Annotated in this window: 215 protein-coding genes, 2 pseudogenes and 2 riboswitches (1 of these 219 cut by a window edge); of the genes and pseudogenes, 52 read left to right on the top strand and 165 right to left on the bottom strand. The window is 48.7% G+C overall.

Features of this window, described 5'->3' with window-relative positions:
* A protein-coding gene (locus ASF12_RS22265) for an RtcB family protein (protein WP_056039685.1) crosses the window boundary here: on the bottom strand, positions 1 to 700 show its beginning. 719 nt of this gene lie to the left of the window's left edge; the window shows 700 of its 1,419 coding nt (coding positions 1–700); it begins with the start codon at positions 698 to 700; its stop codon lies beyond the left edge, outside the window.
* A gap of 58 nt (positions 701 to 758) precedes the next feature.
* Positions 759 to 1,550 carry a nucleotidyltransferase domain-containing protein gene (locus ASF12_RS22260; RefSeq protein ID WP_056039683.1) on the bottom strand — a complete coding sequence of 264 codons (792 nt, stop codon included), beginning with the start codon at positions 1,548 to 1,550 and terminating at the stop codon, positions 759 to 761.
* Positions 1,551 to 1,945: 395 nt separating this feature from the next.
* Here ASF12_RS22260 and cysK point away from each other — a divergent pair, with 395 nt between their 5' ends.
* Positions 1,946 to 2,884, top strand: a complete 939-nt coding sequence (gene cysK / locus ASF12_RS22255) for a cysteine synthase A (protein ID WP_056039682.1) — start codon at positions 1,946 to 1,948, stop codon at positions 2,882 to 2,884.
* A gap of 18 nt (positions 2,885 to 2,902) precedes the next feature.
* On the opposite strand, the gene ASF12_RS22250 is transcribed toward cysK, so the two are convergent.
* The 3 genes from ASF12_RS22250 to ASF12_RS22240 all read right to left on the bottom strand — a co-directional run bounded on the left by ASF12_RS22250 (position 2,903) and on the right by ASF12_RS22240 (position 6,085).
* Positions 2,903 to 4,021, bottom strand: a complete 1,119-nt coding sequence (locus ASF12_RS22250) for a slipin family protein (protein ID WP_056039679.1) — start codon at positions 4,019 to 4,021, stop codon at positions 2,903 to 2,905.
* 23 nt (positions 4,022 to 4,044) lie between these two features.
* Entirely contained in the window at positions 4,045 to 4,275 is a 231-nt protein-coding gene (locus tag ASF12_RS22245) for a hypothetical protein (protein WP_155973376.1), read from the bottom strand.
* Positions 4,276 to 4,630: 355 nt separating this feature from the next.
* Entirely contained in the window at positions 4,631 to 6,085 is a 1,455-nt protein-coding gene (locus ASF12_RS22240) for an RtcB family protein (RefSeq protein ID WP_235533249.1), read from the bottom strand.
* 221 nt (positions 6,086 to 6,306) lie between these two features.
* Between ASF12_RS22240 and ASF12_RS22235 the strand changes: the two genes are divergently transcribed.
* From ASF12_RS22235 to ASF12_RS22225, 3 genes are all read left to right on the top strand, one after another.
* Positions 6,307 to 7,626: a WYL domain-containing protein gene (locus tag ASF12_RS22235; RefSeq protein WP_056039673.1), complete on the top strand. Its 1,320-nt coding sequence runs from the start codon at positions 6,307 to 6,309 to the stop codon at positions 7,624 to 7,626.
* The gene (locus ASF12_RS22230) at positions 7,613 to 8,422 is read left to right on the top strand and encodes a WYL domain-containing protein (protein WP_056039671.1); all 810 of its coding nucleotides are present in this window, start codon (positions 7,613 to 7,615) and stop codon (positions 8,420 to 8,422) included. Before ASF12_RS22235 ends, ASF12_RS22230 begins: the two co-directional genes overlap by 14 nt.
* 144 nt (positions 8,423 to 8,566) lie before the next feature.
* Entirely contained in the window at positions 8,567 to 8,959 is a 393-nt protein-coding gene (locus tag ASF12_RS22225; protein ID WP_056039670.1) for a DUF4190 domain-containing protein, read from the top strand.
* Positions 8,960 to 9,057: 98 nt separating this feature from the next.
* Here ASF12_RS22225 and ASF12_RS35860 read toward each other — a convergent pair whose 3' ends face one another.
* The 4 genes from ASF12_RS35860 to ASF12_RS22205 form a co-directional block, all read right to left on the bottom strand.
* Complete coding sequence (locus ASF12_RS35860) at positions 9,058 to 9,984, bottom strand: HNH endonuclease (RefSeq protein WP_235533248.1); 927 nt, start codon at positions 9,982 to 9,984, stop codon at positions 9,058 to 9,060.
* Between the two features lie 97 nt (positions 9,985 to 10,081).
* Positions 10,082 to 11,038, bottom strand: coding sequence for a 3'-5' exoribonuclease YhaM family protein (locus tag ASF12_RS22215; RefSeq protein WP_056039667.1), 957 nt, complete (start codon positions 11,036 to 11,038; stop codon positions 10,082 to 10,084).
* Positions 11,038 to 11,598 (bottom strand): HD domain-containing protein, encoded by a 561-nt coding sequence (locus ASF12_RS22210; protein ID WP_056039663.1) that lies wholly within the window; start codon positions 11,596 to 11,598, stop codon positions 11,038 to 11,040. Before ASF12_RS22210 ends, ASF12_RS22215 begins: the two co-directional genes overlap by 1 nt.
* Before the next feature lie 287 nt (positions 11,599 to 11,885).
* The gene (locus ASF12_RS22205) at positions 11,886 to 12,596 is read right to left on the bottom strand and encodes an S-layer homology domain-containing protein (RefSeq protein ID WP_056039660.1); all 711 of its coding nucleotides are present in this window, start codon (positions 12,594 to 12,596) and stop codon (positions 11,886 to 11,888) included.
* A 561-nt stretch (positions 12,597 to 13,157) separates the two neighbouring features.
* Between ASF12_RS22205 and ASF12_RS22200 the strand changes: the two genes are divergently transcribed.
* The 3 genes from ASF12_RS22200 to ASF12_RS22190 all read left to right on the top strand — a co-directional run bounded on the left by ASF12_RS22200 (position 13,158) and on the right by ASF12_RS22190 (position 18,072).
* Complete coding sequence (locus tag ASF12_RS22200) at positions 13,158 to 16,034, top strand: 2-oxoglutarate dehydrogenase E1 component (RefSeq protein WP_056039658.1); 2,877 nt, start codon at positions 13,158 to 13,160, stop codon at positions 16,032 to 16,034.
* A gap of 5 nt (positions 16,035 to 16,039) precedes the next feature.
* Positions 16,040 to 17,293, top strand: a complete 1,254-nt coding sequence (odhB, locus tag ASF12_RS22195; protein WP_081418964.1) for a 2-oxoglutarate dehydrogenase complex dihydrolipoyllysine-residue succinyltransferase — start codon at positions 16,040 to 16,042, stop codon at positions 17,291 to 17,293.
* 305 nt (positions 17,294 to 17,598) lie between these two features.
* On the top strand, positions 17,599 to 18,072 hold the full coding sequence (locus ASF12_RS22190; protein ID WP_056039652.1) for a C40 family peptidase: 474 nt from the start codon (positions 17,599 to 17,601) through the stop codon (positions 18,070 to 18,072).
* 105 nt (positions 18,073 to 18,177) lie between these two features.
* Here the strand turns inward: ASF12_RS22190 and ASF12_RS22185 are convergent, their stop codons facing one another.
* From ASF12_RS22185 to ASF12_RS22160, 6 genes are all read right to left on the bottom strand, one after another.
* Positions 18,178 to 19,086 (bottom strand): ArsR/SmtB family transcription factor, encoded by a 909-nt coding sequence (locus tag ASF12_RS22185; protein ID WP_056039651.1) that lies wholly within the window; start codon positions 19,084 to 19,086, stop codon positions 18,178 to 18,180.
* Positions 19,087 to 19,196: 110 nt separating this feature from the next.
* Positions 19,197 to 20,705, bottom strand: coding sequence for an arabinosylfuranosidase ArfA (gene arfA / locus ASF12_RS22180; protein WP_056039649.1), 1,509 nt, complete (start codon positions 20,703 to 20,705; stop codon positions 19,197 to 19,199).
* 219 nt (positions 20,706 to 20,924) lie between these two features.
* Entirely contained in the window at positions 20,925 to 22,187 is a 1,263-nt protein-coding gene (locus ASF12_RS22175; protein WP_056039647.1) for an ATP-binding protein, read from the bottom strand.
* Between the two features lie 205 nt (positions 22,188 to 22,392).
* Positions 22,393 to 23,304 carry an ornithine carbamoyltransferase gene (locus ASF12_RS22170; protein ID WP_056039643.1) on the bottom strand — a complete coding sequence of 304 codons (912 nt, stop codon included), beginning with the start codon at positions 23,302 to 23,304 and terminating at the stop codon, positions 22,393 to 22,395.
* Positions 23,305 to 23,434: 130 nt separating this feature from the next.
* Positions 23,435 to 24,613: an oxalate decarboxylase family bicupin gene (locus ASF12_RS22165; RefSeq protein WP_056039640.1), complete on the bottom strand. Its 1,179-nt coding sequence runs from the start codon at positions 24,611 to 24,613 to the stop codon at positions 23,435 to 23,437.
* 151 nt (positions 24,614 to 24,764) lie between these two features.
* On the bottom strand, positions 24,765 to 25,361 hold the full coding sequence (locus tag ASF12_RS22160) for a Uma2 family endonuclease (protein ID WP_056039637.1): 597 nt from the start codon (positions 25,359 to 25,361) through the stop codon (positions 24,765 to 24,767).
* Positions 25,362 to 25,508: 147 nt separating this feature from the next.
* Between ASF12_RS22160 and ASF12_RS22155 the strand changes: the two genes are divergently transcribed.
* Both ASF12_RS22155 and ASF12_RS22150 read left to right on the top strand, forming a co-directional pair.
* Positions 25,509 to 26,945 carry a SpoVR family protein gene (locus ASF12_RS22155; RefSeq protein ID WP_056039635.1) on the top strand — a complete coding sequence of 479 codons (1,437 nt, stop codon included), beginning with the start codon at positions 25,509 to 25,511 and terminating at the stop codon, positions 26,943 to 26,945.
* A gap of 660 nt (positions 26,946 to 27,605) precedes the next feature.
* Positions 27,606 to 28,004 carry a RidA family protein gene (locus ASF12_RS22150; protein ID WP_056039632.1) on the top strand — a complete coding sequence of 133 codons (399 nt, stop codon included), beginning with the start codon at positions 27,606 to 27,608 and terminating at the stop codon, positions 28,002 to 28,004.
* Between the two features lie 57 nt (positions 28,005 to 28,061).
* Here ASF12_RS22150 and ASF12_RS22145 read toward each other — a convergent pair whose 3' ends face one another.
* Positions 28,062 to 28,478: a hypothetical protein gene (locus ASF12_RS22145; protein WP_235533247.1), complete on the bottom strand. Its 417-nt coding sequence runs from the start codon at positions 28,476 to 28,478 to the stop codon at positions 28,062 to 28,064.
* Between the two features lie 279 nt (positions 28,479 to 28,757).
* Between ASF12_RS22145 and ASF12_RS22140 the strand changes: the two genes are divergently transcribed.
* Both ASF12_RS22140 and ASF12_RS22135 read left to right on the top strand, forming a co-directional pair.
* Complete coding sequence (locus ASF12_RS22140; protein ID WP_056039628.1) at positions 28,758 to 29,471, top strand: AAA family ATPase; 714 nt, start codon at positions 28,758 to 28,760, stop codon at positions 29,469 to 29,471.
* Positions 29,472 to 29,628: 157 nt separating this feature from the next.
* Positions 29,629 to 31,275, top strand: a complete 1,647-nt coding sequence (locus tag ASF12_RS22135) for a hypothetical protein (protein ID WP_056039627.1) — start codon at positions 29,629 to 29,631, stop codon at positions 31,273 to 31,275.
* Between the two features lie 150 nt (positions 31,276 to 31,425).
* Here the strand turns inward: ASF12_RS22135 and ASF12_RS22130 are convergent, their stop codons facing one another.
* From ASF12_RS22130 to ASF12_RS22110, 5 genes are all read right to left on the bottom strand, one after another.
* Positions 31,426 to 32,316 (bottom strand): transglutaminase family protein, encoded by an 891-nt coding sequence (locus tag ASF12_RS22130; RefSeq protein ID WP_056039626.1) that lies wholly within the window; start codon positions 32,314 to 32,316, stop codon positions 31,426 to 31,428.
* Complete coding sequence (locus ASF12_RS22125; RefSeq protein ID WP_056039625.1) at positions 32,313 to 33,317, bottom strand: alpha-E domain-containing protein; 1,005 nt, start codon at positions 33,315 to 33,317, stop codon at positions 32,313 to 32,315. The genes ASF12_RS22130 and ASF12_RS22125 overlap by 4 nt, the downstream gene beginning before the upstream one ends.
* A gap of 97 nt (positions 33,318 to 33,414) precedes the next feature.
* A complete protein-coding gene (locus tag ASF12_RS22120) occupies positions 33,415 to 34,872 on the bottom strand; it encodes a circularly permuted type 2 ATP-grasp protein (RefSeq protein ID WP_056039623.1) in 1,458 nt (485 codons plus the stop codon).
* Positions 34,873 to 35,121: 249 nt separating this feature from the next.
* Positions 35,122 to 36,132, bottom strand: a complete 1,011-nt coding sequence (locus tag ASF12_RS22115; protein WP_056039620.1) for a globin-coupled sensor protein — start codon at positions 36,130 to 36,132, stop codon at positions 35,122 to 35,124.
* Between the two features lie 270 nt (positions 36,133 to 36,402).
* The gene (locus ASF12_RS22110; RefSeq protein ID WP_056039617.1) at positions 36,403 to 38,298 is read right to left on the bottom strand and encodes a PrkA family serine protein kinase; all 1,896 of its coding nucleotides are present in this window, start codon (positions 38,296 to 38,298) and stop codon (positions 36,403 to 36,405) included.
* Positions 38,299 to 38,567: 269 nt separating this feature from the next.
* On the opposite strand from ASF12_RS22110, the gene ASF12_RS22105 reads away from it, so the two are divergent.
* Positions 38,568 to 39,392, top strand: a complete 825-nt coding sequence (locus ASF12_RS22105) for a DUF2161 domain-containing phosphodiesterase (protein ID WP_056039614.1) — start codon at positions 38,568 to 38,570, stop codon at positions 39,390 to 39,392.
* An 84-nt stretch (positions 39,393 to 39,476) separates the two neighbouring features.
* Here ASF12_RS22105 and ASF12_RS22100 read toward each other — a convergent pair whose 3' ends face one another.
* The 3 genes from ASF12_RS22100 to trmL form a co-directional block, all read right to left on the bottom strand.
* The gene (locus ASF12_RS22100; protein ID WP_056039611.1) at positions 39,477 to 40,676 is read right to left on the bottom strand and encodes an aminotransferase-like domain-containing protein; all 1,200 of its coding nucleotides are present in this window, start codon (positions 40,674 to 40,676) and stop codon (positions 39,477 to 39,479) included.
* Positions 40,677 to 41,020: 344 nt separating this feature from the next.
* Positions 41,021 to 41,269, bottom strand: a complete 249-nt coding sequence (locus ASF12_RS22095; protein WP_046228684.1) for an AbrB/MazE/SpoVT family DNA-binding domain-containing protein — start codon at positions 41,267 to 41,269, stop codon at positions 41,021 to 41,023.
* Between the two features lie 214 nt (positions 41,270 to 41,483).
* Positions 41,484 to 41,948: a tRNA (uridine(34)/cytosine(34)/5-carboxymethylaminomethyluridine(34)-2'-O)-methyltransferase TrmL gene (gene trmL, locus ASF12_RS22090; protein ID WP_056039608.1), complete on the bottom strand. Its 465-nt coding sequence runs from the start codon at positions 41,946 to 41,948 to the stop codon at positions 41,484 to 41,486.
* Positions 41,949 to 42,125: 177 nt separating this feature from the next.
* On the opposite strand from trmL, the gene ASF12_RS22085 reads away from it, so the two are divergent.
* Complete coding sequence (locus ASF12_RS22085) at positions 42,126 to 42,845, top strand: response regulator transcription factor (protein ID WP_046228682.1); 720 nt, start codon at positions 42,126 to 42,128, stop codon at positions 42,843 to 42,845.
* Positions 42,846 to 42,926: 81 nt separating this feature from the next.
* On the opposite strand, the gene serC is transcribed toward ASF12_RS22085, so the two are convergent.
* From serC to liaF, 11 genes are all read right to left on the bottom strand, one after another.
* Positions 42,927 to 44,012, bottom strand: coding sequence for a 3-phosphoserine/phosphohydroxythreonine transaminase (gene serC / locus ASF12_RS22080; RefSeq protein WP_056039606.1), 1,086 nt, complete (start codon positions 44,010 to 44,012; stop codon positions 42,927 to 42,929).
* Between the two features lie 275 nt (positions 44,013 to 44,287).
* Positions 44,288 to 45,712, bottom strand: a complete 1,425-nt coding sequence (gene glnA, locus ASF12_RS22075; protein WP_056039603.1) for a type I glutamate--ammonia ligase — start codon at positions 45,710 to 45,712, stop codon at positions 44,288 to 44,290.
* A gap of 246 nt (positions 45,713 to 45,958) precedes the next feature.
* Complete coding sequence (aroF, locus tag ASF12_RS22070) at positions 45,959 to 47,020, bottom strand: 3-deoxy-7-phosphoheptulonate synthase (RefSeq protein ID WP_056039600.1); 1,062 nt, start codon at positions 47,018 to 47,020, stop codon at positions 45,959 to 45,961.
* Between the two features lie 206 nt (positions 47,021 to 47,226).
* Complete coding sequence (locus ASF12_RS22065; protein WP_056039596.1) at positions 47,227 to 48,204, bottom strand: 4-hydroxy-3-methylbut-2-enyl diphosphate reductase; 978 nt, start codon at positions 48,202 to 48,204, stop codon at positions 47,227 to 47,229.
* A 31-nt stretch (positions 48,205 to 48,235) separates the two neighbouring features.
* Complete coding sequence (locus ASF12_RS22060) at positions 48,236 to 49,744, bottom strand: sensor histidine kinase (RefSeq protein WP_056039593.1); 1,509 nt, start codon at positions 49,742 to 49,744, stop codon at positions 48,236 to 48,238.
* A gap of 6 nt (positions 49,745 to 49,750) precedes the next feature.
* A complete protein-coding gene (locus ASF12_RS22055; protein WP_056039590.1) occupies positions 49,751 to 50,440 on the bottom strand; it encodes a response regulator transcription factor in 690 nt (229 codons plus the stop codon).
* Between the two features lie 113 nt (positions 50,441 to 50,553).
* Positions 50,554 to 52,179, bottom strand: coding sequence for a S1C family serine protease (locus tag ASF12_RS22050; protein ID WP_056039587.1), 1,626 nt, complete (start codon positions 52,177 to 52,179; stop codon positions 50,554 to 50,556).
* A 201-nt stretch (positions 52,180 to 52,380) separates the two neighbouring features.
* Entirely contained in the window at positions 52,381 to 52,791 is a 411-nt protein-coding gene (locus ASF12_RS22045; RefSeq protein WP_056039584.1) for a YugN family protein, read from the bottom strand.
* 121 nt (positions 52,792 to 52,912) lie between these two features.
* Positions 52,913 to 53,578: a response regulator gene (locus tag ASF12_RS22040; protein ID WP_056039581.1), complete on the bottom strand. Its 666-nt coding sequence runs from the start codon at positions 53,576 to 53,578 to the stop codon at positions 52,913 to 52,915.
* Positions 53,575 to 54,609: a sensor histidine kinase gene (locus ASF12_RS22035; protein ID WP_056039579.1), complete on the bottom strand. Its 1,035-nt coding sequence runs from the start codon at positions 54,607 to 54,609 to the stop codon at positions 53,575 to 53,577. Before ASF12_RS22035 ends, ASF12_RS22040 begins: the two co-directional genes overlap by 4 nt.
* A gap of 6 nt (positions 54,610 to 54,615) precedes the next feature.
* The gene (gene liaF / locus ASF12_RS22030) at positions 54,616 to 55,710 is read right to left on the bottom strand and encodes a cell wall-active antibiotics response protein LiaF (protein WP_056039576.1); all 1,095 of its coding nucleotides are present in this window, start codon (positions 55,708 to 55,710) and stop codon (positions 54,616 to 54,618) included.
* Between the two features lie 267 nt (positions 55,711 to 55,977).
* On the opposite strand from liaF, the gene ASF12_RS22025 reads away from it, so the two are divergent.
* On the top strand, positions 55,978 to 57,276 hold the full coding sequence (locus ASF12_RS22025) for an ammonium transporter (protein WP_056039574.1): 1,299 nt from the start codon (positions 55,978 to 55,980) through the stop codon (positions 57,274 to 57,276).
* Between the two features lie 104 nt (positions 57,277 to 57,380).
* On the opposite strand, the gene ASF12_RS22020 is transcribed toward ASF12_RS22025, so the two are convergent.
* The 12 genes from ASF12_RS22020 to ASF12_RS21975 all read right to left on the bottom strand — a co-directional run bounded on the left by ASF12_RS22020 (position 57,381) and on the right by ASF12_RS21975 (position 71,161).
* Positions 57,381 to 57,758, bottom strand: a complete 378-nt coding sequence (locus ASF12_RS22020; protein WP_056039570.1) for a hypothetical protein — start codon at positions 57,756 to 57,758, stop codon at positions 57,381 to 57,383.
* A gap of 168 nt (positions 57,759 to 57,926) precedes the next feature.
* Positions 57,927 to 58,058 (bottom strand): hypothetical protein, encoded by a 132-nt coding sequence (locus tag ASF12_RS36200; RefSeq protein ID WP_268795458.1) that lies wholly within the window; start codon positions 58,056 to 58,058, stop codon positions 57,927 to 57,929.
* Between the two features lie 65 nt (positions 58,059 to 58,123).
* On the bottom strand, positions 58,124 to 58,759 hold the full coding sequence (locus ASF12_RS36360; RefSeq protein WP_056039567.1) for a 3D domain-containing protein: 636 nt from the start codon (positions 58,757 to 58,759) through the stop codon (positions 58,124 to 58,126).
* A 75-nt stretch (positions 58,760 to 58,834) separates the two neighbouring features.
* Positions 58,835 to 60,772, bottom strand: a complete 1,938-nt coding sequence (gene thrS / locus ASF12_RS22010; protein WP_056039563.1) for a threonine--tRNA ligase — start codon at positions 60,770 to 60,772, stop codon at positions 58,835 to 58,837.
* Between the two features lie 447 nt (positions 60,773 to 61,219).
* Positions 61,220 to 61,423: a hypothetical protein gene (locus tag ASF12_RS22005; protein WP_056039559.1), complete on the bottom strand. Its 204-nt coding sequence runs from the start codon at positions 61,421 to 61,423 to the stop codon at positions 61,220 to 61,222.
* Positions 61,424 to 61,448: 25 nt separating this feature from the next.
* The gene (locus tag ASF12_RS22000) at positions 61,449 to 64,700 is read right to left on the bottom strand and encodes an efflux RND transporter permease subunit (RefSeq protein ID WP_056039554.1); all 3,252 of its coding nucleotides are present in this window, start codon (positions 64,698 to 64,700) and stop codon (positions 61,449 to 61,451) included.
* Between the two features lie 83 nt (positions 64,701 to 64,783).
* Positions 64,784 to 66,160, bottom strand: a complete 1,377-nt coding sequence (locus ASF12_RS21995; RefSeq protein WP_056039552.1) for a HAMP domain-containing sensor histidine kinase — start codon at positions 66,158 to 66,160, stop codon at positions 64,784 to 64,786.
* Positions 66,153 to 66,836: a response regulator transcription factor gene (locus ASF12_RS21990; RefSeq protein WP_056039549.1), complete on the bottom strand. Its 684-nt coding sequence runs from the start codon at positions 66,834 to 66,836 to the stop codon at positions 66,153 to 66,155. Before ASF12_RS21990 ends, ASF12_RS21995 begins: the two co-directional genes overlap by 8 nt.
* Before the next feature lie 163 nt (positions 66,837 to 66,999).
* Entirely contained in the window at positions 67,000 to 67,941 is a 942-nt protein-coding gene (locus ASF12_RS21985) for a putative sporulation protein YtxC (RefSeq protein WP_063892634.1), read from the bottom strand.
* Between the two features lie 105 nt (positions 67,942 to 68,046).
* Complete coding sequence (locus ASF12_RS21980) at positions 68,047 to 69,036, bottom strand: DMT family transporter (protein WP_056039542.1); 990 nt, start codon at positions 69,034 to 69,036, stop codon at positions 68,047 to 68,049.
* A gap of 132 nt (positions 69,037 to 69,168) precedes the next feature.
* Positions 69,169 to 69,317: riboswitch (FMN riboswitch) on the bottom strand.
* A gap of 116 nt (positions 69,318 to 69,433) precedes the next feature.
* Positions 69,434 to 69,607 (bottom strand): hypothetical protein, encoded by a 174-nt coding sequence (locus tag ASF12_RS34675; protein WP_155973374.1) that lies wholly within the window; start codon positions 69,605 to 69,607, stop codon positions 69,434 to 69,436.
* A gap of 54 nt (positions 69,608 to 69,661) precedes the next feature.
* Positions 69,662 to 71,161: an MFS transporter gene (locus ASF12_RS21975; protein ID WP_056039539.1), complete on the bottom strand. Its 1,500-nt coding sequence runs from the start codon at positions 71,159 to 71,161 to the stop codon at positions 69,662 to 69,664.
* A 138-nt stretch (positions 71,162 to 71,299) separates the two neighbouring features.
* On the opposite strand from ASF12_RS21975, the gene ASF12_RS21970 reads away from it, so the two are divergent.
* On the top strand, positions 71,300 to 72,124 hold the full coding sequence (locus ASF12_RS21970) for a MerR family transcriptional regulator (RefSeq protein WP_056039534.1): 825 nt from the start codon (positions 71,300 to 71,302) through the stop codon (positions 72,122 to 72,124).
* A 128-nt stretch (positions 72,125 to 72,252) separates the two neighbouring features.
* Here ASF12_RS21970 and mqnC read toward each other — a convergent pair whose 3' ends face one another.
* The 4 genes from mqnC to metA all read right to left on the bottom strand — a co-directional run bounded on the left by mqnC (position 72,253) and on the right by metA (position 76,868).
* Positions 72,253 to 73,389, bottom strand: a complete 1,137-nt coding sequence (gene mqnC, locus ASF12_RS21965; protein ID WP_056039530.1) for a cyclic dehypoxanthinyl futalosine synthase — start codon at positions 73,387 to 73,389, stop codon at positions 72,253 to 72,255.
* A 194-nt stretch (positions 73,390 to 73,583) separates the two neighbouring features.
* Complete coding sequence (locus tag ASF12_RS21960) at positions 73,584 to 74,756, bottom strand: trans-sulfuration enzyme family protein (protein WP_056039526.1); 1,173 nt, start codon at positions 74,754 to 74,756, stop codon at positions 73,584 to 73,586.
* Positions 74,757 to 74,760: 4 nt separating this feature from the next.
* Positions 74,761 to 75,924, bottom strand: coding sequence for a PLP-dependent transferase (locus ASF12_RS21955; protein WP_056039525.1), 1,164 nt, complete (start codon positions 75,922 to 75,924; stop codon positions 74,761 to 74,763).
* Between the two features lie 26 nt (positions 75,925 to 75,950).
* Positions 75,951 to 76,868 (bottom strand): homoserine O-acetyltransferase MetA, encoded by a 918-nt coding sequence (metA, locus tag ASF12_RS21950; RefSeq protein WP_056039522.1) that lies wholly within the window; start codon positions 76,866 to 76,868, stop codon positions 75,951 to 75,953.
* Between the two features lie 101 nt (positions 76,869 to 76,969).
* Positions 76,970 to 77,076: riboswitch (SAM riboswitch) on the bottom strand.
* Between the two features lie 387 nt (positions 77,077 to 77,463).
* Here metA and corA point away from each other — a divergent pair.
* The gene (corA, locus tag ASF12_RS21940) at positions 77,464 to 78,399 is read left to right on the top strand and encodes a magnesium/cobalt transporter CorA (protein ID WP_056039516.1); all 936 of its coding nucleotides are present in this window, start codon (positions 77,464 to 77,466) and stop codon (positions 78,397 to 78,399) included.
* A gap of 493 nt (positions 78,400 to 78,892) precedes the next feature.
* Here corA and ASF12_RS21935 read toward each other — a convergent pair whose 3' ends face one another.
* Positions 78,893 to 80,146, bottom strand: coding sequence for an MFS transporter (locus ASF12_RS21935; RefSeq protein ID WP_235533246.1), 1,254 nt, complete (start codon positions 80,144 to 80,146; stop codon positions 78,893 to 78,895).
* A gap of 252 nt (positions 80,147 to 80,398) precedes the next feature.
* On the opposite strand from ASF12_RS21935, the gene ASF12_RS21930 reads away from it, so the two are divergent.
* The 3 genes from ASF12_RS21930 to ASF12_RS21920 all read left to right on the top strand — a co-directional run bounded on the left by ASF12_RS21930 (position 80,399) and on the right by ASF12_RS21920 (position 83,275).
* Entirely contained in the window at positions 80,399 to 81,301 is a 903-nt protein-coding gene (locus ASF12_RS21930) for a LysR family transcriptional regulator (protein ID WP_056039515.1), read from the top strand.
* A 37-nt stretch (positions 81,302 to 81,338) separates the two neighbouring features.
* Positions 81,339 to 82,148 carry a histidinol-phosphatase gene (locus tag ASF12_RS21925; protein WP_056039514.1) on the top strand — a complete coding sequence of 270 codons (810 nt, stop codon included), beginning with the start codon at positions 81,339 to 81,341 and terminating at the stop codon, positions 82,146 to 82,148.
* A gap of 272 nt (positions 82,149 to 82,420) precedes the next feature.
* Complete coding sequence (locus tag ASF12_RS21920) at positions 82,421 to 83,275, top strand: EamA family transporter (protein WP_056039510.1); 855 nt, start codon at positions 82,421 to 82,423, stop codon at positions 83,273 to 83,275.
* 142 nt (positions 83,276 to 83,417) lie between these two features.
* Here the strand turns inward: ASF12_RS21920 and ASF12_RS21915 are convergent, their stop codons facing one another.
* Complete coding sequence (locus ASF12_RS21915) at positions 83,418 to 83,816, bottom strand: DoxX family protein (RefSeq protein ID WP_056039508.1); 399 nt, start codon at positions 83,814 to 83,816, stop codon at positions 83,418 to 83,420.
* A gap of 201 nt (positions 83,817 to 84,017) precedes the next feature.
* Here ASF12_RS21915 and ASF12_RS21910 point away from each other — a divergent pair, with 201 nt between their 5' ends.
* On the top strand, positions 84,018 to 84,326 hold the full coding sequence (locus ASF12_RS21910; RefSeq protein ID WP_056040108.1) for a winged helix-turn-helix transcriptional regulator: 309 nt from the start codon (positions 84,018 to 84,020) through the stop codon (positions 84,324 to 84,326).
* Positions 84,327 to 84,623: 297 nt separating this feature from the next.
* On the opposite strand, the gene sdhB is transcribed toward ASF12_RS21910, so the two are convergent.
* Genes sdhB through ASF12_RS21895 form a run of 3 tightly spaced genes read right to left on the bottom strand, consistent with a single transcriptional unit; the run spans position 84,624 to position 87,844 of the window.
* Positions 84,624 to 85,388 (bottom strand): succinate dehydrogenase iron-sulfur subunit, encoded by a 765-nt coding sequence (gene sdhB, locus ASF12_RS21905; RefSeq protein ID WP_056039506.1) that lies wholly within the window; start codon positions 85,386 to 85,388, stop codon positions 84,624 to 84,626.
* Between the two features lie 2 nt (positions 85,389 to 85,390).
* Positions 85,391 to 87,148 carry a succinate dehydrogenase flavoprotein subunit gene (gene sdhA / locus ASF12_RS21900; RefSeq protein ID WP_056039503.1) on the bottom strand — a complete coding sequence of 586 codons (1,758 nt, stop codon included), beginning with the start codon at positions 87,146 to 87,148 and terminating at the stop codon, positions 85,391 to 85,393.
* A 24-nt stretch (positions 87,149 to 87,172) separates the two neighbouring features.
* Entirely contained in the window at positions 87,173 to 87,844 is a 672-nt protein-coding gene (locus ASF12_RS21895) for a succinate dehydrogenase cytochrome b558 subunit (RefSeq protein WP_056039501.1), read from the bottom strand.
* 216 nt (positions 87,845 to 88,060) lie between these two features.
* Between ASF12_RS21895 and ASF12_RS21890 the strand changes: the two genes are divergently transcribed.
* The gene (locus tag ASF12_RS21890; RefSeq protein WP_056039498.1) at positions 88,061 to 88,951 is read left to right on the top strand and encodes a LysR family transcriptional regulator; all 891 of its coding nucleotides are present in this window, start codon (positions 88,061 to 88,063) and stop codon (positions 88,949 to 88,951) included.
* Positions 88,952 to 89,016: 65 nt separating this feature from the next.
* On the opposite strand, the gene ASF12_RS21885 is transcribed toward ASF12_RS21890, so the two are convergent.
* Together ASF12_RS21885 and ASF12_RS21880 are read right to left on the bottom strand one after the other, a co-directional pair.
* Complete coding sequence (locus ASF12_RS21885; protein WP_056039495.1) at positions 89,017 to 89,679, bottom strand: potassium channel family protein; 663 nt, start codon at positions 89,677 to 89,679, stop codon at positions 89,017 to 89,019.
* Between the two features lie 18 nt (positions 89,680 to 89,697).
* Positions 89,698 to 91,041, bottom strand: coding sequence for a TrkH family potassium uptake protein (locus ASF12_RS21880; protein ID WP_056039493.1), 1,344 nt, complete (start codon positions 91,039 to 91,041; stop codon positions 89,698 to 89,700).
* Between the two features lie 341 nt (positions 91,042 to 91,382).
* Here ASF12_RS21880 and ASF12_RS21875 point away from each other — a divergent pair, with 341 nt between their 5' ends.
* On the top strand, positions 91,383 to 93,005 hold the full coding sequence (locus ASF12_RS21875; RefSeq protein ID WP_056039490.1) for a CPBP family intramembrane glutamic endopeptidase: 1,623 nt from the start codon (positions 91,383 to 91,385) through the stop codon (positions 93,003 to 93,005).
* 90 nt (positions 93,006 to 93,095) lie between these two features.
* On the opposite strand, the gene uvrC is transcribed toward ASF12_RS21875, so the two are convergent.
* Positions 93,096 to 95,129, bottom strand: coding sequence for an excinuclease ABC subunit UvrC (gene uvrC, locus ASF12_RS21870; protein ID WP_056039487.1), 2,034 nt, complete (start codon positions 95,127 to 95,129; stop codon positions 93,096 to 93,098).
* Positions 95,130 to 95,298: 169 nt separating this feature from the next.
* Here uvrC and ASF12_RS34670 point away from each other — a divergent pair, with 169 nt between their 5' ends.
* A complete protein-coding gene (locus ASF12_RS34670) occupies positions 95,299 to 95,445 on the top strand; it encodes a YqzM family protein (RefSeq protein WP_099516602.1) in 147 nt (48 codons plus the stop codon).
* A gap of 283 nt (positions 95,446 to 95,728) precedes the next feature.
* On the opposite strand, the gene ASF12_RS21865 is transcribed toward ASF12_RS34670, so the two are convergent.
* The 12 genes from ASF12_RS21865 to ASF12_RS21810 all read right to left on the bottom strand — a co-directional run bounded on the left by ASF12_RS21865 (position 95,729) and on the right by ASF12_RS21810 (position 108,774).
* Positions 95,729 to 95,974, bottom strand: a complete 246-nt coding sequence (locus ASF12_RS21865) for a YezD family protein (RefSeq protein ID WP_056039485.1) — start codon at positions 95,972 to 95,974, stop codon at positions 95,729 to 95,731.
* 40 nt (positions 95,975 to 96,014) lie between these two features.
* Complete coding sequence (gene cysW / locus ASF12_RS21860) at positions 96,015 to 96,896, bottom strand: sulfate ABC transporter permease subunit CysW (protein WP_056039482.1); 882 nt, start codon at positions 96,894 to 96,896, stop codon at positions 96,015 to 96,017.
* 5 nt (positions 96,897 to 96,901) lie between these two features.
* Positions 96,902 to 97,768 (bottom strand): sulfate ABC transporter permease subunit CysT, encoded by an 867-nt coding sequence (gene cysT, locus ASF12_RS21855; RefSeq protein WP_056039478.1) that lies wholly within the window; start codon positions 97,766 to 97,768, stop codon positions 96,902 to 96,904.
* 43 nt (positions 97,769 to 97,811) lie between these two features.
* Complete coding sequence (locus tag ASF12_RS21850) at positions 97,812 to 98,906, bottom strand: sulfate ABC transporter substrate-binding protein (protein WP_056039475.1); 1,095 nt, start codon at positions 98,904 to 98,906, stop codon at positions 97,812 to 97,814.
* 401 nt (positions 98,907 to 99,307) lie between these two features.
* On the bottom strand, positions 99,308 to 100,237 hold the full coding sequence (locus ASF12_RS21845) for an ABC transporter ATP-binding protein (RefSeq protein WP_056039472.1): 930 nt from the start codon (positions 100,235 to 100,237) through the stop codon (positions 99,308 to 99,310).
* Positions 100,238 to 101,305, bottom strand: a complete 1,068-nt coding sequence (locus ASF12_RS21840) for an ABC transporter ATP-binding protein (protein WP_056039469.1) — start codon at positions 101,303 to 101,305, stop codon at positions 100,238 to 100,240.
* A gap of 16 nt (positions 101,306 to 101,321) precedes the next feature.
* Positions 101,322 to 102,239, bottom strand: a complete 918-nt coding sequence (locus tag ASF12_RS21835) for an ABC transporter permease (RefSeq protein WP_056039466.1) — start codon at positions 102,237 to 102,239, stop codon at positions 101,322 to 101,324.
* A 2-nt stretch (positions 102,240 to 102,241) separates the two neighbouring features.
* The gene (locus tag ASF12_RS21830; RefSeq protein ID WP_046228634.1) at positions 102,242 to 103,177 is read right to left on the bottom strand and encodes an ABC transporter permease; all 936 of its coding nucleotides are present in this window, start codon (positions 103,175 to 103,177) and stop codon (positions 102,242 to 102,244) included.
* 178 nt (positions 103,178 to 103,355) lie between these two features.
* Positions 103,356 to 105,026 carry a peptide ABC transporter substrate-binding protein gene (locus ASF12_RS21825; protein WP_056039463.1) on the bottom strand — a complete coding sequence of 557 codons (1,671 nt, stop codon included), beginning with the start codon at positions 105,024 to 105,026 and terminating at the stop codon, positions 103,356 to 103,358.
* Between the two features lie 630 nt (positions 105,027 to 105,656).
* Entirely contained in the window at positions 105,657 to 106,613 is a 957-nt protein-coding gene (dnaI, locus tag ASF12_RS21820) for a primosomal protein DnaI (protein WP_056039460.1), read from the bottom strand.
* A gap of 19 nt (positions 106,614 to 106,632) precedes the next feature.
* Entirely contained in the window at positions 106,633 to 108,141 is a 1,509-nt protein-coding gene (locus tag ASF12_RS21815; protein WP_056039456.1) for a hypothetical protein, read from the bottom strand.
* A gap of 345 nt (positions 108,142 to 108,486) precedes the next feature.
* Entirely contained in the window at positions 108,487 to 108,774 is a 288-nt protein-coding gene (locus ASF12_RS21810; protein ID WP_056039452.1) for a YuiB family protein, read from the bottom strand.
* Between the two features lie 162 nt (positions 108,775 to 108,936).
* On the opposite strand from ASF12_RS21810, the gene hemQ reads away from it, so the two are divergent.
* Complete coding sequence (gene hemQ, locus ASF12_RS21805; RefSeq protein WP_056039448.1) at positions 108,937 to 109,683, top strand: hydrogen peroxide-dependent heme synthase; 747 nt, start codon at positions 108,937 to 108,939, stop codon at positions 109,681 to 109,683.
* 98 nt (positions 109,684 to 109,781) lie between these two features.
* Here the strand turns inward: hemQ and ASF12_RS21800 are convergent, their stop codons facing one another.
* Positions 109,782 to 110,048: a hypothetical protein gene (locus ASF12_RS21800; protein ID WP_056039445.1), complete on the bottom strand. Its 267-nt coding sequence runs from the start codon at positions 110,046 to 110,048 to the stop codon at positions 109,782 to 109,784.
* A complete protein-coding gene (locus ASF12_RS21795) occupies positions 110,048 to 111,241 on the bottom strand; it encodes an NAD(P)/FAD-dependent oxidoreductase (protein WP_056039442.1) in 1,194 nt (397 codons plus the stop codon). The genes ASF12_RS21800 and ASF12_RS21795 overlap by 1 nt, the downstream gene beginning before the upstream one ends.
* Before the next feature lie 294 nt (positions 111,242 to 111,535).
* Here ASF12_RS21795 and ASF12_RS21790 point away from each other — a divergent pair, with 294 nt between their 5' ends.
* Both ASF12_RS21790 and ASF12_RS34665 read left to right on the top strand, forming a co-directional pair.
* A complete protein-coding gene (locus ASF12_RS21790) occupies positions 111,536 to 112,537 on the top strand; it encodes an NAD(P)/FAD-dependent oxidoreductase (RefSeq protein ID WP_056039440.1) in 1,002 nt (333 codons plus the stop codon).
* 116 nt (positions 112,538 to 112,653) lie between these two features.
* A complete protein-coding gene (locus ASF12_RS34665) occupies positions 112,654 to 112,893 on the top strand; it encodes a hypothetical protein (protein ID WP_150131491.1) in 240 nt (79 codons plus the stop codon).
* A gap of 4 nt (positions 112,894 to 112,897) precedes the next feature.
* Here ASF12_RS34665 and sda read toward each other — a convergent pair whose 3' ends face one another.
* The 3 genes from sda to ASF12_RS21775 form a co-directional block, all read right to left on the bottom strand.
* On the bottom strand, positions 112,898 to 113,041 hold the full coding sequence (sda, locus tag ASF12_RS21785; protein WP_056039437.1) for a sporulation histidine kinase inhibitor Sda: 144 nt from the start codon (positions 113,039 to 113,041) through the stop codon (positions 112,898 to 112,900).
* 314 nt (positions 113,042 to 113,355) lie between these two features.
* On the bottom strand, positions 113,356 to 114,030 hold the full coding sequence (locus tag ASF12_RS21780; protein WP_056039434.1) for a YheC/YheD family protein: 675 nt from the start codon (positions 114,028 to 114,030) through the stop codon (positions 113,356 to 113,358).
* A gap of 126 nt (positions 114,031 to 114,156) precedes the next feature.
* On the bottom strand, positions 114,157 to 116,064 hold the full coding sequence (locus ASF12_RS21775; protein WP_235533245.1) for a beta-L-arabinofuranosidase domain-containing protein: 1,908 nt from the start codon (positions 116,062 to 116,064) through the stop codon (positions 114,157 to 114,159).
* 139 nt (positions 116,065 to 116,203) lie between these two features.
* Here ASF12_RS21775 and ASF12_RS21770 point away from each other — a divergent pair, with 139 nt between their 5' ends.
* Entirely contained in the window at positions 116,204 to 117,073 is an 870-nt protein-coding gene (locus ASF12_RS21770) for an AraC family transcriptional regulator (RefSeq protein ID WP_056039431.1), read from the top strand.
* 214 nt (positions 117,074 to 117,287) lie between these two features.
* Here ASF12_RS21770 and ASF12_RS21765 read toward each other — a convergent pair whose 3' ends face one another.
* The 3 genes from ASF12_RS21765 to ASF12_RS21755 form a co-directional block, all read right to left on the bottom strand.
* Positions 117,288 to 118,313 carry a dienelactone hydrolase family protein gene (locus tag ASF12_RS21765; RefSeq protein WP_056039429.1) on the bottom strand — a complete coding sequence of 342 codons (1,026 nt, stop codon included), beginning with the start codon at positions 118,311 to 118,313 and terminating at the stop codon, positions 117,288 to 117,290.
* 254 nt (positions 118,314 to 118,567) lie between these two features.
* Positions 118,568 to 120,733, bottom strand: a complete 2,166-nt coding sequence (locus ASF12_RS21760) for a DNA topoisomerase III (protein WP_056039427.1) — start codon at positions 120,731 to 120,733, stop codon at positions 118,568 to 118,570.
* A gap of 97 nt (positions 120,734 to 120,830) precedes the next feature.
* Complete coding sequence (locus ASF12_RS21755; RefSeq protein WP_056040103.1) at positions 120,831 to 121,151, bottom strand: YnfA family protein; 321 nt, start codon at positions 121,149 to 121,151, stop codon at positions 120,831 to 120,833.
* A gap of 153 nt (positions 121,152 to 121,304) precedes the next feature.
* Here ASF12_RS21755 and ASF12_RS21750 point away from each other — a divergent pair, with 153 nt between their 5' ends.
* Positions 121,305 to 122,456 (top strand): metallophosphoesterase, encoded by a 1,152-nt coding sequence (locus ASF12_RS21750; RefSeq protein WP_327204935.1) that lies wholly within the window; start codon positions 121,305 to 121,307, stop codon positions 122,454 to 122,456.
* Between the two features lie 183 nt (positions 122,457 to 122,639).
* Here ASF12_RS21750 and ASF12_RS21745 read toward each other — a convergent pair whose 3' ends face one another.
* From ASF12_RS21745 to ASF12_RS21730, 4 genes are all read right to left on the bottom strand, one after another.
* Positions 122,640 to 123,188, bottom strand: a complete 549-nt coding sequence (locus ASF12_RS21745) for a hypothetical protein (RefSeq protein WP_056039425.1) — start codon at positions 123,186 to 123,188, stop codon at positions 122,640 to 122,642.
* Positions 123,189 to 123,213: 25 nt separating this feature from the next.
* Entirely contained in the window at positions 123,214 to 124,032 is an 819-nt protein-coding gene (locus ASF12_RS21740; RefSeq protein WP_056039422.1) for a substrate-binding periplasmic protein, read from the bottom strand.
* Between the two features lie 37 nt (positions 124,033 to 124,069).
* Positions 124,070 to 124,933, bottom strand: coding sequence for an SDR family oxidoreductase (locus ASF12_RS21735; RefSeq protein ID WP_235533244.1), 864 nt, complete (start codon positions 124,931 to 124,933; stop codon positions 124,070 to 124,072).
* Positions 124,934 to 125,187: 254 nt separating this feature from the next.
* On the bottom strand, positions 125,188 to 125,991 hold the full coding sequence (locus ASF12_RS21730; RefSeq protein ID WP_056039418.1) for an alpha/beta hydrolase: 804 nt from the start codon (positions 125,989 to 125,991) through the stop codon (positions 125,188 to 125,190).
* A 226-nt stretch (positions 125,992 to 126,217) separates the two neighbouring features.
* Between ASF12_RS21730 and ASF12_RS21725 the strand changes: the two genes are divergently transcribed.
* Entirely contained in the window at positions 126,218 to 127,414 is a 1,197-nt protein-coding gene (locus tag ASF12_RS21725; RefSeq protein WP_056039415.1) for a copper amine oxidase N-terminal domain-containing protein, read from the top strand.
* 125 nt (positions 127,415 to 127,539) lie between these two features.
* Here the strand turns inward: ASF12_RS21725 and ASF12_RS21720 are convergent, their stop codons facing one another.
* The 7 genes from ASF12_RS21720 to ASF12_RS21690 form a co-directional block, all read right to left on the bottom strand.
* Entirely contained in the window at positions 127,540 to 129,012 is a 1,473-nt protein-coding gene (locus tag ASF12_RS21720; protein ID WP_056039412.1) for a gluconokinase, read from the bottom strand.
* 111 nt (positions 129,013 to 129,123) lie between these two features.
* A complete protein-coding gene (locus ASF12_RS21715) occupies positions 129,124 to 129,888 on the bottom strand; it encodes an ABC transporter permease (RefSeq protein WP_056039409.1) in 765 nt (254 codons plus the stop codon).
* Positions 129,889 to 129,926: 38 nt separating this feature from the next.
* Entirely contained in the window at positions 129,927 to 130,697 is a 771-nt protein-coding gene (locus ASF12_RS21710) for an ABC transporter ATP-binding protein (protein ID WP_056039406.1), read from the bottom strand.
* A complete protein-coding gene (locus tag ASF12_RS21705; protein ID WP_056039403.1) occupies positions 130,694 to 132,043 on the bottom strand; it encodes an LLM class flavin-dependent oxidoreductase in 1,350 nt (449 codons plus the stop codon). Before ASF12_RS21705 ends, ASF12_RS21710 begins: the two co-directional genes overlap by 4 nt.
* A gap of 6 nt (positions 132,044 to 132,049) precedes the next feature.
* Positions 132,050 to 133,393: an LLM class flavin-dependent oxidoreductase gene (locus ASF12_RS21700; protein WP_056040097.1), complete on the bottom strand. Its 1,344-nt coding sequence runs from the start codon at positions 133,391 to 133,393 to the stop codon at positions 132,050 to 132,052.
* Positions 133,394 to 133,416: 23 nt separating this feature from the next.
* Positions 133,417 to 134,526 (bottom strand): aliphatic sulfonate ABC transporter substrate-binding protein, encoded by a 1,110-nt coding sequence (locus ASF12_RS21695; RefSeq protein ID WP_056039399.1) that lies wholly within the window; start codon positions 134,524 to 134,526, stop codon positions 133,417 to 133,419.
* A 102-nt stretch (positions 134,527 to 134,628) separates the two neighbouring features.
* Positions 134,629 to 135,849 carry an aminotransferase-like domain-containing protein gene (locus ASF12_RS21690; protein ID WP_056039396.1) on the bottom strand — a complete coding sequence of 407 codons (1,221 nt, stop codon included), beginning with the start codon at positions 135,847 to 135,849 and terminating at the stop codon, positions 134,629 to 134,631.
* Positions 135,850 to 136,069: 220 nt separating this feature from the next.
* Between ASF12_RS21690 and ASF12_RS21685 the strand changes: the two genes are divergently transcribed.
* Entirely contained in the window at positions 136,070 to 136,960 is an 891-nt protein-coding gene (locus tag ASF12_RS21685) for a LysR family transcriptional regulator (protein WP_056039393.1), read from the top strand.
* A gap of 134 nt (positions 136,961 to 137,094) precedes the next feature.
* Here the strand turns inward: ASF12_RS21685 and fabF are convergent, their stop codons facing one another.
* Positions 137,095 to 138,339 carry a beta-ketoacyl-ACP synthase II gene (fabF, locus tag ASF12_RS21680; protein WP_056040094.1) on the bottom strand — a complete coding sequence of 415 codons (1,245 nt, stop codon included), beginning with the start codon at positions 138,337 to 138,339 and terminating at the stop codon, positions 137,095 to 137,097.
* Between the two features lie 149 nt (positions 138,340 to 138,488).
* On the opposite strand from fabF, the gene ASF12_RS21675 reads away from it, so the two are divergent.
* On the top strand, positions 138,489 to 139,340 hold the full coding sequence (locus ASF12_RS21675) for a helix-turn-helix transcriptional regulator (protein WP_056039390.1): 852 nt from the start codon (positions 138,489 to 138,491) through the stop codon (positions 139,338 to 139,340).
* A 44-nt stretch (positions 139,341 to 139,384) separates the two neighbouring features.
* Positions 139,385 to 140,452: an outer membrane protein assembly factor BamB family protein gene (locus tag ASF12_RS21670; protein ID WP_056039387.1), complete on the top strand. Its 1,068-nt coding sequence runs from the start codon at positions 139,385 to 139,387 to the stop codon at positions 140,450 to 140,452.
* A gap of 57 nt (positions 140,453 to 140,509) precedes the next feature.
* On the opposite strand, the gene ASF12_RS21665 is transcribed toward ASF12_RS21670, so the two are convergent.
* The 36 genes and pseudogenes from ASF12_RS21665 to ASF12_RS36195 form a co-directional block, all read right to left on the bottom strand.
* Positions 140,510 to 140,998: a hypothetical protein gene (locus ASF12_RS21665; protein ID WP_056039382.1), complete on the bottom strand. Its 489-nt coding sequence runs from the start codon at positions 140,996 to 140,998 to the stop codon at positions 140,510 to 140,512.
* Between the two features lie 579 nt (positions 140,999 to 141,577).
* Positions 141,578 to 142,009 carry an immunity 22 family protein gene (locus ASF12_RS21660; protein WP_235533243.1) on the bottom strand — a complete coding sequence of 144 codons (432 nt, stop codon included), beginning with the start codon at positions 142,007 to 142,009 and terminating at the stop codon, positions 141,578 to 141,580.
* Between the two features lie 44 nt (positions 142,010 to 142,053).
* Positions 142,054 to 143,202 carry a suppressor of fused domain protein gene (locus ASF12_RS21655; RefSeq protein WP_056039380.1) on the bottom strand — a complete coding sequence of 383 codons (1,149 nt, stop codon included), beginning with the start codon at positions 143,200 to 143,202 and terminating at the stop codon, positions 142,054 to 142,056.
* Between the two features lie 75 nt (positions 143,203 to 143,277).
* Positions 143,278 to 143,724, bottom strand: a complete 447-nt coding sequence (locus ASF12_RS21650; protein ID WP_056039377.1) for an SUKH-3 domain-containing protein — start codon at positions 143,722 to 143,724, stop codon at positions 143,278 to 143,280.
* Positions 143,725 to 143,775: 51 nt separating this feature from the next.
* On the bottom strand, positions 143,776 to 144,243 hold the full coding sequence (locus tag ASF12_RS21645) for a hypothetical protein (RefSeq protein ID WP_056039373.1): 468 nt from the start codon (positions 144,241 to 144,243) through the stop codon (positions 143,776 to 143,778).
* A gap of 69 nt (positions 144,244 to 144,312) precedes the next feature.
* Positions 144,313 to 144,780, bottom strand: a pseudogene (locus tag ASF12_RS21640) (DUF6985 domain-containing protein).
* Between the two features lie 13 nt (positions 144,781 to 144,793).
* Positions 144,794 to 145,063, bottom strand: a complete 270-nt coding sequence (locus ASF12_RS21635) for a hypothetical protein (protein ID WP_056039371.1) — start codon at positions 145,061 to 145,063, stop codon at positions 144,794 to 144,796.
* Positions 145,064 to 145,324: 261 nt separating this feature from the next.
* The gene (locus tag ASF12_RS21630) at positions 145,325 to 145,969 is read right to left on the bottom strand and encodes a hypothetical protein (protein ID WP_235533242.1); all 645 of its coding nucleotides are present in this window, start codon (positions 145,967 to 145,969) and stop codon (positions 145,325 to 145,327) included.
* A gap of 202 nt (positions 145,970 to 146,171) precedes the next feature.
* Positions 146,172 to 146,585, bottom strand: a complete 414-nt coding sequence (locus tag ASF12_RS21625) for a hypothetical protein (RefSeq protein ID WP_056039367.1) — start codon at positions 146,583 to 146,585, stop codon at positions 146,172 to 146,174.
* Between the two features lie 148 nt (positions 146,586 to 146,733).
* The gene (locus tag ASF12_RS21620) at positions 146,734 to 147,138 is read right to left on the bottom strand and encodes a hypothetical protein (RefSeq protein ID WP_056039363.1); all 405 of its coding nucleotides are present in this window, start codon (positions 147,136 to 147,138) and stop codon (positions 146,734 to 146,736) included.
* A 119-nt stretch (positions 147,139 to 147,257) separates the two neighbouring features.
* The gene (locus ASF12_RS21615) at positions 147,258 to 147,857 is read right to left on the bottom strand and encodes a hypothetical protein (protein ID WP_056039360.1); all 600 of its coding nucleotides are present in this window, start codon (positions 147,855 to 147,857) and stop codon (positions 147,258 to 147,260) included.
* 382 nt (positions 147,858 to 148,239) lie between these two features.
* Complete coding sequence (locus ASF12_RS21610; protein WP_056039357.1) at positions 148,240 to 148,605, bottom strand: hypothetical protein; 366 nt, start codon at positions 148,603 to 148,605, stop codon at positions 148,240 to 148,242.
* Positions 148,606 to 148,756: 151 nt separating this feature from the next.
* Positions 148,757 to 149,059, bottom strand: a complete 303-nt coding sequence (locus ASF12_RS21605; RefSeq protein ID WP_056039351.1) for a hypothetical protein — start codon at positions 149,057 to 149,059, stop codon at positions 148,757 to 148,759.
* Between the two features lie 540 nt (positions 149,060 to 149,599).
* Complete coding sequence (locus ASF12_RS21600) at positions 149,600 to 150,124, bottom strand: hypothetical protein (protein ID WP_056039348.1); 525 nt, start codon at positions 150,122 to 150,124, stop codon at positions 149,600 to 149,602.
* Between the two features lie 23 nt (positions 150,125 to 150,147).
* Positions 150,148 to 152,976 (bottom strand): hypothetical protein, encoded by a 2,829-nt coding sequence (locus ASF12_RS36355; protein ID WP_155973372.1) that lies wholly within the window; start codon positions 152,974 to 152,976, stop codon positions 150,148 to 150,150.
* Between the two features lie 130 nt (positions 152,977 to 153,106).
* Positions 153,107 to 153,382 carry a DUF4176 domain-containing protein gene (locus ASF12_RS21590; protein WP_155973370.1) on the bottom strand — a complete coding sequence of 92 codons (276 nt, stop codon included), beginning with the start codon at positions 153,380 to 153,382 and terminating at the stop codon, positions 153,107 to 153,109.
* 14 nt (positions 153,383 to 153,396) lie between these two features.
* A complete protein-coding gene (locus ASF12_RS21585; protein ID WP_155973368.1) occupies positions 153,397 to 153,777 on the bottom strand; it encodes a hypothetical protein in 381 nt (126 codons plus the stop codon).
* 543 nt (positions 153,778 to 154,320) lie between these two features.
* Positions 154,321 to 154,743 (bottom strand): annotated as a pseudogene (locus ASF12_RS35850) (DUF4280 domain-containing protein); the annotation flags it as partial.
* A 15-nt stretch (positions 154,744 to 154,758) separates the two neighbouring features.
* Positions 154,759 to 155,289 (bottom strand): hypothetical protein, encoded by a 531-nt coding sequence (locus ASF12_RS21575; RefSeq protein WP_056039333.1) that lies wholly within the window; start codon positions 155,287 to 155,289, stop codon positions 154,759 to 154,761.
* Positions 155,286 to 156,434: a pentapeptide repeat-containing protein gene (locus ASF12_RS21570; protein WP_056039329.1), complete on the bottom strand. Its 1,149-nt coding sequence runs from the start codon at positions 156,432 to 156,434 to the stop codon at positions 155,286 to 155,288. Before ASF12_RS21570 ends, ASF12_RS21575 begins: the two co-directional genes overlap by 4 nt.
* 33 nt (positions 156,435 to 156,467) lie before the next feature.
* Entirely contained in the window at positions 156,468 to 157,892 is a 1,425-nt protein-coding gene (locus ASF12_RS21565) for a contractile injection system protein, VgrG/Pvc8 family (RefSeq protein ID WP_056039326.1), read from the bottom strand.
* A 13-nt stretch (positions 157,893 to 157,905) separates the two neighbouring features.
* Positions 157,906 to 158,535 (bottom strand): hypothetical protein, encoded by a 630-nt coding sequence (locus ASF12_RS21560; protein ID WP_056039324.1) that lies wholly within the window; start codon positions 158,533 to 158,535, stop codon positions 157,906 to 157,908.
* A 45-nt stretch (positions 158,536 to 158,580) separates the two neighbouring features.
* On the bottom strand, positions 158,581 to 159,138 hold the full coding sequence (locus ASF12_RS21555; RefSeq protein WP_056039320.1) for a hypothetical protein: 558 nt from the start codon (positions 159,136 to 159,138) through the stop codon (positions 158,581 to 158,583).
* 138 nt (positions 159,139 to 159,276) lie between these two features.
* Entirely contained in the window at positions 159,277 to 159,843 is a 567-nt protein-coding gene (locus tag ASF12_RS21550) for an RDD family protein (RefSeq protein WP_056039318.1), read from the bottom strand.
* Positions 159,844 to 159,886: 43 nt separating this feature from the next.
* Positions 159,887 to 160,777, bottom strand: a complete 891-nt coding sequence (locus ASF12_RS21545) for a hypothetical protein (protein WP_056039315.1) — start codon at positions 160,775 to 160,777, stop codon at positions 159,887 to 159,889.
* 154 nt (positions 160,778 to 160,931) lie between these two features.
* Entirely contained in the window at positions 160,932 to 163,688 is a 2,757-nt protein-coding gene (locus ASF12_RS21540) for a hypothetical protein (protein ID WP_056040091.1), read from the bottom strand.
* Between the two features lie 801 nt (positions 163,689 to 164,489).
* Positions 164,490 to 165,185: a hypothetical protein gene (locus ASF12_RS21535; protein WP_056039312.1), complete on the bottom strand. Its 696-nt coding sequence runs from the start codon at positions 165,183 to 165,185 to the stop codon at positions 164,490 to 164,492.
* Positions 165,176 to 166,468 carry a hypothetical protein gene (locus ASF12_RS21530; RefSeq protein WP_056039310.1) on the bottom strand — a complete coding sequence of 431 codons (1,293 nt, stop codon included), beginning with the start codon at positions 166,466 to 166,468 and terminating at the stop codon, positions 165,176 to 165,178. Before ASF12_RS21530 ends, ASF12_RS21535 begins: the two co-directional genes overlap by 10 nt.
* A gap of 54 nt (positions 166,469 to 166,522) precedes the next feature.
* Complete coding sequence (locus ASF12_RS21525) at positions 166,523 to 168,406, bottom strand: PP2C family protein-serine/threonine phosphatase (protein WP_063892624.1); 1,884 nt, start codon at positions 168,404 to 168,406, stop codon at positions 166,523 to 166,525.
* 33 nt (positions 168,407 to 168,439) lie between these two features.
* Positions 168,440 to 169,300, bottom strand: coding sequence for a protein phosphatase 2C domain-containing protein (locus tag ASF12_RS21520; protein ID WP_155973392.1), 861 nt, complete (start codon positions 169,298 to 169,300; stop codon positions 168,440 to 168,442).
* A gap of 13 nt (positions 169,301 to 169,313) precedes the next feature.
* Positions 169,314 to 169,841 (bottom strand): FHA domain-containing protein, encoded by a 528-nt coding sequence (locus ASF12_RS21515; protein WP_046228588.1) that lies wholly within the window; start codon positions 169,839 to 169,841, stop codon positions 169,314 to 169,316.
* A gap of 113 nt (positions 169,842 to 169,954) precedes the next feature.
* Complete coding sequence (locus tag ASF12_RS21510) at positions 169,955 to 170,527, bottom strand: FHA domain-containing protein (protein WP_056039307.1); 573 nt, start codon at positions 170,525 to 170,527, stop codon at positions 169,955 to 169,957.
* Positions 170,528 to 170,566: 39 nt separating this feature from the next.
* Positions 170,567 to 171,034, bottom strand: coding sequence for a J domain-containing protein (locus ASF12_RS21505; protein ID WP_056039305.1), 468 nt, complete (start codon positions 171,032 to 171,034; stop codon positions 170,567 to 170,569).
* A 135-nt stretch (positions 171,035 to 171,169) separates the two neighbouring features.
* A complete protein-coding gene (locus ASF12_RS21500; protein ID WP_056039302.1) occupies positions 171,170 to 171,595 on the bottom strand; it encodes a hypothetical protein in 426 nt (141 codons plus the stop codon).
* Positions 171,596 to 171,726: 131 nt separating this feature from the next.
* Entirely contained in the window at positions 171,727 to 173,895 is a 2,169-nt protein-coding gene (locus ASF12_RS21495; RefSeq protein ID WP_056039300.1) for a hypothetical protein, read from the bottom strand.
* Positions 173,882 to 174,004 (bottom strand): hypothetical protein, encoded by a 123-nt coding sequence (locus ASF12_RS36195; protein ID WP_268795457.1) that lies wholly within the window; start codon positions 174,002 to 174,004, stop codon positions 173,882 to 173,884. Before ASF12_RS36195 ends, ASF12_RS21495 begins: the two co-directional genes overlap by 14 nt.
* 358 nt (positions 174,005 to 174,362) lie before the next feature.
* Here ASF12_RS36195 and ASF12_RS21490 point away from each other — a divergent pair, with 358 nt between their 5' ends.
* Positions 174,363 to 176,405: a vWA domain-containing protein gene (locus tag ASF12_RS21490; RefSeq protein ID WP_056039297.1), complete on the top strand. Its 2,043-nt coding sequence runs from the start codon at positions 174,363 to 174,365 to the stop codon at positions 176,403 to 176,405.
* A gap of 155 nt (positions 176,406 to 176,560) precedes the next feature.
* Here ASF12_RS21490 and ASF12_RS21485 read toward each other — a convergent pair whose 3' ends face one another.
* Positions 176,561 to 177,475 (bottom strand): serine/threonine protein kinase, encoded by a 915-nt coding sequence (locus ASF12_RS21485; protein ID WP_056039295.1) that lies wholly within the window; start codon positions 177,473 to 177,475, stop codon positions 176,561 to 176,563.
* A 197-nt stretch (positions 177,476 to 177,672) separates the two neighbouring features.
* Positions 177,673 to 178,035: a HesB/IscA family protein gene (locus ASF12_RS21480; protein WP_056039292.1), complete on the bottom strand. Its 363-nt coding sequence runs from the start codon at positions 178,033 to 178,035 to the stop codon at positions 177,673 to 177,675.
* Between the two features lie 432 nt (positions 178,036 to 178,467).
* On the opposite strand from ASF12_RS21480, the gene mqnE reads away from it, so the two are divergent.
* Together mqnE and ASF12_RS21470 are read left to right on the top strand one after the other, a co-directional pair.
* A complete protein-coding gene (gene mqnE / locus ASF12_RS21475) occupies positions 178,468 to 179,571 on the top strand; it encodes an aminofutalosine synthase MqnE (RefSeq protein WP_056039289.1) in 1,104 nt (367 codons plus the stop codon).
* A gap of 125 nt (positions 179,572 to 179,696) precedes the next feature.
* Positions 179,697 to 180,764, top strand: a complete 1,068-nt coding sequence (locus tag ASF12_RS21470; protein ID WP_056039286.1) for an NAD(P)/FAD-dependent oxidoreductase — start codon at positions 179,697 to 179,699, stop codon at positions 180,762 to 180,764.
* On the opposite strand, the gene ASF12_RS21465 is transcribed toward ASF12_RS21470, so the two are convergent.
* Entirely contained in the window at positions 180,761 to 181,033 is a 273-nt protein-coding gene (locus ASF12_RS21465) for a YuzB family protein (RefSeq protein WP_056039283.1), read from the bottom strand. The two genes, ASF12_RS21470 and ASF12_RS21465, sit on opposite strands and share 4 nt — an antisense overlap.
* Positions 181,034 to 181,118: 85 nt before the next feature.
* On the opposite strand from ASF12_RS21465, the gene ASF12_RS21460 reads away from it, so the two are divergent.
* Positions 181,119 to 181,364 carry a NifU family protein gene (locus tag ASF12_RS21460; RefSeq protein WP_046228577.1) on the top strand — a complete coding sequence of 82 codons (246 nt, stop codon included), beginning with the start codon at positions 181,119 to 181,121 and terminating at the stop codon, positions 181,362 to 181,364.
* A 123-nt stretch (positions 181,365 to 181,487) separates the two neighbouring features.
* Here the strand turns inward: ASF12_RS21460 and ASF12_RS21455 are convergent, their stop codons facing one another.
* The 16 genes from ASF12_RS21455 to ASF12_RS21380 all read right to left on the bottom strand — a co-directional run bounded on the left by ASF12_RS21455 (position 181,488) and on the right by ASF12_RS21380 (position 197,928).
* Complete coding sequence (locus ASF12_RS21455; protein ID WP_155973390.1) at positions 181,488 to 182,261, bottom strand: SDR family oxidoreductase; 774 nt, start codon at positions 182,259 to 182,261, stop codon at positions 181,488 to 181,490.
* Between the two features lie 36 nt (positions 182,262 to 182,297).
* A complete protein-coding gene (locus ASF12_RS21450; RefSeq protein ID WP_056039277.1) occupies positions 182,298 to 183,005 on the bottom strand; it encodes a Cthe_2314 family HEPN domain-containing protein in 708 nt (235 codons plus the stop codon).
* A 25-nt stretch (positions 183,006 to 183,030) separates the two neighbouring features.
* The gene (locus tag ASF12_RS21445) at positions 183,031 to 183,957 is read right to left on the bottom strand and encodes a COX15/CtaA family protein (RefSeq protein ID WP_056039274.1); all 927 of its coding nucleotides are present in this window, start codon (positions 183,955 to 183,957) and stop codon (positions 183,031 to 183,033) included.
* A 167-nt stretch (positions 183,958 to 184,124) separates the two neighbouring features.
* The gene (locus tag ASF12_RS21440) at positions 184,125 to 184,475 is read right to left on the bottom strand and encodes a thioredoxin family protein (RefSeq protein WP_056039271.1); all 351 of its coding nucleotides are present in this window, start codon (positions 184,473 to 184,475) and stop codon (positions 184,125 to 184,127) included.
* 17 nt (positions 184,476 to 184,492) lie between these two features.
* Entirely contained in the window at positions 184,493 to 186,091 is a 1,599-nt protein-coding gene (locus ASF12_RS21435; RefSeq protein ID WP_056039269.1) for a copper amine oxidase N-terminal domain-containing protein, read from the bottom strand.
* A gap of 97 nt (positions 186,092 to 186,188) precedes the next feature.
* Positions 186,189 to 187,850 (bottom strand): putative polysaccharide biosynthesis protein, encoded by a 1,662-nt coding sequence (locus ASF12_RS21430; protein ID WP_056039266.1) that lies wholly within the window; start codon positions 187,848 to 187,850, stop codon positions 186,189 to 186,191.
* A gap of 34 nt (positions 187,851 to 187,884) precedes the next feature.
* A complete protein-coding gene (locus ASF12_RS21425) occupies positions 187,885 to 188,607 on the bottom strand; it encodes a ThuA domain-containing protein (protein WP_056039263.1) in 723 nt (240 codons plus the stop codon).
* Positions 188,608 to 188,936: 329 nt separating this feature from the next.
* The gene (locus tag ASF12_RS21420) at positions 188,937 to 189,419 is read right to left on the bottom strand and encodes a DUF456 domain-containing protein (protein ID WP_056039258.1); all 483 of its coding nucleotides are present in this window, start codon (positions 189,417 to 189,419) and stop codon (positions 188,937 to 188,939) included.
* Positions 189,420 to 189,426: 7 nt separating this feature from the next.
* Positions 189,427 to 190,179, bottom strand: coding sequence for a Cof-type HAD-IIB family hydrolase (locus tag ASF12_RS21415; RefSeq protein ID WP_056039255.1), 753 nt, complete (start codon positions 190,177 to 190,179; stop codon positions 189,427 to 189,429).
* A 188-nt stretch (positions 190,180 to 190,367) separates the two neighbouring features.
* Positions 190,368 to 191,240, bottom strand: a complete 873-nt coding sequence (locus ASF12_RS21410; protein ID WP_046228568.1) for a metal ABC transporter permease — start codon at positions 191,238 to 191,240, stop codon at positions 190,368 to 190,370.
* Entirely contained in the window at positions 191,237 to 192,175 is a 939-nt protein-coding gene (locus ASF12_RS21405) for a metal ABC transporter permease (RefSeq protein ID WP_056039253.1), read from the bottom strand. The genes ASF12_RS21410 and ASF12_RS21405 overlap by 4 nt, the downstream gene beginning before the upstream one ends.
* Positions 192,176 to 192,182: 7 nt before the next feature.
* On the bottom strand, positions 192,183 to 192,962 hold the full coding sequence (locus ASF12_RS21400) for a metal ABC transporter ATP-binding protein (RefSeq protein WP_056039250.1): 780 nt from the start codon (positions 192,960 to 192,962) through the stop codon (positions 192,183 to 192,185).
* Between the two features lie 28 nt (positions 192,963 to 192,990).
* Positions 192,991 to 193,959, bottom strand: a complete 969-nt coding sequence (locus tag ASF12_RS21395) for a metal ABC transporter solute-binding protein, Zn/Mn family (RefSeq protein WP_046228565.1) — start codon at positions 193,957 to 193,959, stop codon at positions 192,991 to 192,993.
* Between the two features lie 196 nt (positions 193,960 to 194,155).
* The gene (locus ASF12_RS21390) at positions 194,156 to 196,219 is read right to left on the bottom strand and encodes a peptidoglycan D,D-transpeptidase FtsI family protein (RefSeq protein WP_056039246.1); all 2,064 of its coding nucleotides are present in this window, start codon (positions 196,217 to 196,219) and stop codon (positions 194,156 to 194,158) included.
* Positions 196,220 to 196,237: 18 nt separating this feature from the next.
* A complete protein-coding gene (locus ASF12_RS21385; protein WP_056039244.1) occupies positions 196,238 to 197,413 on the bottom strand; it encodes a transglutaminase-like domain-containing protein in 1,176 nt (391 codons plus the stop codon).
* Between the two features lie 53 nt (positions 197,414 to 197,466).
* Entirely contained in the window at positions 197,467 to 197,928 is a 462-nt protein-coding gene (locus ASF12_RS21380) for a hypothetical protein (protein ID WP_235533239.1), read from the bottom strand.
* 227 nt (positions 197,929 to 198,155) lie between these two features.
* Here ASF12_RS21380 and ASF12_RS21375 point away from each other — a divergent pair, with 227 nt between their 5' ends.
* Entirely contained in the window at positions 198,156 to 199,322 is a 1,167-nt protein-coding gene (locus ASF12_RS21375; RefSeq protein WP_056039241.1) for an MFS transporter, read from the top strand.
* Between the two features lie 366 nt (positions 199,323 to 199,688).
* Positions 199,689 to 200,045, top strand: coding sequence for a toprim domain-containing protein (locus ASF12_RS21370; protein ID WP_056040085.1), 357 nt, complete (start codon positions 199,689 to 199,691; stop codon positions 200,043 to 200,045).
* Here ASF12_RS21370 and ASF12_RS21365 read toward each other — a convergent pair.
* The 3 genes from ASF12_RS21365 to cyoE are packed head-to-tail and all read right to left on the bottom strand — an operon-like array spanning position 200,042 to position 202,549.
* Positions 200,042 to 200,986 carry an AEC family transporter gene (locus ASF12_RS21365; protein ID WP_056039239.1) on the bottom strand — a complete coding sequence of 315 codons (945 nt, stop codon included), beginning with the start codon at positions 200,984 to 200,986 and terminating at the stop codon, positions 200,042 to 200,044. The genes ASF12_RS21370 and ASF12_RS21365 overlap by 4 nt on opposite strands.
* A gap of 2 nt (positions 200,987 to 200,988) precedes the next feature.
* Positions 200,989 to 201,609, bottom strand: coding sequence for an SCO family protein (locus ASF12_RS21360; RefSeq protein ID WP_056039236.1), 621 nt, complete (start codon positions 201,607 to 201,609; stop codon positions 200,989 to 200,991).
* Positions 201,610 to 201,649: 40 nt separating this feature from the next.
* Positions 201,650 to 202,549 carry a heme o synthase gene (gene cyoE, locus ASF12_RS21355; RefSeq protein ID WP_081418958.1) on the bottom strand — a complete coding sequence of 300 codons (900 nt, stop codon included), beginning with the start codon at positions 202,547 to 202,549 and terminating at the stop codon, positions 201,650 to 201,652.
* Positions 202,550 to 202,761: 212 nt separating this feature from the next.
* Here cyoE and ASF12_RS21350 point away from each other — a divergent pair, with 212 nt between their 5' ends.
* Together ASF12_RS21350 and gerQ are read left to right on the top strand one after the other, a co-directional pair.
* On the top strand, positions 202,762 to 203,184 hold the full coding sequence (locus ASF12_RS21350; RefSeq protein ID WP_056039230.1) for a cell wall hydrolase: 423 nt from the start codon (positions 202,762 to 202,764) through the stop codon (positions 203,182 to 203,184).
* An 11-nt stretch (positions 203,185 to 203,195) separates the two neighbouring features.
* Entirely contained in the window at positions 203,196 to 203,771 is a 576-nt protein-coding gene (gene gerQ / locus ASF12_RS21345) for a spore coat protein GerQ (RefSeq protein WP_235533238.1), read from the top strand.
* Positions 203,772 to 203,818: 47 nt separating this feature from the next.
* Here the strand turns inward: gerQ and ASF12_RS21340 are convergent, their stop codons facing one another.
* Positions 203,819 to 204,109 carry a hypothetical protein gene (locus ASF12_RS21340; RefSeq protein WP_056039227.1) on the bottom strand — a complete coding sequence of 97 codons (291 nt, stop codon included), beginning with the start codon at positions 204,107 to 204,109 and terminating at the stop codon, positions 203,819 to 203,821.
* Positions 204,110 to 204,215: 106 nt separating this feature from the next.
* Between ASF12_RS21340 and ASF12_RS21335 the strand changes: the two genes are divergently transcribed.
* On the top strand, positions 204,216 to 205,202 hold the full coding sequence (locus ASF12_RS21335; RefSeq protein ID WP_056039224.1) for a metal-dependent hydrolase: 987 nt from the start codon (positions 204,216 to 204,218) through the stop codon (positions 205,200 to 205,202).
* A gap of 159 nt (positions 205,203 to 205,361) precedes the next feature.
* Here ASF12_RS21335 and ASF12_RS21330 read toward each other — a convergent pair whose 3' ends face one another.
* Positions 205,362 to 205,568 (bottom strand): alpha/beta-type small acid-soluble spore protein, encoded by a 207-nt coding sequence (locus ASF12_RS21330; RefSeq protein ID WP_056039221.1) that lies wholly within the window; start codon positions 205,566 to 205,568, stop codon positions 205,362 to 205,364.
* Between the two features lie 137 nt (positions 205,569 to 205,705).
* Between ASF12_RS21330 and ASF12_RS21325 the strand changes: the two genes are divergently transcribed.
* Positions 205,706 to 205,888, top strand: coding sequence for a DUF5325 family protein (locus ASF12_RS21325; protein ID WP_046228554.1), 183 nt, complete (start codon positions 205,706 to 205,708; stop codon positions 205,886 to 205,888).
* Here the strand turns inward: ASF12_RS21325 and trpS are convergent.
* The gene (gene trpS / locus ASF12_RS21320) at positions 205,885 to 206,874 is read right to left on the bottom strand and encodes a tryptophan--tRNA ligase (RefSeq protein WP_056039218.1); all 990 of its coding nucleotides are present in this window, start codon (positions 206,872 to 206,874) and stop codon (positions 205,885 to 205,887) included. The two genes, ASF12_RS21325 and trpS, sit on opposite strands and share 4 nt — an antisense overlap.
* Positions 206,875 to 207,320: 446 nt before the next feature.
* Between trpS and ASF12_RS21315 the strand changes: the two genes are divergently transcribed.
* Both ASF12_RS21315 and ASF12_RS21310 read left to right on the top strand, forming a co-directional pair.
* Complete coding sequence (locus tag ASF12_RS21315) at positions 207,321 to 208,388, top strand: permease (RefSeq protein WP_056039214.1); 1,068 nt, start codon at positions 207,321 to 207,323, stop codon at positions 208,386 to 208,388.
* Entirely contained in the window at positions 208,385 to 209,287 is a 903-nt protein-coding gene (locus ASF12_RS21310) for a TIGR03943 family putative permease subunit (RefSeq protein ID WP_056039210.1), read from the top strand. Before ASF12_RS21315 ends, ASF12_RS21310 begins: the two co-directional genes overlap by 4 nt.
* 123 nt (positions 209,288 to 209,410) lie before the next feature.
* Here the strand turns inward: ASF12_RS21310 and ASF12_RS21305 are convergent, their stop codons facing one another.
* The 3 genes from ASF12_RS21305 to ASF12_RS21295 all read right to left on the bottom strand — a co-directional run bounded on the left by ASF12_RS21305 (position 209,411) and on the right by ASF12_RS21295 (position 211,802).
* Positions 209,411 to 209,830 carry a hypothetical protein gene (locus ASF12_RS21305; protein ID WP_056039207.1) on the bottom strand — a complete coding sequence of 140 codons (420 nt, stop codon included), beginning with the start codon at positions 209,828 to 209,830 and terminating at the stop codon, positions 209,411 to 209,413.
* Positions 209,831 to 210,031: 201 nt separating this feature from the next.
* Positions 210,032 to 210,835, bottom strand: coding sequence for a (2Fe-2S)-binding protein (locus tag ASF12_RS21300; RefSeq protein WP_056039203.1), 804 nt, complete (start codon positions 210,833 to 210,835; stop codon positions 210,032 to 210,034).
* The gene (locus ASF12_RS21295) at positions 210,828 to 211,802 is read right to left on the bottom strand and encodes an alpha/beta fold hydrolase (protein WP_056039200.1); all 975 of its coding nucleotides are present in this window, start codon (positions 211,800 to 211,802) and stop codon (positions 210,828 to 210,830) included. The genes ASF12_RS21300 and ASF12_RS21295 overlap by 8 nt, the downstream gene beginning before the upstream one ends.
* A gap of 141 nt (positions 211,803 to 211,943) precedes the next feature.
* On the opposite strand from ASF12_RS21295, the gene ASF12_RS21290 reads away from it, so the two are divergent.
* Positions 211,944 to 212,795: a polysaccharide deacetylase family protein gene (locus ASF12_RS21290; protein ID WP_056039197.1), complete on the top strand. Its 852-nt coding sequence runs from the start codon at positions 211,944 to 211,946 to the stop codon at positions 212,793 to 212,795.
* A gap of 130 nt (positions 212,796 to 212,925) precedes the next feature.
* Here ASF12_RS21290 and ASF12_RS21285 read toward each other — a convergent pair whose 3' ends face one another.
* From ASF12_RS21285 to yicI, 8 genes are all read right to left on the bottom strand, one after another.
* Positions 212,926 to 213,621 (bottom strand): 3D domain-containing protein, encoded by a 696-nt coding sequence (locus ASF12_RS21285; RefSeq protein WP_056039193.1) that lies wholly within the window; start codon positions 213,619 to 213,621, stop codon positions 212,926 to 212,928.
* Positions 213,622 to 213,729: 108 nt separating this feature from the next.
* Positions 213,730 to 214,512, bottom strand: coding sequence for a CAP domain-containing protein (locus ASF12_RS21280; RefSeq protein WP_056039190.1), 783 nt, complete (start codon positions 214,510 to 214,512; stop codon positions 213,730 to 213,732).
* A gap of 366 nt (positions 214,513 to 214,878) precedes the next feature.
* Positions 214,879 to 215,826 carry a DUF4097 family beta strand repeat-containing protein gene (locus tag ASF12_RS21275; protein ID WP_056039188.1) on the bottom strand — a complete coding sequence of 316 codons (948 nt, stop codon included), beginning with the start codon at positions 215,824 to 215,826 and terminating at the stop codon, positions 214,879 to 214,881.
* Positions 215,823 to 216,383, bottom strand: coding sequence for an HAAS signaling domain-containing protein (locus tag ASF12_RS21270; protein WP_056039184.1), 561 nt, complete (start codon positions 216,381 to 216,383; stop codon positions 215,823 to 215,825). Before ASF12_RS21270 ends, ASF12_RS21275 begins: the two co-directional genes overlap by 4 nt.
* Positions 216,380 to 216,700 (bottom strand): PadR family transcriptional regulator, encoded by a 321-nt coding sequence (locus ASF12_RS21265; RefSeq protein ID WP_046228543.1) that lies wholly within the window; start codon positions 216,698 to 216,700, stop codon positions 216,380 to 216,382. Before ASF12_RS21265 ends, ASF12_RS21270 begins: the two co-directional genes overlap by 4 nt.
* A 495-nt stretch (positions 216,701 to 217,195) precedes the next feature.
* The gene (locus ASF12_RS21260; RefSeq protein WP_046228542.1) at positions 217,196 to 218,215 is read right to left on the bottom strand and encodes a Gfo/Idh/MocA family protein; all 1,020 of its coding nucleotides are present in this window, start codon (positions 218,213 to 218,215) and stop codon (positions 217,196 to 217,198) included.
* A gap of 59 nt (positions 218,216 to 218,274) precedes the next feature.
* Positions 218,275 to 219,045 (bottom strand): sugar phosphate isomerase/epimerase family protein, encoded by a 771-nt coding sequence (locus ASF12_RS21255; protein ID WP_056039181.1) that lies wholly within the window; start codon positions 219,043 to 219,045, stop codon positions 218,275 to 218,277.
* 267 nt (positions 219,046 to 219,312) lie between these two features.
* On the bottom strand, positions 219,313 to 221,634 hold the full coding sequence (gene yicI / locus ASF12_RS21250; protein WP_056039180.1) for an alpha-xylosidase: 2,322 nt from the start codon (positions 221,632 to 221,634) through the stop codon (positions 219,313 to 219,315).
* A gap of 150 nt (positions 221,635 to 221,784) precedes the next feature.
* Between yicI and ASF12_RS21245 the strand changes: the two genes are divergently transcribed.
* From ASF12_RS21245 to ASF12_RS21235, 3 genes are all read left to right on the top strand, one after another.
* Positions 221,785 to 222,753, top strand: a complete 969-nt coding sequence (locus tag ASF12_RS21245) for a helix-turn-helix transcriptional regulator (RefSeq protein WP_063892622.1) — start codon at positions 221,785 to 221,787, stop codon at positions 222,751 to 222,753.
* 150 nt (positions 222,754 to 222,903) lie between these two features.
* Positions 222,904 to 223,131 carry a hypothetical protein gene (locus tag ASF12_RS21240; protein ID WP_046228538.1) on the top strand — a complete coding sequence of 76 codons (228 nt, stop codon included), beginning with the start codon at positions 222,904 to 222,906 and terminating at the stop codon, positions 223,129 to 223,131.
* A gap of 196 nt (positions 223,132 to 223,327) precedes the next feature.
* Positions 223,328 to 223,759 carry a hypothetical protein gene (locus ASF12_RS21235; protein WP_056039176.1) on the top strand — a complete coding sequence of 144 codons (432 nt, stop codon included), beginning with the start codon at positions 223,328 to 223,330 and terminating at the stop codon, positions 223,757 to 223,759.
* 98 nt (positions 223,760 to 223,857) lie between these two features.
* On the opposite strand, the gene ASF12_RS21230 is transcribed toward ASF12_RS21235, so the two are convergent.
* Both ASF12_RS21230 and ASF12_RS21225 read right to left on the bottom strand, forming a co-directional pair.
* A complete protein-coding gene (locus ASF12_RS21230; RefSeq protein WP_056039173.1) occupies positions 223,858 to 224,922 on the bottom strand; it encodes an anthranilate phosphoribosyltransferase in 1,065 nt (354 codons plus the stop codon).
* Between the two features lie 12 nt (positions 224,923 to 224,934).
* Positions 224,935 to 225,555 (bottom strand): ANTAR domain-containing response regulator, encoded by a 621-nt coding sequence (locus tag ASF12_RS21225; RefSeq protein WP_056039171.1) that lies wholly within the window; start codon positions 225,553 to 225,555, stop codon positions 224,935 to 224,937.
* Positions 225,556 to 225,856: 301 nt separating this feature from the next.
* On the opposite strand from ASF12_RS21225, the gene nirB reads away from it, so the two are divergent.
* From nirB to cobA, 4 genes are all read left to right on the top strand, one after another.
* Positions 225,857 to 228,292 (top strand): nitrite reductase large subunit NirB, encoded by a 2,436-nt coding sequence (gene nirB / locus ASF12_RS21220; RefSeq protein WP_056039168.1) that lies wholly within the window; start codon positions 225,857 to 225,859, stop codon positions 228,290 to 228,292.
* An 18-nt stretch (positions 228,293 to 228,310) separates the two neighbouring features.
* Positions 228,311 to 228,622, top strand: coding sequence for a nitrite reductase small subunit NirD (gene nirD, locus ASF12_RS21215; RefSeq protein ID WP_056039167.1), 312 nt, complete (start codon positions 228,311 to 228,313; stop codon positions 228,620 to 228,622).
* A gap of 100 nt (positions 228,623 to 228,722) precedes the next feature.
* A complete protein-coding gene (locus tag ASF12_RS21210) occupies positions 228,723 to 229,592 on the top strand; it encodes a formate/nitrite transporter family protein (RefSeq protein ID WP_056039164.1) in 870 nt (289 codons plus the stop codon).
* Complete coding sequence (cobA, locus tag ASF12_RS21205) at positions 229,592 to 230,401, top strand: uroporphyrinogen-III C-methyltransferase (protein ID WP_442952550.1); 810 nt, start codon at positions 229,592 to 229,594, stop codon at positions 230,399 to 230,401. Before ASF12_RS21210 ends, cobA begins: the two co-directional genes overlap by 1 nt.
* Positions 230,402 to 230,686 lie beyond the last annotated feature (285 nt).

Raw genomic sequence — 230,686 nt, 5'->3', positions numbered from 1 at the left:
GCGAGCCGGAATGAATCATGATGACGACCTGACCGTCCTTCAAGCCCCAAGCATCCGCGATTTCGCGGTTTTCCTCAGGAATTTCAATCGCCTGAATTTCAGCAAAATGATTGCCGCCGCCAAGCGTGCCGAGCTGGCGATGCGAGCGATGCCATACCCGTTCCGGGAATAAGCCCAGCGCGCCGCCATCCACATAAAATTTGCTGCTTTCCACATGCGTCAGCGAAGTCGCTTTGCGCGGTGTATAAGCATCCGGAATATATTTTTTCGGCAAGCCGTGCAATCCTTTTTTCACAACATGCTCTAAGCGAATATCTGAAAAATGGCCCCGCCCATGCTCTTCCATCGGCAAATATTTCTCAATCGCCTTCACCAGCTTGCGGCGAAGCTTCACATCCTTCAATTCATCTTTGTGCAAATTGGTCAAATGAACCCGCATGCCGCAGCCAATATCGCTGCCGACAATGGAAGGCGAGACATAGCCGTCTTCCATATTCCATACTGCAGTCGTTCCAATGCACGTACCTACGCCAACATGAACGTCAGGCGTGTAGCCCATATAAACTTGATTCGGTATTTGCAAATTGTTGTTGGCAAGCTCAAAAACTTTATAATCCAGCGCAGCAAACAGCTCCGGCCCCGCATATACATGCACCTGCCCCGATGGCAGCTTCACTTGTTGATAATAGTTGTGTAACATCAATTAAATTTCCTCGTTTCTTATGCTGCGGCTGCGCCCTGCCGCCTTGCCTGCCGCTCTATTTCGCGCCCGGCCCCCATACTTCCCGGAGTGCCGAGCGAAATAGTTCATCCAGCGCTTGATCCTGCTTCTGCCCCGAAGCTGGCGCTTGCTTTGCCACTTCCTCGTAATAGGCGATACGCCTCGCGAGAAAATCGTTAATTACACTGATTTTCGGCTCCAAATCCAGCTCGATGCCTGCTTTCTTGCGTTCAAGCAGCGTGAGCACCTCGCGTTTAAGCGACGAATCCGGCAGCATCTCATGCACCAGCTCCTCAAATGACAGAGGAGGTACGGTGCCTCGCTCTTCAACCCATTGGCAGGCGAGCACCGGGCGCAGCACGTAGAAATATTTTTTAATTTTCACTTGGTCGCCCTGCAAATACTCGCGAAAGTTCCCTTTCGCCATATGCAAATAATGATAGATGCTGGAGCGCGGCGAGAAGCTCGCCGGGAGCAGATTGCGAATTTGCTTCGCTACCGTCGTCTCCTCCATATAGTTGATTGGCGACTGCAGCCATTCCAGCAGCGGCGGATTCGATTTGCGGAATAAATTCAGCGCTTTTTTCAAATCCCAGCCGTTAATATCGAGCATGTCGCTGATTGGGCGTTCAATCACATCGCGCTGCTCAAAAATCGATAAATACCAATTTGTCTCCCGTACATAAATAAATCTTACATCGTAATCACTGTCCTTCGACGGGAAGCCCCATGCGCGGCTGCCTGACTCACAGGCATACACGATACGCACGCGTTCCTCCGCTTCTATTTTGCGCAGCTCCGCTGCTATTTTAGCTTTATAATCGCTCATCCGAAGCCCTCCTTTGTTTTTTTGGCAACAAAAAAGAAGCTACGGACATTCGAGCATCGTCCATAGCTTCTTAAGTAATTAGAGCTATTGCAAGTCAGTATAGACAGCGCACAGCTGACCTATAATCCTTCGACTTACAGCAGTTGGTTCCGCTGAGGCCGACCCGCATGGACGTTAGCTATGAAGTTGGTTTGTCGGATAATCATCATATTTACGGACATTTGTTTCGGCCTCCCTTCAAGTTATTTCGTTCATCTTACTCGCGTACCCAGCAATTGTCAACCCATTTTTAACTAATTCACGATCGATACTGTTCTATTGCAAATCATTTGATTATTTAGTACTGTTTAAATCACAGTTAAACAGTAGGATTAAACAAAGCAGGAGGAGAAAAATTGGCTAATATTCATAAAAATTTAACCGAACTAATTGGAAATACGCCGCTGCTTGAGCTTGTTAATTTTAGAAATTCACAAAACTTGCAAGCAACTGTAATCGCAAAACTGGAGTATTTAAATCCAGCTGGAAGCGTAAAGGATCGTATAGGCTTTGCCATGATTAAAGATGCCGAAGAAAAAGGTCTCATTCATAAAAACTCGGTCATTATCGAGCCAACGAGCGGCAATACCGGAATCGGGCTAGCGTTTGCCGCCGCAGCTCTTGGCTATAAGCTAATCATTACCCTTCCTGAAACGTTCAGCATTGAACGGCGAAAGCTGCTGCTTGCGCTTGGTGCCGAGCTGATTTTAACACCGGAAGCGGAAGGCATGACGGGCGCCATTAGACGGGCCGAGCAGCTTGCTGCCGAGACGCCAAATTCTTTTATCCCCCAACAGTTCAACAATCCTGCCAATCCGGAAATTCACCTAAGCACAACCGCAGAAGAAATTTGGCGCGATACGGACGGTGAAGTTGATATTTTCATCGCTGGTGTAGGAACAGGCGGTACCATATCTGGTGTAGGACGGCTCTTGAAGGAACGCAAGCCCGCTGTGCAGATCATTGCGATCGAGCCCTACGATTCGCCTGTATTGTCTGGAGGCAATCCGGGTAGACATGCTATTCAGGGACTTGGAGCCGGATTTATTCCAGACAATTTCCACAGCCAATATGTCGATGAGATTTTTAAAGTTAAAAAAGAAGATGCATTTGCAACTGCACGACTGCTTGCAAGAACCGAGGGCCTGCTGGCCGGAATCTCCTCCGGCGCCGCTGCATATGCAGCAGCACAAATTGCCAATCGGCCAAGCAATGCTGGCAAAACCATCGTCGCTTTGCTTCCAGACAGCGGAGAACGTTATTTATCTACATCGCTATTCCCTTCTATCGATTAGTAAAAGGGCTTCACCTTATCATTCTTGCTTTGCACTCAGCAGCGAATTGAGCTGCTCCAGCATGTTGCCGCCGCTGGACAGCGAAATCGTGCCGATTTTCTCGCAAATTTTTTCCATAAACTCAAGCTCTTTAAGGCGGTACAGCGTCGTATTTTCATCCATCAGCTTCGCTGTGTTCAGCAGGCTGCGGGTAGAAGCCGTCTCCTCGCGGCGGGTGATGAGATTGGCTTGCGCCTTCTTCTCCGCAATGAGCACCGTGTTCATAATATCCTTAATATCGCCTGGCAAAATAATGTCCTTCACGCCTGCCGACAGAAACTGGACGCCGTAATCGTCGCCCTTCTCATTGAGCCGGGAAAGCACGAATGCGGCGATTTCCTGCTTCATCTTCAGCAAATCATCGAGGCGCAGCGTACCGACATATTCCCGCAAAATCAGCTGCAGCACAATGTACACCTGATCTTCAAACGATTTAATCATCAGCACTTTAATCGGATCGGTGATTTTGTATTGGCAGACGAAGTTAAGCCGCAGCGTTACCTTGTCCTCCGTCATCATTTCCTGTCCCGTCAAATCAAGCTGCTGCTGGCGCAAATCCGTCTTGCGGACGAGCACCGTCGTCGGGCCATTCCAGAAATAATATTTGCCCGGCGCCAGCTCCCGCTGCATCACATTGTTATAAAACAGTGCCGCTGTCTCATAATTCGCGACCTCCACGCACTGGTAGTAGCCATTAAGCTTAGACATAATCGCGAGATTAATGTCCTTGCCGATCTCAGGCTGGCGAATATCCGCATGAACGAACGTATGCTTTTTCAGCACATTCCAGAAAATATGCTTGCCTGCCGTCAACAAGGAATTAAATTTCCCATCTACATAATGCAGCACATATTCAAAATCCTGCACCTCAACGATAGTAAGCTGGGCGAGCAGCTCCTGATCATGCAGAAACATATCGGCATCCTTGCCCGTAACTTGAAAACGCTTCGTCACATTCAGTACAGTCGCCGTTTCCTCGCGCCATGCGGACAACCGGTATTTGCCTGGCTGCAAAAGCTTGATATATCCGCCTTTACGGAACAGAAGCGCGCGCTCATCATCCTGTATAATCAATGGATTTTTAAATTTAGTCGTCATATAAGCCACCTCATTCAGGTTAGTTAAACGTTAGATTGATTGATTGATTTGTCATTTGAGTCGTTGTGATTCTTACAATCAGGAATGCTTCCTGCGGTTAAAGCGGAATCAGGCTTAAGAGCATCATCAAGCGCAGCAATTTGCGCGGTGCTCTGCGAAGCATAGCGGCCGTGTTCAACTTCAACAGGCCGATCCTTCGCTTTGCTTACCGCAAAATATACCCGCTTTCCCTGCTCGGTATCCACCGATTGCATAGCCGTGCCGCAGCGCCGCCGTAAAGGCCGGCATGAGCATTCCTGCTGCAAGAGTCTCTCATTTTTTTGCTCCTTGAAAGGGAGTTGATGTGTGCTATAGCGTAGCTACAGCTGCTCCAATGCTCCGTATCAAAACGGTTGGGATTCGAACCCGATTCTAAAGCTGGTGGGGCCCAAGCTTCATGCGCTTTGCAGCACACAAGCGCACAGTGTACGCCCGTACTGCTGGATCATACTGAAATCCATGCCATGGCAAGCCATAAGCTATGCAGCCCAATCTATTATTGAAGTTATCTTAAATAGCAAAGTTAAGGAGCTGCGAGGAAATTAGCGGTACTTTATTTCGTCGCAGTCTCTAAGTGCCTTTAATGGCAGCCATCGGCTGGCATTTGGCAACGACAGCGGCAAGCGAAGCGCCGACCACACTATCGATAATTTGATTCACGTCCTTGTAAGCCTGCGGACATTCATCGAGAATATCCTTCAATGAGCGGTGGTTGACCAAAATTTCATCGTCGCTCCCGACACGCAGCGATTGCTCAAATTGATCGACGGTGACGAGTTCCTTCGTCGCCCGTCTCGATCTGGCGCGCCCCGCCCCATGGCAGATGGAATAGAAGTTTTTCACCCCTTCATCCTTGCCGACCATAATATAGGATGCCGTTCCCATCGAGCCTGGAATAAGAGCAGGATGCCCCGTCTCCTTATAAGCAGGCGTATTTAAAAAATGGTTCGGCGGCAGCGCACGCGTCGCACCCTTCCGATGAACGAGCATCGGCTGCTTGCGGTGAAACTCCTTGAGCGCGTAATTATGCATCAGATCATAAAGCACAGGCAGCTCCATCTCCGGGCCAAAAACATCCCGGAACGCTTGCTGGACGCCAAACGCAATCATATGGCGATTGCTGACGGCGAAATTCAGCGCCGAATACATGAGATTCAAATACATTTGTCCCTCGCGGCTTTCAATCGGTGCATACACCAGATTTGGATCAGGGTTGCTGATTCCCCACTGGTACATCGCTTCTTTGATGACCTTGTTATATTCACGGCCAACGGCAGCGCCCCAGGAGCGCGAGCCGGAATGGATCATGACGACGACCTGGCCGTCGAACAAGCCCCATTTTTCCGCCAATTCGCCGTATTCGTCGTTGATGTCCAAATATTGAATTTCAATAAAATGGTTGCCGTTGCCGAGCGATCCCAACTGCCCATGGGCATTACGCATAATACGGGGCGGCAAATGCTCCAGCGCAGCATGGTCGAAGGCGAATGCCGCTTGCTCGACATGCGTCAGCCATTGCTCATTAGGCACATACTGGGCCGGAAGCCCTTTTAGCCCGTGCTGCACAACGCTCATAATATCGATATCCGCGTAATTTGTATTCGTCCGCTCGTGGGTTGGCACGTATTGTTCAATCGCTCTAATTAGTGCGCGGCGCACCTCTTTATCCTGAATATCGCGCTTATGCAGCGGCGTTGTATGCACCCTCATGCCGCAGCCGATATCCGATCCCACAATCGACGGCGAGATAAAGCCATCCTTCATATTCCAGACGGCCGTCGTTCCAATGCACGTTCCTACTCCAATATGCGCATCCGGCGTATAACCCATATATTGATTGCGCGGAATGCGCAAATTGTTGTCAGCCATTTGATATACATTAGGCTCAAGTGATGCAAACACTTCATCATTTGCGTATACATGCAGCTTTCCGTTTGGAAGGCTGAGCTCGCGGTGATTGGTTCCTTTAAGCTGAATCGTCTTCTGCAGTACTTGTTTTGTCATGTCATTCATTGTGTTGGCCATTGCTGTTCCTCCTTCATTCTGCCCTGCGTCACTGACGCTCCGTAGCCGCTCTTATGGATCTGATTTTGCCTTAAAAATCCCCCCTCGAACATGGCGAAAGTATTACGACCAGGAAAAATATAACTTTTTTCACGCCTATGGTCTTTTTTGACAACGCTACTAATCCTTCATAGAATAAAACAATAGAAAGCGAGAGTAAGCTGGAAGGCAGGGGACCACCGTTGGCTAAAGAAAGCTTCGATAAAGAGATTCAGTTTCTGCGCATGCTTGTGTTAACAAGCGGAGCCTATAATCGGCAGCAATTCGCAGATCGACTCGGCATCTCCATTCATACATTTGATAAAACGATTAAAAAGCTCAAGGAAATTGTAAACGCCGTCTACCAGCAGCTTCCTGAGGAACAGGGCAAGGAATTTGCAGAGACCGTTCGTTATAGCTATTTTGATTCCGCCGATCCTATGCTGCTCTTTCTATTCCGCGCCAAGTCGCTGAAGGAAACCGAGAGCAAGCGTATTTCCCTGCTGCTGGAGACGCTGCAAAGCGGCAGTGCCATGACCGCCATGGAGCTGATGGACGCTTGCTGCGGCAATATGCCCGCTGAGCTGGCGCCACCGGATGAGAAAACGGTGCGCAGCGATCTGAAATATTTGGAAGAGGTCGGCGTCATCCGCAAAGAACCGGGGCCTCGTCCGTACCGCTACCGGCTGGCAAACGAGCTGGTGCAGGAGCTGACGGAGGAGGAGCTGCTGGATTTATACGATTTTGCCGACGTCATGGCAAATACGCATGTTCCATCCGTGCAGGGCTACATGCTGCGCGACAGCTTGAAAAAACATTTGCAGCGCACGCAGGAGGACAACGCCACGCTGGACGCTTTTTTATATAAATATCACTTTTACTCCCGCCTGCTGGATGAAGCTCATTTATTCAGCCTGCTGGCCGCCATTCGCCAGCGCCGGAAGGTGAAATTTCTTTATTTTTCACCGAAAAAAGAAACCAGCTATGCCTCTCGCAACACGAACCCTTTGTTCGAGCGCGATACAACGGGCAAGGAAGAGGTCGCCATTCCGATTAAAGTCGTATATGACCACCAGTATGGACGCTGGTATTTGCTCGGCTTTCGTTCAGACAAAGTTATTGTGAAATACAGGATGGAGGGCATGACGCAAATTGAGGAGGGCGAGGCTGTGCCGCAGGAGCAATTTGAGCAGCATTTGGCACAGCTCGAAGCGCGCACGGCGCAAAGCTGGCTCATTGATACGGGAAGAACCGTTACGGTGCGTGCCCGTTTCTTTCACCCTGTAGGGGCACCGCACAACTTCATTAAGGAACGCGTGTTGCTGCAAGGCCAGTGGGGACGCATTATCGAGGAGGCTGGCGTAGATTCCTTCATATATGAAATCGAAGTGAACGGCACGTTCGAAATCAGGCCTTGGCTGCGCAGCTTCGGTTCAAGCTGCGAGGTGCTGGAGCCTCTCCGTTTGCGCAATGAGATGATTGACGAATGGAAGGAGATTGCTGGTTACTATGAATCCGTTTGAGAAAATATTCAACTATCAGCTCATGTCCCGCCTTGAAGACTCCGGCACCTTTATGGTGACGGGGAATGAACGAAGCTGGCTCAAGGCGATGCTGCAGCATCCTGAAGCGGTGCAGGCTTTTGCGCCCGGAACACTCGCGAAGCTTGAAAGCCTGCTTGAGCAGGACAGCGTTATGGAAACAGCCGGTCCGCTCATTCAGAAAGCCGCCAGCAAAGAGCTGCAAGTGTACCACCCGCTGCTGCGCCAGCTTAGACGCTCAATTATGCATCGCAACCAAATCAAGCTGAGCTACATGATCAAAAACGGCAGACAGCACGAACAACAAGCCGGCGTGCCCTATAAGCTGGAATATTCCATGGTGAAAAAAGAATGGTATTTGCTCTGGTATCACCAGCGCCACAGGACATTAATGAGCACGAAGCTGCAAACGATTCTCGCCATTCAAGATATGCCTTGTGAGCCTGAGCGTTATGTACAGCTTTCCGCCTCTATTGAGGCGCTGCTCACTAAGCGCAGCACGAGTGCAGTCATTCAGGTTATGGAAACGTATAATGCGGAGCTGTCGCGAATTTTGTACGCTTTTTCCTGCTTTGAGAAGGTTGTGTCCTACGATGACCAGCTCAACCGTTATACGATTAAGCTGACGTTTCCAAGTAATGAAGCAGAATATGTTTTGTCAAAAATCCGCTTCCTCGGCAAGCGAATTAAAGTGACCGAAGGCGATTATTTGCAGCGCCGCATGCGTGAGGCATCGTCCCTTGCGCTCGCAAGATATGGAGCGTCGCCAGATCAGTAAGCACTCCAAATCGTTCGATTGGTTCAAAAAACGGATTAGATGTCCCTCTCTTTACCAAGTAATGTATAGCCTTCGGGTAAAAAGAGACGTATAATAATGGAAACCCTGATTTCATCATATTTCCAAGCTTAGGAGGAACCATCCTTGAACGACTATAACAATGGGCATAATTATCAAAACCATGCGCCATTTCAGCCCCCATTCCAGCCACCAGTGCAGAAGACGAACGGTGCTGCAATTGCCGCGCTCGTGTGCGGCATTACATCCTTCATCCCGTTCATCGGTATACTATTAGGCATTGTCGCTGTCGTAATGGGCATCGTTTCGCTTAACCAAATTCCAAAAACGCGAGAGCAAGGACGCGGCATGGCGATAGCCGGCCTCATTTGCGGAGCTATTAGCCTATTCCTCAGCTTGCTGGTGTTTTTACTTTTTATAATTGGCATCATGAGCTACGAGGACAGCATGTATAACTATGGCTGGAACGAAGGCTACTACAATGCCTCGATCCAGCTTGTCAACGCACTGAACTTGTAGAAGCTGTTCCACGTCTAACTTTTTCCTACACAAATAAGCGCCAACATACCGTGCAGCATGGCTGCCCGCTCGTATGTTGGCGCTTTTTGTTAATGGGACTATACTTCCCGCATAAAATCCTCCAGGTTTTTGTCTGCCTTCGACTGGTTGCACATATGGCAAGCGCAAACACAATTGTCCGGCGTCGTATGGCCGCCCTTGGCGCGCGGAAGCATATGGTCGATCGTATCGCCATACTGCTTGCAGAAAAAGCAAGTATAATTATCCCGCGTTAAAATATATTTACGAAAATCTTTATTGCTGAATAGCCTGCGAATCGTCCGGCGATTCACGACAACGGCGGCATGCTCGTTAACGAGTATAACGGCCAGCTCCAGTTCAATTTCCTGATACCACTGCCTGCCCTTGTCGGTTTTGCCTCTCATCCATACCGTGCCTTGCCCGGAAGGACGCAAATAGGCAGGGTCCGTCGGCGAATGATTAGACGGCTTCGGCAAAGGACGCTGCTTCGGCGAGCGGGCAGCCGTCTTCGCCCGCGGCGCCTTCTTCTCCAGCTTGCGAACGACGCCTGGCCTGCTAATTGCGCCGGCTTCCTGCACCACTGCCGCCACTGCTGAATCCGCTCCTGGCGGCTGGGCGCCTGCTCTCGGGGCAGCTGCGCTGGCTTTCGCCGCTTCCCTGCCGCCCGTTTCCTTCGCCGCTTGCTCAGCTGCGGCGGCTACTGCCGCTGCGGCCTTCGCCCGCCTTCTTCTCCCGCCGCGCTTCCGGCGGGACTTCTTCTGGACGCCAGCAGCCGCCGCTTCCAGCCTAGACTCATCCGCGGCGCCTGCTTGTACAACTGGCGCCTCCACAACAGCTGCTGGCGCGGCCTGCGAGCTCGCCCGTTCTTTCCTGCAGGAGCGGCAGGCGCCGCGCCGCGAGTCAGGGCCCGAGCGCCGGCCGGTACGGCGCAAAAAATCGCCAAGCGGCTTGTCTTCGTTACAGTACGCGCACTGCTTAATCGGCGTTTGTATGATTTCTGCCATTGGTATTGAACGGGCCTGGCAAGCATGAGCCTGCGTACCCGTTATTGTCACCTCAAATTTTTATAGATATGTTTGTTCCCTGTTATTCTAAGCAGAGTTACAGCTTCATCCGATAAATAGGCTTATTTTCGAGCCCGCGAATAAAGGGTGTCCACGGTTCCGTGTCCGGCGTCGTGTCCAGCGCATCCTCGACCATTTGCAGCTTGGCATCCATGGCATCAATATGATGCAGCGCGACCGCTTCTGCTGTCTGAGGCTGCACCGGGCTGCCCCATTCACCCAAATTGTGATGGGAGAGCACCAAATGCTGCAGACCGAGCACCTTTTCCGACTCCAGATCAATGTCGCAGCGAATAGCCGCTTCCGTAATCCAGTTGGATGCGAGCGAAATATGCCCCATCAGCTTGCCAGACAGGCTGTATTCGGATACGATCCCTAGCTGGGCAACCATCTCCTCCGGCTTCGCAATATCATGCAGCACAATGCCTGCCTTGATTAAATCGGCATTCAAGAATGGACGCTGCTTGCAAATAAAAGCGCCTATTTCCAGCATCCGTACAATATGATAAGCAAGACCGGCAAAATAAGCGTGATGATGCGTTTTCGCAGCCGGATAATGCATCAGTCTGTCCTCGACCTTATCAACGCAATACGTGACGATGGTTCTAATTTCCTGATCAGCAATGCTCTCCGTTACCTGTTTAATCGTATGCACGAGATCGACTGGACGAACCGGCGCCGAGCGGATGAAATCCGTCAGCGCTACCCCGTCCTCTTCCGTAACCTTGCGCATGCGCGAAATTTTTATTTGCAGCTTCTCCCGGTATGTATGAGCGTTGCCTTGGATTTTTACCAATCCCATTGGGAAAAAGGTTTCCTTATCCGCACTCGATACGTCCCAATATTTAGCGGAAAGCTGGCCGCTGGCATCGCATAATACGATGTCAAAATAATCTTTCGGCGTTGCCCCGTTCGTCTGCTTCACTTCCAGCTCTCTAAGCAAATAAAATCCGGTAAAATCGTCTCCGCTCACCAGTTGGTTAATCAATGTCATTATGCCCTGTCCCCGCTTTCCCTTTGACCAAACATCGCCTCAATTTTTTGATTTAAAACGTCCAGCAGCGGAAAGCTGCCTTCATGGCCAAGGCTGTCCGCCACCGCCTTGTAATACCATTCCTGCTGCTCCCTGCCGCGGTTGAAGCGTTCCCATACCTTCTCGCCCTCCCGCTCATAAGCGGCAAGCGTCGAGCCCATATTATGCAGCTTATCTGCGCAGGCTACCGTCTTGATGTCTAGCGGCGCCTTTTTCAAATAATCCAGTTTATATTGCTTGCGCTCTTCCCAAGACAAGGATTTGTCGGGCTCCGTACAGCCGACGACAATTCGCGTCACTTCCGGGCCAAAAAGCTCCAGCAGCGCTTCCTCCGTCGCCTCCGTATCTTCGAGCGTATCATGCAAAATGCCCGCAGCCACCCACTCCGCTTGGCAACCCGCCTCCATTAATATCATACCCACACCGAACGGATGTGAAATATAAGGAATATTTGACCCTTTGCGAAGCTGATTCCCATGCAGCACCGCTGCATAATCAATTGCTTTTTGAATCAGGCTCATGAATGTACACCTCCAGGTTCAAGATCGTCCTGCTTTTATCTATAGATGCATCGTGATTTCACGCAAGCTGCTTTTGATTTTTTATGTTTGAAAAGCCGGAGTTATTCAGATAAATTCCCTACAACTTTAGTCTAGCATCTTCCTGTATATGCAAACAAGCACGCGTTTAGGCCTGAACCAAAAAATCCGTCAATAAAACAGCGTTTTCATGGCATAAACGAAAAAAAACCTCCGAACCCGCTACTTACAGTAGGGTTGGAGGTTTCTATGCTGCATTTAAACGTTTATTACTGTGCTGGCTTTACCCCTTGCTCTTCTAGAGATTGGTCACCAGTCTCTCCTTCAAGCTGCTCGTTATGTTCCTTAATAAATTGATGCGCATTGTACAGCATCGCTGTGGATTCAGCACGGTTTAAAATTTGCTGTGGATGGAATTCGCCTTTATCATCCAATGCAGTAAGCTTGTATAGCAAAGCGCGCTGAATGGTGCCTTGATATTCAGTCGTAATGTCGCTCTCGTCCGAAATGACGACATACATTTTGATCAGCGGGTATTGTCCGGTCTTTTCCAGCGCCTGCACGAGGTAATGCGTGAACTGCTCGCGTGTCATTGGGGCATTCGGGTCAATATCAGCTGGAATGTCGAGTTCGTTGTAGTGCGCGATGATGAAGCTGTCCGCGTACCAGGCATTATTTTTCACATTGCTAAAAATGCCTTCTGCTTCTGGAGCTTTATTAAATGAAATGGCGGCAAGGCTAATTTGCGTCGTCTTTACAATAAGCGAAATACCTTGTGCATTTGTTAAGTTTTCTTCCGGCTGGAACAGCGATTGCGATACGCCATTTACAATTCCGAGCCCTTGAAGCGTCTCAATTTGCGCCTTTTGCGGGGAGGTTGCGATATCCGTAAATGAACTTGCTGCGAAAGCCTGACCTGTCAGCGCTACCGATAGAGCCACGGCAGCAGAAATAGATGCTGTTGCGATACGTTTCTTCATTAGAATCAATCTCCTTTAGTTGTTGAACGCGTTCTATTCCTATAAACGATGCCTGTTTCAAAAAGGTTGCAGCCTCTTCCTTTCGCTTTGAGCCATTATCCCCTTAGCTCAGAAACAGCTCGCCGCTTGCAGCACAAGCAGCGCAAACCATCCAAAACGCCTAAACGCCATCTGAAATAAAGCTCTGATGAGATAGTGATACGTTAATAAAAATTTACATCGTTCCACCCTTTTCTGAGCTAAGGAGATAACCGGCAAAAGAGAAATTTACCGCTGCCCCTAAGAATGGACAATTGAAACTTTAGGCAGGCTGCTTCGTATAAATTGAAAGGGCATACATTTTTTGCTCAAAGCCCTTAACAATCGGTTTTGAATAACCGATAAATGGGAGAGACTGAGAAGATGGACTAGCGGCTCACCGATTGATCTATTTTCAAGATAGTTATGATACATAATCGTTATTTAAGTTTCCATGTCGTTCTGTACTATAATGAAGTCATATGCTAGTTCTGATTCCGTCCATAAACTTACAAAATTCAAAGACGGAGGTATCTGTCGAAAATGTCGATTGGCAATGAAACTAACCCAAACCCGTGGGAAGGCTATTATGGCCCCAACTATGGGTACATCCAAGAACAATATGAGCTATTTAAACAAAACCCTGAAACCGTAACATCTGAATACCGCGATTTATTTGCTCGCTTTGGCGAGCCGCCTGCTTATGCAGCAGGTCAAACTGCCGCTGCACCTCAAACGGTGGGCGCTGCTTCAATCGATGCGAAAACGCTTCAAAATTTGGTCGCTGCCGGCAAGCTTGTATGGAACATTCGCGCTTTCGGTCATTTGGCGGCTGATATTGATCCGCTCGATATCGGGCCTAAATCAAATACGAAGATGCTAAGCCCGGAAACGTATGGCATCACTCAGACGGATCTGCTGGCTCTGCCTGCTGAGCTCGTATGGACGAATGCCCCTTCCGATGTTGCTAATGCATGGGAAGCCATCCAGAAGCTGCTTAAAGCTTACACAGGTACGCTTGCTTTCGAATTCAGCCATGTGCATGATGAAGCGGAGCGTGCTTGGCTCAAGAAGCGCGTTGAGCGCGAGCTGCCTTCTGCTGCACTCAACAAGGAAGAACGCAAGAAGCTGCTCGTCAAGCTATTCGAAGCAGAGCAATTTGAAGATTTTCTGCAGCGCACCTTCGTCGGTCAAAAACGGTTTTCCGTTGAAGGCAACGACGTGCTTGTAGCCATAGTCGATGAATTGGTTCACGAGCTGTCAAATGACGGTGTGAGCCAAATTGCGATGGGCATGGCACACCGTGGGCGCCTTAATATTTTGGCGCATGTACTGGGCAAGCCTTATACCAAAATCTTCTCCGAGTTCTACAACTCGCCGAACAAGAAGCTTATTCCGTCCGAAGGCTCGATCGGCATCAACTACGGCTGGACTGGCGATGTGAAGTACCACTTGGGCGCCAATCGTTCGTTCAAGACTGGCGAAACGGTTGAAACTCGCATTACGCTTGCGAACAACCCGAGCCATCTTGAATTCGTCAACCCGGTTGTCGGCGGCTTTGCTCGTGCAGCACAGGATGATCGCAGCAAGCCTGGTTATCCGGTAACGAACCTGGACGCAGCTGCTTCTATTGTTATGCATGGTGATGCGGCATTCCCTGGCGAAGGCATCGTAGCGGAAACATTGAATATCGCTCAGCTGAGAGGCTATACCAGCGGCGGTACGCTTCATGTGATCGTCAACAACCGCATTGGCTTTACTACAGAGAGCCATGATTCCCGTTCGACGCAATACGCAAGCGATGTGGCTAAAGGCTATGAAATTCCAATCGTGCACGTTAATGCTGATGATCCTGAAGCTTGTATTTTTGCAGCGCGGATGGCCAGCGAATACCGTACTCTTTTCAAGAAGGATTTCCTAGTTGATCTGATTGGCTACCGTAAATATGGACACAATGAGACGGATGATCCGGAAACGACTCAACCTCTTATCTATAAGAAAGTACGGGCTCACGCAACGGTAAGCAAAATCTACTCTGATAGACTGATTGCAGCTGGCGCTATTACAGAAGCTGAAGTAGCGGAGCTTAAGCAAGGCGTAGTAGACCGCCTGAAATCTGCTTATGACGAAGTGAAGGCACGTGATGGCCAAGAGCCTGTTCATCAGACACAAGGACTGCAAGGAGAAAAGGATAACACGACTTCCGTTTCCCCTGTATCCATTGAAACCTTGCAATCGATTAATACCGAGCTGCTTCGTTTCCCTGAAAGCTTCACTGTATATCCGAAGCTGCAGAAGATTTTGGAGCGCCGCACAAATGCATTGAACGAAGGCGAGAAGCTTGATTGGGGCCATGCGGAGACGCTTGCCTTTGCTACGATTCTCGCTGACGGCAAGCCGATCAGACTTAGCGGCCAAGATGTCGAGCGCGCTACATTTGCTCACCGCAATCTCGTGCTGCATGATGCTGAAACAGGCGAAACGTTCTGCCCGCTGCACCAAATGCCGCAGGCGAAAGCATCGTTCGCCATCCATAACAGCCCGCTTTCCGAAGCTGCTGTTCTAGGCTTTGAATATGGCTATAACGTACACGCGCCGGAAACGATGGTTATTTGGGAAGCGCAATATGGCGATTTCACCAACGTCGCGCAAGTGCTTATTGACCAGTTCATTTCCGCAGGCCGTTCGAAATGGTCGCAAAAATCCAGCATCGTTATGCTGCTGCCGCATGGCTATGAAGGTCAAGGACCTGAGCATTCCAGTGCGCGTCTGGAGCGTTTCCTGCAGCTGTCAGGCGAAGAAAACTGGACGGTTGCCAACTTGACGAGCGCTGCGCAGTATTATCATATTTTGCGCCGCCAAGCTTCCATTACGGAAAGCGAAGCTGCACGTCCGTTGATTATTATGGCTCCTAAGAGCTTGATTCGTAACCCGCGCGTCGCTTCCAGCGCTTCCGAGCTTAGCAATGGCTCGTTCAAGCTGGTCGTTGAGCAGCCGAACCTCGGCAGCAAGCCGGAGCGCGTAGAGCGCCTGATTTTGTGCACAGGCAAGATTGCAATCGATCTGGAAGATGCAATCGAGAAGGAGCAAGGGAAAGACCTGGATTGGCTGCACATTATTCGTGTCGAGCAGCTGTATCCTTTCCCTGAGAAGGAAATTGCTGAAATTCTCGCCCGCTTCCCTCAACTGAAGGAAATTGTGTGGGTTCAAGAAGAGCCGAAAAACATGGGCTCGTGGCATTATGCCGATCCGCGCATCCGTGCGATTGCGCCAGAAGGTACAAGCGTAAGCTACATTGGACGCCCAGAGCGTTCCAGCACAGCGAGCGGCTTCCAGCAAGTACACGCTTTTGAGCAGCAGCATATTATTTTGCAAACATTGAAACATAGTCCGTCATTGACATACAACTCAGGGAGGTAGCCACTGTGCAACAAATTATAGTACCCGCAATGGGAGAATCGATTACGGAAGGCACGATTTCCAAGTGGATTGTTAAGGTAGGAGATTCGGTTAAGCAAGGCGATGTGCTGCTGGAGCTTGAGACAGATAAAGTCAACATCGAGATCAGCGCCGAGCAGGATGGCACGATTCAAGAGATTACACGCAGCGAAGGCGATACCGTTCAAATTGGCGAAGCTATTGGCTCCATTGCAGCAGGCGGAGCGGCTCCGTCCTCCCCTGCTGCTGAGCCAGCGAAAGCAGCTCCTGCTGTTGAAGCAGCTGCTCCAGCGCAAGCGGCACCTATTGCGCCTCCTGCAGCAGAAGCAGACAGCAAAGGCGGTCAAGTTGCCGCTTCCCCTGCTGCAAGAAAGCTTGCAAGAGAAAAAGGAATCGACCTGACGCAGGTTCAATCCCGCGATCCGCTTAGCCGCGTTAGCTCCGATGATGTTCGCTCGCACGGCACTCAGCCGGCAGCGCCGCAAGCACCGGCTGCTCCTGCTGCTAAAGCGCCAGCTGCACCTAAATTCCAATCGGCTAAGCCTTACGAGCGCAAAAAAATGTCGCGTCGCCGGGCAACGATTGCGAATCGCCTGGTTGAAGCTCAAAGAACAGCAGCTATGCTGACAACGTTCAATGAAGTGGATATGACCGCAATTATGGACATCCGTAAACGCCGGAAACAATCGTTCTTGGACAAGCATGAGGTTGGTCTTGGTTTTATGTCCTTCTTCACGAAAGCTGTCGTTGGCGCACTGAAAGAATTCCCGCTGCTAAACGCTGAAATTGAAGGCGAAGATATTATTGTGAAGCAGTTCTACGATATCGGTATTGCCGTATCAGCTAAGGAAGGTCTTGTTGTTCCGGTTGTCCGTGATGCAGACCGCCTGAGCTTCGCTGAGATCGAACGCTCGATCGTTGACCTTGCTGGCAAAGCCCGTACGAACTCGCTCGGATTGTCTGATCTGCAAGGCGGTACATTCACAATTACGAATGGTGGCACGTTCGGCTCGCTGCTGTCCACGCCAATCATTAATGCACCGCAAGTTGGTATTCTGGGCATGCACAAAATTCAGCTTCGTCCAGTTGCGATCGACGCTGAGCGCTCTGAGAACCGTCCAATGATGTACATCGCCCTTTCCTACGATCACCGCATCGTAGACGGCGCTGAAGCGGTACGCTTCCTCGTTAAAGTGAAAGCCATGCTTGAAGACCCAGAAACGCTTCTGCTTGAAGGTTAATAAGCAGAACTGGTGAACGAATAAAGGAAAACACGCATAACCCCCATGACCTTAAAGGTCCTGGGGGTTATTTTTTACTTACAAAAAATAACTAATGAATGCGTAATCATTCATTTCCCTTCTCATTTTAGCCTGGAATTGAATGAGAAGTTTCTCATCTATTTTTAACAATTGGTATCAAAACACCATTAAATCTAGTTTTATGGTCTCAGAGGAAATTACTCTCAATTTTAATTGTGGTATTGTATAGCTATAAACATATGAATAGACAAGCTATCAACCCAGAGAAGAGAGGCATTCACATCATGAAAAAACTTCGTTTTGGCAAAATGGCTGCATCCCTTGCACTTGCCGCATCACTTACTTTATCTGCTGTTCCTTTTACACAAGCACCGGCAGCTTATGCGGCATCCGCTTCCACCCAATCCAAAATCGTGTCAGTGGCAAAAGGCTTTATGGGAACTCCTTATCAATTCAGCGCTCCCACTAGTTCGACTCGCGTTTTTGACTGCTCTTCCTTCACCAAATATGTTTTTGCTAAGGTTGGCGTTTCTTTGCCTAGAAGCTCGAAGGATCAATCGAAAGTCGGTTCGTTCGTATCTCGAAGCAATTTGAAGGTTGGCGATCTCGTTTTCTTCTATTCCCCTATTCATCACGTCGGCATTTATATCGGCAATAATCAGATCATTCATACATACGGCGCTCCTGGAGTGACCGTTACGAGTTTAAGCTCCAGCTGGTGGAGCAAAAATTACGCAACTGCACGTCGCGTGCTTTAGCACAAGTTTGTTCTAACTCACACAAACGCCTCTAATAATAAAAGCCGTATCGCAATCGTCAGCGTTTCCCCCAACCTGACTGCGATACGGCTTTTATTCATTTGCTTATTCCTCGTAATAAACCCGAAACATCATATCCTGATTGTAATTGCCAAAGCCTTTGCCATACAGGGTAAGGCCGCCTACATGCGCAGCATCCTTATCTACCGCGATACGCAGCGTCCAGTGATTGCGATCCAGTGTAATCTGCTGCACGCTAGTGTCGCTTACCTGCTGCCCATCTACAAAGGTGCCATCCTCCTGCACGCGAATGACTTTGAGCAAGCCATATTGATTCAGGTTGCTATGCCACCAGGAAGGAGAAAACTTGCCGCGGGTACCCCCGTAATCACCAGGGCTTGTCCACTTGCCAATGGTCGTTCCATTCAGGCTGAAGCTGATATCAGACAGCCAGTTCGGATTATAGCCTGGAGCCTCGGAGCCCAGCTCCAGCACAAGCTCGAATGCGCTCGGGCGCTGCCCCGGCAGCAAATAATTAGGGATTTTATATTCGACGTATCCTCGGCCAAACCATAAAATGCCCGCATTCATCCGCTCCGGCTCTAGAAAAAAGCGCGGGTCATCGAATTGGCCAATGGCCTTCTCCACCGTCGCGATGCCGCAGGTCGGATGCACTTCATATTCGGTGTAATGTCCGATCGGCACTGAGCTTTCATGCATTTTTTTCACTTCGCGTGTATGGTGGGGCAGCTCGATTTCTATATGCTGCTCAGCGAGCGTACATATTTTATGTGTGCCTCCCTGCTTGCGCACCATCTTCGTCTCAATGAGATGCGCCTTCTCAAGCTTGCGGATATGCATTGTTACAATCGCGCTGCTGAGCCCCAGCGCCTCTGCAAGCTCTTTGACATTCATCGGGCTTACTGCCAGCAAATCTATAATATGAAGCCGCACATGGCTCGACAGCGCCTCATAGAGCGGCAGCCAAGCTATATCTGTATTGGCTTTAATCATTGTGTTCCCCCTCCTTCCTCTTATCATCGCATAAAATGAAACGAGAGGGAACAACCGCCTGATTAGCCCGTCTCACCCGAGCTAAGCCTGCGATTGTTCCCCATTAGCCTTTACAGTTTAATTCGAATGACATTCCATGACGCTTTGTTCAGTACAGCTTGGATTTGGCCTTTATCCGTTAATGTCGCGCTGCCATTCGTGTGCGGCGTTACGCGGTTAGGCGCATCTGCTGTATTGGAAGCGGACAAATCCTCATTTTCCAAAACAATATGCTCCAAAATGCGTCCTTGACCGAAGCTGCGCAGGTCGATATCGAACGAAATGCTTTCTTCCAGATGACGATTCACCGCAAAAACGGTAACCTCTTGCTTCTCTTCATTATGCACCGCTACAGCTTCAATATAAGGCACATCTGTAAAATCTTTAGTGTCATGCTTAGGCGAGCTCATGAGCGGCACTAGCACCTCGCCTCTGCCAAACAGGCTTGCGTGCATATACGGATAATAAATCGTCTGCTTCCATGCGTCTCCGCCGTTCGTCGTCATAATAGGAGCGATGACATTGACGAGCTGCGCGATACAAGCCATCTTCACTCGATCGGTACGCTTGAGCAGGCTGATCAGCATACAGCCAACGACCAGCGCATCCTCCTGCGTATAAATATCTTCCAGCTGTGGAGGGGCAATTTGCCAAGGATCAAGCTTTTTGTCCGATTCATTGGAATGGAACCACACGTTCCACTCATCGAAGGAAAGGTTGATCTTTTTCTTGCTGCGTTTCTTCGCCTGTACGAAGTCAGCTGTCGAAATGACCGTATTAATGAAGGAGTCCATTCCCACGGATTGCGCAAGGAAATTCGCCGTATCCTTCTCGCGGTTGCCGTAATACTGATGCAGTGAAATATAATCCACGTCATTATAAGCTAAATCAAGCACCGTCGCTTCCCAATCCGGGAAGGTCGGCATGCCGATCGCTGAGCTGCCGCAAGCGACAAGCTCGATCGTTGGATCAACCCAGCGCATAACCTTTGCAGTCTCGCTGGCGATACGTCCATACTCGACGGCGGTTTTAGCGCCGATCTGCCAAGGGCCGTCCATTTCATTGCCGAGGCACCAGGTTTTGACGTTGTGCGGCTCCTTGTAGCCGTGCTGCACGCGCAAATCGCTCCAATACGTGCCTGACGGGTGATTGGAATATTCGAGCAGGTTGCGCGCCTCATCAGGGCCTCTCGTCCCCAAATTGACCGCCATCATCGCGTCCGTATTCGCTTTGCGGCACCAGTCCATAAATTCATTAAAGCCGATCCAGTTCGGCTCAATGGTGCGCCAAGCAAGCTCCAAACGCCGCGGACGCTGATCAAGCGGGCCTACGCCATCCTCCCAGTTGTAGCCTGAGACGAAGTTGCCGCCGGGATAACGCACAATCGGCACATCCAGCCCTTTTACAAGCTCCAGCACATCGGAGCGAAAGCCCTGTTCATCCGCCTGCGGATGGTCCTTTTCATAAATACCGCCATATACTGCCCGGCCCAAATGCTCGATAAACGAGCCATAAATTCTTTTATCGACTTCACCTACTACAAAATCCTTATCAACGATCAGCTTTGCTTGTTTGGACATGTTCAGCTCACCTCATAAGATTAATGTTTTTATTAACCGACTAATAAAATTACAATGTATAATTTCATTAAACACTATGCAGCAGCAGAACGCAAGCACGAATTCATAACGCTTCCAACCTTTTTGTCCCTATGAAAAAACGGTTGAAAGAGCTGCCTTCGCAGCCTCCTTCAACCGTCTTTATCCGTTATTCGCTTCCTGCCAAACTTGCTTGCTTCATCATTCAGGAGCAGCAGCCCGCTCGAGCTGAAGCTCGCATATCGTGCCTTGATTCATTTTACTGTGGAAAAAAATTTTGCCGTTCATTTCCTTGACCATATTCATGACAACCATTAGCCCGAGCCCGGTGCCGCGCTCCTTCGTCGTATAATAGGGCAAGCCTAACCGCTTAACCTGGGAGCGATTCATCCCGCAGCCCGTATCGCGGACGAGAATTTGAATTTTATTGCGCACCAGCTCGGTCTGCACCGTCAGCTTGCCTCCTTCAGGCATAGCCTCAATGCCGTTTTTCATGATGTTGAGCATACACTGCTGAAATTTCTTGACCTCGCCGCAAATAATGAGCGGCTCCTTCGATAAATGATACACCTCAACGGATATGTTCGACAGCGCCGAATAAGGCTTCAGCCAAGGAATGACTCCGTCGATTTCATCCTTCACATTCAGCAGCCGCTGCTCTTCTTCACTAGGCTTCGAAAAATTCAAATAGTCGGTAATAATGGCATTGGCATGATCGATCCCTTCAAAAGCATAGGTGCGGTAGCGCTCGAACGTCTCGCGGTCGAGCGGCTCCTTGCTCATCAGTTGCAGAAAGCCTCGCGTCGTAGTAAGCGGGTTGCGGATTTCATGCGAAATAGAGGCAGCGAGCTGGCCAACGATTTGATTTTTTTCGGAGATGATGAGCATTTGCTCGTACCATTCACGATTTTTCACATTAAAATAAATAAAGCTGATCAGCAACGATGAAAAAGCCGCCCCAACAGCAATTATACTGAGCTGCAGCACATTTAAAGCATGTCCAAGCGCTAGAGAAACACCAATATAAGCCAGCATGTATAACAAGACTAGGAACAGATTAACAACGCTTAGCTTCTGCTGGGTATTTGGCTTTATTTTAAAATGGAACAGCAATCCTGTCAGCAGCAGCACAGTGATAGCTATTCCTGTTGGCAGCCAGTGGTTGCCATAGAGCAAAGTACCGCCAAAGAATAACACCATTCCCGTAACTACGCCTTGGAGCAATCCTTCATAAAGCACAGCGAGCGCCAGAGAGACGGAGGTCAGATGCAGCGCATAGACAAGGGAGTCAATTTCCTCCAAGCTCAGGAATACCGTTGTAAATACGACGAGCAGTCCCAAAAAAAGCAGCCTCCGCTTCAATGTAGAGGCCAGCGATCTAGGGGTAAAAACAATAAACATGAGTGCAGCCGCCATAATATACAACAGCCCGTGAACGATTGATTCTAACGTAAGATGAAGCACAATTTTATCCTCATACTCTCTCTCATATAATAATTTCTTACAAAAATTGTATTTAAAAATTTGATAAGATCACAATTTTATATTACTATACATAACCTTTCATTGCCAATGGCAGCTTGTTTCAATTACAAAAAAATCCGGCTCGCCAGCAGGATATGCCCTTCAACTTTATTTGAAGGCATGTCCCGCTGGCGAAGCCGGAAACTTATGGAAGGAGATGAAGCAGCAGCGCTTTTTGAGCATGCATCCGATTTTCCGCCTGCTGGTAAATGACCGAATGCTCCGATTCTACCAGCTCCTCTGATATTTCAAAGCCCGGATGAATCGGCATATCATGCATAATGTAAGGCGTACAGCCCGCAAGAGTGCTGCTGTTTAATTGATACGGAAGCATCACCTTAATTCGGCGCCGCTTCTCCTCCTGATAAAATTCCTCTTGATAAAACTCCATATCAATCCATGTATCTGTATATACAAATTGTGATTGTGCGGCTGCATCCTGCAAGCTGTCGAGCCGTTCCACCCAGCCGCTTTGCAGCGCGTTATCCATCAGCAACTGATCCCACGATGGTTCATTAATGATCGGAGTAACAAGCAGCAGCTTAATGCCGAGCAGCATGCAGCCTTCCACAAGCGAATTGGCCACATTGTTGTGAATCCCCACATAGGTGAGCGTTACACCAGAAAACGTACCCGCCACCTCATAGATCGTCATCAGATCAGCCAGAGCCTGGCATGGATGATATTTGTCACAGCAGCCATTGATGACCGGGACGGTTGCATAACGTGCCAGCTCCAGCAAATCGACATGATTTTTGAGCCGCGCCATAATGATATCGCTGTTTCTTGAGACGTAGCGCGACTCGTACTGAATGGGCGACAGGCTGAAGTTACTGCTGTTCCAGTCCATCGGAACGACATAGCCGCCAAGCTGGTTCATGCCGGATTGAAACGAAAGATTCGTCCTTGTTGAGCTTTTTTGAAAAAGCATCAGCAGCCCCTTATTGTCGGCCGCCTTGCTGTAGGCTTGCGGATTGCGCTTTATTTCAACCGCCTGTTCAATGATACTCTGAAGCTGCTCCTTCGTTATGTGCTCAAAAGATAAAAAATGCTGCAAGCATAACACTCCTTTGTGAATAAATATTCATAAATTTGAATTATTATTCATAATAGCGAGTTTGCTTGCTTTTGTCCAGCCTCTTCCATAGACCAAGCTCAACCGGACATAGTCCAGCCCTAGTCCGACTTTAAAAGCCGGGATATTTGACCACTGGCCATTTCTCTTTGCGCAGCTTGGATACAAACGCGTCCCCTACGTTGAGATTGCTTTTTACAAGCTCGGTTGGAGTGAGCGCCATCCATTGATTAAGGGAAACGTCGGCGAAGCGGTCGCTTTTGAACATTTCCAGAAACCATAAAGTTGTGTTTCCGGTATTTTGCACATAATGACCGCAGGCAAACGGCACATATCCCACATCGCCAGCCCGCACATCATACGTTCGTGCATTTCCATTGCCGGTAAATACAGTCATTCGGCCTTGGCCCGATAAATAATATTGCCACTCGTCGTTATTCGGATGCCAATGGAGCTCGCGCATAGCGCCAGGCTTAATTTCTACAAGTGCTGCTGCAATCGCTTTGGATGCTGGAAAGTTGGATGAATCGACGATTCTTACACTGCCTCCTGGCGTAAAGATAGGCGTCTGCTTCAACAACTCAAACTTAAAGGACTGCGGGATTGTTCCGTATGGAGATTCTACCTTTTGACTCTCTATTGAACCGGGAACCGCGCCTTTATAAATATAAACCTGATCATCGGGAATATGGTCAAACTCACTAACAGGTACGCCAAAATTGGCCGACAGCACTTCCTTCGGCGTATGGGCAAACCAATCGGAAATCGACAAGGTGTTTAAATCCGAGAAATTCCCATCGTCAAACACGAGCAGAAACTCGCAGCCCCCTTCCAGTCCTTGAATGGAATGAGGAATGCCCGGTGGAAAATACCACAAGTCGCCCGGCCCGATATCAGCTATGAAATTTTTTCCGTTCTGGTCCACCGCTGTAATCCTCGCATTTCCAAGCAGCATGTAGGACCATTCTGCCTGTTGATGCCAATGCATTTCTCTGACCCCGCCCGCTATTAGCGACATATTGACACCTGCCAGCGTTGTCGCAATCGGCAGCTCTCGAGCCGTTATCTCACGGGACCAGCCCCCTTGATTCAACTGCATATGGACATCCGAAAATGAAAATTTCATATTGGGAACGAGACCTGCATCCGTTACAGGCGGAACTAGCATATCCGGATTTTCCAAATCCCGCATCACATCGCGCGGCCCTAAATCCGGACCTCCAGCACCGTCACTCCGAATCGGCTGAGGGATGTGCGGGTATTTGGGTCTCGTATTTTCAGATTCGCTCATTAATGACCATCCTCCTGTACATAGGTAGACTGCACCAGCAGTCACTATCTGCCAATATATGCTTGGAGACTGAAATTATGAGTTTTTCAATAAAATCGCTGTAGGCAAAAAAAAACCGGCTAGCGCAGCTCCAACCGGTTTTAACTATAAATTACTCCATATGAAACAGCTTGTTCATCGGCACTTGTAAATCTTTAAAGACACTGGACTGAACCACTTCCTGCTCCGTAAACAAATGACGCACCTGATAGCTGCCGTCCTGCAGCGCATAAACATGAACCGTCCGGTTTCCCGGGTCGACAATCCAATATTCCTGCACCCCAAATTTTTGATAGAGATTGAACTTTTCATTAAAGTCCTTCAATGCGGTTGATGGTGACAGCACCTCAATGATTAATGCGGGAGCACCATTACAACCCCTCTTTGAAATTTGGTCCTTGGAACAAACGACTGAAAGGTCCGGCTGCACGATATGATCAGGTGATTGAAAATCCCCGCTTTCACTGAAAAACACATCAAAGGGTGCCATAAATACATAGCAGTTCCGATTTTGAAAAAACGTACGAAGGGCAAAATAAAGCTCCCCGACAATATATTGATGCAGCGAGGTCGGAGCCGGAGACATATTAAAGACTTTCCCATCAATAAGTTCCCATGATCCATCCCAAGTTAGCCAATCCTCGTAGGTATGCGTTTTTTTCTCATCCGGATGTGACAAGATACTCGCCCCCTCAACTAAAACGTTCATTATATCTTTCCTATATTAGTATTGTAGCATGTTCCCGGCTCTAACCAAAATCCATCTTTACAAGCATCTCCCCCTTCCCGTCATAAACTTGGCCCACTGCACATACCTATGGTATGAACGGTATTATCAAGTACGGGGGGATGGCTGATGAACCAGGATGAGATCCGCGCATTGGAGCGGTCCATCGATGAAATTACGGAAATCGCTCAAGGCTTTGGCCTCGATTTCTACCCGATGAGGTATGAGATTTGCCCAGCCGACATTATTTATACGTTTGGCGCTTACGGCATGCCGACGCGCTACAGCCACTGGAGCTTTGGGAAAACCTTCAACAAAATGAAGATGCAATATGATTTTGGCCTTAGCAAAATTTATGAGCTCGTCATTAACTCCAACCCCTGCTACGCCTTCCTGCTGCAGGGCAATTCACTTATTCAGAACAAGCTGATCGTCGCGCACGTACTCGCCCATTGTGATTTTTTCAAAAATAACGCTCGTTTCAGCACTTCCAACCGCAATATGGTCGAGAGCATGTCCGCTACAGCTGAACGCATTCAGCAATATGAAATGGATTATGGCCTGGAAGCCGTCGAAAAATTTATCGATGCCGTGCTTGCCATTCAGGAGCATGTGGACTCCGCGATTATTAAGCCATACCAGCTCGATAAAACCCGTTATATTGAAATGCTGACGACGGAGCAGAACCGTTCGGTCATCACGGCTATCCCTTCCGAATACGAGGATCTATGGGGGCTTGACCCGGATGATGCCAATCGTCAGGATCAAACGCCGCCGCCAAAACATTTTCCGCCAGCACCGGAAAAGGACTTGATCTGGTTTATTGAGGAGTACTCGCCTCAGCTTACGGACTGGCAGCGCGATATTATGTCGATGATGCGCGATGAGATGCTTTATTTTTGGCCGCAGCTGGAAACGAAAATTATGAACGAAGGCTGGGCGTCGTACTGGCATCAGCGCATTATTCGCGAGCTTGACCTGACAAGCGAGGAAACGATTGAATTTGCCAAGCTGAACTCCTCCGTCGTCGTGCCTTCCCGGCATACGCTGAATCCGTATTATTTGGGGCTGAAAATTTTCGAGGATATTGAGAAGCGCTGGGATAAGCCAACGATAGAAGAGCAGCGGCGCTTCGGGCGCGTACCGGGCAAAGGCCGGGAAAAAATGTTCGAGGTGCGCGAGCTCGATTCGGATATTTCGTTTCTCCGCAACTATTTGACCAAGGATTTGGTCAAGGATTTGGACCTGTATGTTTTCGAGAAGAAGGGGCCGGAGTGGAAAATAACCGATAAATCGTGGGAAAATATCCGCGACCAGCTTGTTTACTCTAAAGTAAACGGCGGCTTCCCCAGCCTCTTCGTCACAGATGGCGATTTTAACCGTGTAGGCGAGCTCTACCTGCTTCACAAGTACGAGGGCATGGAGCTCGATCTGAAATATGTTGAGCGCACGCTGCCGCATGTCGTCCATCTCTGGGGCAAATCGGTCCATCTCGAAACCGTCGTCGAGGACAAAAAGATCGTATTCAGCTGCGACGGCAAAAAAACGAGCCGCAAGTTTGTGTAACTTAATGGCGCTTAATGGCGTTTAATGGCGTTTGGGAGCAAAAAGGCGAGAAGCTGCTTTGGGGCAGCTTCCCGCCTTTTTTTATAAATTGAAAGCTCAGTCCGACCGCGCGTCGGCTCTCCCCTATTTCCTCTGCCCCTATCTATACCTATCCCCATAACCAGAACTTTCTCTTTCTCTTTCTCTTTCTCTTTCTCTTTCTCTTTCTCTTTCTCTTACCTATTCGTTTTGCTTTTGCAGGTTATCCCCTTAGCTCAGAACGAGCGTCGCTCCTTACATCGGAGATAAAAAACCTTTCTCGAGCAGGCCATTAACCTATTTGTAATTATCCTATTCGCGTTTCTGAGCTAAGGGGAACCCTCCCCCTCTGTAGCCCTCTATTATTCCGGATTTATTAAACAGCAGATAGATTGATTTGGCTTTAGAGATCACTGGAATTTGACTTCGTATTTTGTTTCGCTTAAACTTTACCATAGATTACATCTTCCTAATTTTAAGAGAAAGGAGTGTCCGTTCATGAAGAAACGATCCTTGCATTTCATATCCTCTGGCTACGGATACTCGACTGCTGTTTTTTTCTAAAATCCATTTAACGGGTGAAGTGTACCCAAAAGGATTGGTTGAAAATGGCAGAAATCTTAAAATGAGAGGCGAAGATACATGAATAATTTAGGGATCACTAGAAAAAATCCAGCAGGAATGCCCAGTCCAGTAGGGAATTACAGCCACCTTACAAAAATTCCGAGAAACGCTGAGCTGTATGTTACTTCTGGCCAAATCGGAACAGACCAAAACGGCAGCATTCCAAACACGTTGAATGAACAAATCAACAATACGTTTGCAAATATCAACATTTTACTGAACTCCGAACAATTAACCTCCGATCATATTATTAAGGTGAACATATGGGCCACTGAAAAAATAGACTGGGAGCATCTCTACGAAAAATGGGCGGAACTTTTTGGCATTCACTATCCATCTATGACGATTGGTTATCTTTCGGAATTAGGGCTGCCAGAAATAAAAATAGAAATTGAACTATGGGCGGCTAAAGCTTAAAAACAGCAGCAGCAGACTAAGGCTATACTTAGTCCGCTGCTGTTTTCTTATATTTGATTAGGGTAATTCCGCTTTTTGCCGTAATGACTCCAAATAACCTTTGTTTTGCAGCACTCGGGGATCCTCTGGACGGAAAGTTCGGTCAGCCTCATTATGCCGATAGGCCAGCTCGTATTCACCTAGACGAGCGTAGCAGACGCATAGCTGAAGATGCGGCAGCCAGGTGGAGCAGGCCATATTGACAAAGCCCAGCCGTTGGTCGGACTGCCCACGCTCAATTGCGAGGTTATACCAGAAACCAGCCGTCTCGAAATCTTTTTGCTGCAAAAAATAATACCCTAGCCGGCAGCAAAATTCCGCCCGCGGACTGCCATATTGAAACGATCTTAATATCGATTCAAGCTCCCGCTCTGTATCTCCAAGCCGGTTAGAGCAATCCGCCAGCTTGCCGCATGTCGTAGCATTATCCTCCACCCACCCTTCGCCCATCGTAAGAAATTTTTCATAATACAAAATCGCTTGTTCATATTTCTCGTGGTAAGGCTAATATGGGTAACGGCACTATCGCTGCTTTCAATGCTTCCCCACACCTCCAAATACTCTTGCACCTCTATTAGGTCATATGTTTGCCAGACCTTGGACTATCACAATAAGTCGCAAATTGCTCCTCTCCCTTCCCACTCCACATGCGCACAAACATTCCACATGTTAAAATAAAAAAAACGACCTCTTCTGCCAAAGGAGCTGAACGCCTTGTATTTACGGAGTGCAGAGCTGCTCAAGGAGCGCATTCCCAATTACAGCAAGTATCCCTTTTCCATTCCTGTCATCCAGTCAATGAGCAAGCTTCATTTCCATACCCATATCACCTTCTTTGTAGGCGAAAATGGTTCCGGCAAGTCCACCTTTCTAGAAGCTATAGCCTATCAATGCAGCTTTAACACTGCTGGCGGAGGGCGCAACAACAGCTACGACGTAGATGCCTCTGAATCTGCACTAGGTCCCTACGTTCGGCTTTCCTGGATGCCCAAGCTCACGAACGGCTTTTTTCTGCGCGCAGAAACGTTTTACCAATTCGCCTCTTACCTCGATACAGTGCCTGAAAGCTTGCCCTATTACGGCGGCAAATCGCTGCATGAGCAGTCGCATGGCGAAGCCTTTCTATCGTTGTTCAAGCACCGTTTTGGCAAAAAAGCGATCTATTTGCTCGACGAGCCCGAGGCCGCGCTTTCTCCTGCCCGTCAGCTCGCGCTGCTTCGCGTCATTAAAGATTTGGAGCGCGATGCCCAGTTCATTATTGCGACTCACTCGCCTATTTTGCTTGGATATCCGAACGCGCAAATTTACAATTTTGACGCCAAGCCCGTTGAAGAAATTCGCTACGAGGACACAGCACATTACCAGCTAACTCGACGCTTTCTCGAAAACAGAAAAAATGTATTGAACGAGCTGTTCAGCAACGACTAGCAACTCTTTCAATATTCCTTACATAAACTTAACACTATATGTACTGGTTTTCTTACGCGAATCTATTTCTATTATTTAGAAAAAATAGTACAATTGCCTTGTGCTTCCAAACAAGGAAGCCACTCTAATTAAACCAACTACTAGAAGCGGAGGTTTGATGATGAAGGGTAATTTTTTGAAGCGATTGACGGCAGGAGCACTCATCTTTGCAATGTCTTTATCGGCAGGCACAGCAGTTTCCTTAGCGGAGGGGCCGTCCGATCCGGCTCCCGTCCTACAGCCCGCAGGAAGCGCCAATGGCAAAAAAATTCTGTTCGACAACGCCCATGCCCAAACAGCAGGTGCGGCAGATTGGGTCATTGACGGCGGCTTTTCCGATTTTGGACAAGCTCTTGCAGGCAAAGGCTATTACGTCAAGGAGCTTCGCAAAAGCGGCCCTATTACGCTGGCAGACTTAAGCAGCTATGACGTCTTCGTTATTCCTGAAGCGAACGTGCCGTTCAAGACGAGCGAGCAGCAGGCTATGCTTTCGTATGTGCAGGGCGGAGGCAGCATTTTCTTCATCGCAGACCACTATAACGCAGATCGAAATAAAAACAGATGGGATTCCTCTGAAGTATTCAACGGCTATAGACGAGGAGCTTGGTCGAATCCCGCGCTGGGCATGAGTACAGAAGAAGCCAGTTCAGTTGCTATGCAGGGTGTAGCCAGCTCCGACTGGCTGTCGAACAACTTCGGCATGCGCATCCGTTACAATGCACTAGGCAACGTAAACTCAGGAACAATCGTTCCTTCCTCGCAATCTTTCGGCATTACTAGCGGCGTTACTTCCGTGACGATGCATGCTGGATCGACCATCGCCATTACAGACCCGACTAAGGCAAAGGGAATCGTATACATGCAGCAGACTTCTGCCGCTTGGGGCAATGCGGTGGATCAGGGCGTCTATAATGGTGGAGGAATTGCTGAAGGACCTTATGTCGCGATCGGCAAAAATAGTCTTGGCAAAGTAGCCGTGATCGGCGACTCTTCCCCTGTCGAAGACAGCACGCCTAAATATTTGCGCGAGGAAACAGGCGGCTCCAAAACGACGTACGACGGCTTTACAGAAGCGAGCAATGGCGCACTGCTCGTACAACTAGTGGACTGGCTTGCTGTTAAAGAAAGCTACACGGCACTGAATCAAGTAAGCGGCCTTACGCTTGACAATGCAACAGCTTTGCTTGCTATAGAATCGCCACAAACGTCAACCCAACCGCAAGCTGAGCCATGGGCAGCACCAGCGGCAGGCTACAAATGGTGGGACAGCTCCACCTTCAAGCAAGGCTCCTACGGCTATGCCTCAACGTCGCAGCCGCCAACCTCTGGCGCTGTAAACGAAACCTTCGAGACAGGCACGAAAGCAGCCTATACAGCCGCTTCGGTTACGCTCGGTTCAGGCTCGTGGACCTTCGATAATGCACTGCTTGGCGATCTATCTACAGACAAGAAAAATGGCACCAAATCCGCACGAGTCAGAGCGGCAGGCTCCATCTATATGAATTTCAATGTGACAGGCGGCGCGACTACCGTCAAGGTGAAGCATGCGAGCTTTGGCAGCGACACGGGAGCGACATGGAAGCTTCAAAAGTCGCTTAATGGCGGCTCCACCTGGACGGATGTCGGAAGCACCTACTCCAGCAGCCAGTCATTAACGGAGCAGACGATTACTGTAAATGAAACCGCAGCGGTACGCTTCAAAATTGTAGTTGCCGGCACATCCGGCAGCCGCTTGAACTTCGACGATTTTACAATCGTCCAGTAATTCCAGCCTCCCAAGGAAATACAACAAAATACAACAAAGAAGCCCTTCAGGCACTTGTGCAGCTGCATGAAAGCTTAAGCAGCCAGTCAGCGCCCGAAGGGCTTTTTTTCTCATTGAATTTTTCATTGAATTTCTGATGGATATTCCGCTTCATTCCTCTACCTTGCGCACATCCACCGTCACCTTCAACGTCTGCTGCCCGCTACCACGATACACGCCCTTTACCGGAACGATATCTTTATAATCGCGTCCATGGCCCAGCTTGACGTAACGCTCGCCGACAGGAGCTTCATTCGTCGGATCGAAGCTGCACCAGCCAAGCGACGGCACGTAAGCCTCCACCCATGCATGGGACGCCTGCTCAAAATCTGCCGTTCCGCCTTGCAAATCGCCAACAAAGTGGTAGCCGCTCACATAGCGGGCCGGAACCTGCTGCGAGCGGCAGCAGGCAATCATGAGATGGGCAAAATCCTGACAGACGCCGCGCCTGCGTTCGAACATGTCGCTCGCTTTCGTATCCACCGTTGTAGCATCCGGATCATAGACGAACTCGTTGCGGATTTTTTGGGATAGCGCTAGCAGCCAGCCATATACGCTCATGCCGTCGTTTTTCCGATCCTCTACGCCCACTGCATATGTCTCCACTTCCGGGCTGAGCGCCGTGTAAGCAGTAGGCAGCAGAAACTCTACGAAACGATTACCCGCCTCCTCTGATTGCAGCCATTCCCAAGCGACTTCAGCCGCTCCGCCGCCATTCAGAGCAGCTGCCTGCTGCTCTGGTGTAAGAGCCTCCTTCGTCACAACCGTCATTTGCGAGCGGATCGTCAGCTTGCGGTGCGAGCCGTTCACCGAAAACGAATGCACCCGATTGCCGAAAAAATCCTCATAGCTGAACAGCGGTGCATTCGGCTCTACCGCAATGGATTGCTGGTAGCAGGACTGGCGTTCATCTGTACTCGGCGTCAGACGAATTTCATTGACACTGTCCGTAACCGGCGTCCCATAATCGTATTGCGTCACATGCGAAATATTCAGCTTCATGCGCTGGCCTCCCCCATGCGAAAAAAGGTTTTGGCGAAGGTGCCGCCCAGCGTCTGGCAAGCCTCCAGCAAATGACCGACAATGGCCCCTTCGCGGTCCAGCAGTATATCTTCCCGATCCAGGCAGGCGAGATCCGCCTTCACCTTGCTTACTTGGCGAATAACCTTGTCATGCGCTGAGCGCAGCTGCATATCCTGAAAGCGGATATACCGCATATGCTCATCGAGCGTATGCAGCGCAAAATGCACGGACCTTGGAAACACTTCATTTAAGATGACAAAATCAACAATGGACTCCACCGACATGCCATCGGCATAATAGCGCCGGAATACCTGATAGCCACTCAGCGAACGCAGCATAGCCTGCAAGTACGAGTATGCGCCAGACGCATTGCTCCAGCTCTCGCCGCTCGCAAGAACCGTATTATAAGCGGCTTTAATAATTCGCAGCGTATTTTCAGCCCGTTCCAAATAACGGCCGCATTCAATAAAATGCCACTCATTCTCACGAGGCATGACGGACTGGCTGATGCCTTGGAACAGCGCCGTCCATTCCTTGATTTTGCCGAAAAACAAATGCGGCGATTCCGCCATTAAATCCTCGGGCTGCTTCTCCCGCAGCCACAAATAAAAGCCGTTGACCGCATCCCACATCTCGCTCGGCGCCTTCTCGCGCAGCGTGCGCAGATTGCCCCGCGCATGGCTGACGCAGGACACAAGCGAATTCGGATTGTCGCGGTCAAGCGTCATGTACCGCAGCACATCCTGCTCGCTGTAGCTGCCATATTGCTGGACATAGGACTCTCTGCTGCCCAGCGCATCTACGATGCGCGACCATTTGCAGGTCGGAGCTGCCATTCCTTGCCCTTGCTCGGCCGCCTCCGATTCTGCGCCATCCTCCGCTTGCAAATGATAGTGAACATCGATCAATCGCGCATGGTTTTCCGCCCGCTCCATGTAGCGTCCAATCCAAAACAGCGCCTCCGCATTCCGATTAAGCATAGCCATCCCTCCGATTATTAGGCTCCCCGCCTCATTGTTCCGTGCCGGCTTACCGGCTTAGCAGCTTTACCGCTTAGAGGCTTCGAAATATATGGGCCTAGCGGCTGAGCACCCACGTATCTTTAACCCCGCCGCCTTGCGATGAATTCACGACGAGCGAGCCTTCCGTCATTGCGACACGCGTCAGCCCGCCCGGTATGACATGCGTCTCCTCGCCCATCAACGCAAAAGCTCTTAAATCGATATGGCGCGGTGCCATAATGCCATCCATCATTACCGGCGCTCGAGAAAGCCTCATTGTCGTCTGGGCGATATACCGCTCTGGATCGAGCTTAATCGCCTCAGCGAACGCTTTGATTTCCGCTGGCGTCGCGCTAGGGCCAATTAACATGCCGTAGCCGCCGGAAAGCGAGGTTTCCTTGACAACCAGCTCCGCGAGGTGGTCCAGCACGTATTCCCGCTCTTCCTTGCGCGACAAAATATAGGTTGGCACATTATGCAAAATCGGCTCTTCGCCCAGATAATAGCGAATCATATCCGGGACATACGCATACACCGCCTTATCGTCGGCGACCCCGGTACCTGGGGCATTGGCAATCGCCACATTGCCTGCGCGATACGCATTCATCAGCCCAGGAACCCCAAGCAGGGAATCCGGCTGAAAAGCAAGCGGATCTATAAACTCGTCATCGATCCGCCGATAAATAACATCCACTTTGCGAAGCCCGCGCAAGTCCCGCAAATAAATGTTGTGGTCCTTGTAAACGAGATCGCGGCCTTCCACAAGATGAATGCCAAGCTGCTGAGCGAGGAAGGTATGCTCGTAATAGGCCGAGTTGTAGGAGCCCGGCGTAAGCAGCACTATAAGAGGATCTCTTTTGCCGCTTGGCGCAAGAGAGCGAAGCGAGCTGAGGAAGCAGTTGAGGCTGCGCTCGATGCTTTGGACAGACGAGGACAAATACAGGTCATGAAACAGCTCGCTCATTAGCGTTCTGCCCTTGAATAAGTAAGAGAAGCCGGAAGGGGAACGCAAATTGTCCTCCAGTACAAAATAACGCCCCTTCTCATCTCGGATCAAATCGATGCCAGAAGCTGTAATGTACACGCCTGACGGCACATCCAGCCCAACCATTTCCGGGCGGAAATAAGTATTGGACACGATCATTTTGCGGGGGATAACGCCATCTTTTACAATGTGCTGTTGGTGGTAGATGTCATGGGTGAAGGCGTTCAGCGCGCGGATGCGCTGGCGTACGCCGCGGTCAATATTGTCCCACTCATGCCGGGGAATGACACGGGGAATATAGTCGAACGGAATCGTCCGCTCCAGAGGCTCATTTTGATTGCTGCTGTACAGCGTGAAGGTAATACCTTCCTCCATCATTCGCTGATTAAGAGCATGCTGGCGAATACCTAGCTCAGAGGGCTTCATTTTTCCGAACATACGATGAACGCTTTCATAGTGGGGACGAACTGAAAAATCCTTTTCAAACATTTCATCATAAAAAGATTGTGAATCGTAAAAATGCGACTGCGACTGTCTGGCCGTCGACATGCCAACCGCCTCCTCCAAGATGGCTCAACCTCACATGTAAATCCTGTAACAATAATGATCGTTTTTGATCCAACGGCAGATTAATGTTAGTTTTTATGACGTTAAATTTCATAAAATCGTCCATTTCTGTAGCTCAATCATACTAAAACCGAATATTCATGTCAACTTATATATCATACAAAAAAAGCCGAAATCCTCAGACGCGAGAATTTCGGCTTCTTCTTAATGTTATCTACTATAAAATGCGGCCTATGAAGAGGTTGCATTAAGCTTGTTCAAATCTTTGGCGACATCATCGACCATTTTCACAAAAGCAGCAAGCTCCTGTGATTTTGCCGCTTGATTACGCGCCTCCGCCGAAGTCTGATCGGACTCCCTCCGAACCGAATTAACCTTTTTCTCAATTTCACTAAGCTTATTTTGAATCGTTTCTTGTGCTCCTCGTGACGATGCAGCCAGCTTGCGCACCTCATTGGCAACAACCTCGAAGCCCCGACCATGATCTCCGGCTCTTGCTGCTTCAATGGCCGCATTCAGCCCAAGCAAATGCGTCTGATCGGCAATTTCCCGAATCATCGTACCCATTTCTGTAATGCCATCCAGCTCGCCCTGCAGCTCGCCAAGCAAAGAATGCGCTTTCTCTTGTGAATCTGAAGTAGACAATGCTGTAGCTGCAATCGATTGGGCGCCTTCTTCCAGCTCAACCATTAAACCAGCCAGCTGCTGCACCGCTTCCGTTACAGTCGACAGCATCGTTGCACGCTCATCCGCCAGCTCCTGCACCTTCGTCTGCTCTGCGCGGTTATACGCTTCAAGCACAAATTGCGAGTCCAAATTGAACATTTTGGACAAGGAGTGAATAACCGGCTTCCATCCATCTGGAAGCACACGCTCAAATACATCCGTCGCAATGTTCAAGTAAGTCATGTATGTACCTAAATACCAGTCGGTTGTCAGGCCAATCCGGGAATGCACAAGCCCGATTTTTATCCGGTTTTCAATAAATGCTTCATCAATAACGCCGTCCGCAAGAGACAGCCAATATTCGCGCTGCGTCCCTTTCAAACGATCCACATTGCTAAATTTCTTCATTAAAGCTACCATTTCGGGATAGAGTCCCACATTATCATAGAAACGATCAACAACCTCGTCGACTACCTGCTTAAAAATAGGCCTGCACTCCGCGAGCAGCTGCAAATCCTGTTCCTTGATTCCTGTATAGTCCAACTGACGCTTACGTTCTACTGTGACATTAATCATTGAACAACCCCCAGTCTCTAAATAAATACCAACTGCTATATTAAGTATATCGGCATTCAGCTTCATAAAGGTAGACATTTCTTTAATAATTCAAGAGAATTTGTTGAGATCTCTACAAAATTCACCGAAAAAGCTGAATCCATAGTCCCATTTTTCCAGTCCTCCTAACCTATTCTAGCTTATTCGTGCTTTATTTTCACCCAGACAGCGACAAGAAGTTCGGCGGGCAGCTGCTCCACCGAACTTCTTGATCTTCTCTTATTTGGATCGTTAGCGATTAAGCAGGCTGCCTACATAACGCAGCAGCTCATTAGCACATACGGGGCAATAACCGTGGTCATCAATCAACCGCTTCGTCACTTCGTTTATCCGCTTGAGCTGGATTTCATCCGGCGTCTTCGTGGAGGTCGTAATTTTCACGATGTCCTTAAGATCGGTGAACAGCTTTTTCTCCACCGCTTCACGCAGCCGCTCGTGGCTGGTGAAATCGAATTTTTTCCCTTTCCGGGAATACGACGAGATGCGAATCAAAATTTCTTCGCGGAACGCTTTTTTCGCATTTTCAGAAACGCCAATCTGCTCCTCAATGGAACGCATCAGGCGCTCATCCGGATCAAGCTCCTCGCCGGTGAGCGGATCTTTGATTTTAGCCCAGTTGCAATAAGCCTCAATGTTGTCAAGATAGTTTTCGAACAACGTACGCGCCGACTCCTCATAGGAATAGACGAATGCCTTCTGAATTTCTTTTTTGGCCAGGCCATCGTATTCCTTGCGCGCAACCGAAATAAAGTTCAAATAACGCTCCCGCTCCTCCTTCGTAATGGATGGATGCTGGTCGAGGCCGTCCTTCAAGCCGCGAAGCACATCGAGCGCATTAATGCACTGCATATCCTGCTTGATCAGCGCGCTCGAAATCCGGTTGATGACATAACGCGGGTCGATGCCGGACATGCCTTCCTCGGTATATTCGGTCTGCATTTCCTTAAGATCGGCATCCTTGAAGCCTTCGATTTCCTCGCCGTCGTACATCCGCATCTTCTTCACCAAATCCATGCCCTGCTTCTTCGTCTCCTTCAGACGGGTAAGTATGGAGAAAATAGCAGCAGCGCGAAGTGCATGCGGAGCAATATGAATATGCTTCATGTCGCTCTGGCCAATGAGCTTCGTATAAATTTTTTCTTCCTCGGACACCTTCAGGTTATATGGAATCGGCATGACGATCATCCGAGACTGGAGCGCTTCATTTTTCTTATTGCTAATGAAGGATTTGTACTCCGTCTCGTTCGTGTGGGCAATAATTAATTCATCAGCGGAAATAAGCGCAAACCGCCCCGCTTTAAAATTGCCCTCCTGCGTTAAGGACAGCAGGTTCCACAAAAACTTCTCGTCGCATTTCAGCATCTCCTGAAACTCCATAAGCCCCCGGTTCGCCTTGTTCAGCTCGCCGTCAAAACGATAAGCACGCGGATCGGATTCCGAGCCAAATTCTGTAATCGTGGAAAAATCGATGCTGCCGGTTAGATCGGCAATGTCCTGCGACTTTGGATCAGATGGGCTGAACGTACCGATGCCCACGCGGTTATCCTCCGAGATGAATACGCGCTCCACCTGAACATTTTGAATATCGCCGCCGTATTCGGTTTGCAGCCTCATCTGGCAGGAGGGGCATAGATTGCCTTCAATCCTAACGCCAATCTCCTGCTCAATCTCGCCTCTCAGCTCATGCGGAATGAGATGCAGCGGCTCTTCGTGCATCGGGCAGCCTTTAATCGCATAGACGGCGCCGCGTTTCGTTCTGGAATATTTCTCAAGCCCCTTTTTGAGCATCGTAACCAGCGTCGATTTCCCTCCGCTGACAGGACCCATTAGAAGCAAAATCCGTTTGCGCACATCAAGCCTTCGCGCCGAGGAGTGGAAATATTCCTCCACCAGCTTTTCAACAGAGCGGTCCAGCCCATAAATTTCCTGCTCGAAAAATTTGTACCGCTTCTTCCCATCCCTCTCCTCGACTCCATAGGATTCAATCATTTCATAGACACGCGCGTGCGCCGTCATGGCCGGGGTTGGATCCTGTCTCAGCAGTTCAATATAATCCTTGAAAGATCCACTCCAGGCCAGCTTCTCACTCTCTGCTTGATATTCCGATATTCGCTTGAAAATGTCCATGCCGTGCCTCCTCCCATCGCTTCCGCAATACGCAATTTTTCACTTCGCTCGGCATTTGCTTGCAAGAACCTCAGCGAGTGGAACTAACTTTATTGAAGTATTACATGTCTATGCTTATTCCGCGTGGAAATTGACCACTATTTTAGGCGGTAATCATGCATATTGCGACAAATACGCTTGCAGCGCGGGTTTGCTTGGACAAATAGATTCGATCTGCCCGCACTCCCTATCCTTTGTTATAATAGTTAGAAGAAAGTGGGGGAATGCACGTGGCAGTCAGAAAGGAAGAGGAGCTTTACGGCCCGGTAAAAGCTTATTATGAAGCGCGCGGCTTCGTCGTCAAAAGCGAGGTGCTGCACTGCGATCTCGTCGCGATGCACGCGGATACCGAAGAAACCATTATCGTGGAAATGAAAAAGACGTTCAATCTCGCCCTGCTGCTGCAGGGGATTGAACGCCTTCGTATAAATGATCAGGTTGTGCTCGTAGTCGAGCGCAATCGTAAAAAAAGCGGCGCGCACAACCAGCGCTTCGGTGAAATTACCGAGCTGTGCCGCATGCTCGGCATCGGCCTTATGACCGTCACCTTCTTCAAGACGAAGGCGCCTGTCATTGATGTGCTATGCGAGCCCGGCGAGGCGCCGCAGCGCGGAACGCGCCGCAAGAAGCAGGCGAGGCTGCTTCTTGAATTTCGCGAGCGCAGCGGCGATTATAATGTAGGCGGCAGTACCGGCCGCAAGCTGGTGACCGCCTATCGCGAGAAGGCGCTGCGCTGCGCCTACGCGCTCCAGCAGCTGGGAGAGGCGCACTCGCCTAGCCAGGTTGCTGCGCTGACGAGCTTCCCGCGCAGCGGCGCTGTGCTGCGCGACAATTACTATGGCTGGTTCGAGCGCCAGCAGCGCGGAAAATACCGCCTGCTGCCTGCCGGAGCAGCCGCCTTGACCGAATACGCCGAAGTCATCGCCGATTGGGTGGCCGCTTTGCCAAGCAATCAAGCGGGGCCAAGCACAACTGCTGCACCTGGCGAATCGCAGGCAGCTTTGGTTAACCGCGCCCCTCGCCGTCCTAGCAAGCGGCGTTCATCGTCCCGCTAATGGCCAAGACATCGGGCATCATGTACTGGGCATATTGGCATCGGGCATGCAACCGCAAACTCGATGCTTCTGCGAGCTGCAAGGTTAGGAGCGGGCCGTAAACTCGCGGATCGCTTCCGCAAAGCGCTCTACGCCGAGTGCTGTCTTGGCTCCGATGTTATAGGTAAAGTTAAGCCGCGCCGTATTACGCTGCGGGTCATAAGCATAGAAGGAGCTTCCGGGTACGAAAGCAACGCCCTTCTGAACGGAAGCCCGGAGAAGCGCCTCTGCATCAAGACCTTCCGGCAGCTCCACCCATAGGAACATGCCGCCCTTCGGCTCAATCCAGCGCAATCCTTCAATATGCTGCTGCACAAGCAGCCCTTGCATTTCGCGCATCCGCTCCCCGTAGGAAGCAGAGATAACTTTAATATGCTCATCGAGCGGAAAGCTATCCAGCAGCTCGCTGACGATTTGCTGATCAATCGCGCTGGAATGCAAATCTGCCGCCTGCTTCGCTTTAGCCATCATAGCAATGACTTCCGCTGGACCCATTGCCCAACCTGTGCGCAGCCCTGGCGCAACCGTCTTCGAAAAGGTGCTCGTATAAATAACCGAGCCTGAACGGCCCGCTTGCTGATCAAGCGCAAACAATGTCGGATAAACGGCATTTACATCATATTTTATTTCCCCGTATGGATCATCTTCCAATATAGGTACACCATAAGAACTGCAAAGCGCCAGCAGCTGCTGCCTGCGCTCCGTGCTCCAGACGCGCCCCGTCGGATTGCCGAAGGTAGGCACGGCGTACACTAGCTTTGGACGATGCTCGCGAATAAGCCGCTCCGCATCCTCCGCTACAATGCCATGCTCATCGCTGTCCGCAGCAATGACATTTAAGCCATTCATCTCAAACACCTGCAAGCAAGCGAGATATGTCGGCCTTTCTACCAATATCGTATCGCCAGGCTCGGTCAGCACTTCAACAATGAGGCTGATCGCCTGCTGGGAGCCTGTCGTCAGCAGCATTTCGTCAGGGCGTACGTTCATGCCCTTATGTCCCATACGCTCGCACAGCTGTTCACGCAGCGGCATAAAGCCCTCGGTCAATCCGTATTGCAGAGCGCTTGCGCCCTTCGTAAACACGCGATCGGCAGCATCGCGAATCGCCTGCACCGGAAACAGCTCCTCGGCCGGCAGCCCTCCAGCGAATGAAATCATATCCTTGCCCTGCGTCAGCTTGAGAATATCTCTTACGACCGATGATTTGAGAGCGGTCACTCGTGATGAAAAACGGTAATCCATGGTTCGACTCCTCCTAAGATACAAGCTTTAACGCTTATAGTTCTATGTTATCAAGGTACAGCCCATATTTAAAGTTTTCTTTTTCGGGCAGGTTGGGTATAATGAAAACAGTTGCATGAGGATTTTGGAGGTGCCATTAATGTCCATCACATTCATTATTGTAATGACTGTATTCGTCTTGTTCTTGACGGCTATGTTCACGTCTTCTTACAACGATGACAAAACCAAAGGCCTGTAAGCTGAACTATCAGCTTGCACCAAAAGAAGCTTCTCCGAAGGAATGCAGCTAAGGCTGCTCCAGGGGGAAGCTTCTTTTTGTTACTACATATTAAGCATGTATGAGGTTAGCGGGCGAGCTGGCTCATTTCAGCCACACAAACGCCGCATAAAAAACGTTCTTTAAACTCGCGGACTTCTTCCATAGAACCACAGAACACACATTTCGGACGGTAACGCTCCAAAATAATATGGTCGCCCTGCACTAAAATTTCAACCGGATCTCCCTCATTCATCTGGTAACGTTTACGCAACGATTTTGGAAGAACGATACGTCCGAGTTGATCTACTTTTCTTACTACACCTGCTGGTTTCATCGTTGTTCACCTCTCCTGTGTCTAGTTTGCAAGCCTTTTTCGTGAAACCCCGACAGTTCATTTCTTTAACGCTCTGCCTCTGTTTCCCCATTCTGCTTCTCTCTTTAGGTAATGCTTTAAGTAATTCCTAAATTAAACCCTTAAGTAAATTCTTCACCTTGCCGCCAAGCTTTGAATCTGCTAGAACTAAAACTGTTCGTAAGCCGCCTCTATTTTAAGACAGTCCTGGAAAATCGTTCTGTCTAAGCGCCTCGTACACGATGATTGCCGCCGAATTGGATAAATTAAGCGATCTGACCTTATCCGTCATTGGCATCCGAATGCATGTACTTAAATTAGCTTCAATCAGCTCTTGAGGCAAACCTTTCGTTTCCTTGCCGAATACGAAAAAATCCCCATCCTGGTATTGAAACTCATTATAGGCTTTGACCGCCCGCGTGCTGGCATAGAAATACCGCCCATCAGCATACTGCTCCTGCAGCTCCTGAAAGGAATCATGGTACTCGACATGAACCGCATGCCAATAATCCAGGCCTGCGCGCTTCAGCGTCTTGTCATCCGTTTGAAAGCCCAGCGGACGCACCAGATGCAGATGCGCACCGGTTGCCGCACATGTCCGCGCAATATTGCCCGTGTTAGCGGGTATTTCCGGTTCTACTAACACAATATGAAATGCCATCTTCTTGTTGTCACCCCTTGTCCCTTGCCTATTATACATGAATTACTATTTTATTTAAAATAGGAATGAAATTTTACATCCCGTTAACGTACTCTTAATCCCTACTTGAACGTCTAACTTCATAATGTAGTCATGAGCAAAGACATGTTTAGGATAAGGGAGGCTTAATAAGACAACATGTTGAAGAAGAAAATTCTCGTCGTCGATGACGAGCCCTCCATCTCCATGCTGATTGAATTCAACCTGAAGCTAGCCGGATACGACGTCAGATGCGTAGATGACGGAGAAGCCGTTTTTGATATGCTGCGCCCCTTTCGGCCAGATCTCATCGTTCTCGATTTAATGCTGCCGAAGATGGATGGCATTCAAGTGTGCCGCGAGCTGCGCAAGCAAAACAACGCCGTTCCCATCGTCATGCTGACCGCCCTGCAGGATGTTACCGATAAAATTGCTGGCCTCGATAATGGCGCTGACGACTATATGACCAAGCCGTTTAGCCCGCAGGAGCTGATTTCGCGCATCCAAGCGATTTTCCGCAGACTGCAATCGCTGCCTGGCGCAGCACCGTCAAGCGCCATTGACATTGGCCGCATGTCGGTACGTCCCGATGAACGAGAAGTGCTGATTGATGGCAAGCTGATCGAGCTGACGCCGAAGGAATTCGAGCTGCTCGTCTTCCTCTGCAAGCATAAAGGCAAGGTGCTGAGCCGCCAGCAGCTGCTTCATGGCGTATGGGACTATCACTTCCTCGGCGATACCCGTATCGTAGACGTCCATATTAGCCATCTCCGCGATAAAATCGAAAAAAACGCCCGGACCCCCGAATATATTATGACCGTTCGTAACGTAGGCTATAAGCTGCATGGCCCAAGCGCTCTGGAGCAAACCCTTGCCTAATTACACGAAAGAACCGCCCGTTCCTTTCATAAGCGAAAGGAGCGGGCGGTTTTTCTATCATTTAATCACGGACAGCCGCAATTAGCCGTTGTTTTTTTGGAATTCTGCCATAAATTCAGCAAGCGCCTTGCAGCTTTCCAGTGGAACCGCATTGTAAGTCGAAGCGCGAAGCCCGCCAACATCACGATGTCCTTTCAAGCCAACAAAACCTTCTGCTTCGGATTGCTTAATAAATTTCTTCTCAAGCTCTGCATCCTGCAAGCGGAATGTAATGTTCATAAGCGAACGGCTCTCTGGAGCAGCAAAGCCATAATAGAAACCGCCGCTTTGATCAATCGTATCGTAAATGAGCTTTGTTTTGTCGCGGTTGTATTGATTGATTTGGGCGACTCCGCCTCTTGCTTTAATCCATTTCAGCACCAGATTGACCATATAAACCGAGAAGGAAGGCGGCGTGTTGTACAACGAGCCTGCTTTCGCATGGGTATCATAGCGGAAAATAGCTGGAATCGTCTTAGGGCTTTCTTTAATAAGATCATCGCGAACGATGACAACCGTCACACCCGAAGGACCGAGGTTTTTCTGGGCGCCTGCATAAATCAGACCAAACTGGCTGACATCTACCGGACGGCTCAAAATATCACTCGACATGTCCGCGATTAGTGGAACATTGCCCGTTTGCGGGAATTCAGCAAATTGCGTGCCGCCAATGGTCTCATTTGTCGTAATGTGCAAATAAGCAGCTTGATCTGGCAGCTGAATGTCGGAAAGTGCCGGAATGCGGTTGAACTTGTGAGCTTCGGAAGTAGCAGCTACGGCTGTCTCGCCAAGAAGCTTCGCTTCCTTGATTGCTTTCTCTGCCCATGCGCCAGTCATTACATAAGCGCCGACTTTGCCTGGGGTAAGGAAATTCATTGGAATGGTTGCAAACTGCGTACTTGCGCCGCCTTGCAGCAGCAGAACATGATAATTGTCAGGAATGCCGTAAATTTCGCGAAAAAGAGCCTGTGTCTCATTGTTAACTTGCTCATACAGCTCGCTGCGGTGCGACATTTCCATAATGGACATGCCAGCGCCTTGATACTCCACGAATTGCTGCTGAGCCTGCTCAAGTACTTCGAGCGGTAAAGCGGCCGGTCCTGCATTAAAATTGAATGCTCTCTTCATCTTCGGATAACCACCTTTAGTTATTAACATGATAACGCTATAATAGCAATTTTAAAGGCCCGCTTCAAGTAGTCTGGCATCTTTTCGTGACAAAAGTCGAACACTTTATTATTGACTTCTTGTTAATATTCGGTTTTCTTCAATATAAGGGTGTTTTGCTGCCGCTTTCATTATTAACGGCGGGAGGCGATAAATTAGTCTTTATTGTCATTTCACTCCAGCGAATAGGCAGAAAAAAAGAGCCCCCCATATAGGAGGCTCCTTCAACGTTCATTCTAGCAATCGAAGTACAGGCTGTACTCGTGCGGATGAACACGGATCGATACTGTTTTTGCTTCATTACGTTTGAATGCAACGTAGTTAGCGATGAAATCTTCAGAGAATACGCCACCTTCAGTCAAGAATTCGGAATCTGCTTCCAAAGCGCTAAGCGCTTCGTCAAGCGTACCTGGTACGCTGCGGATATCCTTCTTATCTTCTTCTGGCAATTCGTAAATGTTTTTGTCGAAAGGACCATAGCCCAAAGCAACTGGATCAAGCTTGCGCTTAATACCGTCAAGACCTGCAAGCAGCATAGCTGCAAACGCAAGGTAAGGGTTGGCAGTGGAGTCAGGCGTACGGAACTCGATACGACAGCCTTTAGGTGTAACGGAAGCGATTGGAATACGAATCGCAGCCGAACGGTTACCTTTGGAGAACACCAGGTTAACTGGAGCTTCGTAGCCAGGAACCAGACGTTTGAACGAGTTCGTGCTCGGGTTAGTGAGCGCGATCAACGCTGGAGCGTGGTGCAAAATTCCGCCGATGTAGTTCATAGCCAGCGGGCTCAGGTTGCCGTAAGCACCTTTTTCAAAGAACAAAGGCGTGTCGCCATCAAAGATGGAGGAGTGAACGTGCATACCGCTACCGTTATCGCCAAACAGCGGCTTAGGCATGAAAGTTGCAACTTTTCCATATTGGCGAGCTGTGTTGTGAACAATATATTTGTATTTCATCAGGTTGTCAGCTGTTTTAGTCAGCGTGTCGAAACGGAAGTTGATTTCTGCTTGACCAGCAGTCGCTACTTCGTGGTGATGACGCTCAACGCGAAGACCTGTTTCTTGCATCAGGCGAACCATTTCGCTGCGGATGTCTTGTTGGGAGTCAACCGGAGCTACTGGAACGTAACCGCCTTTAACTGGAACTTTAAAGCCAAGGTTTCCGCCTTCTTCTTTGCGGCCGCTGTTCCAGCCAGCTTCTTCGGAATCAACCGAATAGAAGGAAGTGTTCATCGAGCTTTCGTAGCGAACATCGTCGAAAATGAAGAATTCGGATTCCGGAGCGAAAAATGCAGTCGTGCCCACACCGGATTTTTGCAGAAACTCTTCCGCTTTTTGAGCGATGCTGCGCGGATCGCGCTCGTAGCGTTCGCCATCAGGCGTATGAATGTTAGACATTACGTTTAGAGTTGGGTGATCAGTGAAAGGATCGATAAATACCGATTCAGGATCTGGCATCATAACCATATCCGACTCTTCGATTCCACGGAAACCCGGGATCGAGGAACCGTCAAAAGCTACACCATTTACGAAAGTATCGGCGTCAACTTCTGTCGAAGGAAGGGTAATGTGGTGCGCATGACCAAAAAGATCCACGAACCGGAAATCTACAAACTGAATGTTGTTTTCTTTAATTGTGTCCAAAACATTTTGAACTGACATCAGATATTTCCTCCATTTCCGAACATTTGCTTAGTATTGAACGGGTAACGTTCTCCTATCGTTCCAAACCATGACGTTATTATAAAACTACGATATTATCATCGTCAATAGTTATGTGAGGTATTTTTTATTCGCATGTTAGCTATACTTACAGGTTTACACATTTGTTCACAATTCCTCCTACACGGCAAAAGGAAAAGCCGTAATCCCCTTATTTACATAGGAATTAACGGCTTTATAGGTCGATTATATTTTCCACTCTTTGAAAGCTTCTGCTGGCGCCTTCTCCGTGTTAAATTCTTTCCCAACAATTGGTGCGAGCTTTTCCAAATCCTTTAATAAATTAGCGAACTGGTCCGGAAACAGTGATTGTACCCCGTCCCCAGTCATCGAATTATCTGGATCTGTATGCATTTCCACGATCAGTCCATTCGCTCCAGCGGCTACTGACGCCTTCGACATTGGCTCTACAAGCTCGCGGCGGCCAGTGCCGTGACTTGGGTCAGAGATGACTGGCAAATGGCTGAGGCTTTGCAATACAGGAATAGCTGACAAGTCAAGTGTATTTCTTGTGTAGGTCTCGAATGTTCGGATTCCGCGTTCACACAGCATAACGTTCGGATTGCCTCCAGCAAGAATATATTCCGCTGCATTTAGGAATTCATCGTACGTTGAGCTGAAGCCCCGTTTCAGTAAAACAGGCGTTTGAATCGTTCCGAGCTTGCGGAGCAGGTCGAAATTTTGCATATTGCGCGTGCCGACTTGGAGAATATCCGCATATTCGGCGCATACATCTACGTATTCCGGCGTCATTACTTCGGTAATCGTCAGCAAGCCATGCTTGCGTCCCGCTTCCGCCATCATAACCAAGCCTTCAACGCCAACGCCTTGGAAGCTGTATGGGCCTGTGCGAGGCTTAAAGGCTCCACCGCGAAGCACCTGGCCGCCAGCCGCTTTAACCAGTCGGGCGATTTCATCAATTTGCTCTGGTGTTTCGACTGCGCATGGGCCGCCCATAATAACTAAATTATTTCCGCCAATTTTAACGCCTTTAATGTCAATAATGGTATCATCTGGGTGAAAATCACGGCTTGCAAGCTTGTAGGACTTGGAAATTTTAATAACATTTTCAACGCCCTTGAGCTGGCGAAGATGCTCGGCTAATGTAGGTGCTGCACTCCCAATAATACCAATTACGGTACGGTCTGTTCCTCTTGATACATGGGCTTGAACGCCTGCTGCTTCAATATGGGTAACAATTTCAGCAATTCTTGCTTCTTCAATATGCGGATTAGTAATTACGATCATGTCAATCTCCCCTTTTCCACTTAAACGCTTGTTCGCTTCGACGCTTCTATGCTTTGTGGCTTTTATGCTTTTACTCGTTAAAGGTGATTATATAAGAAGCAGCGCTGCCCGTCAAGCAAAAACTTTAGGCCCGCGCTCTTCCCGTTTCATGCCATTTTCCCTCGCTAATAACGTGACTGATAACGGAACTATAGAAAAAAGACGCCTTACGGCGTCTCTGGCACTTCTGGGCGCGCAACAACTGACTTTTTGCGGGCATTGGGAAGCAGCTTCTCCATATTGACGGTACGAACGATTTCCCACGTTGTAGGGTCATCGTCGTTGTATTGCTCCAAATACGTAATAACTTCCTTGGTAAGCGGCGTAGGAGTCGAAGCGCCGGAAGTTACCGCCACACGTTCAATGCCAATAAGCCATTCCCGTTTAATCTCAGATACATCTGCGACACGGTAAGCAGTAACGCCTGCAATTTCCTCCGACACCTGTGCAAGGCGATTGGAGTTGTTGCTGCGCGGATCACCAACGACAAGACAAAGCTGGGCCTCGCCAGCCTGTCCGGCTACGGCCTCCTGGCGAACCTGGGTTGCCAGGCAAATTTCATTGTGGACTTCCGCCGTTGGAAACTTTTCAATCAGCTTGCTTATAATATGGCGGATATCCCATTGCGACATCGTGGTCTGATTTGTGATGACGATATTGCCTTCCGGCACTTCTAGCAAATCGATATCCTCGACACGCTCGATGAGATGAACGCGATCTGGAGCGACGCCAATGGCACCCTCTGGCTCAGGGTGATTTTTTTTGCCAATATAAATAATATGGTAGTCCTCGGCCATTTTCTCGCGAATCAAATCATGCGTGCGCGTCACGTCAGGACAAGTGGCATCGACAACCGTCAATCCCTTGTCCTTGGCACGTCTCCGAACTTCGGGGGAAACGCCATGGGCAGTGAAAATAACCGTCCCCTGCTCGACCTGCTCCAATATTTCCAGACGGTTCTCCCCATCCAGCGTAATAACGCCTTCCTGCTCGAACGCTTCCGTCACATGCGCATTGTGCACAATCATTCCCAAAATATATATTGGCCGCGGCAGCTCGAGATTTCTAGCTGTTTGCAGTGCGAGTACCATAGCGTCAACAACGCCGTAGCAATAGCCCCGCGGTGAAATTTTAACAATTTGCATGTAGGTGCACCTGCTTTCTGAACCGTGGGCATTAGCCCAAAGTTCGATCCGTTCCTTCTATTATAGACGAATCTGCCGTCTCAGAAAAGACTATGGGCAGCCAGATCGTAAACTCCGACCCTTCACCCGTGCGCGTAAGCACTTCAATGGAACCGCGATGCTCATCTATTATCCATTTTGCAATAGATAATCCGAGCCCCGTTCCAACCGTTTTGCCGCGCGATTCGTCCACCCGATAGAAACGGTCGAATATATGCGGCACTTCCTCAGGGTCCATCCCCATGCCCGTATCACTGACCGTAATCCCAACTTGATTGTCTTTGCTGCGCACGCTAAGCTCAATATGGCCTTCTACCGTATACTTGAAAGCATTCTCAATAAAAATGAACAGCAGCTGCTGCAAATAATCCTGATTGCCTCTGACCTCAATGCCGCTGAGCGGAGACAGGTCGCCTACGCGCCATTCAGCGGTACGCGGGAGCAGCTGGGCACGGCGTGCCACCTCTTCGACAAGCGGCTGCATCGATACTACTGTTTTCTCCATTTCATAACCGGCATCCGCACGGGCGAGCGCCAGCAAATCATTAACAAGCGTCGACATGCGGCGGGATTCCGCTGCAATATCCTGCATCGCCTCAACCGTAAGGCCGAAGCGCTGGTTATCAAGCGCCAGCACGATGCCGTCAAATGCATCCGGGTCCTTCGTTTTTTCCCACATTCGCTGAAGCAGCTCAATATTGCCCCGAATCGTCGTCAGCGGCGTCCGCAGCTCATGCGACGCATCCGAGACGAACCTTCGCTGCGCCTTATAGGATTCATCCAGCTCATTGTAAGCCGTCTCCAAACGGGCCAGCATGACATTCAAGTTATAGACAAGCCTGCCGACTTCGTCATTAGGGCCATCCATTGGAATGCGTACACTAAGATCAGAACCGTTTTGAATTTTCTCCGTTGATTTAATGACACGCTCAATTGGACGAAGCACCTGACGGGCCAAAAGCAAACCTGTTGTAAAGGCTATTAGGACAGCGATAAGCGATGCGGTAAACAAAATCGTCCGCAAAGCTTTCAAATAACTTTCCTCACTCGTAACAATTGCGCCTACCTGAATAAGACCGATTAAATCGGTTTTCGCACTATCGCTGTAAATAGGACGCTGATAAATTAAAAAGGTTATATTCGCATCATTCACCTTAATGTTAGCCTTTATAAAGCCAGCCTGCACATTATCCTTAACATCAGGAATTGGATATTTTATGCCTGTACTAAGCAGCTCCTTGCTCGCATTAATAATGCCCTCTTTATATCTGACAATTTGCAAATAAAAGGAACGCTCATAAAACCGCCCTTGCGAAGGGGCAATCAATAAGTTGAGCTCGTTGACAACTACATTGTAGCTATCCGCTTCGCCCTTCAGCTGATCTTTCATCTGCCCGTACGTATTGTAATTAACAAATATATAGATGGCAAAACCAAATATCAGCAGCGTCATCGCAAGCAAAGCTGAATACCACAAAGTTAAACGCAGCCGTATGGTCATAGCTGATCAGCCCTCTCCCCGCAGCACATAGCCTGTACCACGAACGGTTTGAATCATGCGCTTGCCGCCGCCCTCCTCCATTTTCTGGCGCAGCATCGCAATATAAACTTCTAGAACATTCGACTCTCCGCTGAAGTCGTAGCCCCATATTTTTTCCATAATGACATCACGGGTCAATACGCGGCGCGGGTTCTGTATAAAGAGCAGCAGCAAATCATATTCCTTTGCCGTAAGCTCAATACGCCGGCCGCCCCGAATCGCTTCGCGGGCATCTTGATCAAGCGCAAGATCCTCATAGACGATTTTGCTGCCCGTATCCTCGATTTTATCCGGCTTGCGACGCAGCAGCGCACGAACTCTGGCAAGCAGCTCTTCGAGTGCAAATGGCTTCACTAGATAATCGTCAGCTCCCGTATCCAGCCCTTTCACCCGGTCGGTAATATCATCCTTCGCTGTCAGCATCAGAATCGGAACCGTGCTTCCTCCTTCTCGCACTCTACGGCATACTTCCCAGCCGTCTACATGCGGCATCATCACGTCGAGTATGAGAAGCTGTGGCTCCGCTGTCATTAGCAGCTTCAGCCCTTCCAAGCCATTGCTTGCAGTCGTCACTTCATATCCTTCAAAAATCAGGCTCCGCCTTAATAAAGAGGTGATTTTCTCATCGTCATCTACAACTATAATTTGTGTTCTCATCGGTACGCCCCCATGTTCTTTAGCTTCATAAAAACAGACGCAGAGAGATTGTTCGCCTCTGCGCCTGATTGTAACCATTCAGCACCAGCTGCACCGATATGCTGGCTGCTTCATTATTCTGCGTTGAACTTATTGCGGTCGCCTATGGTGACCGACAAATCCATTTTCGCACCTTTGCGGATAATATTCAACTCCACAACATCTCCTACTTTTCTTTTTTGAATTGCGGGAATCAGTTCTTTTATATTGTTGTACACTTTGCCGTCAATGCCGATGATAACGTCAAATTGTTTCAGATCGCCCAGGTAGGCAGGAGAGTTGTAATACACATTGCTGACGATGGAGCCTTCCGCTTTATCCATGCCTAGCTGCTTCGCCATAGCATCCGTTACATCAGCTAGTTCCGCGCCGATGAAAGGAATCGGATCTTTCGGAACCTCAACGTTATTTTTCAAATTCTCCAATACGCCTTGGATTGTGCTCGTTGGAATCGCAAATCCAATTCCTTGCGCCTGCGAGCTTACAGCTGTGTTAATGCCGACCACTTCACCATTTACGTTGAGCAGCGGTCCGCCAGAGTTGCCTGGATTAATCGATGCGTCCGTTTGCAGCAAATGCTCGTAGTTGCGTGTTCCTTGCTCATCCGGAATGGAAATCGGACGTTCCTTCGCGCTGAGCACGCCAACGGTAATCGTATGGTCAAAGCCATAAGGATTGCCGATTGCTGCGACCCAATCACCGATTTTGATGCTGTCGGAGTTACCTAGCTTCAAAGTAGGGAAGGCTTTCGTATCCGTTACTTTAAGTACAGCCAAATCCAGATTATAATCAGAGCCCAGCAGCTGCGCTGTTAGCGGCTTGTCATAGCCCTGCACCGTAACTTCGATTTTCTCTGCTCCGCCCACGACGTGCTGGTTGGTCAAAATGTAACCGGTGGAGTCAAAAAAGAATCCGGTACCGCTGCCTGTTGCTTGTAATCCATTGCTGTTATTGTTTTGCTCCTGGCTGCCTGCTCCCGGATAATCCTGGCCGAAAAACTGTTCGAAGAAGGAATCAGCCGATGGATCGCCATTGCTTCTTGTAGGCGAAGCAAAGGTTTCAATTTTCACAACAGCCGGGCTTGAAGCCTCGAACAGCTTAGCAATATCGTCCGGCCTGTCAGATGCTGCAGTTAGCCCGCTGTTTTGTCCCGTTGCTGTAGCCGTTCCCTGCTGAGATACAGTCGCTTCCGCCGGCTTGCTGAACCAATTGTTCACATCCGAAGCATACATTAAAGATCCAACTACTAGAACCCCAGCAATAAACGAAGAAAACATCGCTTTGAATGACGTTTTGCGCTGCGGCTCCTTCACCTGCCAACCGCCTCTGGCGGATGACTGCGATGAGCTGAACGGCCTTACTGGGGCAGGAGGCATGCTTTCAGCGAAGTTTGCCTGTTCACCCTGCTGCTGGCTGTACGGCTGGGATGCGGCAGCTGCTTCCTGGCTGGATGTTGGTGCCGGAGTTGACATAGAATGATTGCCTGCTCCAGCGCTATCAGACAGCGTATGATTGTCCGGTGCGCCTGACTTAAACGGTCCGTAAGAATAGTAGTAGGAAGGCTTGCTTGCCTGTTCAGAAGAATCAGCTGATGCTTCATCAGCGTGGGCTGGCTGAACGTTATCCTCCTGCTTCCGCTGCCCATCCTCACGATTTTGGAAAAAATCATCAAAGCCGTTCTTTTTATTCTGATCGTCCATTCCCGTTTCCTCCTCATCGGTATACAATGAAGCAATTCAGTCTCTAAAGGCTGCTTGCTGGTTAATTGTTGTACTCCTATCATGCACATTCTACCTTAAAACAATCTTAAAAGACATTTAAACATACATAAAAAAACTCCCTATCACTGGTGACAGAGAGTTTTTCATCCACTATTTAAGTTTCAAAAGACTGCTTTAAGCTTATGCCAATGCCCGTTCTACCTGCTGCATAATGTCCTTGGCCCGCTCGACCCATTCGCTTTCAATGTCAGCATCGGGATCAGTCGGCGCTTGAAATTGGTCGAATAAGGCGCCTACCAGCCGCACCGAAGCTTCCTCATCATTGCCTTCTTTATATAAATGCTTAAGCACATATGGCGTTCCCAGCTTAATAGTGGCATCTGTATCCGAAGAGCTATTATCGATGGCGCCATCCGTCACTTCAAAAGGAATCCGCAGCCATACTTTATGGGCTTCATCCAATGGGCGATCGAACGAACCAGCTGCATAATCCCAATTGCCGCCTAAAGCGAACGTATGCTGCGTCAGCATATCGCGGGTTTCAATGAAGGATTGATGGCTGGCTTCCAGCTCTGATGACAGCAAAATCATAGCAAGACGCTCCTTTTATGTACGCTTTAGTGCGGCTCATCTCGCCGCTGTACATCGTTAGTATAGCCCGCCTTTTGCTGCAATATGTGATAAATAATAATGTGATTTGGTTTATTGTTGATTATAAGCTTTTGGCCCAGCCTTTGCGATGAGCAAGCACCGCCAGCTGTGTCCGATCATCCAGCTCGCATTTCATTAATAAATTGCTGACATGCGTCTTGACCGTCTTAATGCTGATGTGGAGCTCTTCGCCAATTTCCTTGTTTGACCGTCCCTCGGCAATAAGCAGCAGCACTTCCTTCTCCCGCTCCGTCAGCCCTTCATCTCCTGATTGTGCTGTACGCTGCCGAAGTCCACGCGTCAAAGCCTGAGATACATCAGCTGTCATGACAGGCATGCCTTTCGAAGCGCCGTTCAGCGCATAAATCAGCTCCTCCGCCGATACCGTCTTCAGTACATAGCTGACCGCCCCTGCCTCAATGGCAGCATACACTTTATCATCCTCCAAAAAACTCGTCAGCATGACGATTTTCACATCCGGATATTTCGCCATCACGCGCCTCGTCGTCTCAATGCCATCCATGCCGGGCATCATTAAATCCATCAGCAGGACATCAGGCATCCCTTTCGGTATGCCGGCTTCAAGCTTATCAAGCGCAGCCTGCCCGCTGCCCGCCTCTGCAACAACTTCAAATTTCGGCTCCAGCATTAAATAAGTGCGCAATCCTGTTCGAACCATATCATGATCATCAATAATCATAATTTTCAACATTTCCTGGCTGCTCATTTTTTATCGCTCCCCCGCCATATTTTTGGAATAGACACCTTGACCCTCGTTCCACTGCCTGGCTTGCTTATAATTTCTGCCGTTCCGCCAAGCTTCTGGGCACGCTCGTGCATCGTTGACAGCCCGTAGGAGCCTCGTTTGACCTCATCTACTCGGAAGCCCGTTCCATCATCCTGCAGGCTCAGCACAATTTGCCGTTCATTTTCCGATAACGTCAGCGAGCAGCCCTCTGCTTTTGCATGCTTGACGATATTAGCCAGTCCCTCCTGCACGATGAGAAAAAGCTGATGCTCCTTCGCTTCCGACAGCGGCTCAACCAGCCGCCATTCCAGCTGCCCTTGCAAATGGTTTTGCCGGCAATAATCAGGAAACCACTTATCCAGCGCTTGGAGCAGCGTTCGGCCTTCAAGCTCCATTGGGCGAAGCTGAGCGATGAACGTGCGCATTTGCTTCTGGGCAAGCGTGGACATCTCGATTAACTGGCCTAGCACCTCAGCCGCGCGTTCGCTATCCACCTGCTGAAGCTTAGGCAGCGAAGAGGCGCACATATGCATCGCAAACAATTGCTGGCTTACCGTATCATGCAAGTCGCGAGCGAGCCTTTTGCGCTCTTCCAGCACCGCTTCTTCATTAGAGGCAGCTTCGGCCATAACCTGCTCCTCGCCTGTACGCTGGATGTAAGTCATCCGCTCCTCCATTTGCCTCGCAAGCACATTAAACTCCTCATAAAGCTCGGTAAAGGACAAGCCGCCCCGCTCGGCAATCCGAATTTCAAAGTTGCCGTTAACGGCCTGTTTCATCGCGAGCTGGAGCGTATCTACTCTGCGCTGTATTCGCCTGCCGGCCCAATAACCGCAAGACGCAGCAACAAGCAGGAAGACGGCTGCGGCAGTCAGCCACATTTCCCATCTCCCTGCATGAGGCATAAGCCCATAAGCGATTATCGCCGCCGCTCCATAAGCCAGAGCAGCAGCGAACACAAACATGGAAATCAATTCCCATTTTCCACTGCGAAGCAACCGAACCATCATAAACGCTTATCCCACCCTCGTGACACGCACATCGCCAATAAACGAGCTAACGACCAGCCTGATTTTTTTATCCGCATCTGCATAGGAAGGGGAAGCCATATCCATCGACTTGAACATGCCGTGCTCCTTTTTGCCAAGAAACTTCACATCGCCTATAAAAACGCTGCTCTGCACATGGATGCCCACCTCATAATCATTAGGCACATACACTTTCACATCTCCGATAAAAGAAGATACCGTAATCTTCGTTTCCCCGTAAGCGATTTGCGCTTTCGTTAAATCAATGACGGTGTCGCCGATAAAATGTGAAATGTTGATTGGCTGCAGCTCCCAATAATCATGGCCAATATGAATATCGCCTATGAAATTGGAGCGGGTCTGCGTATTCGGATCATTGTTCCACCACTCGCTTTTGCCGCTGTAGTGATTTTTTTCATTTTTCCACTCTTTGCGCTGTTCCCGAAATTTCTGCTTCCATTCTTTACGTTGATCGCGGTAATGCTGCTTGGCCTGTTCTTTCCATACGTTGCCTATAGGCTGATCCTTCTCTAAATTCACTTTGGATTTCCCGCCTTCAAAGCTGTTTTGCTGAAACGGCGCCCCTTTAACAGGCCCAGCTTGTTCTTGCGCATGCTCTGGAGGAAAAGGATCCGTTGGGCCGGGATGCAGCGGCGGCGCTGGAGGAATTTCACCTTCCGTATAACCATCATAAGACTTCCAATCATCGGATGGCGGCTCATGCTTCTTCCGCTTGCTTCGGCTCGGCTTACGCAGCATATTGATGCCGACTAAAATAATAATAATCGGCCAAATATACGGAATAATATCGCCTAAGGACCAATCCGACCAGCCCATGTTCCGGGCAAGAAACACGACGCCAATAATCATCATCACCCAAAATCCTCCGCCATGCTTGTAGGAGTCTCTCGAGCATATTCCTTTTAGCCCAATAACGATTAAAATAAGCGGCCAGAAGTTGGAGATGATTTCTCCAATGCTGAGCTGGGTGGAAATGATACCCGTTTGATTGAGAAAAAAGACAACACCTATCGCAATAACGATGCCAGCTGTTATAAATCGATTGAAAAAGCTGCCATTCATGAGATCATCAACTCCTGCCTTCAATTGGTTCTATTCTTCATACGTCTAAGTATAACGGACCCGCCAAACACAAGAAAGGGACGGCCGATTGAAATCCAGCTCGGTCTCTAGACTGAGACAAAGGAATATTACACCAGACAAACCTGACATGCGTCACTAAACATTACATAAAAGCGTTGACATTGTTAACTCGAAATCATTATAATGATCAACGAATTAGCAATGTAACATCATTTTATATCTGATTATAAGGGGTTGGCCTACACAATGGAGTTGTCAGAACTGTCGAGAGGTCTCGATACAATCTGGGTTGTCTTGACAGCGGCTATGATTTTGCTGATGGAGGGCGGCTTTGCGCTGCTGGAGGCAGGTTTCGTCCGCCAGAAAAATGCCGTCAGCATCATTATGAAAGTGTTCGTTGATATCGCATTCGGAGCTCTCGTTTTTTATTTTTTTGGCTTCGCTATTATGTACGGCAAAGATGTAGGCGGCCTGCTTGGCACCAGCGGCTTCCTGCTAAGCGGCGACCTTTCTCATATTGTACTTAATATTTCCCATGAAACGTATTGGCTGTTCCAATGCGCGTTCGTTATCGCGGTCATCTCCATCGTATCCGGGGCCGTGGCTGAACGCATCCACTTCCGTGCCTACATTTTGCTGACGATCGCCATGACCGGACTCATTTATCCGCTAGCGGGCCACTGGGTATGGTCAACCGGCGGCTGGCTTGGCAAGCTTGGCATGATCGACTTCGCCGGTTCAGCTGTTATCCATGCCCTCGGTGGATTTGCCGCTCTGGCTGCTGCGATTTTCGTCGGGCCCCGCATTGGCAAGTTCAGCCCGGATGGCAAGGTGAACATCGTTTCGCCATCCAATTTGCCGCTCGCATCCGTTGGCGCCTTCATCCTTTGGTTCGGCTGGTTCGGCTTTAATGCCGGAAGTACGCTGAGCGCCACGAACACATCGATCGGGCATATCGCCGTAACGACGATGCTGTCCGCTGCAGCGGGCGGAGCCACCTGCATATTGTTTACGATGTTTCGTTATAAAAAAGCTGATCCTCCGATGGTTATTAACGGCTCGCTAGCTGGACTTGTCGGCATTACCGCTGGCTGCGCTTTCGTCTCGGACGGCGCTGCAATCTTCATCGGCGCGCTTTGCGGCATTATGATGGTTCTCGCAACCGAATACATGGAGAGCAAAAAAATCGATGATCCCGTCGGCGCCTTCGCCGTACACGGCATTAGCGGCAGCATTGGTACGCTGGCACTCGGATTATTTGCCAAGCCAGAGCTCGCTAGCGAGGTCGGACAAGGCTATTACGGCTTATTTTATGGCGGCGGCTTGAAGCTGCTTGGTGTACAAGCACTTGGCCTCGTCACCGTATCTGTATGGGGCTTTGTCTTCACATGGGCCGTATTATGGCTCATTCGCAAAATCATGCCGGTACGCGTCTCCAAAGACGAGGAGCTAATTGGTCTTGATGTAGGCATTCACGGCGTTCCCGCTTACAGCTACGATACGGATTTTCTTGATGTAGACCACCTGAAGAGCGGCAATTCATAGCTATATAAGTTTAACAAAAAACCTCCACATTCCAGCGATGCCATGCATCCGGAAATGTGGAGGTTTTGTTTTATTTGAAAGGAATGAAGCTTCTCTTCTATGTCTTATAGCAAATCATTCGCCAGCTCGAAGGGAACAGTGACCATATCCGTTGGAGCTGAGCTGTTCTGTATCTTACGTACATTTTCAATTTCAAGCTTTAGCGCACGAACTTTCTCCATCGGCTTGCGAACGAAATGGATATGCTCCACGGCCAAATGATGATCCGGCTTCTTCCCTGACAACATGCGCCTGAAAGCAGACATCGATTGATAAGCCCGCTCTTCCTTGAGACGGCGCTTCTCGTAACGCTCAACCATTTGCTCGATTTCGATAATTTCCTGTTCCTTCTTGCCGATATAAGCGTCAATGAACGGAAGCACCTCAGCAGCTCTGCGATGCTCGGAAGCCGAATAGTTTGTGAATGTTATAGGATCAGTCATGAGAGTTCACCTGTCTTATCATGTGATTATTCGTTACACCGTAATCATACAATAAAACAGGTTCGTTTGAAAACTGTTTTTTATCTCCTTATTTCTATGCCTAGCCGCCAGGTTAGAGAAAAGGAGCCGTAGCGGCTCCTTTTCTCACTTCTTTATTGGGACAGCCTGTTACTTCTGCTTTTTTTGTGTCGATTTAGCGGCTGTGTTGCTCGTTTCATTATTTTGTCCAAATTCTTCTGCAAACTCGGTATTCAGCTTTTGGTTCGATTGAGCTGCTTTATTGTTTTTGTTCTTGGCCATGTTGGTTTTTCACCTCCCCGTCCATGTTAGTATGGCGGGTTAAGGTTCTAATATGCATGCTGTTGTTACGATTCCAGATAAGCCTCAGGCAAGCCTTTTCCTGCCTCCGCGGCCTTGTTGATCTTATTTAGCCAAGCCTGAGACAGCTTCCCGCTGCCTTTGCGAATGACTTCAACCTCCACTGTGCGTTTGCCCCACTGCTTGAATACATCCGCCGTCGTCTCGAAATACAAATCGATTCGGCTGCCTTTAATAGCCGATCCTGTATCTGCGACGACGCCATACCCGTATCCGGGAATATAAAGCAGAGAACCAATCGGAAACAGCTTCGGATCAGCTGCAATCGTGGAAACCATATCCCGGCGAACCTTCACGCCTGAATACGTAATGCCATAGCTCGGATGGCCAGGCCGCTTTCCTGTCGATTCTATTCCGGCTGTGTAGCCCGTTGCAACGACCTTCACTTTATCATATGCCGGTTTTTGCGGCGTTAGCTGCTGCTTGACGGTTTCAGTACGTTCTTCGTGAACTAATGCCGCTGTCAGCTTAACCGATTCAGGTGCGACAATGACGGGCATATGCTGCAGCGGGGCTTCCTGATTCATCGTCTTGCCCGGGAAAGGCTTGAAACAGATCGCAAGCAATACGAGCGCCGCAATTGCGAGCAGCATTTTTTTATAATGAAAAAAGCTTGTAACCATTTGGGCACTTCCTCCTCTGAAGAAGATTACCCAAGTGGTACAAGCTTTATGCAGACGAGCTGCTGTTAGCTGCTCTTATAACGCTTTTGTTTTGATCTCTTGCTCTAACATTTCCGCTGTCTCGGCAATCGATTTTGCCCCGATATCGCCTTCGCCGCGCTTGCGGATTGAGACCGAGCCTGCTTGCATTTCGTTCTCGCCAACTACGAGCATATAAGGAACTTTCTCAATTTGCGCCTCGCGAATTTTGTAGCCGAGCTTCTCATTGCGAAGGTCGCTTTCTACACGAATGCCCGCTTCCTGCAGCTTCTCAGCCACTTCACGCGCATATTGCTCATATACAGTGGACACTGGAATAACCTTCGCTTGAATCGGCGACAGCCATAGCGGCAAAGCGCCAGCAAAATTCTCCAGCAGGAATGCCGTCATGCGCTCCATTGTGCTGATGATGCCGCGGTGAATAACGACTGGACGGTGCTTCTTGCCATCTTCGCCGATGTATTCCAGCTCGAAGCGCTCTGGAAGCAGGAAGTCCAGCTGAGCTGTGGAAAGCGTCTCTTCTTTGCCCAGGGCGGTTTTGATCTGAACGTCCAGCTTCGGACCGTAGAAAGCTGCTTCGCCTTCTGCCTCGAAAAATGGCAGGTCAAGCTCCTCGACAACTTCGCGAAGCATACGCTGCGACATTTCCCACATTTCATCATTTTGGAAATATTTCTCGGTATCCTGCGGATCACGGTACGATAAACGGAAACGGTATTCCTTAATGCCAAAATCTTCATATACTTTGCGGATGAGGTTGACCACACGCGCGAATTCTTCCTTGATTTGGTCCGGACGGCAGAAAATATGTGCGTCATTCAGCGTCATCGCGCGAACGCGGTGCAAGCCAGTCAAGGCTCCGGACATTTCATAGCGGTGCATCGTACCCATTTCGGCAATACGCACCGGCAAGTCGCGGTAGCTTCTCATATCGCTTTTGAAAACCATCATATGATGCGGGCAGTTCATAGGGCGAAGCACGAGCTCTTCGTTATCCAGCACCATCTTCGGAAACATATCCTCGCTGTAATGCTCCCAGTGGCCGGATGTTTTGTACAGCTCTACGTTTGCCAGAACAGGCGTATAAACATGCTCATAGCCCAGACGCTCTTCCATATCCACGATGTAGCGCTCCAATGTACGGCGAACTTTCGCGCCATTCGGCAGCCATAGCGGCAAGCCTTGACCAACCTCGCGCGAGAATGTGAACATTTTCAGCTCGCGTCCCAGCTTGCGGTGATCGCGTTTTTTCGCTTCCTCTAGGAAGTGGAGATGCTCATCGAGCTGCGCTTTTTTCGGAAACGCTGTTCCGTAAATACGCTGAAGCATTTTATTTTTGGAATCACCGCGCCAGTAAGCGCCTGCTACGCTGAGCAGCTTGAATGCTTTAATCCGTCCTGTAGACGGAAGGTGAGGCCCACGGCAGAGGTCGAAAAATTCGCCTTGATCGTAAATGGTAATTTCCGCTTCCACAGGAAGGTCGCGGATCAGCTCCAGCTTGAGCGTATCGCCAATATCGGTAAATACGGCAATCGCTTCATCACGGCTGACGACGCGGCGGCGGATATCGAGATTTTGCTGGACAATTTTATCCATTTCCTTCTCGATTTTAACCAAATCTTCCGGCGTGATCGACTGTTCCATATCGATATCATAGTAGAAGCCATCCTCAATAACGGGGCCAATACCGAGCTTAAGCTCTACATCAGCATACAGGCGCTTGATCGCTTGAGCCATCAAATGCGCTGTGCTGTGACGGTAAACTTCCAGCCCGTCAGCTGAATCCAAAGTGACGATTTCAACCTTTGCATCTTCATTAATAGGTGTATAAACATCAACGGTTTTTCCGTCAATTTTACCTGCGATTGCATTTTTGCGCAGTCCGCTGCTGATCGAGCCAGCCACCTCTTCAATTGTTGTTCCTGCAACATATTCCCTTATTGCGCCATCCGGCAAAGTTACTTTAATCGCCATTGTTATCATCCTTTCCATTCGCTAAGCTTCCAAGCTGCTGCGTTCTGAACGCAAAAAAAGCACGCATCCCGCGAAGGGACGAGTGCTTGTAAGCTCGTGGTTCCACCCTAATTCGATTGCTCGCCTAACGCTAATCAGCGTATTTCATCCCGGCAGCAGCCAATCCTTAATTTATCTGGTAACGGAGATTTCCGGTACAGCTTAATGGCGCTTCACAAATGGAAGCCTGTTCGGCTATACAGCTACAAAGGGGTATATTTACATTTATCTGGAAGGAAATTGCAGCCTTGTTTCCTCTCTCTGGGCCAGTTGAACGTGTAAATACATGTCTTTATCATTGCTTTTTCATTGCTTTTCAGCATATATCAGCATAATTATAGTCCTCAATAGCAAGCAGGTCAAGAGTTAAGACATACATTGCCATAAGCCCCTTTTATCCCGCTGCGCTCACGACAAGCCTTTTCCTTTATATATGCTGCGGCGGCGTACGCGAACGATCCGGTACACGCTGATCGTAAGCAAAATGAGGAAGAGCGGCATCAGCGCTACCTCGCTGCCCTGCCGCGTCGGCACCTCAGCAAAAGCAGCCCCAAGCATCAGTACAGCAAATACGCCCCACATCATAAATCTTCTTCCTTTACGTCCATTCATTGGTTTCACTCCCTCTTCCTCATTCCTAGTCATTGAATATATCTGCTTCATTAACCTTGTGCTTTTTCCACACCATTTCATAAATGACTGGCATGACGATCAGAGTGAGCAGCGTTGAGCTGAACAGCCCGCCAATAACCGTGATCGCAAGGCCACCTGAAATGAGGCTAGTCGAGGAGCCCGATAATGCAAGCGGTACAAGCGCAAGCATTGTCGCAAAAGCCGTCATTAGAATCGGTCTTAGCCTTGTTCTTGCCGCCTCCACGATTGCTTCGGTAATCGGTATGCCTGCTTTGCGATTTTTCTCCACCCGATCAAGCAGCACGACCGCATTGGTGACGACGATGCCGACCAGCATCAGCATGCCAATCATGCCGCTCATAGACAGGGCTTGCCCTGACAGAAGCAAAGCGCTGAGTGAGCCAATCGGAATAAACACCAGCGAGGCTAAAATAATAAGCGGAGTCCGCAAACCACCGAATGTCATGCTCATAATAATAAATACAAGGCCTATCGCTGCCGCCATAGCGATACCGAGGCTTGAGAAGCCGTCATTGATCATTTGCAGCCCGCCGCCGACCTTAAGCTCTACTCCAGAAGGCAGCGTCAGACTATAAATATCCGCCTGCACGAGCTTTGTAACGGCTGATACCGCACTGTCATCCTTCACCGTTCCACTGACAAGGGCATACATTTTGCCATCATCGTGGCTGACCTTGATCCAAGCTTTCTGCTCCGTAATGTCTGCGATATCCTTCAACTTCTTTATGCCCGCTGCAGTAGGAATCTGGATATTTTCCAGCTCCTGCTTTGTGGCAATTTGCTGTTTATAAGATAAGGTTATCGCTTGTTCCTTATTATCGATTTTGTAAGTGCCAGCATCGACTGGTCGCAGCTGCTCGCCGGTCAATTGCATAATGAGATAAGGGCTAATATTGGCATCGATTCCGCTTTGGTTAAGGGAAACGACCCATTTTGGCGTTACCTCATCCATATTGTTTGTAATATCCTTTAAATCGCTGCTTTCCTTCATTAGATTTTCAACTTGAAGGGCAGTTTGCGCCAGCTTGTCCGAACTGTCCGCATAAATGCTGACATCAATATTGTTTCCCGATGGCGGCCCCTGCTGTTCGCCTGCTTTAATATTGAGCGTTGTCCCTGCCTGCTTCGCAGTGACGACTGCCGGCAGCTCGGTCTGCAGCTTCGAAGTCAATTGCGCCATATCGCTTCCTTCAGCAAATTGGACCGTAATAGTCGCTTTATTATTGCCGCCGCTGGACTGCAGCGGGTTTGCCCCCGCACCGCCAACGGAGACCTCATAGCTCTCTACGTTTTCCAGCTTACTTAAATAGGCCTCCACCTTGCCGCTGACTTCGTCTGTCTGCGTCAAGCTGCTTTGCGCTGGCAATGCAACATCAATAGCTAAGCTCGGAGTCGCACTAGTCGGCAGAAAAGCAACGCCGATTAAAGGTATCATCCCTAGCGAGCCTATTAGCAGCACAACAGCTGATCCTAATACGAGCGCTTTGCGCTTTAGAGCGCTGCGGATGATTTTTTCAAAACCGTTCGAAAGTCTGCTTTCCTTCGTATGCGGCTTCACGCTTCTGAAAAAGCGGCCGCCCAGCACAGGAATCAGCATCATCGAAACCAATAGCGAGATCGTAATGGAGAGAACGACAGCAATCGAAAACGGACGGAAAAACTGTCCAATGATCCCACTGACAAAAGCGAGTGGTGCGAAAACGACGATTGTCGCCGCCGTGGATGAGGCTACCGCCCCGATCACTTCGCGGGTTGCTTGGTAGGCCAGCTCCTTGCCGCTCATTTTCTCGCCTTTTTCCTGCCGCCATCTATATATATTTTCAATAACGACGATGCTGTCATCGACGATCCGTCCGACGGACACGGCGATGCCGCCCAGCGTCATAATGTTAAGCGTATAGCCCATTTGATCCATAATCGCAATCGTGGCAAAAATAGAAATCGGCAGCGACAAAATCGAAATAATCGTCGCCCTTACATTGCGCAAAAACAGGAAAATAATGAGCACGCAAAACAATGTGCCATACAACCCTTCACGAATGAGGCCGGATACGGATTCTTTAATTTCCTGCCCTTGGTCAACGATGACATGATAGTCCAGCTCGCCTTTGCCTTGATAAGTGCTGAGCAGCTCGCTCACATTGTCAGACACATCCGCCGTGTTGGCATCCTGCGTCTTCTGAATCGAAATTACAAAGCTCGGCTCGCCATTAAAGCGGGTAATTTCATTTTGCTCAGATACCGTCTTAATGTCGGCAATATCACCAAGCGTGATAGCGGCTGCGGCACCCACGCCGCCTGAAGCTACAGAACCATTTGATGCTCCTGCGCCTACAGCGTTTCCTGATGCAGAACCTGCGGCACTGCCAGCAGCGGCTTGATTGCCTGCATTGCCCTGCATAGCACCTGCACCCGCTCCGCCTGGATTGCCCTCCACGCCACCTGCACCCGCTCTACTCGCACTGCCTGTTGCAGAACCTGCGGCTCCGCCGCCAGTCGTTGCCGTCAGCTTCAGCGCTTCAAGCTGCTTCAAGCTGTCTAGGCTGCCGGTCAGCCTGATCGGTATGACCGTCTCCTCCTGCGACACCGAGCCCAGTGGCAGGGCGTAATCTAGCGACTGAAGCACCGTGCGGATGGAGCTAAGCGTAATGCCATGCTGCGCCGCTTTATTTTTATCTACAACAATGCTTAGCTCATTTGACGTACCGCCCTTCAGTGTTACGTTTCCTACTCCGGCTAGCTTTTGCAGCTCAGGAACGACGCTGTTTTGCAGCTCATCAGCCAGCTTTGCCGAATCTCCTTCGGCAGCAAATACAGCCGCTTGATAAATAGGCTGGCTATTTGCCGACAAGCGCTGCACCGTTACACTCGCATTATCAGCCAGCTTCAGCTTGTTCACCTCAGCTTCAACTTCGCTGTATTTTTTGTCCATGTCGGTGCCGAAGGGAAACTGGATAAAAATGCTGGCTGCATTTTCAGAAGAGGTGCTCGTTAGCGACTCATAGCCCTGCACGCGCTTCAAATTGTCTTCAATCGGCTTTGCAACGTCCGACTCGATTTCCTCCGTTGAGGCGCCGGGCTGAACCGCCTGCACGAATACGGCCGGGAAATCCAAATCCGGAAACGTCTGCTGCTTAATTTGCGTGGAGGCATACAAGCCATACCCTAGCACCAAAGCGCATAATAAAATGACGGCAACGCTATTTTTCAAACTAAATTTGGTCAATCGATTCACTGTGTATCTCTCCTCTCGCTGTATAACCTCCTTCATCATAACGAGTAATTTTGTACTAATTATGTACAGGGCCGCCGTCTGCCCTAATTGGATTTATCTGGTGGAGCGAGCGGCAGCACAACGGTCATCGTCGTCCCTTTGCCCACTGTACTCTCTACCCTGATTTCCCCCGCATGGAGCTCGACAATCCGCTTAACGATCGAGAGGCCGATGCCATTTCCGCCAACGGCACGCTCGCGGGCTTGATCTATTTTATAAAAGGGTTTGAAAATATGGTGTAGCTCCTCCTCCGGAATGCCCACTCCACTGTCGGCAACCGACACGGTCACGCTATGCTGGCTTACCGACAAGTTAATCGCAATGACGCCTCCAGCTCCAGTGAACTTAATCGCATTGCTCAGCAGGTTCGTCCAAAGCTGGCTCAGCTTATCTTCATCAGCCGAAATCGTTACGGGCTCCAGGTCCAAATCGAGCTGAATGTTCTTGTAAAACCAAAGCGGCTCGCTGGCAATCATGACATCTTTAAGCTGCTCATCCAAGCGATATTGGCTCATATTCGGCTGAATTTGGTCCTGCTCGAGCGCGGACAGCTTGAGCAAATCCTGTGTCAGCCGGGAAAGGCGGTCGCTTTCCTCCTCGATAATGGTGAGCAGGCGGAGACGGCTTTCCTCATCCATTTTTTTCTGCTTAAGCGCCATTGTGAAGCCTTTAATCGAAGTAAGCGGAGACTGGATTTCATGAGAAACGTCCGAGACGAACTGCCTTCTCACCCGCTCCAGCGAATCGAGCTCCTGCGCCATCTGATTGAAGCTTGCTGTCAGCTCGCCGATCTCATCCTTGCGTTTCGTAGCAAGCCTGATGCTGAAATCGCCTTTTGCCATTTTGCGCGTAGCCAAGGTTAAATGCTTCAAAGGCCGCACCATATAACGGGAGGTGACGATAACTAGAAGCGTTCCGACTAATAGCACCAAAATAAGCTGCATGCGGAAATAGCCGAAAGCCAGATTGGCAACGCCATTCGTTTCAGGCTTTATAAACAAGGCATAAGCATGTCCTTCAATTTGAAAAGGAAGCCCTACGACGAGCCGGTCATAATCTTTATCCATTCCGCCCCGGTAAACGCCGCCGTTCAGCACGCTGCGCAGACTTTCCCCCTCTACGTGCAGCTTATGATTGGCAACCTTATCGGTTTCATGAAGCGGTATGCCTTGTTCGTCATAAACGATAAAGGTAAAAATCGGCAGCGCAGTAATCCCCTCCATTAAAGCATCCAAATTGTTCGGATAAGAGTGTTTGTAAGATTCAATTATCGTTTTGCCGCTGGCGATTAAATTGTCCTGTACGTAGGTACGAAGCTTGTAGCTAAATAAAAAATGGGTCATGAAAAAGCTTAAAACGACGCTCGCCAAAACCGATGCAACAAACACCAAAATTAAGCGGACATACAGCGATTTAATCACGGTATACCTCCAACCGGTAGCCAAGCCCCCAGATCGTCACGATTTTAAAATCCTGATCATACGCGGCAAAACGCTCCCTCAGACGTTTAACATGCGTATCCACCGCCCGCTCGTCGCCCTTGTAATCGTAGCCCCATATTTGCTCAATTAACGCATCGCGCTTGAACAGCTTGCCCGGATAGCTTGCCAGCAAAAACAGCAGCTCAAATTCCTTGAGCGGTATGGACTCACTTGAGCCCGTATCCTTATAGCGGATTTGATAGCTTGTTTTATCGAGCGTCACTTGGCCAAGCCTGACGATTTGCGAGATTGAAATCCGGTACCGCTTCAGCAGCGCCTTCACCCGCATGACCAGCTCCATCGGGTCAAAAGGCTTCACCATATAATCGTCGGTGCCCAGCCGAAAGCCTTTAATTCGCTCCGGCGCCTCCCCTTTGGCGGTAATCATCATAATCGGCTTGTCCCCCGCTTCCCGCACCCGGCGGCAAAGCTCCCAGCCATCCATCTTCGGCATCATAATGTCCAGAATAATGAGATCAACCGGATGATTGCAAAAATAATCCCATGCGTCCGCTCCGTTGCCTTGCTCTATAATCTCCATGCCTTCATCCTCCAAATACAAACGGAGCAGCTGGCGGATATGCGGATCGTCATCTACTACGAGTACGGTCGTCATGCGGCTACCTTCTTCCCGATTTTAAGTACAGTTCTATGTCATAGTGTAATACACATTTTTGTATTTTTTATGTAGGAAGTGAAAAAAACTCGCCGTTGATCGGCGAGCCTGCAGCTAGTTTATTTGGCTAGTTCATAATGCTGATTCATATTACTGATTTATTTTAAGGCTGAGTAACACCATCATTCCATTCCCCCATTGCGTGGGAGCACAACACGCAATCATTGCACACCGACACCCGGTTGTCAAAAATCGTTTCAATCGTCCGAATGACCTGCATATCGACCTGCTGCGTATGAACGACAATTTGCTTCGGTGATGCAGCAATTAGCGAGCTGATGACCATATCCTCAATGTTCATTTCCGTTTCCAGCATTTCGGCTACCAAGCGATCGGAATGCGGCTTCGGCTCAAACAATTGAAATTTGTCATTATACAAAATAAATTCATGGTTGCCTTTATGAACCAAATGGACCATGGCGACCTTCGATTGCTGCAGCCCAACAAAATATTTGAGCAGCGAAATAAACTCCTGATATTGCTTATCCAGCACATATTCATCCAAGGCATATTCCACAATATCGCCTAGCTCGTGACGATATCCATGAAGTCTGAAGGTGGCGATACCGCCAAGGTCGAGCTGTGTATTTTCACTTAAATACAGTTCGATTTCCTCGGCTACCTTAAGCTTGCGGCGCTTTCTGTCCGCATCCAGAAACTTGGCATTCAAGCCATCCAGATCGGTATCCTGCATCAGCTGGCTGCAATATTTTTCGATAACGGAGATGTCCGTGGAATGGCCGCCCTGATATTTTTTCTTAATGATGCTGATGAGCATTTCCGATTCCAAATTGGTTACAACAAATTCAGCAAGCGCTTTGGCTGCACTGTGGTACAGCATTTCTCCATGCTTATTCAGTTGAAAATAAGGCGTTGCCGACTGGCACATAATGCTGCCCGCAGGCTGCAGCTCGAACTGCACCAAACGCCCCTGTGATGCTGCTTCAATATGTAGATCCTCATTCGTATATTGCGCCATTAAGGCCGCTAATCCAGCTGCCGTAGATTGAAGCTTGGAAGGCAGCGTAACGGTGAATAGTTCCATAAAAAAGCCAACCCCTTTCATTCCCCTCTAAACAGTATATGGTGCACGAAGCAACGATATACGATGAAGACATTGGGAATGAAGGGGGCTATGAATGTGCTGGATTTAAGCGGCAGCTTGTGGCTGCTGAACAGCCTGTTCATTGCTGCTGCGGCTCATAAGCCATAAGGTCAGCCAAATGAGCAGGAAGCCGCTAAGCTGCCCTAACGTCAGCGTCTGGCCAAATACGAGCCAGTTAATCAATACGCCGACGGCAGGGAAGGAAAGCTCAGCAAGCGTCGCGTATACAGCTTTAGTTGAGGAAAGCCCTTTGTAATACAGAAGCATGCTGATTAAGCCTGGGAAAAAGGCTTGAAACAATAAATTGACGGCAATCAGCGACAATTGGCTGCCCTCAGCATTGAGGCTCCACGCGTCGCCGCTTGCCAGCAAAATAACGCTGAGCAGCGGCAGGGCAAGCAGAAACCTGAGGGACGTCACAATGGAAAAGGACAATTTCTTTTGCAGCAAATATTTGCCCATGACGGTCGAACCGCCCCACAATGCCGCCGCGATGATCGAGAACAGGCAGCTGAGCAAAGCAAGATCATGCAGGCCAACTAACGGCGAGCCGAACCCGAAGGTCAGCAAATAGGTGCCTGCGAGCGCCGCCAGCAAAAAGACGAAAAACTTCCGCGGCAGCTTTTCCTTCAGCAAAACTCTGGCGAGCAAAATCGCAAATAACGGCTGGAGCTTCTGAAGCAGGAGCACCGCATTCGCGCTGCCATGCGAGAAGGCTGCGGTGAACAACACCGTCGCTACAGCTGAGCCGCCCCAGGAAATGAACAGCAGCGCCCCAATGACGCCAATTGACAGCTTGCCGACTAATGTACGGCGGAATTTAAACAATACGGGGACTGCGTAAAAAGCGAGCAAAATATGCTCAATAAATACAATTTGCGCCGAGGTAAAGCTTTTGAGCAATAAAATACGGAACAGCGGGTCAAGACCCCAAAGTGTCGCGCCAAGCGCCACATACCATATCCCGTTAATGCCTGCAATGCGTGATGTTCGCCAGCCCGCTTTCTCGCTAGCCAGCTCTAATGTGTTCTGCAATTCAAAAACCTCCTGAGAAAGTTTTGAATTGAACCTTCTTTTCACTATGAAAAAGAAACAATGCCCCTGTCAGTAAACTGACAAGGGCATCATCAACAAACCTGATAAATGAATGTCATTTAACAAGCTGGTTCTGATCTTCTCCCGTCCGGACTATACCGTCGGCTCTGGATTCTCACCAGATCAGTCCCGGCTGCAAGCAGCTAGGAGTCGCGGGCTCTGGATGCTCCGAACGCATCCTTACCGCCGGTAGGGAATTGCACCCTGCCCTGAAGATTCATATTCGATTAAATCGTATTGTAACACAAAAGATTACAGTTTGAATAGTCTATTTGCATGGAAAATTTGCATTTCCGATTAAAATTTTATTTTTCCGACCTCTTTTCTTGGTTTTCATCTATTCCTCGACCAAATTTCTACCAACCCTCATCCGTTCCTCGTCCCTTTGCTTTAACTTTTCAAGCAGCAAATCATGCTGCTTGCTGTCTTCTTTAATGATGTTTCTGCCTGCAAGAATGAAATAGGCGATCCCGCCTAACATGCATACAATCACTATTATTTGATTAATCATCTACGAACCCTCCCCTCGTCCCAATTAATAACCATGCCTTGCTGCTTAACCGGATCAGGACCGAGCGGAGCTTCTTTTCTTAGAACGCGTTCTTGTCAAACCAACGCTTACCGAAGCTGCCACTAAAAATAAGGTAACACCCGCAATAATCGTGAAAAAGGACTGATCAAAAGCAGCACGGCCTGCTGCTTTTAGCGCCTCGGCAGCCTGTGCAGGCAATCCTTCTGCAACTAGAAGCGCTTCATCCAAACTGTCTTTCACATTACCTGGAACTTGGAGTCCAGCAGGGATTTTCATAGTCAAAGTGTATACAAGGCCTGACATACTTCCGATGATCGCAATACCCGACGCTCCGCCCATCTCATAGGCTACTTCCTCAATCGATGCAGCCATACCCGCTTTCTCAGGGGGAGCATAGCTCATAATAGAATGCGATGCTGCTGTCATCCCTGCTCCTAGGCCTGCACCAAGGAGAGCCAGTCCAACAATCTGCCCGGCAATGCCCGAATCAAATTGCAGAAGATACACACCCATTCCCAGTGCCGCGATTAGAAGGGCGGCGCTCTTAATACGAATGACATCATAGCGATGCAGAATCGATCCAGTCAGCGGACCAGCAATGAGTGCTGCTAGCGGTATGCTTAACGTATACAGCCCCGCTAGAAGCGGACTCAGGCCTTCCACCAGTTGAAGACGCTGGGTCACCATATACTGAACCCCCATCTGCGCAAATGTACCTACCAAAGCCGTAATAAATGCAGCCGAGAAACCATTTATTTTAAATAGCGAAAGATCAATAAGTGGATTTTCATTTCTATTTTGCCGACGAATAAAGATGATTAAAGCCACGATGCCGATAACAGCCCCTATGACCGCAAAAGTCAGCGACCCTTCGCGCCGAGCAAACTCCTTAATGGAATAGATAATCGCTACCATCGCTATCATAATTTGAATCGAACTAATTAAATCCCACTTCTTTTCTTTATTGCCCGGATGATTTGGCACATATAGCAGTGTCAATACAAGTGCAATAATGGCAATAGGAAGGTTAATTAAAAACACTGAACCCCACCAGAAATGCTCCAGAAGAAGTCCACCTACGATGGGACCTAGCCCTGCACCTCCAGAAGCAACAGAGCCCCAAATGCCGATTGCCAATCCAAGCTCGCGTCCATCTGTAAAGGTAATTCTGATAATCGACAATGTGGCAGGCATCATCATGGATGCTCCGATGGCAAGCAGAACCCGTCCCGCCACTAGCACATAGGGAGCGGGAGAAAAAGCGGCAAGTAATGAAGCTGCAGTAAAGACGAGCAAGCCGGCAGAAAAGATTTTTTTATGCCCCCAGCGGTCGCCTAACGTTCCCATTGCAGGAAGCAGGCCCGCCATAACGAGCGAATAGCCATTCAAAATCCACAATTTTTCCGAAGCGGACGCACCGAGATCGTGGGTTAAGCTGGGCAATGCCGTATACAGGATGGTCATATCCATCACAATAAGTAAAAGTGCGCTTGAAACGATAACCAGAACCAACCAACGTTTGAATTTAGACATGTTATTCCTCCATGAATACAAGTTAACTTGCTTCAAACACTAAAGTATCGGGTTACCCCATAGTCAAGCCTAAATTGTTAGGCTACAATAGGGTTGATGGTTGATTCATTTTGTTAGCTTATAACGGAGGAATGAACGATGTCCGAGAGCCGCAGCTTATATCTTACGACCAGCGAATTTGCCAAAACTTGCGGGGTTACCAAACATACCCTGTTTCATTATGATGAGATCGGGCTTTTAAAACCAGAATATGTAAACTCAAAAGGTTATCGTTATTACTCCGTTCAGCAATGTTACGTACTGGATATTATCAATGTACTGAAAAAAGCGGGGAGCTCCCTACAGGAAATCAAAGGGTTTATTCAGAATCAGAACACTCCTCTGTTCATAGAACTGCTCGAACAGAAACTGCATGAACTAGAGATGGAACAGATTAGAATACAAAGGATGCAAAGACTTTTGAAAGGCGCCATCGAAATGTCGGAGCAAGCTGCAGGAGTACTTCAAGAGGGACCGTCAGTGGCGGAAGGTGATGAGGAATATTTTATTGTCACTCAACTGGAACAGGGCGATGGTGACAAGGAGTTTGCTCACAAATTAAATGAACATCGCAGCTACTGTGAAAATCACTTGATTGAAACCGAGTTTCCGATAGGGACTATTTTAGGCAAGGATCATTTTGAATCAGGCGATTATTATGGGGACTTCATTGCCAATAAGCTAAAAGCTCCGATAGTAGGAGATCGAATAATTATCAAACCCAAAGGGCTTTATGTTGTCATGAATCATCGAGGATCTTATGAAACGATGTCCGAAACGTACGCTATAATAAAAAAATATATGGAAAGTAACGGCTTGTCCATATGCGGAAATGCGTATGCGGTAGAAGTGCTCAGCTACCTTTCGGTAAAAAATCCGAACGACTATATTATACAAATATCGGTCGAGGTGTCTGAAGTGTGAAATGCTGCTTTAGAGGCAAGAACACAAAAACGCTTGTCTAATATCTATCCTGTAACGGATAAAATATTAGACAAGCGTTAGTAAGTTTAATTACCGAAAGTAGCTCCGAATTAGCTGATCACTAAAACCTAATTTTGCATTACAAAATCCTGCTCAGCCTTATCGCTTTCATTGTACATCCGCAAAATTTCATAGCGAGTATTGCGCTGCGCCGGAACTTTGCCCGCTTCGCGAATAAGCTTCAAAATCAGCTCAATGTTGACCTTGTGCGTTGTGCCCGCAGCAGACACTACATTTTCTTCAATCATCGTACTGCCGAAGTCGTTGCAGCCATAGGCCAGCGAAAGTTTACCCATATCAGGGCCCATCGTGACCCAGGAAGATTGCAGGTTGTCAATATTGTCGAGGAAAATGCGGCTTACCGCGACAATTTTCAAATATTCCTCCGGCTTCGCTTTCTCCATCGGCATTCTCGTATTGTCTGGCTGGAACGGCCAGGAAATAAAGGCTGTAAACCCTTCGGAGTCGTAGCCATTCGCTTTGCATTCATCTTGAACGTCACGAATGCGCAGCAAATGCAGGGCGCGCTCCTCCATCGTTTCTCCAAAGCCATAAACCATTGTAGCCGTCGTATTCATGCCATGGCGATGAGCCGACTTCATTACGTCGATCCAGTCCGTATAAGAGCCCTTCTTGCGGCTGATTTTACGGCGTGTGCGGTCATCGAGGATTTCCGCGCCGCCACCTGGCAGCGAATCCAGTCCCGCCTCATGCAGCTGGCGAACAACCTCATCCAGCGACAATCCGTCTGATACTTCCTTCATCTTCTGTATTTCCGCAGGCGAGAAGGAGTGCATCGTAATGTCCGGGAAGCGCTGCTTGATTTCCTTCAGCAAATCCGTGTAATAAGTAAAAGGCAGATCCGGGTTCGTTCCGCCCTGCATCAAAATTTCGGTTCCGTTAACGTCAATCGTTTCTTGAATTTTGTTCATAATCGTCTCGTTATCGAGCACATAGCCCTCTTTGGAGCCTGGGGCACGATAAAAGGCGCAGAACCTGCAATAAACGTCGCACACATTCGTGTAGTTGACGTTTCTTCCTACAACGAAAGTCGTTACAGGCTCGGGATGCTTGCGCAGCATAATTTCATTCGCGACTTTACCCATTTTCTCAATCTCGTCGGATTCGAACATAATAATACATTCTTCCAAGCTGATTCGTTCACCCCGCAGGGCCTTATCCAATATCTGGTCCAACGTTGCCATTACGCAAGACCTCCTTATCTATAGCTGTAGTTTTGATGTTGCGCTTTTTTTCACAAACTAATTAAGTATAGGCCAATTTTATCATACTATGCTCATATTCGTCATCTTTCGTTTACAGTCATTATAGCCGCTAAAAAGGAAAAACACGGCTTGTCAGTAATGACAGCCGTCTTTTCCTCCACTTTACGAGGCTGTTAGCCGCGCAAAGCCTGATCCAAATCTGCGAGCAAATCGTCGATATGCTCAAGGCCTACCGAATAACGGACAAGACCGTCCGTTATTCCGCGTTCATGGCGCACTTCCTTCGGCATTGCCGCATGCGACATCATGGCCGGATACGATAAAATGCTTTCTACGCCGCCCAGGCTGACAGCTACAAGCGGCAGCTTCACACGGCCAAGCATCGCTTTCGCCCGCTCGCCGCTGCCCACATCAAAGGACACGACTGCGCCATAGGCGGAGCATTGCTGTTCATGAACCTCACGGCCCGGATGATCGGCAAGGCCAGGATAATAAACCTTCGTTACCTCTGGATGGTCATTCAGCCATTCCGCCAGCTTGCGCGCGCTGCGCTCGCTATGCTCCATGCGGGCTTGCAGCGTCTTAATGCCGCGCATAAGCAGCCAGCATTCATGGGCGCTCAGTACAGCGCCGAGGCCATTTTGCAGCTGATACAGCCTGCGTCCCAGCTCTGGATCAGCCGTTACAGCAAGGCCCGCAAGCACGTCGCTATGCCCGCTCAGAAACTTAGTCGCGCTGTGCACGACTATATCTACTCCAAGCTCTAGCGGACGCTGGTAATAAGGCGTCATAAACGTATTGTCCAGAATCGTCAGCAGGTTATGCTCCTTCGCCCACGAAGCCACCTCCGAAATGTTGGTGATTTTCAGCGTCGGGTTGGAAGGGGTCTCTATAAATACCGCTTTCGTATTTGCTTTATATGCCGCTTTAACAGCTGCAAAATCCGTCATATCGACGAACGTCGTTTCCATGCCTAAACGGTTCAGCACTGTCGTAAGCAGACGGTATGTACCTCCGTACACATCCTCTGTCACAATTACATGGTCGCCCGCCGACAGCAGCAGGAATGTCGTTGAAATCGCCGCCATGCCGGATGCAAAGGCAAAACCTCGCGTACCGCCCTCCAGCAGCGCAATTTGATCCTCCAGCGCCTGCCTGGTCGGATTGCCGGACCGGCTATAATCGTAAGGCGGATTTTGGGACAAATCGCTTTGATGGAACGTAGATGCCTGAAAAATCGGGGTACTGGATGCACCCGTCTGCTCATCAAAGGATCCTTCAAAATGAAGCAATTTCGTAGCAAAATGACGCTTGGCATATTCCTCTTTGTTATGTCTGTCGCTCATGCTGCTATACCTCCCCAATCTCTTGCTTAGCTGCGGCAAGCGCCTGCTCCAAATCGGCAATCAGGTCATCTGCATGCTCAATGCCAACAGAGAAGCGAAGCAATTTATCATCAACGCCGACTGCACGGCGAATTTCTTCAGGAATATCGGCATGCGTCTGCACAGCCGGATAGGTCATCAGCGATTCAACGCCGCCCAAGCTCTCAGCGAAAGCAATCAACTCGATATGGCGCAGAATGGGTTCAATGTAACGGGCGTCCTTCACGCGGAAGGAGAAAATGCCGGTATTGCCCGACGATTGGCGGTTTTGCACCTCATGTCCGGGATGATGCGGCAAAGCCGGATAATAAACCTCTTCAATAGAAGGATGCTCCAGCAAGTAGTTGGCGATTTTAGTTGCATTATACTCATGACGCTCCATCCGCAGCGCTAGTGTTTTCATGCCGCGCATTAACAGCCACGAATCCTGCGGTCCGAGAACGGCGCCAATGGAGTTATGCAAAAACGCCATTTCCTGCGAAAGCTCTTGTCCCTTCGTCACAATAAGGCCAGCGAGCACATCATTGTGGCCGCCCAAATACTTAGTCGCGCTGTGGACAACGACATCTGCCCCCAGCTCAATTGGACGCTGGAAAAACGGCGTCAGCAGCGTATTGTCTACAATCGTCAGCAGTCCTTTGGACTTCGCCCATGATGCGACACGCTCAATGTCGGTAATCATCATTAACGGATTGGTTGGCGTCTCGATTAGTACCGCCTTCGTATTCGGTGTACACAGCTCGCTCATCGCATCAATATCGTTCGTATCCACGTAGGATGCTGTAACGCCATATCTCGACATAATCTTCTCCAGCAGGCGGTAAGTGCCGCCGTACAGATCAAGGGATACAATCAAATGATCGCCTTGGTGAAACAGGCCGAATACCGTTTGCAAAGCGGCCATGCCTGAGCTGCATGCGAAGCCAGCGTCGCCAGACTCAAGCTTGGCAGCTGCCTCTTCCAATACGGCACGGGTTGGGCTTTTTGTACGAGCGTAGTCAAAGCCTGTGCTTTGTCCAAGCTTCGGATGGCGGAATGCCGTCGCCTGATACACAGGGAAGCTTACGGCTCCGGTTTCCGTATCCTTTTGCGAACCAATTTGCGCTAATTCACTTTCGATTTTCAACATGGGCTGTTGCTCCTTCTATTATATAGTTAGATGTTTGCTCCCAAATCAAATGGCGTCTGCTGGTACACGTAATAGTTGAGCCAATTCGAGAAAAGCAGATTCGCATGCGCCCTCCACGAGGAGTACGGTATCGCTTCCGGGTTATCACCCGGGAAATAGTTTTTCGGCAATGCAATGTCGAGCCCTTTCGCCTTGTCGCGGTCATACTCGTTTTTCAGCGAGAAGGGATCGTATTCCGAATGCCCGCTGACGAAAATTTGACGGCCATCCTTGGAAGCGACAATGTAAACGCCCGATTCCGCCGATTCCGACAAAATTTCCAGACGTTCCACCTGTTCAATATCTTCGCGACGCACTTCCGTATGACGGGATTGCGGCACGAGGAACGCTTCATCAAAGCCGCGAAGCAGCTTGACGTTCTGTTTCTCAATCGTATGATGAAACACGCCGAAAATTTTATCATCCAATTCATATTTCGGAACGCCATAATGATGGTAAAGTCCTGCCTGCGAGGCCCAACATATATGGAAGGTCGAAGTAACCCGCCGTGCGCTCCAGTCCATAATGTCCTTCAGTTCCTCCCAATAGTTCACGTTTTCAAAATCAAGATGCTCGACAGGAGCGCCTGTAATGATTAAGCCATCGTAAAACTCATGGGAAATTTCGTCGAACGTTTTGTAAAAGGCATGCAGATGCTCGTAGGACGTATTTTTCGACGTATGCGTCTTCGGACGAAGCAGCACAACCTCCACTTGCAGCGGCGTGTTGCCGATCAAGCGCAGCAGTTGGGTCTCCGTCGTTTCTTTCTCAGGCATTAAGTTCAAAATCGCTATACGCAGCGGCCGAATATCCTGATGATAAGCAACGCTTTCGTCCATGACGAAAATGTTCTCACTGTTTAATATTTCTTTGGCCGGCAAATGGTCGGGAACTTTAATTGGCATGCAGAATCACTCCTTTAATGAGATTATCAGCATTCCCAAATATAAAAAGACCCTTTCTGTCGAGAGAAAAGGTCGTTTGCTCAAAAAATAAGCGGTCGCCTCTCTCATCTCTCAGAAACATCGAAATGTCTCCGCAAGAATTAGCACCGTGCTTACGCCGGTTGCCGGGCTTCATCGGGCTAGTCCCTCCGCCTGCTCTTGATAAGAAAGTAGTTCTATTCAATTATGGAATTGCTGCTTATAAGCCTACTTTAATGGATTCGGGCAGGCGCGTCAAGCCTGTGAACTGCATATACTATAGAAGGCTGATCTTTCGGCTTCATTTACGGTTTTTTCGCTTGAATGTAAAGCTGCTGCGGGAGTATACTAGACAAGGATTGAAACGCCGAGTGAAAAAATTGGTGTTTTTTATCCAAAAATCCACATGATAAAGGAGTGCATACGGACATGGAAGGCGACCGACCAAGGCCTGAACACAACCGAATATGGCGGCTGCCCAGCCACTGCGTAATGCGCCCTGTTTTTCTATAAATAACAGTGCTCTGTGCAAGCGGCAAAGGCGGCCTCCTGTCCATTTCAGAGAGGAGATGCACAGATGAAAATCCGTCTGGTCAACAACGGCTTGTTTACCCCTATTGAAGATATTGCTGATACACTCATTCCATCGCCGGAGGGCTTTTATTGGATTGATGCCGATGTGGAGGATTTGGCTGTATTGCAGCCGCTGTTCCACATGCATGACCTCGCGGTAGAGGATTGCCTCACCGAGGAGGAGCAGCGCCCTAAGATCGAAATTTATGAAAGCCATTATTTTATCGTTATTAACAGCATTCGTTTTGATGATGAGGAAATTTTCCTGCGCGCGCTGAACATTTTTCTCGGCCGCCATTATATTATTACCGTTACGAAGCAAAAAATTAATGAGCTGCGCTCCCTGAAGCCTGTCCTGTGGGAGCAGGAAGTCAGCCGCCCCGATTATTTTTTATACAATCTCGTTGATATTGTCGTCGATAACTACTTCCTCGTCGCCGATCGAATTGATACGAGGATCGAAACGCTCGAAGAAGATATCCTAATGCATACGAAAAAATCGCATCTGAACGAAATTATCGGTTTGCGCGGTGAAATTTTGTGGCTCAAGAAGGTGCTTGGCCCGCAGAAGGACGTTATCGCTACGCTGAACAAACGCGATCTTAAGCTGATTGATGATCAGCTGCAAAAATATTTTAGCGATATTTATGAAAATGCTGTCAAAATCGCCGAGACATTTGATACGTTCCGCGAGCTGATGGGCAACTTGCGAGAAGCTTACCAGTCCAGTATATCGGCGCGAGCCAATGAAATTATGCGCGTGTTTACCGCGATGACGACGATATTCATGCCGCTGACCTTCATAACCGGTATTTACGGAATGAACTTCGACTTTATACCTGGCCTGCATATGCGAGGCGGATCGTATATTTTGCTCGGCATTATGCTTGCGCTGGGCTTTGGGATGTTTTTTATTTTCCGCAAAAAGGAATGGTTGTGACCGTAGGGCACAACCATATAAATGCTATTAAGACCTTGTCGTAGAAGCCTGATGGAAAAGATCCGTCGCTGCGTAAAAAGTTTGGATTCCGGGATGCCTCTGCATTTTTCTGAATGGATACCGCGCTGCGGTAAAAATGCAGATGCAAAGGCGAACGCTGCGCTCCTCCATCTCAAACCTTTTACTCCGCTCGCCTTTTCCATCAGGCTTCTACTTTTTTTACGGCTTAAAAGCTTTTATTTGCTTTTGTGCCGGTTATTTATGGAGTGCATTCGCTTTTTTTACATAGGCTCATGACCAACCTCGATTACAAAATCATCGTACAAACCCCAAATCTTATGCTGCAAACTCCCCTCCTATTGCTGTAAAAAATCATCGAGTCATGAATGTGTACTTAGGTAATGCTGGCAGCAGCTTTATAGTTCTTTTGAAAATAAAACGCAAAGCCCGGCGGCCAGTCCTTTTCATTGGATTAGCGCCGGGCCTCGTATGTTCATGCTTCAGCTGCCCCATCATCCCCTGCCAGCGCCTCTGCTCTGCCCTTCGTCAAATTGACGAACATGAGCAGCACAATGCCGATGACGAATAACGCAATTAGCGAGAGGATGGCGACACGGGTAGAGCCTGTAACCGTCGCGACCACCGAGAACAACAGTGGTCCTACGACGGAGGAAAACTTGCTGGACAGCGAGAGAAAGCCAAAAAATTCACCCGATTTGGACGGCGGCACCATACCCGAATAAATCGAGCGCGAAATCGCCTGGCTGCCGCCCTGTACAACGCCAACCATAATCGCAAGCAAATAAAAATGCAGCGAGGTCGTCATAAAATAACCCAAAATGACAATAACGACGTAGAACCATAACGACACATATAACAGCTTTTTCGAGCCAAAGCGCGCGGCCAGTCTGCCAAATACAATCGTACACGGAAAACCGACAAACTGCGTAATTAATAGCGCCTTGATCATATCATCCGTATTAATGCCGATCCCTTGGCCATAAATCGTTGCCATAATAACTACCGTATTAATGCCATCGTTGAAAAATAAAAACGAAGCCATATATTTAAGAAGCTCCGGATATCGCTTAAGCGTTCGCAGCGTCCCGCGCAATCGCGTGAAGCCTTTGCCAAGCGCGGTGCCGAAGCCAACTTTGACCTTTTTCACAGGCTCCTTGACCGAACGAAGCAGCGGCAGCGAGAACACAAACCACCAGATGCCTACCGTAATAAACACCATTTGGGTCGCAAAGGTTTTGGTAGGGAAACCGAACAGCTCGAAATTTTGAAGCATTAAAATATTAACTAGCAGCAGCAAGCCGCCGCCCATGTAGCCATAAGCGTAACCCCGCGCGCTCACGACATCCCTGCGCTCCATCGGCACGCCGTCCGCCAGCAGCGCATCATAGAAGGTGTTCCCTCCTGCAAACCCCATCGTTCCTATAATGAGCAGGATGGAGGCGAGCAGCCAGTCCCCCTCCCCAACAAAAGCCATCGCTGCACAGGATGCAGCTCCCATTAGCATAAACATCGTCAGAAATTTGATTTTGGAGCCCATATAATCGGCAACTGCGCCCAAAACAGGCGACAGCACCGCTACGAACAGCATCGCAATACTTTGGGTGTAACCCCAATAGGCTTCCGCCTTCGTACCTGATAAATTAGACGCTGCCACACCTGAATAAAATATCGGCATGACGGTCGCCATCATCGTCGTCGCAAACGCCGAATTGGCCCAGTCGTACATGAGCCAGCCTCTTATTGCTTTCCTGTCCAGTCGTAACGCCTCCTCCCTAAATATGTACCTTCGTCCAACACACTTCGACAACGCCACTTCATATCCTCTTTAAATAATACGTAAAGCTTCTTCTCCTTTTTGCCGTCGTGCCGGATTTGCTTTATAATAGTAAGCAAAGCTATCACGAGGAAAGGCATCTACGCCTGCAAGCCTATTTCAATAAGCGTGTAATCGCTTCACTTAACCTGGAGGGGGATTGTAGTGAATATTAGCCAACTTGAAACACTCCTCACCATTTCCAAAACGATGAGCTTCCGCAAGGCGGGTGAGCTGCTTAATTTGACCCAGCCTGCTGTATCCGCACAAGTCAAAACGCTTGAAGAGGAATTCAAGACCGTTCTGATTGACCGCAATCAGCCTGTGACCCTCACCGACCATGGACAAGTTTTTCTGGAGCATGCCGAGAGAATTTTGCTTATTGTCGAAGAGCTTAAGGCTAAGCTTTCAGACCTCAACACGACGCCTCAAGGCCATATTTTGCTCGGGACAACTTCTTCCATTGCGATTCAAATTTTGCCGCGGGTATTAGCCTACTTTCAAGACCAGTTTCCGCTGATCAAAACAACGATCCATACGATGCCATCATCACAGGTGACCGCAAGCGTCGAAAATGGCACAATTGACATTGGTATTTCTTATTTATTTGAGAAAAATCCAAACCTGCACTCGTCCACTCTTTATTACGATACGTTTGAGCTTGTTGTATCTCCGGAGCATCCGCTGAGCGATTTGAAGCATACTACCGTAGAGGCACTCAAGGATATTCCTATGATCATGCTTGCACCCGACACACTAGGACGGCGCTTCGTAGACAAAATTTTTCGCCAGTACAACATTCAGCCGAACATTATGATGGAGCTTTCGAGCAGCGAAGAGGTTAAGCGCATGGTTGAAATTAATCTTGGCGCCGCCGTCGTCTCCAAACTTTCCATTGTCGAGGAGCTGCGGCGGGGCTCGCTCAAGATGATTAAGGTGAATGAGCTCGAAATCAGCCATCCGGTCGGCGTCGTCTACAAGTCCGGGAGATATTTGAATACGGCGATGCAGCAGTTTTTAAGCGATCTTAAGGGCATGCCGGAGCATCAATTTATTAGCAGCGAATAGACTGACAGCGCATTTTCAACTCAAGGAGGAAACAGCTATGAAATTTGATCTGCACACCCATCACGAACGTTGCGGCCATGCCGACGGAACGATTGAAGACTACATTATTGCCGCTTTGGACGCAGGTTTGCAGGCCATCGGCATTTCTGATCATTCGCCTTATTTCGGCCATAAGGACGACCGTCCTTTTCCCGGCATCGCCATGGCTCAATCTGAATTTGACAACTACATAAAGGAAGTACTTGAGCTTAAAGCTAAATATGAGGGGCGTATTGAAGTACTGCTCGGCATGGAGTCAGACTTTTTCCCTGAACGGCTTCCAGCTTATCGCGACGCCTATGAAGGTGTACCATTCGACTACATTATCGGCTCTGTCCATCAGGTAAGTGGAGTGAGCATTTTTAATCGTAATCGTTGGGAAAAGTTGACCGAGAAGCAGCAATTTGAGGATAAGCGCCGTTATTATGACCTCATCAGCCAATCGGCGCGCAGCGGCATGTTTGATGTGCTGGGGCATATCGATGCAATGAAAGGTTATTACCCCGCTTTCTCTGATATTAAAGCCGATGCCGAAATTGATGATACGCTCCGCATCATTGCCGAAAACGACGTTTCGATTGAAATTAATACGTCCGGCAGCACAAAATATGTAGGCGGCTGGTATCCGTCCGATGAAATTTTGGAGCGTGCCCATCATTTCGGTGTTAATGTGACCTTTGGCTCCGACGCTCACGTTCCAGCAAGGGTCGGGGACGATTGGGATCGCGTCAGCAAGCGCCTCAAGGAAATTGGCTTCAAAAAATGGGTGTTCTACCGCCAGCGCAAGCAGATCATCGTACCGCTTTAAGCCGTCTGCTTATGGGATCCGCAAATTCATGCTGCTTTGCTGTTAATCAGCAGAGCAGCCTCTTTTTTTGTATGGAGAACGTATGCGGGACGCCGCCATCGAACAAATGGACAAAAAAAGTGGACCTGCACCGAGCGCAGGTCCGAATTCGATATATTAAAAGGGGGTCTTGTTTATTATAATAACCGAGTATTGTAATAGGGGTATAACAGAATCATTTCATTTGTGTAACAAATGCAACAAAACCGTAAACAAACAGGGAGTTGAACAGCATGTGGCTAACGGTTGCCATCTCTAGCGCCATTTTATTCGGATTAGCCGGCTGGTGGATGAAAAGAAGCCAGATGAGCGGCGGTACGACCTCGGTGCTGCTGCTCGGGCTTTATGCCTCTGGTACAGTCGGGTTTGGCGTGCATGCCGCGTTTGAAGGCTCACTCGCTTCGTTAGCCGATTACCGGATCTGGATCGCTGGAGCGATCATTGGAGCAGGCTCGGCCATCGGCAATGCGGTCTTTATGAAGGCGCTGAATTACGGACCGGCCAGCCTGACCTCTCCACTGACGAATATGAACATCGTGCTCGTCGTTGTATTAGGCACGCTTGTATATAAGGAACCTTTGCATTTTACGCAAGCTTGCGGCATTTTGCTGCTGCTGCTTTCCGTTGTACTCATTTCTTATAAAAAACAGGTACAAACCGCTCCTGCCCAAAAACAGTGGTTTTTCTATGTTGGCGCTGCGGTCGTCTTTTTCACCTTCCGCAATGGCGGGCTCAAGGTGACGGAGGAATGGGGATTATCCAGCGCGCCGATTTTATTCGTGGGCTATTTGCTGTCCTTTCTATGGTTCGCCTTGTTAAGCAAAGAAAAAAACAGCAGCAACCGCAAGCCCGCCTATCGGACGGGCTTGCTTTACGGACTGCTCGCTGGCCTCTTCTCCTACGCCGGCCTCCAGCTTTATGCAACTGCGCTGGCAACGGGGCCCGCTAATCTAGCCGCGCCGATCTTCGCCACGAACAGCCTCGTCGTCGCGGCAGGCGCCATCCTGATTTACAAGGAAAAACTAAATGCCGCCCAGTGGGCGGCATTTGCATGCATGATGATCGGGCTTGTTGTCATCCGCTTATAGCGGCTGGCAGCAGGCTTTTTTTAAATATAGGAAAGTTTATGATTTCGCCATACTTTCTCTATATTTCTCGGACTGAAATGCGCTACGCCGCCAAAAGACGGCGACAGCCGTTTCACCTTGCAATACAGAACTGCTTCTTCCCTTATTTAAGCAAGGCGTCGATGGACAGCTCTCCCGCACCGGTCAAAGCAACGCCGACAAATACGGCGATAAGCACCAGGTTATATTCGTAGCCGTTCTGCGTTGACCACAACCCATTAGCGCCATGCACCTTCACAATCGCCATAATCATTGGGATGATCAGCAGCACCGCGCCAACCCATGTCCACAAGCCTGCTGCAAACAACAAGCCGCCCACCGCTTCGCTTAATCCTGCTGCCAATGCCATCAGTACGCCAGGCTTAACGCCTATCGAATCCAGCCATCCCCCAGTGCCTTTCAAACCATAGCCACCGAACCAGCCAAACAGCTTCTGCGCTCCATGACCAACCATCAACAAGCCTAATACTACCCGAATAATCAATAATCCTGTGTCCAACATTTTAACCTCACCCTTCGTCTTTTGTTTGGTTTCACAGCTGCAACACTTGCTCGCTGTTTCATGAACCCATCTTAATATATAAACTAACTTTTGTAAAGTAAATATTTAAAATAAAGTTAAATGGCGATATGGTGTTTATATGCACTTACTTTTCCAAAGTAGATATGTTATAATGGGTTAAGAAGAAACGGGGTGATCAGGTTGGATTATTCAACAATGTGCCCAAAGTATGAAGCAGCGGCCGAAATTTTAGGCAAGAAATGGACCGGTCTCATCATTCGGGTGCTACTAGCTGGACCAAAGAGGTTCAAGGAGATCAAGGAGCAAATTCCGGATATGAGCGACAAGATGCTTACCGACCGGATGAAGGAACTTGAACAACTTTCCATTATTAAACGAACGGTATATCCAGAAATGCCTGTTCGCATTGAATACGAATTAAGTGACAAAGGCCATCATTTAGAGCCTGTCATTGAATCGATTCAAAAGTGGGGCGAAGAGTGGCTGTAACAAGCCAGCTTTAAGAGCTACTAGTAGGAAATGCATAAAGGCAGCAAAAAAGAACCGTGAGAGCGGTTCTTTTTTGCTGCCTTTATGTCGTATTCGCGGCTGATCATTGACAAGTGCCATAATCTCTTTTATTATTGATACTGATTATCATTATTACAATCGTAAACGGCTGTCGTCGTCCTCTTGCGGCAAAGCTGCCGTTTCGCGGTGAAATATAAGCTGATTATAAAAGTAAAACTTATAAATGCTTATATTTTTAAAAAAAGCCTTCCACCGCTAAGGTGGAAGACCGTATATTTAAAATCCAAGCCATTTTTTGAACAGATGCTTCGTTGTATCTTTGTTGATTGCCGCAATTGACGTCGTAAGCGGAATGCCTTTCGGACAAGAGCGAACACAGTTTTGCGAGTTGCCGCAGCCCTCGATGCCGCCATCCTCCATCAAGGCTTCCAGACGCTCTTCCTTGTTCATTTCTCCCGTAGGGTGAACGTTGAACAAGCGAACCTGAGAAATAGCCGCTGGGCCAACAAAGCTGTTGCGATCGTTGACGTTCGGGCAAGATTCCAGACATACGCCGCACGTCATGCACTTGGACAGCTCGTAAGCCCATTGACGCTTCGATTCAGCCAGGCGCGGGCCAGGACCGAGATCATAAGTGCCATCGATCGGAATCCATGCCTTAACGCGTTTGAGGGCGTTAAACATGCGCTCGCGATTGATGACAAGGTCACGAACGACCGGGAAAGTGCGCATCGGCTCCAGACGTACCGGTTGCTCCAATTGATCGATCAGTGCGCTGCAGGCTTGGCGCGGCTTGCCGTTAATGACCATGGAGCAGGCGCCGCAAACTTCTTCCAGACAGTTGGATTCCCAGCATACTGGAGCTGTATTGCCGCCATCCGCCATCGTCGGATTACGCTGAATTTCCATAAGTCCGCTGATGACGTTCATATTCGGGCGATACGGAATTTCAAATTCCTCTTTGTAAGGCGCAGACTCCGGTCCATCCTGACGGGTAATGATGAACTTAACGGTTTTTGTAGCAGTAGTCGTATCAGCCATCTTTATTCTCCTTTCTTCTTGTTCGCTGTGTAGTCACGTTTACGCGGTGTAATCAGGGAAACATCGATGTCCTCGTACGAAATTTGCGGACCTTCCTTCGTCCAAGTCGCAATCGTTGATTTCATGAACTTCTCGTCGTTGCGCTCTGTGAAATCCGGCTTGTAATGCGCGCCGCGGCTTTCGTCACGGAGCAGGGCACCCAAGGTCATAGCTTCGGACAGCTCGAGCATGTTCCATAGCTGACGAGTGAAAGCAACGCTTGAGTTGTTCCATTTCATCGAGTCATTGATGTTGATATTGTTGTAACGCTGCTTGAGCTCTTTGATTTTGTTAATCGTTGCTTCTAGCTTGTCATTGAAACGAACAACCGTCATATTGTTGGTCATCCATTCGCCAAGCTCCTTGTGCAGAACGTAAGCATTTTCTGTACCGTTCATGGCAAGAATGCTTTCGTATTTATCCGTTTGGCGTTTTTGCTCACGGTCGAATACGGAGGAAGCCACGTCAGCGGAAGCTTTCTTCATGCCTTTAATGTACTCTACCGCTTTCGGTCCTGCGACCATACCGCCGTAAATCGCCGACAAGAGCGAGTTCGCACCGAGACGGTTAGCGCCATGGTATTGATACTCGCATTCGCCTGCTGCAAACAATCCAGGGATGTTCGTCATTTGGTTGTAATCTACCCACATGCCGCCCATCGAATAGTGAACCGCAGGGAAAATTTTCATCGGCAGCTTCCGTGGATCATCGCCCATGAACTTCTCATAAATTTCGATGATGCCGCCGAGCTTCACATCAAGCTCCTTCGGATCTTTATGGGAAAGATCAAGGTAAACCATGTTTTCGCCATTGATGCCGAGCTTCTGATCGACACAGACGCTGAAAATTTCACGAGTCGCAATATCACGCGGCACAAGATTGCCGTATGCTGGATATTTTTCCTCAAGGAAGTACCAAGGCTTGCCGTCTTTGTAAGTCCATACGCGGCCGCCTTCGCCACGAGCTGATTCGGACATCAAGCGCAGCTTGTCATCGCCAGGAATCGCGGTTGGATGAATTTGAATAAATTCGCCGTTCGCATAATTAACGCCTTGCTGATACACCGCACTTGCTGCTGTACCTGTATTAATAACCGAGTTCGTCGTTTTGCCAAAAATAATGCCAGGGCCGCCCGATGCCAATATAACCGCATCGCCCACGAACGTCTTCACTTCCATCGAACGCAAATCCTGTGCAGATACCCCGCGGCAGATGCCTTCGTCATCCAGAACGGCGCCAAGGAATTCCCAGTGCTCGTATTTCGTTACGAGGCCGGCTGCTTCCCAGCGGCGAACTTGCTCATCCAAAGCGTATAGCAATTGCTGTCCAGTTGTGGCACCTGCAAATGCTGTACGGTGATACTGTGTGCCTCCGAAACGGCGGAAATCGAGCAAGCCTTCCGGCGTACGGCTGAACATAACGCCCATACGGTCCATTAAGTGGATAATGCCTGGTGCTGCTTCACACATTGCTTTAACAGGAGGCTGGTTAGCGAGGAAGTCTCCCCCGTATACCGTATCGTCAAAATGCTCCCAAGGCGAGTCGCCTTCACCTTTTGTATTAACCGCCCCGTTAATGCCGCCCTGCGCGCAGACGGAATGGGAACGCTTCACCGGCACGATCGAGAACAGATCAACGTGCATGCCAGCTTCTGCTGCTTTTATCGTAGCCATAAGTCCGGCAAGTCCGCCGCCTACGACGATTATTTTATTGTTAGCCATCACGCTTCACTCCTTGTCTTCAAACTATCCGATAGTATTCCAAGCCAATGCGAGATCGGCTGCTTCCTTGAATTCGTCGCCGCGGAATGCAACCAGCGAAAGAATAAACAATGCCGCTACGACTACAAAAACACCCATGCATACAATGGATGAAATCCGTTGCGCACGAGGCCCTACTGTAATGCCCCAGCTGATCAAAAATGCCCAAAGGCCATTGGCAAAGTGGAACGTAGCTGCCAATACTCCGACCACATAAAATACAAAATAAAGCGGATTAGTCGCAATATTGTGCATCGTGGAGCCTAGCTCTTCATGTGTGATATAGCCCAAGTACACTTGAAAACGGGTTTGGTATACGTGCCAGAACACGAAGATAAACGTGATAACACCTGTTAAACGCTGCGCTGTAAACGCCCAGTTGCGGCCGTACTTGAAACGCCCTAGATTGCTGTCTGACTGATAGGCTACATATAAGCCGTACACGCCATGGAAAAGCAGCGGGAGGTAAATACCGAAAATTTCAAAAATCGGCAGCAATGGCAAGCTGTTAATGAGGCTAACGCCGCTGCTGAACCCCTCTGCCCCCCTCTCGAACGATTGATAGTTCGTAAGCGCATGCACAACGATAAACATTCCGAGCGGAATGATACCAAGCAGCGAGTGAAGCTTACGGGAAAAATACGAATTTCCTTTCATGCCTTTGTGTCTCCTTTCCAGACTGTGGTTACGCTTTCCTCAAATGCTTGTCTACAAATCATTCTACATTTTACTCTTCGGTTCATTCTCCGTCAACAAAAGTTGACACAGTTTAGTCACACTTCCCATCGTACTCCTTTTCAGCTTATAATGGAATTGCTTATTTTTTATAATTTGTTATAACAATTTGACATAAGCAGACTGGAGCTGGCTATTTTGATTGAAGAAATGCATATGTTTGCCGCCATCGTCGAGCAGTCCAGCATGAACAAGGCTGCGGCGCTGCTGAACCTGTCCCAGCCTGCCCTCTCCCGTAAAGTAGCTAAGCTTGAGCAGGATATCGGCTCGCAGCTGTTCCGGCGCATCGGCAAGCGGCTGGAGCTGACACCAATCGGCCAGATGACCTATGAATACGCACTAGAGCTTCGCCAGCTGCACCGGCGCTACCTGCAGAAGGTTGCCGATTATGAGTCGGCAGGGCGGACCTCCATTACGATTGGAGCGAGCCTGACGACGCTGCAAACGACGCTTCCCGATTTTATCAAGGCGCTCAATGGCAGTCATCCTGAATTCGATATTAAGGCGGTCACGGGCAAAACCCATGAAATCGTTACTTATGTAAGAGAAGGCAAAGCCGATATCGGTATTGTCGCCTCGCGGATTGAAGACGCCCAGCTGCACTGTGTCCCGCTGTTCGAGGATCATCTGCTGCTCGTCCTGCCGAAAAGCATGGTGGTAACGGACAAGGGCATGCTCGGCATTCAGGACCTAAACGGCTTGCCGATTCTCCTCTTCTCCAAAGGTACCTGGTATCGCATGCTAACCGATGAGTTGTTTGCCAAATACAATCTCCAGCCAGATGTACGCATGGAGATTGACTCTTTCGAGGCGATCGTCCGGCTTCAGCACACTTGCCGGGCTGCGACGCTGCTTCCCCAATCTTATGTGCGTGAACAGCTGCTGGCCGACAATGATCTCACCGTCATTCCGATCAGAGAGCTTGCGGAGACGAAGCGCACGACTTCGCTCATTCATGCCGATCCGGCCCAGCTGCATCCAGCCGTCCGTCTGTGGATTGAGGAGCTTGCCTCCCGCTCGAAGGCCTGAGCAGCGAAACAACAAGAAGACAGCAGCGCAGGTGTGAATAGCCGCATGCGCTGCTGTTTTTATTGTCACCTTGTTGCTGCCTCTTCAAACTGCTCAATCTGCTCATTCGTCCCGATAATGACCATGACATCACGCTCGTGCAGCACATCGGCTGCTGTCGGGGCAATAATAATGCCATTGGGCTTATTAATCGCTACAATGCTGCACCCGAAGCGGGCGCGCAGGTCGAGATCGCTGAGCGTCTTGCCATGCATTTTGCCCGTGACGACAATCTCGGCAATCGTATAATCCTTGGACAGCTCGATATAATCGAGCAGATTCGGCGATACCAGCTGATGTGCGACTCGAATGCCCATATCCCGCTCTGGATAAATAATGCGGTCCACGCCGATTTTTTCCAATACCCGCCCGTGCAACTCGTCCACCGCTTTCGCCACTACGGTCTTAACACCCAAATCCTTAAGCAAAATCGTCGTCAAAATGCTCGCTTGAATATCATTGCCAATCGCGACAACACCAACATCAAAATTCCGTACGCCAATCGAGCGCAGCGTCTCCTCGTCTGTGCAATCGGCTGATACGGTATAGGTGAGCTCATCGCTTAGCTCCTGAACGGCTTCCTCATCCTTATCAATGCCTAGCACCTCATAGCCTAGCTGAATTAACTCTCTGCCCAGACTTGAGCCGAAACGCCCAAGCCCTACGATGACGAACTGGTTCTTTTTCATAATAAATCTGTGTTTCCCCTATCCAATTGTAATTTTGCCCTCGGGATACCGGTAAAGCTCTTTGCTGGTTTTCGGATTGAGCGCATAAGCAAGCGTCAGCGGGCCTAGACGACCAGCGAACATCGTAATCGAAATAATAATTTTCCCGAAATCGCTCAGCTCTGGCGTTATGCCCATCGACAGACCTACCGTCCCGAAGGCGGATGTTGCTTCAAATAAAATTTTAATAAACCGCTGATCCTCGGTCGCGGATAATAGCATCGTTACGACGACGACCAGCGCCAGCGACAGCATCGTAATCGTAAGCGCCTTGAGCACCCGCTCCTTGCCGAGGCGATAGCGGAACAGTACAATGTCCTCTTTCCCCCGAAACATTGCGACAACCGCCCCTATGAGCGTCATAAACGTCGTCGTTTTGATCCCGCCCCCCGTTGAGCCGGGAGATGCGCCGATAAACATTAATATAATGGTGAAAAATAAAGTCGCCTGCCGCAAATCGGCATAGTTCAGCGTATTAGCCCCCGCCGTCCTCGGAGAGACGGACTGGAAGAAGGATGCAAGAATTTTCCCGCCCCAGTCGAGCGAGCCAAGCGTTCGCGCATTCGAAAACTCAAAAATAAATATTACGACCGCCCCGACTGCAATGAGCGAGCCAGTCATCACCAGCACCACCTTGCTGTGCAGGGACAGCCCTTTGCGGCGGCGGAATTCCAGCAAATCCGAGATTACGATAAAACCGAGGCCTCCGGATATAATAAGCAGCATGGCAGTCAGGTTCACAATCGGATCATCCACATACATCGTCAAGCTGCGGTAGTCGCCAAAAATATCAAACCCTGCATTATTAAACAGCGACACAGCATGAAACACGCCGAAATACAGCGCCTTACCAAACGGCATATCATAGGCAAAGCGCATCGTGAACAGCAATGTGCCAACGAGCTCAAATGATAAGGAGTAAACAATGACCTTGCGTATGAGCCGAATAATGCCTTCCATGCTGCCTTGATTCATGGCTTCTTGCAAAATAAGCCGTTCCCGCAGCGAAATGCGCTTTTTCAGCACAAGCGCGAACAGCGTGCCCATCGTCATAAAGCCGAGCCCGCCAATTTGAATAAGCAGCATAATAATAACCTGACCAGCCACCGAAAAATAAGTGCCAGAATCCACGACTACAAGCCCCGTCACGCTAGTTGCCGAGGTAGCCGTAAACAAAGCATCCAGAAAACGCAGCCCGCTTCCGTCGGCCGATGCAAAAGGCAGGGATAGCAGCAGAGCTCCCAGCATAATAATAATCGCAAAGCCAACGACCAATATGCGTGGCGGGGACCATTTTAGTAACGAAAAAAACGAAATATTCATTGCATCCACCTTCATATTGCCTATTATTCTTTTCACTTGCAGCAGCTGTATTTCCAATTTCCATTACACATGACTTAACGATTATAAGCTTAAAGCACACTGCGTATAAAACAGCCTTTTGCAATAAAAACAGCTGATTTCATTCAAAAACAGCCGTGCGAGGAGGATAGCCGCCCATTAGCTTGCCGGATATCGTTATTTCTCTGTTTTATGAATGCGGACAACGCTGACAAGCCGCCTAAAGGGTGACCAAGCTGTTAGATTGGCGATCATATGGTTTAATATGGTATCGTATGAGTACTATGCTTAAATTTTCGATTAAACTGAAATTGAGGTGAGTTATGATTGAATTTATTGCTCCACGCGAGTGGAAGAAATTTGTATGGGCCGCCGTTATTAGCGCTGTCATTTTTATATTTTTGCAAATCATCCCTATGCTTGGCGGTCCTGATTCAGGCGCATCGGAATCCCAGGGCAACGTTATAGGAAATGAAGCAGCCCTGCAAAAAGCAACGGAATTTGCCGCCAAGCAGTTCGGCGTTAACGTTACGGACGCTCATACGGTTTATCAAACTGACAGCGATGAAACCGGCTATTTGATAAAGGAAAAGCTGTACGAGGATTATGCGTCCAAATATATGCAGCAGTTTCCGCTCGACACCTATCAAACGCAAGTAACGCTTGACAATGGCAGCACCGCGTTCGTCTACCTCCATATGCAAAGCGGCAGCGTTGTCGCTTGGAATCTCCTTGGAGCAGGCTCGGGCGTGAACACCATTAAAGAACAGAAGCAGCTTCTCGATGCAGCGGCCAGCTTTGCGACTACGCAAGGCTTTCAAGCCAAAGATTTGAACGACGCTGCCGTTAACTCGCTAGGACAGGTCGTCATTCATCCAACAGGGTATGCAGCAGGCAGTTCCCAGCTTGAGCTTCGTGTGGGCTTTAGTCAAAATGGCGACAAAACCGTCATTTCTACTTATAAGCCATCCTTTATTCCACCCGCAGACTATGTAGCCAATATTGAGCAGCAAAAAAGCACGGCCGACGCTTTATCGTTGATCAGCCTCATTTACATGACTTTCATTACGCTGGTGCTAGCTATTATCTATGCGATATTATACCGCCGTCATACGACATTCAAACGCGGGATCGCCATCAGCCTTATTTTCACCGTTTTTTATATTATTAATAATCTAGGCATTATGGACGGCGTCATTGCCCAGCAAGGCGAACAGGTGATGGGCGATGCCCAGGTGTCCTTTATGGCATGGTTTACTGCGCTTCTGCTCATCCCGGTTGGCGCAGCTGTCTATTTTTCCTTCGTGGCCGGTGACGGCATGTGGCGCTCGTGGAAACGTCCGATATGGCCAGGCTTTCGCGAAAAAAATTACGGCGAGCATGTTTGGCGCAGCATGGGACTCGGTTATTTGATTGCCCTTATTTTGCTAGGCGTGCAGTCGGTCATTTTTCTAGTGCTCGAAACGGCGATCGGCAGTTGGAGCACAAGCGATGCGACTCAGTCTCCCTACAATATCAAATGGCTGTGGCTCATGCCGATGCTGGCTTGGTGCGCTGCGATTTCCGAGGAAGCCATTTACCGGTTTTTCGGCATTGCCTTGTTCCGCAGATGGTTCAAAAATATTTATGTCGCCGCCTTGATTCCGACCATCTTGTGGGCGCTTGGTCATGTCTCCTATCCGATCTTCCCGTACTACACCAGGCTGATTGAGCTAATTATTATTGGGATGATCTTCAGCTACATTTTCCTGCGCTACAGCCTCATTACCGCCATATTCGTTCATGCGATATTTGATTCGCTGTTAATGGGCTTCTCACTCATTTCTGTAGGCGGTGCTTTAAATATCGGAGCAGCGATCTTCTACGCTGTTCTGCCTGTTCCAATTGCCTATATCATTCGGGTATGGCATCGTAAGAAAAACGCCTGGCGGCGTCCTTCCTATTAGACGCCATCGTTTTGGCGAAACGTATAGAGAAAGGATGAGAACATTCATATCCTTTCCTATACGTCAAAAAAGGAGGAAGGCCGCCGCAGCTTACGGCGACGCCTCCTCCCCAAGTGCCGCAATAATTTGTGCGGCAAGCTTATCTCCTATTGAAAGAGGCCGGAAATCTTCCACCGTGGCCTCTTTTATTTTTTTAATGGAGCCAAAATGCTTAAGCAGCAGCTTGCGCCGCTTCTCGCCAATACCCAGAATAGCATCGAGCTGCGAGACGACCATCGACTTGCCGCGCTGCTCGCGGTGGAACGTAATCGCGAAGCGGTGAACCTCGTCTTGTATGCGCTGCAGCAAATAAAACTCCTGGCTGTCGCGCGGCAGCGGAATAATTTCAGCGGGATCGCCGGTCATGAGCTGTGCGGTCCGGTGTTTGGCATCCTTGACGAGACCGCATACCGGGATAAACAGGTTCAGCTCATTTTGCAGCACATCAATCGCTGCGGAAATTTGCCCCTTTCCGCCATCGACGACGATCAGATCCGGAGCAGCCAGCTGATCCTTGAGCACGCGCTCATAGCGCCTGCGAATGACCTCGCGCATCGTCTCATAATCATCTGGCCCGACGACCGTCTTGACCTTGTATTTGCGGTATTCCTTGCGATCCGGCTTGCCGTCCGTAAATACGACCATAGCCGATACGGGATTCGTACCTTGTATGTTGGAGTTGTCAAACGCCTCAATTCGGGTTGCCTGCGGCAAACCAAGCCATTGGGCCAGCCCTGCCGCCGCCTTGACACTGCGCTCCTCATCCCGCTCGATGAGCCGGAACTTGTCGGCAAGCGTTACCTTGGCATTCTCCGTCGCCATCGAGACGACCTCGCTCTTGCGTCCGCGCTGCGGCAGCAGCACCTTGACCTTAAGCCAGTGGTGCAGCGCAGCAGCGGCCTCCTCCGCAACGGACAGCTCCTTCTCTTTGGGCGGCTGGGCTTCCCCTTGCGTCTCTTCGTCAATCACAACGACTAGGCTCGCTGCATCGACCATATCCCTTACTGCTTCATTTGCGCTTGGCGCTGCTTCCTGGTCAAGATGGGCAGCAGTCGTCTCTTGCTTCCCTGCTGCCGGCTTGCCCGCTGTCTGTCCATTATCCGCCTGCTCTGGCGGCAACGGCAGTAAAATCTGCTTCGGCAGCGCAGGATTTTCACTGTAGTATTGGGTTACAAAGGTCATAAAATCATCGTACTCTTCGCCATAATAAGGGAAGGTCGTACCATGGCGCTCAATAAGCTTGCCTTGGCGCATATAAAGAATTTGGACGCACATCCAGCCCTTCTCGACCGCATAGCCGAAAATATCGCGGTCCAAGGCGTCTGACATCGTAATTTTCTGCTTCTCCATCACCGCATCAATCGCAATGATCTGGTCGCGGTATTCCTTCGCCCGCTCGAACTCCAGCTGCTCGGCGGAAGCCTCCATCTTGTGCTGCAAATCCGCCCGCACCACATCATGGCCGCCATTGAGGAAACGGGTAATTTCCTGAACCATCGCCTCATAGGTGCCGGGTTCAATCTCATATTCACAAGGCGCAATGCATTGCCCCATGTGATAGTACAGGCATACCTTGTCAGGCAGCGTCTTGCATTTGCGCAGCGGATACAGCCGGTCCAGCAGCTTCTTCGTCTGCTGGGCGGCATAAGCATTCGGATAAGGGCCGAAATATTTCCCCTTATCCTTGGCCATCCTGCGGGTTACCTCGAGTTTCGGATGCTGCTCATGCGTAATTTTTATATAAGGAAAGGACTTGTCGTCCTTCAGCAAGACGTTATAGCGCGGGTGATACTGCTTAATGAGATTGCACTCCAGAATGAGCGCCTCCATGTTGCTCTTCGTCAATATAAAATCAAAATCGCGGATTTCCGCAACGAGGCGCTGCGTCTTGCCATTATGAGAGCCGTTGAAATACGAGCGGACGCGATTTTTTAATATTTTGGCTTTGCCGACGTATATGATTGTGCCTTCGCTGTTTTTCATTAAATAGCAGCCAGGCTGGTCCGGAAGCAGCGCTAGCTTATGACGAATTAATTCCGCTGCTTCAGCCTGGCTGGCTGCCTGTTTCCCCTCATGCTGATTCATTTCCAAACCTCCCTTGCGGACATTTGTTCCCATGCCTTATTGTAACATAGATTGGTGCCGGCAGCCGAGTCCTCAAGTTTACAATAGTTGCCGTGTTTTGCTTTACAATTATTCGGATAGTTGGGTATACTGTTGATAGCTAAATCGTTTTCAAGGGAGGACGCTTGTTATGGAGAACGTTAGAGACCCGCGCGAGCATTATAATGAAGAACCGCGCCACGACTTGATGGACGTAGTGTTCGGCTTCGGCGGCATGCTCGGTCTAATGACTGTCATGTTTGCTGCTGCTGTTATCGTGAAATTTATCATATCGTAAACAAATAGCAAGCTTTGCAGCCAAGGTGAAACGGCTCTCGCCGTCCTTTGGCGGCGTGGCGCGTTTCATTCCGAGAAATAGAGAGAACGGATGGCGAAATCATATCCTTTCCTATATTTCAAGGTGAAACGGCTCTCGCCGTCCTCTGGCGGCGTGGCGCGTTTCATTCCGAGAAATATAGGCCATTTATAAGAGAGAAACTTATAAATGACCTATATTTAAAAGAAAGAACCTTCGAACCCGCTATTAGGCGGATGATTCGAAGGTTCTTTTCTTTATTTATTCAGGCCGATTGGTGCTTGTTGCTGTTGGTGTTACTATTATTATGGCTATTGCTTGCCTGCTGCTTGACGCTTTGGGATTCCTGCTGCTTGCTGGAGGGCTGATCGTAGCGCGTCCGCTCGGTCCGGTCAATCTGGACGATTCTGCCGTCATGCACCGTAATATTCACACTTCCATATTGCAGCCCGCCCACCTGATCCGCAATCCGCTTAAGCCACTGCTGATCAATTTCCAAAGGTTTTGCCATTGTCTTCTCCTCCTTTTTTTAATCCACCTTATCGTAAGTGTCAGGCATTTTGGGCAGAAGCCCGCTTGTTCATTTGCCATTCCATCAGCGACTTGACGATAAGCGTAATGAACGCCAGCATGACGAGCAGCGATGCCACGGCAAACGAAGCTGAAAATTGGTATTCGTTGTACAAAATCTCAATATGCAGCGGCAGCGTGTTTGTCTGCCCGCGAATATGGCCTGATACGACAGACACTGCTCCAAACTCGCCCATCGCCCGGGCATTACATAAAATAATGCCGTACAATAGGCCCCACTTTATGTTCGGATAGGTGACCCGCCAAAAAATTTGCCAGCCCTTTGCGCCAAGGCTTGCCGCTGCTTCCTCTTCTGCCACTCCCTGCGCCTGCATGAGCGGAATGAGCTCGCGGGCAATGAAAGGCACCGTTACGAATACGGTCGCCAGCACGATGCCCGGCAGTGCGAAGACGAGCTGAATGCCATGGGAATCGAGCCATGGGCCGAAAAAGCCCTGCGCGCCAAACATCAAAATATAAATAAGTCCAGATATGACCGGAGATACGGCAAACGGCAAATCAATGAGTGTAATTAAAAACTGCTTGCCGCGAAAACGGAACTTGCTGATCCCCCACGCAGCGGATATGCCGAACAGCGTATTCAGCGGAACAGCGATTACAGCTACGAGCAGCGTCAGTCTCAGTGCCGATAAAGCATCGGGATCGGTGATCGCGGCACGATAAACGTCAAAGCCCTTCTTAAAAGCTTCAACAAATACAGAAACGAGCGGCAGCAGGACGACCAGCGCGAGGAAAATAAGCGCTACCGTTATGAGTACAATCCGCACGATTGCCGGTTCCGTAATATGCTTAGGCCGCTTGGAGGCCTCGCTCGATAAATGCGTTGTAATTGCTCCAGCCATCTTGCTTAGCCTCCTTCTACGACGCGGCGGTTAATCCGCCACTGCATGAAATTAATGAACAGCAGCAGCAGGAACGAAACGACGAGCATAACGAGCGCGATTGCGGTAGCCCCTGCGTAATCAAACTGCTCCAGCTTCGTCATAATGAGAAGCGGGGCGATTTCGGTTTTCATCGGCATATTGCCAGAGATGAATACGACGGAGCCGTATTCCCCAATTCCGCGAGCAAAAGCTAGAGCGAAGCCCGTAAGCAGAGCCGGCATCAGCTCAGGCAAAATCACTTTCCAAAAAGTTCGCATCCGGTAGGCGCCAAGCATAACCGCGGCCTCTTCTATTTCTTTATTGAGATCCTGCAGCACAGGCTGCACCGTGCGGACGACGAAGGGAATGCCGATAAAGATAAGGGCTATTGTAATGCCCAGTGGCGTATAGGCTACCTTGAGTCCGAGAGGCTGGAGCAGCTTGCCTACCCAGCCATTCGGCGCATAAATAGCCGTCAGTGCAATTCCCGCTACCGCTGTCGGCAGCGCGAATGGAAGATCGACGAGGCTGTCGATAAATTTTTTGCCGGGAAAACGGTAGCGGACCAGCACCCACGCAATGAGCAGGCCGAACACCATATTGACGGCTGCGGCGCTGAAAGCGGTAAAGAAGCTGATGCGATAAGAAGCCAGAACCCTTGGATTCGTTACCGTGCCCCAAAATTCGGCAAAGCTGAGTCCTGTCGTCTTAATAAATACGCTGGCCAGCGGGATTAGAACGATCAAGCTCAAATACACAATTGCAAATCCCATTGATAGGCCGAAGCCGGGCAAAACGTTTCGCGCTTTGCCGCCTCTGCTTCTTCCTTTGCTCCTACTGGAACCTTTCATGTGAAGTCAGCTCCATTCCACATTTTGCTGTGCCTAGCGATCATTACGAGCCTGGCGTGTAAATCTTTTCGAATATGCCGCCCGCATTAAAATGCTTCTCCTGCGCCACTTTCCAGCCGCCAAAATCTCCGTCGATCGTCAGCAGATCCAGCTTTTTGAACGTATCTGCATATTTTGCAGCAATCGTCTCATTAATAGGACGGTAGTAGTTTTTAGCTGCAATCTCTTGGCCTTCATCCGAGTACAAATACTCCAGATATGCTTTGGCTACTTCTGTCGTTTTATTGGCCTCGGCATTTTTATCAACGACCGCTACAGGCGGCTCCGCCAAAATGCTGACCGAAGGATAGACGATTTCGAATTGATCAGGTCCAAGCTCCTTGATGGACAGGAACGCTTCATTTTCCCAAGCCAGCAGCACATCGCCAATTCCTTTTTCTACAAAGGTCGTTGTTGCTCCGCGCGCACCTGTATCGAGCACTGGCACATGCTTGAACAGCTGTGTGATGAACTCCTGCGCTTTCGCCTCGTCATTGTTGTTCTGCTTGAGCGCATAGCCCCATGCTGCAAGATAGTTCCAACGCGCTCCGCCCGACGTTTGCGGGTTTGGCGTAATGACCTCTACACCGTCTTTAATCAGATCATTCCAGTCTTTAATGCCCTTCGGGTTGCCCTTGCGTACAAGGAACACGATTGTTGACGTATACGGCGAGCTGTTATGCTCGAATTTGGATTGCCAGTCTGCACTCAGCAGGCCCGGCTCCACCAAGGAATCAATATCGTAGCCAAGCGCCAGCGTGACGACATCTGCTTTCAGACCGTCAATGACTGCGCGGGCTTGCTTGCCTGATCCGCCATGGGACTGGCTAATCGTTACGTCCTGGCCGGTTTTATTTTTCCAATACGTTGAAAAAGCTTTATTATACTCCTCGTACAGCTCACGAGTTGGGTCATACGATACATTTAGCAGCTTGACTGGTTCTGCTGGCTTCTCTCCTGCGGCGCCCGCTTCTGTTGATGCAGCTGGCGACTCTCCTGCTCCTGCTCCAGTTCCCTGGTTGCCTCCGTTTGCTCCGCAAGCGGACAAGATGAGCACCAATACGAGCAATAATGAAACCGACCATTTCCCCTTTAACATAAATCCTCACACCCCTGATTTTTTTCTTTTTGCTCCTGCAGTCCTGGATAAATGAGTAACGTTTTGCCGCCGGTGGTCCGGTAGATAAAATATTATTCCTACCCGCTTAGTTGGTTATGGAAGGATTCTACCAGCGTGATTTTGTTTAGTCAATAGCGTTTTCGAAATTAGGTTTATGAATTGATGTTAATACCATTTTGGTAAAAAGCTCGCTTTTTGTGTGCTGTTTCTGCCGCCTTCCAACCTGAAGATAACGATAGGAATCGAGAGCTCTCCACGCAAAAAAAGGACTGCCCTCAAACCAGTGCAGCCGTAAGGCTTTACTGATTTGGAACAGTCCTTTCTACTAGAGCTGCAAGCTGTATTCATGCAAGCTTTAAGCCCAGTGGCTTAAACCCATTTTAATGAGAAGCTTGCAGCTGCTCCATCTCGCGTTTCGAGCAATACACAAAATGTCCAGGCTTCACTTCACGAATTTCCGGAAGGTCCTCCGGTGTATACTGATGCACATTCGGATCATAAGGTGTCCGTTTGCGCACGCGCTCCGTCTCCGGATCGGGAATTGGAATGGCCGACAGCAGCGACTTCGTATAAGGATGCATTGGATTGTTGTACAGCTCATCCGCAGTAGCAAGCTCAACGAGCTTGCCAAAGTACATCACGCCAATACGGTCGCTAATATATTTAACCATAGACAAATCATGGGCAATAAACAAATAAGTCAGGTTTTTCTCCCGCTGCAGCTTCTTCATCAGATTGATAATTTGCGCTTGAATCGATACGTCCAGCGCGGAGATCGCCTCATCGGCAATAATAAAGTCAGGATCGACCGCAAGCGCGCGGGCAATACCGATCCGCTGGCGCTGTCCGCCGGACGCTTCATGCGGGTAGCGGCTCGCATAGTCCTTGTGCAAGCCTACTGTCTCCAGCAGCTCATGCACTCTCGCCATGCGTTCCTTATTATTTTTCGCAAGCCCATGAAGATCAATGCCCTCGGCAATAATATCGCCAACAGTCATCCTCGGGTTGAGCGAGGCATATGGATCTTGGAAAATCATTTGCATTTTGCGGTTCAGACGCTTCAGTTCGCTTCTAGACTTGTGTCCGTGAACATTCTCACCGCTGAACAGCACTTGGCCGTCCGTCGCGTCATACAGCCGTAGAATCGTTCTGCCGGTCGTTGATTTGCCGCAGCCTGACTCCCCAACGAGACCAAGCGTCTCGCCTTCATAAATATCGAAGCTGACGTCGTCGACAGCTTTCACCATATTCGGGCGGCCTTCATTGAAATATTGCTTTAGGTTTTTGATTTCTAGCAGCTTCTTCGCCATTTAAGCCTCTCCTTCCGCAAGCACCGGCTTATCGAAAGACGCTGCCAATTTACGAACTCTCCGTTTAACCTGCTCCGGCAGCTCCACCTTCGGCGCATCCGGGTGCAGCAGCCATGTTTTGGCATAATGCGTTTCGGATACTTGGAACATCGGCGGCTCTTCCTCGAAATCAATCGCCAGCGCGTAGCGGTTGCGTGGGGCAAACGCATCGCCCTTAGGCGGATTCGTCAAATCAGGAGGCGTGCCTGGTATGTCCAGCAGCTCGGCTTTATCTGTCATATCAAGGCTCGGCATGGACGCAAGAAGTCCCCATGTATAAGGATGGCGCGGATCGTAGAAAATTTCATCCACAGTTCCAACCTCGACAATTTGCCCCGCATACATAACGGCTACACGGTCAGCTACATTTGCAACAACGCCCAAATCATGCGTGATGAAAATGACGGACATGCCGATTTTTTGCTGCAAATCTTTGATCAGCTCCAAAATTTGCGACTGGATCGTTACGTCAAGCGCCGTCGTCGGCTCATCGGCAATGAGCAATCTTGGATTGGCCGCAAGCGCAATCGCAATCATCGCCCGCTGGCGCATACCGCCGGAAAACTCATGGGCATATTGGTTAATCCGCGTCTCCGGCATCGGAATACCGACGAGACGAAGCAGTTCAATCGTACGTTCTTTTGCAGCGGAGCCGGAAAGCTTTTGGTGCTTCTTCAGCACCTCCATAATTTGCGGTCCAATTTTCATCGTTGGATTAAGCGAGGTCATCGGATCTTGGAAAATCATACTAATATCCTTGCCCCGTACCTTCTCCATTTGCTTATCGGTTTTTTTCACCAAATCGTCGCCATCAAACAAAATTTCGCCATTGGTAATTTTGCCTGGCGGCATCGGAATGAGCTTCATAATCGTTTGTGAAGCGACACTTTTGCCAGAACCCGATTCCCCTACGATGGCAAGCGTCTCGCCCTTGTACAGGTCAAAGCTAATGCCTCTTACCGCCTGTACCTCGCCGCCGTGCGTACCGAAGGAAACGCACAAATCTTTTACTTCGAGCAGCTTTTCCATTTATGCTTCCCTCCTATTATTTGCGCATTTTCGGATCGAGAGCGTCACGCAATCCGTCGCCAATTACGTTAAATGAGAAAATCGTTACACAGATCATAATGGCCGGGAAGAACAAACGCCATGGATAATATTTAAGCGCAGGCAATCCATCGGATGCCATTGTACCCCAGCTCGCAATCGGCGGAGTCAGGCCTAGACCCAAATAGCTCAGGAACGACTCTGTAAAAATCGCCGATGGAATTGTCAGCGTCATCGTAATCAGAATAGGGCCCATCGCATTCGGAATCAAATGCTTTCTCATAATCCAAGGCATCGTTGCGCCCAGTGTACGAGCGGCTAACACATACTCGCGGTTTTTCAGCGACAACACTTGTCCCCGAACGATACGCGACATATTAATCCAGCCCGTTATAGTCATCGCTACAATCATCGTTCCCAAGCTTTGCCCGAATACGACCATCAAAATAATCGCCAGCAGCAAATAGGGAATACCGTAGAGAACGTCGGCAAAACGCATCATGCCTTCGTCTACACGTCCGCCCTTGTAAGCGGCAATTCCGCCCCAAAGGACGCCAATAAACAAGTCGATAAGTGCGGCCGCAAGTCCGATAAACAGGGAAATTCGTGCACCCTCCCAGACACGGGCAAACATGTCGCGTCCCAGATCATCCGTGCCGAACCAGTGTTCAGCAGACGGTGCTTGATTTTTGTTGCCTAGATCGTTGGAACGGTAATCAAATTCGGTCATTAATGGGCCAAACGCAGCCATAAAGACCAAAATAACGAGCAGCACAACCCCGACCATGGCTAGTTTGTTTTGTGCGAAGCGCCGAACGACATCCTGCCAGAAAGTAAGGCTTGCCTTCGCCACATTATCTGTTCCTTGCTGCTGCAAGCCTACCAGCTTAAAGCGGTCTTTAGATATTGGTTCCATCGTCAAGCCCCTTTCTTCCCGCGCCCAAGTTTAATACGGGGATCAATTAATCCATATAAAATGTCAACCAAGAGTACGCTAAAGAGAAGGATAATACTATAGAACACCGTAACACCCATAATAACCGTGTAGTCACGGTTACCGATACTTACAACGAAGTGGGAGCCAAGGCCCGGTATGCCGAAAATACGCTCAATAACAAAGCTTCCTGTAATGACACCAGCCGACAGCGGCCCCATATAAGAAACGACAGGCAGCAGCGCATTGCGAAGCGTATGTTTAATTGTAATCATAAACTCGCTCAGGCCCTTGGCCTTCGCAGTCTTAATATAATCATTGCTAAGTACTTCAAGCATGCTGGAGCGCGTCAGACGAGCGATAAATGCCGTTGGCGTGGAAGCGAGTGCAATCGCCGGCAAAACCGTATGCATGAACGTTCCCCATCTTGCGACAGGAAAAATGCCAAATTTAATGGCAAGCACATATTGCAGCACCGTTGCCATAATGAAGGAAGGCACCGAAATCCCCGCCACCGCAATAATCATCGCGGTATAATCCTGCCAGCGATTATGCTTGAGCGCAGCAATAACACCTAGAATGACACCAACGGCAAGCGCCAGGAAGATCGCTTCCAAGCCAAGCACGAGTGAAACAGGAAAACCGGTATTGATCAAATCATTAACGGTCTGGCTTTTATACTTGAATGAAGGACCAAAATCCCATTGCAGCACTTTCAGCAAATAATCGCCATATTGCGCATACCACGGTTGATCCAGACCATAGTGAGCCAGCAGATTAGCTTTAATCTCCGGCGGCAGTTGCTTCTCCGACGTAAACGGGTTACCCGGAGCAAGACGCATCAAGAAAAAGGTAGCTGTAATAATCAGCCACAACGACAAAAGGATATACAGCAAACGTCTGCCAATATATTTCACCATAATAGTCTGGCACCTCCTATTAGTTTCGAGCTTTATTTACATATAAGGGGAGTATAGCCCCGCATTTTCATAACAAAGGAACACCCCGAACCACTTGAAAATGTGATCCGGGATGTTCCGCCCACCATACCGCTGCATCCGGTTATGGTCGACTATTCTTTTTTACATCCTACCTGTATTAAGCTTCAATATAGGCCCATTTGTAAGTTACGTCGCCTAGACCGCTGATTACAACGTTTTTCAATTTTTCATTTTGAACCCAGTTCATCGTATAGAAATAAATTGGCGCTACAGGCATATCTTCCATGAAGATTGCTTCTGCTTGTTTCAACATTTCCGTACGTTTCGCAGCATCTGACTCAGATGCGGAATCAATCAGCAATTTTTTGTATTCTGCATTTTCCCAGCCTGTATCGTTGTTGCCGCCATCAGCATCGCGGTACAGCTCAAGGAAGTTAATTGGATCATTGAAATCTCCAAGCCAGCCCAGACGGCCTACTTGGTAGTCGCCAGCATGCAATTTCTCGATATATACAGCCCACTCAGCGTTATCAAGCGTTACTTCTACGCCAAGGTTTTTGGACCACATGTCTTGAATGGCTTGAGCGATTTTTTGGTGCGCTTCATTCGTGTTATAAGAAATAGAGATTGGAGGAAGCTCAGATGCGTCTTTCAGGCCCATTTCCTTCAAGCCTTCAGCCAAATATTCTTTTGCTTTCGCCATATCGTTATCGGCAAAATAACCTTTTTCGTTTTCAGCAAACATCGTCGGAGGCACCATTGCCATCGCTGGCAATTGCTCGCCTTGTGTAATGTTGTCGATCAGTTCTTGGCGGTTCATCGCATAAGCGAATGCTTTACGGATGTTTTTGTTGTCGAAAGGAGCCACTTTCGTGTTGAACTTGTAGTTGTACACACCAGCAATTGGTTGTGTATGCAAAGAGCCTTGGTCTTTCAAAGCTTGCATGGCATCAACTGGCAATTGGCCGTTAGGCTGTCCAGCCCAGTCCAGCTCGCCATTGTCAAACATCGAAAGCTCAGTATTGAAATCATTGATCATCGAGAAGTTGATTTTAGTCAATTTCACGTTGTCTTTATCCCAATACGTGTCGCTTTTCTCAATAATAAGGTTGTCGCTGTGTTTCCATTCGGTCATGTGGAAAGGACCGTTCGTTGTGTATTGGTCGCCTGCATCGTTAGCCCAATCTTTGTTGGCTGCAGCAATTTTGCTGTTTACTGGCAGGTATGTGTAGAATGCTGTCAATTCAAGGAAGAAAGAAGTCGGGTTAGCAAGCGTAACTTCAAGCGTAGTGTCGTTGACCGCTTTAATGCCTACATCTTCAACTTTTCCTTTGCCGAGGTTAGCAGCCTCTGCTCCTTTAATATAATAAAGCTGATAAGCGTAATCTGCTGCGTTAGCTGGGTCTAGAACCCATTTCCATGCATATTCAAAGTCTCCGGCAATTACTGGATCGCCATTGGACCATTTAGCGCCGTCGCGAATAGTGAATGTGTATACCGTTTGGTCAGGAGAAACTTCAACTTTCGATGCTACTGCATTTTCAGGGTGTCCGTCTTGTCCAATACGTGTCAAACCTTCGAACGTTTGGCGCAAAATCGTACCGGATGTGGAGTCGCTTGCTTTACCAGGGTTAAGTGTCGGGGGCTCAGATGCAATGTTCACGCTGATCTCTTGATTATCAGCCAATTTCACTTCGGTTGCGGTAGCCTCTGGGCTAGCCTCTCCCGGATTATTGGTGCCTGTGTTAGTGCCTGCATTGCCACAAGCGCTGATGATCAAAGTCATGACAAGCAACGTGCTGAGTAAAAACGAATACTTCTTTTTCATGCGTTTATTTCCTCCCAATTAATATTTCAATATGAATCTCTATTATTCTTCCTTTGTTCCTTATACAGTGAACATACGTTCATGTTTGCGTAGAACCGAAATAAAAAAATATTATCCACTGAATGTAAGGATGAATATATATTTGGCATAAGGAATAATTATGAATAGTTTGAGATTCTCTATTTGATGCTAGAGATTATAGCATAAAATCAGACTTAATCAACTACCCATTTCGGTAAAACTGAGCAATATCACATACTACGGCTGTTTTGCGTAAGGTATTATGTCCGAAAATACGGCATTTGATTAAAAACGACACAAAAAATTAATTTAAAAATTTTTTAATGAAAACGCAAACATTTTTAATTTAAGTTACGTATAAATTAACAATTACTACCAATAATGCGTTTACATTTTTAGAGCGAAAATTCGCTTCATACACTTTTATTCATTTGCCATGAACCGTTGTATCCCAGTCTTTTGGGTATTGCCCCCGCGATTGCACCATCATTGATTATTCGTTATAAAAGTAAAACATTTATAAATGTTTACAGATGCAAAAAAACCTGTCGAATCGTTCTCGACAGGTTTAATAGAGTAACCTAAAGGCTAAAATTTTAAACAAATTTTTTATTTTAATCCTCGCTTATTGTCGCCTGTGACCATAATCACATCGACATAGGGCCGAATCCGGTCCATCAATCGCTGCCCTTTATACACTTCATCGCCATCCTTGCTTGTGAAGCTAAAATGCCGCTCAAGCCCATCAAGCTCATAATTGGACGTATACAGCGTCGGCTTGCGGTTCATCCGATAATTCAATATGGAGCCAAGCACATGATCCCTTGCCCAAGGATTCAAGTTTTCGGCGCCGATATCATCGAAGATAAGCAGGTCGGTTTCCTTCATCATCTCTACCGTCTCCCGCAGCTTCGCCGGCTCGTGCATCATCGACTTCAAATCCTCGACAAAATCAGGCATGTAGACGATGACGCCGGAATAATCGGCTTTCGCCAGCTCATGCAGCAGGTAGCACATAAGAAACGTCTTCCCTGTGCCAAACTTCCCGGCTAAATACAGGCCGTTTGGTTGAAGACCCTGCTCCTTCGTCCGGTCAATATATTCAATGACGCGGTAAGCTGCTTCAGCCCGGGTAGGGTCCTTGTCCAAAATTTCGAGCGCCGAATAGCCGCTCTTGAGCGCCCGGTCATCTACATAGAAGCTGCGAATCCGTTTCCTGATCCGCTCCTCGCTCCTGCGGGCAATCATTTTCTTGCAGGCCACTTTGCGGTCATGCAGCTGTACGCGCTCCTGCACGATATCGCATGAAAGCAGCGTATAATGGCCCTCAAAGTCATTCGGGCATTGGTCAAGCCCCGGACAGTTCGTACAGTTCCGATATTCCGTTACATATTGATAGACCCGGTTCAAATTAAGACGAACCGCCTGCTCATCCAGCTCGGGATGCTTCTCCCGCAGCCGATGCACAAGCGGATCGGCAAGCAGCTCTTCCAGCTTGCGGTCCGCCTGATCCGTTAATGACTTGCCCGCAGGCCATGCTTTCAGAAGCTCACCCAGCGATTCCATTCTTAATCACCCCGCAATCTTATTTTCCATCCAGCTTCCTTGCCAGCTGTCGCATTTCTTCAAGCTTCTCGGGCGATACTTGGCTAGCCGATTCCGTATCCTGCACAATCGGGATGCTTGGCTTACGGGAAGCACCGCCTCTTGCGCCAGCACGGGACCCTCCGCGCCCCGTTGCGCCCACAGAACGCGCATTTTCTTGACGCTGTTCCTTGCCCTCTTCAACCTTCCCTTGCTCGCGCACGTAGCCAACAGCCTTCTCAAACGTATCTATCTGCTTGACGAGCATATTGGATACGACCGCTTCAACGAAGGTTTTCGTCATCCGATGGGCGTCGTTCATGCCTATAACATAATGAATGAGTACATTAATAACAGGAGCAGGCAGCCGGTAATTGAGATCGATGCGCTCGAAGGAGCGTTCAATCCAATCCGGTACAGCCCCAGGGAAAAAGCGCTGCATAAAGCGGGTATGCGGCTCATTGCGCATCAGCATATTGTACTGATGAATGTCGCATCTGCCATCGAGCAAGTTAGGCACGCTTAAATAATATTCTTCCTGAACGCCAAACTCTTCAATATTGTCTTCAGTTACTTCCGCCTGAGACTGCTGCACGCGGGCAATCGTACGCTGGCGATCCCCTTCGCGCTTCTTATCCTGGCGGTACATTTGATTGGCCCGCATTTGCAGCTCGTCAATGAGCAGCAGCCCGTCAGGCGCAAATACGCCATCCTCATCCAGCAGACGGCAAAGATCGCTCGCATTTAAGCTGTATTTGTAAGCGACGTAATTCAGCTGCCCAAGCTGCTCGCCATCACCGCGCAGCCGCTCTACATAGCTGCGGTTAGCGGAATTGCGCGGAAACCGCAAAATAATTTCCCCATAAGGAATGCCTGCCGTCTCCTGTTTAAGCCTAGGTGCTGCTTGCCGAGATGGCGCCACCTCGCTTAATGCCTGCTCCAGCTCCGGGTCTACGGATTGGGGATTAAGCTGAAACAGCTCATAGAACGGTACGGAAATGTTCTCCTTGCTCAGCTGTACGCTGGCCAGCTCGTCCGGCTCCTGCGCGCCAAATGATTCCCTTAACGCAATTAGCGCGTATTTCCCAACCTTGTCACGAAGCAGCATAACCAAATGCTGGGTTTGAAAAAACTCGCCCGGCGTGAGCGGCTTAGCCAGCTCATATTCATAAATCAGGTCGCTTTGCTCCGGCAGTGCCAGCCGCGACGTTTGCAGCAGGCCAACTGCCTCGAGGCGCGACGCCTGCTCGACAAGATGCTTGCGGCCGCGCTCATTCATCTCAAGCCCTAGCCCGAGAAACAGCTTGCGCTGCGGCTCCAGCGAGGAATAGCCGGAAGCCCCATCCGATATGCCATGGTACAGCTGCTGGTACAACGCAACCGCGAAGGCGCCAATCATCGGCTGATAGATGAGCGATAATATTTTATAATCCAAACTGCTTAATGAAAAATCACGAAAAATATAATAGCGGTGATGCTCCGTATACTGCAATAAGTTACCGATGCGCATGGCATCTACTCCATCCTGTCCATACTTTCTATCAGTTTAACACAAGGTGAAACGGCTGTCGCTGTCCTTTGGCAGCGCAGTGCGTTTCAGTCCGAGAAATATAGAGAAAGGATCGCATTAAGATATCCTTTCCTATATTTCAAGGTGAAACGGCTGTCGCCATCCTTTGGCAGCGCGGCGCGTTTCATTCCGAGAAATATAGAGAAAGGATCGCATTAAGATATCCTTTCCTATATTTCAAGGTGAAACGGCTGTCGCCATCCGTTGGCAGCGCGGCGCGTTTCATTCCGAGAAATAGAGAGAAGAATAGAAAAAATCCCCCAAGTGAGGGATTTGCTTATATGCTTAAAACATCTTGTAGCCGCCCTTGCGCAGCGCTTGAATCGTCCAGCCGCTTAAATACGCGCCTATTAATGCGCCAAATACAGGCACTAAATCAATGAAAGTAAAACTCGTAAAGTTTTCAGAAGCGGAGAGCGTCTTATCCCAAGTGCTCCACACATAGAACGGCACAAGAACAATAATAAACATATAAATGGGAAACCATGTTGTTTTCAATAGCATATTCAGAATAAATCCGATGCCGAACATCATGACCAAAAACAGCACCGTCGCAATAATCAGTTGAAGCATGTACGATTCCCCTCTCAGACTCTCGATAACATTTTAATGAAACCGCTTAAGGAAGTCAATTCCGATCTGCCAATTGTCACAAGTCCGACATTTGCCCTACCGCCCTAAACTACGATACAATGTTCACAGCAAAATATGCCAAAGATAGGGGTTATCGCTGATATGAGTGAAGTAGCAATTACACTAGAAGGCTGGTACTGCCTCCATGATTTCCGCAGCGTCAATTGGGCTGCATGGAGACTGAGCACCACCGAAGAGCAAAACCGCATGCTCGACGAGCTGAATACGTTTCTGAAGCAATGGTCAGATGTAGAGGAAAGCAAGCAAGGCAGCACAGCTGTCTACTCCATCGTTGGACAGAAAGCTGATTTTGTATTCATGCACCTGCGCGAAACGCTGGAGGAGCTGAATGAAATCGAGACGGCTTTCAATAAAACAGCGTTCGCTTCCTTTACAACACCGACCTATTCTTATGTAAGCGTTGTGGAGCTCAGCAACTATGTGAACCAGCCAGGCGTTGATCCGATGGAAAATCCGGAAATTCTCGCCCGCCTCAAGCCGATTTTGCCAAAAGCGCGCCACATCTGCTTCTACCCGATGAACAAGCGCCGCGATGGCAGCGACAATTGGTATATGCTCGGCATGGACGAGCGCCGCACGATGATGCGCAGCCATGGCATGATTGGCCGCAAATATGCGGGCAAAGTGAAGCAAATTATTAGCGGCTCCGTCGGCTTCGACAATTGGGAGTGGGGCGTTACACTGTTCGCAGAGGACGCACTGCAGTTCAAGAAGCTGATCTATGAAATGCGCTTTGATGAAGTCAGCGCGCGTTACGGCGACTTTGGCGACTTCTACGTCGGCAATTTGCTTGATTCGGAGAAATTCACCGCTCTGCTGAAAGTGTAGACCTTTTTTCTTCCTTCTGAAAATAATGCATAACCGCCCCGGCACGCTGACGAATGCTCGTCACTGTGCCGGGGCGGTTGTTTGTTTATTCGCTTCGCCTAATCTTCTTCCTCGTCATCCTCTTCATCAAGGCCTAGGCGCTTCGCTTCCAAATACTCCTGCGTCGCACGATCGCGCTCGCGGCCCTTATCCTTCAACCGTTCAATGGCCGGCTGGATGAGCAGGTCGACTTCCTTTTGTACCGGATAAGCCAGATCATACCGATTTTGCGACTCTAGAAACGAGCCTACTTCCATTAGAGCATTATAGCGATCCAGCTCATCCCGCGTCAGCAACCCCCGAACCTGCACGCTGCAGTGACGCATTAGAAAAACTTCCCTTTGCGCAGAACGAGCGGAATGCCGCCGATAATGAACAGATAGCGCAGGTCGATCATTTTCTTCAGCCATGCCGCTACCCGGCCTTTATATTTTTTGCCAAAAGCAAGGCCGATCGCTTCGCCTTTGCCAAGGGACGCTACTGTACCTTTATTGCTGAACGCGAATGCTTTAAGCGGCTGGTTGCGAATCGAAGCAACCAAATTATGTGCGCACACGACGCCCTGCTGCATCGCAATTTGCGCAGTTGGCGGATATGGACGGCCTTCCGGATTAAACATGAGCGAGTTGTCACCCAAAATGTAAATATTCTCATGGCCTGGCGCGCGCAGCTGGTCGTCGATTTTCACGCGTCCGCGCATCGTTTCAAAGCCTGCATCCTCAATCAAGCGATTGCCGCGGATGCCGCCCGTCCAAATAACCGTTGCCGACTTGATCTCTTCCCCTTCGCCAACAACGACGCCTTCTGCCGTGCACTCTTTAATAGCTGTGCCAATTCGGAACGTGACGTTTTTCTTCGTCAGCACATTCATTGCATATTCGACAAGCTCTGGATCAAAGCCTGGCAGCGCCGTCGGAGCCGCTTCAATATTGTAGATTTTCACAAGCGCCGGGTCCACATCGAACTGCTTGCACAGCTCAGGAATGCGGTCGGACAGCTCGCCGACGAACTCAATGCCGGTAAAGCCTGCTCCGCCAACAATAAACGTCAAATAATCGGTGCGATGCGGCTCGCGCTTGAAGCGGGCAAATTGATATTCAATATGCTCGCGGATAAGGCGGACCGAGTTAATGCTGCGAATGTTCATCGCATGCTCGCCAAGACCAGGAATGCCGAACGTTTCAGGCTCTCCGCCCAGCCCCACAACCAAATAATCGTAAGACAGCGTACCGTCTTCCAAAATGACCTTTTTGTCCTGCGGGCGAATTTGTACAACAGTCGATTTCACAAAATCAATTTTAAATTCATCAATCAGCTTCGAGATGCTGACACGGGCATTTTCAGGATTATCGGTTCCTGCCGCCGGCATATGCAAATGTGTAGTAATGTAATGATAGTCATGCTTGTTTACCAATGTAACATCTGCTTCGTTGTAGTTAAGCTCCTTCTGCAAACGCAACGCCGTCAGCACTCCGCCGTATCCCGCACCCAGAATAACAATCTTAGGTATGTTGCTCATCGTATGATCCCTTCCATTCCTATGCGTTTAATTATATTGTGAAAAATTACACAAACCTCTTTCTACATTTATGATCTACGAGGATTAAATGTGCAACTTAGTCTCCCTTTAATTCGCCAATTTCCAGCTGTACCAACCTTAACATACAACAGACATACTACAGAGTTTTAAACAAAAGTTCAATGGCATTTTATACGAAAAAGTTTAGAAGGGCATACAAATTAGTTATTTCCTTCTTTGTCTCCGTAAGTTTATAATAATAAGGATAGATACAAATATATGGAGGTGCCTACGTTGTCTCAAACTGAACTACCTGAAAACATTGTCGATATCGCAATTATTGGCGGCGGTCCCGCTGGCCTGTTCGCTGCTTTTTACGGCGGCATGCGCCAAGCATCCGTTAAGCTTATTGAAAGCATGCCCCAACTTGGAGGACAACTGGCTGCTCTTTATCCAGAGAAATATATTTATGACGTTGCAGGCTTTCCGAAAGTTACGGCGCAAGAGCTTGTTGACCGCCTTGTGGAGCAGCTCAACCATTTCAAGCCTGAGATTTGCCTAGAGCAAAAAGTTACACAGGTCGTCAAAAAAGATGAGCGCCTGTTTGAAATTACGACTGATACAGAAACCCATTATGCGAAGGCCGTTATTATTACAGCTGGCGTAGGCGCGTTTGAGCCGCGTCGTCTGGAGCTTCCAGAGGCTGCCGCTTACGAGAAGAAAAATCTGCATTATTTTGTCGGCGATCTGCAGCGCTTTAAAGACCAGAACGTCCTGATCAGCGGTGGCGGCGACTCCGCGGTTGACTGGTCGCTTATGCTGGAGCCGATTGCAAAGAGCGTGACGCTCATTCATCGCAGAGACAAGTTCCGCGCGCATGAGCACAGTGTGGAGAACCTGATGAATTCCAAGGTCAATGTGCTGACTCCGATGGAAATTACCGCGCTGCATGGCGAGGACCAAATCGAGAAAGTAACGCTTGCCCATGTGAAAACGAAAGAAACGACAGAGCTTAATGTCGACGCCGTTATTGTCAACTTCGGCTTCGTTTCCTCCCTTGGCCCAATTGCCGAATGGGGCATTGAGATTCAGGGCGGCTCCATCGTTGTGGATACGCGCATGGAGACGAATATTCCTGGATTGTTCGCCGCAGGCGATATTACGACTTACCCAGGCAAGCTCAAGCTGATTGCTGTCGGGTTTGGAGAAGCTCCAACAGCGATTAATAATGCTAAAGTATATGTAGATCCGGAAGCGAAGCTTTCCCCGGGCCACAGCAGCAATATGAAGCTGTAAGCCGGAGACGCTCGCAGCCTTCCATACATGCAAGGAAGTAAATACACACAAATAAGGGTATTCTACCTTGGAGCGATGCATAGCATTAAGCGGTGCATGCCAAGGAGGATACCCTTATGTTTTGTCCAGTCTGCAATGGCATCAAGAGAGTGGAAGTAAATTGTGACAAGTGCAATGAAGCGATGAACGATTGCGGGCGTACGCTGGAATGGAGTGATCCTTATGCTCCATACGAGCCTGTATCCATCTCCGGTTCCGCTCGCAATCAGATAGGCGATGCAAGTTGTTTACATACGGCACTGTGCCCAAGCTGCGCGCATACGATAGAAGTGTGCATAAGTGAATGGCAGGAATAACGTCTCAGGCTGTAATGCGCACATCCTCGTCTGTCAATTGCCTTCGCTTCATTTCATAAAGCAGCATTTGAATAAATTCCTGATCTAGCTTAGACTGGACCGCCGCATAGTAGGTGTCCTTAAGAAAATCGTCGGACATAAGCTCCATAATCGGCACTTCCTTTCTTGGCTTTTCTAATGCTTCACCATATTATCACGGGTATAAACGATAGAACAACCGTTCTGGTTATACACAACTGCTTGTGGACAGGGTGTGCATGGCGTGTGTATAAACGTCGAATCTTGAGGATTCGCGCTGTGTACATTGTGGATACGGTTATACACAGTCTCAAATTTTACCATTTCCATAAAAAACTTTAATTACAATCTCTTAATCTATCAATCTTATCGTTTAATGCCATTAGTTAATTTTCCCTCTTATGGAAATTCAGTTAGGAAGCAAAAAAATAAACCCTTTCGGGTTTATTGCGGCCGCGTATTCACCTCGAAAATCCATATCTTCCCGCTCTTGTCGATGCCATAATCGAAGCCCAGCTGTCCAATGCCCGGAAACCGGCTTTCCAGCAGCTGTGTCGCCTGCACCGTCAATTCTCTCATCTTCGATTTTTTTGCCCGAACGACTGTACCGGAAATCGAGCGCCTGATGCCTTCTGCCGCGCTAACCATCGTTCCGCCTCGACAGAGGTTCGTTACGAATAAGCCCTCTCTAGCAATTCTTCCTACCATGGAGCGATAAACCCAGCCTCTATCGGTCTTTACATATTTCACGCGGTAATCGATCGGCCTGCTGCCGACGGACGCAAGAAGGATGCCTTTTTGTATAATATAAGCCCTTCCCTTGCGTTGTTTATCAAGCGCGCTCTTCAGAGCATTAAAGCTGCTGAATTGCTTTTTCTTTGCATAGTAGGTGTAAGAATAGCTTGCGCTTCCATCCTGCGTCACCTTAATAACCCCGTGCCCGCCTGCTCCGCAAACCGGCTTGATGACAACCATTCGATGCGTTTGCAGCATGCTCCTCAAGTTTTCCCCAGTATACCGTCTGGTAGGGGGAATATGCGGGGCAATACCCGCGTGTGACAATAATACGGCCGTCTTCGCCCACTTGCTCGCCAACTGCCTGCCCTGATGTTCGCTCAAAAACTACCAGCTCCTTTCCTGCTTCCTCCTCCATAGCATATGTCGGCAAGACGTCTGTCTCTTGGATGATTGACGCAGGTAAGAAGCCCCTCTTGTAAAGGCTGCGAATGCCAGCTAGACCTTTATTTAGTTTGGCTTAATTGAAAAATAAACCGTATACGCCTCTTCCTTAACCTCGTACAGCGGGATGAACCGAAAACCGCGGTCGATGCCTGCCGTCCGGTAATAGCCGCTATTCCACCAGCTGTGATTGCGCTCGCGGTCAGGCGTCAGCAGCGCAGCCGGATGGGCTGGATCACCAGCAAGATGGCGCTCCTCCGCTGTCAAGCCTGCAAGGACGACAGGACCATCGAGAAAAGCAACTTTTCCATCGTCGCCCGGAAGCGGCTCAGCCTTCAGCTCCTTCGGCAGCTCTACCGTGATGATATCTCCATCCTCCCACTGGCGGGCCAGCTTAACGAAGGAGGAAGGCGCATATAAGTCCGCTTCTGCTGGGCGCCCATTAATAGAAATGCTCGCTTGCCCGCCCAGCCACCATGGCATACGCAGCTTAAGCGCGAAGGCGATGGGCTGCTCCGTGCGGATAGTCAGCTTATACTTCATGGCATTCGGACGATGGATGGGCAGCGGCGGGGTATTTACTTTTGTAATAGCCTCCATCCCCGTAACCGACCAATTATTCAGCGGATAGTCCCCATATTGACCATCTTGCTCAAGCTGAAGACGAATGGCACAGCCCTCCCATTCATAGACCAGCTCCGATGAAAGCCACTGGCATACCGATATCCCCTCCTGGTCTGCCAGAAAAATTTGCGAAGCGTAGGCAGCATTGGCCTGCACCAGCGTCCCGTGGCAGCACCAGAAATGCTGAGTTGGTGATCCCCACGCCTTTTGGCTGCCCGCTCCCATGCCAAGAAAATAGGAAACCATGCCAGTATCGCCATGCTGGTGCGCCAGAACACCATTTACAAAACGCCGTTCCCAATAATCGGCATACGCTGCCTCACCGGTCCAGCGCAGCAGCGTATGGGCCAGCCGCATCATATTGTAATTGCAGCAATGCTCTTGACCGACGCCAAGCCTTGCCCCCATGTCTCCAGCAGGCATCCACAGCTCGCCATTATCACCCGCACCCGTTGCTACATATCCTCTATCCGTTACCGCGTTTTTCCAGAAGGCTTCAACTATTTTGCGATATCTTGCCTCGCCCGTTACCTCCCATGCCCGCGCAGCACCCAATATTTCAGGAATTTGCGTGTTGGCATGCTTGTTCGTCAGCACGTCCTGCCCTTCAAGCAGCGCATCGAAAAATCGCCGCCGGTCATATTTTTTAATGAGCGCCAGATGCTTCGGATCACGAGTAATGCCATACAGATCAGCCCATGCTTCCAGCATGCCGCCCGTCTCCAAATCAAGCAGCTCGTCCATTTCCTGCTCGGAAAAGCGTGCCGTCCATTTGTGGAACCATGCCGCCAAGCCATTCATAATGGTCAATGCCTTCTGATTGCCAGTCAACACGTACATCTCGTGCAATCCCATAAGCAGCTTGTGAATGGTATAATGCGGCGCCCACACAAATCTTCCTTGTGCCATGCGATTCATATACGTTTGGGGAAAAGCGGCCAGCCACTGTCCTTCATTCGCCTGCTGGCATCTTTCAAGCTCCGCTACAATAAAATCGGCTTTCGCTCTCACCTGAGCATCTCCCGTCTGCGAGTAGATCCGGGCAGCTGCAGACAGCCAGTGCCCCATCATATGTCCGCGCAGCTCGCAGGTTGGCGATTCCCAGCCCCAATGCCAATGCTCAGGGCCATCGCTGCTCGTCGTAGTCGCGCTCGTTGTACCCCCATTCCCGCTATAGCTCCACAGCCCGGCTTCCAAATAAAAATTGCGGAGCAGATTCTCATCCGTGAGGATCATTATATATTTCTTGTTCAGCTCAAAGCGGGCTTTAAGCGGCCCCGGAGATAGCTTCACTTTGCCAGCGGCAAATTCGCTCAGCGCATGCTTGGCAGATAAGTTCCTCTTATTCATCGTCTGCACCCTTCCAGCACAATATTTGTTTTTCCTCCTTAGTCTAAAACGATATAATAAAAGGCGTACATGCACATCGATTAGCAAAACCTATCCTTTTTTTGTGCCAATCAAATATATCGAACATATGGAGGCTTCTATGGATGCCCACCTTACTTTAACGGCCGACCGTTTTCCATTAGTGCGGGACATTGGCTGGAACCAGACAGAGGAGCTATATACACATCCCGATCGCACGCTGGATTATCATGTTTTTTTGTACGTTGCAAGCGGCAGCATGCAGGTGGAGGAAGAAGGAGTGCCCTTCTTGATCCAGGCCAAGCAATATTTATTTTTGAAAAAAGGGCTTCATCATTGGGGACGGCATGAAACGGCTGCGGGTACGCAGTGGTATTGGATTCATTTCAATATGGAAAATAGTGAGGATCATGAAAATACCCCTTATAAAGAAAAGGCCCCGCTGCCGGAGCTGGCCCTTTATTATCCCGATCATTATCGATATAGGCTCACCTTGCCAAAGCATGGCACTGCCTTTCCGGGCATGGAAAACCGTTTGAACGCGCTGATGAAGATGCCCCAGAAGGTGCGATCTCATCAAATGACGAGAACTAGCCTCAGCGTATACGAGCTGCTTCTGGATCTTCACCAAGCGTCTACCCTGGAAAGAAAAAGCACAGGGGCTGAGGAAATTTCCGAGCGGATTATCGCTTTTCTGGGGTCGCATAGCTGCGAGCCTTTTTCAGCCAGTCATTTGGCAGCTGCCTTAAACTTGAATTACAGCTATCTTTCCGCTACATTCAAGCGCGTAACCGGACAAACCATCATTGAGGCGCATACCAGACTAAGGCTCCAGCACGCCGTAGCGTTAATGCGCAGCAGTTCCTTAAACATTTCTGATATTAGCGATCGGCTCGGGTATCAAAATCCATTTTATTTCAGCAGAGTTTTCAAAAAAATGTACGGCGAATCTCCCTCCTCTTACCTAAAGCAATTTTACCGTCCCTATTAAGGACAATGTCGATGGTATTGTCCATCCTTCGCAGGGCGGCTTTACGCATGTAGGCGTGTAGGCGTGTAGGCATGCTGCCGCTATTCACTGGCTGGCGGAAAGAACAAAGAGGCAGCCCGGCGGCAGCCTCTTTGTTCTTTCTAAATGGTCTATTTTGATGGGTAGGATAGCATTTTTCGCTTATACTTTGCCTATATTACCCTTTCACCCTCCCCTACATGGATAGCGTTTCACGCAGCCAATTATAGGAAACCCGCCCGCTAATTTCATGGACACCCGGGAAAATATCGGATTGCAGCTGCCCCGGCACGCCTTCGCGTTCATAAATGGCCTGAAGCTCTGCTGCCGCTTTTTTAAAGCCCTCAACCGGGAAAATCGGATCGTTTTGCCCAGATTCCAGAAACAGTGGACGCGGCGCAATTAGCCCGATCAGCTCGGGAAGCTCGGCGTAGGCCAGCAGGCCTGGCGTATAATTGTCGATACAGTGATGCACCGCAAATATGCTTTCCTTAAACGTATTCGTAAAGCCAGTCAAAACAACGGCCTTTATTCGTTCATCCAGCGCTGCGGCTACATATGAGATAAGTGCTCCGCCGGAAAAACCCATCGCCCCTATGCGGGCTGCATCTACCTCTGGCCTGCCCGCCAAATGGTTAAGCGCTTCCAACACTTCGGCCGTCCGAAGGCCCGTTAGCGTTTTGCCCAGCATCATGAGCTGGGTAGACAATCTATAGCAGGAGCTTGGGGCGTCGGAATTTTCCTGCAAATCCGCATCCAGCCTCCGTTCACCAAAGCCGACGACATCGGGCGCAATAACAACCATGCCTCGCTTTACCAGTTGGACGGCAAAATGCTGATGAATGTTAGGCTCTCCATGGTCTTCCGTCCCGTCCGGAAGCAAACCGACGATTTCCCTGCTGCCATAACCATGCCCATGCACCGCCAATACACCGGGCAGCTGCCCGCTCTTTGCGCCGTCTGGAATGAGCACATACGCTGCGAAGGACAGCCCCGGTGTAGCGGATAGCTCCACCCGTTCCCTCGTATATCCATCGCATTGGACCCGTTCGAGCACGACAGGCTCATGCCCAGAGTTTGATTCAAAAGAACCTATCGCTGATGCAAGCTCTCTCTTTAATTGCAGCCTTCTGCCTTCCCTGCTCTCTGCTTCCGCCGCTTCACGATGCGCATCAAGCGCTTCCTCATAAAGCCGATTTAATAGCTGATCCGCTTTCCACATGAACGTTCCTCCTGCCACTGCCAAAATAGTTGCTTCACAACCGCGTTCTTTCTCAAAGAAAACGCTTACGAAAACGATTATATTCCCTATGCCCCTATAACGCTAAAGCCAACGATAACACTAGTCAAGCCTATTTATAAGAAAAAAGCTTCCAGCCTGCTTTTTTATCGCAGGCCGAAGCTTTTTGGGGTTATCCCCATACTTATTTGCTGGCTATCTTGTTTATTAGCTTGCTCGCTAACTTGCTTGATTCCTTACTTGTCGTCTTCCTGCTTGCTCATAGCTGCCTTGAGGGCATCCGCCAAGCTGTTCGAGAGCGACACATTATCGCTGAATTGATTGATCAGTTTTTTCTCCTGATGCTTATTAATCCGGCCGCCCTGTTTATCGCCCAGCATTTCAATGACGTTGCATGGTCGGCACTGTGCGTATTTTCCGGCTTTGCCGTCATGAATTTCCATCTTCTTGCGGCATTGCGGGCAGCGCTTGTTCGACAGCGCCGGCTCAGCCGAGCGGCGATAGCCGCATTCCCGATCTGGACATACAAGCGACTTGCCGCGCTTGCCCTTCACTTCCATCAAGTGCTTGCTGCATTCCGGGCAGCGCGAATGCGTCAGATTATGAGGCTTGTATTCCTTTGTCTCATTTTTCACCTCTGCCACCCATTTGCTCGCCTGCTCGCGAATGCCCGCCATAAATTTTGCTGGATTGCCCTTGCCAAGCGCAATCCGCTCCAGCTCCCGCTCCCACTCAGCCGTCAGCTCCGGCCGGCGAAGTTCCTCGACGACAATTTCGATCAGCTGCCTGCCTTTTCCCGTTGGCGACAGCTGATTGCCCCGACGCTCAATCGTGTCGGTTCCGAGCAGCTTCTCAATAATATCCGCGCGCGTCGCTGGCGTGCCCAAGCTATGCTTCTCCATTCGGCCAAGCAGCGATGCTTCCGTATATCTTGCAGGCGGCAGCGTCCGCAATTCCTTGAAGCGGGCTTGCTTAATCGGCAGCGTCTGCCCCATGCTCATGGCCGGCAGCAGCTGCTCCGGCTGGCGATCCGCCTCGCTGCGTGCTTTATCGTCGTCTTCATCGTCATCGTCGCTAAAGCTTCCGCTGCCAGCTCCGCTGTAAAGCTCTTTCCAGCCGCTTTCCTTCTGCACCCGGCCTTTGGCGTACAGCTTATCGCTGCCAACCGCCAGCGTAACGCTCGTCTCATCATAGCGGTACGCTGGCGAGAACAAGGCTAGAAAACGGCGGACGATCAGATCATACAGCTTGCGCTCCTCCGCGCTTAACGCAGACAAATTAACGTATTGCTCCGTTGGAATAATCGCATGGTGATCGCTCACCTTGCTGTCATCAACGAATCGCTTCGTCACAGTTAGCGGGCCGCGCAGCAGCTTGCGGGCAAAAGGCGCATAAGGGCCGACCGCCACGCTTTCCAGCCTGCTTTTGAACGTCGGCACGATGTCGCTCGATAGATAGCGCGAGTCGGTACGCGGATAAGTGACGATTTTATGCTGCTCATACAGCTTCTGCAGCACAACCGACGTCTGCTTCGCCGAGAAGCCCAGCCGCTTGTTCGCGTCGCGCTGCAGCTCCGTCAAGTCATAGGCGCCCGGATGCGGCTCCGACTTTTCGACTGTACGCAGCTTGTCGACCTTCGCGCCCTTTCCCTGCAAGCGGGCGACGACCGCTCCTGCTTCATCACGGCCCCATACACGTCCATCATGGCCATCCTGCTCGCGCCATACCGCCTGGAAAGTGCCCATATCGGCAGATACCGTCCAAAACGGCTGGGACTGGAACTGCTCAATTTCCTTCTCCCGGTCCATCAGCGCAGCGAGCGTCGGCGTCTGCACGCGTCCTGCCGCCAGCTGTGCATTGTATTTGGTCGTCAAGGCACGAGTGACATTCAGTCCAATTAGCCAGTCTGCCTCGGCGCGGCATACCGCGGATGCATACAAATGGTTATATTCCGCTCCCGGCTTCAGCCTGCTAAAGCCATCCTTGATCGCTTTATCCGTCTGCGACGAAATCCAGAGCCGTTTAAACGGCTTGCGCCAATGCACCAGCTCCATAATCCAGCGGGCAACCAGCTCGCCCTCACGCCCGGCATCCGTTGCGATAATAAGCTCGCTAATATCAGAACGCTTGCACAGCTGCGCAACCGCCTTGAACTGATGCGACGTTTCCTTCATCACCTTCAAGTTCATTTTAGGAGGCAGCAGCGGCAAATCCTCCAAATTCCAGGAGCGGTATTTCGGATCATATTCCTCCGGCTCTGCGAGGGTAACCAGATGGCCAAGTGCCCAGGTTACCACATATTTCGGGCCTTCTATGTAGCTTTTATTTTTGTTCGTACAGCCGAGCACACGGGCAATTTCCTTTGCCACGCTTGGCTTTTCCGCGAGCACTAATGATTTCATCTCTTCCATTCGCCCCATTCGTCCAGCTTGTAAAGCTATATTATCCTTACAAATGCTAATGTTGTCAAAAATAGTTCAAGCATGACGCCTAAGCAAGCTATCCCCGCGGCGCCCACAAAATAATCGATACGCCGACCAGACATACGGCAGCGCCAATCCAATCGTAAAGATCAGGCGTCCGCTTGTCTACGAGCCACCCCCAAAGCACCGCCATTGCGACAAACACGCCGCCATATGCCGCATACACTCTGCCAAAGGTCGGAAACGATTGCAGCGTAGGCAAAATCCCGTACAGCACCAAGATCACACTGCCCAATATGCCGTACCAATAAGGCTTTCCTTCGCGCAGCCAAAGCCACACCAAATAGCCGCCGCCGATTTCTGCAAGCCCAGCAGCAATAAACAATAAAATTTGCATAATTAAAGGCAACGCTAAAGCCCCCCTTTTTCCCTCTAGTCTATGACTCTATTTTACCTGACAATTGCCATTATGCTATAGTATTGTCACCATGAAGGATAATAGATGCTCTGACTTAATCTCATGCACAATGATAATGACTGGGGAGTGCAAATGTTGAAACCGCGTTTGATCGGTACAATCGCTTTAGTATTATTTATTTTTGTGGCTATTAACGCTTATATTGGCTGGAATGGATGGCTTTATTTATCGGCCTTGACTTCTCTGGACAATCCTCTGCCCTATGCCATCGCTGTCGCCATTATTTCTATCTCTTATATCATTGGAAGACTTCTTCAGCCTGTAGCACCACTGCGCAAAATAGGGCGTGTGTTCAAGCTCATCGGCTCCTACTGGCTCGCGGTAATGGAATATGCGGTGCTGCTGCTTCCTCCAGCAAATCTGATTTATTGGCTGCTGACAAAGCTCGGTATCTCTACCTCTGCGGCTCTGCTTGCAGTAGGCAGCGTAGTCGCCGTTATCATGTTGGCCATTTTGCTGCGCGGGAGCTGGAATGCGTGGTCGCCGGTCGTGCGCACTTATTCCATTACGATTGCCAAGCCAGCGGGACCACGCACATCGCTGCGTATCGGCATGGCCTCTGACATCCACCTCGGCACCATCGTCGGCAAACGCCATTTGGCGCGGCTTGCGAAGGCTATGGAGCATATGAAGCCCGATTTGATTTTGCTGCCTGGCGACGTCATCGATGATGATATTGCCCCCTATTTGGATGAAAATATGTCCGAGGTCATGAAGCGTCTGCGTGCGCCGCTCGGCGTCTACGCTGTGCTTGGCAATCATGAATATTATGGCGGACACATTGCCCGTTTCATTGCGGAGATGGATGCTGTCGGCATACGCGTCCTGCTGGACGAGAGCGTGAAAATTGACGACGGCTTTTACATCATTGGCCGCAAGGACTTAACCGCGAAGCGATCAGACCCGGAAGGCCGTCAATCCGTGAAGGAGCTCGTCGCAGCGCTTGACACTACCCTGCCGCTCATCATGATGGATCATCAGCCCTCCGATCTGGAGCAGGCTTCGCTGCAGGGCATTGATCTTTCCTTGTCCGGCCATACCCACCGCGGTCAAATGATGCCGAACCACTTGTTCACAAGACGGCTGTTCGAGCTGGACTGGGGCTTTTTGAAAAAAGGACAGCTGCATGCCATCGTATCCTCCGGCTTCGGCACTTGGGGACCGCCGCTTCGCATCGGCAGCCGCGCCGAAATTATTCAGCTCAACGTCGAATTCCGTCCATAAGCTGCACACGCTTGCCGCTATACTTTACCTGCTGGATTTTACCTGCTGGATTGCTGCTGACTTTAGCAAAAAAACAAAAAGACTGGCGATGACCTTATCGGGTGCCTTCTTGCACAGCCCGATGCGTCGCCAGTCTTTTTTATGCCCCTGCGTTTATTGATTACACGTTTATTGATCATTTGTTTATTGGTTGTTCGTCCGAACCTGTTGAAAGGTGCGCCCCACCCAGCCAAAAATAACCTGTGTTTTAATGATTAGCAGTAATCCTAGCCCCAGCTTCACTATGCATTCCATTATGACAGCCCAGTTGGAATAAAGAAACGGCTGCGTTACTGTATAGCTCGTTTCATTAACTTGCAGAAGCTGAATGATCGTTGACGCGAGCGTAGGCAAGGTTAGCACAATAAGGATGACGCCTGTAAGCGACAACGCAAGCTTGTAAAGCTCGCCGCTGGCGAATCGAGTAGCTGGAAGCGCCTCTGCGGCGTCTTCTACTTGGCCTTGCATAATACGCAATACGAGGCCTTCTGCCTTCGACCATAGAAAAACGCTTGCCGCCACATAAACGAGGCCTGGCAGTACCAGAGACAAATACGCCCACGCCGATACATGAGCATCGCTGCCGCTCAGCATAATAGGCGCTACTACATCCATCAGCCTTCCAATGCCTGCTACCAAAAAATAAATCGCCAACACGCGAATAGCTGTAAAAGCAAATTGCGGTTGTTTCATGTGTGTTCCTCCTTTGTTTTTCCCATTATTGCAGCCATTTGCTGTACAGCACATCCGCATCGCCATTTTCCTGCAGCCTGTGTATGACCTGATTGACGACCTGAAGCAGCTCGGTCTGCCCTTTGACGACAGCTATCCCGAAGCCTTCTTGGGTAAATGCGCCGCCTACCAGCTCCAAGTGTGCCTCGGGATAATGCTGATTGTAGCTGACCTGCTTTAAATAATCGTTAAATACGATATCTACCTCGCCAGAGCGCAAGGCTTCCATACATTCCGCTACCGAAGCATACGATCGTATTTTAATTTCTTTGCCCTGCGCAATAAGCGCTTCTGCTTCCCGTTCGCTGGTCGCCTGCGTTTTTACACCAATCGTCTTGCCAGTCAAATCATTAAGCGAGCGTACCGAATGATCGCTCATCCGCTTGACGATTGCCATGCCGGAATCCAAATATTTATCCGACATATCGACGGTGCGTTCCCGCTCCTCGGTAATATACATACTGGCTATTACCATGTCGGCTTTACCCAGCTGCAAGGCGTTAAGCAGCTCAGCAAAGGGCATTTTTTTCCATTCAATGTCTACGCCAATTTCGTCTGCAATCGCTTGCGCCAAATCCACATCGTACCCTATAAACTCGCCTGTCTCTTCATCCGTATATTCAAACGGGTAATTTTCGGTTGTGGCGATAACCAGCTTGCCCGACTGTTTAATGATTGGCAGCCATTGCAGCATGGCAGGGTTGCTTCTCTCAGGCTTCGGCGCATCCTTCGTACAGCCAGCCAGCATGAGGCTAAACAACGCAAGCAGCGCGATAGCCGACTTGACAGCTGCTTTCTCAAACATTCAAACAACCTCCCACGATAACGCCCCCCAGCTCGCTTTATTTCGCTTGCTTTCTGTGTTCAAGCTGCTGCTCGCTCCATTCCCAAAGCCGCTTGGCAGCCTGCTCATCCATTGCTTTAGCAGACACTTCCTCCCTTTTTTGCTTATAAAAATAGTGCCCGCTTACCGCTCCGCCTTCCTCCGAGCTCGCCAAATACAGCGCCGTCTGCGCCCCCTGCAGCGAAGTTAAGAAAAAAGGCCGCAGCAGCGCATGCATGCTTTTGCCGAATCCCGTCTGGCGGTTAACGCCGAGCGACGTTCCTACCGCTCCTGGATGCAGGCAATTAACCGTCACCTTCGTATGCGCCAGCCGCCTAGCCAGCTCCTTGGTGAACAAAATATTGGCCAGCTTCGATTGGGCATAACCCTTTACTACACTAAAGCCTCGAGTCAGATTTATGTCTTCAAAATGGATTTTCCCCGCTTTATATGCGCCCGAGGATACATTGACTACTCTGCCCTGCGGTGATCGCTCCAGCAGCTCCAATAGCGATGTCGTCAGTAAAAAATGGCCCAGATGATTAACGCCGATCATGCTTTCATAACCATCCTTGGTTAGCTCGCGCTTCAGCGATACAACGCCTGCATTGTTTAGCAGCACATCCAGCCGGTCGTACCGCTGCTTGAAAGCTTCGCAAAAGGCAGCAATGCTCGCAAAATCTCCAAGATCACAGGCCATCAGCTCAATATGCGCAGCACCGCTTGCGGCAAGTGCCTGCTGCCTTGCGGCTTCGCCGCGCTCCAGGCTGCGGCAAGCCATAATAACGTCCGCGCCAGCCTTAGCCAGCTCCGTAGCTGATGCCAATCCCATGCCCGCATTTGCTCCGGTAACAAGTACGATTTTCCCTCTCATTTGCATCATGCTTCTCAGCTCCGCTTCTCTATCTATATCGTCATAAGCCGATTATAAGGGTGACGCTTATAATGGCTTATAATGGCTTATATTTATAAAAAGGCCTCCGGCTTTTCCCGGAGACCCTGTGACTGCTGCTGCACCAAATGCCCAAGCCCATAGCAGCAGGCCAGCAAGCCCTTAGGACCAATCGTCAGATTGAATGAATAATTCGCTCCTGCGCCCTGCTGCTGTACTCATGCTGTTCGCTATTGTAGCTATCGTTACTGAACCTCTAAATCTTCCGTAAAGCCGCGTTTTTTCAGCCAGTTGCCGCAGCATAAGCTCCAAGTATGCGCTTCAGGATGGTCATAGGCAAGGCCGATGCCATGTCCGCCGCTCTCATAAATGTGCATTTCATAAGGAACGCCGCTGCTAGCAAGCGCTGCTGCAAACATTAAGCTGTTCTGGACCGGAACGGCCCCGTCATCTGCGCAATGCCAGAGGAAGGTCGGCGGTGTCTGCTCCGTAACTTGCAGCTCGTTCGACAGCTCCCTGCGTAGCTCCTCAGGCGCATCATCACCAAGCAAATGGACCAAGGAGCCATCGTGACGGAACTCCCCTAGCGAAATAACCGGATAACACAGAACCATCGCATCTGGGCGGCTGCTTGCACGTTCGATCGGATCGGAGCTGCTGCTGTCTCCGGCATCAAAATGCGTGCCGACTGTGGAAGCCAGATGACCGCCAGCCGAGAAGCCGAGTATGCCAATACGCGCGGGATCAATGCCGAACTCAGCTGCCTGGCTTCTGACGATCCGCATGGCGCGCTTCGCGTCACCGAGCGGAATAGGATGCTTATGCGGAGCTACACGGTAATGAAGAACAAATGCATGCAAGCCTAAATCATTTAACCACTTAGCAATTGGCTCTCCTTCATGATCGGCACGATAGCGATAACCGCCGCCTGGAAGCACGATGACTGCTGCTAGTGGCTTACCCGACTTGATAAGATGAGGCACTAAATACGGGCGCTCACCTTCCACATTTTCATAAGCTGATTCTGGCCATAATGCTATTTCCGTCATATGCGAAACCTCCGAATTAACATTTTATGCTAATGATAGCCCTTGCTTCAAAGCCATTATACATGAATTCCACTTGGAGTATGTCAATTCCTTCATCACGTTAGACAACTAAATCGAATTTTATTCAGCCAAAATTGTAACTATTTGTAGTGTGGCTGCGTCTTTAATTTTAGACTAAGCTTAGAAGGCATAGCAATAGCAACGACCTTAAATAGGAGGAATAAGGATGAAACGTTTACGCACTGCTTTTACAGTCATTCCAGCAATCAGCCTCGCAGCTTCGTTAATGGGAGCGCCTCTTGCATCAGCAGCACTTCCAGCAAGCAGCAGCGATTACATAACAGCGGCGGCAGTTGCACCAGCCGCCAAGAAAATAACGCTTAAGGTGAACGGAAACTCCTATGTGACCGAAGCAGCTCCTTTTATATCACAAAACTCGGTGTATATGCCGCTTCGTGAGGTTGGCGAGCTGCTAGGAGCCCTAGTGTCTTGGGACGCAGCCGCCAAAGCCGTCACGATGAGCTACCCGGGACATCTGGTTACGTTGAAGGTCGGGTCCACGGAGGCGATCAACAACGGCAAGCAGATCAAGCTGAACACCCCGCTTCAAGTGATTAAAGGCCATGTCTACGTACCGCTGCGCTTTTTCTCGGAATCCATTGGGGCAAGCGTGACTTGGAAACAGGCCGATAACACAGTAGGGATTAACCAGAAGGTCACTTATCAAACGGGTGGCAGCTTGCAATCCGGCGCAGCATGGCTAGATACGGCAACTGGCAATCTGTATACGGCGCTTGGCAAATCCGATATTCCCCAGCTTGCGGGCAAGCTTAAGCTGGATGCAGACATCGCCGGCTACTGGGGCCTTTCAACTAAAGCAATCGGGACCAGCGGCCTTATGGTATCCATTCTCTTCAACTATGGCGAGCCTAGCGTTCAGTTCCAATCCCACGCCGCTTATATTAAAGATCATAAGCTGGTCAAGCAAGCTGCTGCGAAATACTTCAAGCGCTATGAGCCTAACATCGTCGCCATGAACAACAACCCTTTGCTGACGGACGGCAAAACGTTATCTCTGCTGGACAGCAGCGGAGCCACTTTGGAGGAATATGATCTTCCCAAGCTGGGTGGCAAAGATGAAGTGTATGCCGTGCTAGGCATGGGCCAAGGCTACCTAATTATTCGTCCTAACCAAACAGGGCTGCTTACTTTAGTCGATTTGAAGACGGGCAACGCTACGCTTCTTTATAAACAGTTCTTGTCTGCTGCCGAGCAGGAATATGCGGAAAAGAACGACATTCCTTATTATGGCGATGAGCTTGCTTTCACTGGCGAAACGTCCAAAGGCGTCCTCAGCTTCTCCTATCGCAGCGCCCTCGATGGCAAAAGCTATACCTACAGCTATTCGCTGAATAAAGCGTAAACGGCTAATGCTTATGTTTAAATAATAAAACAAGCCCCGATAGCGATTTATTACCGCTGCCGGGGCTTGTTTTATTGGCGGCTGCCCGCCTATTAAATGGCGCGGCTTAATGATTAGGCTGCCCTTTAGAAAAAGGCTGCCATCGTCTTCGCCAGCTTTTCATAATTCGCATAAATTTCTTTGTAGCGCTTGCTCATCTCCGGGTTCGGCACAACAGGCTTGTCCATTGGAATATGCTGCTTAATTTCCTCATAGGAGCTCGCATAGCCAGTTGCTACTAGTGAAGTCCAAGCGGCGCCCCATGCGGCGCTATGATGGTTTTCCGAAACGTATATTTCGGCGTCGAAAATATCCGCCATCATTTGCAGCCAGAGCGGCGAGCGGGACAGCCCGCCGTTCACATACATTTTTTGCGGCGCGCCCGCCAGCTTCTCCAGCGCCTTGCCAATTTGATACAGGTTGAACGTTACACCCTCAAGCACCGCGCGAATTAAGTGTGCCCGCTCATGGGTCATCGTTAAGCCGTAGAAATTGCCCTTCGCCCGCTGATTCCACAGCGGTGCCCGTTCGCCGTTCAAATACGGCAGGAAAAGCAGGCCGTCCGCGCCGGGAGCAATCTTTTCAGCCTCAGCCAGAAAAGCCTCGTAGCCGCCCTCATAATTCAGCGTGTCCTTCAGCCATTGCAGCGCAATGCCGCCATTGTTCGTCGGGCCGCCGACGATATACGTGTCCTTCGTAAAAGAGTAGCAGAACGTCTCGCGGCTATCGCTCACCTTCGCCTGATGCGTGAGCTGGCGGATTGCCCCGCTCGTCCCAACAGATACGGCAACCTCGCCGGGAAGAATCGCGCCAATGCCGAGGTTCGACAGCTGCCCATCCGCAGATCCAATCGCGAACGGCAAGTCCCTTGAGACGCCCATTTGCGCAGCAATATCCGCATTCAGCCCCGAGAGAATTTCCGTTGGCGGCACGATTTCGGACAGCTGTGCTGCTGAAATGCCCGTTAACGCCAGCAGCTCTGGCTCCCAGTCCAGCTTCGCTGGATTGAATAAGCCGGTTGCCGAAGCCATCGCATAATCGATTTTGCGTTGTCCGAACCAACAGTAAAGCAAATATTCCTTAATCGACATAAAATAGCTCGCTTGCTCATAAGGCTCATAGTTATTTTCTTTCATCCACAGCAGCTTCATGAGCGGCGTCATCGGGTGAATCGGCGTTCCCGTCGCCTTGTACACCTGCTCCCCGCTTGCTTCCAGCAGCGCTTCCGCCTGGCCCGCGCTTCTTCCATCCGCCCAAATAATCGCCGGAGAAGTCGGATTGCCAGCTGCGTCAAGCGTCAGAATCGCATGCATCGCCGCCGAAAAACCGAGCGCCAGCAGCTCGCCTTCCTCTACCTTCGCCTTCTCAATCGCTTCTCTAATAGCGAGCACGGCCGAGCGCTCGATTTCCACCGGGCTTTGCTCCGCCCAGCCCTGCTGCGGGTAGTAGAACGTATTCATTTTCTCCACATCTGCGACCAAATGGCCGTTTCGATCAAAAATACAAGCTTTCACGCTGGTTGTCCCCAGATCAAGCCCGATTACCAGCTCTCTTCCCATCTCTCATCGTCCTTTTCGTCTCCAGCTCCGAAGGGCCGTATTTTCCGCTTGCTATCGTTTTATTATAACTGATTTGCGGGACGAATGAGCGGTATGGGTTGTTTTTTTGCATTATCCCCGGTAGTTATCCTGCCACTTCAGCAGTCTGCGCTCCAGCAATCGTACGGCTGAGTCGGCCAGCTTGCCAACAGCGGCAAACACGAAAATGCCAACGAACACGGCGCCTGTCCGCACATACGATCTGGCATCCTGAATCAGATAGCCGACGCCGCTGTCGGCTCCCATTAATTCAGCTACAACGAGGCACAGCCATGCTATGCTGAGCGATAGGCGAAGGCCCAGCAACACGTTGGGCAAGGCGGCGGGGAGCATCAGCTTCGTCACCTGCTTGTAACGGCTAAACTCAAGCACGCGCGCTACGTCGAACAGCTTTTTATCGACACCCCTGACACCGAGAAAGGTGTTCACATACAGCGGGAAAAACGCACCCATTGCAATCAACAGCACCTTGGACAGCTCGCCAAAACCAAACCACAAAATGAACAAAGGAGTAATTGAGAGCAAAGGCACGGTCCGCAGCATCTGTACGGTAGGATCAACCAATTCCTCGACTTTTACATACATGCCAACCAATAAGCCAATAAGCAGCCCCAAGCTCCCGCCCAGTAAAAAGCCGAGCGCGGCGCGCACGACGCTAATGCGGATATGATAGTACAATTCCCCTGAAAGGAGCATCGCGAACAGATCCCCAAAAATGGAGCTTGGTGCTGGAAAAAGCTTAGGGTCTGCCGCTCCCGACCAAGACGCCCACTGCCATAGAAGCAGCACGCAGACCGGGATAACAGCCCCTTTCCACCATTTTCCTGATTGTTTCATATTATCTCCTTCATGTTGGTATCACGATGCCTCTAGCTTTAAATGACCCAGTTTTCCTCTGGCTCCTCCTGCTTCTCCAGCACTCGCATGACTTGAGAACGCAGCTCTTGAAAGCCTTGGCTATGCCGCGTGCGCGGATAGGGCAAATCATTGCGAACAATCTGCTTGATTCGCCCTGGCCGAGCATCCATAACTACGATTCTTTCGGATAAAAAAACCGCTTCGTCGATATCATGAGTGACGAGCAGCATCGTCGCCCGATTATTGCGCCAAATGTCCAGTAGTGCTTCCTGCATATGCGTGCGGGTGAAGGCGTCGAGCGCGCCGAAGGGCTCATCCAGCAGCAGCACCTGCGGGCTTTGCATAAGTGCCCTTGCAATAGCGACCCGCTGGGACATCCCGCCAGACAGCTCCTTCGGATACGCCTTCTCAAACCCTTCCAAACGCACCAGCTTAATCATCGCATCCACCTGCCCGCGAACCTCTTTATTTCTTAGCGATTGATTAGCAGCAATATTCCGCTCCACCGTAAGCCACGGGAAAAGGCGATGCTCTTGAAAAATAAACCCTTTGTCGCGGCTGGGCTTGCCTGTATCGACCCCACCAAGCAGCACGGAACCCTCGTAATCGGCATCGAGTCCGGCGATAATTTTGAGCAATGTGCTTTTGCCGCAGCCGCTCGGCCCGATGATGGTAACAAATTCGCCGGGACTCAGACTCAAATGAATGTCAGCGAGCACATGATTCTGCTTTTCCGCCCTGAAGGTTTTGTCCACCGCAATCAATTCCAGCTTGCCGCTGCCGCTCATGCGTCCACGCCGCTTTCTTGCCGGGCATAGCGGCTGGCAGGACGACGCAGCCCCAAGTTTTCGCGCAAGGTGCCGCCTTCATATTCCGTGCGAAACAAGCCGCGCCGCTGAAGCACCGGAATAATCTTTTCTACAAAACTATCCAGTCCGCCAGGCATGTAGGGCGGCATAATGTTAAAGCCATCTGCCGCCTCCTCGCGCAGCCATACTTCCATCTGGTCCGCAATTTGTTCGGGCGTTCCAATCACGGTAAGATGACCCCTTGCCGAAGCAAACCGCAAATAGACTTCCCTCACCGTCAAGCCTTCTCTTCTAGCCGTCTCCATCACCAGCTGAAAACGGCTGCGAGTGCCGCCAGCCTCCTGCAGCTCTGGGAACGGTTCGTCGTCGCCATAGCCCGAAAGATCAATATTATCGAATACGCCGCCTAGCAAGGCAGTACCGATTTTGCGGTCCACCAGCTGTTGAAGCTGCTGGTAGTTCGCTTCGGCTTCTTCCTGTGTGTCCCCTATAATAGGGAACAAGCCGGGCATTATTTTAATGTCATCACGGGAGCGGCCGTTTGCTTCCGCGAGTTCTTTTACTTGCTTATAAAATTTCTTTGCGCTGTCCAACTGATTTTGCACCGTGAATACGACATCGGCATTTTTTGCCGCGAATTGCTGCCCAGTCCCGGATGATCCCGCCTGAATAATGACCGGACGCCCTTGCACGGGACGGGCTACGTTCAGCGGCCCCTGTACGGAGAAAAATGTCCCTTGATGGTTCAGCACATGTACTTTATCCAAGTCAAAATACTCGCCGCTCTCCTTATCCGCCTGCACCGCATCCTCATCCCAGCTATCCCATAAACCGGACGCCACCTGGAAAAATTCATCCGCCCGCTCATAACGAAGCTCATGATCAAGAATTTCATCCTGGCCAAAATTGTGGGCTTCGTCATTCAGCGCCGACGTTACGACGTTCCAGGCCGCCCTGCCATCGCTAATATGATCAAGGGATGCGAATTTGCGCGCAGCATGATAGGGCTCATTAAAGGTAGTCGAGAAGGTAGCCGCGAGGCCGATATGCTCCGTTACAGCAGCCAGATTCGACAGCAGCGTCAGCGGCTCCAGCTTGCCATAGCGGTCGGTCAAGGCCGATTTGTATGGCAGCGGAACGGCGAGATCATCGGCCAGAAACATCAGATCAAACTTCCCTCGCTCTGCCGTCTTGGCAAGCTGTTGATAATAGCGAACGTTGTGGCTTTGGAGCGTAGCCGTCTCAGGATGCCTCCATGCAGCGGCGTGATGCCCCGTGCTTTGAATAAACAAGCCCAGCTTTAATTGTTTTGGCGTATCGCTCATTTTCAGCTATCCCTCCTTCGCCGTATTGACGGTTGCTGCGAACTGGCTGATTGGACGGCGGAGCCCCAGGTGGTCCCGCAGCGTATTTCCCGCGTATTCGGTGCGGAACAAGCCTCTGCGCTGCAGGACGGGAACGACCTGATCGACAAATTCTCCCATGCCCCCCGGCAGTAGCGGCGGCATAATATTGAAGCCGTCGCAGGCTGCGCTGCGGAACCAATCCTCCATGACATCGGCAATTTGCTCCGGCGTGCCTCGCACCTTCATATGTCCACGGGCTACGGCAAAATGCAAGCCAAGCTCGCGAATCGTCTGCTTCGTTCTCCGCGCCGTCTCCACGATGATTTTCGCCCGGCTAGTATTGCCCTCAAGCGGGATATCCGGCAGCTGCTCATCAATGGAATAGCCCGATAAATCCACATTCAGCATTCGTGATAAATACGTGACGCCTGCGGATGGCAATATCAGCTCGTAAAACTCCTCTTCCTTCGCCTTTGCCTCGGCTTCGGTCGCACCTACAAAATACATCAGGCCGGGCAATATTTTCACATCGCTTGCCTCTCTCCCGAATTCGGGAAGCAGCCCCTTCACATGCTTATAGAAGCGGATCGATTCTTCTTTATCCTCGCATGCTGTAAACACAACATCCGCCCCGCTTGCTGCGAACCGTGATCCAGCAGGGGAAGTCCCTGCCTGAATAATGACCGGGCGTCCCTGCGGAGACCTTGGAATATTAAGCGGCCCCAGCACCGAGAAGGACTCGCCGCGGTGCTCCAGCAGATGCACCTTCTCCTTGTCAGCAAACAAGCCTGCTTTCTTGTCCCATAGAAGGGCGTCATCCTCCCAGCTATCCCATAGCGCATTCGTTACATCTAAAAATTCCCGCGCTCTATCATACCTGCTGCCATGCTCCGGCAGCCTCTCCATGCTGTAATTCAGCGCGTCTCCCTCCTTGGTCGAGGTGACCACATTCCAGGCGGCGCGCCCTTTGCTGAGATGATCCAGCGTCGAAAACCGACGTGCGACATTGTAAGGATCATTGAATGTCGTAGATACGGTTGCCGCAATGCCGATTTTATCCGTGATCGCAGCGAGCGCGCCAAGCACGGCAGTCGCTTCCGGGTAGACGAAGCGGGCGCTCGATTCCGCATCGCTCAGCGGGATTGATCCGGAATCCGCCAGAAACAGCATATCCAGCTTGCCGCGTTCCGCGCTTGCCGCCAATTCCTTGTAAAAATCCATACTAATGATTTCATTCGTATCCGTACCCGGATGGCGCCAGGCCGCAAAATGATGGCCAAAAGTAAACACAAAGGCGCCCAGGTTCATTTGTTCGTTCAATTGCTTCATGTCATTGCCACTTCCATCCTGCATTATTTATTCACTGCTGCCTTTATATCTGCCAATGTTTTCGTAATGAAGGTGTTATCAATAACTTTGGACACATCAACCTTCGTTTTAATTTCACCCAGTTCGAACATGAGGTCGGCCGTTTCCTGCTGAAATTTCGTCGCTTCCTCCGAAATCGGAAGATTTGTCGGCTCAGAGCTTGGATTCGCCATGGATGCCCGAATTGTATCCTCGCTCACATTTTTGATTTTGGCGTTCAGGGCAACCGCCTCGTCCAAATTCGCTTTTTGCCAGTCAATTGATTTCTGGTAGGCTTTGAGAAAAGCCTCTACAAGCTCAGGATATTGGTCCGCGAATTCTGTTCGAGAAATGACATAGCCCGGGGTAAACAAGCCGATTGTGGACGACTCGGCTACGATTCGGGATGACCCGCTGCTCGTTTCCTGGCTCCGGTACGGTTCAAAAATAACCCAAGCGTCAACTTGTCCGCCTTGGTACGCCGCCTGTGCGTCGCTAGGCTGAAGGTTGACCAGCTTGACATCATCTGGCGAAATGCCTTCTTTCTTGAGCGCATGCTGGAGCAAGCCCCATGAGCTGCTTCCTTTCGCAACAGCGATCGTTTTACCCTTCAAATCTTTAATGGATTGAATGCCGCTTGCCTGCGGAACAAGAATCGCATCAGGCGCTCCGCTGCTGCCTTCGGCAATGGACTTGAAGGCAATGTCGGCCGCTTGAGCTGTAATTGTGCCAATATAGCCTGTACGGACGATATCCAGTCTGCCCGCCGCCAATGCCTCATTGTATTGCGACGCACTTGCAAGCGTCTGAAACTCGACGGTTGCGCCGTATTTGCCGATCTCTTCCGCGAACCAGCCCTTTTCCTTGCCTACGATCATGGGGCCGACCTGGCTGCCCTCAAGGTGGACGACAACGCCTTTGTATTTATCTGCATCTTGCTCCGTCGCAGCAGATGATGAAGTCGGCTCCGCACTTGCAGGTGCAGCGGCTACCTCTGCCGAAGCCGCAGCATTCGTACCCGCCGCTTCCTGCTGCTGGCTGCCGCATGCCGCTAGCAGCAGCACCATAGCTGCAAAAATTAAATAGCTCATTCTAGTTGTCCATTTTGCTTTCATTTATAATTCCTCCTGATTTGCTGGCTGAAACGCCGCCTTTGGATGTAGTAAATTCTGTGTCAAAACTTATACTTTGTATGCTTTTTAAATTTTTCAAGCTTTTCAAACGGTTTGAGCTGCCTGATCGTCCCGATAATCCTGATACGCTTCAGCTAACCGGATAATGCCGAGCTCAAGCACCTCCCCCTCGCAGTAGCTGAACGATAATCTGGCGTAGCGCTTACCGTCCTCCGGCGATAAATAAAACTGCCGACCATCAATGAAGCTGACTCCGCGCTCAGTGGCATACGTTACAAGCTCCCCGGTGTCCACCTCTTCCTTAAACCGAAGCCAGACGAAAAATCCGCCTTCGGGAACCGCATATTCCACCACTCCATTTAAATGCTTGTCCAGTGCAGCAAGCATGCTGTCACGCTGCTCCCGGTATCGGGCAATGAGCTGCTCGATATGCGTCTCAAGCGAATAGCCGCTTAGTAAATTTCCGATAATCTGCTGGGTAAATGCGCTGGCCCGGCTTCCATGAAAGAAGGAGCCCAGCTTGCCTGCGGTATCCTGCGACGCGATCGCCCAGCCCAACCTTATGCTTGGAGCAATCGTCTTTGAGAATGTGCCCAAGTAAATCGTTCTTTGCGGGGCAAAGCTATAAATAGCTGGCAAATAGACAGCTCCAAAATTCAGCTCCGAGTAAGCATCATCTTCCAGAATGAAAAAATTATAGGCCAACGCCAGCTCGGCAAGGCGCTTGCGGCGGGAAAGGGATAAGCTGATTCCGCCCGGATTATGATAATTCGGAATGCAGTACAGCAGCTTCGGAAGCGGCAAATTTGCACGGGCCGACTGCTCAAGCGCTTCCTCCACCAAATCGACTCTGAGGCCCTGCTCATCAATGGGGAACGAGGTAAGCACCGCCTCGCTGGAGCGAAACGTATTCAGAGCACCGAAGAAGGTTGGGGCCTCTACCCAGACGTGATCCCCCGGCTCCAAAATAGCCCGGCAAGCAAAATCGATCGCCTGCCCTGAGCCGTAGGTGACGAGCACCTCCTGCGGAGCGGCATGGATTCCCCGCAAGACGGATCGCTCGGCAATCCATTGTCGAACGACAGCCGGGCCATCCGCTCCCGAATATTGCAGGGCAGCGTGGCCCTGCGTTTGTATGGCATCAGATGCCGCCTGCTGGAGCGCATCATAGGGAAATGAGGCCGATGCTGGAGAGCCGTAGGATAACGGAACGACATCGGTGCGATTGGACGCTTGCGCCGCCCCCATCGGCGCCTGCTGCGGCACTCTTTTGGCAAAACGGAAAGGAGCAAGTTTGTCTCCCATAACTATTTTTCACAACCTCTCTAATGAATGTCATGCTGCTGAATGGCTGCCAGTCTTGCGTTTTCCTGTTAACAGTCTTAAGCCTTATCGTAATTTTGTAATTTCCGATTGGATTGCAAGGATTTATTAATTGAAATGTTACACATTCCTAATTACAATGTAAAATATATAAAAACAATGTTTCCATAACCCGAGCTTATGACAGAAGAGGTGATCTAATATGCGTATTGAACAATTGAGATATTTAGTCGAGGTAGCGCATAGCGGTTCCATTACTCTGGCTGCGGAGAAGCTTCACTTGTCGCAGCCCAACATCAGCAACTCGATAGCCGCCTTGGAAAATGAGATCGGCCTGGCGATTTTTACCCGCACCCGCTCGGGAACCCGCCCGACTGCTGTGGGCAATAACCTGATTCAGATGGCTGAGGATATTTTGTCGCGCTGGGATAACTTCACAGAGACGGCCAAGCTGAACAGCTCGCTTCTGAACGAACGGCTTGTCATCGGGGCGACCTTCGGGGCTTGCACCAGCTTTTTGCCCAAGCTGCTCACCCATTACTCGGAGAAATATCCGCTTGTTGAGCTGGAAATTACAGAAAGCCATCCGAGCGAAATAGAAGAACGGCTGTTGAGCGGAGATTGGGATGTGGGACTTATTGGAACGCCGGAGGAAATGTCCTTTAAAAATCTGGTCGCCGAAAAGTTTTTAACATGCAAAATTATGGCATGCGTTGGGGGCAAGTCGCCTTTGGCCTACAAAGAGAGCCTTTCCATGGAGGAAATTGGGAAGCATTCGATTATCAGCACCTCGGAGCGTATGAAGGAGGAGCTTCAGGCGTATGGCACGAGCCGGGAAATTTTTCATTCCAAGCATTCCGAGGTTTCTAAACGGGTCATCAGCGAGGGACTCGGCATCGGCTTTTATTTGGATATTTCCTTGAAAAATGACCCTTACGTCATGACCGGGCATATCGTTCCGATCCCGCTTCAGGTCGAGCATCCCGTCGATTTTTACTGGCTGCATGCCAAAAAGAAGCAATCGCTCGCTTGCGAAGCTTTTATTAAAGAGCTGAATGTGCTTATCCCCCAATTTATGCGGATGAATGCTTGAAGAAATAAAGAGCCCCCAATGAGCAGCAGGCGATTCAGCCGCTGCTCATTGGGGGAACAAAAAAATCATATAGAAGCTCAGCTTGACCTTGCGCTACAGCTGTTCATTTAGAATATTTCTCCTAGTGTTTATGGTTACTCCTCAAATTTGCGCATCGCAATGACCGCATTATGGCCGCCAAAGCCGAAGGAGTTCGTGAGGCCGACCTTTATATTTGCACGGCGCGCTTCGTTCGCTACGATGTCTAAATCTCCGCAGGCCGGGTCCGCCTGCTCGTAGTTGATCGTCGGCGTAATGACGCCTTCCTGCAAGCCTTTGGCGAGGGCAATCGCCTGGGCGCCTCCCGATGCCCCGAGCATATGCCCCAGCATCGACTTCGTCGCCGTGACAGCTGGCGGCTGCTTGCCATCGGCTGCAAACAAGCGGCGAATCGCCGAAGCCTCCGAGCGATCGCCAACATCAGTACTAGTGGCATGCGCGCTAATCACATCCACATCCGCAGGTGCTAGTCCCGCTTCCTGCAGCGCAAGCTTCATTGCCCGGTAGGCCCCATCTCCATCAGGCGGGGTCGCTACGATATGATAAGCATCCGAGGTCGCTCCATAGCCTACTACCTCTGCATAAATGCGTGCTCCTCTGCTTTGCGCATGCTCAAGCGATTCCAGCACCATAATGCCCGCTCCCTCCGACATCACAAAGCCATCCCGGCCGCTGTCAAAAGGACGGCTTGCCCGCTCCGGCTCTTCGTTGCGAGTTGAAATCGCGGTCGCATTGCCGAAGCCTGCAACCGCAATATCCGTTACGGCTGCCTCTGAGCCTCCGGCAAACACAACGTCCGCCCAGCCGCCGCGAATGAGGCGGAACGCCTCGCCAATGGCGGTATTGCCCACAGAGCAGGCAGTTACTGGCGCAAGCGTCGGGCCGAGCGAGCCAAGCCTAATGCTGATTTGCGCAGCTGCCATATTGGCAATCATCATTGGCACGAGCAGCGGACTGACCCGGCCTGGCCCGCGCTGGCGCAGCTGCCCTTCGTTATCCTGCAGCGTTTGCAGGCCGCCAATGCCAGAGCCGACATATACCGCCAGCCGCTCACGGTCCAACTGCTCCAGCTGCAAGCCCGAATCGGCAAGCGCCTCTTCCGCTGCCGCGAGGCCAAACTGGGTGAAGCGGTCCATTTTACGGGCTTCTTTTTTCCCAAACAACTCCTCCGGATTAAAATCCCGCACCAGACCGGCGAAATGCGTCTTATGGTTCGATGCATCGAATGTATCGATAGGGCCAATGCCCGATTTTCCCGCAAGCATTCCTTGCCAAAACGTCTCTACTCCTATTCCTAATGGCGATACGACACCAAGCCCCGTCACAACGACTCTACTCATCATTTGTTCCCCGCTTTCCAATAATAAACTGCTTATCACGATTGATTGTATTATGGCAAACGAATTATCCTATTACAAGTTGTCGTTTATCCTAGTATTGGCTATACTACAATAATAAATAACAGCGTAATGGGAAGGGTTTGAGAGTTTTGTCCGATCGTATTCGGCTAGAAGCGCTTGCGTCTTTTCTGAAGGCGAAGCGCGCTGGAATTAAGCCGCAGGCAGTGGGCTTGCCGGCTGGCATTCGCCGTCGCACGCCGGGACTGCGCAGGGAGGAAGTGGCGCAGCTCGCGAACGTCAGCGCAACCTGGTACACGTGGCTGGAGCAGGGGCGGAACATTCATGTATCCACCCAAGTGCTGGAGTCGATTGCAAGCGCGCTGCTGCTGACAGCGGATGAACGCGACTATATTTTTGGGCTGGCGTTTGGCCATCATGCGGGGACGGGCGGAGGCGGCTTGAAGCTGGAAGAGGAGGAGCTTAAGCTTAGCCCTTCGTTGCAGCGGATCTTAACGGAGCTTCGCTATTGTCCAACGATTATTTCCGATCGGCATTGCCATATTGTCGGCTGGAACGAGGCTGCGGCGCATGTATTTGTCGATTTCAAATCGATTCCCTATGCCGAGCGGAACCTGATTCGCCTCCTGTTTACCCGCAAGGAGCTGCGCAGTCTGGCCGTCAATTGGGAAACGTTCGTGGAAGGCTACCTTGCGATCTTCCGCACCTATTACGGCCAATATATGGGCGATGAATGGTATGACCATTTTATCGAGGAAATGTCGCGGCTCCATCCTGAATTTGAAGCATTATGGCAGCGCAGCCAGGTCAGCCGCTCACCGGAGGTCACGATCGAATTCCGCCACTCCAAAACGAGCAAAATGCTGTTCGCGCTGACGTCCTTCCAAGTGCTCGGCAGCGTAGACCTGCGCTGCACCGTCTATACCCCGTTGGAAGGATCAGGGACGGAGGAGAAGCTGCGGCGATTATTGGGTACTTCATAATATCCCCTTATTTTCGATGGATAGGAAAGGACTGATCGTGGAGCATGAACGTATTTCAGATTTCGCTAGTTGGAGATAACGATGACTTTTGTGAGCCGTCTTATTTTACGGTAGATGGAGACATCATTTATGTCGCTTTGAACAAAAATAAGCCGCAAGCGCCCCAAGTGCTTGCTGGCGAGCTTGCCGCTGTTAATAGGCTGACTGGTGAAATCGTCTGGCGTTATACGCTGCCGAATTATGGAGGATTATGTGATGAAATCAACGCAGCCCCTCTTCTGTTTGAAAATAGGATCATAATCGCTTCCCGCTACAGCTGGAGCTCGCTTGATCGGGATACCGGCGCCGAACTTTGGTCCAAAGCTTTTAAAGAGCTTAATAGCAATAACCTGTCTTTAATCAACGGTACGCTTTTCTGCTGCCGCGGCACGGAAATCCAAACCGTTGACCCGTTGACTGGCAAAACGCTGTCTAAACGAAAACATCGGGTTAAATGGCTGGACTCTGCTATTCAAAAGCATCAAGGCAGATACTTCGCAGCTACCGGAAGCTCCAAAATCATTGAGATCGTCCCAAACCAATGGGACATCGCCCATGAATTCAAGTATGCGGGCGGCTGGGCGATCGCTGCAGCTCCGCATTTTCACGGGCAGCTGATGGTTTCCAGCAGCTATGCGGGCGAGATTATCGCTTTCAATTTGGAGAGCAATGAGCCCGAATGGAAAATGAAGAAAAAGGCCGGTTCGCGGCCGCAGCAAGCTTTTTTCGCAGGACAAGCGTTGTTCTACGACGGAAATACGGATCATAGGCTCCAGCTTGTGGAGCTATCTCCGAAGAAAAAGCTTTGGTCCAGACAGCTGACCCGCATGCAGGCTTGCCATATTCGCAGTGAAGCCGAATTTCTTGTCGTATGCCAAACGGCTGATCGAACCTTTAACCTAGGGCGCTTTGACATGCTGACCGGCGAGCTTATCTGCTACGTCACCTCGTTTGCCGAGGGCGACTGGAGCCTGTATCCGTATGATCTCTGGAGCGGCGTTGCCATTTATGAGGATGAACGCTGTATCGTTACGAATTTCAGACCGAATGAGCTCATTGTCATCAACAAATAGCCAGCTTGCTATAATCCACTAAAATAATAAATTGCCAAAACACTAAAATACTAAATTCTAAAATACTAATAACTGGCCTTCTGGCCATTTTCCTTTCCAGCCGCATGGGATATGACCTGATTGATATACTTTTAACAGTTGCGTATAAAATCCAGGCTTGATATAAGGGCTATAGGCATGCTCCATCATAGCTGCAAGCAGGTCCCACTCCACACTTTCATATACCGATTCGTTTAGATGATTATTTTTGGCGTACAAGGAGATATCATTCAAGACTCCATTTTTCAAAAGCTTTTTGGCTTCAATTGTTATGCTATTCCACTGTCTATAGGCGTCAAGATGTTCCTTATGCAGAGCTACGGTTAGACCGTTTCTAATTTCTAATTTGAAGTTATCCCATCTAGAGTTGAGGCTTTTCTCTGCCTCTCTCCAGTTATTTAGACAAGAATACTCATAATGGAGGGTAAAATCCGCCCCTTCCCCACACTTGCTAAACCAAGCTATTTCAGCTATTTGTTCATCGTAGAATTCTTTTACTGTTTTCATAAATTCTCCTTTGAATTCGATTTTATTGTTTTAGGGTGTGTATGCAAAGCGGAGACGGTCTGCTGCTGGTTGCTTAGCGCTTATTCGAGGCCAATCTCATCTGACGATTCATGGCTAAAGGGATCGCAGCCTGCATTTGTTACTGAGATCATTGGGGCGGTGTCTATGGCTGGGGCTAACACCACGCAGTTCGGGAGGCTGCCTGCTCTTTTGGAGGACTGAGGTTCCGCTATTCTGGCTTTTAACCCAATTTTAGGACGTAAGCGGACAGGAAATCCGCTATTGCCCTCAATTCCCCTTCAAAATGGCTTACGGCAGCGTATTAGCGGCCCCTGTGTCCGCAGCCTGTGCCTTTACCCTTGATTCGGTTGAAATAGCTGCTGCTGTGTCCGCCAAATTTTTCTTAGTGCAGGGAGAGGCACCTTGAAACGAAGGGCATAAAACTGCCTTTCGTTACGTAGAAAGTTAACATTAATGAGGGATAACATTCCTGGTAGTAGCCGGAATACAATTGTAGCTGGCTTCGATCAGAATCTGGCTCGCTTACAGTTTCCTACACGCCTTAGTACATTAGGTGTCTCACTCGTAAATAACAGAACCCATAAATTCAATTTTTTCGCCATGAAGAATTGCTTCTTCTACAGCCCCTTCATACTCGACATCATATAATCTAATAACTACATTACATTCCTCTGATAACTCGTCCCCATAAAAATCAACCAGCTCATTTGTCATGCTCTCTGAATATGATGCATTTTTCAATAATTCTGCAATGGAAGTTGTGGGGAGGTTAAGATAAGTAAACTCTACTAAATCTTCGTTGTAATCTATAAAATCTAAATGGAAATCAATCATAAACTTCGATTTCATTCTGTCACCTTGTTCGTCAAACTTTATTGCTAAATAGTGTCTCATTTCATCTTCACTATCACATTTTCCAAACCATAGTGATACTGTTCCTGGACTATCTATTATTAAAACCTCCTGAAATTCATTTTGATCGGGAAGCATTTAAAATCATTATATAGTCATATGCCGGCGATGGGCTTCACCAATCATGTAATACTCACATTTTCTCTGTTAATATCAAGAACATCCGTTATTCCTTTTTCTAACAATAAGCCGATTAAATAATCGCACCCTTTTTCCAAAGCAAGCTTTCTTTCCTCTTCAAATATAGGCACTAACGTATAAAAATGAATTAATCTCCCTTGCTTATCTAATAAACTTTTCAAACCTTGTTCCTGAGGATTACAAACCATCATACAAGACAATTTTGTATTGGCTGAAAATGGCTGGGGAGGTTCTCCATTAGGCAATATAACGCCATCCGTTAACCAACCATCATACATATGTGGGATATGCGCTGTTTTTCTTAACCACCCTAATGGCCAGTATTGATTAGAATCACTCATTGCCTTTTTATTTATGGTCCAATTTGACGGCAGCTTCAGTAACAATTCTGCATATTTAAAATCATTAGCCTCATCGGAATCATCCATAGGCAGATCGCTCATACCTGTTGTAAAAAGAGTTGCGAAATCTCTTTTATTAGATGGCGGTATTATATGGATATTGATGGCTACTCTGCTTCCGGGCACAATTTCGCTAATGGTTTCCATGGTCTCTCCGAAAAATTCGGATACATGCTTAATGATTTCATCATGACTATTTTGCTCGAATACACTAGTGTTATCTATTTCATTTTCATTGTTATCGATTAATAAATGAACAATATCCGTTTGTCCCATTTTACGCGCAAAAGCTAGGGCATCTGTGTTTTTCATCACTTCACCACTATACTTGACACTAGTATCCATACCGCTCTCTATTAAGAGTTTTGCAATATGTACATGTCCATTGCTAATGGCACCGAACAAAGGATTTTTCTCTGGCTCACTTACATCTAAATCAGCACCATTAGCTACGAAATATCTAACTATCTCAAAATGTCCATTTGAGGCGGCTTCATTTATGGCCCCTCCATTAAATACCCCGCCTTGCTTGTTCATATCAGCACCAATGTCTATAAGTCGCTTAACAATTTCAAGCTGTCCTTTGGATGCAGCTACGTGAAGCCACGTTCCAAAAGGAGTCATCATATGAAGTAATTCAGCATTTGTCCCTATTAACTCCATTACGCTTTGAGTTTCTCCACGCTTGATTGCAGAGCGTATTTCTTTTCCGATTTGAATTTTTTCCATTTATGTTACTTTCTCCTTGTTAGCGTTAGAGAATTTATATATTAATTTGCATATCGGTTAATTTATTTAGAAATGCTATACCTCGTTAATTACTTTTAATTGTCGACCTTCACATAAATGATTTAGTGCTTCAAAAATATGATCACCAAACTTCCAAATATAATAATCATCCCTAACACCGTAAATTTTACCAGATTCCGATATAAACATCGTTGCATTCTCGTCATAGGCTAAACCAATTACAACCAAAGGCTCTCCGATTATTTTTTCATACCTGGCATAATGTTTTCTTTCTACGCCATCTCTCAAAAACTCTGGGCCTATTTGAAAATCATCAGACTCATCACTAGGTACCAAATACTTTAATCCTCCAAACTGTTCTAATACTTTTTTGGCGCAATCAAATACTTCAAAATTTTTATTCTCTAAAAAGATCACAGTAGAGTCTATATAGATCTTGCGCCCGGGTGTCCATCCAGCTTTGTTCAATACAATGAGAGTTGCTGCTGTTAAATGCCCCATTAACTCGCCCTGCTTTCTAGTTTTTGAGTAATTTATCCATTTGATGAATTATCAATCAACTTGATCCAAAACAAACTTTACTTTATTAGAAAATAGATCCGGATGCTTAGCGCTTATTTCATTTAAAATTTCTTTCACTTCTGCTTTTTTTGACGCGGATGCATCCTTTAACACTAAAATATATGTATCCATTAAATCTTGTGAATTTAACATCATTTTATAAATTCTATTAACGCTGTATCTAGCCTCAGGCAACATACTAGTTATTCCTTCGGTTAGTTTACGCAAACCAACCTGAAGACCATTCCTCTCAGCTATAATAAAAATAGTTTCAATCATATCATTTGTAATATATGGTTCGATTGAATCATGAAAAACGGTACAAAAATCAAGAATAGCTTCGTTATTTGCAGTAGTTGCTATCTCATTCAAAATATCTTCAACCCTATCGATATCTCCATCCTCTTGATCAAGAAAACGAATTCTTTTAAGTGTAGATATCTGTTGCTTTATATACACGGGCCTGTTCCTCCAAATTCCACATAAATGTTTCCTATTTACACAAAATCCTTGATAGCCTCTTCACCTTCAAATAGCAACATCTTGATAGCCAACTTCCGTTACTACTTCGTCCAACAAACGGAGTCCTAGTCCATTTTCCATATCCCACGTACATTTAAAAAGTATTCCCATAGCTCGGCCTTCATAAATACCTGCATATGAAACAACAATTCCGTCCAAACTAATCATTTCAAGAATTTTATCAGTTGTTTCTACCAAAGGATAATTCTCTTCAAAAGCTATATCATAACCGAGCTCATGTCGCTTTTCTTGATAATATTCTAAAATAGGCTGTAAAAAGCTGCGCTGCAATTTATCCCATTTTTTTACAAACTATTGATATGCCTTATACTGATCGTCCTCAAATTCACCGTCTTCAACACCTTCAATAATGAGCGATACTTCGACTTCTTTTCCGAAAAAATTAATGGTAGCGTCCTTAGACCAAATGTAGTCATATTCGAGTTTACCAAAAATTGGATCGTTTATTTTCAACTTTAAATCCCCTTTAATTATTAAGTAGTGGATTGTCAACAGAATTAAAGCCCCTTACACTATAGCCAAGTTTTTTAAAAACAAAGTCCGCTAGTTTTTCTCGACTGTTTGTAATTACTTCTTCCCATTCAACAAGATCATCATATTCTTCTGCTTCTTCCCATCCAGCAACGTGCTGAACAGCACATGATAGTCTCAAATTCTCCTCCTTACCACAGTTAATAAACCAAGGGATGTATCTAATATCGTTTAATATCTCTGAACTAACGATTACTTCTTTCAATTAGTATCAACTCCATTGTAAATACTTTGTAATTATCCAGCTTACCCTACACAACGATACCATGGATTTTAAGAACTCGAGAGTTCATTTACTTCTTTGAAAATCATCATTTATGATGTTTCAAATACACTCTGACATAAAGAAGCTTATTCCAATTTCTTCACATGGAATAAGCCTATAAATTCATATTAGTTTTATATTTTCGATTAAAATGTTTCTAACAAAGCACCATAGTCACGCTTAAAACAATTAGTTACTATTCTACTCAGGCAAAGTAAAAATTACATCAAACGGATTTTTTTCTCCAAAAAATTCTTTGTATAGATTTTCTTTTTCTTCTTCATTTAAACTACCACTCAATATTTCTCCTAATTTAATCAACAAATCAGCTTCCTTTTGAGTGACTATTTTCCTTCTAACCATATTTTCTGTACTTTTTGGAGTTACCCATGCCCAATCATTTACTGCTGCCTCTTTGTATGGGTATCCAAAGGACATTGAACTAATATGTGCATATTCTGAAACTAAAGGATGGACAATTAATATAAAAGCTGCAAATACTCCTGAACGATTTCTTATTCTTTGTGCTTTATGGACTTCCTGAGCAAATGCCACTAGGTCACCAGGTATATCTCCCCATTCAAAACGTCCCATTGAAACAAGTAATTCAACAGCAAATTCATTTTCTACGTTTCTGGCTATCTTTAGAAAGATTTCATTATTCGTAAATCCAGAAGCAGTAAATGCACCTAAACATCTTGCTGCACCTTTAACATTAGTTGCACCTTGTGAAATCAGTTTCACATATTCATCTAATCGATCACTATCTCTAACAAACTCAGGAGACTCAGCAATAGTTTCTATTAAAAGCGCCTTTATACTTTCATCCTTAACTAAAGGAATCATTCTAATAAGCTGATTATAATAGTCACCTACTAATTCTTCTAAATTGCAATCATTCTTTAATTCTTTAATGCAAATATTATAATATCATCATCTTTTCTTGAATACGCATTAGTTATCAATTCTATTATTTGTTTAACCATTTTCCTATTCCTTTCTCACACTTAATGAAAACGAATGTATGCCAGAAAGACAGCCTGATTTCTTACGAATAGAATTTAACAATAAAGTCTTCAAGTATTTTCTTTACTGCTATGCCAGACTTGGGCAGCAAATCATGTACCCGATCCAGTATGATTGGATTGTTAGTCATCATTTGTTTGCTGTCCGGAGTCGCAAAACTTCTTAGCGTATCTATGCATATTTCAAAAAGTTCCTCATCCTCAGTGTTAAGCAATGATAATAGAATCTTTAGTTCATATATATTACAGCTGCTATCCATACAATAGGCTAATTTTCTCTGCCATTCTAATGGCTTAGCAAGCGCTTTACTTGATAATTCCTCCCAATCCTCTGGGCTGAACTCAGACAGCATATCACCTGCAAATATAAAACCATCATCGTACCAGGAATCCGCTGTCGTGTGAACTGACAATAAACGATCCAGTTTTTCAAACATGTATTTCACCTCTCAGTTCTCATAAGTTTTAAAACAATGTTGCCTCAGGCTCGATCTGCTATAGTTAATTCATTCTTTTTATAATCCCCCATTAAGTGGAACATGCCTTTAATTACTATTCTTCTTTCTATAGAGAGAAGATCCTTAATTAATCGTAAATTATAAACACTCTACTTCCGCTTTCATTTGCCTGCTCTAAAAAAGTAATGATATCAACTGAAAGTAAAGGAAGCATAGCAGTTATATTTTCTGAAGCTCGGTTTTCATCTTCTTTTAACTCACGCACAGCAAACGATTTAAATAATTGCAGCGCCCCCTCGACATCCTGGATTTCCCAAGGACTCTCATCATACCAACCTTCATGTATATAGTATTCATGTAAAATTACATTTTGAACTGGAACTTGTTCCAACAAACAATCTAAAAAGGTTTCAAAGTATCCGTTCCATAGTCTTAACTCGTGCCTCCCAATTAGGCTTTCATACATAAATACTATTTCAGGTTCTCCTTCAAATCCAATATAGTAGGAATCATTTATCAATACTTCTTTCATACTGTTACTCCTTCCAATGTCCTTGATCTAAAACTCTAACTTGCTCCGGCATGGCAGTTCCTGCTTTTCGAGCAATACCGAATACTCTTCTATATTACAATCCGTCAAATTACGGAAGACTATTCGCTTTTGACTACTTCTCTGCCTGAGCCCAGATATTCTTGAAAAAAGCCGAAGTCAAATAATTTCCCTTGTGAACTAGTATGTTCATACTTTGTTCTATTTAAATGTGCATTTTCTATACTGCTACTATTCATAAAATCAATTGGAACCGTCTCTTCGGTATTAAAAGTTATTGTGATTTTGGGTTTATTTTCAGTCACCATAATAATGGAGACATAACTGTCAGTGAGGAAAGACAGATTCCCCCCACATTTACAAATAATATCTCCCTTATTTAGCGTATACGGCCAGGTATGATATTGTTTTCGACCAGTAAGAAAATCACCTTCGGTTATCTTAAAATCTGCCCCTTTGACTCCCTCTATTCGCACCTTCATTTTTCCAAATACAAAGAGCGAGTCGTCCTCTATACAAAATCCTTGATTTATTATTTGTTCTTTAAAATCATAGATGTTTATAATTGAATTAATAAGTTCAAACTCATAAGTCCCCTTAATATTACTTGGAAAATTTAGAAATATGGTAGGAGTAACTTCTGCATCAACATCAACTATCCCGTCAAATTCTGCATTACTTATATCAAGAGTAAGTTTCATAACTGTATTCTCACTTTCTTACAATAGTATATTGATCCAGCATTTCTGATTTGATATTATCACCCGTAGCAGTTTTATAGCTTCCATCATTGGTTATTTCTCCTTCCACCTTTTATTTTCAATTCTTTTTCATCTAACGTCCTCAATATTTTGTTCATGTTTGATCGAGAAACAGTAATTATAATCGTCCATTTTTCCGAAAAATCTTTAATACTTCACGATTTAATGGATCATAACAATAACGGTTATCAATGATGATGATGTCGGTTTTACGCTTCATTTTATTAAAAAAAGCTTATTTCTACTCAGATTTTCAAGTCGGAATAAGCTTTTAATAGTGAATATGACATACAGATATTGTAATTATCCAACAAAATACAAGCTATTCATCAACGATCCATACATCTTCATTAAGATTCATGGAAACCAATAGCATTTGACAAACCTCAATAAGCAGTTCCTTTGCCTCCTTATTCAATTGATCTGATTCTATTTTTTTCAATTGCTTTAGTACTACATCTATATCCGGAATTCTCCACGGCTCCTCACACCAAGGTTCTTCAACATTGTAGTAATATGCTAGACCGGTCCATCCGTGTTCTTCAGGCTTAATTATTCTAATAATTTCATCAAAATATCCATCCCAGATTCTTAGAATATATCTATCACCATTAGAAAGATATCTTATGAATTGGATCTCTCCTTCACCTTCATACCCTTCATAATATGTACTATTTATTATCTCCATGAACTCATCTCCTTATTTGTTCCCTCACTATGTTTAAGTATCTAATAATATAAAACAAAGCATATCCAACTTTTAATGAAGTTGAATATGCCTTGTTTTTATTTCCCTTTTGTATATTAGAGATTCCTTCAAAATGAAGGATTTCTTTTTATTAATCCATGTAGCTCTCAGCAACTTCTATATGTCTCTTTAAATCCAAATCAGGATATCTTTTATCTAATGAATATAATAGTTCAATATATCTTTTACTTTGTAAATTATATGCTATCTCCTCAAAAACTTCACTTAAAAACATGAGTTCCGTTTTAGTACATACCTGTATAAAGCCTAGTGTTAAATTTTCATCTCTACTGAGTATTTCTGTTAACTCCTCCCATTTAGATTCAATTCTCGGATCATTATCATCAAGTAATGCTCGTGCCCCTAAGATTGCCCTCACTTGTTCATTAAACATAAAGTAATAACCTCCTACAATTTATGGTTGCGACATATTGTCAGGAAATATCGTTCCAATCTCCCAATTAGTTTTAATTCCCCCTACTCTTACACCTTTATATATACCAAACACTGTAACACCATCTAGGGCATTTTTATTGCTTGGCAAATTTGAAATATACTATCGAGCTTTCAACAAATACTTTATTAGGTTGAGTACTATTTGCTGCATTATAATGCGCCGTAACGTCTGTATACATAATAGGCCGATAACCCCCTAGACCACCCATTGTTGTCACTTCTTTCGATACATTGCCTCTTCCAAGCAACCTCTTATTTTGCGCTCAAATGGACTGAACACCCAGAATTATATATTATTTTAAAATTTGAGTTTATCATTTCATTTATGTGTAACGTCGATTTTTCGTTTCCCTTTATTAACAAAAAGCTTATTCCTACTTATTTTCCTAAGCAAGAATAAGCCTTTAATTGAAAATTAAAATACCTCACAATTAAAAAATTAATATTTAATTCGTCGCAAAGTTTTCAATTCATTACCTTAAAAATAAACCCCTAAATTAATTAAATCTTCTTTATTGGCTGGAATAATCTTATCCACTTTTTCGTTACATGGAATTCCCTCATAATTTTCAGTCCATCCGCAGGAATAGCACTCTAATACTAATTGTTGCTTCTTCTCATAACCATTTTCCTCAACGACATACCTCAATTCATCATCACAATTAGCACAGTCTCTCCCAGATTTAATTGTAACTAGTTCCCATAAAGTATTACATAACAACATTAAAATACTGTCTTTACTTTTAGGAATAATAGTTTTTTTTCTTTCTAGCTCCATTGAAAGAACTATATCTGGCCTATTAATAACATATATTTCAGGATTTAGATCCAACAATACATTAAGTCTCTTATTTCCAAGAATCCCCTCTTTAAAGTAATGATCATTTTCTTTTATCCAAGAAGTTAACGTTATATAATAATTCAAAAAATCTTTTAAAGAATCTGGTTTTTCAAGTTTTTTTAATAGATCATTCCATAGCTTTGAACTAATAGTTTCTTTCATATTAATATTTGCCCCCTACATAATTATGGTGCTGGTACTGGATAGGTTGATATCAAGTTTCCAGCCTTATCAGTAAAAATTTTAATCCAAGTAGTTTCTTTTCCTCCAAATTTCAAAGCTGTATGACCAACAACTTTTCCCACATTTACCACTCTGACGTATTGTCCTCCCGGAATAGCAGTCACTGGAGACTTAACAACAGTTGGACTTTGTAGAATCGTTTTGACTTCATTTGGAGACAATGAAAATACAGATCTGCTATTTGCAAGTGGTACGTTAAAATGTCCCTCAACAACATGATCCCACCCCGCCGATACCGGTTCTCCTGTTTTTGGTCTTAGTGGTGTAAATCGAGTTCTTCCCGCCGCAACATTAATTCTGGATTGAACAACTCCCAAAGTATTAGAAGTTCCTCCACCAGTTGAATTGTTTCCATTACCTTCATTACCAGTCGTTTTATTTCTAGTACTACTCGCTCCATTATAATGCGCCGTATCATCTGCATCCATAATTGGCTGATTAACCCCTGGACCACCCTTAGTAGTCCCATTCTTGCCATTACCAGATGCTCCACTTGTTCCTGTCTTTCCTCCGGCAGCACCTGTGTTACCAATTCCTGGTGCCGTTCCTCTTCCCGCTCCTCCTCTTCCTGATCCAACTCTGCCAGGCAATACTGGATTAAGATTTTCAATCATATACAAATAATTCGTAGCCGCTAGTTCACTTGTTCCAAATCCATTAAAATAAATATCGGCTACTAGCTTCTTATATTCATCTGATTCCGTTGACAATTGTCCTGCATCAACCAACTGATTGATAGCATCCATTTTGAATACAATATTACTATTACTCATCATAGTAAAGAAAGGATTATTTTCTTTCTGATATGCATAATATTTCAAAGCTTCCTGATAATATTCATCAATCGTTACTCCATCTTTTTCTGAGGAACTGTTTCCCACATAATCTAAATCCTGCTGCGGCATAACACCAGAAATGACCGTTTGATTTTCTTGCTTTATCATTTCTCTCTTCAGATTCTCCAATACCTCTTGCCAATCCACATTGCTTGCTAGTGATCGTGCGGTTGTAAATACTTTTCCTAAGCGCTCCCCTAATAAACCCGGCATATTTTCCAGCAGAAGTTGAAATAAATTCTGGAGCGCACTGCTTCCCTGACCATTTCCACTTTGTCCATTTTGCTTCGGCGCTGACCATCCACCAAACGGAATACTCGCTGCCAGTGCCAACCCTGCACCAGTATAATTTCCTCTGGCTGCCGATATGCTCGCATTCGCAACGTTGGCTACTGCTCCTACGACCGGGATCATTCCGACGACGCTCAGAGCTGTTTGAACGCCATCCAACAGCTTGTCAAATAAACCTTTCTTCTTCGGTGCCTCTGCTTCCGGCTCTGGCTTTGCCTGTGGTGCAGCATCCGGCTCAGGGGGTGCTACAGCTGACATGAGGGGCGGTTCTGGGATCAACGGCAAGTCCTCCACAAATACAGGCAGCTTTATGATGCCTTCCACCCGCAAATCTGCCGCTTTCACATCGGTTTCTCCGTCCATCACCATACTGCTCGAGCCGCATACCAAATGAATGGCTTCCGCTGCTGTCCCTTTGATGGTCCCTGCTCCTAAAAATAGCCCGCCTCCCGCCTCTACTTCAATGGAGCTGTCGCTATCTATCGTAATGCCACCCTGCTCATCCAGCTTGATGGTCAGCTGGTTTTCTTTGCCCGTCATGACCAGATCCGTCGTGCCCAGCTTCATTTCCTTGCCTGCTGGCGAGCCCCAATATTTCACACTTGGGTCCGTATGCTTCGCGGATGCTTGTCCATTCTGACGCATGGAATGCCTCACAACCGCATCGTTCTCCAAACGACTTCCAATATGCACCTGCACTGAATCACCTAACTCCGGCATTGCATATAATCCGCTATTCCCCTCTGCTGCATAGGGCGTTGCATAGGGCAACCAGCATGCCTCGCTCTTCTCCTGTTTCTCATCCAATTCAAAATGAACCTTGACTTGCTCCCCCTGAACCTCTATCACCTTTCCATTAAATGAAACCCCACTTAACGTTTTTGGAAGGATCTTATTTTGGCGAATGCCGGAAAATGGCGTAAGAATATACGTATAAGATAAAATACCTTGCTGCATTTCACCAATCGCTTTTTCCACCACAAGCTCTTTTCCCTGAAAAATAACACTTTCCCCTATGGTCATATAACGTGGGGTTTCAATGGTATACGTTGTAAAGCTCGCTTCACTCAGCGTTGATTCCGTATCTCGATGGGCTCCATAATAGGCGGATATATGGCGTTTGATTCGATAGGGCATGTCTGGGAGCTCGGTTACTTTACCTTCAGGTACGCCTATCCATATTTTTGGTGCTGATGCGGTCACCTCTGGAATGAGTACCGCTCCGGCTTGTGAGGCAAGCCTTTTGAGGAAAGCCCAATTCGTCTCTTGATACTGGATAAAAAGCTGATTTAGCTTCGCTTTTTGAAACGTACCATCAATATAGTCCGAACCCGGGTACGGCGCTAGCAGCTTTTCGATCGCTTCGGAAAAAGCCATCTCTTTATTCTGAAAGGTTCGCGAGACACCCTTGACATCCATTCGACTTGAATGGGATAGAGCTTCCAACCGAAAGGTAAATACATTCCTTACTCGTTGAATCACCATCGTCTTCAGCACACCACTAAACAGCGTACGGATGACAGCCCCTTCCTCATTCAGCTCTTGAAGCTCAATAGGCTCCTGCTCTCCGCTTACCCGAGCCGCCTGATCCTGGTGTTCTTCTGCTATTACACCTGTTGCCGTTAACTCAGCATGCTCATTCACGGCTTTATAGATGGTTAGCTCCTGAATTCGTTCGAATCCGTACGCGGATTGCAGCCGAATCTGTCCGTACCCAAGTACGATCTGATTGTCTACCTCCATCGTCTTTTCCTCCCTCCTGCTGCCTTCAACATCACTTCTCCTGCTTCATTTCTTCCTTTATCCCTTCAAGCCATTGCCGATAAGAGAGCTCCTCCATATCTTGATACCCTGTGAAATGAATCTGTTCAATTTGATCATGATTGAACATATAAGATTGATCTGGTGATTGATTACCCTCAGGATACAAACACGAAATATAGTCCCAAATTTGGCCAGTTTCTACCTGCTGCTGCAAACGACCGTAAATCATGACACGCTTCTCACCGCCCAGAATTTGAACAATCGAGCCGATAGGTAGTAATGCCATCTTCATACATCCTTTCAATTCCATATTTTATCTATTAAAAAGACAATTCCAGCAGGTATACCAGCACAAAGAATAATGATAAGTCCAATACGAATCATTTTTTTGGATTGTTTATCCCCTTGATGAGTCAGCCCCATATAGAATACTTGGATAATAACTGCACCGATACATACTAAAACCGCTGTCGCTGTTCTATCATAAAGCTTTGTATAACCGAACTCCTCTGCTAGTATTCCTCCTGCTGTCAGCAATCCACATATCCCTATTTCAACATACATCACTAACAAGCCAGGGCGATCCATTTTCCGTCTACGCAGGGCGGTTACCCACATAAAACAAGCTAACAGGATAAATAGCAACGCATAGAGAACCATATAACCTTCTCCCTTATCCATTTCCTGTTTCACACCCTATCCCTATATTTAATGACCAATCCATTTCTTTTTAATCCAGCTGCTCGCCATACCAAAGCCTGCCCCTATCGCTACACCCGCAATAATTGCGACACCTACAGGCGCTCCAACTCCCGTACAGGCAATACCTACACCAATCCCAAGAGCAGCACCTGCTGTAGATACTGTCACAGCTTTTGCTGCATCAACACCATCATACTTCTGAACATCTTGATACACATCAAGACCATAGGTCACAACTGCTGCTGGGCCTGCTAATTTAGACGCTCCTTTTAGAACATCAATACCTCGATTAAACTTTACAGATTCAAAACTCGCAGCTGGCCCCAAACCCGGAGCGTTCGTAACATAATAGCTGCGACTACTGAGTCTATCCATAACTTGCGACCCAAAAACGGTATCTGCTGCTCCTGCAACACCATTTTTGATCAATTCTCCCTTTAGTGCATCAGCAGTATCTTCTGCCTCTTCCGCATCTTTCTCCGCCTGTTTTTCCAAAGCCTCCTGCCCCATTGCAGTGCCCGTAAGCTCTTGACCATCATTTTCTATTTTAATCGTACCACTAAACAGACACATGGTTGTAGAGTGACTTAACAAGGCTGGGCAACCCGCTACTGCTTTATCACTTTTCCCACCCAGCCAAGGCGTCGTAACTACAGGCATACATGGTGCTTTTTTCACGCCGTAAATATCCATCAATGGGCTATTCAATACTGCTGGATTCATCACGCTGCTGCAATTACCGAATGGAAAAATATTAATCATTGGCTGATAGTCATTAATATTCAGCTGTGCTTTTCCCTTTAAAGTAACGCCATGGCTCTGCGCTGCTTTCAAACGGCTAGGTTGTGTTCCGCAGCTACAACTCAAAATGGCTCCTGCCACCACATAATCCTTTTTGTCCCCGGCAGAGCTATTTTTCAGGGATACCTCTTCTTTATTCGCCATGCTGTGATGCCTCCTTTAATCGTTCATTAAGGCTGCTTTCGTAAGGCGCACACCTACCAAGTCCCGGCGCAGCAAGCTTTCTGCCAGTGCCAAATTTATGACCCAAATGTTTTCGCGAATCCCTTCAATACTTATCATTGGATAACGTCCAATTAACTGTCGATTTATAACCAGTCGCTGTACATTTCCATGCATGTCGTAAACCGTTTCTTTAGATAAACATGCCACTTTCGGAGGTATAATCAACCAGTACACCAACTGTTTTTTTTGCTTCAGATCTATTAATCCCACTGGCTTGAAATACATTCGAGGTGCAAATTTTTCAATAATGGATTTCATACGATCCGACACAAGCGGAACAGGCCGTTCAATAAAATCTACTTCAATCGCTTGAGATTGATCCTTAATACGAAAGTGCAAATGCTGATTATCCAACTCATAGCTGCCTGCTAAAGTTAGCCACTCTTGCTTAATCGCATTGCGAACTCCCAACGGTTCAAGCGCATTCGTTACACGTTCATCCTGTGTGATGATGAAATGATTCATTTTCTCACTTCCTGTCTTAGTACATGCTGCTGGGTAATTGTAAATACAGTGTTTGTCAGGTTAGCTCCCGTAAAATCGGCATCTGTCAAGTCAGCAAAGGTGAAATTTGCACCTGTCAAATCAGCCTCTCGGAATATAGCACCTTTGAGCTTTGCCCTTGAGAAATCCGTTCCTCTCAGACTCGCGCCCGTAAAGTTCACGGCTGTAAAACCTGGCATCTTCCATTCAGACTGATCAAGCAAACCCTCTGAACCATTTACTCCTATTAGACAAGCCTCGTTCATCGAAGCAAAACTAAAGTTTGCGCCTTGTATCGCGCTGAAAGTAAGGTCTACTCCTTGTAGAATGCTATTTCTCCATTGAGTCCCTAATAATATACAACGGTTTAGCCTACTGTTTGAGAAATCACAGCCTTCAAACGAAGAGTTGCGGAAATCCAATCCTTCTAGTTCCATTTCTCTAAGCTGAAGGTAACCATAATCTTCATAACAATAAACCGCATCTTCTTCCGACTCTTCCAGCCGCATTCTAAACTCATTTTCTGAATAGGGCTTATTATTTTTCTTATAAACCGACTCGCTTACATCTAAATATTCACCAATTCGAATTTCAAATATATCTTCCTTCTCCAATGCTTGCAGCTCCGGCCAATCCGTTGAGTTAAAATGCACAAAAGCAAATCGTAGCAAAGCGATTACATAAGTGTGAAAATGAGTAATTTCTTTCAAGCTCCACGCATCTAATTCCGCTATCGTTATCCTTGCATCAAATGATTTTCTAGCTCTATCTAATTCATTTAAATAACCATTTAAAAAGGGTAATACCCACGGAGTTGAATAAAACGTTTGCCACACATTACGGTCCAAAAACCAATCTTTATTCATAACTTCCGTTAAATATATAAAGCCCCCAGTCAACCATTCACTTCGTAGAATAGAGTGTGTAATGTACCCAATCTTTCCTATCTCTCCTGTTGCCTGCCTCTCACTCAAACTTCTGCATAAAGATTTGAAATCACTAATAAATGCTGCTGCCAAGCTTTCCTTATGCTGCTGAAAATACTCCTCCAACGCAAGCAAAGCAGATTGCCTAGCTGGAATCGCTATTTGATCGACAAAAGCTAGAAACGCTGTTTCCCCTCTCATGCTGCGCCTCTCCTGTTCACATTGTCTTTTTCACTAGTTTGTCTTAAGTTCTAAACCAGTGATGGTCGTATTTCCATCCATTTTTAGTTCGCTTTTCTTACAGCTCAAGTTAATCTCTTCTTTTGCTGATAACACAAGCTTCTTCCCTGCATTCATCGTAATATCCGCTGCTGCATTCAGCTTAATGGGTTTACTGCTATGAATTTCAATACCGTCCTTATCACTCAGACGAATATATATATCGCCGTCTTTAGCTGTCACTACAAGTTCATCAGGGGCCAACTTTACTTCTTTACCAGAAGCAGTTCGGAAATACTTAATGGCCGGGTTCCCTAGCTTGTTCGTTGCGCTCACCTTGCTGTTCTGTCTAACTGATCCCGTTGCAAGACCATCAGTCTCGCGAGAACTGGGGAAATAAATTTGGACATGATCGCCAAGCTCCGGCATGCAATACCAACCACTGCTTCCCTCAGCTGTATACATGGAGGAATAGGAAAACCAATGTGCTTCCTCCTTATTTTGTTCCTTATCAATGCTAAGATGTACCTGTACCTTGTCCCCAGAGAGGCCAATGACTTTTCCTTGAATGGAGGCACCTACAAGTGGCTCATTATAAAGCATCCGGTGACGTAATCCCCGATGTGAGCACAGCGTATAGCGATGCTTCATAATACCTCCGGTCATCGTCGATTCAGCCTCACATACATACATCTGCTTACCATTAAAAGCGATCATGCTGCCCAAATCGAACACACTATCTGTTTCTACCTTATAGAAAATAAAATCGTTTTCATTGACGTTTGCACCTTCATGTTCGCTAAAGTAACGAAACGTGGACATCTTTTTTTCCACCTCATAGTGAAAGTTACTTAGCTTCGCTTTTTCATCTCCCTCATACACACCGAAATATATCTTGGGAGTATTAAATACAGCAGCAGGCATCAAGCTCGTATGCACACGTGAGGCCAAACGCTTTAAAAATTCCCAATCCGTTTCTTGATATTGCAGGTTCCATTGCCCGATAGACCCACCTGCTGTAGCCTCATCCAGCACTTCCATCCCTTCATAGTCTGCTCCTATGTATTTCAGCAGTTGCGGGTAAGTCCATTGTTGATTTTGAAAAGAACGGCTTTTCCGCTTAATATCCAGCTTATACGTATGAGAGACCGCTTCAAGCTCCATATAGTAGATTCCTCTAACCACTTTAATTTCAATATCCAACACAATACCGCAAAACAAGGGGGATGCGATTCCTTCATCGTCCATTTGACTAATTTCAATTTGTGTATTGGCATCTGTCATTTCAACATAGCTGTGTTTTTTTTCTTCAGGTACAATACCCGTTAACTTGACATACGTGTGCTCATTGAGTTTTTTGGTCATAGTCAGTTCTTGTAAATTGACCATTTCGTATGGAGCAAGTTTTACATTTTGATAGGTAATCATTACATCCGTCATTTTCACTCTCCTCCTAGCGTAAGTTTAGATTCAGAGAAGTTACGACTAGCGAATCCATTATACTTTTGGCAATGGGCTTCCAATCTTTCATTTCATTTACTGTACAATTAAACGTACACAGCAAAGCTCGATCATCCAATGATACGAAAAATAGTAAGTTATACAAATTCACATTTATCGCTGGGGTCAAAAATTCACAGAAGCCTATAGCATGTCCACGTATATTCCTAATGCCATCTTCATACCATTCTCGAATGGGCTGCATGTTTTGAAGCATTTCCTTCATTGACTCCTTAAAATCTTCCATTTCGTCTTCACTTAACGGTGTATCTAAATGATTGATAGCTAAGTTAATTGTGCCGCTATCATTGGTGAAAATAATTTCAGGGCGCCTCTCCGATGGATATTTAATTGCAGCAGCTTGAGGGGTCATTGGTTTAAATGCTTTTGGCATATAAATAGCAAGTTTGCCGTTTAATAAGCTCTGTTGAATGAAGGGTACTCTCTCTGTTCCAACCTTTACAAGCGGCTGATGCAAATCCGGGCGATGCTCCTCTAAAGGTTCTCTTTCCATACCTGTGAAATGATCCTCTGTTTCCAAAGCATTCATCATTATTATGATTTTCTCATCCATATGCTCCATAGCGTGCCCTCCTTCTATTCTGCTGCTAAAGCCTAAGCCTACCTGTTACCACTGCACCGTATGTCCCATACTTTGCAATGTATTCACCCGATTATTCAATTCATGCTCCACCACATCCAGCTGCAGCTGCGGTTGTTCTTTTTTCAACTGCTCATAAAACTCTGCGAATCCATGTGTATCCATTGGTATCAATACTTTGCCTCTTGCGCTTTGCAGTACAACACAGCCAGAGAAAGGCTTCACATAAGATACTTGCTGCACTTCGTCAAAACGTACCGTCTTGCGGATAAATAACCGATGTGTCGTCACACTCTCGCCTGTCACCACCGTTTTGGACACGATCAGAGCTAGACTCAGCAGTCCAAAAAAGGCCATGCCGCCTCCCATAAATTGCTGTACGAACACGATCTGTTCTGCGCTCATCGTACTTGGATCATTCCCCAAAATAAATACGGTCGCCGTTAAAAGAAAACCAATCAACGTAACGAGCCACATTCCAGTTGCCCGCTTCAGTACAAGCGCTCCCTGTGTATTGCGTTTCCCGGATTTAAAAATAATGCCCAACATCTTAATGACCAGTTTTCTAGTTAGTTTTGTTTTCATGCTGCTTTTCTCCCTCTTAATTTAATTATTTGAATACTTCCAATTGCACTCTATGTCTAATAGACTGAATTTACTGCTCAGTCTTAGCAATTGGTTGAACAGGGTTAGTCTACACTCGTACACAACCCCTGTTTTATATTATTGTTCAAACCGTGCAGCCGGCTCTGGCGTATATGCGGTATACGTCGGATACTGCACAAACGGCGGCTGATGCACATCCAATCCAAGCTGCTTGGCCAGCAGCAGCACCTTCTTGTCCACCACATAGGTGCCTGCCATTTTGTCGTGAAGCCCCTGCTTTTTGCTTGTAAACGGAATAATAAGAAAACCGACATACAAAATCAGTCCAGATAAGATTCTTCCAAAAAATCTTCCCGTCGCACGGCCAAACGTTACGCGTTCAAATCGCTCATCGGTTACAATGATGCCAAGGGCCATTTTGCCCAGCGTCCCTTGAGCAGGCGACATTTCCATCAAGGTGAAATAGAGCCATCTCAACACAAGGTAGAACAGGAACATACTCGGCACTATCACTGAAAATAAGCCATCGAACGATTGACTATACAAAGAATCTGATTGAAGTGCCGCTATCGGCATGCTGAATAGTAGCATGATTATTAATAAGCCGATGTAGGTGAACAAATATAAAATAATGTCGTCGATAATGTACGCGAACAACCTTTTCCAAAAACCTGCATAAACCAAAATATGGCCCCCTGTGTCTGATCTCTCCTGTATTTGAACTCCCTTAATCCACCAGCATCCGCCGCATGCCGCCTGGGCGAAGGTCGCCTTTCGCCGCTCCGCCGCGATGCACGCTGCCGAGTATTCGGCGCAAATTTCCATACAGCTGGTCCCGGTCCACTGGAAGCGGGTCGTCGAATTTCCCCGTATCGCTCATCCGTTCTCGGCCAGCCGCTGAATGAGCTCCCCCGCCTGAACCGCCTTTCGCTCCCATATGAAAGCCCCGCTGCACGCCTCGGCGCTCCAGCCCCAGCCTTGCGGCTACATAATGCTCAATGACGGGCATCGCCACCGTTCCTTCATTCAGGCACAGCATCGCAAACGAAATGTCATGCGGATCAGAGCAGCCGCGCATCAGCAGCTCTTCTCCATACAGGCGCATGACGATCGGGTCCATCGTGCTGCGCCCGTAAGCGGCATGCTCCACATGAATGAGCTGCACCGTGTTGTACTCGGTGATCAAATCATGGAACCCCTCATAGCTTTGGCGCAGCCTCGCGCCCGGCTTGAGCTTGTAACGTCCCAGCTCAAGCTCGTTCCCGCGCAGCTGGCCAGCAGGCTCCAGCACGATTTCCGTCTCATAGCTCGTAATATCACTGCGTACACTCGGCTCCGAGGGGAAACGGATTTTAATCAGCGTCTCATTTCCCGATGCCGAATAAGGCAGCTCATAATCCTGCTCCAGACTGAACAACCGACCGTCATGCTTGACTATGCCGCGCTTGATCGTCAGCGTTTCCTCGCCCACCAGCACCTCAGCCCCGCAAATAATGCCATCCGAATAGCTGCTGTACTGGATATCGAACATATGCCGTGGGTAATCCCGCAGATTGCTGAGCATCTCCGTTTTTAGAATTCGGCCCTTCTGAAAGCTGGGATAGCGGTCTGCAAACATATCCGCTCACTTCCTTCCTGTCTATTTCACCCTTCTAATCTCCTTGCACTTTCTTTTTTTCTTTCTATCTCTATCTCTATCTCTGTCTCTATTTCTAGCTCTGTCTCTAGCTCTATCTTTATTTCTAGCTTTGTCTCTATCTCTTCATTGCTATCTATTTCAGCCCGTCAAAGAAATCCAGCTCCGACAGATCATCCTCGAAGGTGAACAGCCGCTTCTCGCCCAGCAAGAGCTGCTCCTGCGTCCGTGCGACCGGAACGATGTGGAAGCCCCATTGATTTTCGCCCGTCACAACGAAAAATTTCACTTCTCCATTCACGATTAAATCCGTTTCCTCCTGTGGAATCTGTTCGCCGTACAAGGCGGCGATTTCTTCATATAACGCGGCATTGTAAACGCTGCGGCTGTTATCATACACGTATTTGCGCTGCAGCTTGTCGTCCCCGCTCTTGAGATAAAAAGCGACCTCCGATACATGCATCGGCCGCGACACCGCGCCCCGCATCCGGCTAAGCTGCTCCATGCTGCTGATGAGCACTTTTTCGCCGCCTTGATGCGTATAGGCCGTCACCGTATACGGCACGACTGGCGCGCTCCGCGTCACCGTCGTCTGAATTTGGCCCAGCTTGCGCGCCGTCAAATACCGAATTGCCCCGCGCAGGCACGCCAGCTTCAGCTCCGGCACCTTGCCCGCCTCATCGGCCTTCAGCCCAAACTCAATGCTGCGCCCCGGCACAAATTCCTTCAGCGCCTCGCGGAACGCCTCGATTCGGCACGATTGCCCAGTCAGCTTGATCATCGCGTACTGCTGCAAACGGCCATCCTCATAAAAATCCTCCAAAAATGCCCGCACAATATTATAAATATCTGCCCTCAGCAGCTTGGACATTTCATTAACCGTGAACACCGCGTCCGGACTGTCATGGCGATCGGTGAACCTGCCGCCTTCATTCAACGACAAGCACCAGCCGGCAATCGGCATCACCTCAAGGTCATTGTCCCCGCGATCCATCCGCCCGGAGCGAGCCGTCTGCTCTGCAATTTCAAACTTTCTGCGGAACGTGCTCGTCCGCCGGAAGAACGCAACCTTAAGCTCCTCTGCCAGCTCCCATAAAAAATAAAAATTGCGCCGCACCCGCCAATAATCGTCACGCGTCCGGTTCTCATACTGCTTGAAGCGCGTCGGCAGCACCCGCTCCGCTTCCCGATACCGCTGCTCCAGCGGCTCATATACCGCCGCAACGCCATATTCATCCACATGGCGGAATAAATCCGCGCCGGGTATGCCGATCAGCTCATCGAGATCCGTCAAGACGCGGCCGCGGGCATAATAATCGGCAAAAACGATTTTGATATATTGCATCACCCGGTACGTGAGATTATTGCCGCCAAAATTCGTGTCGCCATTCTCGTAAGCGGTGCGAATGTCAATGTTATACGAGATTCGCCCTTCCTCAATGCGGAAGCGGCATGAGGACAGGTCGGTCGTTCCCCCGCCGCAATCGATAACCAGCGCTTCGAACGTCTCGCCTTCCATGTAGCGATCCTGCTCGATTTGGTCAGCTATCGTGTTGTACAGCACCGCCATGCCCTCATCGAGCGCATGCTCCGTTTCAATGACGTAATCATCTTGCAGCACTTCCTTGAACATCGCCATAAACGGCTCTTTCAGCTTCACCGGGCTTGTAAAATGCAAATGCTTAAAGCGGCATTTGAACTGATGCTCTGCCGTTTGAATGACATGCAGCAAATAAGCGCGTATGAGCTCGCTCCGTCTCAGCACGGCGGTATTGCCGCTTGCATCGCTTACTTCCTCCATTTTGCCGATCCCATTCACCCAACGCTTCATCCCGAGAAAAACGCTCGTTCTCCCCGCATGCGCATTATGCTTGAGCTGGCGCATCGCCTCATACCCATAGGTGTATTTGATATCGCCCATGTCGGCGCAATCGGCCACACCAATCGCCGTCGGCAGCATTTCAATCCAGCCAGCCGTGGACGCAACGCCCATTCCACTGCCGCCAGAATGAAGGAAGTCCCCGCCAGCCGCGTCGCCTTCCGCCGTTTTGGCAAAGGATACATAATTTATCGTTCCCAGCCGCAGCTTGCCGTTCAAAATATCATGGCTGCTCGGCTCGGCAATAAAGCCATAATCGAGAAAAGCGCCAGCCGTCGTATTCGACGTGCCGAAGTCAATCGCGAGCACCGCCTGCGTCTGCTCCACCTCGCGAATGTCCAGCTCGGACACCGGCATGCGCCAGTAATGCAAATTGGCAGGCGGCATCAGCCGATTGCTGTAGTAGGCTTTGTATAAATATTCCGAATCCTGCTTGCGGAACAGCAGCAGGCTGTAATTGCGGTTCGCCGTTCGGCGGTACACCGTATTTTTATCTGCGCACAGCATAAAGACGCCTGGCTCTAATCCATCTTTTACCAGACGCAAAATTCCGCACACTTCCTCCTGCTCATTCACAATAAGCACATTCGATTCGCACACGCTCGGCACATGAGGCGCACGCACCTGATAGCCATCCCGCCGACCCAGCGGCAGGCCGTTGTAGATCGTAATTTTCGCCGGGATGTGGATGCTTGCCGCATCGCGCAGCGACGTATTTAAATAATGCTGCAAAGCATATTCGAGCCGCTCAAAGCCCTGCTCCTCATATTCATCAATAAACAGGCTTTCATCTGCACCGCGATATTTCAGCACAATGCGAACGAGCTCCTCGCGGCTCTGCGCCTCCACAACACCTTTGACGATGCGCTCCTGATGGCAAATGCTGCGCAGCTGATGCGTCGTCATTTGCTCCAGCTCAACAAGCGAATAGCGTCTTGCTGCTGCACCACGGGCATTTTGCCCAGCTTGCGGGCCGAGACCTTTTGCTCCTGGCGGCGTATAATGCGTTCTCATGCCGGATGGCTGGCGCGATGCTCCCGAAGGTCCCCGCATATCGTCTCTGCCGCCTGCGCCGTTACTCGAATAACGGGCATTACTACTCCCATTTCCGCTCCCATTAGCAGTGTTAGCTGCATCCTCTTTATCCAAGTAGCTGCCGCCGAGCTTTGCCGCCGGACCATTGCCAGCCGCCCTTCCGTTACCGTTAACATTCCCGTTGCCATTTCCGTTCGCACTGCCATTGGCATTGCCATAGCCGCCATCATCCAAGCCGCCATTTCCATAACCGCCTGCTTGCCCACGGCTATTGCCTGCACCGCCTAGATCGCGGCCGCCATCTGCCGCTCCACGGCCATAGCCATTTCCGCCTGCCGCCGCTTCATCCATATAGCGATCGGGGTTCCCGCCGCGGCCGCCTTGACCTTGATTTTGCCCGTTTCCACCGTACCCAGCGTTTCCGCCGTATCCACTGTTTCCACCACGATTGCCAGCACCTTGCCCGTTTCCATCCGGATAACCTTGATTTTGGCTTTGACCATAACCATCGTTGTTTCCCGCGCCTTGGCCATACCCGCCTTGATCGCCTTGGGCTGGGCCTTGCCCTTGCACTTTCCCTTGCCCGTAGCCTTTCGGGCCTCCAACACTTTTGTCCCCGCCAGCCATTGCGGCTCCTTCATCGTAGCTGCCCTGGGACTGCTCCGCTTCGCGGGTCGCCGCCGCTTCGTCCTGGGGCCGTGCTCCTGCGTTATTTTCAGCACCGGGCTTCGTTAATTTATAGGTATAGCTGCGCATAATGACAGCCCTCCTCCTTCGTCTCTAATAGAGCGCAATGCGGTCGATTTGCATCGTCTCTTCCACATCAAGCAGGCCAAAATGATATTCCCAATAAATTTCGGTCACAAACCGTACAGGCAGAAATAGCCGCCGCACCAGCTCAATTCGCGCCTCGACTGCCTCCGTCCGCTTCTGCCCGACGTAAAACACCAGCTCGTCCTTCTCCTCGCAATTCACATATATCGTCGAGCGCTTGAACAGCTTGCGCATCGTATCCTTCAATAGATAAACCGCCTCGCCTGTCTCATAAAGCCGCAGCAGATTGGCCGCAATAACCTCCCGCTCGTCGCGGGTGAACAGCGTCAGCCCATGCTTCACCTCGTCGCCGAACAGGCCGTCCTCAATATCCCGCAAAATAAACCGGATATAATATTCCCTCAGGTTCATCCCCTGCGATAAATCCACATCGGCGAGAAAGTGCATCATAATATCGAACAGCGCCACTCTCAGCTCTGCGCATTCCTCGTAATCCAAATCAAACATGCCGTCAAAAATATCGGTAAAACGGTAATCCGCATTAACCTCAATGTCCCGATCCACAAGCGTCGCATTCAGATCGGGCAAGCTCAGCTCCATATAAGGCGAATACACTTTGGCCGGCGTAAAATAAAGCCCTTTCCGCGCAAGCCCCTTCTGCTCGGTTTTGATGACTAAATCCCATACGTAGTTCAAGCCCATTCTCCTTCACAGCTGTATTCCGGAAAATGCATTTGAATTTCAGATACCATAAAACTCATCACATCATTCAGCACAAAATCAGCTCCAGCCTGCGTCGCCCCGCGCCCCCGAAAGGTCAGCTTCAGCCGCTTCTTGCCCGATTCCGAGCGAATATTATCGCTGATGAAAGGATTCATCCCATACGTCTGCCCGCTGCGGCCGAGCGGCTTGCCATCTACCTCGGCGCTTGCCAGCTCCAGTGCATCCGCGGCCTCGAAGGAATGCACGAGACGCATCAGCTCGCTGACTGCGCGCACCGCCACCGACTGCTGGCGGGCATATTTTCCAATAAAGCCTTCACGCTTGCGGTTGGAGAACAGTGGATAATCAAGCTTGCCAACCTGCGACATAATAGGCTGGGTCAGCTTCCAGACACTCCATACGCCGGATGCCTCCTTCGGGCTGACGACCGTCAAATCCTCGGCGGAGCGCTTGATGTAGCGGACATCCTGCTCATCGGCGTCTACCAGGTAGCCGTGACCCGCTCCAGTCTTGTGCAAGGACAGCACATGCTCGTAATTGATGCGGTCCGCAGCCGGAACCGGAAAGCCGCTGTTGCGAATTTCCAGACGCTCAATGTTCCATAGCGGCACAATATCCGGTTTTTTAAAGCGCTCATACTGCTCCAGATCGACGCTAATTTCTACAATCTCCTCGTCTTCCTCCGGAATGCGGTCGCTTCCGGTCAGCACGAGATCAATAAACTTATAGGCGTAAGGATGATTTAGTGTCTTCCACGCTATGCCATTTTTTTGAAAAACATCATACAGCCGCTCGATCTCGCCCGTATAGGTCTGGCTCCGCTCCACGCGGGCGCTTATTGCATAGCTCCCCCGATTCGTTTCCATCTTCCCTTGAAAAATACGGCGCCGTGCCAGCAGCTCATTCAGCTCGGGATAGCTGCATTCCATAAACACCGTCAGCAGCTTGCACTCCTGCTTGCGGCTCAGGCCTGCAACAATGTCATGCAGCGGAATTTCCGGCTGCTTGGCGTCGCCTGGCAGCATCGGATACAAAAAATCATGGATCGGATCGATATCCTCCCGCGCGCAGACGGTGACGAAAATATCATTTTTGTCGTCACCCGCTCCCAGCTCTCCGAAGATGCGCTGCTCCAGCTCGCGGTTCATCTTCTCCTGATAATCGACGACCCCGTTGAACATGCTGGTCATGAGCTGCTTTAATATTTTTCGCTGCTCCAAATCCTCCATCCGGCTAAGCCGATCCTGTATGATATCCTTCATTCCGTTCTCCCTCCCTGCTGGCTGCTGTGCTTTGCTTTGGCTTAGCTATTGCAGCTAGCCCGTTGTATTCGCCTGCTCCGTTGCTTCCAGATCTGACGGCACCGAAGTAGGCGTTGGCGTTGCCGCCGGGGTAGTTGCCACCGTACCGCCGCTCGTTCCCGCTCCGCTTCCGGCTGACGAACCCGCATCGGCAGTGCTATTCGCGGTGCCGCCTGCACCGCTAGCATCTGCGCCGCTGCCGCTTGCTCCGCTATTGTTGCCCGCGCTGCTGCTCGCATTGCCGCTGCCCGAGCTGCTTCCGCCAGCGTCACTATTCGCTTCGCTGCCGCTTCCCGTTCCGGCACTGCCCGCTCCGCTGCCGCTTCCCGTGCCGGCATCGCCGCCCGCTGCCGGGCTTGGCACCGGGTTCAGCTTATCCTCCGCCTTGCCGATGCTGCGCTCCAGCTTGAGCACCGGCTCCAGCACCGCGATTTCCTGATAAATCGCCTGTGCCTGCGTATAAGCGTCAATCGCCGCCTCATAATTGCCAGCGGCAAAGCTGCGGTCGCCGCGCTTCTCCAAATTCTCGGCCTTCAGCAGCTTCTGCTCCTTCACAAGCTCGGCAATTTTCGCCTCGGCTTCATCCAGCTTCGTCTTAATTTCCTTCTCGCCTTCGACAAACCCCACATTAAGCGCAGCCTTGCGCGCCTGCTTGTAGAGCAGCACCGCTGCCGAATAATCCTGCCCCTCGGCCTTCAAATCCGCCTCCTGCACAATCGCGGCGATGCGGACATATTCATCGATCTGGCTTATTTTCTGATCCAGCTCCTGCTGGTCATAGAGCCCGTCGTTTTTCGTCTCTTCCTTCGCCTTCTTGTATTGCGTCAGCGCCTTCTCGTAGTCGCCGTCCTTCAGAAACCCGTCTCCGGCGACGATGAGATCGACCTTCTTGTATTTCACGCCATACAAGGCGATATGTACTTTATCCTTAAGCTTCTTCGCTTCAGCGCGGGCTTCGCTGTACGATTTCAGCGCCTGCGCATAATTGCGCTCCTCGACGTAGGTGTCGCCCGTCTGTTCATATTCCAGCATATTGGCAAGACTTTCCGCCATCCGCGCCGCAGTCCGGCTTTTATAATAAATAGCGAAGCCGGCCGCAATGATGACCGGAATCATCACCAGCGCAATCCGCTTCACCCATTTGCTCCATTTTTTCTTGTCTTCCTTGTACACTTTATCTACGTAGACAGCGGCCGCCGTATAATTGCCAATGACTGGCTGCTGCTTGCTGAGCAGCACTTCCTCAAGCGTATCGACGAGCGCGGTCGGGTCCTCGGTATCCTCCAGCGAATCCAGCATTTCAGGAACGTCCACGCTTTCCCACATGCCCGGCGTAACGAGCAGCAGCACATCGCCGTCATTTAGCGCCGTTTTTTTCGAAATAAACGGCTCTAAGCCTTCCGGCTTGCCGACGTATTGCAGCAAATTGTGGCGCTCCTCGTGACGATCCACCTTATAGGCGGAAATGCTTTCGCGATCGGCCATCGCCTGTGCTAAAGACAAATCCTTGCTTTGCCCAATCAGTCTACCACCGCGAAAATGGTACAACCGCGCGTTACCCGCTACCGCCCATACGATGCGGGTATAATCCGTAACGACCATAATTAAGCTCACCTTCAGCCGTACGCGCCGGCTTTCGAGGCGAAGCCAATCCTGCGCTTCCTGCAAATAAGACTCCAGCTTGCGCTTTGACATTGTCGGCCTATGCGTGAAGTTTTCAAGCAGGCATTGCACTGCCATTTCGGCGCTGCGCACCTCGACATCGTTATCGCAGCCATCCGCGACAATCCAGCAGGCTCTGTCATCCAGCTCGACGTAAGCAAAATAATCCCGATTTTCCATAAACGTCCCTGCCTCCGACAGGAAATCCGTTTTGAAGCTGCTGTTTTCCTTTCTCATCTGTACCTCCGCATCCTTGTCGCTTGCCGCCGATCACCAGACCTCCAGCACAATGACGGTGGCATTATCCTGATTGACCAAACGTTTTTTCTCGATCGCTTCAATCATGTATTCGGCTGCTTCATGGGGGCCCTGGCTTTTTTTCAGCGCCTCCTCCATTTCCACCTCCGACAAGGTATTGTATAGACCGTCGCTGCACAGCAGCACTTTATCGCCCTGCCGCAGCTCGAAAGGCTTCTCGCCGATTTCCATCTCCTGATAGCCCTCATAGCCTAAATAGTTAATGAGCTGCTTGCGCTGAGGATTCGCCAGTGCTTCCTCCTTGGAAATCTCGCCGGACAAATAACGTTCCTCCAGCAGCGTTGCATACGTATGCTTCTGGTTAACCGGGATGAAATCGCCATTTCGGTAGATGAGCAAAATGCTGTCGCCCACTGCGCCCCAATACAGCTTCAGGCCGCGCATTACCGCAACGACCAGAGTCGTCCCGCCGCTTGCACCGCCCAGCTGCCGCAAAATTTCACTATTGGCAAGCCCCGCTGCCTTGGAAATAAAAGGGGCGATCTCCTTCTCAGCGGAGACATTCATAAATTGCCGCATAAAAGTTGTGACCGCCACCGTACTTGCCATCCGGCCGTTGGAAAGGCCGCTTATCCCATCGGCCAGCACCGCTACAACCCCTTGCGGCGTCTCGGCACTGGCAAAATAATCATCCTGTTCATTTCTTGCGCCAATCGTCTGGCCGTTGCCAATTGGCAGCTCCTGTACGGAATGCGCGGGCTCTGCTTCCGCCGGGCTGTTTACAAGCAGGCGCCGCCGAATGAGCAGCAGCGCTGCTATAACAGCCAGAAAAGCCAGCAATATAATGACCGGAGGAATATCCATCAGCCTCATCATAATCATCGGCTTAACCTGAACTGTCTTCCCATTCAAAATGGGCGCCGCACAGCGGAATGAAAATAAATTTGCTATGGCCAAGCTGGATGACATCGTAGGAGGTCAGCTCGACAGGGGAATAAACCGCTTCATTGTTGTGGTAGGCAAGACCGGAAGCATCGCCTGGAAGCAAATAAAAATTGCGTTTTTTCGGGTCGTAGACGATAACGGCATGATTGCGGCGGGAGACGGTGTTATCCCCAATAATGCGAATATGCATCTCTTCCGAGCGGCCGATAAAATTTTTCTCCGCCATAATGCGGTAATCTTGGCCAAGCTGCGGACCTTCAATGCAGACAAGCCAGCCCGTTACCGGATGAATTCCCTTCGTTTCGCCCAAATAAGGCATCGTCTTATCATCCGTCTCCGGCTGCTGGGCCGCCTTGCGATCGCCGCCCTTGGCTGCCGCAGGCTCGACGCTAATACTGCAATAAGGGCATAAATTGCCATGCTTTCTGGTGCTGAACATGTGGCCGTTCGGGCATCTTGTCAAACTCATCTAAGCTCTTCCCCCGTCTATTTAATCGTAAACGCACGCCGCTGCCGCTGCTTCCACAGCTGCTTGCACGCGCGTCTCGCGGTATGTTCTTCGTTATGTACAGCTGCCTTTCGTTATTTAACGAGCAGCCTCGTATTCGCAATGACAATCAGATCGCCGCTATCTATGCGGTATGATTGCTCATTGTCAATTCTCGTAATGACGCTATTGTTGTACTTGCGCAATCCCACACCGTTCGTCGAATCCAAATCCTCCAAATACCAAATGCCTTTAGAGTGGTTCAGCACCGCATGCTGCAGGCTGATAATCGACGCATATTCGGCGTCAGAGAGGTCTACATCCACATCGCTGCGGCTTGAGCTTTTGCCGATTAATAGCGAGGTTTCTCCATCTATGTACCATTCCTTCAAACGCTCGCCCTCCTCGTCTATCATGACGAGCCGGGTAATCACTGCTGCCTTGCTTGCACTTTTCCATTGCGGCCTCCATTTGAAAGCCAGCCAAACAACAATTAAAACTCCTGCAATTACGCCGGTTGCCCCTTGCAGCATTTTGTCTTCATTGATGAAGAAGGCATAATATAAAGCTTCAATAGCCAGAATGGCGATAATGATATCCAGGGCTATAATGCCTGCCGATCTGCCGCTCGGGTTACGACCTGAAACAGCCGTCGCCTTCACCGTCATTCCTCCGTTCTCCCGCTTCCTTGAACACTTGGCACCGCTTTATTTTTTGCCGAAAAAGCGATTGAATAAATCCGTCGTATCCAGCGGATTGCTTGGTTTGCCGCCAGGCTTCTCCGTCATGCCTTCCTTGCCCTGCGGCTTAAAGCCGAAAAACTGCTCGAATTGCTTCGACAGCGGTGTTCCATCGCCGCCCACGCCTGCCATACCTGCCATGCCTGCTGCTCCGCCAGCCGATTTCCTTCCAGCATTCGTGCCCATGCCCGCAGCATTGCCTTTCGCTCCGCCTGCATGCCCTCTGCCGGAAAGCGACTCATCGTAGCTGCTCCGTTTATCCGGATCACCCAGTGTTTCGTAGGCTTTCTGAATTTCTTTGAATTTGCGCTCCGCATCCAAGCTGCCGCCATTCGTATCAGGATGATAGCGCTTGGCGAGCTTGCGATAAGCCTGCTTGATCGCTGCTGCGTCTGCCTCTTTCGGGACGCCTAAAACGTCATAATAGTTGTTCATTCGGCTCCCTCATCACTTTTCAAAATATGGGAAATACCCCTTTAATCAAATTCAAGAGGCATATATGCCTCTTGAATTTGCTAGCCTGCTCTATAGGAAACGGGTCCCGCGAGCGGGCACTGCCGAATTCAGGCCTTATAGCGGGTAACCGCCGTCGATAGCTGTAAATTCGGTTTTGTCTTTCTTTTGCTTGATGTACAGTTCGAAAGTGCCGACACCTTCTGTGTCGCCAAATCTTTCTGTGTAATCAACAACGAATGCGTTCGGGAAGTGGATTTTGCGAACCACTTGGTCAGCAGAAATAACTTCCAGTGTTACTTTACGGTAGCTGTCTGCTTTTTCAGCAGGAACAAGCGACCAGTTAGCAAGTTTGAGCGTGTCGTCAAAAGCGTCGCCGTCTGTTGCTGTAATGATTTTGCCGCTGATGCGAAGCGTTGCGCCTACATCAGTGGAGCGTGCATTGGAATCATCCGGTGTATCTGTGTCATACTTTACGGTTTGGATGTTGTCCAAGCCCAGCTCGATTTTTTCTGCGCCTTCAATCGTCAACTTAAATCCCATATTAAAATTCCTCCTTGAAATGGTGTACCCGCAGGTGCTAGCGCCTGACGAGTTCTATATATGTTGAAAGGGGAGCGCCCGAAGGCGTTCTCCTTTAACACCCGATTGGGGACTTGCTTTAAGCGGAATCGTTACGCCTTAACTGGCGTTGTTCCTTTTGTAATCATCACTTCAAGGTTCTTCACATTGCCGTTGAACACAAGATCAATGTGGCAAAGATTGCTCTTCTCATCAATGATGAAGCTCATATCATCGCCATCGTGAATAATCGAGTTCGTATAGCCGCGCGAACCAAGCCATTTGCTTTTTTGGCTGCTTGGATTGTTGCTGAAGAACTTCACGATATTTTCATGCTTGAAGTCGCCCGTCTGGAAGCGGAGAATACGCTCAACATAAGTACTGACAAGCGTCTTATAGATGGAGTCGAATCCGTCCTCCGAGGTGGCAAGGCTTCTCGCTTTGTATACCGTAATGCGTCTGATGTCCTTCGCTTGCAGCTGCGCGTTCTCCGAGGAGAAAATAAAGCCGAAGTTTTTGCGATTAATCGCATCCTTGATGTTGTTGGTGAAGCCGGAAATTTCCTTCGCCATCGTCGTCGGAACGCGAAGCGCATTGTCGCCTGCTTCAATGTCGAAGCGGACGCCTGGATATTCGCGGCTGACCGTTTTGTATTGGTCGCGCAAATATTCTGGACACTGATAAGCGGAAACAAGGCCGGCGGCAACATAAGCTGCGCCTACATAAACGCCCTCAATCCACAGGCGCAAAATGTCTTCCTTCTCCTGCGACAGTTGGACGCCATATTCGGTTTGCAGCATGCGGCTGTCAATGACAACGCCTGACTTGTCCTTCGGAATAATGGTGAAGTTCGGTACGGTAGGAATAGCGAATTCGCTGTAGGATTTGCGGGTCAGCACGCTGCATTTGTCCAAATACTTGTCGATGCCCGCAGTGGCAATGTTGCTGAAGGTCGTCTCTTCGCCTGTCTCAAAGCTGAAAAAGACTTGAATTTTATATTCACCCAACACTTGAAGCAAGGAAGATAACGACTCCATGCTGTTGCCGTCCTGCTTCACTACTTGCTCGTTGCCTTTGAAGCGCTCACGCGATACTTTTACTTTTCCGGCTGTTTCCAGCTCGACGGAAGGCACGATGCCGAACCAAATCGTATCGGAAAAATCATTTTTCGCATTCACGGTGTTCAGGTATGTTTCCAGCCTTGTAATGCTGCTGCTTTTCACCGTCATGTCGAGCTTATTGTTTGTAATAAGCAGGGACGGCGCCATACCTTTGTTTTTGCTTGTGTATTGGTCGAAAAACATTTTCACGCCCAAAATTTTCTCCACAAGCGGCTTAACCGTTTTGACGAAATCATCCTTCGCCGTTTTGTAAAATTCCAGGTACGTGTTGTAGTTTCTCACTTCTGTCGCTGTATCCACTTCTGCTTGAACAGCTGGCAGCGGCGAGAACGTACGCACAACCAAATCCTTTACATAGGCCGACGGCGAATCCGTCACCGAACCGTAATCATCCGCGAACACTTCGGAGAGTGCGCTGCCGCTGCTCTCATCAAGCAGCATCAGCTCCTGGCTGTCGCTTTTCGGTGCTTCAATGATTTTCAGCTCGCCGCTTTCGCCGATCGTAAGCAAACCGATTTGCACCGCTTCGCTTGCATTTTCTTCCTGCGAGCCGCCAAGGAGCAGCCGCGTCTTAATATCCTCGATTGCAAGTGGAAGCATCGCCATAACATTGTTATAGTTCTTGCTTGCTTCCTCGAAGAGCACATTGAGCTTGTCGCCCATATCCAGCTGCTTCGGATCGCCATCGTCGAGCTTCTCGTACTGGCTGTACAAGTAATGGATTTCCTTACGCACTTGGCGAATATCGTCCATTACCTTCTTCGGGGAAATCATGTCGAGCAAATGCTCGAATTTGAAATCTACGTTGGAGATGCCTTGGCTGCGCTTCGCATCAATGAGCGTAAACAGCATTTTCAGAAAATCGTTGTGCTGGTCGATCTTGATTTCTGAAATTTGATCCTCGGCAAGCCCCTCCGGCTTCTTCAAGGAATAAACGACCTTCTGGTTCGCTGCGTTGAAAAAGGAATAGACGCTAGGCGAAAACTTGTCCAGAAACTCATCGAAGCTGCGAACGAGCAGGTTCGTATTCAGTTCCTTTACCTTGTCGTCGCTTAGGCTATCAATGCCTTTCACGTCGCCTACCAGCGTTATCAAGTCCAGTTTTTCGGGATTAATTTCCTCAAAAAGAATAGTTCGGTTCGTCTGATTAATAATGTCCATTAGGCATGGCGCATAATTTTAGGCTGAAACAAGCGTAAACAGCTAAACCGTCCACTGGCGGCAAAGCTATTTCTAGCAAAATCAGCAATGATTCTACCTTTTTCAGCAAAAATAGCGCCCCTCCTTCCTGCAATAGGCTCGGTCTTCATACAAATTATTACAAAGTTAGACTTTACACCAATAATACTAAACACTCCAATCCTTGTTTGTCAATAAATACAATTTAGGACTTTTAGACTTATTTACAATAATAAATAGAACTAAAGTCTCTATTTTTCGAAATCTATTACTAATTTTTAGATGGATTCCGATAACATTCTTAGGGTAATGCCCAAACAATGTAAATCACTTCGTTTTTCCCATAAGCCGCCCGCCCTATAAGCGCCTCCGCGCCGCCCTGTTCTTCCATATTCGATCAATTATTCAACCCATAAATAACTAGAAAGAAAGGGATTATACATACAATTATGATAAAAAAACCATTTATACGTTCTTTGTTATTTTTATGCATAGGCAGCTTATTGCTAAGTCTCTCTGTTTCCCACCCACCTTCCGCCGCCGCGGAAGCTGCTCCACCTGCCAACCAATTTGATGCGATGTTTGTTCTTGATACAAGCTACTCGATGACGGAAACCGATCCTGGCAATACGTCTGCGGAAGTTATCCATATGCTGATGGATATGAGCGAGGCCGAGCGTACGCGCATCGGATACGTCGCCTACAACCATTCGATTGTGGACAGCCAGCCGCTGACGGATATGTCGGTCAAGGAGAAGCGCACCCGATTGAAGGGCTCGATCGAGTCGCTGAAGCGCAAAGGTTATACCGATATTGGACTTGGCCTGCTCAAGGGCACGAATATGCTCGCTGAGCAGCGCAAGGAAGACAGCCAAGCCTATGTTGTGCTTTTGTCAGACGGAGCCACAGATCTCGGCATCTACTCCAGCAACCGCACGGTGCAGGATTCAGGGGAGGATGTAACCGCAGCAATCAATCTTGCGAAAAAAAATGGCTTCCCGATTTATACGATTGGGCTTAATCATGACGGCACGGTCAATAAAGCGGAGCTTGCCCGCATTGCGAAAGAAACGGGCGGCAAATCGTTTATGACGAGCAGCGCCGAGGATTTGCCGGAAATTTTCAATCAAATTTATGCTGATCAGGTGCAGTCGATTTTGCTCCCCGTTGCCGCTCTAACAGCGAAAGGCAGCTTGCAGGAAGTTCCGGTCACGATAGCGAACGGGAGCATGAGCGAGGCCAACATTATTCTCATTTCGGAGAAACCGATCAATGAGACGCAGCTCTTTTATCAATCGAGCAACATTCGGATGTACAATTCCAGCAAATATACGATTTTGAAAATTACGTCGCCGCTCAAAGGTACCTTTAACTTGAAATTCCGCGGCGTCTCGGGCGACTTGGTTAAAATTTATGTTTTGGCCAACTATGAGCTGAATGGTGAGGCAAAGCTGTCTTCTGATAAAGATATTGTGAAGGGCCAGCCTACACCGTTCGAAACACAGCTATTCCATCCAGACGGCTCGCCGCTGGCAGATGCTGATTTTTATGCAACGGTCAAAGCGGTGCTTACGATTACTAACAAAGATACGAAAAAATCAGAGGAAATTCCGATGACTTTGACAGAGGATAAGCTGGAGGCTGGCTATAGCTTCCCGATCTCGGGCAATTACAGCTGGCGCGTGCGAATGGAAGGACCGGATTTTTACCGCGTTATGCCGGGCGGTCCGCTAACCGTTACTAATTTGCCTCCTGTAGAAGCAGGCGATGGCCGCATCAAGCTCAGCAAGGAAGATGGCGGCTCTGACATTGCGCTAAGCACATTGTTCACGGATCCGAACAATGATCCCTTAACCTTCAAGCTTGCGTCTACTGCTGCTTCTAACCGCTATGATGCTTCTATTACAGCCGATGGCATTTTGCAGCTGGAGCCGCTCAAAACCGGAACGTCCGACTTGGTTATAGAAGCGGCAGATACGGAAGGCGGAACGCTGACGCGGACGATTAAAGTAGAAGTAACGTCCGTCTGGACGCTGTACCTTCAAATTGCAGTTAGTGTGCTGATACTCGCGATTATTGGAACGGTGCTTTATTTCGTCTTGCGTCCGAAGCCGCCTTTTGCCGGCAGACTGGAAGGCTTCTTCCTGAACACCGCGAGCGGCAATGAAATTCCGGTGACGTATTGGCCGCTGACTTCATTCCCGCAGCATTCCATTACGCTGCAGCAGCTGTTCCATTCGCTTGATATTAATGAGCCGCTGCCTGAAGCAGCAGCAATTACCTTTTATGCAGGGAAAAAAGGAACGTTGTTCGTGAAGCATACGTCACGCTGCACACTCGTACGCGGCAAAACCGCGCTGCGCAAAGACCGCAAAGAGCCGCTGCAATATGGCGACAAGCTGTATATTACGTTCGAGGACGGCATTACGGAGATTGAGCTGCGCTACAAGCCGATTAAGGCGAATACGAATATTTTTACAAGGCCGGATTGAGCTAGAGAATGAAGCTTTATCATTTAACTTTTATAATGAAGCTTATATAACAAGGTCCAAATGAAAAAGCGCCTAAGACAATTCGTTGTCATAGACGCTTTTTCATGCTGCTGCTTTGCTATTTATAATAGAAGAAACGATGCTTTTTTTGCCCGCTAAAGCTGCCTGTCCCGCTTCTTGCCAGCTGTTAACAGGCTTTCCCAGCGGAGTGCCATGGCGAACCAGCCGAGAGAGCGGCATCTTTTTTCCGGCGACATCGCAAGTCCCCAGTGGATCAGCTTATCGAAGGGAGCGCTAATGCGGCGATGGTTATACGATCTTACCGCAGCAAGATTATCCTCGAACAGGCGCTGCCTGACATCCAGCGGCGCTTTCCCTGCAAAAATATAATAAAGCGTAGCCGCTAAACTATATATATCGGATACCGGCTCCTGCCGCGACGTTTCCGAATAAAACTCCAATGGCGAATAGCCGCTTGAAGTAAAAATAAGCTGCTTTCCAGGATGCCCATAAGGAATCGCCGAGCCAAAATCAATCAGCTTCACCCCGCCACCTTCGTCAATCATAATATTGCCCGGCTTTACATCGCGGTGAATGATGCCCTGATCATGCACATATTTCAGCGCGCCTACTACTCCGCCAGCAATCGACAGCAGCTCTGGCTGCGCATGGGTGACGTCCTCCTGCTGCAAATAATGCTCCAGCGTGAGGCCGCGGCAATACTCCGTAACTAAATACGCCGTGCCATTTGCTTCTATATAATCCGTGTAGCCTACTATTTGCGGATGGCTCAGCTTCTTCAAAATAATCGCTTCCTGCGCAAAGACGCAAAGCAGCTCGCGAAATTTCTCGGCAAAGGCCGGGCCGCAGCCTACCGTTATATGATCCGCCTTTCGCCTCGCCAGCTGCTGGGGGAAAAACTCTTTAATGAGCTTCAGCTCGCCCGTCTCCGTCTGCCGCGCTTTATAGACAATGGAAAGCTCGCTTTGATGAATGGCCTGCTTCACCTGATAAACGTCGCCAATTCGCGTATTGCGAATTAACGCTTCCGTCGTTTTTTCCTGCTCCATAACCTCGTCCCCATCTTACAAAAGTTTTATTTCGCCTCTTATATATGTTATCGGCTGCGCATACAGTTATTGTCACAAGGAGAAGGAAATTTTCTATAAAAAAGAGCAGCCGATTAGCTGCTCCCTGTTTATCGCCTATAAGATGGCTTACTTCATTATTAATGAAGCTTTATTTCATTCATGATTTAAAAAATGGTTTAGCACTCGCCAGCTTCAGCAGGCTTGCCCGCGTCGGTCGCTGTGCGGAAGCTGCTTCCACAGCCGCATGTAGCGCTCGCATTCGGATTTTCGATCGTAAACCCTCCGCCCATAGCAGATTCCTTCCAATCGATCTCCAGGCCGTTCAGATAGCGCAGGCTGCTTTGGTCAACGACGACTCTCAGACCCGTCATATCCATTTCCTGATCGTCCGCGGACTGTTCATCATCAAAACCCATGCTGTAGGAAAAGCCGCTGCAGCCGCCTTCCTTCACACCGATGCGCAGGAACATTTCCGGAGTTCCCTCCGATTCCAGCATTTCTTTTATTTTATCAGTTGCCGATTCACTGATTGTAATCATCATTCATTACCTCCCTGCAAAATACGATTCTAATGCATGCTTATACGTCTAGTATACTCCTCTTCACGAAACAGCTCAAGAGTCCTTTGCCCGCTTTCATATATGGCAAAGCTATGACTTAATAGTTGCCGCTGCAACAATAGAGGTTTATAATAATGTCATCTCAAGCGTAAACGACTGATGCTATACTTAACCAGTAAAGCTTCGTTGCGCGTAGAAATATAAGCCTGACATAAACGAATCACTTATACCAGTCTTATATTTTTAACAAAATCGGATCAGCAAGTTATTTTTTTCACAATTAGCCCAATCAGTACCGACAGTGATGTCCTTATCTGAGGTTGACCCGATTGTGGCTGACGATCGCATTCGCCGGCCTTTATGTCTTTTTAATAGCAATACCACTTGGAAAAAATGAAGGAGGATGCCGATATGTTTATCGCGGTACCTACAGAACAGAAGCGCATGCAGGAAATTATTGACAAAGTTCGAAATGGGCAACGGCTGACGCTGGAGGATGGCGTATTTCTCTATGAGTCAGACGATTTGCTGACGATTGGCCAACTCGCGAACGAAGCGAATTTGCGCAAAAATGGCAATAAGGTTTATTTTATTGAAAATATGAGCCTTTATTTCACGAATGTATGTGAAGCGCATTGCGCATTTTGCAACTTCCGCAAAGATGAAGGCGAGCCTGGCTCCTACACGCTGACTGGGGAGCAAATGATTGAATACGTCGAGCAGCATATTCACCCGGGCGTACGCGAATTCCACATTGTTGGCGGTCATAACCAGCATGTGCCTTTTCAATATTATGTCGATTCTCTAAAAGCTTTGCATAAGCAATATCCAGATGTCACGCTGAAAGCTTATACAGCGGCGGAAATTGATTTTTTCTCGCGGATTAGCGGCTTGACGTATAAAGAAGTGCTGCAGGAACTGATGAATGCAGGGTTGAAATCCCTGACAGGCGGCGGTGCCGAAATTTTGTCTGACCAATACCGCAAAAAAATGCGCGTAACGAAAGCCGACGTGTCGCAGTATCTTGATGTTCACCGCACGGCGCACAACCTAGGGTTAAAAACACATACAACGATGCTGTACGGCTCCATTGAGAGCAAAGAGGACCGCGTAAGGCATATGATTCAAATCCGCGAGCTGCAGGATGAAACAAATGGCTTCTTGGTATTCATTCCTTTGTCCATGCAGCCGATAAATCCTAAAGCGGGCATTAGACGCCGCAACTCCGCTTTCGAGGATTTAAAGACGATCGCGATTAGCCGTCTCATGCTCGATAACTTCCAGCATATCAAAGCTTATTTTATAAATATTGGCACACAGCTGACGCAAGTCGCACTGACGATGGGCGCTTCCGATGCTCACGGTACAATTGTGAAGGAGCGCATTAGCCACGCCGCAGGCGCACTTACGCCAGAAGGCATTACTCGTGAGGATTTGATTTGGCTGATTAAAGGTGCAGGACGCGTTCCGGTTGAACGCGATACCTTCTACAACGAAGTTAAGGTTTATGAGTAATCATCTGACCAATCACATATATTAAGGCGTGTATGCATAGCGCAGGACTGGCTTCCGGTTTACATGCACACCCTTGCAGCATCCATGACTGATCAGATTAATAATAATGCGGGGTTGAGGCGTAAATGAGAAAATTAGTTATTTTAGGAGGCGGCTACGGCGGCCTCGCCATTGTTGAAGAACTGATCGAGAAGCATATTCCACTGGATGTGTCTATCGTTCTTATTGACCGCATGCCGTTCCAAGGCCTGAAGACAGAATATTATGCTCTAGCTGCCGGTACCGTGTCCGACCTTGAGCTGCGCGTCAAGTTCCCGGTGGACTCGCGAGTCAGTACCGTATATGGCGAAGTTGACAATCTTGATCTTGAAAATAAGCTGGTTTATCTGGAGCAGCAAGACCCGATCTCCTACGATTGGCTCGTCATTGGTCTTGGCTGTACGGACAAATACCATGGCATTGAAGGAGCAGAGACGTTCTCTACGAGCATTCAGACGTTTTCTGCGGCACGCAAAACATATCAACAGCTTAATGACGTCAAGCCTTACGGACAGGTGTCAATCGTAGGCGGCGGGCTCAGCGGCGTTGAAGTAGCTGCCGAGCTGCGCGAGAGCCGTCCCGATTTGAACATTCGCATTATTGACCGCGGCGCAGGCGTCATGTCCGCTTTCCCAGGCAAGCTGCAATTGTTCGTCGCGGAATGGTTTAAAGGCCATGAAGTGGAAATGCTCGGCAATGTGTCCCTTTCCAAGCTTGAGCAGGGCGTCCTGCACGACCACAATTCCAGCAAGCCGCTGCTGAGCGATGTAACAGTATGGACAGCAGGCATTCAGCCGGTGCCGATCGTACAGCGCCTGGATTTGCCGAAGGATAATCAAGGAAGGCTGATTATCGATGAGCATCATCAGCTCCCTTCCCACAGCGGCGTATTCATTGTCGGAGATTGTGCTGCACTGCCCTTCTCCCCAAGCGGACAGGCGGCTGGCGCGCAAGGCAAACAAATTGCTGAAGTCATGCAGGCCATTTGGCATGACAAAACGCCCCGGCTTGGCAAAATCAAGCTCAAGGGCGTTCTCGGTTCGCTCGGCAAAAAGAGCGGCTTCGGCATTATGGGCGGCACACCGCTTATGGGCCGTGTACCACGCCTCGTAAAAAGCGGCATTTTATGGCGGTCCAAGCGGCACTTCGGTTAAAGATCGTCCAGCAGCTTGTCTAGTGCGTCACGATCGGTCTCTTGGCGAATAATAGCTTCATGAATTTTGCCATATAATTCATCAATGGTATCGGCGGCGACAATTTCCCCCTCGACGAGGGCAAACGGCTTTAAGTAGCATTCGCCGCAGTTGCCGAGACAGCCATATTCTGTAATTTCGTAGAGATCTTCTTGCTCAAATTTCTGCATAATGTCCACGGTTCCATGGTGGGCATTGCTTGTACAATATTCAATCATTGTCTTAAACATAAGCTTTACACCTTACCTTGCTGTAGGTATCCATTTTCAATTGCACGACTTTGTACTATAATAAGACAGAAAGGAGATGATTGCAATGAGTGAACAAGCACAAAGCACAATGTACGATGAAGTATTGGACGTACTGGATAAATTGCGTCCGTTCCTGCAGCGCGATGGAGGAGACGTTGAGCTCGTAGACGTTGAGGACGGCATCATTAAGCTTCGCCTGATGGGTGCATGCGGCAGCTGCCCAAGCTCCACCATCACGCTGAAAGCTGGTATTGAGCGCGCACTGCTTGAAGAGGTTGAGGGCGTAGTCGAAGTCGTTCAAGTATTCTAAGCGTACACTAAAGCAAAGCTATAGCGAAAGCCCGGTGTCCTCAGAGGACAACCGGGCTTTCGTTCTTTGCATGTACTATTCATGTTCTATTCAGCTGCGGGCAAGCACTTGCATCTATTTTATTCACAGTCCTTTAATATTAGGTCGAATCGGATCAAATCCGCCCGTCACATTAATAATATTCCCCGTTAAAAAATCCGACCGCCGTTCGCATAGAAAGGTGATCACCCGTGCAACATCTTCCCCTGTTCCGGGTCTGCCAAGCGGCGATTCCTCATCCTCATGGCCTTCTACCTCTGCAATCGTCCGTTCCTTGTTCGCTCCGCGAATGTCGCCAGGCCCAATCATATTGACGGTAATGCCATAGGCAGCTTCTTCAACGGCAAGGGATTTTGTAAAGGAGACGAGTCCGGTTTTGGCTGCCGCATATACTGCTCGGTGGGGCCATGACCGCGCTTCACCCGCATGTCCGAACCCGAAATGAATAATCCTTCCCCAGCCACGGCTGCGCATGCCTGAAAGCAGCTTATGATCGAGCAGCATAACGCTGAGCAAATTGCTGTTAAGCATGTCCGATATGGCGGCAATATCATAGTCGGCAAACAGCCGCCGCTCCCTAACAAACGGTCCCGCATTGTTGACCAAAATATCAATGCCGCCTCTCCAGCTTGCCGCTTCATCGGCCAGCTTCGTCGCGCCTTCCGGCGTTGAAAGATCCGCCTGCACAATGGTAGCGCTTACGCCGAGTTGTTCGATCTCTTTTTTCGTTTGCTGGGCTTCCTGTTCGCTCTTAAAATAATTAATGACGATATGACTTCCCTGCTGCGCAAGCTGCAATGCGGTTCTTTTGCCAAGCCCTTTGGCGCTTCCTGTGACAAGCGCCGTTTTCCCGTTCAACTCCAATTATGCTTCCTCCTTGCGATTACGAATCGACTATCTTTTTCGTATATAACCGCAAGCGTACTGGAACGTAAGATATAATGTGTCGGTCACCATTGCTACTCCAGCCGCCAGGTCCTGTGACTGCGCCATGATGTTTTCAAGCTTTACTTCGAGTCCATAGCCTTTATGGCTTTGAACAAGATCATCGAGCATTTCAGAATTCATATAATGGATTTCGGCATTGCGCCGTTTCCTCAGGCGGGCCATTGGCTCCTGCGTTAAGCCTTTGACCTCATCAAGTCCACCTGTCAGCGTCCGATGGACACCGCGATCCCGCATATTCCGCAGCACCGTAAAATAGGAAAAATGCGGTTTAATCCGCTCTGTCTTCATGGCGAGCAAATCGTTGAGCAAAATGCCTATTTTATCGAGCAAAGCAAATACGCGAATGAAAGCATTTTTGTCAAAATAAACATAACGCTGATACATAAGGTACTCATCAGATTGCATTTGGCTGACTGAGCTGGATTTGATTTTCTGCTTGAAGCGAATGGTTGCATAATGGCTTTGCTCCAGCTCATTCAAGGAAGAAATCAAACCGCGCGTCCATATCTCATACGTCCGAAGCTTATGATCCACATCCTTGCCCGCCTCTACCTTGCCCTGAAGCTGCGATATAAACTGCTCCATTAAACGCACCGTCTCACCGTGTCGTCCCTCTAATGCCCGCTCTGGCTCGTCAAACAGAAATCGCAACATCGTGTGCCTCCGTCCCTTCCCCTGGCTATCTAGCGCCTTCCCGCAGCCTCCAAGAACGCACCAACATATCCATTATAACGCCGAATAGTGCACTAACAATGAGATTATGCAATAAATTTGTAAAAACAAACCAGTTTGAATTTGTAATCGTCAATGTGAGCAGAGCCCCGCTTAACACTTGCGTCAGCACGAGAATGAGCGCAAGCTTAGCCATTGGTGCAAGTCCCTTATTTGCTCCGCTTTTCCTGCGAATGTGCACGAATACGCCAGCAATTGCAAGAGACAATATAACTGCACCTATCCGATGGATGAATACGATCGTCTCGGCACCTTCAAAATCAGGAATGACTTTCCCGTTGCAAAGCGGCCAGTCCAGACAGCCGCCACCGGAATCCGTATGACGAATATAAGCGCCTAAATAAATAACTACGTAAATGTATACCGCTAGCCCCAAGAGCCGTGGAAAAAACGATCTTGGCACAGAAAACTCCACTGCTTGTCCATCACGATTGCGATATGCCCAAAAGACGAGCAGCAGCGTCGAGGCGAATGCCATAAGCGATATGCCAAAATGAATGGCCATTACCCACGGCGATTGCGGCCATTTGACAGCAGCAGCGCCCATCAAAGCTTGCAGGATGGTGAAAAACAAGGAGCTGCTTGCGAAAACGAGCGGCTGCTTGAAGGCGATTTTGTCGCGTTTAAACAAAAGAAACGATGCAATAAACATGCCCACGACCAAAATTCCTTCAATACCCGTTGTAAGCCTGTGCGTGTATTCGATAAGCGATTCTAATGTATAAGCAGGTATAAATTTCCCATGGCATAAGGGCCAGTCATCTCCACAGCCTCTGCCAGCCTCCATGTTCGTCACCAGTGCACCGTTCAGCAGTATGATAAGCATGCCTACAGATGTTGCAACTGAAAATTTGCGAAAACGGCTTGAAACCATTCGTACAATCACCTTTTTTCGTTTGAATTACCACTCATTATAGCCATAAAATATGCCAAAAGCCATGTTGAAAATGTGACACTTGTCCATCAAAGCTCTAATTATGATGCTTCTGTGACCATAAAAAAATCCGTGCGACGGCGCCGCACGGACTTTGCAAATTGTGCTTATTGGTTTTCCGCCAAAGCATCGCTTACTTGCAAGGCGCGATCGACAAACTGTTCGATCTCCTCACGCGACTTCCGAAGCTTATTGACGAACCGCACAACTTCCTGGCCTTTGCGAAAAGCAAGGAAGCTTGGAATGCCGAGAATGTTCAGCTCGGAGGAAAGATCCGGCAAATCATCGCGGTCGATTTCATAAAAAACAGCTTTGCCCGCATATTGCTGCTCAAGCTCCGGCATAAACGGCTCAATGTAATGGCAGTCTTTGCACCACGTTGTTTTGAATACGATAACCGTCAGTTCATCAGCCTGTACAGCTTCCCGAAAGGAAGCATCAGTCGTTATTTTAATCATTTGTTCCTTCCTCCTTCTTATCCTACTTCACGTTCAATGACTAAATATTTCTCTGTGTCATAATAAGATTCCCATTTCAAAGATGCGCCAAGCGACTTCGCAAGGTTGCGGGCAGAAACATAAACCGTACCTCTTACCGTAGTTGCCGGATAAGACCATTTCACCGACTTGCCATTCACAATGGCGGTATCGCTGCCATTTTTCACTGTAATCGTCGTATCAGTCGCCTTGTCAAATAGCGTCAGCTGCTTCGTCTTCTTGTTGTAAGAAATCGTAGCTCCAAGCTGCTCCGCCACATCGCGCAAAGGCACAAGCGTAATATTCGTAGGGGTTATGATCGGCGGATTGCCATAATCCTGTGTATATAATGTAGCCGTCTGGACACCTACATGGAACGTATTTTTGAGCAGATCATAAGCATAGGAGCTTTTTTCAAACCATTGCAGCGTTTCATAGCCGTTCAGGTCGTACATATCATCCAAATTAATGGCATTGTCGCTCACGACTGGAGCTTCCGCCTTCACCGCTTCGTTGACATTCCATTTTTGGCTTTCGGAGCGAATGACGATGCTCATTTGCGTCTCAGGCTCGGTATCGCCAAGCGTAATGGTTGCCTCGACTACTTGCTTGCGAATGTCCAGCTTGCTGTCCACATAAACATCTGTCTTGAGCGATGTATTCTTGTTGAAGAAAGATTCCAGGAAATAGCCGTCCTCCTCTTCCTCCAACGCTTGCAGCTCCTCCTGCAAGTATGCAAGCTCTTCTGCAAGGCTGTCTGCCATTTCTTTAATCGTATCCTCTTGTGTAGGGCCATCAAGCACAACCGGTTGGTCAAAAGGATTTACTTCTCCGATCGCTTCCCATACTTCTGGATGACTGGAAAGCACTTCAACGAAGCCTTTAACCATATTGTCCAGTCCCGCACGATCGTTTACGAGAACATCGACATATTTTTTAATCCAAGTCCAAATAGCCGGACCATCCAGCTCCGTATGAACTTTCATCAAGGATACCGATTGGCCATTAATCGATTCCTGCACCGCATTTACAGAAATTTGATCGGGATTAGGCAAATTATTAATAAAATAGCCGCTTATGGCATCGATCACTTCTTTGCCCAGCTCTACGAGCGAAGCGTCTGCCGGACCACCCGTTACGGACTGTCCAATCGCGCCGGAAACGCCCATTAACGAAGGCAAGCCGGCTTCACTCATATCCAGAGCAAAGGGCTGCTTCGCCCCTTCAATTTCTACGACCGCCGTTGTATCGGACATTTTGAGTGAAAAGCCAATGGAAATCGTGTCAGCCAGCAGAAGCTTACCGCTGTAAGATACATGTGTGTCGTCCTGTACCTTGATGTTTGTAAGCTCAAGCTTTGCGCTGTTGATCAATTTCATAATCGCCAATTCATCTTCGTCCATGTATTCAAGGTCTTCCTCGCTCAAATTCAATTGCAGAGACAACGTCTGCTCGCCCTCATAAGAAGTAACCTTAAGCGAGTTCGTAATCGCCTTATTTAGATCGACACCGCTAATAGCCTGACAGCCTGCGACAAACACAAGCACCAATGCCAGCAGCAGGGCGCCCCCTTTTTTTATGCTCCCCAGCTTTTTCAATGTACGTGACCCCTCTCGCCAAAAAAATAAAAATGAATAAATTCCTCTTCATTGTACAGGAGCCTAGGACCGGTGTAAATGTATGGAAACATGCGTTTTACACCGCAGCGCGGCCAGTCAGCCTGAACAGCTTGGCAAACAGCTTGCGAAGCGGTCCTGGGAATGTTTTCACATCTTCCGGTGTCACGACACGCAGCAGGATAAGCAGACCTAAATACAAACCGCCAATAACGACGCCCGCCACAATGAGAGAAATCAGATAGGCCAGCCTAGCCGGCAGCTCAAATCCTTCTAACAGCCATCTGAGCCCTTTATCCACTCCCCAGCCTGCTGCCATGGAAAGAAGTACGGCAGCCATATAAGGCATCCAGCGGCGACCGAGCACGTTGAATTGCACATAGGTGCGAATCGATTGCAAATTAAACCAAGTAATAAAAATAAAACAAAGCGTTGATGCAGCAATAAGCCCATAAATACCGAATATCGGAGCCAATACGAAGCTGGCCACCAGCTTGAGCCCAATGCCAATTAAGGTGTTATACATCGCTAATCGCGGCCTGCCAAGCCCCGACAATACCGAATTGCTAATCATCATCGTCGCCTGGAAGATCGTACCCGCTGTCAAAGCCGCCACAATGCCGCTGCCTTGCGGTCCTGTGAACAGCAGTCCAGTAACCGAATAGGCTAAGACAGCAAGCGTCAGTGCCGCTGGAATGCCGGTAAACAGCACAATACGCATAACGAGCGACGTTTGTCGATTAACCTCTGACATATTCCGCACGGAAAAGGCAGAAGATATAACCGGAATAATCGAAGTGCTTAGCGCTATCGCCAAAATCGGTGGAATGCCGGCAATGGATTGCGCTTTCCCCCCAAAATCCGCCAATATCTCGATTGCCTGATTATAGCTGTAAACTCCCGCTCGCAACTTCATGAGCAAGTAATTATCAACCATATAAATCAGTTGAACCGTTATAGCGGTAACGACAATAGGGATTGAAATTGAAAATATTTCCCGGTAAATGGCGCGAAAAGGAATACGGGACGCTTCCGCTTTTTGTAAAGCAATCGTTTTTGCAGCTTCGCTCTCCGCTGGCCAATTATCCATTTCTAGCTTGTCGGTCCGGCGCAGCTTGACTGCGTACCACACCATGACCAGAATAGCACCTATCGCTCCAAAAAAGTTGCCGAAGGACGCTGCTGCTGCTGCCAGCTGATCTCCCCAGCCCCAAGCGAGTACGAGAATCGCCAGGCCGACGCCGACCACAACGCGCATAATTTGCTCCATAATTTGCGAGAGCCCGCCCGCCATCATCAGCTGCCGGCCTTGAAAATAACCACGCATCATGGCGATTAGAGGAAATAGAAGCAGCGTTGGCGCGATCGCCCGAATAGCAAATACCGCGTCAGGCAAATCTTGAGAAACGGCCAGCTGCTCTGCAAAAACATACAACAACGTAGACAAGATGAGTCCTGTTACCAAACCGAACAAAAGCGCCGCCTTATAAATGCGCTGCGCTTCCTGCTGGCGGCCGAGCGCGTAACGCTCGGATACCATTTTGCTAATGGCGCTTGGGATACCGCCTGTTGCTACAATAAGTAAAGTTAAATATAAATTGTTGGAGACGGTAAAGCTCGCCAAGCCTTCTTTGCTCAGCATATGCTCCAGCGGCACACGCTGGAAAATACCGAGCATACGGGCAACCAGCGCAGCCATAGCTAAAATCAGCGTTCCTTTAATAAGTGAATCTTTCTTCATAGCAGGTATGTCTCTCTTTCTTTCGAATGCAGGATTATGGTTTCACGATCGGTTCAAGCGGCTGGTGATTGCCACGGAATGGTACACCGGCGTTTGAGGGCTTCGCCCAATGAACCGCATTTTTGATCACTTGGAGCACTTGTTCATTGTAATACGTCGGATGCGTTTCATGACCGGGACGGAAGTAAAAAATCTTTCCTTGGCCGCGATAGAAGGTGCAGCCGCTGCGGAACACCTCGCCGCCCTCGAACCAGCTCAAGAAGATGAGCTCATCCGGTGCGGGAATATCGAAATGCTCGCCGTACATTTCCTCATGCTCGATGGTAATGTACTCAGGCAATCCAGCGGCAATCGGATGGGCTGGACTCACGGTCCAGATACGTTCTTTCTCGCCTGCTTCGCGCCATTTCAGATCACAGGTAGTGCCCATCAATTTTTTGAAAATTTTCGAAAAATGGCCGGAATGCAAAACAATGAGCCCCATGCCTTGCATGACCCGCCCATGCACACGTTCAACAATCGCATCATCGACTTGATCATGGCCCATATGTCCCCACCAGATCAGGACATCTGTGTTGTTCAGGCGTTCTTCGGTCAGCCCGTGTTCTGGCTGATCGAGTGTAGCCGTAGCGATTTCAAATGAATCGGTGGCGATGCCGGCTGCCAGAGCGTTATGTATCCCATCCGGATAAATGCGCTGCACCTCTTCGTGCACCTTCTCATGCAAAAACTCATTCCAGACCGTCACCTTAATCATTGATTGTCAGCTCCCCCAATTATAATAAAACGATTTCAAAACGTTGTTGACCATGTTTATCTTAATAGTTTATGGTTTTGTCTTTTGTACGATCTTTTAAAGTTTTTGATTTCCCCCTTAAAACAGCGAAGGATTGTCCGAGCTGTTTTGAGTGAAGGTTGTTGATGAAAAGGGCGGAGCGGAGTAAAAGGTTTGGATTTGAGAAGCGGAGCATTCGCCTTTGCCCCAGAAATTATACCGCTGAGCGGATATATTCAAAATTTCTGGGGCAACAGCGATCGAAAACCAAATCTTTTACGCAGCGCAGCACTATTTTCATCAATCGCCCTTTAAACAACCAGCCAAACAATAAAGAGCACAATCATGATGGATTGCAAAATAACCTTCACCACAACGCTCGACAGCAGCCCGACCAGCGAGCCGATGCCGACCTTCGTTACATGCTTCCATTCCTGAACGACGAACAGCTCGCCGATAACCGCGCCCACGAACGGACCGATAATTAGACCGAATGCTGGAATAACGAATGGTCCCAAAATAAGGCCGATGGTGCTGCCGATTATAGAGGCTTTGGAGCCGCCATATCGCTTGACGCCCCAGGCGCTGACCGCATAATCCGCTACGAACAAGGCAACGACGATGAGCGTCTGCAGCGTCCAAAAGACCCAGCCGAACGGCTCAAACGTAATGCACAGCCCGTACGCAAAAAAAGCGGCGTAAATGGCAAGCGCCCCCGGCAAAATCGGATAAACCGTACCCGCCATGCCGACAATAAATAAAATAATAACGAGCGACCAGCCTAAGATGTCCAAGCTGTTTTCATCCCTTCAATACGTATTTCTTAATAATTTCGGCAACGCCATGCTCATTATTCGACAACGTAATGACGTCAGCTGCTTCCTTAACTGCATCTTGGGCATTGCCCATTGCCACGCCAAGACCAGCATCGCGAATAGCTGCGATGTCGTTCAAGCTGTCGCCAACCGCAACGACCTGTGACATTTCGATGCCCATAACTTCACAAAGCTCGCTCAGCGCGCTTGCTTTCGTAATGCCTTTCGGATTCATCTCCCAGTTGCTCGTGGAGGAGTTCGTAATTTCAAGCGCATCCCACTCGCTGACTTCCTCGTAAATCTTCTTAAGCACGACATCATCTTCGGTGTAGTAACCGAATTTGAGCCAATGATGAGCTTCATAATCATCCGCTGGCGTAATCCATTTTTCCAAATTATAAATGTCCTTCGTGCTGTACGCCCAAAACCAGGTGCCTGCGTGCTTTTGGGCAATTTTATGCAGCCTTTGCACATAATCTGGATCAAGCAGCGCTCTGCGGTGCAGCACATGCGGCTTCTTCCAGATCTCTCCACCATTTACCGTAATCATCGGCGTTTCAAGCTGTAATTGCTCAGCAAACGGCAAGGCGCTGCGGAAGCCGCGTCCCGTCGAGAAGCTGACCGTTATGCCCGCATCAAGCGCCTTTCTAATCCACAAAGCATTTTCATCGCTAATTTCACTCAGTTCATTCAGCAGCGTCCCATCCATATCGAGTGCTACTAATTTATAATCTGCCATCGTTACCTCCTGCATTTGCTGCATAACATCATATCTTGATGCAATACAGCCATTTTATCATATTTTAAGCGTAAGCCAAACGATCCTGCTCCACTTCAAAAAAATAAAGGCCAACCGCAAAATTCCGGTTGACCTTCATCCCCGCTGCGTTTTTAAACGCAGCTTCAGAAAAGTTCGCATATCGCGTACTACTGTGCTAAACGGCGCAAACGCCATTTTTTCCAGATGACGCCATGGCTAGGCGAGAACAGCAGTGCCAAGATGAACAGCACACCGGCAGCACTAACGATACAGCCTGCAATCGAGGCATCGAGCACAGTCGCCACGCCATATCCAATGAACGTGCTGGCAATGCCCACACCTGCGCTCATGGCGATCATGACGCTCAGCCGTTCCGTTAATAAATAAGCGGTCGCAGCAGGAATAACCAGCAGCCCGACAACGAGAATAGCCCCTACGCTCTCGAAGGAGCTGACCGTCGCCATCGACACGAGTCCCATCAATAAATAATGGAACAAGGCAACGGGAATGCCGCAAGCTGCCGCAAGCGCAGGATCAAAGGCGCATAATTTGAACTGCTTATAGAACAGCCCAATGACGACTAAAATGACCGTTAACGTAATGCCAAGCAGCCATACTGCTATCGGCCCCATACTGACGCCGTTCAGCGTCCACGTATTCCAATGCACATAGGCAATTTCACCATATAAAATCGCATCCTGATCGAGATGCACCTGGCGGGCATACAAGCTCACCAGCAGCACCCCGGTAGCAAACATCGCGGTAAATACAACACCAATGGAGGCATCCGATTGAATGCCGCTTTGCTGAAACAGCTGAATAAGGAACACAGCGAGCAAGCCGCAGGCCATAGCAGCCAGCATCATGACGAGCGAATCCCGTGAGCCGCTGATCAGAAAAGCAATAACGATACCCGGCATAACCGAGTGGCTAATCGCATCGCCGATCATCGCCATTTTTCGCAAAACGAGAAAAGCCCCCAATATGCCGCAGCAGCTGGCGACAAGCGAGCCCGTTAGCAGTATCCAAAAATCGCTCATAGCGTCGCTCCCCCTTCTAGCTGCCGCTCCTTATGTCCCTGCTCCTCATGGATGCTCCGTGCAACCTTGAGCCGCAGCATCCGTTTCGCGAGCAATCCTCTACGAGGGCCAAACAAAATCGAAATAAGAAATAATGCCGTTGCCGCAAGCACCGTCAGCGGGCCCGTTGGCAAATTCGAGCCAAGCGAGCTAATAATCGTGCCGATTCCGCCGCTTAAAGCGCCGAACACGCCAGAGATGACAACCATGAAGCCAAGCTTATCCGTCCAATAACGAGCCGACACCGCCGGTGTAATAATCAGCGCGGCCACTAGCACAACACCGACCGCTTGAATGCCCACTACTACAGCCACGACCATCAAAAACATAAGCAATTGCTCGATTAAAGCAACCGGATAGCCAAGTCCGCGCGCAAAGCCGGGATCGAATGATACAAGCTTGAATTGCTTGAAAAATAACGTACAGACCGCGATGAGCGATAAGCTCACAATCGACATCGTAAGTACATCGGAGCCAACCATCGCGGCCGCCTGACCAAATAAAAACTTATCCAGTCCTGATTGATTGCCATATTCGCCATGCTGAATAATCGTTAATAATACGATACCGAAGCCGAAAAAGCTGGATAGCACAATCCCCATTGCCGCATCATGCTTAATCCGCGAATTTCGCGTAATCCAGCCGATGCCGAACGTCGCGACAAGGCCAGCTGCCCCTGCTCCAAGCAGAAAAAACAGCAGTGATTTTGTGCCTGTCAGCATAAAAGCAATACAAATGCCGGGCAGTGCCGCATGGGCAAGCGTATCGCCCATCAAGCTTTGCTTGCGCAAATAAGAGAAGCAGCCGATGACGCCACTGCTTAAGCCAAGCAGCGTACAGCTTAGAAAAATCCACTGCATATTCGGATCTTGAATCAGTCTCCACAACGTTTCCATCTCAGCCTCACCCTTTCGTGACAGCAAGCCGGGCATTTCCGCCACGCTCAAGAAAGGCAAGCCGCCCGCCATAGGTTTGCTGGAGCATTTGCTGTGTAAATACTTGCTCGGTTTTGCCGTATGCCTGAAGCTCTACATTAAGCAGCAGCACGGAGTCAAAATATTCCTCGACCGTCGCCAAATCATGATGAACGACGATAACGGTCTTGCCCTGCCGTTTCAGCTCTTGGAGCAAAGTAATAATCGCTTTCTCGGTTGCAGCATCGACGCCTGCAAATGGCTCATCCATGAAATACAGCTTGGCGTCCTGCACAAGCGCCCGCGCCAGAAATACCCGCTGCTGCTGGCCGCCGGACAGCTGGCTGATTTGCCTTGTGGCGAAATCCGCCATGCCGACCTTCGCCAAACATTCCATCGCAAGCCTGCGCTCCTTCACTCCAGGGCGGCCGAACAGGCCCAGATGGCCGTAACGGCCCATCATGACCACATCCAGCGCATTCGTCGGGAAATCCCAATCGACCGACTCGCGCTGCGGCACATATCCGATCAGCCTGCGCTGCTGGCGGTACGGCTTGCCATAGATCAGTACTTCCCCGCTGAGGCGAGGAATGAGGCCGAGCGCCGCTTTCATGAGCGTGGACTTGCCCGCTCCGTTCGGCCCGATTACGCCAATCAGCTCTCCTTCCTCTATGGAGAAAGATACGCCGCGCAGCACCGGTTTTTTCTGGTAAGCTACGCTTAAGCCTTCAATGGTCAAAGGAGCTGCCGTTTTCAAATGATTTTTCATAGTAGCCATCGCCTCTCACTGCGTCTTGTTATTTGAGTGCATTTACAATTGTATCTACGTTATGTTTGACCATACCGATATAAGTACCTTCTTCCGTTCCCGGATCGCCCATGGCGTCGGAGAACAATTCGCCGCCAATCGTCACTTCATGTCCCAATTGACGAGCACCCTCGATAACGGAATCGATGGATTTGCGCGGAACGCTGGATTCGATGAAGACCGCTTTGATTTGTTTCTCAACGAGAAAATCCCTCAGCTCGCTCACATCTTTCGACCCATACTCAGACATCGTATTCATTCCCTGTAGGCCTGTGACCTCTAGGCCATAAGCTGCGCCGAAATATCCGAAGGCGTCATGCGCCGTTACGAGAATTCTTCCCTTTTCAGGAATCGTTGCGATTTGCTCACGGGCATATTGGTCAAGCTCCTCAAGCTTCGCCAGGTAAGCCTCCGCCCGTTCCTTGTAGGCCGCCTCGTTCGCTGGGTCCTTCTCCACTAGCGTATCGCGCATAACCTCGGTTGCAGACATCCACAGCTTTACATTAAACCAGATATGCGGATCATGCGATGTCGAATCGCCGCTTGGATTGCCATGCAGCTCCGACTCTGGAATTTGCGAGGATACCGCAACCGTTGGCTTTTGCTTCTCCAGCTTCTCGAACATCTCTCCCATTTTCCCCTCCAAGTGCAAGCCGTTATAAAAAATAATATCCGCTTCATCCAGCTTCTTCACATCGCCTTGGGATGCTTTGTATAAATGCGGGTCAATGCCTGACCCCATAAGTCCTGTTACAACTACGTCGTCTCCTCCAACCTCTGCCGCCACATTAGCGATCATTCCGGTCGTCGCCGTGATTTTTAATTTCCCATCTCCACTTGCCGTCTCGCTGCCACCGCCGCTTGCGCACCCTGCCAGTACAACTGCCGATAAAGCCAAAAACATTAACGTCATAATTAACCTCTTTAATGCCGAATTCATTTTACGCTGCTTCTTCATGCTTTCAATCTCCTATCCATCTAATTGTTTTAATTGATTTGATTTTATTTTGCCTATGCGAATGTAAGTTAGCTAAGCGCCTCTTTGTTTATATTATACAAAAAAGTTTCTCTAGTGCAACATTTTTTTTTAAAAAAAGACCTTTTCCCCAGCAGCGCTGTTGAAAAAGTCTTTTAAAATAAGCTATTAATCTCGATTATTGCACCGTTGTTTCCGTTCCGGCAGCATCTGTCTCGGTCGAAGCCGCGACATCCTTTGCCTTTCCAGGAGTGCCGTTCAGACCAACTTCATAATCATAGGCATCAAAAATTTTACGGGCAACCGGCGCTGCTGACCAGCCTCCAAAGCCGCCATCTGGCATAACAACCGCTACCGCAAGCTTAGGCTTATCTGCTGGAGCATAAGCGATAAATATACCGTTATCTGCTCTTCTGCCTTTTACATCAGACTGGGCAGTACCTGTTTTCCGATTAAACGTGTAACTTACCCCATCAAATCCCTGAACGCCTACTTTCCCCATACCAGTCTCGATCTCTTTCCAATATTCTTCTGGAAAATCTACTGTGTTCAAAACTTCAGGAGTGAAGGATTGAACAACGTTTCCAGCAGAATCTTTGATCTCATTGACAAATTGCGGTTTCAACCGTTTTCCGTGATTAGCAAGCATAGAAGCATACACAGCTAATTGTAAAGTCGTATAGCGTGCCTGTTGTCCAAATGATGCACGAATAAGAGCAGATTGCGCACTCGCTGTTTCCAGTTCATGATAGTAGTCGACAACACCTTTTTTCTCCATGTAAAGTCCGCTCTCAGTAGAAACCCCAAGACCAAATTCTTTCATATATTTATCCCAGATATCTACACCTTCAGCTCCTGGATATTTCTGATTCAACCTGCTACCAACCATAGCTGCCATAAATGGATTTGAAGATTTCTCAATTGCTCTTGCTGGATCAAGGGCCCCATAGACGTGACCACCAGCATTTATAATAGGCACTTCATGACCAGCTTTACCAAACTTAAAAACACCTGTATCGTTATAAACATCTGTCGTCTTAAACAAGCCTTCATTCAACCCAATTAGAACTGAGAGTGGTTTCATAGTAGAACCAAGAGGAACAAGAGAAGAAGGATGTTTGGCTCGTTCTTCATCAGAATCATACTTCGGATATACTTCAGTAATCGTACCGTTATTTACAACATTTTTTATATTGTCATAATCCTCTTGATTTATTCTTCCTCCTGACCAAATGTTCGGATCATAATCGGGCATACTGGCCATTGCAATAACTTTACCTGTATCGACTTCAATAGCAACTGCAAAACCTATTTTTGCATACGACGCCCGTTCAGCGGATAAGGAAGATGTACTGATCTTTTTGATTTGATCTGTAATCGCCTGCTCCGTCGTCTGCTGAACACCACGATTAATCGTCAGATATAGGTCATCGCCTTTCTGCGGATTGGTAATTTGTACAGGACCTACAATAACCTCCTGATTATTGACCGGATAGCTTTTTAATCCGTTTTTACCACGGAGCGCATCCTGATACAGCATTTCCAATCCGTCCACGCCAACCTCTTCGTCTTCCAAATACTGCAATTCTGGCTCTGTTTCTTTGGCCTTATCTGCATAGAAGCTAAAGTTCTCTCGCACACCGCCCTTAAATTTCTTTAAGTAACCAACAAGCTGTACGGCTGTCGTGTCTTGGCTATAATGACGCACGCTTTCTTCCATAATGTCGATTCCAACAAATTTGCTTCGATTACCAAGAAAATAAGCAATTTCGTCATTTGTAAGACCAGATTTGATCCTTCTCGGTGTTGAAATATTATTAAGCTTAAACCCTAAATCCATCTGTTTGATGACATCATCAACCGTCATCTTAAGCTCAGGATCTCCATACTTATCAAAAATTTCAACGAGATTTGCCGCTTCTTCTCTAGCCATCTTCTCCAAGTCAGCCGTTTTATAATTCGGCGGAATGCTGAAATAAAGCGACTGCGTCGAAGTCGAATACGCAATGGCTTTCCCTTCGGAGTCATAAATATTGCCGCGAATCGGCGCGATTTTCACATTGCGTGTGCTTTTCTTGCTGCCCGCCGCACTAAGCGTCGGTCCTTCAACAAACTGCAAAATAGCCAATTGAATAATCAATACGCTGAACAAACCGAAGACGATAAAGAAAAATAAGTTCAGGCGAAAGGAGAAATGGCGTTTATTATTAATTTCCCTTTTCTGTGGATCATCCGTCAACATGCTCACCTCAATTATGAATTAAATACTCAGCTGCTTATCCCGAATATGCGTCTGGTCAAAATCCGGCGAATTAAACCAATCGCGCGAAGAAGCCCAAGTGGCATCCAGCGGCAGCCATTTCCCGTTGATCAACACTTCATTCCATGCATGGGGGCCGAAGCCGCCCTTCCCATCTGCGCCAAGCCCCGTTACGACCCGTACCTCGACGTCTACCGCTCGCGCCATCATGTCATACAATCTCGCAACATCAATGCAAACACCTTTTCTCGTATCAAATGTGTTTTGCGGAGATTGCTCCTGCCAAATGCCCTGTTCCTCGTAATTGCGGGCCTTGTCCCAATCATAAGCAATTCGCGTACCTAGCCACGCATACAGCGCTCTTGCCTTCTCCTCATCGGTCGCTGCATCCTTGACGACCTGTACCGCCGCCTGCTCAATGTCTGCAGGAATGGCATAATCGATCACTTCGTATTTTCGCTGTAAAATATTTTGGAACTCCGCCTGCATCGCCTCGGCTAAAACAGGCCCGCGTCCAGCGAGCATATCGCCCGCCACCGGCTCAAGCAGCACTGCTGCCTGCATATACAGAGGCGATTGCTTAATCGTCTGTGCGCCAACGCCATTAGGCAGCAAGGACACATACACGAACAGAACGCCAATGATTATGAAGGCTCGGCCTGCGCCATGGATGCCTCCTAACACAGCTCCAAAAACGCGGCTTGCCGCCCGCTGCCTTGGAAGCATCATCCGTCGCTCCTGTCGTCCATCCTCGCCTGCTTGAGCCCTTCGCCTAAATATGAGCTCAAACAACGGGTTCAGCCCGGAGGCAGCTACTCGCAGCAGCAAATAAATGAACAAAAACAGCACGACAAAACGCAGCAGCGCAAAATCCCTTATACTCGTTATCAACGTGTACCAAACCTGCTCAATGGACCCCAGCGCTCTGCCCGGGACGATGACATGCTTCCTCAGCATGTCGGCTGCGACTGGAGAAAGCTTTCCCGCCCAATGCGACGCGAGGACAAGACAAGCCACAATGACGATGCTTTCCCACACAAAAAATAAAAGACGCCTCGCCGATCCCGATGCGCCTCTAATCAAACCCTGAATGAGCGAGACGAGGAGCACCAGGAGCACGACAGCTGTGACAGGCTCCAACATGCTTTGGCCGCCTGTCTGAATCCATTCCGTCATTCCGATAATCCCCCTCATTCATTGCTCAAAAACTTTATTTATAGTAAAAGTGCTTATTGTTTGTTTTGTTTGGCTTGATCAACAATCGATTGAATCGTCTCGTCAATTTGCAGTTTAAACAAGTCATTCCCGCGGTAAGATACAGAAACTTCATTCGTTCCCGGCACGCCAGTCAGTGCTACGCTATCTGTAGCGACCGTATAGGAGCCGTCTTCATTTGTCGTAAACTTGGCGTTCTTCGCTTCGCCGATCATAGCCGAAATCGCTTCCTGCTTAAGACTTCCCGTTGTTTCCTCCAGCTTTGTGCCAAATGCCTTCAAATCCTCCATCGTATACCCGCTGTAGACGATAACGCCAAACACAATGACGGCGACTAAAGCCCATTTCACAACGGTTTTGACGATACGGATAACAAGCAGCAGCACAACAAGGGCAATAGCAAGCACAAACCAATGGTCCTTCAGAAAATCGCTCCAAGTATTCCAATCATAACTTGAAAAATCCAGAAACTCCAACCTGACCCCTCCTATTATAACGTGCGGACACTGCTATTATCAAACATTATACCCCAGCTGCAATCCAGCGTAAACGCTAGACGCCTTGCTTTATGCAGACATATCCTGTCCGACCTTGGCGTACAAGTAAATTATATGGCTCAGGGGCATGGCCTATGAATGGAACGAGCGTGACCGTCATCGATGCACTCCCTGCTAAGCTGATAACAATCTGGAGGTGAAGCCTGATGAAAACCGCCATCTGGCTCTATTTTTTTCTGTTCGTCGCCTTTTTTGATTTGCATGCTCAATATCCGATTTTGACGCCCTTCGCCATCTCGCTTGGCGCAGCGCCTTCGTTCATTGGGCTGATGATGGGCATGTATTCCATTACGCATCTGCCTGGCAATCTCATTGCCGGCTATGGCGTGGACCGCTTTGGCAGCAGGCTGTTTATCGTCTTCAGCTTGCTTGGAGCCGGCGTCATCCTCTTGTTTCAAGCCCAAGTGACGAATCCTTGGCAGCTGCTTGTCCTTCGGTCCATTAGCGGCTTCGTGCTCGCCTTCCTTTCGCCAGCATGCCTTGCCCTGCTCGCCCGCATGACTAGCAATCGCACCGAGCAGGGCAAGCTCATGGCCGGCAACGGGCTCGTGCATACGCTGGCAACCGTCGTTTCCCCAGCAGCAGGCGCTTATATGGTGGCCAAAATCGGCTTCGCCACCGCATTTTATATGCTGGGCTGGATATTAATCGTTACTGCGATATGCGCGCTGTTTTTCATTCGCGACATCCCGGCTGCTGCCGTTCCTGTCACTTCTGCCGGAGCACAGCATCAGAAGCTGCCGTCCCCAGCGGCCGCCGATTCAAAGTCGGTTTCTTGGCTGATTTATGTATTGCCGGTTGGCATCAGCTGCGCGCAGGGCATCCTGTCCTTTGAGCTGCCGCTCATGGCGACAACGACCGCTGGCATGATGACAACAGGCTTGCTTTTTTCCGTGGTCAGCATCGGCGCATTGATTACGCTCAGCATGCTGTTTCTCAACCGTCTCTCCGCCTATCGCCGTACTTTATGGGGGGCGCTCGCACTGGCTTTAATTTATTTCACAATAGCCGCTGATTCGCCGCTGCCCTTCGCCGTTATGCTGCTGCTGGTTGGCATGGCTAAAGGGATTGTCATTCCCGCCATTTCAATATTGCTTATTGAGCTAAGTGGAGGCGCACGCTACGGCCGCACCTTCTCCGCTCTGTCCATTGCCTATTCGATTGGAGCCTTTCTCGGTCCAATGCTTGCTGGTCAGCTGCGCAACTATATGTCGCCGTACTATATCGCATTTCTAGTCCTGATGCTCGCTGTGTCGATTCTCCCTTTCCACCGCCGCAGCCCGCTCGTCACACGAACCCATTTTTCATCATGACCGCTGCAAGCTTTTCCCCTTGTAATTTGATACACTGGATGCAAGGTGAAACGGCTGTTGCCGTCTTTTGGCGGCGCGGCGCGTTTCAGTCCGAGAAATATAAGCCTAATTATAAAGGGGAAACTTATAAATTCTTATATTTCAAGCGTAAACGGCTGAAGCCGTCCTTTAGCGGTAAAGCTGCCGTTTCGCGTTGAAATATAAGCCCATTTATAGTGTGAAGCTTATAAATTGTTATATTTCGAGCGTAAACGGCTGAAGCCTTCCTTTGGTGGTAAAGCTGCCGTTTCGCGTTGAAATATAAGCCCATTTATAGTGTGAAGCTTATAAATTGTTATATTTTAAAAAAACAAGGTGATCAGCATGATAGACATTGCGATTATTGTGGAAGGCAAAAATGATAAAAGCCGCGTCAGGCGCGTGCTTGACGAAAGCATTCCGATCTATTGTACCTACGGCACCCCGGGAACGGAGCAGCTTGAGAAGCTGCGCAAGCAAATCGCTGAGCGTCACGTTTATATTTTCACAGACAATGATTCCTCAGGAAAACGCATTCGGGGCATGCTGCGCGATGTGTTCCCTGATGCCGAACATATGTATACGCGGCGCGGCTATTCAGGCGTTGAGCATACACCCGAGGAATACGTTATCGCCCAATTGGAAAAAGCGGGATTAGAGGAACATATTCTGTATCCTCCTCCCGCTCCTGCCCCGCAAGATTAAATATGAAGTATAAAAATAACGAATGATACCGTCACAATACTGAACACCGTTGACAAAAATACCGCCTGTGAAGCAAATTCCGGCTCATTGTCGAATTCCACCGCCAGCAGCACGCTGCTCAGCGAGGTCGGCACCGAGGCCGAAACGATTAGCGCCGCTGTCGTCAGCCTGTCGAATACGAACAGTCCTGTGGCGCTGATCAACCAAATAGCAAGTGCTGCCAGCAGCGGGCCTCCTATTAGACGAAGCCCGTTCGACAGCAGCACATTGCCAAGCAGGCGCTTGTCAAACCGCCACTTCATGCTGCCCAGCTGGACGCCGAGCGTAATGAGCGCTGTTCCAATAAAACCGTTTGCCAAATATTCAATCGGCGTTTGCAGCGGCTGCGGCATCTCTACGTCCAGCCCTTTTAATAAAAATGCGAGCGGAATGACATAAATAATCGGCATCGAAAAAATCGTCTTCAGCGTATCGCGCCATGACAGCTTATGAGCATTCACGCTGTAAATGCCGAACGTATTCGGCAAAAAGGACTGCGTCGTCATGACCAATATTTGCACCGCCAGCGTCACCGGGTTCCCCGCAAACGCCAGCTGATTGAGCGGTATGCCGTAATTGGCACTATTGTAGAACAGTACGCTGTTGCGCATGGAGCCGCGCATGCCACCTTGCAGCCCTCGCATTTTCACAACGACCTCTACCGCTAAAGCCTGCAGCAGCATGAAAATAACGACAAACAGCAGCACCTTCCATATTAGACTCATTTCTAGCTCCGTCGTACGCAGCAGCTGAAAAATGACCGCCGGCGAAAAAACATAAAAATTCAGCTTGGATAAGGTTTTGATGTCCAAAGAAAAAAGCCGCTGCATTGAGAAGCCAATAGCTATCATCAATGTAAGCGGCGCAACATTACTCCATAAAATATGATAAAAGATAGCCATCGCTATTCCTTCGCAAGCCGCTTCATATCCGCAACGATGCTTTCCGGCGTCAAATCCTCATTGCTTCCAGCAATCCATTTGCGAATTTGGCCTGTTTTGTCCACCAGAGTAATGACATTCATATGCGTAAAGCCGGTTCCTTCTTTGTCCTTAATGGCACTGGCGCCAAAATCCTGGGCGAGCTTGATGGCCGCCTGCGGATCATCCCCACGCAAAAACGTCCAGCCTTCATTGAGCTTGGCATAATTGCGCTCCGCGAACGCCTTAATAACCTCCGTTGTATCACGCTCGGGATCGAACGTAATCGAGATCATTTCGGCATCTGTGCCAAGTATGCCCTCCTTCTCCAAACCTTCCTGCACCTGTGACAACAGAAACGTCGTTGGCGGACATACATCCGGGCAATTGGCAAAATAAAAATAAACCAATCTCGCTTTGCCATTCGTCGATTCCTTCGACACGATGTTGCCGTCCAAATCCGTAAGCTCAAAGGCCGGCGCTTCTTGCAGAACCGGCATCGGCGCTTCCGGCTTAAATACATTGGTCATTAATAAATAAATGCCCATCCCCAGGCAAAGTGCCAGCACAGCGATTTTGAAGCTATGCTTTTTCAAAAAATCCATGATCCCCATCCTCCCATGAAGCTTGTCCAGAAATGATGCGCTATTTCACCGTATTAACAATCATGACGATGAAAATAACCATTAGATAATTAACCGAAATGAGAAAATTCGTTTTCGCCCATTTCTCCGTATCCTTCGCCTTCAAGCCGCGAATCGTATGTACGGCCCACAGTACACTGCCTGCAATGGACAGGATTAGAAAGACATATCCAGTGTAACCATAATAAAACATGAGAAAGCAAGTAGGTATAAGCAGTGCCACATAAGGAATCATCTGCAGCTTTGTCCGTCTAATCCCTTTCACAACCGGCAGCAGCGGGAAGCCAGCTGTGCGGTATTCCTCCACCCGTCTAATGCCAAGCGACCAGAAATGAGCGGGCTGCCATAAAAATAATAAAGCGAACATGAGCCAAGCTCCTGCATCTACTTCATTCGTTACTGCGCAATAACCGATAACTGGAGGCATCGCACCGGAAATTCCGCCAACCGACGTGCTCCATGTGGAGCTGCGCTTCAACCAAATCGTATAAATAACGATATATACGAACCATCCTAAAAGTCCAAGCCAGCCTGTAAGCGGATTGACCGCTATAAACAGCACCAATTCCCCTATGATGCCAAGCACAAGGCCATAACCAAGCACAAACATCGGGCTCATTCTGCCTGTTGGCAAGGCGCGTCCTTTCGTTCTTTCCATCTTCTGATCCAGCTCACGATCCCAATAATTATTAATGACGCATGCAGACGCCATTGTGAGCGTGGAGCCAATCAGCATCCAAAGCAGATCAAACCAGGCAATATGCCATTTGGAAGCTACCCAAAAGCCGCCAACAGCTGCAAACATATTGAGCCGGAGCAACCCTGGTTTTGTCAATGCTATCAAGTCTTTAAACACGAAGCGAGCCTCCCAGGTATGTGACACGGCGCACGTTGCGCCCATACATTCATTGGTCAATCGTTCTTAATCATACAGAAAAAACCACGTTATGACAACGCTCAAGCTTATAATTCATCAATTTGCCACTCAAAATGTGACAATAATTTTGGAACCCTTTCTCTGGGCTCACAATACACTAAGTATGTAGTTTAACGCCCATGATCATTCGCCTATCGATCGGCGGAGCGTCATTGAGGGTTGAAAGGAGCCTGCCTGTGGCAGTCATCAAGACAAATGCAGAGGATACGAAAATGCTGGCTAGGCTGATGCGCGCAGAAGCGGAAGGGGAAGGCGAGCTTGGCATGCTGATGGTAGGCAACGTTGGCGTCAACCGCGTTCTGGGCAACTGTCTCGACTTTAGAAATATTCGTTCCATTCCGCAGATGGTGTTTCAAAGCCCCGGAGGCTTTGAGGCTACACAGAAGGGATATTTCTATCAAAAAGCGCGCGATCGCGACATCCGGCTCGCCGAGCGCGTCATTGGCGGGGAACGGCAGCATCCGGCGTCGAATGCGCTGTGGTTTTTTAGGCCGGCCGCAGGCTGTCCTGGCACCTGGTACAATCAATCGAACAGCGGCCGCTTCAAAGCCCACTGCTTCTTCGTACCTACAGCAGCTGATTGTCCAAGTGTGTATTAGCATCATCGCAAATGCAGCAACTGATTTTTTATTTGGAGAGCGAGGAATTTCACATGACGAATGGTTATGGTTACAAAACAGCGGTTAGTCCGGCAAACACAGGGGGCTACGGCTACCCTTATCAGATGGGCGCGCAGCCGATGCCAATGCCAACGCCGATGCCGGCAATGATGGGTGGCCAAATGCCTGCCATGCAGCAGGTAGCGGGCATGCCGGCGATGCAGCCGATGCCGGTTAACGTTCCTAGCGGTTCCTTCGTAACACCATCCGGAGGCAATGTGGTTACTGTTCCGATCGTAGAGGAATCATACGTAGAAAATATTTTACGGCTTAACCGCGGCAAAATGGCTACCTTCTATATGACATATGAGAACAACCGCGAGTGGAACGCCAAAACGTTCCGCGGCATTATAGAGGCAGCTGGCCGTGACCATATTATTATTAGCGATCCAACAACAGGCATGCGTTATCTGCTGCTTTCCATTAATCTTGATTATGTCACCTTTGATGGCCCAATCAATTATGAATATCCATTCCAAGGCGGCAAAATTACAAACACTACACCGCTGAGCACCAGCCGCGAATAAGGCTAACAAGCCGCCGCTAATGGCAGTCATCTATTATCACGCTTCTTTTATTGCGGCGCAGCGACTGGCTTAAACGTCCACACATGCACCTTCGCTGCGCCTCCCGGCACCCAATCGGCCATCTGGCCCCAAGAAGAACGCTCATTCAGGCGTTCTTTTTTTATTTGCTCCGCCTCCTCTTCGCTTTCTGCCTGCCATACCTCAACGAATAAATCAGGCTGATCTGTTCCTTCATAAACACGGAGTTCGGCATTTGCTGCTTTCATTTGCTCTATATAATGTAAATACTCGATTTTGTTTTCGGTTTTAATGCGATATTCCGCAAAGCAAATATACATCGTTACATCCCCTTTTCATTTCCTAAACTCTCCTTCATAAATCAGCTTTCAGCCGTCGATACTACCGTATACGGACGCTTGAATGAAGATACAGGAGGTTGCTACCGTGGATACAGGAACACATCTAGTTATAGGCATTGGCCTTGCGGGCCTTGCCACCATTGACCCCGTTATTGCAGCTGATCAAACGCTGCATACGGCAGTCTTGATTGGAACGGTTGTTGGGTCGCAAGCACCTGACTCCGATACGCTGCTGCGGCTGAAGGGCAATGCCAGCTATATCCGCAATCATCGCGGCCTTTCCCACTCGATTCCAGCCATAGCCATTTGGACTGTCGTTATTACCGGATTATTGGAGCTATTTTATCGTGGCAGCCTGCCATGGCTCCATGTAGGAGGCTGGGTGCTGCTTGCCGTATGCGTCCATGTGCTAAGCGATCTATTTAATGCATATGGCACACAAGCGATGCGGCCATTCACGGAAAAATGGATTTCATGGAACATTATACACATTTTTGACCCCGTAATCTTCATTACCCACATCATTGCTATTTTATTGTGGGCAATCGGGGCCTTCAGCCCAACCATCATTTTTCCGATTCTTTATTTATTTACGGCCGCTTATTTTGTATGGCGGACGCTTGCCCAGCGGACAATCATGCGGAAGCTGCCTACGCTGGATAAAGAAAATCTTTCGGCAGACGGATATTTGCTCATTCCGACCGTATCGCTCAGCATATGGAATGTGGTCAAGCTGATGAAGGATGGCAGCTTCGCAGTTGGCGATTTGCGTAATAGCTCGCTCCGCTGGGTCGATCGGGTCAAATGCTCGGATCATCCCGCAGCTGCCAGGTCCAAAAGCGATCCCGCCATTCGCTCCTTCCTTTATTTAACCAAGTTTGCCTGTGCCGATGTTACTGAGCATGAGTGGGGCTATGAGGTGCGCTGGTCCGATGTCCGCTACAGGCATCGCAAGCAATACCCTTTTCTCGGCGTCTTATTAATGGACAAGGAGTACAAAACCTTAGGCTCTTACGTTGGCTGGCTAAGCGACGAACGGCTAATGAAGCGGCTGCGAATGAATACTTATTAACAGCCCAGTCTTTATGGGTTGACGGCGGAAAGCTCCTTCCTTCACAATAGAAGGAAAGAGCTTTTCTTTGTTTTGTGCCCGCATGTCAAATGGACAAAGAAGAAGCCCAGGGTTTCCCCTGAGCTCCTGTTTGTATTGCTTTGTGTATAGAAAAAACGATTAACGGTAACCGCCAGACAATTGTTGTTCGGCAATTTGAACTAGTTTTTTCGTAATATATCCACCCAACGAACCTGCATCGCGAGTAGAAATATTGCCGTAGTAACCGTCTGCCGGAAGTTGTACACCAAGCTCTTGAGCTGCTTCTAGTTTCAATTGATTCAGAGCTTGCGTTGCTTGTGGTACCACCAATGTGTTACTTGACATGAGGAATTTCTCCTTTCAGTATGGGCACTGTGATATGTTGCAAGCTTGCAAGCTTATTATGTGCACGAGTCAAGAAACTATTCGGATTTTCAAAAAAATATTATCGGGCGGTTACTGCCCTAGAGGAGACCCTCATTATGTCCAAGCCTTTATCGCTGCTTTTTGCCGTCGTTGCTGTACTTTTGATGAGCGCTACCGCCATTTCCATGAGCTATAATGCTTGGCTAGCCCTGCTATTTGCTGTCCTTACGTTATTTTCAATCGGCGCAGGCTTCATTGTGAAAGCGAGACTTAGACGGCTCAAGCAGCAAAACAACTAGCGCTTCGGCGCTAGGAAGCCCATTCTTTCTTTTACATCGGCTAGTGTACGATCTGCAATTTCCGCTGCTCGTTCAGCACCCTGCTTCAAAATATCATGGATTTCGCCCGAAGCGCGAATTTCTTGGTATCTCGTTTGCAGCGGCTCCAGCACGGAGACAACTTGCTCGGCCAACGCTTTTTTGAACGGTCCATAGCCTTGCCCTTCGTAACGCGCCTCAACCTCTTCAATCGTCAAGCCTGCACAATTGGCATAGATGCTCATGAGATTGCTGATTTCAGGCTTGCTGGCTACATCATATTTCACTTCTCGGCCAGAATCCGTTGTCGCACGGCTGATTTTTTTGCGAACGACATCTGGCGGATCAAGCAGGGCAATGAAGCTTCCGGCATTCGGATTGCTCTTGCTCATTTTTTTGCTGCCGTCGTCCAGTGACATAATGCGCGAGCCATGCTTCGGCATGTAAGGCTCTGGAATGGTGAAATATTCGCCGAAACGGTTATTGAATCTGCCCGCAAGATCGCGCGTCAGCTCCAAATGCTGCTTCTGATCGTCACCTACTGGAACTAGATCAGCGTTATACAGCAAAATATCCGCAGCCATCAAGGATGGGTATACGAACAGCCCTGCCGGAATCGACTCCTTGCCTTGGGACTTATCTTTAAACTGCGTCATGCGCTCCAGCTCGCCCATATAAGAAAGCGTTGTGAAAATCCATCCCAGCTCAGCATGTGACCGCACATGCGACTGGACGAAGATGCTCGCTTTCGCCGGATCGATGCCGGCAGCAATATAACAAGCGGCTACCGCTTCTGTCTGCTCGCGCAGCGCGGCTGGATCTGGCAGCTGCGTAGCAGCATGCAGGTCAACAATCATGAAGAAACATTGCTCGGAATGCTGCAATTTGACGAAGTTTTTCATCGCGCCAATGTAATTGCCCAGTGTCAGCTGACCGCTTGGCTGAATGCCTGATAATACTTTTTTCATCTTCAATCTTCCTCTCCAATTTAAAAATCAACGCAAAAAATCCCCCGCCGCAAGGGACGAGGGACCGTGGTGCCACCCTAATTCGCTATCCGCAGCCGCCATTATAGGGCGACTTAACAATCGGACTAGCCTTCAATATTCCATAACGGGGAATTTCCGGAGAAGCATCGGCAGTGCGAGTCGCTGCGTTCCGCTTTCGGCTCGGGGGCCCATTCGGCTTCAGGCTTGCACCGGTTCACACCAACCACCGGCTCTCTGGACGCAATTTACCTGCACGTACTTGTTCCCGTCATCGCATTTACAATGATTATACAGCCCTAACAGCCAATGTCAAGCTGCAGGGCATCCGCTTTTGGCTCATAAAGTTGTCCTATTCTGCTTTTCGGACGCATAAACTGTGATATAATCGTAATTATTACTATAAGAAAAGCGGGTGTGGTTTTTTTATGCCGATTATTAGATTTCGCTACATAACCGTGCTATTGGCGCTTGGCTGTGCCGGAATATTCGCCGTCCTTGCTTTTAATCGCCCATCAGCTTTCACCTTTCTCGATTATGCCCATGCCCAGTCGTTCAAAATTACATTTCTGAGCATTATTTTAGAGGCGATACCGTTTATTCTGCTTGGCGTGCTGTTCTCCGGTCTGCTTCAAGTATTCGTGACAGATGAGATGATTCGTAAATTTACGCCTAAAAATCCCATTGCCGGTGTGCTGTTCGGCGGTTTGCTCGGGCTTGCTTTTCCGCTGTGCGAATGCGGCATGATTCCCGTCGTCAGGCGGCTTATCCGCAAAGGCATGCCCGCTTACATTGGCATTGTTTATTTGCTTGCCGGACCCGTCGTCAACCCGATTGTGTTCACGGCTACCTTTACCGCTTTTCGCTCAGCTCCGGAAATGGCCTATGCCCGCCTTATTCTTGCGTTTGCGGTAGCAGTCATTATTGGGCTGATTATGCATTTATTTATGCGCAAAAGCCCTCTTCGCGACGAACACACGCCGCAGCTTGCTGTACATTCCAGTCATGGAGATCATCACGGGCATCACACACATAAGCATGATCACAGCCACTCTCACGAACATCATCATCAGGAGCAACGAGGCAGTCTCGGCAGCCGATTGTCCGCCATGCTTGGACATGCTTCGGATGAATTTTTTGAGATGGGAAAATATTTAATTTTCGGCGCTCTGATTACTGCGGCAATTCAGACCATTATGGACAGAAGCGTACTTGCTTCTGTAGCTGATCAGCCTATGCTTTCTTATATAGCTATGATGGCCTTTGCCTTTATTTTATCAATTTGCTCTACATCGGATGCCTTTATCGCCGCTTCCTTCGGCAATGTGTTTACAAGCGGCCCGCTGCTTGCCTTTCTCGTATTTGGCCCGATGATTGATTTCAAAAATATGCTCATGCTGCTATCCGCTTTTCGGCTCAAAATTGTACTGGCGCTCGCCCTTCTCTGTTTCATTTTAATTGGGCTTGGCTCCTGGATTATGGAGGTATCGTTATGAAGCATCACCTGCTTAGAGCTTTCATTTTGACTGCATTTGCTCTACTTATCGTTTATTTATCCCGTTCCAATCAGCTCTCCTTGTATATTGCGCCAAGGATGGAGCTCTATGTAAAGCTGTCTGCTCTCGGATTGTATGCTGCAGCCATCCATCAGCTGTTTCTAGCCTTGAAAATACGGCGCCAGCAGCATCAGCATACGGCTGAATGCGGCTGTGTGCACGCTCCATCGCCATCCGTATTCAAAAACACGGTCATCTACAGCCTTTTTATTTTTCCGCTAGCGCTCGGCTTCCTCTCTCCTGCTGGTGCTTTGGGCAGTACGGCCGCATCGAAAAAGGGCGTAAGCTTTGCCGCTTCTACTACGGTTCAGCCGCTCGGCACCGAGCCTAGTCAGCTCGCCGTCTCCTTGCCTGAACCGCCTTCTTCCCTTGCACCGAAGCCGCTGACTTTGGAGGAGCGTTTCCCTTACGATGAATACACGAAGGCTCACGCCGAATACGGCATGAAGCTGTATCAGAAGCAGAAAATTGCCGTCCCGGAAACGACCTACATCGAGACGCTGACAACACTCGATTTGTATCGCGATAATTTTATGGACAAAACAATTGACATTAGCGGGTTTATTTACAAAGAGGATGACATGGGAGAACAGCGTTTTGCCGTTAGCCGTTTCGCCATGACCTGCTGCTCGGCGGATGCCGTGCCGTATGGATTAATGGTTCAAGTCAGCCATGCAGACGATTATAAGGATTTTGCCCCGGATGATTGGGTAAGCGTCTCGGGCAAGCTGATGACCTCCATGTATAACGGCAACGAAATATTGACCTTAAAGCTGAACACGATTAAACGTATTGAAGCGCCCGAGTCGCCTTATGTCTATGCGAATTTTGATTTTTAGCCATCCAGCATGCGAATAATATCAAAAGAAGCCTCCGGCTCATTCCGCTACACGAACAGCGGTTCCGGAGGCTTCTTCAAGCTATCGCCATCAGCTGCTTCAATTTCAGCGCTACACCCTGCTTTATTCGGCACCTGGGTACAGCTCGCGCAAATTCGATTGGCGCGGCTGCTTGTAGCGGTAGCTCCAGTTCGACGTATTGTAATTTGACTCATAGCAGACGCTTGCCGACCATGATCCCGCCCCTTGCTTTACGGCAAAATCGTACATAATCTCGCCATGCGTCCAATTGCGTCTATATTTAAGGCCTTCGATCGCCATCTTTCTGAAATCCTGCACCTGCTTAGCGGTCATGCCTGAGTTCAACTTTTCAAATTGGCCGTTTCTCGTCTCTAGAGGATTATGCCTCATGCCAAATTTCCCAACCGCATTGTTGCGGATATGTATACATACCGTTCCTGCAATCGCATTCATTAATTCCTCTTCCAATTGCCGAAATACAAAATCAACTTGTCTTGCTAGTGACATTGATTCCAATTCCATACCCATACTCCTCCTGGTTGTAAAATAGTCATTATATATAAGCGTTTCCCTAATTATCTCTATATGTGTAGTTCTTGGGACTCATTATAGTTCAAAAATCATGAAGTTACAATAAGAAAATTCGCAATTTTCAGTTAATTAAATTTAACCAAAAAGATCATTGCAGGCCCTTTATGAAAGGGCAGCAATGATCCTTCAAAATCAAATTGTTCGATTCAGCTTTGCCCGATGCTCCATGCGGCGCTGAACCCGCTCCGTCTCGCTGCTGCGCGGACACGTATAGCAATAACGGCCGCCTTCAACTTTATAATAGTGGCAGCAGGCATATTTAATGCGCATCTGTTTCTCTGGGTCATCAATAGCTTCCGTATATTGGAATTTAACATCCAAAGGATTTCTTTTGCGATGAAAAATCGCAGGATCAAGCGCCTTCGCCGTTTTATACAGCGAGTCAATGGATTCCTTCACCGCTTCGCTTTCCGAGGAAGCCATGATGACGCCATACTCATATTCCAGCGAAGTGGGCAGCTGCCCCCATAACAAGCTTGCTTTGGCCGATCCAGCACGCTCTATGCTATGAAAAAACGGAGCGATCGTCTCATGAAAAAACGTTTCAAGCTGTGCACGCACCCATTCGCCAGCCGACTCCTCCGTAGACGGAGATTGGAGCAGCTCAGCCTTATTTAACCTGAAATACACATTATAATAACCGTCCGCTTTGCACACATAAAGCGTCAAATTATCCAGCGACATATTTGGTGCCATACGGTATTTCGCCAGCATATAAATGAGGGCCAGCATCGGCCTGCGAAACCAGGAGGCTGCATAAACTTCAGCCACTATCTGCTCCTTCCCCATCACAAGCGGCTGGTATACGGCAAGCAGTTCCTCCATCACAGGCTGTTCAAGCAAGGCAGCAGCAGCACTTGTGTAAACCACTTCATCAGGCTCAACTACGCAAAGATTAAACCGCTCCTTTAACAGCCGATATATGTCTTCAGCCATTTGTTGAACCCGGAACGAAGAAATTCATAATTTGATCATGCAGTCCTGGCAAACCCTCGTGGCCAAAATCCGGATAAATTTCCACCCGCTTCGGTGACTGAATTTTATTATAGACCGCAAACTGGGTCGAAGGCGGGCAAATCGAATCACTGAGGCCTACGCCAAGCAGCACTTCTCCGCGAATCCGCTCCGCAAGAAATTGAATATCAATATAACCGAGCTTTGTAAAAATCTCTTCCTCGCGCTTATGCTGCGGATCGAAATGGCGGAAATACGTACGCAGTTCAGCATAGGCATCAAGCGCCAAGTCCATCTCATACACGCGGCGATAGTCGCTGAGGAATGGATAAACAGGAGCAAGCTTCTTCACGCGCGGCTCCAGTGCAGCGCAAGCAATCGTGAGCGCACCGCCTTGCGACCAGCCCGTTGCATATACCTCATTTGCATCCACCTCTGGCAAATCCATGGCGATACGAGCGAGCTGTGCCGTGTCCAGAAAAATATGACGGAACAGCATATTATCCGCTTCGCCATCAAGCCCGCGAACAATATGCCCATTATGCGTCGTTCCTTTGACGCCGCCTGTATCCTCCGAGTAGCCGCCTTGTCCACGTACGTCCATCGCCAGCACCGAGTAGCCAAGCGATACGAAGCTCAGCTTATCTGCCCAGTCTCCTGAAGAACCCGAGTAGCCGTGGAACATAACGACTGCTGGGTGAGGCTGCTGAGCGCCTTGTCTAGGGCGAAGATATTTGGCATGAATTCTCGCGCCGCGCACCCCTGTAAAATACAGGTCAAAGCATTCCGCTGAAGCTGGCTGGAAAGCGTTCGGGACCATTTCAACATTCGCATCTGTTGCATTGAGCTCGGCAAGCGCGCGATCCCAATAAGCCTCGAAATCCGCTGGCTTTGGACTTCTGCCTTGATATTTATGTAATTCATGAACAGGCATATCTAATAGCGGCATTATTTCATCCTCCATCTTATCTTCTTATCCCGTTAATTTTAAGCCCGTGCCCTTCACTTGTAAAGCGGATGAAAGGCGTTATTTAGGGGAAAATAACGTTTATTCCGGCTGTTTGCCAGACCGAATGGAGGACGTCATGTAATGCTCCAGCGCCTGAACAAATTGTTGATTTTGCTGCTGGTTATCGCCACCTTCCTGACATCTGCGGAAGAGCTGAACGCCAGCTCCAAGGCAAGCGTACAGACGGCGGCCATAACAGACAGCAGCGGCAGCCTTAGTCAGGCGGATAAAGCCAAAACAGGCAAAAAACGCCGCTCTGACAGCGTGTCATGGGTTAAGCTGCAGCAGCGCTATCCCGGCGCCTATTTTCTCAATGGGCCGCGGCATAAAAAAGAGGTCTCGTTAACCTTTGATGATGCTCCTGATCCGCGCTTTACCCCTGCAATACTGGATATATTGGCGAAGCATCACGTACAGGCAACTTTTTTTCTTGTAGGCACGCGAGCGGATAAACATCCCGAAATCGTAAAAAGAATTCATCGCGAAGGCCATATCATCGGCAACCACTCTTATAATCATGAGGTGATGTCGAAGCTTTCACCGAATGATTTTCACCGTCAAGTGTGGCGTACCGATACGATCATTAGTCGAATCATCCCGTATCATCCGCACTTTTTCCGGCCCCCCTATGGCGAGATGCAGCCTAGTCAAGTCGCTTGGGCCAAAAACAACGGCTATATTGTTGTGAATTGGGATGTTGATTCAGCGGATTGGAAAAACAATCCGACCAGCTCGGCCATTTTACGGAATATGCATAAAACGCTGCGCTCAGGCTCCATCATCTTGCAGCATGCCGGCGGCGGCGTCAAGCAAAGCCTCTCTGGCACTATCGAGGCGCTTCCACAGCTCATTGCCTCCCTCCAGCAGAAGGGCTATCGCATCGTCACGCTGCCAGAGCTGCTCGAACAAAGTGCGGAGAGACACATCCGTTAGCCCTGTGTTGTAATTGCAATACAAACAAGCCCAGCGCTCCTCGGGTGCGAGGAACACTGGGCTTGTACATAGGGTTATTGGAGTCAGCGTTAAACTAAATAACGCAACAGACCTATTTCAAAATAACGCTCTACTTTACCATATATACTTTAACGTCTTGAATGCCGAAGCTTTGAGCAGTGGCTGTGCTGCCAGGTACAAAAATATCGATGCGATTGCCTTTGATCGCTCCACCCATGTCGTTTGCTACAGCAATCATGCCGCCATCAGGCAATCCATCATAATCGTAGCCTGTCACATAAAGCTTCGTTCCAAGCGGAATAACCGAGGAATCTACCGCCACTGTTCCTACTTTAAGCGGATTGCCAAAATAATCGACGGCGCCCCATTTTCCATTTTCCGACGCTGCCGCTGTGTAAGCGGTCGCTTTTACATTCAGCTGCTTGCTGAACGTATAGCTGTTGCCGTTGCTTGCAATAATGCTTTTTGCAGATAGGCTTTCAGCCTTAATCGTTGCTGCTGCTTTTGGCTGCGCTTGAGCGCTTGCTTTAGCTGCATTGTCGGCATTTTTCGCTGCCTTGGCATTCGTTTTCACCGCTGCTGCTGCAACTGGAACATTTAATTTCATGCCTACCATTATGTTCAGCGGATTAATTTTGGAATTAGCTGCAAGCAGTTTATCTAAATCAACCTTATACTGCTGGGAGAGCTTCCAGAACGTATCGCCTTCTGCCGCTTTATGTGTTTGGGTTGCCGCGTTAGCGGGAGCTGCTGCCAGCGCGCAGGAAAGCACGAGAGCAGCAGCTGTAATACTTAGTTTTTTCATCACAAATATCCTCCAAAATCGATTAAGTCCATAGTTTACTAAGCCGCGCGGGCAAGGAGCTGCGCGGCGTGAAAGATTTAGCTAACGATCGCCTGTTTCTGTTCACTTCTAGTTCGTAAATTCTTGTACCCATTGGCCGTTGTAGTAGCCAACACCGATTTTGCCGAAGTTTTTGCTCAAAATATTTTCACGGTGACCTGTGCTGTTCATCCATGCTGTCATTACTTCAGACGGGTTGCGTTGTCCGGCAGCAATGTTCTCGCCAGCGTAAGAGTAGCTAACACCGAAGCTCTTCATCATATCAAACGGCGATCCATAAGTTGGGGACGTATGGCTGAAATATTTGTTGTCCGCCATATCCTTCGCTTTGGCTACCGCGACTTTTGTCAGCAGCGCATCGACCGTCAAAGCTGGAAGACCAGCGCTTGCACGCTCTTGGTTTACGATTTTGACGACTTCGCTTTGATAAGCGCTTTGATCGACAGTTGTACCGCTGCCCGAATTCGAAGAACCAGAGCCTGTTCCTGTCGTTGGCTTCGTGCTGCCAGTGGAACCAGAGCCTGTGCTTGGCTTCGTTGTGCCTGTGCTTGGCTTAGTTGTGCCTGTGCTTGGCTTAGTCGTGCCTGTGCTTGGTTTGCTTGTACCAGTACCCGTTGGCGTTCCGTTAGGGAAGCTGATTGTAATGCCGTTAAAATTAATTTTGCTCAAATCAATTCCGTATTGCTCCGCAATTTGCTTCAACAAGTCTTGGTCAATGCTATAAGCCGTAATCTTGGAGTTCGCCTTCACTGCTGGTGCTGCTCCCACCGTCGATGGTGCTGCTACGCCTGCTCCGATTAATGCGGCTGCGGCTACGGCAGCGACACCTACTTTAAATGGTTGCTTCTTCATTATGAAATCTCCTCCTCGAAGTTGTGTGTAATTTGTGTGTGCCGGTCATCCCGACGCAAACTATCGTAACATGGCATTTGGGCGGTTACACGGCTCAAAAAATGGTAAAACAAGCGTTTTTCACGCGAAATAAACCGTTTTCAGACGTTTATGAGAATCATCTCACTTTGGAAATCCGGGTGAAAGAATAGCCGCAACTGCCTTTTTTCACTCTTCGCCAGCTTGTCATCCAAATGAATGCTCCGCCATATTAGAATCCGCTCATAAACCCCTCATTTTCCAAGCGCAAACCGTTTAAAAAACAGAAAAAAGCCCCGCTGCGCTTGGCTTTGCGGGACTTTCAGCTTGCTGCTTATTTTGCACACGCTATTTGAGCGTAATATTGCCCGAGCTTGTTTTCAAATCAATTGAAAGGTCCGATCCAGTCCCAATTGTGCCAGCAAAGGAACGATCATCCTCTTTTTCCGTTTGAACATTGTCCCATTCGACCTTCTGGCTGCCGGATGTTGTTTTCAGCTTAATTTCGGCAGACTGTGGCGGCTGCTTAGCTTCAACGACGATATTGCCAGAGGTAACGTCAAGCTTCATGCTATGAGTAATGGTTTCCGATTCAACTCTTATTTTCCCACTGCTCGCTTGGCCATACAGCTCTCCCGTACCATTAATAAAGCTTGCATTGCCGCTTGTCGTGTTGAATTCAACCGTTTCTGCCTTATAGTCTTCTATCTTGATGCTGCCGGAGCTGACATCCAGCTTCATGCTCTCACCAGTAACGCCAAGCAGCTCAATTTTTCCGCTTGTCGTTTCAAAATCCATCTCGTCCGCAGACAAATCCTCCCCCTTCACACGTCCTGATGAGGTTAGCATCGCCAAGGTGCGGCTGTTCATATCGGAGGCGCTGACGTTGCCACTGTTCGCCTTCAGCGTCACCTCATCCCATTGGCGCTCCGGCAGCTCTACCGTCAGCTTAAATGAAGAATAGTTGATACCGATGGTAAAACCCGTATTAAAGCTGCTTTTAATGACTAACCTGTCGCCATCCTGCTCCGTCTCAAGCTTTAGCTTGTTTAAATATTTCGAGCTTGCCCGGCCTTCCAAGTGTACAACAATCTTATCCGAGCTCCCTGGCACCACTTCTATATCCATCGAGCCAGCTTCTACCGTCAAGCTGCTTACGCCAGCTGCATCAACTGTTTTCTCCTGCGATACAGGCTTCGTTCCGAAGGACAGCAGCTCATCCCAGCTAAAAGAATATATCGCTCCAGCCAAGCCGATTCCAATTAATATAAGCGCAACTGCAATTGCCTTTCTCATTGTTTTTTCCCCCTGATGATTTTCGTATTAAACTTCAAATATTTAATCGTTGCAGCGAAAAATCCTTTTGTCAGAGCATTAACGCCTATGCCCAGCAAAATGCTCAATCCAATGCAGACGAGCCCAATAGAGGCTGCTTGGGTTAGTGTAAACATGCCGCTCCACGTGCTCTCCAGCACCGTTGTGACGCCTGCCAATCCAAGCGCTAGAGTAGTCGCCCATAGGGCAATAAGCACGCCAACTGCAGCCGCATAAGGCCCCAGTACAAATACGATATTGAAAAATCCCAAGCTCACTGTTGCAAGCACCGCCTTAGACGTATTGCCGAAGCTTTTCTTCGCTTCAGCCCGTTGTACTTTATAACCAAGCAGCAGTTCGCTCGCAATCTGCCTTGGGTCGCCTAGCTCCAATGCAGCCTCATGCTCGCTCTGCCCATTTTCCTCTGCCTGCTGAAAATGACTGTAATAATCGAACAGCCACTCGCGGCGCTGCTTATCCGGCACTTTCGCGAGCAGCCTCTCCAGCTCGCTCATATAATTGTGTTTCGTCATCATCATGGACGGATTCCTTCCTCAATAATTTCATTTACGGCTGTCGAGAAGCTCGACCATTCATGAATGAGCCCTCGCATATGCTGCCAGCCCGCCTCCGTCAGTTGATAATATTTCCGCGGAGGTCCTTCATTCGATTCTTTAAGGTAAGTCGAGAAGTAGCCTTCCAGCGTTAGGCGATTGAGCAGCGGATATACACTCCCAACGGCCACCTCGAATTTGGACGATATTTTCACTGCCAGTTCATATCCGTAACGGTCTCCCTCAGACGTCAAGACGAGAACGCATAGCTCCAGCACACCTTTCTTGAACTGCACATTCATACACGACGCTCCCTGCTTTGCTTAAAATGCAAAAGCCTCAGCTATTCGATATTATCGAATAGTGAATTAAACTTCCTTGCTGTTAAGCTAAATTTACCACATGCTATTCTATAATGCTATATACTAAGCTAAAAACAATACCAGCGCCCGAGTGTCTCTCCTCCTTAAGACGGAGAGACGTTAAATAGGATGGTGAAATAGGAGCTGCGCTGTTGCGTGAAAGGCTTGGCCTACGATCGTCATTGCCTTTGCATTTCTTGAATTAAACCTCTCTGAGGTTGAAATGAAAAGGCAAAAACGAACGCTATCGCTTCTCCAGCTCAAACCTTTCTCTCCACCACTTGCCACTTTTCACCTCCAAATTTAAAAGCCTCCACCATTTAACTCGGCGAAGGCAGTTTTTTGAGGGATAACGCGCTTGGCTCGTTATCCCTACCATATAGTGAGTAAAATCATGTAACACATACTTAATTAAAACCCTTATATAGATGGAGATTAGTTGATGTCGATGAATTTGCCTGTTGCTTGGGATTCGAAGGCGCTCAAAATGACTTTAAGCGATTTGCGGCCCTCTTCGCCTGTTACAGGTGGAGTCGTGTCATTGACGATGGAGTCAATGAATTTATCGATAACAAAGCTCGACAGCTGCTTCTCATTTGTGGAGATTTCGCCTGTTTTGTAGCGCTCTACTGTACCGTCGCGCAGTTCAATGATGACTTGATCTTCCGGGTGCGTACCGATTTTCATAACGCCTTTGGAGCCCCACAAAATCGTGCTGTTGTCTTCGCCTTTGTAATAAGTCCAGCTCGCTACAAGCGAACCCATCGCGCCGCTCTTCATACGAAGCACGCAGTTTGCATTGTCGTCTACATCGCTGTCTTTATCTACTGTGCCAACGAAGCCAGCAATTTGCGCCACTTCATCGTCAAGCAGCCAGCGGATCAAGTCGGATTTGTGCACGCCAAGGTCGCCCATTGCGCCCATGATTGCTTCCGGCTTGCGGAAAAACCAGCTTTCCGCGCCATCAATGCTCCATGCATCCGGGCCCGGGTGGCCGAACGACGTACGGAATGTCAAAACTTTGCCGATAATGCCCGTTTTCAGCAAATCTTTCGCTTTTACATGCGGCGGCATGAAGCGTTGGTTATGTCCAACCATCAGCTTAACGCCGTTTTTCGCTGCCGCTTCAATCATTGCTGCCGCTTCTTCATCCGTAGCTGCCATTGGCTTCTCAACCAATACATGTGCGCCAGCGTTTGCTGCTGCAATCGCTACTGGTGCATGAAGCGCGTTCGGTGTACATACGCTAACGGCATCGGGCTTAATTTCAGCCAGCATCGTCTTATAATCTGCAAAAGCTTTGCCGCCATGCTTCTCGGCATATCCTTCTGCACGCTCAATAATCGGGTCAACGAATGCGACTAATTCTACATTTGCATTGTCTGCATACTCCGGAATGTGACGATATTTCGAAATGGAACCGCAACCTACTACTGCTACTCTAATTTTGCTCATTATTAATGTATCCCTGCCTTTTCAATAAATAATGGATAAGGTCATTCCCTATTTGCGAATTAAGCGTTCAGAAAATTGTTTTTCAGCCAGTCCATGCTTTCCGCTACTGCTTCAAGCGGAGGATTTGCGCAAGTGTCCTGCTCAACGATCAACCATTCTGCACCCGCTTCAACCGCACTATTAATGATAGGAAGCAGCGGAAGATCGCCACGGCCAAGTTCTACCGTATCAATTGGCAATTGGCCATTGTTGTCGCGGTAGTCCTTCAAATGAAGCAAAGGCAGACGTCCTGCATATTTCGCAATGTAAGCGAGTGGATCTTTGCCGGAAAATTGTACCCAGCCGATATCCATTTCCACTTTCAGCAGCTCAGGGCTGATTCGCTCATAAAGCGCATCAAATACTTCTTTGCCGTCGATCTCCACTTTAAATTCAAAATCGTGGTTATGGTAGGCAAAATCAATACCCGCTTCGCGGAAACGTTTACCATACTCCTCAAAAGCTACAAAATGCTTCGCCCAAGCTTCAGCACTGCGCTGATCATCCAGCAAATAAGGACAGATCGCATATTTTGCGCCGATCGTTTTCAAGTAAGCGATTTCTTCATCCAGTTGGCTTTCCAGCAAATGCAGGCCGATATGGCTTCCGATTGCTTTAAGTCCAAGCTCTTGGAGCAAGTCACGCATTTTTTCCGCTTCAATACCGCCGTAGCCTGCAAACTCCACGCCTTCATATCCCATTGCCGCAACCTTGCGCAGCGTGCCCTCGAAGTCTTCCGCTGTTGCGTCACGGAGCGTATACAATTGTAAACCAATTCCGATTTGTCCCACTTTGGCCGCACTCCTTTATATTGTGAATTTAGTTTCTCAAGTCTTGTACCTTACATTTCAAATTATATAGAAGGAGCGCTGCAAAAAACAGCTGTCTTATTAGTCTTTTTATATGTTATTTTGTTGAATGCTGTCTTTTACTCTAAGAAAAAAACGCCCTGCGACGGCTGTTGATGCGGTCGTCACAAGGCGTTGGTCTGTTTTTAAAAGCACATCCGGCATTATGCCGTTTGTTTCTTTCAATATTTATTTCAGTTTTTATTTCAATTACTTCAGCGTAATCGTAAATGCTGTTTCTTTCGCACCAGCAGCAATTGATACCGTGCCGTCTTGAAGCGAAGCAGCGCCATCCACTTTAGCAATTTCGCCAATACCGTGTAGAGCCAGGCTGAGCGCTTTACCGCTGCCTTGTACCTTAACGGCTACTTCCTTGCCTTCGCGCTTCATAGTAACGAGCAGCTCGGCAGCGCCTTTAATGTCGCGAACGGTGGATGATGCAGATGCTCCATCAGCGAGGCTGTAAGCCGTCAGCTTCACGCCGTCAGCAAAGTCATAATCCGGCTTCGTATCATTCGCACCGATTGCGATGATTGAATTCGGACGAACGAACAATGGAAGCGAGAGGAAGTCATGCGTTTCCTTAAGCCATTTTCCGCCTTCTACGATTTCGCCAGTCAGAAGATGCGTCCAGCTGCCTTCCGGCAAATAATATTGTACAAAGCCATTTTCGTCGAATACAGGGGCAACCATGATGGAATCACCCAGCATGTACTGGCGATCAAGGAACTCGGAAGTTGGATCTTCCGGAAATTCCAGCACCATCGCACGCATCGACGGCAAACCTTGCTCCACCGCTTGCGCAGCTGTATTAAACAGGTAAGGCATCAGGCTGCATTTGAGCTTCGTGAAGAAGCGGGTAACATCAACCGCCTCTGTATCATACGCCCAAGGCACCCGGTACGATCTGCTGCCGTGCAGGCGGCTGTGGCTGGAAAGCAAGCCAAACGCAAGCCAGCGTTTGAAGACATGGGCTGGAGCTGTACTCTCAAAGCCGCCGATATCGTGGCTCCAGAAGCCAAAGCCAGACAAGCCCAGCGACAGGCCGCCGCGCAGCGATTCAGCCATTGACTCGTAATCCGCGTAGCAATCGCCGCCCCAGTGAACGGGGAACTTTTGACCGCCAACGGTAGCGGAACGCGCGAACAGCGCAGCTTCATTTTTGCCCAGCTTCTCTTCCAATACCTCAAATACAACCTTGTTATATTGGTACGTGTAGAAATTGTGCATTTTCTCAGGGTCAGAGCCGTCATGGTACACCACATCGGTCGGAATGCGCTCGCCGAAGTCCGTTTTGAAGCTGTCAACGCCCATATCTACAAGCTCCCGCAGATAGCCTTTGTACCATTCGCATGCCGCAGGATTCGTGAAGTCCACGATAGCCATGCCCGGCTGCCACATATCCCATTGCCATACGTCGCCATTTGGCTTTTTGATCAAATAGCCATTGTCTCTGCCCTCTTCAAACAGACGGGAGCGCTGCGCGATGTAAGGGTTAATCCATACGCAGATTTTAAGCCCCTTCTCTTTCAGGCGTTTGAGCATGCCGACAGGGTCCGGGAATATCCGCTCATCCCATTTGAAATCCGTCCAATGGAAATCGCGCATCCAGAAACAGTCGAAGTGGAATACATGCAGCGGCAAACCGCGCTCTTCCATGCCATCGACGAAGGAATTAACCGTTGCTTCATCATAATTTGTTGTAAAAGAGGTCGACAGCCACAGGCCGAACGTCCATGCCGGCGGCAAAGAAGGCTTGCCTGTCAGTGCGGTATATTTTCCAAGCACCTCTTTAATCGTTGGACCATCAATGACGAAATATTCAAGGGATTCGCCAGGCACATGGAATTGAACCTTCTTCACTTTCTCCGAAGCAATTTCGAAGGAAACGAGATCCGGCTGGTTGACGAATACGCCATAACCTTTGTTCGTTACATAGAACGGAATATTTTTGTACGCTTGCTCGGAGCTTGTGCCACCGTCCTGGTTCCAAATATCGACGACCTGGCCGTTGCGCACGAAAGGCGTAAAACGCTCGCCGAGGCCATAAACCCATTCGCCTACACCAAGATCCAGTTCTTCACGCATATAGGCTTGCTCTTTGCCTTCCGTAATATACGCCATCGACTTCTGCCTGCTTCCGGTAATGCGCTCGGAGCCACGGTAGAAATCCACTGACCACTCGGGACCTTTACGAATATGAACGCTCAGGCTGCCGCTTGTCAGGATCGCTGCTTCTTCTGTTTCTTCTATAGTAACGAAAGTTCCCGTTTCCTTCGTCAGCTCGAATACAGGACCGCGCTCACGCACGCCCATGTGATGAATCAGCTTAACGCCGACAACGCCCGGCATCGGAGAATGAAACCGAACCGTAAGCAGCATCGTATCTAACATATTGGAACGTGACAAAATAGGACGCGGAGACGCATATGCCGTAAGCACGCCATCCTTTTGCTCGAAATCATGGGCTTGTACCGCGCCCAGAAGGTCATACTGTTTACGTAGCATCCAGTTGCCGTCAGTAAATTTCATAATAGAACCGACCTTTCTGCTTTTATATCGATTATTTGACTTTAAAATCGTTCTATTTTGCATTATACTGATAAGCAAAGCAACAAACTAACAGAATTATGCCCGTTTATAACACCATTCTGATTTCTTCATCACCGGAGGTTGACTGCAATGGATTTGACGCTGCGTCATTCGCTCAGGGAAGACCGCATGCATGGCGATGTTACCTTTCCTCTTGCTGCTTACTGGATGGAATATGCACCTGGCGAGGTAAATGTAGATTGTCACTGGCATGACGAGGCTGAGTTTCTAGTTGTGCTGGAGGGCGAGATGCTCTTCCAGATTGACACCGAGTATTTTCCCGTTCGCGCTGGAGAAGCCGTCTTCATCGACAGCGGAGATATTCATGCCGGACACTCTTTAAATGGCTCCTCCTGCACCTATTGCGCCATCGTATTTGACGTTCGCTGGCTGGATAGCACTAGCTACGATGCTGTACAGGAAACCTGCGTTCGTCCGTTCCAGGAGAAGAAAAAGACGTTTCCGAGACATATATCACCGGACAGTGGTTGGAAGCGGCAGCTGCTCTTCCTGCTCCGTTCAATGATTAACTGCTGCAGAGCACCCTATGCCGGATTCGAGGCTGCGGTGAAAGGGTATTTCTACTTAATGCTGCATGAGATCGCTATTGAAAACCGGGCATGCAATCGCAGTGAAGCAAGATCGGATGACAGAACCCGAATAGAGCGGCTTAAGAAAAGCATCCTCTATATCCAGCTGCATTATCGCAGGCCAATACGCATTGGCGAGCTGGCGGAGCAAATTCCGATGAGCGAAGGACAGTTTTTCCGTTTTTTCAAATCAATGACGAGGCAGACGCCGGTTGAATATTTGAACGCCTATCGGGTAAACCAGGCGGCCGAGCTGCTGCTGCACACGGAACGCAAAATTTCAGACATCGCGCTGGAGGTCGGTTTCGACCATATCAGCTATTTTGTTAAAGTGTTTCGCAAGACGTTGAACTGCACCCCGTCCGATTTTCGCAAGCAAAAGCGGAATCCGGTCCAAAATGGCCCATTACAAGGTGAAACGGCTGACGCTGCTCTTTGGCGGCAAGGCGCGTTTCAGTCCGAGAAATAGAAGCCTATTATAGGTGCAAACTTATACATTCTTATGTTTTTAGAAAAAATTACGATTTTGTAACCTTTTCATAACTTTTTTTTAAGATTCGCTTAAGATTCATCAAGTAAAGTAAAATTAAAATTAACCAATGAGCGGAGGAATTCCTTTATGAAAACAATGCTGTTGTTTCAAAATAAAACGATTCCCGTCTATATAACGGATACGAATAAAAAAGCTGTCGAGAAACTTACCGATGTACTGAACCGCAAGCTGAACACTGGCAAAAATGCGCTCAAGCTCTGTATCAAGTCGCTGATCAGCGTCGAAATCGTCGGCAGCGAAGCTACGCTGCATTCGTATCATGAGAAGGATACGTTAACGATTTCCCTTTACTAAGCTAGAGTATGCTGCTGCAAGCTGAGTCCTTGCTGCTCCAGCAATTGGACAAGCTGTGATTTTAGGTTTTGATTGTGTACGGTTCAGGCAGGCGATCTGGCATCGCCTGCTTTGCTGCGTTTAGACGACTACTAGGCCATTGCTGAAATTTCGATACATGTTATACTAGATTCAATGACTACATGGAGGCTGTTAAATGAGCGAACAAATTAACCGTATTGAACAGTTATTGATCCAATTTGCGCAGCAAACGAACGAACGGCTTGATCAGTTTGATAAGCGTCTTGACCAAATGGACAAGCGTTTTGACCATGTAGATAGTCGCCTTGACCAAATGGACAAGCGTTTTGACCATGTGGATAATCGCCTTGACCAAACAGACACGCGTCTTGATCAAATTCAAATCCAGCTGGGGCGCATGGAACAATCGCAAAATGACGATGTCATTAGCATACTTCGTCATACGCATGACAAAGTTTCGCATTTGAATCAAAATGTTACCAGCCTTAAACAAGATGTGGAATACATCGTTAAGGAGCAATCCATTATTAAGCTCGAAATTGAACGTTTAAAACATAAACAACCGCTATTTTCCAGTCAATATAAAAATGTGCTCGATGATCACTAATTCATCCCATACCAAAAAGCAGCCTTCAAATTGCCCGCGACGCGAGCTTGAAGACTGCTTTTTTTCATGTAAATCATAGATTCTATTCACGGTTAAAATTACGGCGTCGTCACAGTCGCCTTATGAAGCTGCTGCTGCTCCGAGATGAGCAAGCTAACCTTCCACTTCTCATAGAGCTCCCATGCCACCCCATTGTCGATCAAGTCCTTGCACGTGTACAAGCCCTCTTCAATGGAATCGACTCGCTCTGCCAAATGAAGCCGGACCGCAGCGTTAAGCAGCACCTGATTCATAAAAGCGAGATGCCCGCCTCCATTAAGCACGGCCTCCGTCACAGCCATTTGCTCCGCGGGCGTCCAGTCCACGTCGGGTACAGGCAGCTCCAGTCCATAGGCATCTGGGTCAATCATTTGCAGGCTGGCTTCGCCATTTTCTACCTGATACGTTCTAGTTGGCCGCTCGATGAACAAATCCTCCGAGCCCTCCGTCCCTTGCACAATGAGCGCCTTCTTATAATTCAAATTCGTCAATAGCTTCGACATGCGGTCAAATACCGTATTGTGATAAACGCCGAATGCGAGATAAGGCGAATGTCCATAATCCACAAGCTTCTCAGCTGTGTTCAATACCGTTCGCATGCCCAATTCCTCGCGCAGCCCGTGCAGCCGCTTAAGCGGCGGGCACCACTCTTCTGCGGGAACGAACAGAATGCCCGTCTCCCTTGCAGCTTCAAGCGATGCCTCCTGCGAAAGCAGCTTCGGATTTATGCCCATTTCGAGCAGCAGATCCTGCAGCGTAATGCCCCATTTTGGAGGAAGGGAAGCTGTACCGTGCAGCGTGACCGGCAATCCGGCAGCCGCTAAGACGAAGGAGGTGGCGAATGTGGCGTAAAATGATTTTTTCCTACCGTCGTATGGCCCTGCGCAGTCAATTCCCTCCTGCACATGCTCGCGGCGGGCCTGGCTCCGGCACACGTTGACGAAAGCTTCAAGCTCCTCAACGCTTTCCATCTTAATTCGCTCCGCCATAAAAAAAGCACCGATCTGCGCCTGAGTCGCCTCCAGATTCACAATCCATTCGGCTGCTTGCACCGCTTCATCATAGGTCAAATCACGCGCGCCCCTCTTCCCGCGCCCGACTTCCTTCAATAGATTGGTAATCATCGGTACTCCCCCTTATTTCTGCTCCTGCAGCAGCTGATATACCTTTACAATGGACGTCGCTACATCCACAAGGCGTTTGCGTTCATTCATAGCCTGCTTGCGCAGCAAATCATAAGCCTCCGCTTCGGAAACTTTTTTAATGTCACATAAAATGCCCTTCGCCATATCAATCCATTTTCGTTCTTCCAGACGGCCCTCCAGCTGCTGGCGTTCCAAATGCCACTGTTGCCGCTCACTGCATTGCTTGGCTCCAAAATGGAATGCCCAATGCAGCTCCTGCTCGCTCATAAGCGGCGTTATGATGCCATCCACCGGAAGATCATCCTCGCAAAAAGCATTCGAAAGCGTCGCGGTTTCGGCACTGCACCACCAAAGCATCGGAATTTTTTTCCAGCCCAGCAGTTTAGTGCCCCAGTACTTTACCTCGTTTAATGGGAGATTCAATACAACTGCATCCGATTGGGCGATATGCTTGCGCGCAAGCTCCTCGCTGCCGCCATGCAATACAAAATAACCGCCGGACTCCAAAATAACTTCGGGCAAAAGCCTGCTTAAATCGCGGTCTGCCTGGTTTTTCGGTCTTACAGGCTCCCAATCGGCAGCTTTATGTTCAATAAGTAATAAAGAACGCATTCAGGAGCGCCCCCTCCTATTTGACTGTTGTGAATATTTATAACACAAACTCCTTTAATTTGTCGACACCTCAATTTATGCAACAATTTACGTCAGGTATATTGACATGATATAAAAATCCAGTGTATAGTAGCACTATCAACTATAACGTTTTTCACGAGTACAATGGCGTATTCGATTGAACCGGCAATGGAGCCTGGTTTCGTTCTACCAAGGAAGCACAACTGTGTCCTTGGGAGCGAAATCAGGCTTTTTATATTTATCCAGACAGAGCTGCCCTATTTGAGAGGAGAGAACCATGATGACAATCCCTAAAAAATTAGTACTTATCGGCAACGGCATGGCAGGCGTTCGTGCAATCGAGCATTTGCTCAAGCTGGCCCCAGACACTTATGAGATTACGATTTTCGGTGCGGAGCCGCACCCTAACTATAATCGTATTATGCTGTCCACCGTCTTGGCAGGCAGCACCGAGCTTAAAGATATCATTATTAATGATTGGGATTGGTACAAGGACAACCACATTACGCTTCATACGAATCAAGCGATCAAAAAAATTGATACGCAGCGCAAAGTCGTCATTTCCGAAAGCGGCATGGAGGCCCCTTATGATGAAGTCGTTATCGCAACAGGCTCCAAGCCGTTTATGCTCCCTATTCCCGGCGCAGATAAAGAAGGCGTCATTGCCTTCCGCGATATTCAAGATTGCGAGAAAATGTTCAGCGCAGCCAAATCGTATAAAAAAGCAGCCGTTATCGGCGCAGGCCTGCTCGGCTTAGAAGCTGCCCGCGGCTTGCTCAATCTCGGTATGGAAGTCACCGTCATTCATAAGCATCCTTATATTATGGAACGCCAGCTCGATGAGGCAGCCTCGCTCATGCTGAGAAAGGAACTTGAAGCTCAAGGCATGAAATTTCTGCTCAGCAAGCACTCCGCTTCAATTACAGGCCGCGGCAGAGTCAAGGAGCTGCAATTTACCGATGGCAGCCATTTGGCTACCGACCTGATCGTGATGGCCGTCGGCATACGCCCGAATGTGGATTTGGCGAAAAGCTCCGGTATTGACTATAACAACGGCATACTCGTCGATGATTTTATGAATACGAATATGGCCCATGTATCGGCACTTGGCGAATGTGTAGAGCATAGGGGCGTTGCTTACGGCCTTGTGGCTCCCTTGTATGAGCAAGGCGCGGTGCTCGCTAAACGTCTTGCAGGCGTCGAAACGACTGGTTATGCCGGATCGGTCACTTCCACCAAACTAAAAGTATCTGGCGTCGATGTCTTTTCAGCGGGGCGCTTTATTGAGACGGAAGGCTCGCGGGCGCTGCGGATTCAAGATGATATGGCGGGCACTTATAAAAAAATCGTTATCCGGGGCGGCAAGCTGATTGGTGCGGTATTGTTCGGCGATACAGCGGACGGCGCCTCGTTGTTTGCTTCCATAAAAAGCGGAGAATCGATTGAAGGCCGCGAGAAGGAGTTGCTGCTCGGCATTTCGAACGATTTGCTTGGCAAATCAGGCGGCAGTGCTAGCCGGCTGGAAAACATGCCCGACGATGAAATCGTCTGCGGCTGCAACGGCGTCACTAAAGGTGCCATCGGCGATGCAGTCCTTAACAAAGGCTGCCATACATTCGGTGAGCTGAAAGCCTGCACGAAAGCATCCGCATCCTGCGGCGGCTGCAAGGCCGATATCGAAGGATTGCTGCACTTGTTCGCAGGTGACGCAGTAGGCGAATCCGCGAAGGAAGGCATTTGCGGCTGCACATCGCTTAGCCGTGACGAAATCGTAGAACAAATCCAAAGCATGCGCCTGATGACGATCAAAGAAGTGATGCATGTGCTCGACTGGAATAACAAAGAAGGCTGCTCGAAGTGCCGCCCTTCCCTCAACTACTACCTGGGCATGCTGTTCCCAGAAGATTATGTGGATGAGAAGGAATCCCGCTTCACGAATGAGCGTTATCACGCCAACATTCAGAAGGACGGTACTTATTCCGTCGTCCCACGTATTTATGGCGGAGTCACAACTCCAGCAGACTTGATTAAAATCGCTTCGGTAGCCGAAAAATTCAATGTGCCGCTAGTGAAATTTACAGGCGGCCAGCGCCTAGACCTGTTCGGTGTTAAAAAAGAGGATTTGCCCAAAATGTGGGAGGAGCTCGAGATGGCTTCGGGCCACGCCTACGGCAAAACGCTCCGGACCGTAAAAACATGCGTCGGCAATACGTTCTGCCGCTTCGGTACACAGGATGCCATGGCCATGGGCATTAAGATGGAAAAGGCTTTCGAGCGTCTGAACGCTCCGGCAAAATTCAAGCTGGCGGTCTCCGGCTGTCCCCGCAACTGTGCGGAAGCAACGATTAAAGATTTGGGTGTTGTAGCGATTGACGGGGCATGGGAAATTCATGTTGGCGGCAATGCTGGTGTGAAGGTAAGGGCCTGCGACTTGCTGACAACGGTGAAAACAGAAGACGAGGTAATGGAATGGACGGGTGCTTACCTGCAATACTACCGCGAAACAGCCCAGTGGAATGAGCGTACCGCCCACTGGATCGACCGTGTTGGCCTTGATACGGTCAAAAAAGCGTTGGAGAAGCAAGAAGACCGCCTCGCGCTCGTTGAACGTGTACAGAAAACGCTCAGCCTGACGACAGACCCTTGGAAAGAAATTGTGGATAACGATGAATTGCGTAAAAACTTCGAACCGATTGCCGGCCCACTGCCGGTTTAACATCAGGAGGGATTAAATATGAGCAAACTGCTGATTGGCAAATTATCTGATATTGATGTTCGCGGCTCGCGCACCGTGCGCGTGAAGGAGACGGAAATTGCTTTATTCCGTCTTGAGGACGGCAGCGTGCTCGCTATTGAAAATCGTTGTCCGCATAAAGGCGGACTTTTATCCGAAGGCATGGTATGCGGTACGGTTGTCCATTGTCCGCTGCATGATTGGAAGGTTGACCTCCATAGCGGTTTGGTGAAGGACCCGGATGACGGCTGCGTAACGACTTTTGCTACTGAAATTGATCCAGATAACGGCGCCATTTACGTGGTTATATAATTTATATCTTTTATAAATATTACTTATTTCCAATTCTCATCGCTTTACTTCTATAATAAAGAGCATGTTAGGCGATTCCTAATCTTAAGGAGACATTATTATGTCCTATATCAAACCCGCAGAAGTAATAAATACAATGATTGATACTGGGACTGCGAAAGCTAATGCGAGCACGCTGCAAATGGTCATCCGCGGTTTTCTCGGAGGCGCAATTTTGGCCTTTGCCACAACGCTTGCGTTTACGGCTGCCAGCCAAACCTCGCTTGGCCTTGCAGGCGCTCTCGTATTTCCCGCTGGGTTCGTGATCATCGTCCTCCTTGGATTGGAGCTTGTGACTGGCAGCTTTGCACTAAGCCCTCTATCTGTCGTTGCCCGCAAGACGACCGCAGCCCGCATGCTGTCCAATTATTTCTGGGTCATTGTCGGTCATTTAATTGGCTGCGCTGCATATGCGCTGCTGTACGGCTTAGTCATAACAAAAATGTTCACCGATATGAGCAATCCGCTCATTCAAATGATTATTCAGCTTAGCGAAACGAAAACACTCGGCTACAAGCATATGGGGTCTGAAGGCATGATGCTTGTTGTCATTAAAGCGATTTTGTGCAACTGGATGGTGACACTCGGCGTCGTAATGGCGATGACGTCCAAATCAACGGGCGGCAAAATCATTGCGATGTGGCTGCCCATCGTTATTTTCTTCGCCCAAGGCTTTGAGCATGCGGTCGTCAATATGTTCGTCATTCCCGCAGGCATGCTGCTTGGCGCTGACGTCAGCTTTGCTGATTGGTGGGTATGGAATCAAATTCCGGTACTCATCGGCAACTTTATTGGCGGTGCAGTATTTACGGGGATGCTGCTGTATTTGTCCCATCATTCGCCGACAAGCCAAGCTTTGAACGTTAAAGCAACGATAAAATCCGAACCGGCAGCAGCTGGAGCAGTAACCTCCAAAGGAGGTGGACTATGATGAAGCAGTCAGCAGGCACGGTTTACATTGTCGGAGCAGGTCCGGGCGATCCCGAGCTCATTACCGTTAAAGCAATGCGGCGCATCCAGTCGGCTGATGTTATTTTGTATGACAGGCTCGCTACCACAGAGCTGCTCGATTATGCCAGCAAAAACGTCGAGCTCATCTATTGCGGCAAAGCACCAAACGCCCATGCCATGCCACAGGATAAAATTAATCAACTGCTTATACAATACGCTAGCCAAGGAAAAAATGTCGTTCGCCTGAAAGGCGGCGACCCCTTCGTCTTCGGACGCGGCGGCGAGGAGACGCTGGAGCTTGCCAAGCATGGCATTCCTTATGAGGTGATACCCGGCATTACGTCGGCGATCGGAGCTGCGGCAGCGGCGAATATTCCGCTGACTCACCGCGAGCATGCTTCATCCTTCGCCTGCGTCACAGGCACCCGCTGCCATGGCGATAAAGCGCCTGTACGCTGGGATCTGCTGGCACATAGCGTGGATACATTAGCCATCTATATGGGAGTCAGCCAGCTTGGCGCCATCCGCGAAGAACTGCTGAAGCATGGAAAAGCCGCTTCGACGCCCGTTGCACTTATTGAGCGAGGCACCACCTCGAGGCAGCGTACCTTTACTGGCACACTTGAGCATATTCATCATCTGGCCGCTTCCGTACAGCTCAGCAACCCTGCGTTAATTATTATCGGTGAGGTTGTCAAAGTGCGAGAGCAGCTGCTTATGGCAGAGCAGCAAGCGGCACAGCAAGTAAAGCAACAAGAAGAGCAGCAAGCAGAGCAATTGATTGGCTGACAGAAAAGTTTAAATGATTGAGGCCTCGGGGAGCATTGCTCTCCGGGGCCTCATGTGCATTTAGAGCAGCGCCTGCTGCCACTTACTAGGTTGGTATTGCAAACGATAATCGGAGTTTCAGAAACTTGGCGGACACAGCATCCGCTATTTCAACAGGATAACGGTTATGAAGAATCCTGCGGACTCAGTGTAACTAGAATAAAAAGTGGACACAGCGTTAAGGAACGCCTAATAATAGACGTAACGAAAAAGAAGAGGTGTCCGCGAGTGGGAGAACAACGGCAA

It is taken from the genome of Paenibacillus sp. Leaf72 (assembly GCF_001422685.1).
Lineage (GTDB): Bacteria > Bacillota > Bacilli > Paenibacillales > Paenibacillaceae > Pristimantibacillus.
This window is presented reverse-complemented; position numbering and strand designations above follow the sequence as displayed.

What these genes read in the sequence shown, in the direction of transcription:
- ASF12_RS22260 (WP_056039683.1), bottom strand. Translation starts at nt 1,550, where the DNA reads ATGAGCGATTATAAAGCTAAAATAGCAGCGGAGCTGCGCAAAATAGAA.
- ASF12_RS22250 (WP_056039679.1), bottom strand. Translation starts at nt 4,021, where the DNA reads ATGACGACTAAATTTAAAAATCCATTGATTATACAGGATGATGAGCGC.
- ASF12_RS22245 (WP_155973376.1), bottom strand. Translation starts at nt 4,275, where the DNA reads ATGCAATCGGTGGATACCGAGCAGGGAAAGCGGGTATATTTTGCGGTA.
- ASF12_RS22240 (WP_235533249.1), bottom strand. Translation starts at nt 6,085, where the DNA reads ATGGCCAACACAATGAATGACATGACAAAACAAGTACTGCAGAAGACG.
- ASF12_RS22230 (WP_056039671.1), top strand. Translation starts at nt 7,613, where the DNA reads ATGAATCCGTTTGAGAAAATATTCAACTATCAGCTCATGTCCCGCCTT.
- ASF12_RS35860 (WP_235533248.1), bottom strand. Translation starts at nt 9,984, where the DNA reads ATGGCAGAAATCATACAAACGCCGATTAAGCAGTGCGCGTACTGTAAC.
- ASF12_RS22215 (WP_056039667.1), bottom strand. Translation starts at nt 11,038, where the DNA reads ATGACATTGATTAACCAACTGGTGAGCGGAGACGATTTTACCGGATTT.
- ASF12_RS22210 (WP_056039663.1), bottom strand. Translation starts at nt 11,598, where the DNA reads ATGAGCCTGATTCAAAAAGCAATTGATTATGCAGCGGTGCTGCATGGG.
- ASF12_RS22205 (WP_056039660.1), bottom strand. Translation starts at nt 12,596, where the DNA reads ATGAAGAAACGTATCGCAACAGCATCTATTTCTGCTGCCGTGGCTCTA.
- ASF12_RS22200 (WP_056039658.1), top strand. Translation starts at nt 13,158, where the DNA reads ATGTCGATTGGCAATGAAACTAACCCAAACCCGTGGGAAGGCTATTAT.
- ASF12_RS22190 (WP_056039652.1), top strand. Translation starts at nt 17,599, where the DNA reads ATGAAAAAACTTCGTTTTGGCAAAATGGCTGCATCCCTTGCACTTGCC.
- ASF12_RS22185 (WP_056039651.1), bottom strand. Translation starts at nt 19,086, where the DNA reads ATGATTAAAGCCAATACAGATATAGCTTGGCTGCCGCTCTATGAGGCG.
- arfA (WP_056039649.1), bottom strand. Translation starts at nt 20,705, where the DNA reads ATGTCCAAACAAGCAAAGCTGATCGTTGATAAGGATTTTGTAGTAGGT.
- ASF12_RS22165 (WP_056039640.1), bottom strand. Translation starts at nt 24,613, where the DNA reads ATGAGCGAATCTGAAAATACGAGACCCAAATACCCGCACATCCCTCAG.
- ASF12_RS22160 (WP_056039637.1), bottom strand. Translation starts at nt 25,361, where the DNA reads ATGAACGTTTTAGTTGAGGGGGCGAGTATCTTGTCACATCCGGATGAG.
- ASF12_RS22155 (WP_056039635.1), top strand. Translation starts at nt 25,509, where the DNA reads ATGAACCAGGATGAGATCCGCGCATTGGAGCGGTCCATCGATGAAATT.
- ASF12_RS22150 (WP_056039632.1), top strand. Translation starts at nt 27,606, where the DNA reads ATGAATAATTTAGGGATCACTAGAAAAAATCCAGCAGGAATGCCCAGT.
- ASF12_RS22135 (WP_056039627.1), top strand. Translation starts at nt 29,629, where the DNA reads ATGATGAAGGGTAATTTTTTGAAGCGATTGACGGCAGGAGCACTCATC.
- ASF12_RS22130 (WP_056039626.1), bottom strand. Translation starts at nt 32,316, where the DNA reads ATGAAGCTGAATATTTCGCATGTGACGCAATACGATTATGGGACGCCG.
- ASF12_RS22125 (WP_056039625.1), bottom strand. Translation starts at nt 33,317, where the DNA reads ATGCTTAATCGGAATGCGGAGGCGCTGTTTTGGATTGGACGCTACATG.
- ASF12_RS22120 (WP_056039623.1), bottom strand. Translation starts at nt 34,872, where the DNA reads ATGTCGACGGCCAGACAGTCGCAGTCGCATTTTTACGATTCACAATCT.
- ASF12_RS22115 (WP_056039620.1), bottom strand. Translation starts at nt 36,132, where the DNA reads ATGATTAATGTCACAGTAGAACGTAAGCGTCAGTTGGACTATACAGGA.
- ASF12_RS22110 (WP_056039617.1), bottom strand. Translation starts at nt 38,298, where the DNA reads ATGGACATTTTCAAGCGAATATCGGAATATCAAGCAGAGAGTGAGAAG.
- ASF12_RS22100 (WP_056039611.1), bottom strand. Translation starts at nt 40,676, where the DNA reads ATGGATTACCGTTTTTCATCACGAGTGACCGCTCTCAAATCATCGGTC.
- ASF12_RS22095 (WP_046228684.1), bottom strand. Translation starts at nt 41,269, where the DNA reads ATGAAACCAGCAGGTGTAGTAAGAAAAGTAGATCAACTCGGACGTATC.
- trmL (WP_056039608.1), bottom strand. Translation starts at nt 41,948, where the DNA reads ATGGCATTTCATATTGTGTTAGTAGAACCGGAAATACCCGCTAACACG.
- ASF12_RS22085 (WP_046228682.1), top strand. Translation starts at nt 42,126, where the DNA reads ATGTTGAAGAAGAAAATTCTCGTCGTCGATGACGAGCCCTCCATCTCC.
- serC (WP_056039606.1), bottom strand. Translation starts at nt 44,012, where the DNA reads ATGAAGAGAGCATTCAATTTTAATGCAGGACCGGCCGCTTTACCGCTC.
- glnA (WP_056039603.1), bottom strand. Translation starts at nt 45,712, where the DNA reads ATGTCAGTTCAAAATGTTTTGGACACAATTAAAGAAAACAACATTCAG.
- aroF (WP_056039600.1), bottom strand. Translation starts at nt 47,020, where the DNA reads ATGATCGTAATTACTAATCCGCATATTGAAGAAGCAAGAATTGCTGAA.
- ASF12_RS22065 (WP_056039596.1), bottom strand. Translation starts at nt 48,204, where the DNA reads ATGCAAATTGTTAAAATTTCACCGCGGGGCTATTGCTACGGCGTTGTT.
- ASF12_RS22060 (WP_056039593.1), bottom strand. Translation starts at nt 49,744, where the DNA reads ATGACCATACGGCTGCGTTTAACTTTGTGGTATTCAGCTTTGCTTGCG.
- ASF12_RS22055 (WP_056039590.1), bottom strand. Translation starts at nt 50,440, where the DNA reads ATGAGAACACAAATTATAGTTGTAGATGACGATGAGAAAATCACCTCT.
- ASF12_RS22050 (WP_056039587.1), bottom strand. Translation starts at nt 52,179, where the DNA reads ATGGACGATCAGAATAAAAAGAACGGCTTTGATGATTTTTTCCAAAAT.
- ASF12_RS22045 (WP_056039584.1), bottom strand. Translation starts at nt 52,791, where the DNA reads ATGATTTTGCTGTCATCAGAGCTGGAAGCCAGCCATCAATCCTTCATT.
- ASF12_RS22040 (WP_056039581.1), bottom strand. Translation starts at nt 53,578, where the DNA reads ATGAGCAGCCAGGAAATGTTGAAAATTATGATTATTGATGATCATGAT.
- ASF12_RS22035 (WP_056039579.1), bottom strand. Translation starts at nt 54,609, where the DNA reads ATGATGGTTCGGTTGCTTCGCAGTGGAAAATGGGAATTGATTTCCATG.
- liaF (WP_056039576.1), bottom strand. Translation starts at nt 55,710, where the DNA reads ATGAATGGCAGCTTTTTCAATCGATTTATAACAGCTGGCATCGTTATT.
- ASF12_RS22025 (WP_056039574.1), top strand. Translation starts at nt 55,978, where the DNA reads ATGGAGTTGTCAGAACTGTCGAGAGGTCTCGATACAATCTGGGTTGTC.
- ASF12_RS22020 (WP_056039570.1), bottom strand. Translation starts at nt 57,758, where the DNA reads ATGACTGATCCTATAACATTCACAAACTATTCGGCTTCCGAGCATCGC.
- ASF12_RS36200 (WP_268795458.1), bottom strand. Translation starts at nt 58,058, where the DNA reads ATGGCCAAGAACAAAAACAATAAAGCAGCTCAATCGAACCAAAAGCTG.
- ASF12_RS36360 (WP_056039567.1), bottom strand. Translation starts at nt 58,759, where the DNA reads ATGGTTACAAGCTTTTTTCATTATAAAAAAATGCTGCTCGCAATTGCG.
- thrS (WP_056039563.1), bottom strand. Translation starts at nt 60,772, where the DNA reads ATGGCGATTAAAGTAACTTTGCCGGATGGCGCAATAAGGGAATATGTT.
- ASF12_RS22005 (WP_056039559.1), bottom strand. Translation starts at nt 61,423, where the DNA reads ATGAATGGACGTAAAGGAAGAAGATTTATGATGTGGGGCGTATTTGCT.
- ASF12_RS21990 (WP_056039549.1), bottom strand. Translation starts at nt 66,836, where the DNA reads ATGACGACCGTACTCGTAGTAGATGACGATCCGCATATCCGCCAGCTG.
- ASF12_RS21985 (WP_063892634.1), bottom strand. Translation starts at nt 67,941, where the DNA reads ATGGAACTATTCACCGTTACGCTGCCTTCCAAGCTTCAATCTACGGCA.
- ASF12_RS34675 (WP_155973374.1), bottom strand. Translation starts at nt 69,607, where the DNA reads ATGATTAATCAAATAATAGTGATTGTATGCATGTTAGGCGGGATCGCC.
- ASF12_RS21975 (WP_056039539.1), bottom strand. Translation starts at nt 71,161, where the DNA reads ATGTCTAAATTCAAACGTTGGTTGGTTCTGGTTATCGTTTCAAGCGCA.
- ASF12_RS21970 (WP_056039534.1), top strand. Translation starts at nt 71,300, where the DNA reads ATGTCCGAGAGCCGCAGCTTATATCTTACGACCAGCGAATTTGCCAAA.
- mqnC (WP_056039530.1), bottom strand. Translation starts at nt 73,389, where the DNA reads ATGGCAACGTTGGACCAGATATTGGATAAGGCCCTGCGGGGTGAACGA.
- ASF12_RS21960 (WP_056039526.1), bottom strand. Translation starts at nt 74,756, where the DNA reads ATGAGCGACAGACATAACAAAGAGGAATATGCCAAGCGTCATTTTGCT.
- ASF12_RS21955 (WP_056039525.1), bottom strand. Translation starts at nt 75,924, where the DNA reads ATGTTGAAAATCGAAAGTGAATTAGCGCAAATTGGTTCGCAAAAGGAT.
- metA (WP_056039522.1), bottom strand. Translation starts at nt 76,868, where the DNA reads ATGCCAATTAAAGTTCCCGACCATTTGCCGGCCAAAGAAATATTAAAC.
- corA (WP_056039516.1), top strand. Translation starts at nt 77,464, where the DNA reads ATGAAAATCCGTCTGGTCAACAACGGCTTGTTTACCCCTATTGAAGAT.
- ASF12_RS21935 (WP_235533246.1), bottom strand. Translation starts at nt 80,146, where the DNA reads ATGTACGACTGGGCCAATTCGGCGTTTGCGACGACGATGATGGCGACC.
- ASF12_RS21925 (WP_056039514.1), top strand. Translation starts at nt 81,339, where the DNA reads ATGAAATTTGATCTGCACACCCATCACGAACGTTGCGGCCATGCCGAC.
- ASF12_RS21920 (WP_056039510.1), top strand. Translation starts at nt 82,421, where the DNA reads ATGTGGCTAACGGTTGCCATCTCTAGCGCCATTTTATTCGGATTAGCC.
- ASF12_RS21915 (WP_056039508.1), bottom strand. Translation starts at nt 83,816, where the DNA reads ATGTTGGACACAGGATTATTGATTATTCGGGTAGTATTAGGCTTGTTG.
- sdhB (WP_056039506.1), bottom strand. Translation starts at nt 85,388, where the DNA reads ATGGCTGATACGACTACTGCTACAAAAACCGTTAAGTTCATCATTACC.
- sdhA (WP_056039503.1), bottom strand. Translation starts at nt 87,148, where the DNA reads ATGGCTAACAATAAAATAATCGTCGTAGGCGGCGGACTTGCCGGACTT.
- ASF12_RS21895 (WP_056039501.1), bottom strand. Translation starts at nt 87,844, where the DNA reads ATGAAAGGAAATTCGTATTTTTCCCGTAAGCTTCACTCGCTGCTTGGT.
- ASF12_RS21885 (WP_056039495.1), bottom strand. Translation starts at nt 89,679, where the DNA reads ATGAAAAAGAACCAGTTCGTCATCGTAGGGCTTGGGCGTTTCGGCTCA.
- ASF12_RS21880 (WP_056039493.1), bottom strand. Translation starts at nt 91,041, where the DNA reads ATGAATATTTCGTTTTTTTCGTTACTAAAATGGTCCCCGCCACGCATA.
- ASF12_RS21875 (WP_056039490.1), top strand. Translation starts at nt 91,383, where the DNA reads ATGATTGAATTTATTGCTCCACGCGAGTGGAAGAAATTTGTATGGGCC.
- uvrC (WP_056039487.1), bottom strand. Translation starts at nt 95,129, where the DNA reads ATGAATCAGCATGAGGGGAAACAGGCAGCCAGCCAGGCTGAAGCAGCG.
- ASF12_RS34670 (WP_099516602.1), top strand. Translation starts at nt 95,299, where the DNA reads ATGGAGAACGTTAGAGACCCGCGCGAGCATTATAATGAAGAACCGCGC.
- ASF12_RS21865 (WP_056039485.1), bottom strand. Translation starts at nt 95,974, where the DNA reads ATGGCAAAACCTTTGGAAATTGATCAGCAGTGGCTTAAGCGGATTGCG.
- cysW (WP_056039482.1), bottom strand. Translation starts at nt 96,896, where the DNA reads ATGGCTGGAGCAATTACAACGCATTTATCGAGCGAGGCCTCCAAGCGG.
- cysT (WP_056039478.1), bottom strand. Translation starts at nt 97,768, where the DNA reads ATGAAAGGTTCCAGTAGGAGCAAAGGAAGAAGCAGAGGCGGCAAAGCG.
- ASF12_RS21850 (WP_056039475.1), bottom strand. Translation starts at nt 98,906, where the DNA reads ATGTTAAAGGGGAAATGGTCGGTTTCATTATTGCTCGTATTGGTGCTC.
- ASF12_RS21845 (WP_056039472.1), bottom strand. Translation starts at nt 100,237, where the DNA reads ATGGCGAAGAAGCTGCTAGAAATCAAAAACCTAAAGCAATATTTCAAT.
- ASF12_RS21840 (WP_056039469.1), bottom strand. Translation starts at nt 101,305, where the DNA reads ATGGAAAAGCTGCTCGAAGTAAAAGATTTGTGCGTTTCCTTCGGTACG.
- ASF12_RS21835 (WP_056039466.1), bottom strand. Translation starts at nt 102,239, where the DNA reads ATGGAACCAATATCTAAAGACCGCTTTAAGCTGGTAGGCTTGCAGCAG.
- ASF12_RS21830 (WP_046228634.1), bottom strand. Translation starts at nt 103,177, where the DNA reads ATGGTGAAATATATTGGCAGACGTTTGCTGTATATCCTTTTGTCGTTG.
- ASF12_RS21825 (WP_056039463.1), bottom strand. Translation starts at nt 105,026, where the DNA reads ATGAAAAAGAAGTATTCGTTTTTACTCAGCACGTTGCTTGTCATGACT.
- dnaI (WP_056039460.1), bottom strand. Translation starts at nt 106,613, where the DNA reads ATGGAATCGCTGGGTGAGCTTCTGAAAGCATGGCCTGCGGGCAAGTCA.
- ASF12_RS21815 (WP_056039456.1), bottom strand. Translation starts at nt 108,141, where the DNA reads ATGCGCATCGGTAACTTATTGCAGTATACGGAGCATCACCGCTATTAT.
- ASF12_RS21810 (WP_056039452.1), bottom strand. Translation starts at nt 108,774, where the DNA reads ATGCTTCAACTGATTATTGCGACGGTGCTGTTTTTGGTCATGATGTTC.
- hemQ (WP_056039448.1), top strand. Translation starts at nt 108,937, where the DNA reads ATGAGTGAAGTAGCAATTACACTAGAAGGCTGGTACTGCCTCCATGAT.
- ASF12_RS21800 (WP_056039445.1), bottom strand. Translation starts at nt 110,048, where the DNA reads ATGCGTCACTGCAGCGTGCAGGTTCGGGGGTTGCTGACGCGGGATGAG.
- ASF12_RS21795 (WP_056039442.1), bottom strand. Translation starts at nt 111,241, where the DNA reads ATGAGCAACATACCTAAGATTGTTATTCTGGGTGCGGGATACGGCGGA.
- ASF12_RS34665 (WP_150131491.1), top strand. Translation starts at nt 112,654, where the DNA reads ATGTTTTGTCCAGTCTGCAATGGCATCAAGAGAGTGGAAGTAAATTGT.
- sda (WP_056039437.1), bottom strand. Translation starts at nt 113,041, where the DNA reads ATGGAGCTTATGTCCGACGATTTTCTTAAGGACACCTACTATGCGGCG.
- ASF12_RS21775 (WP_235533245.1), bottom strand. Translation starts at nt 116,064, where the DNA reads ATGAATAAGAGGAACTTATCTGCCAAGCATGCGCTGAGCGAATTTGCC.
- ASF12_RS21770 (WP_056039431.1), top strand. Translation starts at nt 116,204, where the DNA reads ATGGATGCCCACCTTACTTTAACGGCCGACCGTTTTCCATTAGTGCGG.
- ASF12_RS21765 (WP_056039429.1), bottom strand. Translation starts at nt 118,313, where the DNA reads ATGTGGAAAGCGGATCAGCTATTAAATCGGCTTTATGAGGAAGCGCTT.
- ASF12_RS21760 (WP_056039427.1), bottom strand. Translation starts at nt 120,733, where the DNA reads ATGAAATCATTAGTGCTCGCGGAAAAGCCAAGCGTGGCAAAGGAAATT.
- ASF12_RS21755 (WP_056040103.1), bottom strand. Translation starts at nt 121,151, where the DNA reads ATGCAAATTTTATTGTTTATTGCTGCTGGGCTTGCAGAAATCGGCGGC.
- ASF12_RS21750 (WP_327204935.1), top strand. Translation starts at nt 121,305, where the DNA reads ATGTTGAAACCGCGTTTGATCGGTACAATCGCTTTAGTATTATTTATT.
- ASF12_RS21745 (WP_056039425.1), bottom strand. Translation starts at nt 123,188, where the DNA reads ATGAAACAACCGCAATTTGCTTTTACAGCTATTCGCGTGTTGGCGATT.
- ASF12_RS21740 (WP_056039422.1), bottom strand. Translation starts at nt 124,032, where the DNA reads ATGTTTGAGAAAGCAGCTGTCAAGTCGGCTATCGCGCTGCTTGCGTTG.
- ASF12_RS21735 (WP_235533244.1), bottom strand. Translation starts at nt 124,933, where the DNA reads ATGATGCAAATGAGAGGGAAAATCGTACTTGTTACCGGAGCAAATGCG.
- ASF12_RS21730 (WP_056039418.1), bottom strand. Translation starts at nt 125,991, where the DNA reads ATGACGGAAATAGCATTATGGCCAGAATCAGCTTATGAAAATGTGGAA.
- ASF12_RS21725 (WP_056039415.1), top strand. Translation starts at nt 126,218, where the DNA reads ATGAAACGTTTACGCACTGCTTTTACAGTCATTCCAGCAATCAGCCTC.
- ASF12_RS21720 (WP_056039412.1), bottom strand. Translation starts at nt 129,012, where the DNA reads ATGGGAAGAGAGCTGGTAATCGGGCTTGATCTGGGGACAACCAGCGTG.
- ASF12_RS21715 (WP_056039409.1), bottom strand. Translation starts at nt 129,888, where the DNA reads ATGAAACAATCAGGAAAATGGTGGAAAGGGGCTGTTATCCCGGTCTGC.
- ASF12_RS21710 (WP_056039406.1), bottom strand. Translation starts at nt 130,697, where the DNA reads ATGAGCGGCAGCGGCAAGCTGGAATTGATTGCGGTGGACAAAACCTTC.
- ASF12_RS21705 (WP_056039403.1), bottom strand. Translation starts at nt 132,043, where the DNA reads ATGAGCGATACGCCAAAACAATTAAAGCTGGGCTTGTTTATTCAAAGC.
- ASF12_RS21700 (WP_056040097.1), bottom strand. Translation starts at nt 133,393, where the DNA reads ATGAAGCAATTGAACGAACAAATGAACCTGGGCGCCTTTGTGTTTACT.
- ASF12_RS21695 (WP_056039399.1), bottom strand. Translation starts at nt 134,526, where the DNA reads ATGAAAGCAAAATGGACAACTAGAATGAGCTATTTAATTTTTGCAGCT.
- ASF12_RS21690 (WP_056039396.1), bottom strand. Translation starts at nt 135,849, where the DNA reads ATGGGAGACAAACTTGCTCCTTTCCGTTTTGCCAAAAGAGTGCCGCAG.
- ASF12_RS21685 (WP_056039393.1), top strand. Translation starts at nt 136,070, where the DNA reads ATGCGTATTGAACAATTGAGATATTTAGTCGAGGTAGCGCATAGCGGT.
- fabF (WP_056040094.1), bottom strand. Translation starts at nt 138,339, where the DNA reads ATGAGTAGAGTCGTTGTGACGGGGCTTGGTGTCGTATCGCCATTAGGA.
- ASF12_RS21670 (WP_056039387.1), top strand. Translation starts at nt 139,385, where the DNA reads ATGAACGTATTTCAGATTTCGCTAGTTGGAGATAACGATGACTTTTGT.
- ASF12_RS21665 (WP_056039382.1), bottom strand. Translation starts at nt 140,998, where the DNA reads ATGAAAACAGTAAAAGAATTCTACGATGAACAAATAGCTGAAATAGCT.
- ASF12_RS21660 (WP_235533243.1), bottom strand. Translation starts at nt 142,009, where the DNA reads ATGCTTCCCGATCAAAATGAATTTCAGGAGGTTTTAATAATAGATAGT.
- ASF12_RS21655 (WP_056039380.1), bottom strand. Translation starts at nt 143,202, where the DNA reads ATGGAAAAAATTCAAATCGGAAAAGAAATACGCTCTGCAATCAAGCGT.
- ASF12_RS21650 (WP_056039377.1), bottom strand. Translation starts at nt 143,724, where the DNA reads ATGGGGCATTTAACAGCAGCAACTCTCATTGTATTGAACAAAGCTGGA.
- ASF12_RS21630 (WP_235533242.1), bottom strand. Translation starts at nt 145,969, where the DNA reads ATGATTCCTTTAGTTAAGGATGAAAGTATAAAGGCGCTTTTAATAGAA.
- ASF12_RS21625 (WP_056039367.1), bottom strand. Translation starts at nt 146,585, where the DNA reads ATGTTTGAAAAACTGGATCGTTTATTGTCAGTTCACACGACAGCGGAT.
- ASF12_RS21620 (WP_056039363.1), bottom strand. Translation starts at nt 147,138, where the DNA reads ATGAAAGAAGTATTGATAAATGATTCCTACTATATTGGATTTGAAGGA.
- ASF12_RS21615 (WP_056039360.1), bottom strand. Translation starts at nt 147,857, where the DNA reads ATGAAACTTACTCTTGATATAAGTAATGCAGAATTTGACGGGATAGTT.
- ASF12_RS21610 (WP_056039357.1), bottom strand. Translation starts at nt 148,605, where the DNA reads ATGGAGATAATAAATAGTACATATTATGAAGGGTATGAAGGTGAAGGA.
- ASF12_RS21605 (WP_056039351.1), bottom strand. Translation starts at nt 149,059, where the DNA reads ATGTTTAATGAACAAGTGAGGGCAATCTTAGGGGCACGAGCATTACTT.
- ASF12_RS21600 (WP_056039348.1), bottom strand. Translation starts at nt 150,124, where the DNA reads ATGAAAGAAACTATTAGTTCAAAGCTATGGAATGATCTATTAAAAAAA.
- ASF12_RS21590 (WP_155973370.1), bottom strand. Translation starts at nt 153,382, where the DNA reads ATGGCATTACTACCTATCGGCTCGATTGTTCAAATTCTGGGCGGTGAG.
- ASF12_RS21585 (WP_155973368.1), bottom strand. Translation starts at nt 153,777, where the DNA reads ATGGATAAGGGAGAAGGTTATATGGTTCTCTATGCGTTGCTATTTATC.
- ASF12_RS21575 (WP_056039333.1), bottom strand. Translation starts at nt 155,289, where the DNA reads ATGAATCATTTCATCATCACACAGGATGAACGTGTAACGAATGCGCTT.
- ASF12_RS21570 (WP_056039329.1), bottom strand. Translation starts at nt 156,434, where the DNA reads ATGAGAGGGGAAACAGCGTTTCTAGCTTTTGTCGATCAAATAGCGATT.
- ASF12_RS21565 (WP_056039326.1), bottom strand. Translation starts at nt 157,892, where the DNA reads ATGACGGATGTAATGATTACCTATCAAAATGTAAAACTTGCTCCATAC.
- ASF12_RS21560 (WP_056039324.1), bottom strand. Translation starts at nt 158,535, where the DNA reads ATGGAGCATATGGATGAGAAAATCATAATAATGATGAATGCTTTGGAA.
- ASF12_RS21555 (WP_056039320.1), bottom strand. Translation starts at nt 159,138, where the DNA reads ATGAAAACAAAACTAACTAGAAAACTGGTCATTAAGATGTTGGGCATT.
- ASF12_RS21545 (WP_056039315.1), bottom strand. Translation starts at nt 160,777, where the DNA reads ATGTTTGCAGACCGCTATCCCAGCTTTCAGAAGGGCCGAATTCTAAAA.
- ASF12_RS21540 (WP_056040091.1), bottom strand. Translation starts at nt 163,688, where the DNA reads ATGAGAACGCATTATACGCCGCCAGGAGCAAAAGGTCTCGGCCCGCAA.
- ASF12_RS21535 (WP_056039312.1), bottom strand. Translation starts at nt 165,185, where the DNA reads ATGGGCTTGAACTACGTATGGGATTTAGTCATCAAAACCGAGCAGAAG.
- ASF12_RS21530 (WP_056039310.1), bottom strand. Translation starts at nt 166,468, where the DNA reads ATGAAGGATATCATACAGGATCGGCTTAGCCGGATGGAGGATTTGGAG.
- ASF12_RS21525 (WP_063892624.1), bottom strand. Translation starts at nt 168,406, where the DNA reads ATGAGAAAGGAAAACAGCAGCTTCAAAACGGATTTCCTGTCGGAGGCA.
- ASF12_RS21520 (WP_155973392.1), bottom strand. Translation starts at nt 169,300, where the DNA reads ATGAGGCTGATGGATATTCCTCCGGTCATTATATTGCTGGCTTTTCTG.
- ASF12_RS21515 (WP_046228588.1), bottom strand. Translation starts at nt 169,841, where the DNA reads ATGAGTTTGACAAGATGCCCGAACGGCCACATGTTCAGCACCAGAAAG.
- ASF12_RS21510 (WP_056039307.1), bottom strand. Translation starts at nt 170,527, where the DNA reads ATGACGGTGAAGGCGACGGCTGTTTCAGGTCGTAACCCGAGCGGCAGA.
- ASF12_RS21505 (WP_056039305.1), bottom strand. Translation starts at nt 171,034, where the DNA reads ATGAACAACTATTATGACGTTTTAGGCGTCCCGAAAGAGGCAGACGCA.
- ASF12_RS21500 (WP_056039302.1), bottom strand. Translation starts at nt 171,595, where the DNA reads ATGGGATTTAAGTTGACGATTGAAGGCGCAGAAAAAATCGAGCTGGGC.
- ASF12_RS21495 (WP_056039300.1), bottom strand. Translation starts at nt 173,895, where the DNA reads ATGGACATTATTAATCAGACGAACCGAACTATTCTTTTTGAGGAAATT.
- ASF12_RS21490 (WP_056039297.1), top strand. Translation starts at nt 174,363, where the DNA reads ATGATAAAAAAACCATTTATACGTTCTTTGTTATTTTTATGCATAGGC.
- ASF12_RS21485 (WP_056039295.1), bottom strand. Translation starts at nt 177,475, where the DNA reads ATGGAGCAGGAAAAAACGACGGAAGCGTTAATTCGCAATACGCGAATT.
- ASF12_RS21480 (WP_056039292.1), bottom strand. Translation starts at nt 178,035, where the DNA reads ATGATTACAATCAGTGAATCGGCAACTGATAAAATAAAAGAAATGCTG.
- mqnE (WP_056039289.1), top strand. Translation starts at nt 178,468, where the DNA reads ATGTTTATCGCGGTACCTACAGAACAGAAGCGCATGCAGGAAATTATT.
- ASF12_RS21470 (WP_056039286.1), top strand. Translation starts at nt 179,697, where the DNA reads ATGAGAAAATTAGTTATTTTAGGAGGCGGCTACGGCGGCCTCGCCATT.
- ASF12_RS21465 (WP_056039283.1), bottom strand. Translation starts at nt 181,033, where the DNA reads ATGTTTAAGACAATGATTGAATATTGTACAAGCAATGCCCACCATGGA.
- ASF12_RS21460 (WP_046228577.1), top strand. Translation starts at nt 181,119, where the DNA reads ATGAGTGAACAAGCACAAAGCACAATGTACGATGAAGTATTGGACGTA.
- ASF12_RS21450 (WP_056039277.1), bottom strand. Translation starts at nt 183,005, where the DNA reads ATGTTGCGATTTCTGTTTGACGAGCCAGAGCGGGCATTAGAGGGACGA.
- ASF12_RS21445 (WP_056039274.1), bottom strand. Translation starts at nt 183,957, where the DNA reads ATGGTTTCAAGCCGTTTTCGCAAATTTTCAGTTGCAACATCTGTAGGC.
- ASF12_RS21440 (WP_056039271.1), bottom strand. Translation starts at nt 184,475, where the DNA reads ATGATTAAAATAACGACTGATGCTTCCTTTCGGGAAGCTGTACAGGCT.
- ASF12_RS21430 (WP_056039266.1), bottom strand. Translation starts at nt 187,850, where the DNA reads ATGAAGAAAGATTCACTTATTAAAGGAACGCTGATTTTAGCTATGGCT.
- ASF12_RS21425 (WP_056039263.1), bottom strand. Translation starts at nt 188,607, where the DNA reads ATGATTAAGGTGACGGTCTGGAATGAGTTTTTGCATGAGAAGGTGCAC.
- ASF12_RS21415 (WP_056039255.1), bottom strand. Translation starts at nt 190,179, where the DNA reads ATGGCAGATTATAAATTAGTAGCACTCGATATGGATGGGACGCTGCTG.
- ASF12_RS21410 (WP_046228568.1), bottom strand. Translation starts at nt 191,240, where the DNA reads ATGAGCGATTTTTGGATACTGCTAACGGGCTCGCTTGTCGCCAGCTGC.
- ASF12_RS21405 (WP_056039253.1), bottom strand. Translation starts at nt 192,175, where the DNA reads ATGGAAACGTTGTGGAGACTGATTCAAGATCCGAATATGCAGTGGATT.
- ASF12_RS21400 (WP_056039250.1), bottom strand. Translation starts at nt 192,962, where the DNA reads ATGAAAAATCATTTGAAAACGGCAGCTCCTTTGACCATTGAAGGCTTA.
- ASF12_RS21395 (WP_046228565.1), bottom strand. Translation starts at nt 193,959, where the DNA reads ATGAAGAAGCAGCGTAAAATGAATTCGGCATTAAAGAGGTTAATTATG.
- ASF12_RS21390 (WP_056039246.1), bottom strand. Translation starts at nt 196,219, where the DNA reads ATGTTGACGGATGATCCACAGAAAAGGGAAATTAATAATAAACGCCAT.
- ASF12_RS21385 (WP_056039244.1), bottom strand. Translation starts at nt 197,413, where the DNA reads ATGACGGAATGGATTCAGACAGGCGGCCAAAGCATGTTGGAGCCTGTC.
- ASF12_RS21375 (WP_056039241.1), top strand. Translation starts at nt 198,156, where the DNA reads ATGAAAACCGCCATCTGGCTCTATTTTTTTCTGTTCGTCGCCTTTTTT.
- ASF12_RS21365 (WP_056039239.1), bottom strand. Translation starts at nt 200,986, where the DNA reads ATGGCTATCTTTTATCATATTTTATGGAGTAATGTTGCGCCGCTTACA.
- ASF12_RS21360 (WP_056039236.1), bottom strand. Translation starts at nt 201,609, where the DNA reads ATGGATTTTTTGAAAAAGCATAGCTTCAAAATCGCTGTGCTGGCACTT.
- cyoE (WP_081418958.1), bottom strand. Translation starts at nt 202,549, where the DNA reads ATGGGCGCAACGTGCGCCGTGTCACATACCTGGGAGGCTCGCTTCGTG.
- gerQ (WP_235533238.1), top strand. Translation starts at nt 203,196, where the DNA reads ATGCAGCAACTGATTTTTTATTTGGAGAGCGAGGAATTTCACATGACG.
- ASF12_RS21340 (WP_056039227.1), bottom strand. Translation starts at nt 204,109, where the DNA reads ATGTATATTTGCTTTGCGGAATATCGCATTAAAACCGAAAACAAAATC.
- ASF12_RS21330 (WP_056039221.1), bottom strand. Translation starts at nt 205,568, where the DNA reads ATGTCAAGTAACACATTGGTGGTACCACAAGCAACGCAAGCTCTGAAT.
- ASF12_RS21325 (WP_046228554.1), top strand. Translation starts at nt 205,706, where the DNA reads ATGTCCAAGCCTTTATCGCTGCTTTTTGCCGTCGTTGCTGTACTTTTG.
- trpS (WP_056039218.1), bottom strand. Translation starts at nt 206,874, where the DNA reads ATGAAAAAAGTATTATCAGGCATTCAGCCAAGCGGTCAGCTGACACTG.
- ASF12_RS21315 (WP_056039214.1), top strand. Translation starts at nt 207,321, where the DNA reads ATGCCGATTATTAGATTTCGCTACATAACCGTGCTATTGGCGCTTGGC.
- ASF12_RS21310 (WP_056039210.1), top strand. Translation starts at nt 208,385, where the DNA reads ATGAAGCATCACCTGCTTAGAGCTTTCATTTTGACTGCATTTGCTCTA.
- ASF12_RS21305 (WP_056039207.1), bottom strand. Translation starts at nt 209,830, where the DNA reads ATGGAATTGGAATCAATGTCACTAGCAAGACAAGTTGATTTTGTATTT.
- ASF12_RS21300 (WP_056039203.1), bottom strand. Translation starts at nt 210,835, where the DNA reads ATGGCTGAAGACATATATCGGCTGTTAAAGGAGCGGTTTAATCTTTGC.
- ASF12_RS21295 (WP_056039200.1), bottom strand. Translation starts at nt 211,802, where the DNA reads ATGCCGCTATTAGATATGCCTGTTCATGAATTACATAAATATCAAGGC.
- ASF12_RS21290 (WP_056039197.1), top strand. Translation starts at nt 211,944, where the DNA reads ATGCTCCAGCGCCTGAACAAATTGTTGATTTTGCTGCTGGTTATCGCC.
- ASF12_RS21285 (WP_056039193.1), bottom strand. Translation starts at nt 213,621, where the DNA reads ATGAAAAAACTAAGTATTACAGCTGCTGCTCTCGTGCTTTCCTGCGCG.
- ASF12_RS21280 (WP_056039190.1), bottom strand. Translation starts at nt 214,512, where the DNA reads ATGAAGAAGCAACCATTTAAAGTAGGTGTCGCTGCCGTAGCCGCAGCC.
- ASF12_RS21275 (WP_056039188.1), bottom strand. Translation starts at nt 215,826, where the DNA reads ATGAGAAAGGCAATTGCAGTTGCGCTTATATTAATTGGAATCGGCTTG.
- ASF12_RS21270 (WP_056039184.1), bottom strand. Translation starts at nt 216,383, where the DNA reads ATGATGATGACGAAACACAATTATATGAGCGAGCTGGAGAGGCTGCTC.
- ASF12_RS21265 (WP_046228543.1), bottom strand. Translation starts at nt 216,700, where the DNA reads ATGAATGTGCAGTTCAAGAAAGGTGTGCTGGAGCTATGCGTTCTCGTC.
- ASF12_RS21260 (WP_046228542.1), bottom strand. Translation starts at nt 218,215, where the DNA reads ATGAGCAAAATTAGAGTAGCAGTAGTAGGTTGCGGTTCCATTTCGAAA.
- yicI (WP_056039180.1), bottom strand. Translation starts at nt 221,634, where the DNA reads ATGAAATTTACTGACGGCAACTGGATGCTACGTAAACAGTATGACCTT.
- ASF12_RS21245 (WP_063892622.1), top strand. Translation starts at nt 221,785, where the DNA reads ATGGATTTGACGCTGCGTCATTCGCTCAGGGAAGACCGCATGCATGGC.
- ASF12_RS21240 (WP_046228538.1), top strand. Translation starts at nt 222,904, where the DNA reads ATGAAAACAATGCTGTTGTTTCAAAATAAAACGATTCCCGTCTATATA.
- ASF12_RS21235 (WP_056039176.1), top strand. Translation starts at nt 223,328, where the DNA reads ATGAGCGAACAAATTAACCGTATTGAACAGTTATTGATCCAATTTGCG.
- ASF12_RS21230 (WP_056039173.1), bottom strand. Translation starts at nt 224,922, where the DNA reads ATGATTACCAATCTATTGAAGGAAGTCGGGCGCGGGAAGAGGGGCGCG.
- ASF12_RS21225 (WP_056039171.1), bottom strand. Translation starts at nt 225,555, where the DNA reads ATGCGTTCTTTATTACTTATTGAACATAAAGCTGCCGATTGGGAGCCT.
- nirB (WP_056039168.1), top strand. Translation starts at nt 225,857, where the DNA reads ATGACAATCCCTAAAAAATTAGTACTTATCGGCAACGGCATGGCAGGC.
- nirD (WP_056039167.1), top strand. Translation starts at nt 228,311, where the DNA reads ATGAGCAAACTGCTGATTGGCAAATTATCTGATATTGATGTTCGCGGC.
- ASF12_RS21210 (WP_056039164.1), top strand. Translation starts at nt 228,723, where the DNA reads ATGTCCTATATCAAACCCGCAGAAGTAATAAATACAATGATTGATACT.
- cobA (WP_442952550.1), top strand. Translation starts at nt 229,592, where the DNA reads ATGAAGCAGTCAGCAGGCACGGTTTACATTGTCGGAGCAGGTCCGGGC.